The following is a 230686-nucleotide window of genomic DNA, read 5'->3' as shown; positions in this document are numbered from 1 at the left end:
GCTGCCGGAGAAGCCGATCAGCGGCACGCGGCCGTTAAGCTCGCGGCGGATGGTGCTGACGGCGTCCATCACGTAACCGAGGTCTTTGTGTGGGTCTGGAATCGGCAGGGCTTCGATATCGGCCAGGGTGCTGACGACTTTCTTGAAACGCGGGCCTTCGCCGGTTTCGAAGTACAGGCCCTGGCCCATGGCATCAGGAATGGTGAGGATGTCGGAAAAAAGGATGGCCGCGTCCAGTTGTGGGTAGCGGTCCAGCGGCTGCAGGGTGACTTCGCAGGCGAACTCCGGGTTCATGCACAGGCTCATGAAATCGCCGGCGTTGGCGCGACTGGCGCGATATTCCGGCAGGTAGCGACCGGCTTGGCGCATCATCCACACAGGGGTGACGTCCACGGGTTGCTTGAGCAGGGCACGAAGGAAACGGTCGTTCTTGAGGGCAGTCATGTCGGCATCCGCAAAAAAAGTGCGGGCATTTTCTCAGAGCCAGACGCAAAAGGCACGGTATGAGCCGTGCCTTTTGTCTATCGGGTCAATTTGTCGCGGTAGCTTGAACACACCGCAAAACAAATGTGGGAGGGGGCTTGCCCCCGATTGCAGTGGTTCAGTCCCAGTATCTTTGACTGATACACCGCTATCGGGGGCAAGCCCCCTCCCACATTTTGATCGCATTTCAACCTGGGATCGGGATTAGACGTTCAGGTAATCCAGGATCCCTTCGGCGGCATTACGCCCTTCGAAGATCGCCGTCACCACCAGGTCAGAACCGCGCACCATGTCGCCACCGGCGAAGACTTTCGGGTTGCTGGTCTGGTGCTTGTACTGGCCTTGTTCCGGGGCCACGACGCGGCCCTGGCTGTCGGTCTGGATCTGGAACTGCTCAAACCACGGCGCCGGGCTTGGGCGGAAGCCGAAGGCGATGACCACGGCGTCGGCCGGGATGATCTCTTCGGAACCCGGGATCGGCTCGGGGCTGCGACGGCCACGGGCGTCCGGTTCGCCGAGACGGGTCTCGACCACCTTCACGCCTTCGACGCGGTCTTCACCGACGATGGCAATCGGCTGGCGGTTGTAGAGGAATTTCACGCCTTCTTCCTTGGCGTTCTTCACCTCTTTGCGCGAGCCCGGCATGTTGGCTTCGTCACGACGATAGGCACAGGTCACCGACTTGGCGCCCTGGCGGATCGAGGTGCGGTTGCAGTCCATCGCGGTGTCACCACCGCCGAGTACCACGACCTTCTTGCCTTTCATGTCGACGAAGTCTTCCGGCGACTTTTCAAAGCCCAGGTTGCGGTTGACGTTGGCGATCAGGAAGTCGAGCGCGTCGTACACGCCCGGCAGGTCCTCACCGGCAAAGCCACCCTTCATGTAGGTGTAGGTGCCCATGCCCATGAACACGGCATCGTATTCTTCGAGCAGTTGCTCCATGGTGATGTCCTTGCCGATTTCGGTATTGAGGCGGAACTCGATACCCATGCCGGTGAACACTTCACGACGGTTGCTCAGGACGGTTTTTTCCAGCTTGAACTCGGGGATGCCGAAGGTCAGCAGGCCGCCGATTTCCGGGTTCTTGTCGAACACCACCGGGGTCACGCCGCCACGCACCAATACGTCGGCACAGCCCAGGCCGGCAGGGCCGGCACCGATGATCGCGACGCGCTTGCCGGTCGGCTTGACCTTGGACATGTCCGGGCGCCAGCCCATGGCGAACGCGGTGTCGGTGATGTACTTCTCCACCGAACCGATGGTCACCGCGCCGAAGCCGTCGTTGAGGGTGCAGGCACCCTCGCACAGACGGTCTTGCGGGCACACCCGACCGCAGACTTCCGGCAGGGTGTTGGTCTGGTGCGACAGCTCGGCGGCGGCGAGGATGTTGCCCTCAGCCACCAATTTGAGCCAGTTGGGAATGAAGTTGTGCACCGGGCACTTCCATTCGCAATACGGGTTACCACACCCCAGGCAACGGTGGGCCTGGTCGGCCGAGTGCTGGGGTTTGAAGGGCTCGTAGATTTCCACGAACTCTTTCTTGCGTTGACGCAACAGTTTCTTCTTCGGATCTTTGCGCCCGACATCGATGAACTGGAAGTCGTTATTCAGACGTTCAGCCATGTTAAAACCTCATCAAACTCTTCAGGCGCATATCACTGCGGGTTGGCACGGATGCTGGAAAGCAACGATTTCAGGTTGGCAGCCTTGGGCTTGACCAGCCAGAAACGACGCAGGTAATCATCGAGGTTTTCGGCGAGGTTACGACCCCATTCGCTGCCGGTTTCCTCGACGTACTCGTCCAGCACGTGCTGCAAGTGGTTCCGGTAGGACTCCATGGCTTCGCCGCTGATCCGCTGGATCTCGACCAACTCGTGGTTGACCTTGTCGACGAAGGTGTTGTCCTGGTCGAGCACGTAGGCGAAACCGCCGGTCATGCCCGAACCGAAGTTGTAACCGGTCTTGCCCAGTACCGCGACAAAGCCCCCGGTCATGTACTCGCAGCAGTGATCGCCAGTGCCTTCCACCACGGTGTGGGCACCGGAGTTGCGCACGGCGAAACGCTCACCGGCGGTACCGGCGGCGAACAGCTTGCCACCGGTGGCGCCGTACAAGCAGGTGTTGCCGATGATGGCGCTGTCCTGGGTCTTGTACACGCTGCCTTTAGGCGGAACGATCACCAGCTTGCCGCCGGTCATGCCCTTGCCCACGTAGTCGTTGGCGTCGCCTTCCAGGTACATGTGCAGCCCGCCGGCGTTCCACACGCCGAAGCTCTGGCCCGCGGTGCCCTTGAAGCGGAAGGTGATGGGCGCTTTGGCCATGCCCTGGTTGCCGTGCTTGCGCGCGATTTCGCCGGAGATGCGTGCACCGATGGAACGGTCGCAGTTGCAGATATCCAGGGCGAATTCGCCACCGCTGGCGTCGTTGATCGAGGAACCGGCCATGTCGACCATCCTCTCGGCCAGCAAGCCCTTGTCGAACGGCGGGTTGCGGTCCACGCCGCAGAACTGCGGTTTGTCGGCCGGGATGTGATCGCTGCCCAACAGCGGCGTCAGGTCCAGGTGATTCTGCTTGGCGGTCTGGCCTTCGAGGATTTCCAGCAGATCGGTACGGCCGATCAACTCTTCCAGCGAACGCACGCCCAGCTTGGCCAGCCACTCACGGGTCTCTTCGGCGACGTAGGTGAAGAAATTCACCACCATGTCGACGGTGCCGATGTAGTGATCCTTGCGCAGCTTCTCGTTCTGAGTGGCGACGCCGGTGGCGCAGTTGTTCAGGTGGCAGATGCGCAGGTATTTGCAGCCCAGGGCGATCATCGGCGCAGTACCGAAGCCGAAGCTTTCGGCGCCAAGGATCGCGGCCTTGATCACGTCGAGGCCGGTTTTCAGGCCGCCGTCGGTCTGCACCCGCACCTTGCCACGCAGGTCGTTGCCGCGCAGGGTCTGGTGGGTTTCGGCCAGGCCGAGTTCCCACGGCGCACCGGCGTACTTGATGGAGGTCAGCGGCGAAGCGCCGGTGCCGCCGTCGTAGCCGGAGATGGTGATCAGGTCGGCATAGGCCTTGGCCACACCAGCGGCGATAGTGCCCACGCCGGCTTCTGCCACCAGCTTCACCGAGACCAGCGCCTGCGGGTTGACTTGTTTCAGGTCGAAAATCAGCTGCGACAAGTCTTCGATCGAATAGATATCGTGGTGCGGCGGCGGCGAGATCAGGGTCACGCCCGGCACTGCGTAACGCAGCTTGGCGATCAAACCGTTGACCTTGCCGCCTGGCAGTTGGCCGCCTTCACCCGGCTTGGCGCCCTGGGCGACCTTGATCTGCAGCACTTCGGCGTTGACCAGGTACTCCGGGGTCACGCCGAAACGGCCGGTGGCCACCTGCTTGATTTTCGAGCTCTTGATGGTGCCGTAGCGCGCCGGGTCTTCACCACCTTCGCCGGAGTTGGAACGCGCACCCAGGCGGTTCATGGCTTCGGCCAGGGCTTCGTGAGCCTCAGGCGACAAGGCGCCCAGGGAAATACCGGCGGAGTCGAAGCGTTTGAGGATCGACTCCAGCGGCTCGACTTCGCTGATGTCCATCGGCGTGTCCAGGGTCTTCACCTTGAACAGGTCGCGGATCATCGACACCGGGCGGTTATCCACCAGCGAGGTGTATTGCTTGAACTTGGCGTAGTCGCCCTGCTGCACGGCGGCTTGCAGGGTGTTGACCACGTCCGGGTTGTACGCGTGGTATTCGCCACCGTGCACGAACTTCAGCAGGCCGCCTTGCTGGATCGGCTTGCGCGCGCTCCAGGCTTCGGCTGCCAGGGCTTTCTGCTCGGCTTCGATGTCGACAAAACGCGCGCCCTTGATACGGCTCGGGACGCCACGGAAGCTCAGCTCGCAAACTTCTTCGGACAGGCCGATGGCTTCGAACAGTTGCGCACCGCGATAGGACGTGACGGTGGAGATGCCCATCTTCGACAGGATCTTCAGCAGGCCCTTGGTGATGCCCTTACGGTAGTTCTTGAACACCTCATAGAGGTCGCCCAGTACTTCACCGGTACGGATCAGGTCACCCAGCACTTCGTACGCAAGGAACGGGTACACCGCCGAGGCGCCGAAGCCGATCAACACCGCAAAGTGGTGCGGGTCGCGGGCGGTGGCGGTTTCCACAAGGATGTTGGAGTCGCAGCGCAGGCCTTTTTCGGTCAGGCGGTGGTGCACTGCGCCAGTCGCCAGCGAGGCGTGGATCGGCAGCTTGCCCGGCGCGATGTGGCGGTCGGTCAGTACGATCTGGGTACGACCGGCGCGCACGGCTTCTTCGGCCTGGTCGGCAACGTTACGCACTGCGGCTTCAAGGCCGAGGCTTTCGTCGTAGTTCAGGTCGATGATCTGGCGGTCGAAGCCTGGACGCTCCAGGGTCATCAACGAGCGCCACTTGGCCGGAGACACGACCGGCGAGCTGAGGATCACACGAGAGGCGTGCTCAGGCGATTCCTGGAAGATGTTGCGCTCGGCACCGAGGCACACTTCCAGGGACATCACGATGGCTTCGCGCAGCGGGTCGATCGGTGGATTGGTCACCTGGGCGAACTGCTGGCGGAAATAGTCGTACGGCGTGCGCACGCGCTGGGACAGCACGGCCATCGGCGTGTCGTCGCCCATGGAGCCGACCGCCTCGTAACCCTGTTCGCCAAGCGGACGCAGCACCTGGTCGCGCTCTTCGAACGTGACCTGGTACATCTTCATGTACTGCTTGAGCTGGTCGACGTCGTAGAACGCCGAACCGTGGTCGTTGTCTTCCATCGTTGCCTGGATGCGCAGGGCGTTCTTGCGCAGCCATTGCTTGTACGGATGACGCGACTTCAAGCGGTTGTCGATGGCGTCGGTGTCGAGGATCTGCCCGGTTTCGGTGTCCACGGCCAGGATCTGGCCCGGGCCCACGCGGCCTTTGGCGATGACGTCTTCGGGTTTGTAGTCCCACACGCCGATTTCCGACGCGAGGGTGATGAAACCGTTGGTGGTAGTGACCCAACGCGCCGGGCGCAGACCGTTACGGTCGAGCAGGCAGACCGCGTAGCGGCCGTCGGTCATCACGACACCGGCCGGGCCGTCCCACGGCTCCATGTGCATCGAGTTGTACTCGTAGAATGCACGCAGGTCCGGGTCCATGGTCTCGACGTTCTGCCACGCTGGCGGAATGATCATGCGCACGCCACGGAACAGGTCGATGCCACCGGTGACCATCAGTTCGAGCATGTTGTCCATGCTGGAGGAGTCGGAACCCACGCGGTTAACCAGCGGGCCGAGCTCTTCCAGGTCCATCAGGTCGTTGGCGAACTTGGTGCGACGGGCCACGGCCCAGTTGCGGTTGCCGGTGATGGTGTTGATCTCGCCGTTGTGGGCGAGGAAGCGGAACGGCTGGGCCAACGGCCATTTCGGCAGGGTGTTGGTGGAGAAGCGCTGGTGGAACACGCAGATTGCGGTTTGCAGGCGCTCATCGCTCAGGTCCGGATAGAAGGCGGTGAGGTCCGCCGGCATCATCAGGCCTTTATAAATGATGGTCTTGTGGGAAAAGCTGCAGATGTAGTGGTCGGTGTCAGCGGCGTTGGCCACGGACGAGCGACGACGCGACGTGAACAGCTTGATCGCCATGTCCTGGTCGCTCAGGCCATCGCCTGCGATAAACACTTGCTCGATCTGTGGCAGACGCTCCAGGGCCAGGCGGCCGAGTACGCTGGTGTCGATCGGCACTTTGCGCCAGCCGACGAGTTGCAGGCCGGCAGCCAGGATCTCGCGGTTCATGTTCTCGCGAGCGGCTTCGGCTTTGACCGGGTCCTGGTTGAAGAACACCATGCCCACGGCGTACTGCTTGGGCAGGTCGACCGCAAATTGCTCTTTTGCGACAGCGCGCAGGAACAGGTCGGGCTTTTGAATCAGCAAGCCGCAACCGTCACCGGTCTTGCCGTCGGCGTTGATCCCACCGCGGTGGGTCATGCAGGTCAGGGCCTCGATGGCCGTTTGCAGAAGGGTATGACTGGGCTCGCCCTGCATATGGGCTATCAGGCCGAAACCGCAGTTATCCTTGAATTCATCGGGTTGGTACAGACCTGCTTTCATAGACACTTTCTCACCAGGCTGCCTCTTATTTCGAGGCAAATTTCTTTTCAATTCAACCGGTTACCTTCCACGCCGAACGTACGCCGGCTTAGCGGGGGCAAAAGGGAGGTCATTGTACACACCGACACAGACGCCCACAAATTTAGCGACGAAATGTCGCAAATCTATGTCGCATTTATGAAAGGTTTAAAGCGATATGCTGTGCTAGTCAAAACTTTTTTAATTCTGACCGCTACGACTCAAAAGCCACTGTGACGCAGACACCACAAAGCGCGCGGCCTTCAGGGCTGCACGCTGTTGTAGTTTTTTGAGGTGCCGGGAGGGCGGCCTGGGTAAGGCCGCCTGATCTTCAGCGAGTTGTTGCGAGTTCTTGTTGAACGCTGGCAACAGTGCGAGGCCAAGGTTTACCAGCCTGAACCTTCGCTGGCAAGGCCTTGATGGCAGAATCAGCCGCTGCACGGCTGGAAAAACTGCCATAGGTGATCACGTAGAGAGGCTTGCCGTTGAGCACTTTCTTGAAATAACGGTACTCGCCGCCCTGCTCTTTCACGAACGCTTGGGCGTTGGCTTCGGAGCTGGTGCCGAGGATCTGCACCACGAAGTTGCCCGAAGGCTGGCTGCCATACCAACCGCTACCCGCGGCACCGGCCTTGGCAACGGTGGCAGCTGGTTTTTCAGCGGGCTTGGCGGCCGGGGCTGGTGCTGGCTTGGCGGCTGGCGCAGGCGCGACCGGCTTGGTCACGGGCGCAGGCTTGGCGGTTGCAACAGTCGGTGCCGGCGTTGGTTTTGCCGCTGGCTGACCGGCTGGCACGCCAGCAGGCGGCGCAGTGGTCGTGACGGTCGGCGGTGTGGCGCTGGAACCTTCCACCGGCACGCCGTCGTCGCCTTCGGAAATGCCACCGGCTTCTTCGGCGAGCGGGCCACGCATGACAGGCTGGCCGACCATCGGCAGGTTGGTCGGCTGGCCGGAATTGGCGAACTCAACATTTGGCGTGGGTTTGCCCAGTGGCAATTGCGCCTGCTCGGTTGGCGCACCGGCGGTGGTCGGCGCCTTGCTGCGACCCGGAATCAACCAGGCGGCGGCAACAGCGACCACAACAACGGCGGAAATAGCCAATACGTGTTTCTTAGGCATAGTGAACCCCATCTTTGGACGCTTGACCGCGGTGCGGCTGGCAATCATGGCTTCGATCATGGCATCGCGGGCAACCTGGTTGATGGTGCCAGGCCAGCCGTCGGAGCTTTCGTGAATATCAGAGATCTGTTGAGCGGAGAAAAGTTCGATACCCGCCCCTGCACCTTCCAGGCGTTGAGCCAGGTATTCGCGGGTTTCCTCCTCTTCGTACGGCTGCAGTTCGATGACGTGGAACAGCTCCTGATCACCGCTGATCTGCTCCAGGTCGGCGATCAGCGACGACTCACCGAACAGGAATACATGCGGACGGCCTTCCGGCGTGCCCGCCGCCAGCGCCAGCAGCGCTTCGAGGGCGGATTCGTCGAGCTGCTCGGCATCATCCACCAGCAGGTAGACTTCCTGGCCGGTCAGGCCCAGCTGCACCACCTGCTTGAGGATCGCGTTAGGCTCGGCAGTGGCCACGTCCAGCGCCTGGGCAACCTGGCGCAGGACACCCGCTGCATCACCGGCACCACGGGCGGATACCACCACACTCTGGACCGACTGCTTGTTGGTGCTGGCCACCAGGGCCTGGCGCAGCAGGGTCTTGCCGCTGCCCAACGGGCCGGTCACGACCAGCAGCAACTGGCTGTAGCGCGCGAGGTGGTGCAGTTGGCCGAGCACTGGCTTGCGCTGGGCCGGGAAAAATTTGAAACCAGGCACCCGTGGAGCAAAAGGGTCGTGGCTTAACTGGTAATGGCCGAGGAACGCCTCGTCGGCATGCAAACTAGTCATCGGGATCTTATTAACCTTTAAGCTGGGCCAGGGCGCGGTAATCCGCTCCCAGCGTGGCCTGTAAAATCTCTTTCGGATAATCGTCGGTCACCACCGCTTCGCCCATGTGGCGCAGCAGCACCAGTCGCAGTCGACCGTCGATCACTTTCTTGTCTATTGCCATATGTTCGAGGAAATCTGCCTCGGTCATCTCTTCAGGCGGAATCACCGGCAAACCGGCGCGCTGGAACAGGCGAATGCCACGGTCACGCTCCTGGGCGCTGATCCAGCCCAGGCGCTGCGACATGTCCAATGCCATCACTGTGCCAGCCGCCACGGCCTCGCCATGCAACCACACACCATAGCCCATGTGGGTTTCGATCGCATGGCCGAAGGTGTGGCCCAGGTTCAAGGTGGCCCGTACGCCGGACTCCCGCTCGTCGGCGTTCACCACCAGCGCCTTGGCGGCGCAAGAGCGGGAAATAGCTTCGGTGAGTGCCGCCTGGTCGAGATTGCGCAGGGCGTCCACATGCTCTTCCAGCCAGGTCAGGAACGGTTCGTCGCAGATCAGCCCGTACTTGATGACTTCCGCCAGGCCCGCCGACAGCTCGCGCGGCGGCAAGGTGTTGAGGGTCGCGGTGTCGATCAGCACGGCTTGCGGCTGGTAGAACGCGCCAACCATGTTCTTGCCCAGCGGGTGGTTGATGCCGGTCTTGCCGCCCACCGACGAATCGACCTGGGACAGCAGGGTGGTTGGCACCTGGATAAAGTCCACGCCACGCTGGTAGCAGGCCGCTGCAAAGCCGGCCATGTCGCCGATCACACCGCCGCCCAGGGCGATCACGGTGGTGCGGCGGTCATGGCGTGCAGTCAGCAGGCCATCAAAGATCAGTTGCAGGGTTTCCCAGTTCTTGTGGGCCTCGCCGTCGGGCAGGATCACAGAAATAACGGAGTACGCCGCGAGGCTGCGGCTCAGACGCTCAAGATACAGCGGCGCGACCGTTTCATTGGAGATGATCGCCACTTGCCGCCCGGCAATATGCGGTGCGAGCAACTCGGGCTGGTCCAGCAGACCTTCGCCAATATGGATCGGGTAGCTGCGCTCGCCTAGATCGACCTTAAGTGTCTGCATGTGTCCCCGCGTTGAAGATGTATTGACGACCGGCAACGTCAAACGCTGACGTCGCCTGATGGCTCTACGCCACACCTTGGGAGGTGTTGGCGCGCCGCCGAGAATAGCGCATTTCGGGCCTGGCTTTAACGGGGTGGCAGCCGTTGCAGGCGCTCAAGAATGTCGAGGACCACCATCCGGGGTGGCCGCTCATCGGTTTCTACCACCAGATCGGCAATTTCCCGATACAGCGGATCTCGCAGCGCCAGCAGATCCCGCAGGGTTTTCTCCGGGTTGGCCGTACGCAGCAACGGGCGATTGCGATCACGGGCGGTGCGACCCACTTGCTGCTCGACCGACGCATGCAGGTAGACCACCCGACCACCGGCATGCAGCGCGCGGCGGTTCTCGTCACGCATCACCGCGCCACCACCTGTCGCCAATACCACGCCATCGCAGCCGCACAGCTCGGCGATCATCGCCTGCTCGCGGTCACGAAAGCCCAGTTCGCCTTCCTTATCGAAGATCCATGGGATATTGGCGCCCGTGCGCAATTCAATTTCCTTGTCGGAATCTTTGAACGGCAGGCGCAGCTCTTTGGCCAGCAAACGGCCGATGGTGCTTTTTCCAGCCCCCATCGGTCCTACAAGAATCAAATTTCGCACAGAATCAACGACTCACAGCAATCGCCTGGTTATTCATAATACGCGGAGTCAGGAATACCAGCAGCTCGGATTTTTTCTCCGCCAGCACATCGCGCCGGAAAAGGCGGCCAAGATACGGCACATCGCCCAAAAATGGCACTTTATCTACCACTTTGCTTTGGGTATTGGAGAAAACCCCGCCGATGACGATGGTCTCGCCATCCTTGACCAGCACCTTGGCGTTGACCTCGTTTTTCTTGATCGGCGGCACATCGTTGAGTTTGTTCAGGTAGTCGGGCTCATCCTTGGTGACTTTCACCTCCATGATCACGCGGTCGTCAGGCGTGATTTGCGGGGTGACCTCCAGCGACAGCGAGGCTTCCTTGAACGACACCGAGGTGGCGCCGCTGGAGCTGGATTCCTGGTAGGGAATCTCGGTGCCCTTGAGGATGCGTGCGGTTTCCTTGTCGGACGTGACCACCTTGGGTTGCGAGACAATTTCGCCGTTGCCGGTTTTCTCCATGGCAGTGAGCTCCAGGTCCAGCAGCAGGTTGTCGGTGATAAAGGCGATGCCCAGGCCCGATGAGCCGGTGAGTGACCCCAAGTCCACAAATGGTGAACTCGGTGGGTTTTCCGGCGGCTCCGCGCCCTCAGCCAGAGGTTTCGGAATGCCACCGGCGCCCCAGTTGCCGCGAGTGAGCCGCCCACCCCAGCGTGCGCCCAGGCTTTTGTCGTAATCGACATTGGCCTCGACAATCCGCGCCTCGATCATGACCTGACGCACCGGCACATCCAGCTGCGCCACGATCCTGCGCAGCTCCTCCAGCCGCTCGCCAGTCTGATAGGCAATGATGTTGTTGGTACGATCATCCACCGCCACCGAGCCCCGCTCATCGATGACGCCCTCAAGGCCCGTGACTGACTGGAACAACTTGGCCAGGTCCGCCGCCTTGGCGTAATTGACCTGCAACAGCTCCCGACGCAACGGCGCCAGTTCGGCCATTTGCTTGCGCGACTCCAGGGTCAGCAGCTCACGCGCGGCCAACTCCTCGGCCGGCGCGACCAGCAATACACCGGCCTTTACCCGCTTATCCAGGCCCTTGGCTTGCAGTACCAAGTCTAACGCTTGATCCCAGGGCACATCCTTGAGGCGCAGGGTAATCGAGCCCTGCACATCGTCGCTGGCAACCAGATTGAGGCCCGCCACATCGGCAATCTGTTGCAGCGCGGTGCGCAGCTCGATGCTCTGGAAGTTGAGGTTCAGCTTGTCACCCGTGTAGGCGCTCGACGTAGTGTTGCCAGGGGGTGGCAACTGGATCAGGTCTACACGATTGGGCACAGCAACAGCCATCGGCGCCGTGAACGCTATCCATAGCGCCACACCGAAGGACGAGAAAATCCTTTTCATTGATTCGATTCCGTTATGAGTTGACGTTTAACACCAGGGTTCGCGGGCGCTCCAGCCATGCCCCCTGACCATCGGGAAACAGCTCGACCAGCTCTAAGTAACGCTCATCGATGGCCGTGACCCGGCCATGGTCCGGCCCCAGGTAGTCACCGACCGCCAGGCGATGCACCGTGGAGGCCGCACGCAACAAGGCGAAGACCTGCGACCCGCGGGACAGCGTGCCGACCATTTCGAACTGGTCCAGCGCAAGGCTTTCCAGGGCTGCGCGTGGCCGGGCGAGATCTGGCGCACGGGCTGGCCGCCCAGGCAGGTGATCGACCTGAACGGCAACCCGCTGAAAAGGGTCGCGCAGCCCGGAAGCCTCGTAGACAAAGGATTGTCGTTGGCGGGCCTGACCACCTCCCCCACCGCCCGGCAGCCAATAGCTCTTGACCAGTAGATCAAGGCGCAGCAGCTTGCCATCCCGTCGCAGGACAACATCATGCACCGTCGCAATTCGCGCCAGCCCCCCCAAGCTACTCAGGAACGTCGCCAGGTCGTGGTAAGCCCCTGCCACGCCGACCTGTACCGGCTGCTCGTGATAGTACGGCTGAGACTGTTCGTCCGATGGCGTGACACTCTCGACCACCAGACCATTGGCCACTGCCAAGTGCGCGATGTCTTCCAGCAAGCCGGGCATTTCGGATTTCCCCGGCAACGCGCGGAAAAGCTCATCCGCTTTCGCCTGCATTAATTGGAACTGCTGCACGCGCGCCTCAAGGCTGGCAGCCAGGGCCGTCTTTTGAGCGACTTGCTGTTGCAGGGCCACTTCCCGCACCTCGACCTGGCTTAGCCGCTGCCGCGACGGGCTCAGGTAAACAAGGTCACCCACCACAAATATCAGGCTCGCCAGCGCACAGCCCAACAGGGCCTTGCCAGGTAGGGGCCATTTTGCAGCGTTGTGAGTGAGTGCAGAAAGATTGAGCCTCAACGGGCTCAAGGTTGCGCCTCGGCGGGCTCGCCCTGTCGCACCATCAACTGGAATTCATTGTTGCCGCGCGCACCTTCGGTTCGCACCTGTTGCAACCGCGTGAAATGGGCGCCTTGTGCGGCCTCCAGGCGACGCATCAGTTGGGCGATATCCTGGCTGGATTCAGCACTGCCGCTGATACTCACCGTATCGCCCTTCGCCACGACTTCATGCAGATGGACACCATCGGGTACTGCGCGCGCCAACTGATCCAACAATTGGGCACCGGACGAGCGGGAGTCGTGCAGGTCCTGCACAACCTTCATGCGCTGTGCCAACTGCTGGCTTTGCTCCTGCAGGTCGTCGATGGTCTTGATGCGCGAATCAAGGCCGGTGATTTGCTTGCCCAGATGGTCATTACGGGTCACTTGCCGGTCAATGGCCTGGTCGATCACCTGGTCCGCCAGCCACACAGCCGCAAGCGCCGCGCAGGCGAACGCCAGCAAACACGCCAGCAGGTACTTGCGTCGCCGCTCCGCCAGCGCCTGGCGCCAAGGCAAAAGGTTGATTCGTGTCTTCAAGCGAAACTCCTCAGGGCCAACCCGCAAGCAATTCCCATCCCGTGGGCGTCCACGGCCCATTGTGCACCATCGACTCGATGGCTCGGCGTGAAGCTGGCGAAATCCTGACTGCAAGCGCGCGCCAATGCAAACGCTTCGACATCGACCACCCTCGGCACCAGCCCGGCCAGCGCCAGAACCGCCTCCCGAGCCTCGACATGCTCCTTCAGGCACGCCGCCAGCAGCACCTCGACACGACCTGGGTCCAGGGCGGTCGGCCCGCGCACTTGAAAGTCGATGGCCACGTCATCCAATGGATAAGGAATGTACTGGTCTGCCTCCATCTGGATCATCCAGGCCATCTCATCGTCACTCAGCCCCGCCTCCATCTCGATCATGCGCGTGATTACCGAAGGCCCGGACACCGCAGCGGCAGCGCAACGGACCGACGACGCCAACCGTGACAATGCACTGCGCAAGGTGCGCCCCACGCCTTCGAGATCCAGGAATGTGCCGTCGACCACCGAGCGTATCGGCAATGCCTGGGTGACGTAGCCGCGAATGTTGTAACCAGAGGTTGAACGGCCCAGCTCCACCAGCCGGATTGCCGTGTCATTGATGTCGACGCCCAGCAAGGTGTCGAGTTTTCCCGTGAAAAATCCTTTTCCCATAAAACTCCCTAAAGCTTTGCCTGTCATACCGCCTGATTGCCGCCGGGCGTCATGCATTCGGTCGACTTGTTGAGCAGGTGCGAATGACGCCCCAAGTCGAAAAATGCTTTAATGCCCAGCGTTTTTTGCCGCTTTTATCTGCAGCTCGGGTCGATCCATCGTTTGCCATGCCAGCCCCGACGCCTAACCCATTCTTTTCTCTGGAAATCCAAAAGCCTTGATTCGTCTGCTGAAGTTTTTCGGGTACTCCATTGTCGCCATCGTTTGCGGGCTGCTGCTCGTGCTCAGCGGGGCCTACCTCTACCTTAGTCCGGGTTTGCCCTCCGTAGAGGCCCTCAGAAGTATCCAGTTGCAGATTCCTTTGCGGGTCTACAGCAGCGATGAAAAACTGATCGCGGAGTTCGGCGAAATGCGCCGCACACCGATCCGTTTTGCCGATATTCCACCCAACTTCATCAGCGCCCTGCTCTCGGCCGAAGACGATAATTTTGCCAACCACTATGGCGTCGACCCCAGCAGCCTGGTGCGTGCGGCCACGCAATTGGTAAAAAGCGGACACATTCAATCCGGCGGCAGCACCATCACCATGCAGGTGGCGAAGAACTTCTTCCTCACCAGCGAGCGCAGCTTTTCGCGCAAGGCCACCGAGATCCTCCTGGCGCTGCAGATCGAACGCCAGTTGACCAAGGATGAGATCCTTGAGCTGTACGTGAACAAGATCTACTTGGGCAACCGCGCCTACGGGATCGAGGCGGCCTCGCAGGTCTACTATGGCAAGTCCATCCGTGACGCCAGCCTGGCGCAGATGGCCATGATCGCCGGCCTGCCCAAGGCGCCGTCACGCTTCAACCCACTGGCCAACCCGGCGCGCAGCAAAGAGCGCCGTGACTGGATCCTGGGGCGCATGTACAAGCTGGGCAAAATCGACCAGGCCGCTTACGAAAGCGCCATCGCCGAGCCGTTAAACGCCAGCTACCACGTACCAACCCCGGAAGTGAATGCGCCGTATATCGCTGAAATGGCGCGTGCCGAGATGGTCGGCCGCTACGGCAGCGAGGCGTATACCGAAGGTTTCCGCGTGACCACCACCGTGCCGAGCGACTTGCAGGACATCGCCAATAATTCGGTGCATTCCGGCCTGATCACCTACGACCAGCGTCACGGCTACCGCGGCCCCGAATCACGCCTGCCGGGCAAGACCCTGAGTGCCTGGACCACCGAACTGGGCAAACAACGTGCGATCAGCGGCCTGGAGCCGGCCATCGTCACCCAGGTGAAGAAAGATGGCGTGCAGGTCCTGACCCGCACCGGCGAAGCCCATGTGGCGTGGGACAGCATGAAATGGGCGCGCCCGTTCCTGAACACCAACAGCATGGGCCCGATGCCCAAGCAACCGTCGGACGTAGCGCAGGTGGGTGACTTGATCCGCGTGCAACGCCAGAAGGACGACAGCCTCAAGTTCAGCCAGGTGCCGTTGGCCCAGGGCGCACTGGTGTCGCTGGACCCACAGAACGGCGCAATCCGCGCCTTGGTCGGTGGTTTCGCGTTCGAGCAGAGCAACTACAACCGCGCGACCCAGGCCAAGCGCCAACCGGGCTCGAGCTTCAAGCCGTTCATCTACAGTGCCGCGCTGGACAACGGCTACACCGCCGCCAGCCTGGTCAACGATGCGCCGATCGTGTTTGTCGACGAGTACCTGGACAAGGTCTGGCGCCCGAAGAACGACACCAACACCTTCCTTGGCCCGATCCGCATCCGTGAAGCGCTGTACAAGTCGCGTAACCTGGTGTCGATCCGCTTGCTGCAGGCAATGGGCGTGGGCAAGACCATCGATTACATGACGCGTTTCGGTTTCGCCAAGTCGGACCTGCCGCCCAACCTGTCCCTGGCGCTAGGCACCGCGACCCTCACGCCGATGGAAATCGCCACCGGCTGGAGCACCTTTGCCAACGGCGGCTACAAGATCACGCCGTACCTGATCGACAAGATCGAAAGCCGCAACGGCGACACCCTGTTCACCGCCAACCCGCCACGCGTGCCAGGCGACGTGGTCAACGGCGTGGCCGCCACCGATGGCCTGGCAGCGCCGAGCAATGGCGGTATCAGCATCGAGCCGACCCCAGGCACGACGCCGGCCGCCAACGGCACCCCGGCTGAGCCACAGGCGCCGGCAGTTGCCGAGCGTATTGTCGACGGCCGTACCACTTATATTCTCAACAGCATCCTGGAAGATGTGATCAAAAAGGGTACCGGCCGCCGCGCCCTGGCGCTGAACCGGCCGGACATCGCCGGCAAGACCGGTACCACCAACGAATCCAAGGACGCCTGGTTCTCCGGCTACAACGCCGACTACGTAACCACCGTGTGGACCGGCTATGACCAGCCGGAAAGCCTGGGCCGCCGCGAGTTCGGTGGCACCGTCGCGCTGCCGATCTGGATGAGCTACATGGGCGCAGCCTTGAAGGACAAGCCGCCGCACACCCAGCCGGAGCCAGAAGGTATCCTCAGCCTGCGCATCGACCCGGTCAGTGGCCGTGCGGCGTCACCAAGCACGCCGAACGCGTACTTCGAACTGTTCAAGAGCGAAGACACGCCGCCATCAGTCAACGAACTGGGCAATGGCGTTGCGCCGGGCAGCCCGCTGCCGGCGGATGAGGCGGCGCCGATCGATCTGTTCTAGTGAGATTTATGGCCTGAAACAGATTCAATGTGGGAGCGGGCTTGCCCGCGATTGTAGTGTGTCAGGCGCCACATGAGCTGATTGATCCATCGCTATCGCGGGCAAGCCCGCTCCCACACTTGGGTCTCCACAAGGCCCAAGTCGCCACAAAAAAGCCCCGACTCGCGAGAGCCGGGGCTTTTTGTGGGTGCGCTACAACGGCTTAGCCGTTGAACACATCATCCACGCTTTGCAGCGGGTAGTGCTTCGGATACGGCAGGGTGGCCACGCCGGTCTCGATGGCGGCTTTGGCCACGGCATCGGAGATCAGGGTGATCAGGCGCTTATCCATTGGTTTCGGGATGATGTACTCACGACCAAATTCCAGCTTGGCGCCACCGTAGGCGTCGCACACGTCCTGAGGCACCGGCAGTTTGGCCAGTTCACGCAGGGCGTTGGCAGCGGCTACTTTCATCTCTTCGTTGATGCGCTTGGCGCGAACGTCCAGGGCACCACGGAAGATGAACGGGAAGCCCAGTACGTTGTTGACCTGGTTCGGGTAGTCCGAACGACCGGTGGCCATGATCACGTCGTTACGGGTGGCGTGCGCCAGTTCCGGCGAGATCTCTGGGTCCGGGTTGGAGCAGGCGAACACGATCGGGTTGGCAGCCATGGACTTGAGGCCTTCGGCGCTCAGCAGGTTCGGGCCGGAGAGGCCGACAAACACGTCTGCACCGTCAAGGGCGTCAGCGAGGGTGCGCTTGTCGGTGGCGTGGGCAAACATCGCCTTGTACTGGTTCAGGTCGGTACGCTCGGACTGGACCACGCCCTTGCTGTCGACCATGAAGATGTTTTCCAGCCTGGCGCCCATGCTCACCAGCAACTTCATGCAGGAGATGGCCGCAGCGCCGGCGCCCAGGCAGACGATCTGCGCGTCAGCCAGGGTCTTGCCAGCAATTTCCAGGGCGTTGATCATGCCGGCAGCAGTTACGATCGCGGTGCCGTGCTGGTCATCGTGGAATACCGGAATGTCGCACTGTTCGATCAGGGCCTTTTCGATCTCGAAGCACTCAGGTGCCTTGATGTCTTCCAGGTTGATGCCACCGAAGGTGATGGAAATGCGCTTGACCGTGTCGATGAAAGCCTGCGGGCTTTCGGAGTCGACTTCGATGTCGAAAACGTCGATGCCGGCAAAGCGCTTGAACAGCACGCCCTTGCCTTCCATGACTGGCTTGGAGGCCAATGGACCGAGGTTGCCCAGGCCGAGAATCGCGGTGCCATCGGAAATCACTGCAACCAGGTTGCCTTTGCCGGTGTACTTGTACGCCAGTTCGGGGTCGCGGGCGATTTCACGTACGGGCTCGGCAACACCAGGGCTGTAGGCCAGCGACAGGTCGCGGGCGGTGGCAGTGGCCTTGGTGAGCTCTACACTCAGCTTTCCTGGACGAGGATGGGCATGATATTCGAGAGCGGCAGTTTTCAAATCAGACATATCGGCATTCCGCTTTTACTGTTGGTCGACGGACCGCCGAGGATACGCGTGTCGCAAAGTCCCTACAAGACTGGGTAGTCACAGGTGTCAAGGCCCCAAAGCGCCGTACTTTGGTCTAAGGCCACGGGATACAAGGGCTTAACTGTTCACAATCGAATAAAAAAATGTCTACAATTTTTTATTAATCAGTCGATTTGAGCATGCTGGGGTCGGTCAGCGGCAGCAACCAACGTGCCTGGCCGTTTTCCTGGCCACCCCGCTTGGATCGATCCTGCACCCAGCCACGGGCTTCGATTGTCCTGCCTGGCAGACCACTGAGCAATGCGGAGTCGAACTGGCGAGTGAGTTCGGGTGCAATGCGTAATACCAGTGAGCCCTGCAATTCGATCCAGATTCCGCCGCGATTGCGTTCGATCTTGCTCACTCGGCCGCTCACCAACGCGAAGCCGGACTGCTTGAGTTGTGCCACGCTTAGCACGGGTGATTTGCGCCACAGGCCCAATCGCGCCTGACGGGCGCTGTTTTCAGCTGCCTGCTGACAGGTGACCAGATCGACGTTGGGCGCGACGCCCACTTGGAACCCCAGACCTTCGGCCAGCAGTTGCGCCTCAAGGTTCTCGCCATCAGCGCCGTAAAGGTGGGCCAAGGTACGGCCGTAACGGTCCTTGCTCTCGCGCCCCAACACCAAGCCAACCCGGCCGCCACTGGCCTCAACCAACGCCTGCAAACGCTGGCGGGCCGCAACGGCATAGGGCTCGTCGGAGCGGCCTTGCTTGCCGGTTTCAGGCGCATTGAGGCCGATCATCCGCACACTGCGGCCATCCTTGAGGCGCACTGTGTCGCCATCCACCACACGCTGCACATCCACCCGGGCCAGGGCGGCCGGCGCGGGGCAAGACACGTCGGCCTGTGCGACTGAAAGCCAAATCCCAGGCACAAAAAAGGCGCCCACAAGGGACGCCTTTTTCAACAGCTGGCAAAAGCCCATAAGGCTTTTGAGCCTTACTCTGCTGGAGTAGCAGCAGGCTTCTTGCCGAAAGCACCAAAGCGATCTGCGAAGCGCTGTACACGGCCGCCGGTGTCCAGAGTTTTCTGCTTACCGGTGTAGAACGGGTGGCACTCGTTGCATACGTCAGTACCCAGTGGCTTGCACAGGTTCGAACGGGTTTCGAACTTGTTGCCGCAGCTGCAGGTGACTTCGATGGTTTCGTACGCTGGATGGATATCGGCTTTCATGGCACTTCCTCGGGCTAGCGTGCCGCCACTCGACACTATTGTCGAATACCGCACGTAATTAGGCCGCGGATTCTACCAGACCTTTTCAATCACGCAAGCTGCACATCTGGCTGAAAACCTCCTTTCATCAGAAAACCGTGGCATACCCAAGCCCTCCCCTGTCTGCTAGGCTCCCGCCCCTGCGCCACCGCCTGCCTTTATATGAGACTCCCCGCGTGCCCGACGCCATTCTGCGCCTAGCCCTGCCCTCGCCCCTGCGCCGCCTGTTCGATTACCGGGCGCCGGCCGGTGTACTGCGTGCGCAGTTGCAACCGGGGATGCGTGTGCGCGTGCCGTTCGGGCGGCGTGAGATGATCGGCATTCTGGTGGAAGTCACCGATCACAGCGAAGTGCCGGCCGAAAAACTCAAGCCCGCGCTGGCCATCCTCGACGCCACCCCTCCGCTGCCACCCGCGCTGTTCAAGCTGTGCCTGTGGACCGCCCAGTATTATCAGCACAGCCTGGGCGACACCTTGAGCTGGGCGTTGCCGGTGCTGCTACGCCAGGGTGAAATGGCCGAAGCGCGCCAGGAACGCTTCTGGTCGATGGTGCCCGGCGCGCGCCTCGACGACCCGCGTATCGCCCGCGCCCCGCGCCAGCGCGAGGCCCTGGCCACGCTGGCACAGCATCCCCATGGCGTGGCGCATCAGCTGCTGAGCAAGCTGATGCTGAGCAAAGACAGCCTCGACCTGCTGCTCGCCAAAGGCCTGGTGCAGGTGGAAATCCGCAAGCACGCCCCCGACGCCCGCCACGAACACTGGCTGGCCCAGCCGGAATTGCCGCTGAACCCCGAGCAACGCGCCGCCTACGAAGCGATTCGCGCAGGCTTCGACAGCTTCCACGCGTTCCTGCTGGCCGGCGTCACGGGCAGCGGCAAGACCGAAGTCTATTTGCAGTTGATCCGCGAGACCCTGCAAGCCGGCAAACAGGCGCTGGTGCTGATCCCCGAGATCAACCTGGGCCCGCAGACCCTGGCGCGCTTCGAGCAACGCTTCAATGCGCGCATCGCGTTGGTGCACTCGGCGGTCAACGACCGCGAGCGCCTTGAGTCGTGGCTGGCAGCGCGGGATGGCGAGGCCGACATTATTATCGGCACCCGTTCAGCGCTGTTCACCCCGATGAAAAACCCCGGGCTGATCATCATCGACGAGGAACACGACGGCTCTTATAAACAGCAGGAAGGCCTGCGCTACCACGCCCGCGACCTGGCCCTGGTGCGCGCTCGCCAGGAAGACATCCCGATTGTGCTGGGCTCGGCCACGCCGTCCCTGGAAAGCCTGCACAACGCCTACACCGGTCGTTACGGCCTCCTACGCCTCAACGAGCGGGCGGGCGGCGCCAAGCAACCACGTTTCCTACGCCTGGATGTCAAAAGCCGCCCGCTGGACAGCGGCATTTCCGGGCCGATGCAACAAGCCATCGGCCAGACCCTCGCCGCTGGCCAACAGGTGCTGGTGTTCCTCAATCGCCGGGGGTTTGCGCCGACACTGCTGTGCCATGACTGCGGCTGGATGTCCGAGTGCGAACGCTGCGACGCGCGCATGACCGTGCACCAGCGCCACGGCGAACTGCGCTGCCACCACTGCGGCCATGTGGAGCGGGTGCCGCGCCATTGCCCGCAGTGCGGCAAAGTCGACCTGCGACCGGTAGGCGCAGGCACCGAGCGCGCCGAAGAGCGCCTGGGCATCCTGTTCCCGGATTACCCGGTGCTGCGGGTCGACCGTGACAGCACATCGCGCAAAGACGCGATGAACCAGCTGTTTGCCACCATCCAGAAAGGCCAGCCGTGCATCCTCATCGGCACGCAGATGCTTGCCAAGGGACATCACTTTCCACGGGTGACCCTGGTGTCGATCCTCGATGCGGACGGCGGGCTGTTCTCCGGGGATTTCCGCGCCAGCGAGCGCATGGCGCAGTTGATCGTACAGGTCGCGGGCCGTGCGGGCCGTGCCGAGGAGCCTGGCCGGGTGATTATCCAGACGCACCTGGCCGACCATCCGCTGCTGATCCAGCTCACCGAGCAAGGCTACTTCGCCTTCGCCGAACAGGCCCTGAGTGAACGTCGCGCCGCCGGCCTGCCGCCGTTTTCCCACCTTGCATTACTGCGCGCCGAGGCGCACAAACCAGGGCAGGCCGAGAGTTTCCTGGATGAAGCGTGCAGCGCCGCCGAACGTTTGCTGGGCGAACTGGGTCTGAGCGGCATCGAACTGCTCGGCCCGGTGCCTGCGCCCATGGAGCGCCGCGCCGGGCGTTATCGAGCTCAGCTACTCTTGCAGGCAACCTCCCGTGCCCCCCTGCATCGGCTATTAAGTAGCTGGTTGCTTGCCCTGGAGCAAATGCCCAGCGGCCGGCAAGTGCGATGGTCGTTGGACGTAGACCCGGTAGATTTGTATTAACCCTGGCCACAGGTCCCGCGAAGGTTGGCAAGCCCGCCCTCGCCACGGATAATGCCCAGTTTTTCCACCTGCGCATCGCGCGCCGCCGCTTGCGGTCGAAAGAGAACACCATGAAAGACACCATTCGCCAGCTGATCCAACAAGCCCTCACCCAACTCGTCAACGAAGGTGTGTTGCCTGAAGGCCTGTCGCCGGCGATCCAGGTGGAAAACACCCGCGACAAGACCCACGGTGACTTCGCCAGCAACATTGCGATGATGCTGTCCAAGCCGGCCGGCATGAAACCGCGCGACCTGGCGGAAAAAATCATCGCCGCGCTGCCGGCCGACGAAAGCGTCACCAAGGCCGAAATCGCCGGCCCCGGTTTTATCAACTTCTTCCAGAATACCCAGGCCCTGGCTTCGCGCCTGGATGCCGCCCTGGCCGACGCCAGGATCGGCGTGCGCAAGGCCGGCCCACTGCAGCGCGTGGTCATCGACCTGTCGGCACCGAACCTGGCCAAAGAGATGCACGTGGGCCACCTGCGCTCCACCATCATCGGCGACGGCGTGGCACGGGTGCTGGAGTTCCTCGGCGACACCGTGGTCCGCCAGAACCACGTGGGCGACTGGGGCACCCAGTTCGGCATGCTGATGGCTTACCTGCAGGAGAACCCGATCACCAGCAACGAGCTGTCGGACCTGGAAAACTTCTACCGCGCCGCCAAGAAGCGCTTCGACGAATCCGAAGAGTTCGCCGACCGCGCCCGTGGCCTGGTGGTCAAACTGCAAGCCGGTGACGAGGAATGCCTGGCGCTGTGGAACCGTTTCCGTGAGATCTCGCTGTCGCACTGCCAGGAAATCTACGAGTTGCTCAACGTCAAGCTGAGCATGGCCGACGTGATGGGCGAAAGCGCCTACAACGACGACCTGATCAACGTGGTCAACGACCTCAAGGCCAAGGGCCTGCTGGTGGAGAGCAACGGCGCGCAATGCGTGTTCCTCGAAGAATTCAAGACCGCCGATGGCGAGCCGCTGCCGGTGATCATCGTCAAGGCCGATGGCGGCTACCTGTATGCCACCACCGACCTGGCGGCCGTGCGCTATCGCAGCGGCGTGCTCAAGGCGGACCGTGCGCTGTATTTCGTCGACCAGCGCCAGGCCCTGCACTTCCAACAAGTCTTCGAAGTGGCGCGTCGCGCAGGTTTTGTCACCCACCCGATGCACATGGAGCACATGGGCTTCGGCACCATGAACGGCGCCGATGGCCGTCCGTTCAAGACCCGTGACGGCGGCACCGTGAAGCTGATCGACCTGCTGACCGAAGCCCAGGAACGTGCCTACAACCTGGTGAAGGAAAAGAACCCGGAGCTGGCCGAAACCGACCTGCGCAACATCGCCCGCGTGGTGGGCATTGGCGCGGTGAAATACGCCGACCTGTCCAAGCACCGCACCAGCGACTACAGCTTCAACTTCGAGCTGATGCTCAACTTCGAAGGCAACACCGCACCGTACCTGCTGTACGCCTACACCCGTGTGGCCGGCGTGTTCCGCAAGCTGGGCAAGGACTTCAGCGAAGTTGAAGGGCACATCGTGCTGGACGCCCCGCACGAGCAGGAACTGGCTGCCAAGCTGGCGCAATTCGGCGAAGTGCTGAACAGCGTCGGCGAGAAAGGTACGCCGCACATCCTGTGCACCTACCTGTATGAAGTCGCCGGCCTGTTCTCCAGCTTCTATGAGAACTGCCCGATCCTGACCGCCGACGACGAAGCCCAGAAGCAAAGCCGCCTGCGCCTCGCCGCCCTGGCCGGACGGACCCTCAAGCAAGGCCTGGAACTGTTGGGCCTGGAAACACTGGAGCGTATGTAAGTTGGCTGCCAAGAAAAAACCTGCACCCAAGCGCGGCGCCAGCCGCTACCAGGCCCCGGCGAAGAAGCCGATCCCGGGCTGGTTGTGGATGGCGATCGGCCTCACCGTCGGCGCGTTTATCGTATTCCTGATGAAACTGGATCCGGGCAAGGGCGATGACGTCAAACGGGTCAAGCAGGAGCAGCAGAAGGCCACAAAAATGGCCGAAGCCAACAAAACTGCGCCGAGCCCGACTGCCCCGGTGAAGCCGAAGTACGACTTCTACACGCTGTTGCCGGAATCGGAAGTGATCGTGCCGCCGGACGCCGTGCCGGAGAAAACCCTGCCGACGCCGCAAGTGCCGACCACCCCGGTCACCCCGGCGGAAGCCGCTAAAATCGACACAGCGCGTGCCCAGGCCGCATTGGCCGGGATCACCCCGCCGCCAGCACCGCCGGTGGCCGAGACCAAGGCCGCGCCGGTAACCAAGTTCTTCCTGCAAGCGGGCTCGTTCCCCAAACAGGCGGATGCGGATCGCGTGCGGGCACAGATCATTTTGCTGGGCCAGTCGGTGACGGTGGAGTCCGGCACGGTGAAGGATGCGACCTGGTATCGCGTACTGGTGGGTCCGTTCAGCAACCGTGAACAACTGACTGTGGCGCAGAAGCAACTGGCTGGCGCGGGCTTTAGCAACCTGTTGTTACAACAACGCCAGAGCCGCTGATTCAAGCTCAACACCGATCAGAATGTGGGAGGGGGCTTGCCCCCGATAGCAGTAGATCAGTCAACATTTTCGGTGACTGACACACTGCAATCGGGGGCAAGCCCCCTCCCACATTTGGTTTTGCAGCGCTCTGGAATGTGTGTCAGACCATTGAGCGCCACTCGTCCGCCATAACCCCCTATGGTTGAAATCCCCCCCGCCACCCCCATATGAGTTTCCATCAGGGCATTTTCGCCCCGCTGCGTGGAGACTCTCCCCTTGACCACCATCGTTTCAGTACGTCGCCACGGCAAAGTCGTCATGGGCGGCGACGGCCAGGTTTCCCTGGGCAATACCGTGATGAAAGGCAACGCCAAGAAAGTGCGTCGCCTGTACCACGGCCAGGTTCTCGCGGGCTTTGCCGGCGCCACCGCCGACGCCTTCACCCTGTTCGAACGTTTCGAAGGCCAGCTGGAGAAACACCAGGGCCACCTCGTGCGCGCCGCCGTCGAACTCGCCAAAGAATGGCGCACCGACCGTTCCCTCAGCCGCCTGGAAGCCATGCTGGCCGTCGCCAACAAAGACGCATCCTTGATCATTACCGGTAACGGCGATGTGGTTGAGCCCGAACATGGCCTGATCGCCATGGGTTCCGGCGGTGGCTATGCCCAGGCGGCCGCCAGCGCACTGTTGAAGAAAACCGACCTGTCGGCCCGCGAAATCGTCGAGACCGCCCTGGGTATCGCCGGCGATATCTGCGTGTTCACCAACCACAACTTCACCATTGAGGAGCAGGACCTCGCCGAGTAAGCCGTAGGCTTATTCCCGCTTGAGGCCGCCAAACATTATGTCCATGACTCCCCGCGAAATCGTCCATGAACTCAACCGCCATATCATCGGCCAGGACGATGCCAAGCGCGCCGTAGCCATCGCGCTGCGCAACCGCTGGCGCCGGATGCAACTGCCCGAAGAATTGCGCGTTGAAGTGACGCCCAAGAACATTCTGATGATCGGTCCTACAGGCGTCGGTAAAACCGAGATCGCCCGTCGCCTGGCCAAGCTGGCCAACGCGCCGTTCATCAAGGTCGAAGCCACCAAGTTCACCGAAGTGGGCTATGTGGGCCGTGACGTCGAGTCGATCATTCGTGACTTGGCCGACGCTGCCTTGAAGATGCTGCGCGAACAGGAAATGACCAAGGTCAGCCATCGCGCCGAAGACGCCGCCGAAGAGCGCATCCTCGACGCCCTGCTGCCACCGGCACGCATGGGCTTCAATGAAGACGCCGCACCGGCCTCGGATTCCAACACCCGCCAGCTGTTCCGCAAGCGCCTGCGTGAGGGCCAGTTGGACGACAAGGAAATCGAGATCGAAGTCGCCGAAGTCTCCGGTGTCGACATCTCTGCCCCGCCTGGCATGGAAGAAATGACCAGCCAATTGCAGAACCTGTTCGCCAACATGGGCAAAGGCAAGAAGAAAAGCCGCAAGCTCAAGGTGAAGGAAGCGCTGAAGCTGGTGCGCGATGAAGAAGCCGGGCGCCTGGTGAATGAGGAAGAACTCAAGGCCAAGGCCCTGGAGGCGGTCGAGCAGCATGGCATCGTGTTTATCGACGAGATCGACAAGGTGGCCAAGCGCGGCAACTCCGGCGGCGTTGATGTGTCCCGTGAAGGCGTCCAGCGCGACCTGCTGCCGCTGATCGAAGGCTGCACCGTGAACACCAAGCTGGGCATGGTCAAGACTGACCACATCCTGTTTATCGCTTCCGGTGCGTTCCACCTGAGCAAGCCAAGCGACCTGGTGCCGGAGCTGCAAGGCCGCCTGCCGATTCGCGTGGAGCTCAAGGCGCTGACCCCTGGCGACTTCGAACGCATCCTCAGCGAGCCGCACGCCTCGCTCACCGAGCAGTACCGTGAACTGCTGAAAACCGAAGGTCTGGGCATCGAGTTCCAGCCAGACGGCATCAAGCGCCTGGCGGAGATCGCCTGGCAGGTCAACGAGAAGACCGAGAATATCGGTGCCCGTCGCCTGCACACCTTGCTGGAGCGTTTGCTGGAGGAAGTGTCCTTCAGTGCCGGCGACCTGGCCGGTGCGCAGAATGGCGAAGTGATCAAGATCGACGTTGATTACGTCAACAGCCACCTGGGTGAGTTGGCGCAGAACGAAGACTTGTCGCGCTATATTCTGTAAGCCTCACACAGAATCGCTTCGCTTCAATGTGGGAGGGGGCTTGCCCCCGATAGCAGTAGATCAGTCAACACTTTCGGCGACTGACACACTGCTATCGGGGGCAAGCCCCCTCCCACATTTTGAAGCCGGTTTCTTCAGGATTATCGCCATGACCAAACTTCCTACTGCTGTAAACCTGCACAAAACCTCCAACACCCTCGGCCTCACCTACGGGCCCGACGAGGTGTACCAGCTCCCTGCCGAACTGCTGCGCACCCACTCGCCTTCCGCCGAGGTCCAGGGCCACGGTAAGCCGATCCTGCAATTCGGCAAGCTCAACGTGAAGCTGATCAAGATCGAACCGGCCGGCCAGTACGCACTGAAATTGACCTTTGACGACGGGCATGACAGCGGACTGTTCACCTGGGACTACCTCTACCAGTTGGCCGTGCGTCAGGACGCGCTGTGGGCCGACTATCTTGCTGAACTCAAAGCCGCTGGCAAAACCCGCGACCCGAGCGAGTCGGTCGTACGGCTGATGCTCTAGCTCAGGCGTCTTGCTCTTTAGAGCGCATTTTCTAATTTCATCTGCTTGAATGCCCTGTCGCGTGGCCAACGATTGGCCCGCTTGCGAAAAAAATTAAACTCGGGTAACCAATGGAACTGGCAAGGTCCCTGCATTTGACGATGCGGTATCAACGGTCACCCGAGTCGCAGTACCAGGCTTGTGTTGTGTATCGAAACTGGGTGCGCAGCGGTCCCCGGTACTCGTCTTTCGGACAATGGAGCGTCGTAGATGAGTAACAAGAACAACGATGACTTGAAACGCCAGGCCTCGGAAAACACTCTGGGGCTCAACCCGATCATCGCGTTACGTAAAAAGGATTTACTCGCCTCGGCGAAGATGGTGCTGACCCAAGCCATCAAGCAACCGTTGCACAGCGTCAAGCACGTCGCCCATTTTGGCGTCGAGCTCAAGAATGTGATGTTCGGCAAATCCGCGCTGGTGCCGGAAAACGATGACCGCCGTTTCAGCGACCCGGCCTGGAGCCAGAACCCGCTCTACAAGCGCTACCTGCAAACCTACCTGGCGTGGCGCAAGGAGCTGCACGACTGGATCGGCGACAGCAACCTGTCGGAACAGGACATCAGCCGCGGCCACTTCGTGATCAACCTGATGACCGAAGCCATGGCGCCTACCAACAGCGCGGCCAACCCGGCGGCGGTCAAACGTTTCTTTGAAACCGGCGGCAAGAGCCTGCTCGACGGCCTGTCCCACCTGGCCAAGGACATGGTGCACAACGGCGGCATGCCCAGCCAGGTCAACATGGGCGCCTTTGAAGTGGGCAAGACCCTGGGCACCACCGAAGGCGCGGTGGTGTTTCGCAATGACGTGCTGGAGTTGATCCAGTACAAGCCGATCACCGAACAGGTGCACGAACGCCCGCTGCTGGTGGTGCCGCCACAGATCAACAAATTCTATGTATTCGACCTGAGCCCGGAGAAGAGCCTGGCGCGCTTTTGCCTGCGCAATGGCCAGCAGACGTTCATCGTCAGCTGGCGCAACCCGACCAAGGCCCAGCGCGAGTGGGGCCTGTCGACCTATATCGAAGCGCTGAAAGAAGCCGTCGATGTGGTCACCGCGATCACCGGCAGCAAAGACGTGAATATGCTCGGCGCCTGCTCCGGCGGCATCACCTGCACCGCCCTCTTGGGGCACTACGCGGCGCTGGGGGAGAAGAAGGTCAACGCCCTGACCCTGCTGGTGAGCGTGCTGGACACCACGCTGGACACCCAGGTGGCGCTGTTCGTCGACGAGCAGACCCTGGAGGCGGCCAAGCGCCATTCCTACCAGGCCGGCGTGCTCGAAGGCCGCGACATGGCCAAGGTGTTCGCCTGGATGCGCCCCAACGACCTGATCTGGAACTACTGGGTGAACAACTACCTGCTGGGCAACGAGCCGCCGGTGTTCGACATCCTGTTCTGGAACAACGACACCACGCGCTTGCCGGCGGCGTTCCATGGCGACCTGATCGAGCTGTTCAAGAACAACCCACTGGTACGCGCCAACGCCCTGGAAGTGTGCGGCACGCCCATCGACCTCAAGCAGGTCACCGCCGATATCTATTCACTGGCCGGCACCAACGACCACATCACGCCGTGGCAGTCCTGCTACAAGTCGGCGCAGCTGTTTGGTGGCAAGGTCGAGTTCGTGCTGTCGAGCAGCGGGCATATCCAGAGCATCCTCAACCCGCCGGGCAACCCCAAGGCGCGCTACCAGACCAGCGACGGCCTGGCGGGCAAGCCGCTTGAGTGGCAGGAGAATGCGACCAAGCATACGGATTCGTGGTGGCTGCATTGGCAGGCATGGCAGGCGGAGCGAGCGGGCAAGTTGAAGAAGGCTCCGACGAGTTTGGGTAACAAAACCTACGCCGCAGCAGAGGCCGCGCCAGGCACCTACGTACACGAACGCTAAATTGAAATGCATTCAAATGTGGGAGGGGGCTTGCCCCCGATGGCTGACTGTCCGTTGATACAACTGTAACTGCCACACCGCTATCGGGGGCAAGCCCCCTCCCACATTGACCGCATTCCGGCTGTAACACTTCACAGGGTTTGAGCATGCCGCAACCGTTCATCTTCCGTACCATCGACCTGGATGGCCAGACCATCCGCACGGCGGTACGCCCGGGCAAGCCTCACTTGACGCCGTTGCTGATCTTCAATGGCATCGGCGCCAACCTTGAGTTGGTGTTTCCGTTCGTCCAGGCACTGGACCCGGACCTGGAAGTGATCGCCTTCGATGTGCCCGGCGTGGGCGGTTCGTCGACGCCCAATCGGCCGTACCGTTTTCCCGGTTTGGCCAAACTCACCGCGCGCATGCTCGACTACCTGGACTATGGCCAGGTGAATGCGGTGGGCGTGTCCTGGGGTGGCGCGTTGGCGCAGCAGTTTGCCTATGACTACCCGGAGCGGTGCAAGAAGTTGATCCTCGCAGCCACGGCGGCGGGTGCGGTGATGGTGCCGGGCAAGCCGAAGGTGCTGTGGCTGATGGCCAGCCCGCGCCGCTACATCCAGCCGTCCCACGTGGTGCGCATCGCGCCGATGATCTACGGTGGCTCGTTCCGCCGCGATTCGAAACTGGCTGCCGAACACGCCAGCAAAGTGCGCTCGGCCGGCAAGCTTGGCTACTACTGGCAACTGTTCGCCGGGTTGGGCTGGACCAGCATCCACTGGCTGCACAAGATCCGTCAGCCCACCCTGGTGCTGGCGGGGGACGACGACCCGCTGATCCCGCTGATCAACATGCGCATGCTCGCCTGGCGTATTCCCAATGCACAGCTGCACATCATCGATGACGGCCACCTGTTCCTGATCACCCGGGCCGAAGCCGTGGCGCCGATCATCATGAAGTTTCTTGAAGAGGAGCGCATGCGCGCGGTGATTCATCCGCGACCGGCCGTGTAAGGACCACACCGCCGCGCAACTTGCCAGGAACCGACTATGGTTCTGAATTGGCGTGCCTGTTTGATGGCTTGACGAAGGAGTGTTGGCTCATGCGAGAAAGACCCGTGACGAACCCGGCGCCCACACCCGCCGCGTTCATCAACGCGCAAAATGCGATCACCGGCCTGCGCGGCCGGGATTTGCTGTCGACGCTGCGCAGCGTGGCGGCCCATGGCTTGCGCAACCCGGTGCATACCGTTCGGCATGCCTGGGCGCTGAGCGGGCAACTGGGCCGCGTGCTGCTCGGTGAAACCGTGCACGAACCCAACCCCAACGACAGCCGCTTCAACGATCCCACCTGGAAGCTAAACCCCCTGTACCGGCGCAGCCTGCAGGCTTATTTGAGCTGGCAGAAGCAGACACGCCACTGGATCGATGACAGTACCCTCAGCGCCGATGACCGGGCCCGCGCGCATTTTGCCTTCTCGTTGCTCAACGATGCGGTCTCGCCATCCAACACCCTGCTCAACCCGTTGGCGATCAAGGAGCTGCTCAACTCCGGCGGCAACAGCGTGGTGCGCGGGGTGACCAACCTGTTCGAGGACCTGCTGCACAACAATGGCCTGCCGCGCCAAGTCAGCAAGCACGCCTTCGAAGTGGGCAGGACGGTCGCCACCACCCCCGGCTCGGTGGTGTTTCGCAATGAGCTGCTGGAGCTGATCCAGTACAAGCCCATGAGCGAAAAACAGTATGCCAAGCCGCTGCTGGTCGTGCCGCCGCAGATCAACAAGTACTACATCTTCGACCTGAGCCCGGCCAACAGCTTTGTGCAATACGCCCTGAAAAACGGCCTGCAGACCTTCATGGTCAGCTGGCGCAACCCGGATGTGCGGCATCGCGAATGGGGCCTCTCCACCTACGTCGCCGCGCTGGAGGAAGCACTCAACGTCTGCCGCGCGATCAGCGGCGCGCGCGAGGTCAACCTGATGGGCGCCTGCGCCGGCGGCCTGACCATCGCCGCGCTGCAAGGCCACCTGCAGGCCAAGCGTCAATTGCGCCGCATCTCCAGCGCAAGCTACCTGGTGAGCCTGCTGGACAGCCAGATCGACAGCCCCGCCACCCTGTTCGCCGACGAGCAGACCCTGGAAGCCGCCAAGCGCCGCTCCTACCAGCAAGGCGTGCTCGACGGCCGCGACATGGCCAAAGTGTTCGCCTGGATGCGCCCCAATGACCTGATCTGGAACTACTGGATCAACAATTACCTGCTGGGCAAGGAACCGCCGGCCTTCGACATCCTGTACTGGAACAATGACAACACGCGCCTGCCCGCCGCCCTGCACGGCGACCTGCTGGACTTCTTCAAGCACAACCCGCTGAGCCATCCCGGCGGCCTGGAAGTCTGTGGCACGCCCATCGATCTGCAGAAGGTCACGGTGGACAGTTTCAGCGTGGCCGGCATCAACGACCACATCACGCCGTGGGATGCGGTGTACCGCTCCACCCAGTTACTGGGCGGTGAGCGGCGCTTCGTGCTGTCCAACAGCGGGCACATCCAAAGCATTCTCAACCCGCCGGGCAACCCCAAGGCCAACTACGTCGAGAACCTCAAGCTGAGCAGCGACCCACGCGCCTGGTACTACGATGCCGACCATATCGAAGGCAGCTGGTGGCCGCGGTGGCTGGAGTGGATCCAGCAGCGTTCCGGCGTGCAACGCGAAACCCTCACCGCCCTGGGCAACCAGAATTACCCACCGATGGAAGCGGCACCGGGCACTTATGTGCGCGTGCGCTGAGCTCAACGATCACATTAAGAAGACTGGATGAAGACCCGCGACCGTATCCTTGAATGTGCCCTGCAGTTGTTCAACCAGAAGGGCGAACCCAACGTGTCGACCATGGAGGTGGCCAATGAAATGGGGATCAGCCCCGGCAACCTCTACTACCACTTCCATGGCAAGGAGCCCTTGGTGCTGGGGCTGTTCGAGCGCTTCCAGAATGAGCTGACGCCCTTGCTCGACCCACCGGCAGACGCGCAACTGGAACCACAGGATTACTGGCTGTTCCTGCACCTGATCGTCGAGCGCATGGCGCATTACCGGTTCCTGTTCCAAGACCTGTCAAACCTGGCAGGACGCCTGCCGAAATTGGCCAAGGGCATCCGCAACCTGCTCACGGCGCTCAAGCGCACACTGGCATCCCTGCTTGCGCGATTGAAGGCCGCCGGCCAGTTGGCCAGCGATACCCAGGCACTGGGGCAACTGGTGGAACAGATCACCATGACCTTGCTGTTCTCCCTGGATTACCAGCGCATTCTCGACCGGGAAGGCGAAGTACGAGTGGCGGTCTACCAAGTCATGATGCTGGTCGCGCCGCACTTGTTGTCGCCGGCGCGACAGGCCATTGAACAATTAGCGCTACATTACCTGGATAATGCGAATTAACTTTCGAGCGCAAGACAACTTTCTTACAGCCCTTTCACTATTCAAGCACACCAAACTGCTGAGTGAACTTGAAAAGTTCACTGTCAGTCTTGATACCCAACTTTCGATAGGCCGATTGCTTCTGCGTGCTGATCGTACTCGCGCTGCGCGAAAACTTCGCCGCAATTGAACTCACGGACATCCCATCCAGAAAACAGCGCAGTACTTCTTGCTCCTTGGGTGTGAGACAGGTGTTCAACCGTAATGAACTTGACGATTCCATTTTCGACTTCATGCTCCCCATCTCGGAAACCGGCTGCATGCCCTGGATGGCCGACAGCATACAAGGCTGCAAGTAGATACGGCCTCGGGCGACCGTTCGGATAGCCGTGATTAATTCCGTCAGTTTCTGGGTCTTGCCCAGGACCCCCCAACTTCCCGCCTTCAACGCCAATGAAACGGTCGCCGGAGTGTAATGCGAGGACACGACAATCGGCCTGCACTGCCCGAAACGTCGGCTCAGCGTCTGGATCAAGCCAAGGCCATCCAGGTCGGAAGGGCCCAGGATGAAGTCCATCACCACCACATCCGCAGGCCGCAGCGCCAGGGCCTCCAGCAATTCCTTACCCGTCCCGAAGGAGCCGATCACCTCAAGGTCCGCCTCATTGCCCAGCCCCAGCTCGATTCCCTGTCGAACCATCTCATGATCATCAAGCAACATGACGGTGTGCACATTGGATGTAGAAGTAGGCATCAAGAAACCCGCTCAAGTGATTACCGCCCATTACGAAAATTCTCTCTTTAGTTCGAGCACGGTATATCCCAGCCACACGTAGGTATCAACACGCAACAATAATAAGTCCTTTTCTTTCAGTTGCTTCCTACATCCCACTCTTACAAAAAAAGTAAATACAACTACTTTGAATCAATCAGGAGTTTTTCGAATAATCACGAGGTAAATCTAGAGACTTCTCTATAGGCAACATGCTCTTTCCACGACACATTATGTGCTCCGCCACTTGGATAAAACCCGGTGCAGTGATCGCTGCCTGTGGCGGATCAAAAAGATAATTCACGAAGTGGGAATACTATGAAATTCAACACGCTCTCTACCCTTGCGGCAGCTATTGCCTTGGCCGCTGCTGTATCGCAAACCGCACACGCTGCCAATGACGGCACCATCAATTTCACTGGATTAGTGAACGATGTGACCTGCACGGTTGAAGGTTCGGCACCGGGCACCGGGGCAGTGGTCAAGGACGTCAACCTAGGTGGCGTTTCGGCAGCACGCCTGGCCAGGCCGGGTGATCGTGCAAACCTGACCGGTTTCACCATTCGCATTGGTGCTCCAGGTGAAGGCAGTTGCACCAACGGCCGCACCGCCATGGTTGCGTTCGACCCCACCAGCCCCGCCATTGACGTGGCGACCGGTCGCTTGAACATCGACGGCTACGATGACCCGAGCGACACCGCCAACGCCAAGAACGTCCAGGTTGAAGTGACCAACCGCGATGGCACGCCAATCCACGTGTACACCGAGAAATCGGAAGGCGTGGTGATCGCCGACAACCAGGCAGTGATTCCACTGGCCGCGCAAATGTACGCCACCGCTCCCGCCACAGAGGGCACGGTCAAGACTCGCGTTGGCTTCATGGTCGTGTACGCCGATTAAGGGACCAATGGGCCTGCGCCAGCAGGCCTCGCATGAAACGGGCCTGCCGCAGTCAGGCAGGTCCATCCCCCCGATTCGAAGAGTTGCGACACTATGAAAAAAATGGCTCGCCTTGCGCTTGCCACCTGTGCCGTTGGGTTGTTGTCGCTCAAAGCGATGCCCGCCCATGCAGGGGTGATTATTTATGGGACCCGCGTGATCTTCCCGGCCGAACATCAAGAGGTCGTCGTGCGGCTGGAGAACAGAGGGGACCGACCCGCCCTGGTGCAAGCCTGGCTGGATACGGGTGACATCCGCTCAACACCCGCGACCGCACAAACACCGTTCACGCTGTCACCACCGATCTTTCGCATTGAGCCTCATCAACAGCAGGCGTTGCGCTTGCGCTACTCCGGCGAGCCCGCCCCCGACGATCGGGAAAGCCTGTACTGGCTGAACGTGTTGGAGGTGCCACCGGTAACAGCGGGCGCCGAGCAAAACAACCAGATCGAGTTGGCGTTTCGGACCCGCTTGCGTGTGTTCCTGCGCCCTCAATCGTTGCCCTACCCGGTGGCCAGCGCCCCTTCGAAACTGCAATGGCGGCTGGTGCCTCACGATAACGGCTACGCACTGCAAGCGACCAACCCGACGCCTTACCATATTTCGCTGACATCGGTTGACCTGCTGAGCCAAGGCAAACGGTTCAGCAAAGCCGCGAACAAGGACCCCAATGACGGTCTGTTGATGCCGTCCGGCGATGTGAAACTGTTTGCGCTGCCGCAGTTGCGCGATCGCCCCAGCGACACGCCCAAAGTCGAATTCACCAGCGTCAGCGACTTCGGCGCCCGCGTTCGCCACTCGGCGAGCCTTAGCCCTTCAACCGTGAGATGAGCACCGCCATGAACGTCATGTCTCTCACACACCTGCCCAGGTTCATCGCAGTCGCCTTCGCGCTGTTCGGCACTGCCGACGCACACGCGAGTGTTGTCATCGGCAGCACCCGCATTGTCTACCCGCAGAACGACAAAGAAGTCACGGTTAGGCTTGAAAGCAAGAATCAGGCGCCGGTGCTGATCCAGGCCTGGCTGGACAATGGCGACGAGTACTCGACGCCGGATCTGGCGGGCGTACCCTTCGTGACCACACCGCCGATCTTCCGCATGGAGCCCGGCAAACAGCAGGTCGTACGCCTGGCGTATACGGGCGAGGCCCTGCCGTCGAAACAGGAAAGCCTGTTCTGGTTCAACGTGCTGGAGGTGCCTTCCCAGGCCCAAGGCGGCCCGCAGGACAATCAGTTGCAGCTGGCTTTTCGCTCGCGGATCAAGCTGTTTTTCCGTCCGCCGAATCTGCCTTATAGCGTGGAAGAGGCGCCAGGCAAACTGCAGTGGCGACGCGAATCCACCGAGCAGGGCCAGGTCCTCGAAGTCTATAACCCCACCCCGTATCACGTGACGTTCGACCAGGTCGATGTGCTGGAGGCACAGCAACGCCATGCCCGCAAGGCTGTGGCGTCCGGCACGGACAACATGGTGGTACCAGGGGGGCGCAACCGCTTTGAGCTGCCCAGCCTCAAGTCACCGCCGGGCCCTTCGCAAACCGTGGAGTTCCAGACGCTCGACGACTTTGGGGTAGCCATCCCTCACCGCGCCAAGCTCGCCAAATGACGGCCTGAATACGCCAGCGGCGACCTCCGTCCAGCCGCTGGCAACGCTATCCACTTCGTTACACACGTTCGGTTGATGCCCCTTTTTTTGGGCAGGGGTTCCCTTTGCCCGAATTCGGACAGTCCTTATTTTTGAGAATGGTAAACATGAGTTCCAACACGCCTGCCAGCGTAAGCGCCGGATCCCTGTCACGTCGTCAATCGATGCTCATGGCGCGCTGCCTGTTGCTGCTCAGTAGCGCCAATGCCATGGCCGTCTACGGTGCCGAGAATGTCGAGTTCAACCCCGCTTTCTTTCCGGATCGTGCTGGCGACCAGCAGGTCGATATTTCAAAGTTCAGCCGCGGCAACATTGTACTGCCTGGCACTTACCGCACCGATGTCTACCTCAATGGCCAGTGGATCGGGCGTGAAACCCTGGTTTTCGTCGCCGTTGAAGGGCAGGACTCGGCGCAGATGTGCCTTGAGCGCGATGCGCTGGTCCGGTTTGGCATCGACCTGGACGCGCCGAAGAATCAACCCACCGAGGCCGGCCAGGCCCCTGCACCGGAGTTTTCCCGCTGCGATGACATCGCGACCTACCTGCCCGGCAGCAGCAGCCAGTTCGACTCGGGCGAGAACCGCCTGGAACTGCAGGTGCCGCAGATCTACCTGCTGCGCCAGGCGCGGGGGTATGTCGACCCCAAGCACTGGGACAGCGGCGTCGATGCCGCCTTCGTGCGCTACAACGCCAACTCCTTCGCGACACAGACCAATGGCCGCACCATCGACTCCCACTACCTGGGCTTGAACACCGGCCTCAACCTGGGTGAATGGCACTGGCGGCACAACGGCAGCTTCAGCCGCAACGATAGCAGTGCCGGCTATCAAAGCAGCAGCACCTACGTGCAGCGTGAATTGGCCCCGCTGCGATCTCAATTGGTGGCGGGTGAGATATTTACCTCGGGCGAACTGTTCGACAGCGTACGCATACGGGGCGCCAGCCTGTTCAGCGATGACCGGATGCTGCCGGACTCCCAGACCGGTTTCGCCCCCGTTGTACGTGGCATCGCCGAAACCAACGCCCGGGTAACCGTGCGCCAGCGGGGTGTGCTGCTCGATGAAGTGTCCGTGGCCCCCGGCCCGTTTGTTCTCAACGACCTGTTTGCCACGGGCTATGGCGGTGACCTGACCGTCACGATTACCGAGGCCGATGGCCGCAAGCGTGAGTTCATTGTTCCCTTTGCCGCCAACGCCAACCTGTTGCGCGCGGGCTACAGCCGCTACTCATTGAGTGTCGGCAAGCTGGATGAGGTCGGGCTGCGCTACCCGCCGACCCTGATGCAAGCCACTTACCAGCACGGCCTCAGCAACCTGCTGACCGGCTACACCGGCCTGGTGATGGGCGAAGACTATCAATCGCAGTTGCTGGGTGCGGCCTTCAACACCCCGTTCGGTGCACTGTCGCTTGACCTGACCAACTCCTCCGCGAAGCTTCCGGGTCACGACTCCCGTGGCGGGCGAAGTGTGCAGTTGCGCTACAGCAAGAACTTCACCGACACCGGCACCCACTTTGCCCTCGGCGCCTACCGCTATTCCACGGAGGGCTTCCTGAGCGTGGCCGACGCCGCACGGGTGCGCGACCTCGCCATCGACGACCGCAGCCTGGACAACGTTTCACGCCTGCGCGACCGGATGGACATCAGCCTCAACCAGAGCCTGGGCAACGGCTCGGTGTACCTGACCGGCTCCTCACAGAACTACTGGAACCGCAGGAGCGGCAACCTGACGTTCACCACGGGCTACACCGGCAGCTGGAACGGCATGCACTACACCCTCAGCGCCCAACGCACCAAAGACTTGCTGAGTGACCGCGTCGACAAGCAAATCGAGCTGAGCCTGAGCTTCCCGTTGGGCAGCAGCCCTCGCTCGCCAACCCTGACCACCACGGCGTATCGCGGCAATCGAAGCAGCGGCGAGCGCGCCAACCTCGGTGGCAGCCTGGGCGAACGCAACGAATTCACCTACGGAGTGGGAGGCAGCCATACCCAGGGCGGTGGCAGCTCCGCCAGTGCCGACATCAAGTACCAAGCCAGTCAGGGGGTGCTGTCCGCCAGTTATGGGCAAAGCAACACCTACCGTACAGCGTCCCTCGGCATGACCGGCGGTGTTGTCGCCCACGCAGGCGGCGTGACCTTCGCCCCGGAACTGGGCGACACCATAGGCCTGGTCCAGGCCCCCGATGCACAGGGCGCACGCATCAACGGCAACCACAGTGCCCAGGTCGGTACAAGCGGGTACGCCGTGGTGCCCCACCTCACGCCTTACCGCCAGAACGTCGTCGAACTGGACCCCAAGGACCTGTCCGTCGATGTCGAGCTCAAGACGGCCGCGCAAAACGTCGCGCCTCGCGCAGGTTCGGTGGTGAAGCTGCAATTCGAGACCGTCAGCGGCCAGGCGATCCTGATCACCGCACGGCGTGAGGATGGCAGCCCGCTACCGTTCGGTTCGGATGTGTTTGATGAAAGCGGCGCCAGCGTCGGCGTGGTCGGCCAGGGCGGCAAAGCCTTTGTGCGGGTTGCACATGATCAAGGGGCGTTGACCGTCAAGTGGGGCCCCAATGCCAATGCCGCCTGCCAACTGAGCTACCGCCTGGAGAAGGAGCCTGGGGCCGAGGGTGGCAAGCGCCTGCGCCAACTGGATGTTGGCCTCTGCAGAGCCGGTACAGACGGTTGATCGAGGGCGAGGGGCGCGTCGCTCCTCGCCCTTAAACACCCTTTCTCATGACGGGACTGAAGATGAAACACTCCATCACATTCATTTCGATACTGCTAGCCATGGGCATGCCGATTGCCGCCCATGCGGCGTGCGATCGGTACCCCAACATGCAACACAGCGTGACCTTCCCCAACACCATCCCGGTACCGGAGAACCTTGGCGTAGGCAAACTGATCACCAGCCAAACATTCGCAGGGCCGTATCCGACGTTCTACATGTGGTGCCCTACCGCGACACCGACGTTTCTTACCGGGCGATTTACGTCAGCCCAGTCGGCGCCGGGCGGGCTGATCTACCACACCAATGTTCCCGGTATCGGCATGCGCGTCATGGTCACGCTGACTTCCGGTGCGCCCTACTCCGCGAAACTCAAGACTGAAAGCCTCGTATCGGCCCCCGGAAGAATTCTCTGGGGGGCGACAAGGCTGGTGGCGGAGTTCTACAAGTTAGGCCCGGTCACCACCGGCACCCTGCCCAGCGGCGAGATCCAACACAACAATTGGGATGGCGGCAAGGGCCATTACCGGATGGTGCTCAACAACTCCATCCGCTTCGTGAACCCGGCCTCCACCTGCGACCTGGCTGCAGGCGACGTCAACCGCACCATCCCACTGCCGACCGTGCAAGTGAGCGCGTTCAACAATGCCAACAGCGCAGGTGCGAGCAACTTCGAGCTGACGGCCACGTGCAGCAATGCGTCCAGCGTCACGTTCCGCTTTACGGGGGCTCCCGCCCCTGGGAACACCTCGCTCTTCAGCAACACCGGCACTGCCGGCGGTGTCGCCCTGTGGCTGTACTCGCGCACCAGTGGAGCAAACCAGACCATCAGTAACAACGGTACGCGTACGGTCGCCGTCTCCGGCAACCGTGCGGTCTTGCCGTTGGGCGCGGCCTATCACAAGAACGGCGCGGTTCGCCAAGGCACGCTCGCCAGCACCACCACCGTCAACATCACCTACAACTGACTGCGCAGACAGGCCGCACCGCCTCCGAAGAGAGCGGGCCTCTATGTCATGGGGAAACCGAGGAAAATGAAATCAAAAAGAAAAGTTGTTTCGCTAATGCTGTTGATTGGGACGCCAATCACCGCCCAAGCGAGTTGCCCCAAGTATCAGAACGACACATTAACCCTCAATCTGCCGGCGACCATCCCTGTACCTGACAGCCTGCCAGTCAACGGCGTCATCATCCGCCAGGCATTCACCGGTGCAGCGCCCGGCTGGAACACCTTCTGCGTACTGGCCACCCGCTGGGTGAACGGGCGCTACCCCAATAATCATAACCAGGGTCTTTACCCCACCGAAGTTCCAGGCGTTGGCGTGGCCGTTCGGATGACAACCTACAGCGGCGCCAACTCACTCTTTACACTTCATAATCTGCCTCGGGAAATCGTTAACGGGCCGGTCTCCAGCTTCACCTCTGCAGAAGCGACCTTCTACAAGATCGGTCCCGTCAACAGCGGGACAGTGCCCCCTGGGTCCTTCTTCGAACAGAAATGGCTTAAATCCTCAAACACGTTCCGCTTGCAACTGGGCAGCGCCGTACGTTTCGTCAGGCCTGCCGCCACCTGCGACCTGGCGACAGGCGACGTCAACCGCACCATCCCATTGCCGACCGTGCGAGTAAGCGCGTTCAACAACGCTAACAGCGCAGGTGCGAGCAACTTCGAGCTGACGGCCACGTGCAGCAATGCGTCCAGCGTCACCTTCCGCTTTACCGGGGCTCCCGCCCCTGGCAACACCTCGCTCTTCAGCAATACCGGCACTGCTGGCGGTATTGCCCTGTGGCTGTACTCGCGCACCAGTGGGGCAAACCAGACCATCAGCAACAACGGCACACGCACCGTCGCTGTTTCGGGTAATCGTGCGGTCTTGCCCCTGGGCGCGGCCTATTACAAAAACGGCACGGTTCGCCAAGGCACGCTCGCCAGCACCACCACCGTCAACATCACCTACAACTGACCCCAAAAGGACCCCCTGATGAAGATCCAAACCTTGCCTATCCTGCTGGCAATCACCGCAAGCCTGGCCACCCATGCGGTGCAGGCCGCTACCACCGGAACACTGAGATTCACCGGACAGGTCAATGCGGGTACGTGCAACCTGGCGGCTGGTGATGTGAGTCGCAGCATCGTATTGCCGACCATCAAGATTTCAGACTTTGACAACATCACCTACGCCGGCGAGCGTCAGTTTGACGTTACCGCCGACTGTGAGTCCGATATCCGCAACGTGCACTTCCTGTTCACAGGCACCCCTTCGGGTGGAAACGCCGGGTTGTTTGCCAACACGGGCACATCGAAGGGCACGGGCTTATGGCTGGTGCATCGCACGCCTTCCGCGGTGACCATCCCGGCCAACGGCACCCCTGCCCAACGTACCCGTACGGTGCCAACCAGCAACCGGAAAGCCGTGCTGCCAATGTCTGGCTACTACGCTGTCAGCCACACTACTCCGGATGTCACTCAAGGGACGCTGGTCACCAACGTGACGGTGTCGATTACCTACAACTGACGCTCTGAGACTCAGGCAAAAAAATGCCCGACCTTCGCAGGCCGGGCATTTTTGTGTGTCCCGGAAAATCAGGACTGACTGGATGGCGTCGGTGTGGCCGGCGTTGCAGTCGGGGTAGCAGGTGCTGGCGTTGGCGCGGACACCGAGTTGGCTGTCGAGGCGACTGGCGCTGTTGCAGGCTTTGCTGCTGGTTTCTTCGCGACCGCAGGCTTCTTCGCGGCGGCAGGTTTGGCCGCAGGTTTGGCAGCGGGTTTGACTGCTGGTTTTGCAGCGGCTGGCTTGGCGGCGGGTTTCGCAGCAGCCGGCTTGGCAGCAGGCTTGGCGGCTGCGGTTTTAGCGGCTGGTTTGGCAGCCGGTTTGGCCACGGCCTTGGCGGCTGGTTTTGCAGCAGGTTTAGCGGCCGGCTTGGCAGCGGCCTTGGCGGCCACTGGTTTAGCGGCAGGCTTGGCGGCCGGTTTTGCGGCGGCGGTCTGGGCGGCTGGTTTGGCAGCGACTTTAGCCGCAGGCTTTGCAGCCGGCTTGGCGGCGGTTTTTACCACAGGCTTGGCCGCAGGTTTCGCAGCGGGTTTGGCCGCAGCAGTTTTAGCAGCCGGTTTTGCAGCGGCAGTTTTCACTGGAGCCACTTTAGCGCCCGTCAGCTTTTCAATTTGCTTGGTCAGGGTATCGACCTTGCTGTGCAGCGTTTTCAGTTCAGCTTTGCTCGGCACGCCCAGTCGCGAAACGGCACTGGCGAGGCGCTTGTCGAAAGTCTGTTCCAACTTCTCCCAAGTGTCAGCAATGCTGGATTTGGCGGAGCCGGCAGTTGCCTTGGCCGCTTCAACTTTCTTTCCAACCGTGGTTTTGGTCAACTTCTCGGCCTTCTCGCCGTCCTTGACCAAAGTCTCGAAGTATTTACCGCCGTCACTGCTAACCTTCGAGTACACGCCTAAACCAGCAAGCCAGATCTTACGGGAATATTTTTCAACTTCCCCGACCCACGAGCTGCCTTCTTTCTGAGTAGTCTTTTTAACAGCCATCCCGATGTCTCCTTAGTGTTTACGCGCGACACGTTCTAGCAATGTCGTCAGCTCTTCGAGCTTAGCAGAGAGTGTCTCAACGTCATGTTTAGACGCAATGCCGATTCGATTCAAGGCACTGGCAACGCGAGTATCAAAAGCTTTTTCAACTTTATCCAGCTGAACTTCTACCAGACCTTTGACCGCGGAGACATTACTCTTTACTTGGTCAATCTGACTGTTGGCGGCTTCAAGTTGTTCAACTGCAACTTTTTTGCCTTTGCTTTCAACATGTTGACCAGTTTTAACCAGCTCTTTGAAGTACTCGCCACCCTCGCTTCCGACCTTGGCGTAAGCACCCAGGCCCGCCAACCAAATCTTGCGGGCATAGGACTTAACCTCGCTCAGGGTGGTGGTCTGGGCGTCGATTTTTTTCTTCAGGATAACTTTGGCCATGGTGCACCTCACGCAGAATAGGGGGGAGGAACGGCCCACAGGAGTTGAGGGCTTGGGCACAAAGTAGGCGGGAAAATTAGAATCGGCACCCTAAGAACAATGGGATCACGCCAATGCCTTGTCCAACGCCTTTTCAATTTCAGACTTGATGGTGCCACTCATGGCCGACATCAACAGGCCCAGCGCCACATCAATACGCAGCGAATCTTGGGCCACTACCACAGTGCCTTTAACCCCCGAACGCTTGAGGTTCAAGGTATCACCGGCCCACGACGGCTCCAGGCCGTATTGCTCCTTGAGTTTGTGCGCCAACTTGTCGGCCTTTGCCCGCGCGCCCTCTTTACCCAGGGAATGTGCACGCTCAACAGTTATACGGGCCATTGCAATGACTCCTCTTTATAGGGACTTGGATACCTTCGATGCGGCAAAAGGTCTCGCTGACCGCCCATCTTACCTTCAGCCTTGCCAAGACAAAGCAGGCCTTGGGGATTATCATGTCCCGCATTCTCTTTTGGTGACAGCGATATGACTGATCAGCGCAAAGGCAGCGATGCCGAACCCACCACTCACTTCGGCTTCAAGAACGTCCCGGAAAGCCAAAAGGCGGAAAAAGTCGCCGAGGTGTTCCACTCCGTCGCGGCCAAGTACGACCTGATGAACGACGTGCTGTCGGGCGGCATGCACCGCCTGTGGAAGCGCTTCACCATCGAGTTGTCGGGCGTGCGCACCGGTAACCGCGTGCTGGACATCGCCGGTGGCACGGGCGACCTGGCAGCCAAGTTCTCCAAGCTCGTCGGCCCCACCGGCCAGGTCGTGCTGGCCGACATCAACAGTTCGATGCTCAAGGTCGGTCGCGATCGCCTGCTGGATAAAGGCGTGGCCGGCAATATCGAGTTCGTCCAGGCGGATGCCGAGAAGCTGCCATTCCCGGACAACCATTTCGACTGCGTGACTATCGCCTTCGGCCTGCGCAACGTGACCCATAAGGAAGACGCGATCCGCTCGATGCTGCGCGTACTCAAGCCGGGTGGCCGCCTGTTGGTGCTGGAGTTCTCCAAGCCGACCAATGCGGTGATGTCCAAGGTCTACGACACCTACTCGTTCGCCTTCATGCCACTGGTGGGCAAGCTGGTGCTCAATGACCCGGACAGCTATCGCTACCTGGCCGAATCGATCCGCATGCACCCCGACCAGGAAACCCTGAAGTCGATGATGGTAGAGGCCGGTTTCGACCGCGTGACCTACCACAACATGACCTCGGGTATCGTCGCCCTGCATCGCGGCATCAAGCCCTGATGCTGATCAAAGGCCTTCTCGCCAGCGTTGAACACGGCCTCAACCGTGTGCTGCGCCTGGACAGCACCGCCCTGGCACGGCTTGCGCACCTCAACGGTAAAGTCATTGCCGTCGATTGCCGCAGCCCCCGCTTGCAGCTGTTTATCCTGCCCAGCGATGAAGGCCTGATGCTTGCGACCCAGTGGGCCGCCGACGCCGACTGCACGCTGCGTGCGCCGGCATCGAGCCTGTTGCACCTGGCCCTGAGCCGCAACAAGACCGCCATCCTGCACAGCGCCGAAGTCGAGCTGGAGGGCGACAGCTCGGTGCTGATGGACCTCGCCGCCATCCTGCAGGACCTGGAACTGGACTGGGAATACGAACTGTCGCGCTGGATCGGCCCCGTCGCCACCCAGTTGATCAGCGGGCACCTGCGCAGCCGTTCGCGCTGGTACCAGCAAGGGTTCGCCAGCCTCAACCAGAACCTCGCCGAATACCTGAGCGAAGAATCGCGCACCCTGGTCGGGGAGCGGGAAGCGCAAGCGCGCTTTCGTGAACTCGACAAGGCCAAAATCGACCTGGAACGCCTTGAGGCGCGCTTCGAGCGCCTGAGCCGTTCCCTTGATCCAAGCGATAACGCATGAAGCTGCTCGCCGTCCGCCGTTTGTTTCGTATCCAGCGCGTCGTAATCCGCTACCGCCTCGATGACCTGCTGTTCGCCCTGCCCCTGCCGTGGTTCCTGCTCGCCGTGCGCTATGTGCTGCCATGGCGCTGGTTCCCGCGCAGACAGCTGGAACTCAGCAGAGGCGCGCGCCTGCGCCTGGCCTTGCAGGACCTGGGGCCGATCTTCATCAAGTTCGGGCAGATCCTCTCGACCCGCCGCGACCTGCTGCCCGAAGACATCGCCGACGAGCTGATGCTGCTGCAGGACCGCGTGCCGCCGTTCGACTCCCAGCAATCGATGAAGCTCATCGAAGCGCAACTGGGCAAGAAGATCAGCGACGTGTTCAGCCGTTTCGACGTCGACCCGCTGGCCTCGGCCTCGGTCGCCCAGGTGCACGCCGCGCAACTCAAGACCGGCGAAGAAGTGGTGGTGAAGGTGATCCGCCCCGGCCTCAAGCCGATCATCGGCCAGGACTTGGCGTGGCTGTTCATCCTCGCCCGCGCTGCCGAGCGTTTCAGCGCCGACGCACGCCTGCTGCACCCGGTGGACGTGGTCGCCGACTACGAAAAAACCATCTACGACGAACTCGACCTGCTGCGCGAAGCGGCCAACGCCAGCCAGCTCAAGCGCAACTTCGAAGGCTCGCCGCTGCTGTACGTGCCGCAAGTGTACTGGGACTGGTGCCGCCCGAAAGTACTGGTGATGGAGCGCATCTATGGCGTGCAGGTCACCGACCTCGCGACCCTGGCCGACCAGCGCACCGACATGAAGATGCTTGCCGAGCGTGGCGTGGAGATCTTCTTCACCCAGGTGTTCCGCGACAGTTTCTTCCACGCCGACATGCACCCGGGCAACATCTTCGTCAGCACCGTCAACCCGTGGAGCCCGCAGTACATCGCGATCGACTGCGGTATCGTCGGCAGCCTGACCCCGGAAGACCAGGATTACCTGGCGCGCAACCTATTCGCCTTCTTCAAGCGCGACTACCGCCGCGTGGCGCAATTGCACATCGACTCAGGTTGGGTACCGGCGGAAACCAAGCTCAATGAATTCGAAGCGGCGATCCGCACGGTGTGCGAGCCGATCTTCGAAAAACCGTTAAAAGATATTTCCTTCGGCCAGGTGCTGATGCGCCTGTTCCAGACTGCGCGGCGCTTCAATATGGAAGTACAGCCGCAGCTGGTACTGCTGCAAAAAACCCTGCTGAACATCGAAGGCCTGGGCCGCCAGCTGTACCCGGACCTCGATCTGTGGAACACCGCCCAGCCGTTCCTCGAACGCTGGATGCGCGAGCGGATGAGCCCGAAAACCGTGCTGGGCAACCTGCACAGCCAGATGGAACAACTGCCGCACCTGGCCAACATGACCCGCGACCTGCTGGAGCGCATGTCCCAGCCCCATGCCAAGGACCCGGCGCCGCCGTGGCACAAGCGCAAGGACGACTGGTTCCTGCGCCTGCTGGGTGCTGCGCACCTGGTCGGCGGCGTGATGCTGGCCATCGGTGGCCCGCTGAACCCACTGGGCCACTGGCCGGCCGGCATCATGGTCGCCGTGGGTGTTTATCTGATCGTGCGTCGGTAGCCAATCCGGTTATACACTGTCGCAAATTGCCGGAGCCGAACATGAAAGACTGGCTGGACGAGATCAAGTGGGACAGTGACGGCCTAGTGCCGGCCATTGCCCAGGACTACAAGACCGGGCGCGTGCTGATGATGGCCTGGATGAACCGCGAGGCCCTGAGCCTCACCGCCACTGAGCAGCGCGCCATCTACTGGTCACGCTCGCGTGGCAAACTGTGGCGCAAGGGTGAAGAGTCCGGGCACGTGCAGACCCTGCACGAGATGCGCATCGACTGCGACGCCGACGTGGTGATCCTGATGGTCGAGCAGATCGGCGACATCGCCTGCCACACCGGGCGTCACAGCTGCTTCTATCGCGTGTTCGAGAACGGCGAATGGAAGGTTGTAGAACCGGTGCTCAAAGACCCGCACGCCATCTACTCGGCAGGACACTAGACATGAGCGATACCCTGAACCGTGTGGCCCAGGTGCTGGAAGACCGCAAAGGCGCGGACGCCGACAGCTCCTACGTCGCCAGCCTGTACCACAAGGGCCTGAACAAGATTCTGGAAAAACTCGGCGAAGAGTCCATCGAGACCATCATCGCCGCCAAGGACGCGCAGCTCAGCGGCGATTACAGCGATGTCATCTACGAGACCGCCGACCTGTGGTTCCATAGCCTGGTCATGCTCGCCCAACTGGGGCAGCACCCACAGGCTGTGCTGGATGAACTGGACCGTCGCTTCGGCTTGTCCGGGCACGCCGAGAAGGCCTCGCGCCCGTCCGCCTGAATAACCAAGACTAGAGGATACGCAGCATGGGCATTTTTGACTGGAAACACTGGATCGTCATTCTGGTGGTCGTGGTACTGGTATTCGGCACCAAGAAACTCAAGAACCTGGGCACCGACGTGGGCGAGTCGATCAAGGGCTTTCGCAAAGCCATGAACGACGACGAAAAGCCGGCCGACCCTGCTGTCAACCCGGTGCCACCGGCGCAGCCTGTGCACCCGCAGGCCACCCAGCCGATCACCGAGCGTCGTACCTTCGACGTACAGGCTGAGAAAGTCGAAGAGCCGACCCGCAAAGACTCGTGAGCACTGACTAATGTTTGGTATCAGCTTCTCTGAACTGCTGCTCGTCGGCCTCGTGGCCCTGCTGGTACTGGGGCCGGAACGCCTGCCCGGTGCCGCGCGCACGGCCGGCCTGTGGATCGGGCGCCTGAAACGCAGTTTCAACGCCATCAAACAGGAAGTTGAACGGGAAATCGGCGCCGATGAAATCCGCCGGCAACTGCACAACGAGCACATCCTCTCGTTGGAACAGGAAGCCCGCAAGATTCTGTCGCCCGTGCAGGAGCCTGCCAAACCGGTGGGGCCTGCGGTTGAAAACAGCATCGCGCCGACCGTTGAAGCCGCCCCCGTGGCACCGACCGCGCCAACCGAGCCTGCGCCGACGCCTGCCGCGTCGCCCGCGCCCCATGACCCTACATTGCCGCCGCGAGCCCCATGAGCGCTGATAAACCGGAAAACGACCAGCACATGCCGCTGGTCTCGCACCTCACCGAGCTGCGTACCCGCCTGCTGCGGTGCGTAGCGGCCATCTTCATCATCTTTGCCGGGCTGTTCGCCTTTACCCAGCAGATCTACACCTTCGTCTCCACGCCGCTGCGCCAGTACCTGCCGGCCGGCGCGACGATGATCGCCACCGATGTGTCGTCGCCGTTCCTCACGCCGCTGAAGCTGACCATGATGGTCTCGCTGTTCCTGGCGATCCCGGTGATCCTGCACCAGATCTGGGGCTTCATCGCGCCGGGCCTGTACAAGCACGAGAAACGCATCGCGGTGCCGCTACTGGTGTCGAGCATCCTGCTGTTCTACACCGGCATGGCGTTCGCCTACTTCCTGGTGTTCCCGCTGATCTTCAAGTTCTTCGCCGCCGCCACCCCGGCCGGTGTGGAAATGATGACCGACATCACCAGCTACCTCGATTTCGTGATGACGCTGTTCTTTGCCTTTGGCGTGGCCTTCGAAATTCCGGTGGCCGTGGTGCTGCTGGTATGGATCGGCGTGGTCAACGTGGCGTACCTGAAGAAGATCCGCCCCTACGTGATCATCGGCTGCTTCGTGGTCGGCATGATCCTCACGCCGCCGGACATCTTCTCCCAGACCCTGCTGGCCGTGCCGATGTGGATGCTGTTCGAGATCGGCATCCTGTTCAGCAGCCTGATCAGCAAGCGCGGCGAACACCCGGATGACCAGCGCGACGACGACCAGCCGCCAGCGACCCAGCCGTGAACCTGCTGCTGCTGGAGGAGGCCGATTTCATCTCGGTCGACCGCGTGGTGTTGCGTGATCGACGCCTGGTGCACATGCAGGAAGTCCACCGCGCCGCCGTCGGCGACAACCTGCGCGTCGGCCGCATGGGTGGCTTGATGGGCAATGCCCAACTGTTGCGCCTGGAGGCTACTGAAGCCGAGCTGCACGTGAGCTTCGATCAGCCGCCGCCGGCCAAACTGCCGCTGACCCTGCTGCTGGCCCTGCCGCGCCCGAAGATGCTGCGCCGTGTGCTGCAGACCGTGGCGGCCATGGGCGTGCCCAAGGTGGTGCTGGTCAACAGTTACCGGGTGGAAAAGAGCTTCTGGCAAACCCCGTTCCTGGAACCCGAGGCGATTCGCGAGCAACTGATCCTCGGTCTGGAACAGGCGCGGGATACGGTACTGCCCGAGATCATTATCGAGAAGCGCTTCAAGCCGTTCGTCGAGGACCGCCTGCCGGCGATGACTGAAGGCACCCTGGGCCTGATCGGTCATCCTGGCGATTACCCAGCGTGCCCCCGCGGATTGGATGAGCCGGTGACCCTGGCCATCGGCCCGGAAGGTGGCTGGATTCCCTACGAGGTGGACCTGCTGGCCAAGGCCGGTTTGCGGCCGGTGCAACTGGGCGCCCGCATCCTGCGCGTCGAAACCGCCGTCACCGCTCTGCTCGCCCGACTCTTCTAACTTCCCTAAGCAACCCGGTGGGAGGGGGCTTGCCCCGATAGCGGTGTGTCATCCAGCATATCCATTGCTGAACCACTGCAATCGGGGCAAGCCCCCTCCCACATGGGTACAGCTTCGCTACAGAATTGCGCGCGCTGGCCGATATCCTCTGGATAAGTCCAAGCCTTGTTCCAGGGGAGTTCGCAGCATGTATCGTTGGTTAGCCGAAAAGCTGGGGAATGTCAGCGTCAAAACCAAACTCGGCGTGGGCTTCGGCCTGGTATTGCTGCTCACGTTGATGATCACCTTCACCGGTTGGACCGGCCTGGGGGACGTCACCAGTCGCGGTGACAAGCTGGGCTATATCTCCAGCCTCAACGGGCTGACCAAGGACTTGCGCCTGGCGCGCCTGGACTTCGAAATGCGTCGCGGCGAACAAGGCACGGACGCGGTCAACGGCCTGATCGCCAAACTGGACAGCGGCCTCAAGACCGCCGCCGACCTGATCGAGCAACCCGACGACAAGGCCCTGGTGGAACAGCAACAGGACGCCCTGAACCAATACAGAAAAGCCTTCGGCGCCATGGTCCAGGCCGGGCTCAAGCGTGAAGGTGCGCGCAGCAAGCTGGGCGACACGGCCGACAACGCCGTGGCCAAGGTCAGCGAGGTGGAAAAGTCCCTGCTGCAAGGCGACAGTGTCACGCAGTTCAACAGCGTGGTCGACCTGAGCAAACTGATCCAGCAGGCACGCTTCCAGGTGCGTGGCTACACCTACAGCGCCAAGGTCGAGGCTGAGCAGCCGGCCCTCGACGCGATTGACAACGCCGTGAAGAAAATCACCGCGCTGGAAGGCCAACTGCCTGAGCAGTACCAGGCCAACCTGCAGGAGGCCAGCACTTCACTGCAAGCCTACCGCGCGGCCGTCAGCCAGTACCGTGACTCTCAGACGGCCGCCGCCGACGCGCTGAAAATCATGAGCGCCCAAGGCGAGACCCTGCAGAACCACAGCGAAAAACTCACCACCTCGCAAACCGTGGTACGCGACGCCGACGCCGCGCGGGCCAAACAACTGTTGCTGCTGGCAACCGTGCTGGCGCTGATCTTCGGCCTGGTGGCCGCCTGGGCCATCACCCGCCAGATCATCATTCCGCTGAACCAGACGCTGCAGGTGGCAGAACGCGTAGCCTCCGGCGACCTGAGCCACAACCTCACTTCCTTGCGCCAGGATGAACTGGGCCAGTTGCAACGCGCCATGCAAAGCATGACCGTCGGCCTGCGTGAGTTGATCGGCGGGATCAGCGACGGCGTCACCCAGATCGCCAGCGCCGCCGAGCAGCTGTCGGCCGTAACCGAACAAACCAGCGCCGGCGTCAACAGCCAGAAGGTCGAGACCGACCAGGTCGCCACCGCCATGAACGAGATGGCGGCTACCGTGCAGGAAGTCGCGCGCAACGCCGAGGAAGCGTCTGAGGCCGCCGTGGCCGCCGATCAACAGGCCCGCGAGGGTGACAAGGTGGTGGGCGAAGCCATCGCCCAGATCGAACGCCTGGCCACCGAGGTAGGCAATTCCACCGTCGCCATGGGCGACCTGAAGCGCGAAAGCGACAAGATCGGCAGTGTGCTTGATGTGATCAAGTCCGTTGCGCAACAAACCAACCTGCTGGCCCTCAACGCCGCGATTGAGGCCGCACGTGCCGGGGAAGCAGGGCGAGGTTTCGCCGTGGTGGCGGATGAGGTGCGCAGCCTGGCCCAGCGCACGCAGAAGTCCACCGAAGAAATCGAAGAACTGATCGTCGGCCTGCAAAACGGTACCCAGCAGGTCGCGACCATCATGGACAACAGCCGTGGCCTCACCGACAGCAGCGTCGAGCTGACCCGTCGCGCCGGCAGCGCGTTGGCGAGCATCACGCGCACGGTCTCGACCATCCAGGCGATGAACTCCCAGATCGCCACCGCCGCCGAACAGCAGAGCGCAGTGGCCGAAGAGATCAACCGCAGCGTGCTGAACGTGCGGGATGTATCGGAGCAGACCTCCGCCGCCAGCGAAGAAACCGCAACGTCCAGTGCTGAACTGGCGCGCCTCGGCATCTACCTGCAAACCCTGGTAGGCCGCTTCAAGGTCTGACCTCCCCTACGGCGGTGGCCTGTCCCGGCCACCGCTGCACCTTGTGAAATTTCCTACGCGTTTATCAGGCGAGCGACTGCGCCACCGACGCTCGATCGCACTAGTGTTCAAGTTGGTTCAAGGTTTTCGGCACCCCGGTGACGAGATTGCGAGCCGACAGTGTTCACCCGTGGGAGATTCACCATGTTTCATCGACTCACTCGCTTGCTGGACAACGCCAGCGTCAGGCTCAAGCTCGCGTTGGGCTTCGGCCAGATCCTGGTCCTCAGCCTGATCATCGCCCTGACCGGCTGGCAGTCCCTGAACGCGGCCCTGTACCGCTCCGAAACCCTCAGCGCACTCGGCCAACTGGCCGTGACCGGCGAAGAGTTGCGCGCCGATCATTTGCTCTATCAAGTGCAGGGCGCCCCCCGGAACCTGAGCAACATCAGCCGGCACCTGGACAAAATCGACACGCATCTGGCGACGCTTTCCAGTCGCCTGAAGGACCCGGCGGACCTTGAGCGCGTAGATCGGGCCCAACGCCTGGCGAATCTGTTCAAGGAGGGCATCATCACCACACCGCCCCAGCCGCAACTGGAGCAACAACTCAACCAACTGCTGGAACAAAGCGACCTGCTCAGCCAGGGGCAGGCGCTCAAGCGTGGCCTTGAAGCCGACCAGAGCCGGGCCCGCTTGCTGGGCATCACGGCTGCCGCGCTATTGCTCGGGGCCTGGGCCGCCTGGATCATCGCGCGCCAGATTGCAGTGCCGCTGCGCCAAGCGCTCGCCACCGCGCATCGCATTGCCGATGGCGACCTGAGTCCTGGTGCAGAAGTCCGTCGCAAGGACGAGCTCGGCCAACTACAACGGAGCATGGGGCGCATGGCCACCCAACTGCGCGCCCTGATCGGAGGCATTGGCGACAGTGCCCGGCAGATCGCCAGCGCGGCGACGCAGTTGTCGGCCGTCACCGAACAAACCCGTGCGGGGGTCAACAACCAGAAAGATGAAACCGACCAGGTCGCCACCGCAATGAACGAAATGCTTGCCACCGCACAGGAGGTGGCCCGGCACGCCGAGCAGGCGTCAATCGCAGCCAATGAAGCGGATCGGCAAACTATCGCGGGTGACAAGGTGGTTGCGCAGGTCGTTGAACAGATCGGCCAGTTGGCGGATGAAATGGCGCTCTCGGGACGCGCAATGCTGGCTTTGCAGCAGGAAAGCCAAAAGATCGGCAGCGTGCTGGACGTGATCAAGTCCGTGTCCCAGCAAACCAACCTGCTGGCGCTGAATGCCGCCATCGAAGCCGCACGCGCGGGCAGCGCCGGCGAAGGCTTTGCGGTGGTGGCCGATGAAGTGCGCAGCCTGGCGCAGCGCACCCAGGAGTCAGCCGAGGAAATCCAGGCACTGATCCAGGGGCTGCATACCGGCACCCAGCACGTCGCCGACATCATGGACAGCAGCCGCAGCCTGACCGACTACAGTGTCGAGCTGACCCGCGACGCAGGTGACGCCCTGGCGGCGATTGCGCGCACGGTCTCGGTGATCCAGGAGATGAACCCGCAGATTGCCGCTGCGGCCGAACAGCAAAGTGCAGTGGCCGAAGAGATCAATCGCAGCGTGTTGAAGGTGCGGGATGTGTCGGAACAGACCGCCGCCGCCAGCGAGGAAACGGCGGCGGCGAGCATCCAACTGACCAAACTGAGCCTGGATTTGCAGACGCTGGTCGGCAAATTCAGGCTCTGAGCCTTACAGGACCTGGCGCAGGAACGCCTGGGCCCGTGGGTCTTTGGGTGCATCGAAGAACTCGGCCGGGGCGGCATCTTCGAGCAACTTGCCATGGTCGAAGAACAGCACGCGATCGGCCACTTCGCGGGCAAAGCCCATTTCGTGGGTGACGCAGACCATGGTCATGCCTTCCAGGGCCAGGGTCTTCATCACGTCCAGCACTTCGCCGACCATTTCCGGGTCCAGCGCCGACGTGGGTTCGTCGAACAGCATCACCTTGGGCTCCATCGCCAGGGCCCGGGCAATCGCAACCCGTTGCTGCTGGCCGCCGGACAGGCGCGACGGAAACTCATTGGCCTTCTGTGCAATGCCGACCTTTTCCAGCAGCGCCAGGGCCTTGGCCTCGCGCTCCTGCTTGCCGCGCTTGCGCACGACTTTTTGCGCCAGGCACAGGTTCTCCAGCACGGTCATGTGGGGGAACAGGTTGAAGTGCTGGAACACCATGCCGACTTCACGGCGATAGGCGTTCACATCGGTCTTCGGATCAGCCAATTGCAGGCCGTCGATGCTCACCGAACCCGAGTCGAATTCTTCCAGGCCATTGAGGCAACGCAGGAACGTGGACTTGCCGGAGCCGGAGGGGCCGATCACCACCAGCACTTCGCCTTTGGCCACCTGGGTGGTCACGTTGTCGACCGCGCGGACCACGTGGCCACGGGTGTCGAAGACTTTTACCAGATCGCGGACTTCAATCACTTTGTGCGAGCCTCCGCTCAAGCCGGCTGGCCATTTTCGACAGCGGCAGGTTGATCAGCAGGTACAGGCCTGCAACACAGAACAGGATTTCAAACGGTGAGAACGAGGTGGTGATGACTTCACGACCGCTCTTGAGCAGTTCGGTAATCGCGATCACCGACACCAGGGACGTGTCCTTCACCAGGCTGATAAATTGCCCCGCCAACGGCGGCAGCACACGCTTGAACGCCTGCGGCAACACCACGTGGCGCATCGACTGACTGGCACTCAGGCCCAGGGAGCGGGCGGCTTCGTTCTGGCCACGGGTGATGGACTGCACGCCGGCGCGGACGATTTCCGCCACGTAGGCACCGGTAAACAACGACAGCGCCGCGATCCCGGCGAACTCCCGGGACAGGTTGAGCACCGTGCCGATAAAGAAATAGAAAATGAAGATCTGCACCAATAGCGGCGTACCGCGCACCAGTTCGACGTAGATCGTCGACAGATCCCGCAGGGTCGGGTTGCTGGACAAGCGACACAAACCCGTCGCCAGCCCGATTGCCAAACCGAGGATGCCGGACACCACCGATAACCACAGCGTGGTCCACAAGCCCCACATCAACGGGCCCAACGCCCACTGCCGGGTCACGCCGACCACATCGCCTTCAGCCACATCGTCGCCACGGGCCACCTGCAGGCTGTTGTCGGCCACGGTCAGCTTTTGCTCGGCGCCCGCGTCGTTGCGCAGGGTCACCTCGGCCACATCGCCTTTGCGTACCAGCTCGACCACGGTGGAGATGTCAGCGGCACGCTGGGACGTTTCGGCCTGGTAGGCGAAGTATTGCGGTACGCGGTTCCAGCGCCACTCGTAGGACATCAACGAGGTGGCGTAGTACAAGGCGCCTGCCATGCCGACCAGCACGACCACGGTCAGCAGGTGCCAGGGCCATTGGGCTTTTTTCTGTTTCATTTCACTTTCCGCGATTTGTGTTGCCTGTGAGGCCGCCATCGCGGGCAAGCCCCCTCCCACATGTTGATGTGTGAACACCGTCAAATGTGGGAGCTGGCTTGCCTGCGATACAGGCAACTCGGTCTGAAGCGTTATTCCATGTCCTTGAGCCACTCGGAGCTCTTGAACCACTTGTCATGGATGCGATCGTAGGTGCCGTCGTTACGGATCTGGTGCAGGAAGTTGTTGATGAAGTTGATGCTGTCGTAGTCGCCCTTCTTCAAACCAAACGCCAGGGGCTCGAAGGTGAAGGGTTCTTCCAGGAACACCAGCTTGCCGTTGCCGACTTTCTTCTCGGCAACCACGTTGTATGGCGCGTCATACACAAAGGCATCGGCCTTGCCGTTGACCACGTCCAGCACACCTTCCTGCTCGTTGTCGTAGCCGTGGTACTTGGCCTTGGAGATCAGCTTCTTGGCGACCATCTCACCCGTGGTGCCCAGCTTGGAAGTCAGGCGGTATTTCTCGTCATTCAGGTCTTTGTAGGACTTGATGGTGCCTTCCAGCTCCTTGCGAATCAGCAGGGTCTGGCCGACCACGATGAACGGTTCGCTGAAATTCAGGCGCAGGTTGCGTTCCTGGGTCAGGGTCATGCCGCTGCCGATCATGTCGAACTTGCCGGTCAGGAAGGCCGGGATGATGCCGTCGTAGCCGGTGGAGACCAGCTCCAGCTTGACGCCCATGGACTTGGCCATGGCCTTGAGGATGTCGACTTCGAAACCGATGATTTCGCCGCGCTTGTCTGTCATTTCGAACGGCATGTAGGTCGGGTCCATGCCGACCTTCAGCGTACCGCGCTTGACGGCATCGTCGATCGCGCCGGCCTGGGCCGCATTGGCCGCGACCAGCGCGGTGACGCCGAGCAGCAGCATCGAAAGATACTTTTTCATCATCAAGTCCCCTGAACCATTCTTATAAGGTCGGCGCGCAAAAGGGCTGCACCATTTCGGGGTGCGATCCTAACCCACTCGCCTGCCGTCACAAAGGTTTCACGGCTATTTGTTGTCGGCGTATGTCGGAAAAGCCTCACAACGCTGCAGCAAACCGCAGGGGTAGACACTTGCCCAGGCAGCTCGGGCAACGGCTTGATGTGTAAGCAGTTATGACTTTCAGTCGATTTCCACCAGCCAGTCGGTGTCTTTAAACCACTTGTCGTGCAAGCGATCATAGGTCCCGTCCTGCGCCACCTGATTGAGGAAATGGTTGATCCAGTTGAGGCTGTCGAAATCACCTTTTTTCAAGCCGAACGCCAGGGGTTCGAAGGTGAAGGGTTGTTCCAGAGCCAACAGCGTGCGGTTTTCCGGGCGGTTCAGGGCGATCAGGTTGTAGGGCGCGTCATGAATAAAGGCGTCAGCCTTGCCCTGCACCACCTGGCGTACGCCTTCCTCCGGCGTGGCAAAACTGCTGAATCGCGCCGCCCCCAGAAAACGTCGGGCCGCTGACTCGCCGGTGGTGCCTTCGGTGGCGGCAATTCGGTAGCCGGGGTCATCGAGGTCTTCGATACTGGTGACCTTGCCCGCAAGGCTTGGGTGTAACAACACCGACTGGCCAACGACGATGAACGAATCGCTGAAATTCAACTTGAGGTTACGTTCCTGGGTGACGGTCATGCCGCTGCCAATCAGGTCGAATTTCTTCGCCAAGAGCCCCGTAACCAGTTCGGTGTAGGGCACCGCCACCAGCTCAAGCTCGACCCCGAGGGCTTGGCTCATGACCTTGAGCAGGTCGATTTCAAACCCGACGATGCGCCCCTGCCTATCGGTCATTTCGAAGGGCACGTAAGTGGGTGTGGTGCCGACTTTCAGCACGCCGCGCCGAACCGCGTCATCAATCGCGCCGGCCTGGGCCAGGCCCATGTGGATGAAAGCGACAGCGCCTATGAGCAGCGCTGAAACATACCGTTTGATCATGAATCCCCCCGTGCCAAGTCAAATCCCGGGGCGATGCTAACGCAGCCACGCGCACAGCAATACGCCTCGATCGAGGGTCTTTTGTTTCGAAAAACCAAGGGGTTGGCACAAGGAAAGAAGAACCGGAAAACGCTGTAGGATCAGCGCTTGAAGCACCCCCGAGGTGAGCCCTCGGGGGTGTTTGAATCAGGCCGGTTGGGCCTGGGACGACAACGGTTGCAGCGGCAGCAACGGTGCGTGCGGATCTGCCTTGATCGAGTCCCGCCAGGCGGCGAGCCACTCGGCATGACCTTCGCTCCAGACCTGCTCATGCAGGCGCGCCAGGGCGACCGGGTCACTGAGCAAGGCCAGGCGCTCGCTGTTGTTGAGGCCGGCAGGGCCGACTTTCAAAGCGTGGCGCACGCGCTCGGTACGCAGGTACTCGATCGGCTCGGCCTGGGCGTGACGCGAGGTTGCCAGGGCGCAAGCCAAAGCGTTCTGCTGCGGGTCGACCACCGAACGCACGAAGCCGTCATTCAGCGCGTGCCAACGGTTTTCGTGGGTGTACTTGTCGGTGGACAGCAGCGCTTGCGGCGGATTGTATTCCTCCGGGATCAGGAACAGGCTCTCGTCGCGGGATTTGAGACCCAGCCCGACACGGCTGGAAATCACCGACACCGGGATCGACAGCATCAGCGAACCGACGATCGGCACCAGCCACCACAGGAAGCTCGGGTTCAACCACACCACCAGCAGCGCCCACAGGAAGCCCAGCACGGTTTGCGGACCGTGGCGCTTCACTGCTTCGCTCCACGGGGTGGAGTCGTCGTCACGCTGCGGCGAGTTCCAGGTGGCGGCCCAGCCGAGGAACGCGGCGAGTACGAAGCGGGTGTGGAAGATCATCCGCACCGGCGCCAGCAGCATGGAGAACAGCATCTCCAGCAGCATCGACAAGGTCACCTTGAACTTGCCACCGAACTCTTTCGCACCCTTGGCCCAGATCAGGATGATGCTCAGCAGTTTCGGCAAGAACAGCAGCACGATGGTGGTGGAGAACAGCGCCACCGCCTTGTCCGGATGCCATTGCGGCCACAGCGGGTACAACTGGCGGGGTGCCATGAAGTACTGCGGTTCCATCAGGGTGTTCACCGCCAGCAAGGCCGTGGACAGCACCAGGAACAGGAACCACAACGGTGCCGACAGGTAGGACATCACGCCGGTCAGGAACACCGCACGGTGCACCGGGTGCATGCCTTTGACCAGGAACAGGCGGAAGTTCATCAGGTTGCCGTGGCACCAGCGACGGTCACGCTTGAGTTCATCCAGCAGGTTCGGCGGCAGCTCTTCATAGCTGCCCGGCAGGTCGTAGGCAATCCACACGCCCCAGCCGGCACGGCGCATCAGCGCAGCTTCAACGAAGTCGTGGGACAGGATGGAACCGGCGAACGCACCTTTGCCTGGCAGTGGCGCCAGGGCGCAATGCTCGATGAACGGCTTCATGCGGATGATCGCGTTGTGACCCCAGTAGTGGGATTCACCCAGCTGCCAGAAGTGCAGGCCGGCGGTGAACAGCGGGCCGTACACACGAGTAGCGAACTGCTGCATGCGCGCATACAGGGTGTCCATGCCCGACGCACGCGGCGCGGTCTGGATAATCCCCGCATCCGGCGTGGCTTCCATCAGGCGCACCAGGCTGGTCAGGCATTCGCCGCTCATCACGCTGTCGGCGTCGAGTACGACCATGTATTTATAGTCACCGCCCCAGCGACGGCAGAAGTCGTCGAGGTTGCCGCTTTTACGTTTGACGCGACGGCGGCGACGGCGATAGAAAATCTTGCCGAAACCACCGGCTTCGCGGCACACATCAAGCCAGGCTTGCTGTTCGGCGATGCAGATGTCGGCCTCGTTACTGTCGCTGAGCACGAAGAAGTCGAAGCGATCCAGGTCACCGGTGGCGGCGACCGACTCGAACGTCGCACGCAAACCGGCAAACACCCGGGGCACGTCTTCGTTGCAGATCGGCATCACCAGCGCGGTGCGAGCGTCTTTCGGGATCGGCTCGTCGCCCGCGCTTTTACCGGAGATGCGGTATTTATCGTGACCGGTGAGCAACTCCAGGAAGCCCATCAACGCGGTCCAGAAACCGGCCGATACCCAGCAGAACAAGATCCCGAACATGATCAGGATGCTGGTTTGCAGGGCGTACGGCAGTACCTGGGTCGCGGTCTGCAGCAGGGTCTGGTTGCGGATCTCGTCGAAGTCGACCAGCGACCAGCCCTGGTACGGCATGATGCCTTTCATGTACCAGCCGGCCACGAGGGTCTGGCCGATCATCAGCACCAGCAGGATGTAGCGGCGGATCGAACCCACGGTACGCCAGCGGGCAGCCGGCAATACGCGCTCATCTTTCGGCGGGGCCGGCGGGTTGCTGCGCCCGGTGATCCGGCGCCAGCCGCGCACCAGGATATTGGTGCGCCACGGCTCCGGGACCACACGAGTGCGACGGATCGGCGGCGTGGCCTTGAGGCACACGCGGCCTTCGGCGTCGAGGGCCAGCATTTCGGCGTCCTGCAGCTCTTCGGCCGTGCTGAGGGTCAACCGCGTGCCAACCGACGCCTGGGCGGCGTCGATGGGCGCGTCGAAGGTCTTCGACGACAAGCGCTCGTGCAGCTCGCTGAAGGATGAGCAGCCCGCCAGCTCGGCGCGCTGCTCAGCGGTCATCGGTAGATGCGCCAGGTACTCGGACAGAGTCTCCGGCTGGAGTTGAGAATTACTCATCGGCAGGCAACTGATAGCTCCAGGTTTCGGTCAGGACTTGTTCGGTCTTGATCGGCTCCGGCGTGGCTGGGGCAGCTTCTGGCTGCTTGGCTTCCTTGTCTTTCGCGTCTTTCTTGGCCTGTTTCTCGTGTTGCTTGGCCAGGACCTTGTCAGCCTTGAGCACATGGCTCGTGTCCTGCTCAGGGGCCGGAGGCGGAACGTCCTGCACCAGCGCCGCACGCATTTCGGTCGGCTTGCCTGCGTCCTTGATCTTCATGCGCAGGGTCAGGCGCCAGCCTTTGGTGTGCTCGTTGTAGCGCACGCTGTTTTCAACCAGTTCGGCGTTGTCGCTGACACTCACCTGGCTGCGTACCGCGGCATCTGACGGCAGGGCCTTGAGGGACGGGCCCTCGAAGTCCACCAGGTAGGCCACGCTGCCATCCGGCTGACGGATCAGGTTGGATTGCTTAACATCACCGGTGGAACGCAGGGTCTGCTTGACCCAGGCGCTGTCGGCCGGGTGCAGCGCTTTTTCGTCCATGGTCCAGTGCAGGCGGTAGGAAACGTCCAGTGGCTGGCCCACTTCCGGCAGTTTTTCCGGGCTCCAGAACGCAACGATGTTGTCGTTGGTTTCATCGGCGGTCGGAATCTCTACCAGGTTGACGGTGCCCTTGCCCCAGTCGCCTTCAGGCTCGATCCAGGCGCTTGGGCGCTTGTCGTAGTTGTCGTCCAGGTCTTCGTAGTGGCTGAAGTCGCGGCCGCGTTGCAGCAGGCCGAAACCTTTCGGGTTCTCGACGGTGAAGTTGCTGACCGACAGGTGTTTAGGGTTGTTCAGTGGGCGCCAGATCCACTCGCCGTTGCCGGCATGGATCGACAGGCCGCTGGAATCGTGCAGTTCACGACGGTAGTTGAGCACCTTGGACGGCTGGTTCGCGCCGAACAGGTACATGCTGGTCAGCGGGGCAACGCCCAGCTTGCTGACCTTGTCGCGCAGGAACATCTGGGATTTCACGTCGACAATGGTGTCGGTGCCCGGACGCAGGATCAGGCGATAAGCACCGGTAGCGCGTGGCGAGTCCAGCAGGGCAAAGATCACCAGTTGTTTCTCACCCGGTTTCGGACGCTCGATCCAGAACTCGGTGAAACGCGGGAATTCTTCGCCCGAAGGCAATGCCGTGTCGATCGCCATGCCACGGGCAGACAGGCCATAGGCCTGGCCCTTGCCCACCACGCGGAAGTAGCTCGCGCCCAGCATGGTCATGATTTCGTCTTGCTTGTCGGCCTTGTTGATCGGGTACAGCACACGGAAGCCGGCATAACCCAGCTGTTCGGTGGCTTTGGGATCAAACTTCACGTCGCCGAAATCGAAGCGCGTCGGGTCGTACTTGATCTCCTGGACGCTGTCGGCGGTGACTTCGTTGATTTTCACCGGTGTATCGAAATGCATACCCTGGTGATAGAAGGACAGCTTGAACGGGGTGTTCTGATCAGCCCACTCGGCTTTTTCGTTGCGGAAACGAATCTTCTGGTAGTCCGCGAATTTCATTTCGCGGAATTCGTTCGGCAGATTGCTGCGCGGAGCTTCGTATTTCTGCCCGGCCAGCTCTTTTGCCTTGGCCGACACATCATCCAGACTGAATGCCCACAGTTGACCCGCGCCGAACAGGCAAAACAGGGCGGAGCCCGTTACCAGTGCGTTTCGTAACCGTTTGGCAGACAATTTTGGTGCATTACAGGGACTAACAATCACGAGCAACCCTCGCCGAAAACAGATCAAAAAACCAACGGCCAGCTATCTATATGCCAGGTTGGCGAGCATTGTTCCGACTCCCCTGGGGCAAAATGATTCCCCATTGGCGATCGGACAAGTCTCTACCTAAGTCAAAAATGGACCAAACAACGCTGATCCCCGTAGCGCGCGATTATCTAGTAGCCCGCGAGACAACGCATCAGGGACAACGAAGTATTTGTAGCGAAACCCTGCGTTTTTAGGCATTAAAAGTCGTTTTTAATACATTCACGTCTGCAAGAGGAAGGTCACAGGGCCATCATTGACCAAATGCACCTGCATATCCGCGCCAAAACGCCCCGACGCCACCTTGCCATGCAATTGTTGCGCTTGTAACAGCAAGTGATCAAAAAGCGCCGCTCCCAGGGCCGGCGGGGCCGCTGTGGAGAAGCTCGGCCGCAGCCCGCTCTTGGTATCCGCCGCCAGGGTGAACTGCGACACCAGCAACAAACCGCCGTCGATATCCTTCAACGACAGGTTCATCTTGCCTTCGTCATCGCTGAACACCCGGTAGTTCAACAGCTTGTGCAGCAGCTTATCGGCACTTTCCGGCGTATCCGCAGGCTCGACGGCCACCAGCACCAGCAAACCCTGGTCGATGGCGCCGACGATTTCGCCCGCCACCTCGACCCGGGCGCCGCGCACCCGTTGCAACAGGCCCTTCATGCTTCTTCGGGCGGCAGATCGAGCAAGCGACGTGCCATTTGGCTGGTCGCACGTACCAAGGCATCGGTGATGCCGGGTTCGGACGCCGCATGGCCGGCTTCGCGAATCACCTGCAGCTCACTGTTGGGCCACGCCTGGTGCAACGCCCAGGCGTTATCCAATGGGCAGATCATATCGTAGCGCCCGTGGATGATTACGCCAGGCAGATGGGCGATCTTGTGCATATCGCGGATCAGCTGGTTCGGCTCCAGGAACGAGTTGTTGGTGAAGTAGTGGCACTCGATCCGCGCGATGGACAGGGCGCGTTGCGGCTCGGAGAAACGCTCAACGTGCGCCGGGCTCGGGCACAGGCCCAACATGCGCCCTTCCCAGCCGGACCAGGCCTTGGCCGCGTGCATCTGGGCGATCTGGTCGTTGCCGGTGAGGCGCTTGTGGTAGGCCGCGATCATGTCGTGGCGCTCTTCTACCGGGATCGGCGCGATGTAGTCCTGCCAGTAATCCGGGAACAGGCGGCTCGCGCCCTCCTGGTAGAACCAATGAATGTCCTGCGGCCGTGCCAGGAAAATGCCGCGCACGATCAGGCCATGCACGCGCTCCGGATGGGTTTGCGCGTAGGCCAGGGACAGGGTCGAGCCCCAGGAACCGCCGAACAGCACCCATTTGTCGATGCCCAGGTGCTCGCGGATGCGCTCAAGGTCGGCGACCAGGTCCCAGGTGGTGTTGTTTTCTAGGCTGGCGCGCGGGGTGGAGCGCCCGCAGCCGCGCTGGTCGAAGGTGACGATGCGGTACAGGTTAGGGTCGAAATAGCAGCGGCTCTGCGCATCACAACCGGAACCAGGGCCACCATGGATGAATACGACGGGCAAGCCTTCGGGGGAGCCACTTTCATCGACGTACAGCGTGTGGATGTCATCGACTGCCAGATCGTGCCGGGCGTAGGGTTTGATCTGCGGGTACCAAGTCTGCATTGCGCGCTCCGTAAGGGGTCGGGTTCATCCCTGGGGGGACGTCTTTTATTTTGCCGTCTGGCACTATAAACCCGAATTGTGCAATGAGCATGTCCTAGAGCGCTTAGACCTGTGTCAGCCCTTCGCTCCCCAGGTAATCCAGCAGGTAATCGTATAGCAGGTCCACCTCCGGCACGTGCCGCCGCGCCCTCAGGCAGCCGTGCACCAGGCCTTTGCCCGGATACAGCACGGTGCTCACACCCGCCGCTTGCAGGCGCTCGGCGTAAAGCATGCCGTCATCACGCAGCGGGTCGAACTGGGCCACGACAATGAATGCCTTGGGCAAACCGCTGAAGTCGTCGGCCAGCAGCGGCATGGCATACGCCGTGGGCTTGCCGCTGCCCTGCAGGTACAGCGCCAGGTAACTGTCAGTGTCGGCGCTGCTGAGCAAGGGTGCATCCGCGCAGTCAAGCCGCGACGGCAGGTCAGGCGGCCCGCCCAGTCCTGGGTAAATCAGCACCTGGGCCAGCGGCAGTGGCTGCCGGTCGTCGCGCAACCCCAGGCACAACGCCGCGGCCAGGTTGCCGCCCGCGCTGTCGCCGATCACCACCAGGCGTTGCAGGTTGATGGCATGCGGCCCCTGCCCCGCCTGGATCGCCTGCCACACGGCGCGGCAATCCTCATAGGCCGCCGGAAACGGATGCTCGGGCGCCAAGCGGTAATCCATGGCGATTACCAGCACCTGCAAGGCCGTGGCCAGTTCGAAGCAGATGAAATCGTGGGAATCCAGCCCGCCAACCACCCAACCACCGCCGTGCATATAAAGGAGGCACGGCCAGCCAGCCAAGGGCGTGGGGGCAGAGGGCAGATAACTGCGCACACTCACGCCAGCCAGGGAAAAATCCGTCATCGCCAGCCCGTCGGGCACCGGCGGGGTAAACGCCTGGCACATGCGGTCGTAGCCGTGGCGCAACCCAGCCAGCGACGCGTCGTCGCTGGTGAAGGACTCCGTCTTCTCCACAAACGCCGCCAGTTCTGGCGAGATCGGGTATCGACTCATTTAAGGCTCGCCTGCACCGCCGCTACACCATCGCCGCCATCAAACGCCTTGACCCCAGCCAACCAGCGCTGCAAATCCTCGGGATGATCACGCAGCCATTGCATGGCCACCTCCTGCGGCGACTGGCGCTCCATGATCGGCACCATCAGCTGGCTTTCCTGGGCGGCGGTGAAGGTGAGGTTTTCCAACAGGCGGTTGGCATTGGGGCAACGCTCGGCGAAGTCCGGCGCGGTAACGGTGGAGACCGTGGCGCGGCCTTCGTCGGGGCCGAACACGTCTTCGCTGCCGGTGAGGTAGGCCATTTTCATGTTGATGTTCATCGGGTGCGGGGTCCAGCCGACGAACACCACGAACTCCTTGCGGTTCACCGCGCGCTGCACGGCGGCCAGCATGCCCGCTTCACCCGAGGCCACCAGTTTGAAGCCGCCCAGGCCGAAGCGGTTGGTGTCGATCATTTTCTGGATATCGGTGTTCGCGCCGCTGCCAGGCTCGATGCCATAGATCTTGCCGCCCAACTTGTCCTTGAAGCGGGCGATGTCGGCAAAGGTCTTCAAGCCTGCGTCGGCTACGTATTGCGGCACGGCCAGGGTGGCTTGGGCGTCGGCGAGGCTCGGGGTGTCGAAGACCTTGACCTGCCTGGCCGCCAGGAACGGTGCGATGTTGTTGTCCATCGCGGGTTTCCAGTACCCGAGGAAGATGTCCAGGCGCTTGTCGCGGATGCCGGCGAAGATGATCTGCTGCACCGCGCTGGTCTGTTTGCTGTCGTAGCCCAGGCCATTGAGCAGCACGTCGGCCATGCCGGAGGTGGCGATCACATCGGTCCAGCTGACCACGCCCATGCGGATGCTTTTGCAGGAGGCCGGTTCGGCGGCCATGGCTTGTGCACTGAGCAGTGCGACACAGGTGAGGGGCAACAACAGTTTTTTCATGGGTGAGCGCTCACTCGGCTGTTTTTATTCAACAACCTTACGCAGTGAGAGTGCATTCAACACGAACTGTGGCGACCGGCAGTTGCACTGGGGCGACGGTGAGACCGCCATCGGGGGCAAGCCCCCTCCCACATTTGACTGGGTTCACCAATCAAAAGGTGGGAGAGGGCTTGCTCCCGATAGCTATTCCAGCAGCACCGCAATTCACCGATAACGCGCTTGCCCCCAGGCCAATACCCCCTCCAGCAATTGCTTCAACACCACCTGCGTCGGCTCGGCCAAATCAGGGCGATACCGGAACGGCTCAACCTCTTCCATATAAGTGCTCTGGCACAACTCCAACTGCACCGCGTGGATATCCTGCGCCGGATCGCCGTAGTGCCGGGTGATATGGCCGCCCTTGAAGCGCCCATTGAGTACATGGGTGTACTGCGGATGCCTGGCGCAGATGGCTTCCAGCTGGCTGGCCAATTCGGGATCACACGCGGCGCCATTGAAAGTGCCAAGGTTGAAGTCCGGCAGCTTGCCGTCGAACAGGTGCGGGATCACCGAGCGGATCGAGTGTGCATCGAACAGCAAGGCGTAGCCAAACTCGGCCTTGAGGCGCGCCAGTTCTTCTTGCAGGGCACGGTGGTACGGCCCCCAGATTTTCTGCAGGTAGCTGACGCGCTCCTCCGGGGACGGTTCCAACCCTTCGAGGAACAACGGCACGCCGTCAAACAGCGTCGCCGGGTACAGCCCGGTGGTCGCACCGGCATACAACGGCTTGTCGTCGGAGGGCCGGTTCAGGTCGATGACAAACCGCGAGTATTCGGCGGCCAGGGTGCTGGCGCCCAGTTCCTCGGCAAAGTCATACAGTGCAGGAATGTGCCAATCGGTATCCGGCAGGCTTTGTGCCTCGGGGATCAACCCGGCTTCGACCGCAGGCGTCAGGCGCAGGCCGGCATGGGGCATGCTGATCAGCAGCGGCACACGGCCTTGTTTGAAGTTCAGAACCTTATCCACAAGCAGTACTCCTCACACAGTGACGTCGACGCCATGGCGCACGACGCGTTTATCCAGCTCGCCACCCAGCCAGTAGGCCAGGTCGGCGGGACGATCAATCTGCCAAGCGACAAAGTCCGCGACCTTCCCTACTTCCAGGGTGCCATGGGTATCGCCCATGCCCAGCGCGGCCGCCGCGTGAGTGGTGGCACCGGCCAGGGCTTCTTCCGGGGTCATGCGGAACAGGGTGCAGGCCATGTTCAGCATCAAGCGCACCGACAGCGCCGGCGAGGTGCCAGGGTTGAGGTCGCTGGCAATGGCGATCTTCACGCCGTGCTTGCGCAGGGCCTCCATCGGCGGCAACTGGGTTTCACGCAGGAAGTAGAACGCGCCCGGCAGCAACACCGCGACAGTGCCGGAGGCGGCCATGGCGATGGCATCTTCTTCGGTCATGAATTCCAGGTGGTCCGCCGACAGCGCCTGGTAACGCGCGGCCAGGCTGGAACCGTGCAGCGAAGAGAGCTGCTCGGCGTGCAGCTTCACCGGCAGACCCAGTTGTTGGGCGACCTTGAACACCCGCTCCACCTGCTCGGTGGAAAACGCCAGGTACTCACAGAACGCATCCACCGCGTCCACCAGCCCTTCCGCCGCCAGGGCTGGCAGCATCTCGGCGCAGATGTGCTCGATGTAATCGTCGGCGCGGTCCTTGTACTCCGGCGGCAACGCGTGGGCCGCCAGGCATGTGGCGCGCACGCTGACCGGCAGGGCTTCACCGAGGCGACGGGCCACACGCAGCATCTTGCGTTCGTTGGCCAGGTCCAGGCCGTAGCCGGACTTGATCTCCACGGTGGTGACGCCGTCCCGCAGCAGACTGCGCAGGCGTTTTTCAGCACTGGCAAACAGCTCATCTTCGGTTGCGGTGCGAGTGGCGCGCACGGTGCTGGCAATACCGCCGCCCTTGGCCGCGATCTCGGCGTAGCTGACGCCTTCGAGGCGCTGCTCGAACTCGCCGCTGCGGTTACCGCCGAACACCGTGTGGGTGTGGCAGTCGATCAGCCCGGGGGTGACCCACGCGCCGTGGAGGTCATGCACCTGGGCGTACTCCGCCCTTGGTGCCTGGCAGCGGGGGCCGATCCACTCGATGAGCGAACCCGCGGTGACCATGGCGGCATCCTCGATGATCGAGTATTTGCCCTGGGCCATGGTTGCGACGTGGCAGTGTTGCCAAAGCGTTTTCATCAACGCCTCCCTAGATTAACGATGAGACAAAGCCGGGTCGTAATGGACCTTGGCCGCTTGCCCGGCAGCGGGTTTGACCCACAGCAGGTAGGCCACCACCAACAGCACGATCCATACGGCACCGACCAGCAAGGCAGCCTGGGTGTCCGGGAAGTAACCCAGCACACCAAACACGAACAGCATGAACACGATGGCGGCCGCCGGCGCATAGGGCCAGAACGGCACCGGGAATTTCAGCTCGGCCACTTGCTCCCTGGTCATCGAGCGGCGCATGGCGACCTGGGTGAACAGAATCATCAGCCACACCCACACGGTGGCGAAGGTGGCAATCGAGGCGATCAGCAGGAATACGTTTTCCGGGATCAGGTAGTTGAGCACCACGCCGCCCAACAAGGCTGCGCCCATCACTACCACAGTCATCCACGGCACACCGTGTTTCGACAGTTGCGCGAAGCCCTTGGGTGCCTGCCCCTGCTGGGCCAGGCCGTACATCATGCGGCCGGCGCCGAAGATGTCGCTGTTGATGGCCGAAACAGCGGCCGAGATCACCACGATATTGAGGATGGTCGCCGCCGAGCCAATGCCCAGGTTGCTGAAGATCTGCACGAACGGGCTGCCCTGGCTGCCAATCTGCGGCCATGGGTAGATGGCCATCAGCACGAACAGGGTCAGCACGTAGAACAACAGGATACGTAGCGGCACTGCGTTGATCGCCTTGGGGATCACGCGCTGCGGGTCCTTGGCTTCGCCGGCGGTGATGCCGATGATTTCGATGCCGCCGAAGGCAAACATCACCACCGCAAACGAAGCGATCAGCCCGCCGATGCCATTGGGCATGAAGCCGCCGTGGGCCCACAGGTTGCCGAGGCCACTGGCCTGGGTCTCACCGGCCGAGTGGATGCCGAACAGCATGATGCCGAAGCCGCCGAGGATCATCGCCACGATGGCGCCGACCTTGAGCAGTGACAGCCAGAACTCCATTTCGCCAAACACTTTGACGTTGCACAGGTTCAGGCCTCCGATCAGAAACACAATGCCGAGCACCCAGACCCAACGCGCGACCTCGGGAAACCAGAAGCCCATGTAGATGCCGAAGGCGGTGACGTCGGCCAGGCACACGATGATCATTTCAAACGCGTAGGTCCAGCCGAGGATAAACCCGGCCATGGGGCCCAGGTAGGTGCTGGCGTACTGGCCGAAGGAGCCGGCCACCGGGTTGTGCACGGCCATTTCGCCGAGGGCACGCATCACCATGAACACGGCGGCGCCGCCGATCAGGTAGGCCAGCAGCACAGCGGGGCCAGCCATCTGGATAGCCGAGGCAGAGCCATAGAACAGCCCGGTGCCGATCGCGGAACCGAGTGCCATGAAGCGAATATGTCGGGCGCTGAGCCCGCGTTTCAAACCTTTTTCTTGCTGGTGCATTTCTCGTCCTTAATTATTTTTATCCTGAGAAAATTTTGCGCTGCGAACGCTCAACTGTGGGAGCTGGCTTGCCTGCGATGGCGGTGTATCAGTCACCAACTTTTTAACTGACAGATAGCTATCGCAGGCAAGCCAGCTCCCACCTGGATCTGCGTAAGCCTTAGAGACTCGGCAGCAGCTTGGCCGGCACCAGTTCATTCAGGCAGCGAGTGGCGAGCAGTTCGCTGGCGGCGTTGATATCCGGGGCGAAGAAGCGGTCCTTGTCGTAGAAGCCGACTTTGGCGCGCAGGATGCCGCGGGCTTTTTCAAGCGCAGGCGAGGTTTTCAGGCCTTCGCGCAGGTCCAGGCCCTGGCACGCGGCCAGCCATTCCACGGCGAGAACGCCACGGGTGTTCTCAGCCATTTCCCACAGGCGTTTGCCCGCAGCCGGGGCCATCGACACGTGGTCTTCCTGGTTGGCGGAGGTCGGCAGGCTGTCGACGCTATGGGGATGAGACAACGCCTTGTTCTCGCTGGCGAGCGCGGCGGCGGTCACCTGGGCAATCATGAAGCCGGAGTTCACACCGCCATTGCCCACCAGGAACGGCGGCAATTGCGACATGTGCTTGTCCATCATCAACGAGATGCGGCGCTCACTCAGGGAGCCGATTTCGGCGATGGCCAGCGCCATGTTGTCGGCCGCCATGGCCACCGGCTCGGCGTGGAAGTTGCCGCCGGAAATCACGTCGCCTTCGGCGGCAAACACCAGTGGGTTGTCCGACACCGCGTTGGCTTCCACCACCAGCACCTCGGCGGCCTGGCGGAACTGGGTCAGGCAGGCGCCCATGACTTGTGGCTGGCAGCGCAGCGAATAAGGGTCTTGCACCTTGTCGCAGTTCTGGTGCGACTGGGACACCTGGCTGCTTTCACCCAGCAGGTGACGATAGGCTGCCGCCGAATCGATCTGCCCGCGCTGGCCGCGTGCCGCATGGATGCGCGCATCGAACGGCGAACGCGAACCCAGCACCGCTTCCACGGTGAGCGCGCCGCACGCCAGAGCGCCGGCGAACAGGTCTTCGCCTTCAAACAGGCCACGCAAGGCATAGGCAGTGGACACTTGGGTGCCGTTGAGCAGCGCCAGACCTTCTTTGGCGGCGAGGGTCAGCGGCGTGAGGCCGGCGACGTTCAGCGCTTCGGTCGCTTCCAGCCACTCGCCTTTGTAGCGTGCCTTGCCTTCGCCCAGCAGCACCAGGGACATGTGCGCCAACGGCGCCAGGTCGCCGGAAGCGCCGACCGAACCTTTCAGCGGAATATGCGGGTACACCTCGGCGTTGATCAGCGCGATCAGCGCGTCGATCACCTGGCGACGAATGCCGGAGAACCCACGGCTCAGGCTATTGACCTTGAGCACCATGACCAGCCGCACCAGCGCATCGCTGATCGGCTCACCGACGCCGGCGGCGTGGGACAGCACCAGGGAACGCTGGAGGTTTTCCAGGTCTTCACTGGCGATGCGGGTCGAGGCCAGCAGGCCGAAACCGGTGTTGATGCCGTAGGCGGTGCGGTTCTCGGCGAGAATCTGCTCCACGCAGGCCACACTGGCTTCGATCTGCGCCGTGGCGCTGTCATCCAGACTGAGGGTTACCGGCTGCTGGTAGATGGCTCGCAGTTGGGCAAGGCTCAGTTGGCCTGGAATCAGGTTTAGCGCAGTCACATTCATACTCCTTCTGAATTGTTCTTTTAAAAGTGCACATTCGGTAAATCGGTGTTTTTCAGCAGCTGAGCGGCGGCGGCAATGTCCGGCGCCAGCCAACGGTCCTGTTCATAGGCCGGTACGACTTCGCGCAGCAGCCGCCAGGCATGGTCGGTGCCGACGCCGAAACGTTGTTCCTTGAGAAATTCGAACGCCTGGGCCGCCAACAAGTACTCGATGGCGAGAATCTGGGTCACGTTGGCCAGCACCTGGTGCAGCTTGAGCGCAGCATTGGTGCCCATGCTCAGGTGGTCTTCCTGCAGGCCCGAGGTGACGAAGTTGTCGAGCACCGCCGGTTGCGCCAATTGGCGGTTTTGCCCGCACAGCGAGGCGGCGACGTACTGCACGATCATCATCCCGGAGTTGACCCCGGGGTTGCTGACCAGGAACGCCGGCAAGCCGCTGACGTGCGGGTTGATCAGGCGGTCCAGGCGACGTTCGGCCACCGCGCCGATTTCGGCCATGGCAATCGCCAGCATGTCGGCCGCCAGCGCGACGGACTGGCCATGCGGGTTGGCCTGGGACACCACGCGGTAGTGCTCCGGCGTGCCGAGCACCAGCGGGTTGTCGGTGGCGCTGTTGAGTTCGGTCTCGATCTGACGCGTGGCGTGCTCCACCTGGTCGCGTGCCGCGCCGTGGATCTGCGGGATCGAGCGGATGCTCAAGGCATCCTGGGTGCGGAGGCCTTTGCTGCTGGCGATCACTTCGCTGCCAGCGAGCAAGGCGCGCAGGTGGGTCCCCACGTGCTGCATGCCCGGATGCGGTTTGAGCGCGATGATTTCTTCGTCGAAGGCATCGATCTGACCGCGCTGGGCCTCAAAGCTCATGGCGCCGATCACGTCGGCCCATTGCAGCAAGTGATGGGCATCGGCCAGGGCCAGGCAGCTCAGGCCGGTCATGCACGGCGTGCCGTTGACCAGGCACAGGCCGTCCTTGGCGCCGAGCACCACCGGCTGCAGACCTTCCGCGCTCAATGCCTCTTGAGCCGAAACGATCCGACCTTGGTAACTCACATTGCCCACACCCAGCAACGCCACGCCAACGTGAGCCATATGGGTCAGGTAACCCACCGAGCCCTGGGACGGCACCTGCGGCGTGATGCGGTGGTTGAGCAGCGCCAGCAGCGAATGCACCACCTGCGGATGCAGGCCGGATTTGCCGTGGCTGTAGTTGATGATGGCGGCGCAGATGATCGCGCGGGTCTGCTCGTCGCTCAGCACCGGGCCGACGCCGCAGGCGTGGCTAAGCAAGGTGTTGCGCGACAGTTGGCTGAGTTGCTCGCCCTTGAGCGACACATTGCACAGCGCGCCCAGGCCGGTGTTCACGCCATAGGCGCGCTCACCGCTGGTGACGATGCGCTGCACGATGGCCTGGGCATTGTCGATGCGCGCCCAGGCCTGGCCCGAGAGTTCGAGCACGGCGCCGTGGCGAGCGACGGCGACCACGTCCTGCCAGCGCAGCGGGGTGTCGGCGATGGTGATTTTTGTTGCCTGGGGCATCTTCATACCTTCTTGAATTTTTTGCAGCTCTACCGGACCTATCGGGGGCAAGCCCCCTCCCACATTTGGAATGCATCCCCCTGTGGGAGGGGGCTTACCCCCGATGAGGCCATCAGCCTCACCAACAATTCCAGCTCAGACCACCGCCGCCCGCCGCTGGACAAACCGATCCACATACTCATCCGCTGGCGAATGCAGGATCTCCCGCGGCGTGCCGACCTGGATCAGCTTGCCGTCCTTGAGGATCGCAATGCGGTTGCCGATGCGCACGGCCTCGTCGAGGTCGTGGGTGATGAACACGATGGTTTTGTGAAGGGTCTTTTGCAGCTCCAGCAACTGGTCCTGCATCTCGGCGCGGATCAGTGGGTCGAGGGCGCTGAAGGCTTCGTCCATCAGGATGATGTCGGTGTCGGCCGCCAAGGCGCGGGCCAGGCCGACACGCTGGCGCATGCCGCCGGAGAGCTGGTGCGGGTACTTGTTTTCGTAGCCCTTGAGGCCCACGGTTTCGATCCACTGCAAGGCGCGCTCGGCGCAGACCTGCTTGGTTTCGCCACGCACCTTCAGGCCGTAGGCGACGTTGTCGAGCACGCTCTTGTGGGGCAACAGGCCGAAGCTCTGGAACACCATGCTGATCTTGTGCCGACGGAATTGGCGCAGGGCTTCCATGTCCAGCTGCAGGATGTCTTCGCCGTCCACCAGGATCGCGCCGCTGGTGGGGTCGATCAGGCGGTTGAAGTGGCGCACCAGGGTGGACTTGCCGGAACCCGACAAGCCCATGATCACGAAGATCTCACCGGTGCCGATGCTCAGGGACAGGTCGTTCACACCGACCACGCAGCCGGTCTCGGCCAGTACCTGGTCCTTGGTCTTGCCCTGACCGATCAACGACAGCGCATCCTTGGAACGCGCGCCGAAGATCTTGAAGACGTTTTTGACTTCGATTTTGCTGACAGTAGTCATTTGCTCGCCTCATGCCGTGGACGACCATAGGCCTGGGTAATGCGGTCAATGACCACTGCGAGAATCACGATTGCCAGGCCGGCCTCAAGGCCACGCCCGACGTTGAGGGTCTGGATGCCGACGAGCACGTCTTCACCCAAGCCACGGGCGCCGATCATCGAGGCGATCACCACCATCGACAGCGCCATCATGGTGGTCTGGTTGATACCGGCCATGATGCTCGGCAACGCCAGCGGCAGTTGCACGCCGAACAGTTGCTGCCAACGGTTGGCACCGAAGGCGTTGATGGCTTCCATGACTTCACCGTCGACCTGGCGGATGCCCAGGTCGGTGAGGCGGATCAGCGGCGGCGCGGCGTAGATCACCGTGGCGAAAATCGCCGGGACCTTGCCCAGGCCGAACAGCATCAGCACCGGGATCAGGTACACGAAACTCGGCATGGTTTGCATGATGTCGAGCAGCGGCATCAGCACCGAACGCAGGCGGTTGCTGCGCGCCGACAGGATGCCCAGCGGAATGCCGATCAGCACCGAGATCACGGTGGCGACCATCATCAAGGCCAGGGTCTGCATCAGCTTGTCCCACAGGCCAACCGCGCCTACCAGGAACAGCAGGCCGACGATCACCGCCGTGGTCACCACCTTGCGGGTCGCGTGCCAGGCGACGGCGCCGACGATAGCCAGCATCAGCCACCAGGGCGCTGCGCGCAGCAACCCTTCCAGGTTGACGATGGCCCACAGCAGGGTGTCGGAAATGTGCCGGAACACATCGCCGTAGTTGGTGACCAGTGAGTCCACCCAACCGTTGACCCAGTCGGCGATGGAAAACGTAAAACTCTCAGGAAACATAGCGTGCTCTCGATCCAGTGGGTTGTGGCCAGGCGCCCGGCTGCCCCTCAGGGTAGCCGGGCACGCTTGACCTACAAGGCCGCGTCGATTTTCTTGGCTGCGTCGTCGCTCACCCAGGCGTGCCAGACTTCAGGATGTTCCTTGAGGAAAATTTTCGCCAGTTTTGGCGACTCAATTCGCTCCTTGGCCATGCGGCCCAGGTTCTGGTTCAGCAGGTCGATGGGCAGGTTGACCTTTTCCAGCACGGCCACCAATTCAGGGGCTTGTTCGTGGAAGGTCTTGGACAGGCCGACCTTGATGCTCACGCTTTTATCCACACCGGGTTTTTCTTCGAGCTTGACCAGGTCGACCTGGCCCATCAGCGGCGTGGGCGACCAGTAGTAGAACAGGATCGGCTCGCCACGCTTGTAGCTCGACAGCACCGCCGCATCCAGCGCCGGACCGGTGCCTGGGCGGAAGTTGGTGTAGGTGCTTTCCAGGCCGTAGCTTTTCAGCATTTCGCTGTTGTCCAGCTCGCAAGTCCAGCCGGCCGGGCAGTTGTAGAAGCGGCCCTTGGAGGGCTCTTCCTGGTCCTTGAACACCGAGGCGTACTTGGCCAGGTCGGCGATGGTTTTCAGGTCCGGGGCCTTGGGCTCCAGCTTGCGCTTGGCATCGCCTTCGATCACATAACGCGGCACGTACCAGCCTTCGATAGCGCCCACAACCGGGGCGCCGACGCCGACGACTTTGCCGGCCTTCTCGGCCTTGTTCCAGACGTCACTGCGGCCGACCCACTCTTCGGCAAACACCTGGATGTCGTTGCTGCTCAGGGCGTTTTCCATGGTGATGGAGTTGCCCGGCAGGCTGTCGGTTTTGCAGTCGTAGCCTTTTTCCAGCACGGTTTGCAGGATGTCGGTGAGCAGCATGCCGCTCTCCCAGTTCAGGCCGGCGAATTTCACCGGCTTGCCGGATTCGCACCAACCGGCTGCCTGGGCGCCAGCGCTGGCCAGCAAGCCTGCAGAGAGCAAGGTAGCCATCAGGGTCTTATGCATTTTCATTGTTGTGACGCTCCCAATCTTGAAATGGATTACGGCAGTCAGTAGGCATCCTGCCCTGTCCACGTCCCATCAGGCCTGTGCAGCCAGCCCGTTTGTTGTGGGTATAGCGCCCTGCTCTGTTGGCAGGATCAGTTGATCGGGCACGGTGCCGTGCCATTTTTTCGCACACAGGTAATACAGCGCTGCGGGCAGTACCAGGCCGATGATCCAGGAGATATCTACATCACCCAGCGCGGCCACCAAGGGACCTGTGTAGAACTTGGTGGAGATGAACGGCAACTGCACCAGCACGCCGAACACATACACGCTGATACCGAGCAGGTTCCAGCGCCCGTAGCGACCGTTCGGGTCGGCCAGCGCCGGTACGTCATAGCGCTCGCGGGTGATGCAGTAGTAGTCCACCAGGTTGATCGCGCTCCAGGGCGTGAAGAACGCCAGCAGGAACAGGATGAACGACTTGAATGCACCCAAGAACGAGTGCTGGCCGAGCAATGCGATCAAGGTCGCCGTGCCGACAATCGCCAGCACGAACACCAGGCGTTGCAGGCGCGTAACCTCGAGGCGACCACGAAAGCCGCTGACGATGGTCGCGATGCACATGAAGCTGCCGTAGGAGTTCAGCGTCGAGATGGTGACTTTGCCGAACGCGATGCTGAAGTACAGCAGCGCAGCGGTCGCACCCGTGCCACTCAAGCCCACGATGTAGGCCACTTCATGCCCGGCGAACTGGCCGTTGGACATGGCCGCGGCAAACACGCCGAGGACCATCGCCACCTGCGCGCCCACGACCGAACCTGCGCCGGCGGCGAAAAAGGTTTTCACCGACGAGGTCTTGCTCGGCAGGTAACGCGAATAGTCCGCCACGTACGGGCCGAATGCGATCTGCCAGGAGGCCGCGAGCGACACCGCGAGCAGGAAACTGCTCCAACTGAAGTGGCGAATTTGCAGGAGCGCACCCACATCGGTCTGGCTCATCAGACGGCTGAACAGGTACACAAAAGCGATCACGCCAATCACGCTGGCGACACGCCCGATGAAATGGATCACCCGGTAGCCGAGCACCGTGACCAGCACGATGACGCTGGCGAAAATCAGGATGCCGACGCTGTCGCTGACCCCGAACAACTGGCCCAGCGCCTGCCCCGAAAGCACGGTGCCAGTGGCGGTGAACCCCAGGTACATCAGGCACACCAGCACAATAGGGATGGCCGCGCCATACACACCGAACTGCACCCGGCTGGAAATCATCTGCGGCAGGCCCAGCTTGGGCCCTTGTGCCGCATGCAACGCCATGACCCCACCGCCGATCAGTTGACCGATCAACAGACCGATCAATGACCAGAACACATCGCCGCCCAGCACCACGGCCAAGGCCCCGGTGACAATCGCGGTGATCTGCAGGTTGGCGCCCATCCACAGGGTGAACTGGCTGAACAGACGACCGTGTCTTTCCGCTTCCGGGATGTAGTCGATCGAACGCCTTTCGATCAACGGGGTGGTGTCATTTGCAGCCATGTCGGTTCAACCTCTGATGGATTGTTTTCTGGTTCACTGCAGATCAAATGTGGGAGCGGGCTTGCTCGCGAAAGCGGACTTTCAGTCAATGCATCTGTAGCTGACCCACCGTATTCGCGAGCAAGCCCGCTCCCACAAAAGCCCGCTCCCACATTGGGTTACTTGATCATGGGCAGATTGAGGCCCTGCTCTTTGGCGCAGTCGATCGCAATCTGGTAACCGGCGTCTGCGTGACGCATCACCCCGGTGGCTGGGTCGTTGTGCAGCACGCGGGCAATCCGCTCAGCCGCTTCATCGGTACCGTCGCAGACGATGACCATGCCGGAGTGCTGGGAGAAGCCCATGCCCACGCCGCCGCCGTGGTGCAGCGAAACCCAGGTCGCGCCGCTGGCGGTGTTGAGCAAGGCGTTGAGCAGTGGCCAGTCGGACACGGCGTCGGAACCGTCCTGCATGGCTTCGGTTTCGCGGTTCGGGCTGGATACCGAGCCGGAATCGAGGTGGTCACGGCCGATCACGACCGGTGCCGACAGCTCGCCGCTGCGTACCATTTCGTTGAACGCCAGGCCGAGCTTGGCACGCTGGCCCAGGCCGACCCAGCAGATACGCGCCGGCAGGCCCTGGAAGCTGATGCGCTCGCGCGCCATGTCCAGCCAGTTGTGCAGGTGAGCGTCGTCCGGGATCAGCTCTTTGACTTTGGCGTCGGTCTTGTAGATGTCTTGCGGGTCGCCCGACAGCGCAGCCCAACGGAACGGGCCGATGCCACGGCAGAACAGCGGGCGGATGTAGGCCGGTACGAAACCTGGGAAGTCGAAGGCGTTTTCCACGCCTTCTTCTTGCGCCATCTGGCGGATGTTGTTGCCGTAGTCGAAGGTCGGGATGCCTTGCTTCTGGAATTCCAGCATGGCTTTGACGTGCACGGCCATCGACTGCTTGGCGGCTTTGATTACGGCGGCGGGCTCGGTCTTGGCGCGGGCGCGGTATTCGTCCCAGGTCCAACCGGCCGGCAGGTAGCCGTTGAGCGGGTCGTGGGCGCTGGTCTGGTCGGTGACCATGTCCGGGCGTACGCCACGCTTGACCAGTTCCGGCAGGATTTCCGCGGCGTTACCCAGCAGGGCGATGGAGATGGCCTTGCCTTCCTTGGTGTACTTGGCGATGCGTGCCAGGGCGTCGTCGAGGTCAGTGGCTTGCTCGTCGACGTAACGGCTGTTCAGGCGGAAGTCGATGCTGACTTGTTGGCATTCAATGTTCAGCGAGCACGCGCCGGCCAGCGTTGCGGCCAAAGGTTGCGCGCCGCCCATGCCGCCGAGGCCGGCGGTGAGGACCCAACGGCCAGTCAGGTCGCTGTTGTAATGCTGGCGACCCGCTTCGACGAAGGTTTCGTAGGTGCCTTGGACGATGCCCTGGCTGCCGATGTAGATCCAGCTGCCGGCGGTCATCTGGCCGTACATGGCCAGGCCCTTGGCATCCAGTTCGTTGAAGTGTTCCCAGCTGGCCCAGTGCGGCACCAGGTTGGAGTTGGCGATCAGTACACGTGGGGCGTTGCTGTGGGTCTTGAATACGCCGACCGGCTTGCCGGATTGCACCAGCAGGGTTTCGTCGTCATTCAGGTTAGTGAGGCTCTCGACGATCTGGTCGTAGCACTCCCAGTTGCGCGCCGCGCGGCCGATACCGCCATACACCACCAGTTCTTTGGGGTTCTCGGCCACTTGCGGGTCGAGGTTGTTCATCAGCATGCGCAACGGCGCTTCAGTCAGCCAGCTTTTGGCAGTGAGCTTGTTACCGTGGGCGGCACGGATTTCGACGTCACGGTATTTTGTAGGCCTGGCTTTAGAAAAATCGGTCACGACTGGACTCCTCGGCATGATGCGCGAACATGGATGGTGCGAAGGAGAGTCTTACGCACACATCTTTACTTGTACATACAAGCATATGCAATCAAGCGGCCAACTTGCTGAGGGTGATGTTGAGATTTTTTTCGAAAGTGGGCGCAAGCCTTGGAAATTAAGGCTTGGAGACTTAATGAAATTTCTTACGGAGGATTTTTACAGCAAGGGAGGTTTGGCGCGATGGCGTGGTTTTGCGCCACGCTGGGGCATTCGGTAACAAATTGGTGCGGACGTTGGAAACAGTTCTGTTGCTCTCCACAAAACAAATGTGGGAGCTGGCTTGCCCGCGAATGCAGTGGGTCAGCCAGTCTCTCTGGTACTGATACACCGCATTCGCGGGCAAGCCCGCTCCCACAGTTTTTAATCGCGAGCAGTCAGTTCGATAATGCAGCTGCGGCCGCTGACGGAGATATCCAGCAGGCCAGTGTTACCGTCCACTTGCAGGCAGTCGTGATGCCCCAGCTTGTGGTCCAGCACCTTCACTTCATCCGCCACGCTGAACACCAGCACCGTCTGCGCCGTGCTGAAAAAGCGCTGCTCGCCATCGATCCATTGCAACCGTGCGTGGTAACGCTGTGGCGAATAGATCAGGTTGAAGTCGCGGATCGGCCCGGTGATCAGGCGACATGACACTTGGCTGTCACCCTTGAACGCGAAGGGTTGGAGCGGTAACAAACCGCGCTGCTCCTCACCGTCCACGGTCAGGACCATGCCCGCGCCCTTGATCACGGTGATCACGCGCTGGTAGCCGGCGAAAGTCGAAAACCCGCCCGACTCGGCAATATCGGCAATCGACAGTCGCCAGCCAAAACCATCCAGGCCGGTACCGGCATCACGGGTGATTTCTTCGGTGCTGCCACCGCCGTTTTTCCATGGCATGCGCACGTAATCGGTGGCGCGCCAGACTTTCACTGCACTCATTTACTGAAACGTCCTTCCAGGCTGTGACGGGAACCGGGGTGGATCAGACGCGCGGCGGTCACCGGCTGGCGGCCTGACCAGGTGCGCCGGCGAATCAGCAGGCACGGCTCGCTGGGTTCGATCTGCAGCAACTTGCACTCGGCTGCATCGGCAAGGATGGCTTCAACCACATGCTCGCCTTCGGTCAGCGGTGCCACCTGGTTCAGGTAGGCATACGGCGTTTGCTGGGTGAAATCCTGCTGCAGGTATTCCGGCGCGACCAGGGCGTTGACGAAACGGTCTTCGATTTGCACGGGAATATCGTTTTCGAAGTGCACGATCAGCGAGTGGAAGACTCGCCCACCTTCGCGCATTTCCAGGGCGACAGCGCGCTCGGAACCGGCAGCCTCCTCGCCCAGGTGGATGACCTGGCAGGTATGCCGATGACCGCGTGAGGCGATCTCATCGGCGATGTTGTGCACTTCGAACAGGGCCGACTGGCTCTTGGGCTCGGCGACAAAGGTGCCGACACCTTGCATGCGCACCAGCAAACCTTCAGCGGTGAGCTCGCGCAACGCACGGTTGATGGTCATGCGGCTGAAACCCAGCTGGCTGACCAGCTCGCTCTCCGACGGCACGCGGTAATGGGGCGGCCAGTTGCCGTTGAGGATCTGCTGGCTGATCATCTGTTTGACGCGGGCATACAAGGGCGCCGGACTTTCGTCCATGTGGGCAGCCAGCGAAGACTTGGCAGGCGGAGTCGGCACAGGGAATCCTTGCAGGGGGAAAAGATGCATAGATTGCCGGAGTTTACCGAGCAGGCAAACGTCTGTATATGTATATACAAATAAACACACGACCGGGGTGCCTTGATCATGTCCGCTTTCTTTGCCGAACGCGCGCTGCTGCCTAATGGATGGGCCAATGATGTACGTCTTGAAGTCAGCGCCGATGGGCTGCTGACTAAAGTTGAGGCCAATGCCAGCGCAGAAGGTGCTGAACGGCTGAGAGGCCCGGTATTGGCGGGTATGCCGAACTTGCACTCCCATGCCTTCCAGCGTGCGATGGCCGGCTTGGCTGAGGTGGCCGGCAACCCGAATGACAGTTTCTGGACCTGGCGCGACCTGATGTACCGCATGGTGGGCAAGATAAACCCGGACCAATTGCAGGTGATCGCGCGCCAGCTGTACATCGAGATGCTCAAGGCCGGCTACACGTCGGTGGCCGAATTTCACTATGTGCACCATGACGTCAGCGGCCAGCCGTATGCGGATCGCACGGAGCTGTCGCGGCAGATCAGCCAGGCGGCGGCCAGCAGTGGTATCGGCCTGACGCTGGTGCCGGTGCTCTATACCCACTCCGGGTTTGGCGGCCAGGCCCCGAATGAAGGCCAGCGGCGGTTTATCAACAGCACCGAGCAATACCTGGACCTGCAGGCGCAGCTCAAACCCATCCTCGCCGCACAAACGGCGCAGCAGTTGGGGCTGTGTTTCCACTCGTTGCGCGCGGTGACGCCACAACAAATCAATGACGTGCTGGCCGCCAGCGACAAGGTGTGCCCGGTGCATATCCACATCGCCGAGCAGCAGAAGGAAGTTGAAGACTGCCTGGCCTGGAGCGGCAAACGCCCGCTGCAATGGCTGTACGACAACATTGAAGTGGATGAACGCTGGTGCCTGGTGCATGCCACCCATGCCGATGCGGACGAGGTGGCGCGCATGGCCAAGAGCCGTGCGATTGCCGGCTTGTGCCTGACCACCGAGGCCAACCTGGGTGACGGGATTTTCCCGGCGGTGGATTTCCTCGCCCAAGGCGGACGCATGGGCATCGGGTCCGACAGCCATGTATCACTGAGCGTGGTGGAAGAGTTGCGTTGGTTGGAATATGGCCAGCGCCTGCGCGATCAGCGGCGTAACCGGTTGTATCGCAGCGATCAGCCGATGGTCGGCCGCACGCTGTTCGATGCCGCGCTGGACGGCGGTGCCCAGGCATTGGGCCAGCCGATTGGTCGACTGGAAGTGGGCAAGCGTGCGGATTGGATTGTGCTGGACGGTAATGATCCGTACTTGGCGACGGCAACGGAGGACGGGATTCTCAATCGCTGGCTGTTCGCGGGCGGTGATCGGCAGGTGCGGGATGTGCTGGTCAACGGAAAGTGGGCGGTGCGCGATGGGCACCACGCCGGTGAAGAAGAAAGCAGCCGGGCCTTCACGCAAGTTTTGAGAGCGCTACTGGGCTAACACGCGACACATAACAAATGTGGGAGCTGGCTTGCCTGCGATACAGGCACCAAGGTGTATCAGTTACACCGTGGTGATGCTATCGCAAGCAAGCCAGCTCCCACATTTTTTGATCGGCGGTGGCCCAGGGTTATTGCGAGGTCTTCGCCATCTGCTTGTCCGACGTGCGCCAGATCAAACGTGTGGTGTCATACCCCTGTTGCCGCGCCCTGCTCAGCAGGTCTTCGCGGGTGTCCGCATTGACCGTCGGCGTGCGCGACAAGATCCACATGTAGCGCCGGCTCGGGCTGCCGACGATCGCGGTCTTGTAGTCATCGCTGACATACAGCACCCAGTAATCGCCCTTGGCGACGCCGGGTAGCAGCGCGGTAAACCAGTTATTGAATTCCACCCAGAGCTTGTCGGTCTTGCCCGGTACTTGCGGGGTGGCGGTGCCCTTCGCTTCTTCCCACTTCCACTCGGTCGTCAGGCAGCGGTTGAACACTGACATATCGCCATCGGGCAGCAACGTGTAGCGAGCTTCGGACTGCGCGCAGTTGCGCTGGAAGTACATCGGCAATCGGGCCAACTCATACCAGGTGCCCTGGTAACGCTTGAGGTTGACGCTGCCAGCGGTCTTGGGTTGCAGATCATCGCCAGAATGGCTGGCACAGCCCGCCAAAAACAGGCTGGCACAAAGGAACAAAACAAAACGCATCATTCTTCTTCTCCCGCAGGCTTGCGCCCCGGTTTACTTCAGGCCTTGCCCGGAAAACATCAGAACTTTGTCACCGGCATATTGAACGCTGATAAAGCTGTTTTTATCGCCCCAGGTGCAGCTGGACATGCCCAGTGCGCCAGAACAATCGGTAGGCTTGCCCAACAGCGACTCCACCTCAGCCTTGGCCATGCCAGCCGACAACTTCGCGTAGTTTTCTTGATTGACCTTGCTGCAAGCGGCCAATAGCACGCAAAAAGCCAGCAAAGCGAGACGGCGTAACGACATGGAAAAACTCCTGGAGGGACGAAGCAGCTTGGGTATCTGCCAGAAGCTTAGAAGGGAAAAGAGGTGTCTGGTTCCCGACGAACGAAAACAAAAAAGCCCCGAAAACGCTGAAACGTTTCGGGGCTTCTTCAAGAGTGAAACGGCTCACAACAACGCCGATCACTTATCGCCGCAGCTTACTTCTTGTGATAGGCCGTCACGCGCTCAACTTCTTCCTTCGAACCCAGGAATACCGCCACACGCTGGTGCAGGCCTTCAGGCTGGATGTCGAGGATGCGCTGGTGGCCGTCGGTGGACGCACCGCCCGCCTGCTCAACCAGGAACGACATCGGGTTGGCTTCGTACATCAAGCGCAGTTTGCCCGGCTTGGACGGCTCGCGGCTGTCGCGTGGGTACATGAACAGACCACCACGGGTCAGGATACGGTGCACATCGGCAACCATCGCGGCAACCCAGCGCATGTTGAAGTTTTTCTTCAACGGGCCTTCTTCACCTTCCATCAGTTCGTTGACATAGCGCTTCACCGGTTCTTCCCAGTGACGCTGGTTGGACATGTTGATCGCGAATTCCTGGGTGGACGCAGGAATGGAGATGTCTTCGTGAGTCAGCACGAAGCTGCCCATTTCGCGGTCCAGGGTGAAACCCTTGACGCCATCGCCCAGGGTCAGCACCAGCATGGTCTGTGGACCGTAGATGGCGTAGCCGGCGGCAACCTGTTCGGTGCCTGGCTGCAGGAAGGCCTTTTCGTTCAGGGCTTCGTTCTGGCTCAGGTATTCGTTCGGGCAACGCAGTACCGAGAAAATGGTGCCGACCGGTGCATTGATGTCGATGTTGGACGAGCCGTCCAGTGGGTCAAATACCAGCAGGTACGCGCCTTTCGGGTATTTGCCCGGGATCTGGTAGGCATTGTCCATTTCTTCGGACGCCATGCCGGCCAGGTGACCGCCCCATTCGTTGGCTTCGAGCAGGATCTCGTTGGACAGGACGTCGAGCTTCTTCTGCACTTCGCCCTGCACGTTTTCAGTGCCCATGCTGCCCAGGACACCACCCAGTGCGCCTTTGGACACGGCGTGGCTGATTTCCTTGCAAGCACGCGCCACCACTTCGATAAGGAAGCGCAGATCGGCAGGCGTGTTGTTGCTGCGGGTCTGCTCGATCAAATAGCGACTCAAGGTAACGCGGGACATGTAAGGCTCCGAAGAATGGGGGGCTTGAAAACCCGCGCAGTTTAACGCGAGTCGGGGCGTATTTCCTCCTATCAGAGGATTTAAACCCAATAGAGTTCATGGACTTTATTTAACGTGCCGCCTGCGGCTTGCGCAGCAAACTGTAGGCCATGGCGCCCAGTGCCGCCACGCCGAGCAGCAGCACGGCCCAGAGCCCGAGTTTTTTCCAGTTCGTCCCGGCATCGGCAGCGGCTACCAACGCAACCGGCGTGACCGCGCCTTCCCCGGCGAGCTTGGCCTGCCCCAGCGTCTTGAAGCGCTCGGGTTTGTAGTCCGGGATCAAGGTCGACAGCGGCAAGCTCGCAGCCTTGGCCGACGCATTGCCCAGCGCCAGCGTAAACGGTGGCTCACCCCGCGCCAGGAACACCAACTGCGTGGCGCGCACCGCAAAGCGCAGGGCCGGCGCCTCGACGCCCAGGCCGCCACCGCGTTCATCCACCTGCAATTTGAGCTCGGCCACCGTTTGGCCCGGCAACTGCAGCTCATCCTGCACCACGTCCTGGCCATTCTGGGTCAGGCGATACAGCAGGCCATTGCTCAATGGCTGCCAGGCCTGCTTGCTGTCCCTTCGACCGGATAACGTCACGGGCGCCAGCGTATTGGGTTGCTTGAGCTCGATGCGCAAGCGTTCGAGACTCAGCCCCGCAGGCAACTGCCAACTGTACTCCCCGGCGCTGAGCCGCGTACCCGCCAGCGGCTGCGACCACAACAACGGCAGCGGCACGCTGCTGCGGGTAGCGCTCACCAGCTTGGCCGAGGTCAGCAGCGGCGCCGCCTGACCCTGCCAGACCAGCCGCAGGTAGCGCGCCGATTGCCCGGGCAAGTTCACGTCATGCTGCTCGACGCGTTCGTCGGCAAACGACAAGCGCGCCACCTGCCCATCGCCCCAGGCGTCCCAGTGCTGCAAGTCATCACTGGCCTCGATGCTGAAACGCTGGAAGCCCTCTTGCTCGCGGCTCCAGTCCAGGCTCAATTGCTGCAAGGGTGCCTTGATCGCGCTGGCGTCCAACACCCAGCCACGCAATACCTGCTTGCCGGGTTTCGGTGCGGTGGATGGTTTGATTTCCACCAGCGTGCCGGTGGTGGTGGCTTTCATCACCACGTCGGGCAGGGCTTGCTGGGCGTCCGCAGCGTACAGCGGGAACCACTTCACATCGGTGACATTACGGCTTTCGGTGTGCTGCGACGCCTGGCGCGACAACGCATAGGCCTGGGGCTCTCCGGCGGCGTTGAACACCCGCACATCGGCGAGATCCGCCTGGCGCGCGTTCAATTGCACCGCCAGTGGCAACTCCAGGCGATACCAGGGGCCGTTACCACTGACGCTCAGCGGCACCTGAGTGGTGAAGTCGGCGGGCGTTTCCTGCGCCGACACGGACAAGGTCGTACACAGGCCCAGCACGGCCACGCTCAACTTACCGATCAAGAGGATGCTCCTTCAGTTTCCATTACCGTTTCGGCGCGTTTGGGCGGCAGCGGCGCAAAGTAGCCCACCACCAGCAACAACCCGCCCACGCCGATAAACGACACGATCCGCGCCAGGCCGCCGCGGTTACTCAATTCGACAAAGAACAGCTTGGCCACCACTACCGCAATCAGCGCCGCGCCGATCAGCCACACTTCGCGGCGATGGCGCAGGTGGCCGCCGATCATCAGGCCGAGGGCGATCAGCGTCCAGACGATCGACAGGCCGGCCTGCACCAGCATCGACGCCAGCAACGCATCCAACTGAAACGGCACGCCGCCCCAATGGTGGGCCGTGCGCATCACCAGTGCGGTAAAGAAGGCGAACAGCGATAGCCCCGTGACACCTTGGGTAATCAGCTCGGCACGCGGCCCACGTAGCGGCGCGACACTTCGTGCGCACACATACACACCCAGCAGCGCGAACAGCAGGCCCAGGTCCAACGGGTTGATCAGCGGCACATAGGGCAGCGGCCTGGCGGTGCCATCGCTGAAGCTGTTCGCCAGCCAGAACCAACCGAGCATCAGCACCGCCAATGGCACGGCCGCCAACACGCGATATTCCCTTGGGTACGCCGAAACCGGCCATGGCCAATGGCGCGGCGCGGCAGCCAGCACAAGGTAGAGACTTGGCAGGAGCGCCCAGCCCAGCCAGCGCCAGGCGTTGTATTCGGCAGAGAACCTGAGCAGACCGTAACGCAACTCCAGCGCCAGCATGCCGATCAACATCCAGCAGCCGAGCACGTGGGCCACGCTCAGCGCCTTGGCGGGAACAATTGCCGCCAAACGCCGCAACGAGATGAAATGCACCACGAAGACCGCCGGCCACGCCAGCCAGCCGTACTGCGCCGCCGGGTGGTAATAGGTATGCGCGCACACCACTAGCACCACGCCCACCGCCGGCATCAGCAACGTACACAGCACGCCCAGCGACACCCACTTCAGGCGCGCAGCCAGCAGCATCCAGATCGCCACGCTGATCGCCGCGCCCCCCAGCAGGAATGCGCCCAGCAAATCCTGCGGGATAAACCGCAACACTTCGCCGGCCAGCGCCAACGTCCACCACGCCGCGCCCCACACCAACAGCACGTCGGACAGCCGCTGCAGCTTCAACACGGCAAACACCGGCGCATGGGGTTCACGCTGCAAGCGCCAGGCGCCGAGCATTGCCGCCAGGCCCAACACCATCGGTGTCCAGAAACCGCTGTGGGCCAACGGACGCAGCCCCTCGCCAGACAGCGGCCCGAGCAGCTCGGGCACCGCCAGCAGGAACGAGCCGCCACCGACCACTTGCAGCAGCAGGCCGAACACAAAGCTGACACGTTGTTGCAGGTACAGGCTCAGCCAGATGATCAGCAAACCACTGGCCGCCCACACACCGCTGGCGCTTTCCCACGGCAGCACGAACAGCACCGCGAGGTTGATCAGTACCAGGCCCGCCAACATCACCACCGACAACCCGCGCAACAGCCGCACGTCACTGCGCACCAGGTCGTCACGCGCCGCCAGCAGCATGCCGCCGATCAAGGCCAGGCCGATCAGCGACGCCGTGAGCAAACCGCTCCAGCCTGCGCTGAACACCGCCGCTCCGTCGCCACCTTGCAAACGCAGCAGGAACAACGCGCCGCCCAGCAATTGCACAGCGAACGCGGTGAACAGGAAGGTGCGCGAACCGATGCGCAGCCCGACGAACAACGTTGCCAGCCCGGCAATTGCCCAGCTGACAGCCGTGCCTTGGGTATTCAACAGCAAGGGGGCAAGCAGGTACAAAAAGCTCAAGCCCAGGCTCGCCAGCACCGGCAGGCCGCTGCGCTCCCAATCCGCCGCCTGCTCAGTGGATGCCTTGCGCAGTTGATCGAAGCTGAACAGCAGCGCCGCGCCCAGCAACAGCGCGCCCAACGGCGCGCCATTCAGCAAGGTGTGCTCACCGATGCGCAGCTCACTGAGGAACGCCAGCGCCGAGCCCAACTGCAACAACAAACCGAAGGCGCGTGCCAGCGGTCGCTGTTGACGCAAACCGAGCCAGAAGATCCCGGCGCCCTCCACGGCCCAGGCGGCAGCGGTCCAGCGCGCATCGAGGCCCAGCGGGATCGCCAGGCTGGCGAAAATCACGCCCAGGGCCAGGCACGTCTCCGCCAGCAACAAGGCGCGACCGCCGCTCAACAGTCGCGCCAACCCCATATAAATAATGCCCAGGCCGAGGGCGCTGAACGCCGCTGCGAACTCCAGGTGCTGCACCAGCGCAAACTGCAAGCCAAAGCCCACCAGCGGCGGGCCGAACAGCATGCTGCCGTCGACATAATCCCCCTTGGCCGCCGACCAGCGCAGCAACGCACCACGGCTGTCATCCTCTGGAGCGTCGCGCATCTCCAGCAGTTTGCGCCGGGCGAACAGCAAGCCTATGGTCAGGTACATCAGGAAAAACAGGATCAGGAACGGTTCAGTACTCCATAGCAGCTCAGGCGTGTAGGAACGCATGCCCCACGCGAAACCGATACCAAAGGTGCCCACAAAACCGATCAGGTTGAGCAGGCGCCAGGCCTTGAACCAGGCGATGGCGAGGATGCCCGCGTTGAGCAGGGCGAAATAGCTGAACAGCGCCACATGGTTGCCGGCGCCGGTGGACGTCAGGATTGGCGCGGCAAACCCACCCAGCGCCGCCGCACAGGCCAGACCCAGCGCATCCTGGGTAATCGCCAGGATCGCCGAGAACACGGTGACGGCCACCAACAGGCCGAGTGCGGCACTGGGGTCGATCAACGGGTGCAGGCGCATCGCAGCGAACACCGTGAGGTACAGCACGGCAATCCCGGTGCCCTGCAGCATCAAGCCGTAATTGCTGTTGCGCAGCCGCAGCCACCAGCCCAGGCCCAGCAGGCCCAACGCCGCAGCGGCTACGCCGGCATAACGCAGCTCGATCGGCACCACCATGCCTTCGGTGGCGTAGCGCAGCAGGAATGCCAGGCCGAGGAACAGCAGCACCACGCCGACGCGCAGCACGGTATTGCCGCCAAACAGCCAATTGCGTGCGCCGTTGAGGGCACGCTCGATCAAGTTGGGGCCACGCAGGGCGGCAGGTTCTTTGGGCTTTGCTGTTGGGCTGGGCGCCCATGCATCAGACGGCAGCGGTTGGCTCGGCTCGGCAACGATGGCAACCGGCGCCAATTCAGCCGGCAGCTCCCAAACCAGCTCGGGCGCCTTGGCAACAGGTGTGGGTTCTGGGATTGGGGCTTCGACGACGGTAGTGCTCGGCGGCGTGGGCACTTCCAGTTGCCGCAGGCGCTCACCCAGCGCTATCAGCGCCTTCTGCGTGCTTTCCAACTGACGCGCCTGTTGGTCCGCCTGGGCTGACAGCTTCGCCAGGCGGATCGCCTGGCCAATGCCCAACCCCAACAGCGCACCGATGCCCGCATCGCTGAACGACTCATCGAGCGTCCAGCCGAGCACCAGGCCAATCAGCATGAAAATCCATTGCATGGTCGATATTCCCTAGGCAAACCGGCGCCCAGTATATCGATGCAGAACCAATGTGGGAGGGAGCTTGCTCCCGATAGCGGTGCACCAGTCGACATATCTGCAAACTGACAGGCTGCTATCGGGGGCAAGCCCCCTCCCACATTTTTGGATCAGCGATGTTTACTCGAGGGCTTTCCAGATCTCGGTCGCGTACTCCCTGATGGTCCGGTCCGAGCTGAACCAACCCATCCGCGCCGTATTCAGCACTGCCGAACGCCACCACGCCTTGGAATCATGCCAATGCGCCTCGACCCGTGCCTGGGCGTCCCAGTACGAATCGAAGTCGGCGCATACCAGGAAGCGGTCGTAATCGACCAACCCGTCGATCAACCCCACATAGCGCCCCGGATCATCCGGCGAGAACACCCCGCCGCGGATCGCTTGCAGCACATCGTTCAATCGATGGGAGGCAGCGATGTCCGGCCCGGCGTTGAACTCCCCGGCGTGTTTGCGGGCTTCCACTTGCTGCGCGCTGAGGCCAAAGATAAACATGTGCTCGGCACCCACGCGCTCATGCATCTCCACGTTGGCGCCGTCCATGGTGCCGATGGTCAGCGCACCGTTGAGGCCGAACTTCATGTTGCTGGTGCCCGAGGCTTCGAAGCCGGCGGTAGAGATCTGCTCCGACAAATCCGCCGCCGGAATGATGCTTTCCGCCAGGCTGACGTTGTAGTTAGGCAGGAACACCACCTTGAGCAGGCCGCGCACGGTCGGGTCGTTATTGACGGTGCGCGCGATGTCGTTGGTCAGCTTGATGATCAACTTGGCCTGGTGGTAACTGGCCGCCGCCTTGCCCGCAAAGATCTTCACGCGCGGCACCCAGTCGGTGCCCGGTTCAGCACGGATCGCCTGGTACAGCGCCACAGTGTGCAGCAGGTTGAGCAGTTGGCGCTTGTATTCGTGGATACGCTTGACCTGCACGTCGAACATCGCCGCCGGGTTGACCGCAATGCCCAGGCGCTCGTGGATGATGTCGGCCAGTGCACGTTTACTGTGCAAACGTTGTTCGGCAAACGCCTTGCGGAATGCCTGCTTCTCGGCAAAAGGTTCAAGCTCCACCAGTCGCTCTTCGGGCTTGTCGAGAATGTCCGGACCGAGCGCCTCCACCAACATGGAAGTGAGCTTGGGGTTGGCCTGGTACAACCAGCGGCGGAAGGTAATGCCGTTGGTTTTGTTGTTGATGCGTTCCGGGTACAGCTTGTGCAGTTCCGAGAACACCGTGCTGCGCATCAGTTGGGTGTGCAAGCCGGATACACCATTGACGCTGTGGGAGCCGAGGAACGCCAGGTTACCCATGCGCACACGGCGGCCGTTGTCTTCTTCGATCAGTGAGACGGCGCGCAGCACGTCGAAATCGTGGATGCCCTTGGCGCGCAGCGAATCGATGTGCTGGGCGTTGATCAGGTAGATGATCTGCATGTGCCGGGGCAGCATGCGTTCCATCAGACCTACAGGCCAGGTTTCCAATGCTTCGGGCAACAGCGTGTGGTTGGTGTAGGAAAGGGTTTCAACGGTGACGTCCCAAGCCGCTTCCCACGGAATATCGTGCAAATCCACCAACTGGCGCATCAACTCGGCCACGGCGATGGACGGGTGAGTGTCGTTGAGCTGGATGGCCGCGTGCTCACCCAGGCTCAGCACCGAGCCGTGCATGTTCTTGTGACGGCGCAGCAAGTCCTGCAACGAGGCGGAGACGAAGAAGTATTCCTGGCGCAGGCGCAGTTCCTGCCCCGCTTCGGTGCTGTCGGCCGGGTAAAGCACCCGGGAGATGCTTTCGGCGCGAGCCACTTCGGCGACGGCGCCCAGGTGGTCGCCGGCGTTGAAGCGCTCCAGGTGCAGGTCTTCCACCGCACGGGCGCGCCACAGGCGCAGGGTGTTGACGCTGGCGCCACGCCAGCCGACCACCGGAGTGTCGTAGGCCACGGCCCGCACGGTTTCGTTGGGCGACCACACCTGGATCATCTTGCCGGAAGCGTCCGCCAAGGTTTCGACGCTGCCGCCAAAGCCGATCGGGTAAATCACTTCGGCCCGCTCGAACTCCCACGGGTTGCCGAAATCCAGCCAGCGCTCGGTCTGCTCCTGCTGCCAGCCATCGACTATCGCCTGGCGGAACAGTCCGTGTTCATAGCGGATGCCATAACCATGGCCGGCAATGCCCAGGGTCGACATGCTTTCCATGAAGCACGCGGCCAGGCGGCCCAGGCCGCCGTTGCCGAGCGCCGCGTCGGGCTCCAGCAGGCGGATGCGCTCCAGGTCGACACCCAGCTCGGACAGCGCTTCGCGCGCAATCTCCAGCACACCGAGGTTGCTCAGGCTGTCGTAGAGCAAGCGCCCGATAAGGAATTCCAGGGAGAGGTAGTAAACGCGTTTCTGGCCTTTGCGGTAGATACGCCGCGTATGGTTCATCCAGTGGTCGACCATCTGGTCGCGGGCGGCCAGGGCAATGGCTTCGAACCAGTCATGGTCGAAGGCGTGATCCGGGTCCTTGCCCACCGCGTAGGTGAGTTTGGTCAAGACGGCATCGCGAAATGCGGCTACCTCTGCTTCTCGTGCAAGTGGTTCCTGAGACATCAATTGCGACCTCGGGCGAGATAGAAGGAGTTGCTAGAGCCTAGACGGTCTGACAGACGGTAGACGCGCTGGTTCGGCAGTTTTTTAACTCATTCACCGTTGCGTGAATTAGATGCAGGGGTCGTGCCCGATCAGCCTTTGAGCTGAAACCCAGAAAATATTGTTCAAAAAATCACCAATCCCGGTATGATCGCGCGCCCGGATACCGCCCCACCTTTTGGAACCCTGATGAAGCCTCAATTGATCGCCGCCGCGGAACTTGACCGTCTTGAAACGTGGCAGAAATATTCCGCGCATATGTGCGGTGGTTGCGTTTCCAGCTGCTGCACGCTGCCGGTCGAAGTGAAGATCAAGGACCTGATCCGCATTGGCATCGTCGATGAATTCGAGCGCGGCGACCCGCCGAAGAACATCGCCAAGCGCTTGCAGAAGGAAGGCATCGTCGAGCGCTTCAATTCCAAATCCGAGATTTTTACCCTGCAGCGCATGAGCAACAACGACTGCCTGTACCTGGATCGTAAGACGCGCTTCTGCACTATTTATGACAAGCGCCCGGATACCTGCCGCAACCACCCGAAAATCGGGCCGCGTCCGGGGTATTGCGCTTATAAACCGAAGGAAGTGGTGCGCGAGACCAAGTTCAAGACCCTCGACAAGTTCTGATCCGGGTTTTGTGGGGCCCTCAAGGGCCCTATCGGGGGCAAGCCCCCTCCCACATTTTGAACTGTGAACACTTTCAAGTGTGGGAGGGGGCTTGCCCCCGATAGGGCCGGCACAGTCACCACAAAACCTACAGGCATAAAAAAACGCCCCCGACCTTTCGACCGGGGGCGTTTTTCATTCAGCCTGAGTTAACTCAGTTCTTGGCTTTCTTGGCAGCGCGGGTACGCTCGCCTTCGTCCAGGATCTTCTTACGCAGGCGGATCGACTTAGGCGTCACTTCGCACAGCTCGTCGTCCTGGATGAATTCCAGGGCCTGTTCCAGGGTGAAGCGAACAGGTGGAACCAGAGCGATGGTTTCGTCTTTGCCCGAAGCACGCATGTTGTCGAGCTTCTTGCCTTTGGTTGGGTTGACGCCCATATCGTTGTCACGGCTGTTCAGACCAACGATCTGACCGTTGTAGATCTCTTGGCCGTGTTCAACGAACAGCTTGCCACGCGCCTGGAGGGTTTCCAGGGAGTAGGTCAGCGCCTTGCCGGTTTCTACCGATACCAGAACACCGTTCTGACGGCCGGACATGTCGCCGGACTTCATGGTGTCGTAGCGATCGAAGATCGAGGTCAGGATGCCAGCACCGTTGGTCAGGGTCAGGAACTGGTTACGGAAACCGATCAGACCACGCGCAGGGATGTTGTATTCCAGACGCACACGGCCTTTGCCATCCGGCACCATGTTGGTCAGGTCGCCTTTACGCAGACCCATCTCTTCCATCACCTTGCCCTGGGATTCTTCAGGGGTGTCGATGGTGACGTTTTCGAACGGTTCCTGCTTCACGCCGTCAACCTGACGGATGATTACTTCTGGACGACCAACGCCCATTTCGAAGCCTTCGCGACGCATGGTTTCGATCAGTACCGAGAGGTGCAGCTCACCACGGCCGGAAACCTTGAACTTGTCAGCCGAGTCGCCTTCTTCAACGCGCAGAGCAACGTTGTACAGCAGCTCTTTGTCCAGACGCTCCTTGATGTTACGGGAGGTCACGAACTTGCCTTCTTTACCGCAGAAAGGCGAGTCGTTTACCTGGAAGGTCATGGAAACGGTTGGCTCGTCAACGGTCAGAGGCTTCATCGCTTCTACCGCGTCCGGGTGGCACAGGGTGTCGGAGATGAACAGCGAGTCCATGCCGCTGATGCACACGATGTCGCCAGCTGCAGCTTCTTCAACGTCGATGCGGTGCAGGCCGTGGTGACCCATCAGCTTCAGGATACGACCGTTGCGCTTCTTGCCGTCGGCGCCGATAGCGACAACCGGGGTGTTCGGCTTGACGCGACCACGGGCGATACGGCCAACGCCGATAACACCCAGGAAGCTGTTGTAGTCCAGTGCGGAGATTTGCATCTGGAACGGACCGTCACGGTCAACAGCCGGCGCAGGTACGTTGTCGACAATCGACTGGTACAGCGGGGTCATGTCTTCAGCCATGTCAGTGTGGTCCAGACCGGCAATACCGTTCAGGGCCGAGGCGTAGACGACTTTGAAGTCCAGCTGTTCTTCGGTGGCACCCAGGTTGTCGAACAGGTCGAAGATCTGGTCCAGAACCCAGTCCGGACGCGCGCCTGGACGGTCAACCTTGTTGATGCACACGATCGGACGCAGGCCGGCTTCGAAGGCCTTCTTAGTCACGAAACGGGTTTGCGGCATAGGGCCGTCTTGAGCGTCAACCAGCAGCAGAACGGAGTCAACCATCGACATTACGCGTTCTACTTCGCCGCCGAAGTCGGCGTGGCCCGGGGTATCCACGATGTTGATGTGGTAGCCGTTCCAGTTGATGGCGGTGTTTTTCGCCAGGATGGTAATACCGCGCTCTTTTTCCTGGTCGTTGGAGTCCATCACGCGCTCGTCGTTGAGCTCGTTGCGCTCCAGGGTGCCGGATTGACGCAGGAGTTTGTCTACCAGGGTGGTTTTACCATGGTCAACGTGAGCAATGATGGCGATGTTACGTAGATTTTCGATCACTTGTGTATCTCGATCAGAGGATTCGGTGTGCTGACAGGTCGTGGCAGCGATTAACAGTAGAGTCAGGCCTTGCCGTTACAGCTTGACGGCAGAGTCGGGGGGCCGGTGACGCAGGCCACAGGCAAACAGCCCCGGGCTCTTAGCTCGGTCGATAAACGCGCACATTGGCATGCCCCTCACTGAGCAAATGGTGGGCATGCAGGCGACTCATCACGCCTTTGTCGCAATACAGCAGGTACTGACGGCTGTTATCCAGTTCCTTGAAACGCGCGTTCAATGCATAGAACGGCAACGTTTGTACGTCGATGCCGGCGATTTCCAGCGGCTCATCCTCAGCGGCATCCGGGTGACGGATGTCGATGACGATCTGGCCGGCCAGGGCTTCGCTGACTTCTTCGATCTTCACATCCTGGCCCAGTTCGTCGATCACGCGATCGATCGGGACCAGCTTGGCGTTCTCGAGCGCACGCTCCAGGATCGCCATGTCGAATTCTTTCTCTTCATGCTCCACGCGGTGACGCTTGGCGTGGGTCTTGGGGTTCACCGAAATGACCCCGCAGTACTCAGGCATGTGCTTGGCGAAGTCGGCGGTGCCGATTTCTTCTGCCAGGTCGATGATGTCCTGCTTGTGGCTGGCGATCAGTGGGCGCAGTACCAGCTTCTCGGTAACGCAATCGATGATCGACAGGTTCGGCAGCGTCTGGCTCGACACCTGGGAGATCGCTTCACCGGTGACCAGCGCGTCGATCTGCAACTGGTCGGCGATCCGCGAGGCAGCGCGCAACATCATACGCTTCAATACCACGCCCATATGACCGTTATCGACTTTGCCGAGAATTTCGCCCAGCACTTCCTCGAACGGTACGCTCACAAATAGCACGCGCTGGGAGCTGCCGTACTTCTTCCAGATAAAGTGCGCAACTTCCATCACGCCCAATTCGTGTGCACGCCCGCCCAGATTAAAGAAGCAGAAGTGGCTCATCAGGCCGCGACGCATGATCTGGTAGGCCGCCACTGTGGAATCGAAACCGCCGGACATCAGTACCAGGGTCTGTTCCAGGGCGCCCAGCGGGTAGCCGCCGATGCTGTTGTGCTGGCTGTGGATCACAAACAACCGTTGGTCGCGAATTTCCATGCGCACTTCAATTTGCGGTGCTTTCAGGGAAATTCCGGCAGCGCCGCACTCGCGACGCAGCTTGCTGCCGACGTATTTCTCGACATCCATGGAGCTGAAGCTGTGCTTGCCGGCACGCTTGCAGCGCACCGAAAAGATCTTGCCGGTAAGCGAGTCGCCGTAGTGCTGTTTGCACTTCTCGGTGATGTCGTCGAAGTCGCCCAGCGGGTACTCATCGACCTGCAGGAAATGCGCGATGCCCGGCATGCAACTCAGGCGCTCGGTCATGTCCTTCAAGGCTTTGGGCTCGGTGACACGGGTTTCCAGCTCGAGATTGTCCCACACGCCGTTCACCACCACAGCCGGGTCCAGATCGCGGAGCACGGCACGGATGTTCTTGGCCAACTGACGGATGAAACGCGTCCGTACCGGTCGGCTTTTGATGGTGATCTCGGGGAAGACTTTAACGATTAATTTCATGGAAACAGCGCGCGCCGGGCCTGCTGAAAAAGGGGGGCGCGGATTATAGCGGAAATCGCTCAAGGTTTAACCAGTTAATATGCATCGCAAGCGCGACGCACTAAAGAGGTGCATTTACGCGTCTTTGCGCTACATTGCGGTGCGCTATTTTTGGGCTTTTGTCGCAATGCACCTTTATAGGGGCGTTTTTGGAGCAGGAAACCCATGTTGGCGCACTGGCATGCAATTTGCTCTCTTGTGAGGCAGGTTGCCATGGCGGAGTATCCGCGCCGGCATCACCCACATTCTAAGGGCTAACTCCACTACCCCAGCCCGAAGCCACCCGGAGGACACTATGTCGAAGTCGGTTCAACTCATCAAAGATCATGACGTTAAATGGATTGATCTGCGCTTCACGGACACCAAAGGCACTCAGCACCACGTGACCATGCCGGCTCGCGACGCGCTGGATGATGCTTTCTTCGAAGAAGGCAAAATGTTCGACGGTTCCTCCATCGCCGGCTGGAAAGGCATCGAAGCCTCCGACATGATCCTGATGCCGGACGACAGCACTGCCGTACTTGACCCGTTCACTGAAGAGCCAACCCTGATCCTGGTCTGCGACGTGATCGAGCCTTCGACCATGCAAGGCTACGACCGCGACCCACGTGCGATCGCCAAGCGTGCCGAGGAATACCTGAAGTCCACCGGTATCGGTGACACCGTATTCGTAGGCCCAGAGCCAGAATTCTTCATCTTCGACCAGGTGAAGTTCAAGTCCGACATCTCCGGCTCCATGTTCAAGATCTACTCCGAACAAGGCTCCTGGATGTCCGACCAGGACGTGGAAGGCGGCAACCATGGCCACCGTCCAGGTATCAAAGGGGGCTACTTCCCGGTTCCGCCGTTCGACCACGACCACGAAATCCGTACCTCCATGTGCAACGCCATGGAAGACATGGGCCTGGTCATCGAAGTGCACCACCACGAAGTGGCCACTGCCGGTCAGAACGAAATCGGTGTGAAGTTCAACACCCTGGTTGCCAAGGCTGACGAAGTTCAGACCCTGAAGTACTGCGTACACAACACTGCCGTGGCTTACGGCCGTACCGCTACCTTCATGCCTAAGCCTCTGTACGGCGATAACGGTTCGGGTATGCACGTTCACCTGTCCATCGCCAAAGAAGGCAAGAACACCTTCGCTGGCGAAGGTTATGCTGGCCTGTCCGACACCGCCCTGTACTTCATCGGCGGTATCATCAAGCACGGTAAGGCCCTGAACGGCTTCACCAACCCGTCGACCAACTCCTACAAGCGTCTGGTCCCAGGTTTCGAAGCACCGGTAATGCTGGCCTACTCGGCGCGTAACCGTTCCGCTTCGATCCGTATTCCTTACGTGTCCAGCCCACGTGCTCGCCGTATCGAAGCGCGCTTCCCGGATCCGGCAGCCAACCCGTACCTGGCCTTCGCAGCCTTGGTAATGGCCGGCCTGGACGGTATCCAGAACAAGATCCACCCAGGCGATGCCGCCGACAAAAACTTGTACGACCTGCCGCCTGAAGAGGCCAAAGAGATCCCACAAGTGTGCGGCAGCCTGAAAGAAGCCCTGGAAGAGCTGGACAAGGGCCGTGCGTTCCTGACCAAAGGTGGCGTATTCAGCGACGATTTCATCGACGCTTACATCGAGCTGAAAAGCGCAGAAGAAATCAAGGTTCGCACCTTCGTACACCCACTGGAATATGAGCTGTACTACAGCTGCTGATCCGGTAGCGCGGCTTAACGCGGCGCGATGAAAAAGACCTCCTTCGGGAGGTCTTTTTTTGCCTGGTATTTGGCTGGCCGGCGGATTCTCGCGTAACTATGAGGTAGCCTCTGACTAACGCTGCTTTAGACCTGCAAACCCAATCAAAAAGGTGGGAGGGGGCTTGCCCCCGATTGCAGTGTGCCAGCCAGCCCATCTGGCACTGACATTCCACCATCGGGGGCAAGCCCCCTCCCACAAGGAGATCTTCATTGAAACATAGACTTGTGTTCGCCCTGTTGTTCGCAAGTGCAAGTGCCAGTGCCGCGCCGCCCACCCTGGAGCCGCTGCTCAACAGCATCGCCGAACGCCTGGAGATCGCCGACCAGGTCGCCCTGAGCAAATGGGACAGCAAAAAGCCGGTAGAAGATAAAAAGCGCGAACAAGAGGTGATCGCCAGCGTCGTCGCCCAGGCCCCAAGCTACAAGCTGGCCCCGGCCGCCGCCGAGCAGTTTTTTTCGGCGCAGATCGAGGCGAACAAGCTGGTGCAGTACACCCACCTGTCCGACTGGCAGTTCCAAGGCAAGGCGCCCGACGACCCGCGCCCGGATCTGGTCAAGCAAATCCGCCCACAGTTGGACGAACTGCAAAAACGCCTGCTGCAGCAATTGGCTGACTTCACCCCGCAGCGCACCGATCCGAAGTGCTCGCAGTGGGTGGCCGAGGCCGTGCATGAGCCGCTGAACGATCCGTTGCGCCAACTGGCAATGATCCGCGCCACCGCCGAACTGTGCATCTACAAAGGTTAAAGCCTGCAAACCCAATTAAAACTGTGGGAGCGGGCTTGCTCGCGAAGGCGGAGTGTCAGTCACCTGATGCATTAACTGAAACACCGCCTTCGCGAGCAAGCCCGCTCCCACAGTTGGACGGAGTGCATTCAGTTGCGCCTTCGTCGCCTTCCTGAACAACCTTCACAAATCCGCACTATATTGGTGCGACTGGCTGCACCCTTCCCACCTGTCCAGCCCATTTTGGTTCGAAACTTCCCGAGCAAGCTGGCAGAACGCCACAGTTTCGCGCCTTAAACCCCCATTTCAGAGCTTTCACGCTTCTTTTCGGAGCCTTGGTTTGGTTTTTGCATTTTCCTTGTATCAGCGTGTGCCTCAAGCCCGCGCCTTGCTCCAAAAGAGGTCCTGATGACCATCAGCGATGCACTGCACCGTTTGCTACTCGACAACCTGACCACCGCGACCATCCTGCTCAATGACGACTTGCGTCTTGAGTACATGAACCCGGCGGCGGAGATGCTCCTGGCCATCAGCGGCCAGCGCAGCCATGGGCAGTTCATCAGCGAATTGTTCACCGAGTCGGCCGAGGCCCTGAGTTCGTTGCGCCAGGCAGTGGAGCAGGCACACCCGTTCACCAAACGCGAAGCGATGCTCACCGCCCTCACCGGCCAGACGCTGACCGTCGACTATGCCGTGACCCCCATCCTGAGCAACGGCGCGACCTTATTGCTGCTGGAAGTGCATCCCCGCGACCGCCTGCTGCGCATCACCAAGGAAGAAGCGCAGCTGTCCAAGCAGGAAACCAGCAAGATGCTGGTACGCGGCCTGGCCCATGAGATCAAGAACCCGCTGGGCGGTATTCGCGGCGCCGCGCAACTGCTGGCCCGCGAGCTGCCGGAGGAACACCTCAAGGACTACACCAACGTCATCATTGAAGAGGCCGACCGCCTGCGTAACCTGGTGGACCGCATGCTCGGCTCCAACAAGTTGCCGTCCCTGGCGATGACCAACGTGCACGAAGTGCTTGAGCGCGTCTGCCAACTGGTCGAGGCCGAAAGCCAGGGCTGCATCACCTTGGTGCGTGACTACGACCCGAGCATCCCTGACGTTCTGATCGACCGCGAACAGATGATCCAGGCGGTGCTCAATATTGTGCGTAACGCGATGCAGGCCATCAGCAGCCAGAACGAGTTGCGCCTGGGCCGCATCAGCCTGCGCACCCGCGCCCTGCGCCAGTTCACCATCGGCCACGTGCGCCATCGCCTGGTGACCAAGGTCGAGATCATCGACAACGGCCCGGGCATTCCTGCGGAACTCCAGGAAACCATTTTCTTTCCCATGGTCAGCGGCCGCCCGGACGGTACCGGGCTGGGCCTGGCCATTACCCAGAACATCATCAGCCAGCACCAGGGCCTGATCGAATGTGAGAGCCATCCTGGCCACACCACCTTCTCGATCTTTCTGCCACTGGAACAAGGAGCCCCATCGACATGAGCCGTAGTGAAACTGTCTGGATCGTCGATGACGACCGTTCTATCCGCTGGGTCCTCGAGAAAGCCTTGCAACAGGAAGGCATGACCACCCAGAGCTTCGACAGCGCCGATGGGGTGATGAGCCGACTGGCGCGCCAGCAGCCGGACGTGATCATCTCCGACATCCGCATGCCCGGCGCCAGTGGCCTGGACCTGCTGGCGCGGATTCGCGAGCAGCACCCGCGCCTGCCGGTGATCATCATGACCGCGCACTCGGACCTGGACAGCGCTGTCGCGTCCTACCAGGGCGGCGCCTTTGAGTACCTGCCCAAGCCGTTCGACGTGGACGAGGCGGTGGCACTGGTCAAGCGCGCCAACCAGCACGCCCAGGAACAGCAGAACCAGGAAGCCCCACCGGCCCTGACCCGCACCCCGGAAATCATCGGCGAAGCGCCGGCGATGCAGGAAGTGTTTCGCGCCATCGGGCGCTTGAGCCACTCCAACATCACCGTGCTGATCAACGGCGAATCCGGCACCGGTAAAGAGCTTGTCGCTCATGCACTGCACCGTCACAGCCCGCGGGCGGCTTCGCCGTTCATCGCGCTGAACATGGCGGCGATTCCCAAGGACTTGATGGAATCCGAGCTGTTCGGCCATGAAAAAGGCGCGTTCACCGGCGCGGCCAACCTGCGTCGCGGGCGCTTTGAACAGGCCGACGGCGGCACGTTGTTCCTCGATGAAATCGGCGACATGCCGGCCGACACCCAGACCCGCCTGCTGCGAGTGCTGGCTGACGGTGAGTTCTATCGCGTTGGCGGGCACACGCCGGTCAAGGTCGACGTGCGCATCATCGCGGCGACCCACCAGAACCTGGAAACCCTAGTGCATGCGGGCAAATTCCGTGAGGACTTGTTCCACCGGCTCAACGTGATCCGTATCCACATCCCACGCATGTCGGACCGTCGCGAAGACATCCCGACCCTCGCCCGCCACTTCCTCAGCCGCGCCGCCCAGGAGCTGGCCGTCGAGCCGAAGCTGCTGAAAAGCGAGACCGAGGAGTACCTGAAGAACCTGCCGTGGCCGGGCAACGTTCGCCAACTGGAGAACACCTGCCGCTGGATCACCGTGATGGCGTCCGGGCGCGAAGTGCATATCAGCGACCTGCCGCCGGAGCTGTTGAGCCTGCCGCAGGACTCGGCGCCAGTGACCAACTGGGAGCAGGCGCTGCGCCAGTGGGCCGACCAGGCTCTGGCACGCGGCCAGTCGAGCCTGCTGGACAGCGCCGTGCCGGCGTTCGAGCGGATCATGATCGAGACCGCCTTGAAACACACCGCCGGTCGCCGCCGCGATGCCGCCGTGTTGCTGGGCTGGGGGCGCAATACCTTGACCCGCAAGATCAAGGAATTGGGGATGAAGGTCGATGGCGGGGATGATGACGAGGGTGATGAAACCTGAATCTTAAGTCTATTGAAGATCCAATGTGGGAGGGGCGGTGCGACGGTTCGACTTGCCCCCGATAGCAGTAGGTCAGTCACAACATCTGTGCCTGATACACCGCCATCGGGGGCAAGCCCCCTCCCACATTTGGACCTCTAAAAGGTTCCAGCACCGTGCACCGCTTCAATGCACCATGATCCGGCATCGAGCACTGACCCTAAGCCTGAAATGTCTGGCTACATAAGAAAATGCTGAATCCTGAAAACACCAAAGCCCCGTATTCCGGGGCTTTGCGCTTTCTGAAGAATTTTTTTGCCACACTTTGGCCACTCTGGCACGCGCCCTGCAATAACCCTTGTACTACCCAGTTTCGGGGACCTTGGTACAGGCAGGCCGAGAATCCCCTCTTTACACCCGGGGTGCTTGATGCAAACCGCGTCGCGCTCTACACCGCTTTGGGGAACCTCGGTACAGGCAGGCCGGGGATTCCCTCTTTAACACCGAAGCCTTGAAAGCTTCACCCCGTTTTGGGAGCCCTGGTACAGGCAGGCCGGGAACTCCCTCTTTTATTCCTCCTGGAGATGGACCTCCAGCCGCCAACGGCCATCGGCTTCCTCGCCCTTCCACTCCCCACGCAACGGCCGGGCCGCTACCAGGTTCAGCAGCAGGCCACCATCGGTCTTGCGTACACGCCAGTTCACGTCCTTGTCATTGACCTTGAGTCGCCCAGCCGCCGCCTTGCCCTGGGCGTCGAACAACAGCGCCACGGTGCCATCGATATGCTCACCGTGCAGCTTGGGTTCGCTGTTGAACCACACCACCACGCCGTCCGTTGCGGTCTCGACCTGTTGCAGTTCGACCGGGTCCGGGGTGGTCAGGCGACCGATCATCAGGCCGACCATCATGCCGACAATCGCCAAAGAACCCATGACCCTCGGCATAAGCTTCGGCCTCGGGTCCTCTTCGAGGGTAGAATGCAGCGCATCTTTGCCTTCGGAGCCGTGCATGTTTCACGTCATCCTTTTTCAACCAGAAATTCCGCCGAATACCGGCAACGTTATCAGGCTGTGCGCCAACAGTGGCTGCCACCTGCATTTGATCGAGCCGCTGGGCTTCGACATGGACGACAAGCGCCTGCGCCGCGCCGGGCTGGATTACCACGAGTACGCCACGCTCAAGCGCCACGCGGACCTGGCCAGTTGCCTGGAAAGCCTGGGGCACCCACGGCTGTTCGCGTTCACCACCAAGGGTTCGCGGCCGTTCCATGATGCCAGCTTTGCCGAGGGCGACGCCTTCCTGTTCGGCCCGGAAAGCCGGGGCCTGCCGGCCGAGGTACTCGACGCCCTGCCCGACGGCCATCGCCTGCGCTTGCCGATGCGCGAGGGGTGCCGCAGCTTGAACCTGTCCAACACCGTGGCCGTGGCCGTCTATGAAGGCTGGCGCCAGCTCGGCTTCAAGTAACACACATAACAAATGTGGGAGGGGGCTTGCCCCCGATGACGGAGTGCCAGTCGACATCTATGTGACTGATCCACCGCTATCGGGGGCAAGCCCCCTCCCACATGGGTCCTGCGCCGGGTTCGAGATTACTGAACCGTCGGCGAACCTTCCTGTTGCATGCGCTGCAGCTCTTGCGCGTACAGGGCATCGAAGTTCACCGGCGCCAGCATCAGCGCTGGGAACGAGCCACGGGTGACCAGGCTGTCCAGGGTCTCACGGGCATACGGGAACAGGATGTTCGGGCAGAACGCGCCCAGGGTGTGGCTCATGGACGCTTCGTCCAGGCCCTGGATCAGGAAGATACCGGCCTGTTGCACTTCAGCGATGAAGGCCACTTCTTCGCCGTTCTTGACGGTCACGGACAGGGTCAGCACCACTTCGTGGAAGTCGCTTTCCAGCGCCTTCTGGCGGGTGTTCAGGTCCAGCGCAACGCTTGGGGTCCATTCCTGGCGGAAGATGGCCGGGCTTTTCGGCGCTTCGAACGACAGGTCACGCACGTAGATGCGCTGCAGCGAGAACTGTGGAGCTGGGGCTTCTGCTGCTTCGGTGTTCTGTTGGTCAGTCATCGCAGATCCTTGTGATCTTGGGGTCTTTTAGGGTTTAAGGAGTCAGACGAGCAGCAGCGCATCGAGTTTACCGGCGCGCTCCAGGGCGAACAGGTCGTCGCAGCCACCGATGTGCCTGGCGCCGATCCAGATCTGCGGCACGGACGTGCGCCCCGCCTTCTGGGCCATTTCGGCACGCACCTGGGGTTTGCCGTCGACCTTGATCTCTTCGAAGGCAACGCCCTTTTTCTCCAGCAGGGCCTTGGCCCGCATGCAGTAAGGGCACCAATCGCTGGAATACACGACAACCTGGCTCATATCACTTCACCAGCGGCAGGTTATCGGCGCGCCAGCTGCTGATGCCACCGGACAACTTGGCGGCGGTGAAACCGGTCTTGAGCATTTCGCGGGCGTGAGTGCCGGCGTGCTGGCCTTGGGCGTCGACCAGGATGATGGTCTTGGCCTTGTGCTTTTCCAGCTCGGCCAGACGCGCGATCAGCTTGTCCTGCGGAATGTTCAGGGCGCCGACGATGTGGCCGGTGGCGAAATCCTTGGCCGGACGGATGTCCACGACGACGGCCTCATCCTTGTTGACCAGCGCGGTCAGCTCCGCCGTGCTCAGGCTGCGGCCACCGCGGCTCAATTCGTGAGCGATCAGCAGCGCCAGCAGGATGACGAAGGCACCCACGAGCAGGTAGTGGGCAGTGGCAAATGCAATCAGGTGATCAACCATCAAGGAGGTTCCAGGGCGTTAAAATGGCGGTAAGTATACACAGCCGTCAGGGGGGGCCAACCCCCGTAAAGCGGTGACGTGGTCGGAACTTCGCTTTAAACTGCCACTCCCTTTTCAATTGTCTTCCTTTATTACCGCCACGAGAGGATCTATGACTACTACGCCTAAACCTTTGGTCCTGATAATTCTCGATGGCTTCGGACACAGTGAAAGCCACCACGACAACGCGGTATACGCGGCCAAGAAGCCTGTACTCGACCGCCTGACCGCCACCGTACCCAACGGCCTGATCTCCGGCTCGGGCATGGACGTGGGCCTGCCGGACGGCCAGATGGGCAACTCGGAAGTCGGCCACATGAACCTCGGCGCCGGACGAGTGGTATACCAGGACTTCACCCGCGTGACCAAAGCGATCCGCGATGGCGAGTTCTTCGAGAACCCGACCATCTGCGCGGCAGTCGATAAAGCAGTGGCTGCCGGCAAGGCCGTGCACTTCATGGGCCTGCTGTCCGACGGCGGCGTCCACAGCCACCAGGACCACCTGGTTGCCATGGCCGAGCTGGCTTTCAAGCGCGGCGCCGACAAAATCTACCTGCACGCCTTCCTCGACGGCCGCGACACTCCGCCGAAAAGCGCGCAGTCCTCCATCGAACTGCTCGACACCACCTTCGCCGCCCTGGGCAAAGGCCGCATCGCCAGCCTGGTGGGCCGCTACTTCGCCATGGACCGTGACAACCGCTGGGACCGCGTCTCCCAGGCCTACAACCTGATTGTCGACGGCCAGGCCGAATTCAATGCCGCCTCTGCCCAGGAAGGCCTCGAAGCTGCCTACGCCCGTGGCGAGAGCGACGAGTTCGTCAAAGCCACCACCATCGGTGAGCCGGTCAAGGTCGAAGACGGCGACGCCGTGGTGTTCATGAACTTCCGCGCCGACCGTGCCCGTGAGCTGAGCCGTGTGTTTGTCGAAGACGACTTCAAGGAATTCGAGCGCGCCCGCCAGCCAAAAGTGCAGTACGTGGGCCTGACCCAATACGCCGCCAGCATCCCGGCCCCTGCCGCCTTTGCACCGGGCAGCCTGGACAACGTGCTGGGCGATTACCTGGCAAAAAATGGCAAGACCCAGCTGCGCATTGCCGAAACCGAGAAATACGCCCACGTGACCTTCTTCTTCTCCGGCGGCCGCGAAGAGCCGTTCCCGGGCGAAGAACGCATCCTGATCCCATCGCCAAAGGTCGCCACCTACGACCTGCAACCGGAAATGAGCGCGCCGGAAGTCACCGACAAAATCGTCGACGCCATCGACCACCAGCGTTACGACGTGATCGTGGTCAACTACGCCAACGGTGACATGGTGGGCCACAGCGGCAACCTGGAAGCTGCAACCAAAGCCGTGGAATGCCTGGACCTGTGCGTCGGCCGTATCGTCGACGCGCTGGAAAAGGTTGGCGGCGAAGCGTTGATCACCGCCGACCACGGCAACTGCGAGCAGATGTCCGACGAATCCACCGGGCAAGCCCATACCGCCCACACCACCGAGCCGGTGCCGTTCATCTACGTCGGCAAGCGTGATTTCAAGGTGCGTAGCGGTGGCGTGCTGGCGGATGTGGCGCCGACCATGCTGATGCTGATGGGGCTGGAGAAGCCGGTGGAGATGACCGGGACTTCGATTCTGGTCTGATTCCAGCTTCACCGAAAAACAATGTGGGAGGGGGCTTGCCCCCGATTACGGTAGATCAGCTGACACCTATGTGGCTGACACACTGCAATCGGGGGCAAGCCCCCTCCCACATTGGATCTGCGCAGTTTGGAACATGTCTTTTTGCCATACCACTGCCACTCGGCACCTATCTTGCGCTACAGCCCGAATTGGGCGTTTTTTTTGCCGCGCTTGGCGGGCATACTAGGCCGTCCATTTCCCTGGTGTCGCCCGCCTCTATGCTTCGCGCCTTGATTACCCTTGCTCTTGTCTGCCTGCTCCAACCGGCGTTTGCCGACGAGCGTGCACAAACCCAACAACAGTTGGACGCTACGCGTCAGGACATTACCGAGCTGAAAAAGCTGCTCGGCAAGCTCCAAGAAGAGAAATCCGGGGTGCAGAAAGACCTGCGCGGTACGGAAACCGAGATGGGCAAGCTGGAGAAGCAGGTCCAGGAGCTACAAAAAGAATTAAAGAAGAGCGAGTCGGAACTGGAGCGACTCGACGCTGAGAAAAAAAAACTCCAGAGCGCACGCGTTGAACAGCAACGCCTGATCGCGATCCAGGCCCGTGCCGCCTACCAGAACGGCCGCCAGGAATACCTCAAGCTGCTGCTCAACCAGCAGAACCCCGAGAAATTCGCGCGCACCCTCACCTACTACGACTACCTGAGCAAGGCCCGACTGGAGCAACTCAAAAGCTTCAACGAAACCCTGCGCCAGTTGGTCAATGTCGAGCAGGAAATCGCCAACCAGCAATCGCAGCTGGAGGATCAGAAAAGCGCCCTCAACGCCCAGCGCGACGAGCTGGACAAGGTCCGCAAGGAACGCCAGCTGGCCCTGGCCAAGCTCAATGACGACGTAAAGGCCCGCGACGCCAAGCTCCAGGCGCGCGAGCAGGACCAGGCTGACCTGGCCAAAGTCCTCAAAACCATCGAAGAAACCCTGGCCCGCCAGGCGCGTGAGGCCGAAGAAGCGCGGCAGAAAGCGCTGATCGCCCAGCAGGAAGCCGAAAAAAAGCGCCAGCGTGAGGCCGAACTGGCCGCCACTACGGATGCGCCGGCACCGCGCAAACCGGCGCATGCAGCGCCTGGCCCACTGGTTTCCAGCGCCGGCGAGTCGTTCGGCGGGCCTTTTGCTTCAGCCCGCGGCAAACTTCCATGGCCAGTTGATGGTCGATTGCTGGCACGCTTCGGGGAAACCCGTGGTGATGACACCCGCGCCAAGTGGGATGGCGTGATGATCAGCGCCTCAGCCGGCAGCCAGGTCCACGCCGTTCATGGTGGGCGCGTGGTGTTTGCCGATTGGCTGCGGGGCGCAGGTTTGTTGGTGATTCTCGACCACGGTAATGGCTATTTGAGCCTTTACGGCCACAATCAGACATTACTCAAGTCGGCAGGTGATGTTGTAAAAGCCGGTGAATCCATCTCCACTGTGGGTAACAGTGGTGGCCAGGACACCCCGGCGCTGTACTTCGCTATTCGTCAGCAGGGTCGCCCGAGCGATCCCGCACAATGGTGCCGTTCCCAAGGATAGGGCCGCATCTACACTAGGAGTTCGTTCGACATGCTGCATTTGTCCCGCCTCACATCGCTGGCCCTGACGATCGCCCTGGTGATCGGCGCGCCTCTGGCATCCGCCGACCAGGCTGCTGCGGCTGCACCCGCCGCCACGGCCGCGACCACCAAGGCGCCGCTGCCGCTGGACGAGCTGCGCACCTTTGCCGAGGTCATGGACCGCATCAAGGCCGCGTATGTCGAACCCGTAGACGACAAGACCCTGCTGGAAAATGCCATCAAGGGCATGCTCAGCAACCTCGACCCGCACTCCGCCTACCTGGGTCCTGAAGACTTCGCCGAACTGCAGGAAAGCACCAGCGGTGAGTTCGGCGGCCTGGGCATCGAAGTCGGCGCCGAAGACGGCAACATCAAGGTGGTCTCGCCGATCGATGACACCCCGGCGTCCAAGGCCGGCATCCAGGCCGGTGACTTCATCGTCAAGATCAACGGCCAGCCGACTCGCGGCCAGACCATGACCGAAGCCGTCGACAAGATGCGCGGCAAGATCGGCCAGAAAATCACCCTGACCCTGGTGCGCGACGGCGGCAACCCGTTCGACGTGACGCTGACCCGCGCGACCATCGTGGTCAAGAGCGTGAAGAGCCAGCTGCTGGAGTCGGGCTACGGTTACATCCGCATCACCCAGTTCCAGGTCAAGACCGGCGACGAAGTGGCCAAGGCCCTGGCCAAGCTGCGCAAGGACAACGGCAAGAAGCTCAGCGGTATCGTGCTCGACCTGCGCAACAACCCGGGCGGCGTGTTGCAGGCGGCGGTGGAAGTGGTCGACCACTTCATCACCAAAGGCCTGATCGTGTACACCAAGGGCCGCATCGCCAATTCCGAGCTGCGCTTCTCGGCTACCGGTAACGACCTCAGTGAAAACGTGCCATTGGCCGTGCTGATCAACGGCGGCAGCGCCTCGGCTTCGGAGATCGTCGCCGGCGCCCTGCAAGACCAGAAGCGCGGCGTGCTGATGGGCACCACCAGCTTCGGCAAAGGCTCGGTGCAAACCGTGTTGCCGCTGAACAACGAGCGTGCACTGAAGATCACCACGGCGCTGTACTACACGCCGAATGGTCGTTCAATCCAGGCCCAAGGCATCGTGCCGGACATCGAAGTGCGCAAAGCCAAGATCACCAACGAGATCGACAGCGAGTACTACAAAGAGGCCGACCTGCAAGGCCACCTGGGCAACGGCAACGGCGGTGCCGACCAGCCGACCGGCAGCGGCAAGAAAGCCAAGCCGATGCCGCAGGACGATGACTACCAACTGGCCCAGGCGCTGAGCCTGCTCAAGGGCTTGAGCATCACGCGCAGCCGTTGATATGCGTTTTGCCCTGATCATCGCTGTGCTGTGCAGCCTGGCCGGGGTCGCCCATGCGACCCCGACAGGCGAGCCTCAAAAAGCCTACCTGACCCTCATCATCGACGACCTCGGGCAAAACCTGCCCAGGGATCGTCGCGTGCTGGCCCTGCCCGGCCCAGTGACCACGGCGATCATGCCCGACACGCCCCACGCCGCCGAATTCGCCCGCGAAGCGCACAAGGCCGGCAAGATCGTGATCCTGCACATGCCCATGGACCCGGCCACCGGCCCGTTCGCCTGGCACCCGGAACTGCCCATTGAAGAACTCGGCAGGCGCCTGGACGCTGCCTTCAAGGCCGTGCCCTACACATCCGGCATCAACAATCACATGGGCAGCCGCATGACCGCTCAACCCGCCGCGATGGCTTGGTTGATGGCTGAGCTGCAACGGCGCAATAAGTTTTTTGTCGACAGCCGCACCAGCGCCAAGACGGTGGCCGCCGCCGAAGCGCAGAAAATCGACCTGGCCCACGTTTCGCGGGATGTATTCCTGGATGACGAACGCACCGAAGCAGCCATCACCACACAATTGCAGACCGCAATCAAACTGGCGCACAAACAGGGTTCGGCGGTGATGATCGGCCACCCATATCCACAGACACTGGCGGTGCTGGAACGCGAGCTGCCCAAGCTCAAGGCCCAGGGCATCGACTGGATCGATATCAAGTTGATGATCAGCGTGCGCAGCAACCAGGCCATGGCTGGACATGGCAAAAACGGCAAGTACTAGATAGCTACCGACCTGCCCACCCGGCACTCCTGAATAGTCGAGCCTCACGCTCACGCTTTCAGGACACTCCATGAACACATTCCATCCCTTCATTGCAGGGCTGCTGATCAGCAGCCTTTCCAGCCTGCTTGTCGCGGCACCAAAGGACTATGGTGAAGGCCTTGCCAACGCCAGCTCACCCAAAATGCTCACCAATGCGCAGCACCAGCACGCCCATTGGACTGGCGTCGGTCGTATTCGCAACGAAGCCCAGACCCTATGCACCGCCACGCTGCTCGACACCCGCGACGAAGCTGGCCAGTCCGGCCCGGCTTACGTGGTCACCAGCAGCCATTGCCTGCACCGCGTGAATGGCGTCGTGCAAAAAGATCTGCCGATGAAAGGCAGCATCAGTTTCAACTACTTCGACGACACCCTCGAACGCATCAAGACCTACCCGCTCAAGACCTTGAAGTGGGGCAGCAGCCAAGGCGTAGACCTTGCGATCATCGAGTTGGACGCCACGTTGTCGAGCCTGCTCAACAACGGCATAACCCCGGTAAAACTGGCCAAGGAAGTGCCCGCCGACGGCAACGACATCCTGGTACTCGCAGCTCCAGCGTGGGACACCTTGCACCTTTCCGCCTGCACCCAACAAACCTCGCGCGAACTGGTGGAGCAACCTTTCGTGTGGCGAATCACCATGAAGAACCAGTGCAAAGGCGTACGCCTTGGCAGCTTTGGCGGCCCGTTGCTGGACCGAGCGTCCAACACGCTGTTCGGTATTCTCAGCACCAGCACCGCCGGCCAGTCCGAAGAACATAAATGCCAACGTGATGCGCCCTGCGAGATCCTGGACGGCACGCCGAGCTGGCATGAAGACACCAACTACGGCAGCCCGGTCACGTTTCTCAACCGGTGTTTTGTGGCCGGTGTTCTGCAAGCGGATGTAGAACAGTGCGATCTTTTTCCTACCACCAGCATTACCTTTGAGAATCCCGAGCCTATCCAGCAGTACTACGTGAAAAAACCGGGCGGGCGCGGCAAGGACATCACCCCGACCTGGAACCTGGCGTTCAAGGTGAACACGCCGTTTTATCGCTACAAAACCACACGCCGTGCCGCCGACTGCGAAAACCCGGCGCTGTACAGCGCACCGATTGACGCACGCGGCGCACGCATCAACGACGCCATAGGCCCGCAGACCGGGATGCATATGCTGTGCATCATTGGGGTCGATTCCCCCGAACACCCAGCTACCAGCGGCATGATGCGCAATGCCCTGACCCTTGCGGTAGAACTGGCCCAGCCGGGCCCGGCACGCACTCCCGACCTGAGCATCCTCCTCGACCCGCACACCCTGCAGGGCTACACCCTGGCCTGGAAGTTGGCGCCGCCGTTCATGAGCCGCTACACCTACAAGTACGGCCCGGCTGCCACGACCGACTGCCTGCGCCCGGTGGATTACCTGCCCATTCCCCACCCACCTGTACCCGAGGAGGAGGACGACGAGCCGATCGATATCGTGTACCCACTTAATGACGCGCCGCAGGGGGCAGGTGATAAGTTCGTGCGCCTGGTCAGCGTGAATCATCAGCCGGTCAAGGTCTGCACCTATGCCTTCGACCAGGCCGACCAACCGTCGACATTGCGGGTCGATTTGCTCAAACCGCGTTGAGCGCTAGAGGTAGCGCGCCATGATCTCGTCGACGTGACCGTCTTTGCGCAACTGGTCCAGCGCCGCCTGCAGCCTTGCCACCAGATCGTCCGGCACGTCTTTATTCAACGCCAGGTAGAGCTGGGCACTGTTAAAACGCAGCACCGTCTTGAGCCCGGTCACACCCACCTGACGTGCCAGGTAACGCCCGGCGGGGTCGCCGGTGGCCCACAGGTCAATCTGGCCATCCAGCAGCTTTTGCGCGTTGTCCTGATCGCGCAACACGACGATGGGGTTCAGGCCCTGCTTCTCCAGGGTCTGGGCGATGGCATCGCCCTTGTAGGCGCCGATCCTGTAGCGGCGCGCGTGTTCGAGGTCCTCCAGTTGGATCTTGCTGTCGGCCTTGGCCAGCAGCACCCAATCGTCCGGACCGATGGGGCCGACCCATTTGAACAGCGCTTCACGGTCCGGCAGGCGCGCCATCACGAACACACCGTAGCCTGGTTTTTCCAGGGCCAGCTTGTAGATGCGCTCCCAGGGAAAACGCAGGGTGAGGTTGTAGGAGATGCCCGCCCGCTTGAAGGTTTCGCGCACGATGTCCACGGCGATGCCTTCGATGTTCTCGTCCTTGGCGAAGTTCTTGCCGTTCTTTGCCATGTTGTAGGGTGGGAAGTTTTCCGTCAGCAACACCAGGGAGGCGTCGGACGGTTCTTCGGCGTGGGCCGGAGCGGTCAACAGGAGGGACGTACTGGCGAGGGCGAGCAGCAGGTGCTTGAACATGAAAGTTACCGGAATCCATGGCAAGCGCAGAGAGTGCCTCTGGCCTGCCATGGTGTCCAGCAGCGTTTAGCGCACGACGATACCGCGCGCCGCCATGTAGGCCTTGGCCTCGGGAACGGTGTATTCGCCAAAGTGGAAAATACTCGCCGCCAGCACCGCACTGGCGTGGCCTTCGATCACACCATCGGCCAGGTGCTGCAGGTTGCCGACGCCGCCGGAGGCAATCACCGGAATGCCCAGCGCATCGCTGATGGCACGGGTCACGCCAAGGTCGAAGCCGTTTTTCATGCCGTCCTGGTCCATGCTGGTCAGCAGGATTTCACCGGCACCCAGGCCTTCCATCTTCATCGCCCACTCCACCGCGTCCAGGCCGGTCGGCTTGCGACCACCGTGGGTGAAGATCTCCCAGCGCGGGGTTTCGCCCGGGCCGGAGACTTTTTTGGCGTCGATAGCGACCACGATGCACTGCGAACCGAAGTGCTGCGCGGCCTCGCCGACGAACTCCGGGTTGAACACCGCCGCCGTGTTGATCGAAACCTTGTCCGCGCCGGCATTGAGCAGGTTGCGGATGTCCTGCACGGTTCGCACGCCACCGCCCACGGTCAGCGGGATGAAGACCTGGCTGGCCATGCGCTCGACGGTATGCAACGTGGTGTCGCGGCCGTCGACGCTGGCGGTGATGTCGAGAAAGGTAATCTCGTCGGCACCTTGCTCATCGTAGCGACGGGCAATCTCCACCGGGTCGCCGGCGTCACGGATGTTCTCGAACTTGACGCCCTTGACCACGCGACCGTTGTCGACGTCCAGGCAAGGGATGATGCGTTTGGCCAGCGCCATGGTCAGTCCTCAGCCGTTGTAGGCATCGCAGTAAGCCTGGGCTTCGGCGACGTCCAGGGTCCCTTCGTAGATCGCACGGCCGGTGATGGCGCCGATAATGCCGGGCGCCTTGGCGTCCAGCAGCGACTTGATGTCGCCCAGGTTGTGGATGCCGCCGGAAGCGATCACCGGGATCTTCGTCGCGGCAGCCAGCGCAGCGGTGAACGGCACGTTGCAGCCCTGCATCATGCCGTCTTTGGCGATGTCGGTATAAACGATGGCGGAGACGCCGTCGGCTTCGAACTGCCTGGCCAGGTCGATCACCTGTACGGTGCTGATTTCAGCCCAGCCGTCGGTGGCGACGAAACCGTCCTTGGCGTCCAGGCCCACGATCACTTTGCCCGGGAACGCGCGGCAGGCTTCGGCGACGAACGCCGGGTCTTTCACCGCCTTGGTGCCGATGATCACGTAGCTCACGCCGGCCTTGACGTAATGTTCGATGGTTTCCAGGGAGCGGATACCGCCACCGATCTGGATCGGCAGGTTCGGGTAGCGCTTGGCGATGGCGGTGACTACTTCGCCGTTGACCGGCTGGCCTTCGAAGGCGCCGTTCAAGTCCACCAGATGCAGACGACGGCAGCCCCCTTCCACCCATTTGGCGGCCATGCTCACCGGGTCATCGGAGAATACGGTGGAGTCTTCCATGCGGCCTTGGCGCAGACGTACGCAGGCACCGTCCTTGAGATCGATAGCGGGGATAATCAGCATCTGGCAAACCTTATTCGATATTCAGCAATGCTTGGGAAATCAGGGTTTCTCAAGCGACCACAGGTCGCTTTCGATGCTTTCGAACCTTTCTTTAAGGAGCGTCTGCGTGTCGAAAATCGCCCTGTTGTAATAGTGCGGAGCCACTTCGGTGGTGAACAGTTCGAGGATCTCGGCGACCTCGAACGACCCCAGCTTGAGCTCGAAGCGATCTTCCATGAAACGCTTGATCTTGAGGGTAGCCTCACTCTCCTGTTCAGGCGTGAGGTTCAAGACCGGCAGCTTCGGCTTCCGGGCCATTTACCAGCGCCCGTCCCAGGCGGCGAAGTTCTGCAGCAATTGCAGGCCATGGGTATGGCTCTTCTCCGGGTGGAACTGCACGGCAAACCGCGAGCCTTCGGCCAGCGCAGCGGCGAAGTCGACGCCGTAGTGCCCGCCACCCACCACCTGGCCCGGTTTACCGGCGGCGATGTAATAGCTGTGCACGAAGTAGAAGCGCGCCAGGTCCGGAATGTCGTGCCACAGCGGGTGATCCACGGTCTGGCTGACCTGGTTCCAGCCCATGTGCGGGACTTTCAGGTGGGCGCCGTCTTCATGCAGGTCCTTGCCGAAGAACTTCACTTGCCCAGGGAACAGGCCGATGCAATCGACGCCGTCGTTCTCTTCACTGCGGTCGAGCAAGGCTTGCATGCCCACGCAGATGCCGAGAAACGGGCGGTCCTGGCTGACTTCGCGCACCAGGCTGTCAAAGCCCAGGCGGCGGATCTCGGCCATGCAGTCGCGAATCGCGCCGACGCCGGGAAACACCACCCGGTCGGCTTCGCGAATCACGTTGGCATCGCTGGTGATCAGCACCTTGCCGGCCCCTACGTGCTCGAGGGCCTTGGCCACCGAGTGCAGGTTACCCATGCCGTAATCGATAACCGCGACCGTCTGCATTACAGGACGCCCTTGGTCGAAGGCATTTGCCCGGCCATGCGCTCATCCAGCTCCACGGCCATGCGCAGCGCGCGGCCGAAAGCCTTGAACACGGTTTCGATCTGGTGGTGGGTGTTGGTGCCGCGCAGGTTGTCGATGTGCAGGCTGACGAGTGCGTGGTTGACGAAACCCTGGAAGAATTCCTGGAACAGGTCGACGTCGAAACCGCCCACAGTGGCGCGGGTATAAGGCACGTGCATCTGCAGGCCTGGACGACCGGAGAAGTCGATGACCACACGCGACAGCGCTTCGTCCAGCGGGACATAGGCGTGGCCGTAGCGACGGATGCCTTTCTTGTCGCCGATGGCCTTGGCAAACGCCTGGCCCAACGTGATACCAACGTCTTCCACCGTGTGGTGGTCGTCGATATGCAGGTCGCCCTTGCTGACGATATCCAGGTCGATCAGCCCGTGACGGGCGATCTGGTCCAGCATGTGCTCAAGAAAAGGTACACCGATATCAAATCGGGCCTTTCCGGTGCCATCCAGGTTGATCGAGGCTTTGATCTGGGTTTCCAGAGTGTCGCGCTCGACGGACGCCTTACGTTCGGCCATCACCAGCTCCGCAAAATCATTGGGCGAAAAAGGCAGCCATTATAGGGGCGCGGACGCTAAACAGAAACATCGAAGGGGATAAGACTGACGAGTTGGAGCGAGGAATGTCGGGGATAGACATGTGCATACATGTGAGTACCCGCTTATGTGGCGAGCGGGCTTGCCCCGCGTTGGGCTGCGTAGCAGCCCCAAAACTTACATACGCGTTTTAACTGAAAAAACGCGCCGGTCTCATTGGGGTCGCTTCGCGACCCGACGCGGGGCAAGCCCGCTCGCCACAAAAAGCGGGTCCCTACAGGTATTGCATCAGTGGAACAGGACAGCCGTCTTCTGCAGGGTCACCCACACACCCCACGCCAACGGAATACCCACCACCAGCCAGGCGGCAATCGCCAACGGCACGGTGCCTGGGGCTGCTTTCCACTCCAGGGAAGTGGTGGCGTCTGCGCCCTTGTCATGACCCAGCGCCTGTTCGGCGGCCAGTTCGGCGTCGGTCATGAAGTACTTGTCCGCCACCGGGCGCACCAGCAAGTTACAGATGAAGCCCAGTACCAGCAGGCCAGCGAGGATGTACAAGGTGATGTCATAGGCCGCAGCGCGTTCAACGCCGATGCTCAGCTGATACTCACGCAGGTAGTTCACCAACACCGGGCCCAACACGCCAGCCGCTGCCCAGGCAGTCAACAGGCGACCGTGGATCGCGCCGACCATTTGCGTACCGAACAGGTCGGCCAGGTAGGCAGGCACGGTCGCAAAACCACCGCCGTACATCGACAGGATGATGCAGAACGCCGCCACGAACAGCGCCACGTTACCCAGGTGCCCCAGGTTCGGGATCAGCGCGTACAGGGCAAAGCCCAGGGCGAAGAACACGAAGTAGGTGTTTTTACGGCCCAGGTAGTCGGAGAACGACGCCCAGAAGAACCGGCCACCGATGTTGAACAGGCTCAACAGGCCAGTGAAGCCCGCCGCAATGGCCGCGATGGAGGCCAGTTGCCCGGCGTCCAGCTGGCCGAACGGCACATCCACACCCAGCAACTTGCCGCCGAACACTTCCTGCAGCAGGGGCGATGCCATGCCGAGAATGCCGATACCGGCGGAGACGTTCAGGCACAGCACCAGCCATACCAGGCGGAATTGTGGGGTTTTCCACGCCACGTTCACGTGTACGTGACGGTGAGTGATCATCGCGTTGCTGGCTTTTTTCGCCGGTGCGGTCCAGCCCTCAGGCTTCCAGCCGGTCGGTGGAACGCGGTAGGACAAGGCGCCACCGATCATGAACACGAAGTAGATCGCGGCCATCACCAGGAAGCTCTGCCACACGCCCACGCTGGTTGGCGTGGCGAAGTGGCCCATCAAAGCCGCTGCCAACGGGGCACCGACCATCGCGCCACCGCCGAAGCCCATGATCGCCATGCCGGTGGCCATGCCACGCTTGTCCGGGAACCACTTGATCAGGGTCGACACGGGCGAAATGTAGCCCAGGCCCAGGCCGATACCGCCGATGACCCCGGAACCGATCCACATCAGCCAGATCTGGTGGGTGTAGATCCCCAACGCCGAGATCAGCAGGCCGCCGCACCAGCACAGCGCCGAAACAACGCCAGCCTTGCGTGGCCCGGCATGTTCCAGCCAGCCGCCCCAGATCGCTGCCGAGCAGCCCAGGAAGATGAAGAACAGGGTGTAGATCCAGCCCAGCATGGAGATGGGCCAGTCGCATTGGGACGAGAAGACTTGAGCGATAAAGCTCATGTCCGGCGCGCAGGCGACCGGTTTGGTGATACCCAGCGCCTTGGACAGTGGCAGCCAGAACACCGAGAACCCGTAGGCCATGCCGATGCACAGGTGAATGGCCAGGGCGGCCGGCGGAACCAGCCAGCGGTTGAAGCCGGGCTTGGCGATAATGCGTTCCTTGGACAGGAACGCAGGCTGTACGGCAGTTGAAGCTGCCGCCGTGCTAGTGCTCATTGGTGTTTCCCCCAGTTGTTAGTATGTGTCCGTCAGGCGCTCTCTCCCTCGGCCTTGCACGCAAAGCGTGGCCGTTTTGTTGAGTGAAGCTCCCTTTTAGGCGCGACGTTAAGTCGCAGAAGGCGGACGAACATGCAGAGATTAGCACCTGCGGATGACAGAAAAACCAAACTGCCATCATCTTTTTCAGGAAATCTGCTTTGTTTGACGTCAAAAACCCGTTTCCCGGCCCCTGGATACAATGTAACGATCGGGGCACTGACGCAGGCCGTCGGGCGTTATACTCTGCGGCTAAATTTTGAAATCGACATACAAGGACTCGCCCATGAAAGCGTTCGGCAAAATCCTGGGTCTGGTACTTCTCGGGCTGTTGCTGATCATTGTGGCCCTGGGCTTTGCCCTGACCCACCTCTTCGATCCCAACGACTATAAAGACGAGATTCGCCAGATTGCCCGCGACAAGGCCCACATCGAGCTGACGCTCAATGGCGATATCGGCTGGAGCCTGTTCCCCTGGCTCGGGCTGGAACTGCACGAAGCCAGCGTGGCGACCCTGACCAACCCGACAAAACCGTTCGCCGACTTGCAGATGCTCGGCCTGTCGGTACGGGTTTTACCGCTGCTGCGTCGCGAAGTGCAGATGAGCGACGTGCGTGTCGAAGGCCTCAATCTGCGCCTGAACCGCGACAAACAAGGCCACGGCGATTGGGAAGACATCGGCAAGAACGCCAATGAGCCGAGCGTCAGCGCACCCGCTGCCGTGGAACAGGCCGCCGAACCCGAGCCGGAGAAACCCTCAAAACCTATCCGGCTGGACATCGACAGCCTGACCATCAACAACGCCCGCATCGAGTACAACGACGAGCAGACCGGCAAGCAGTTCAGCGCCGAAAGTATCCAACTGAGCGCCGGCGCCGTGCACGAAGGCGCCAGTATCCCGGTGAAACTGACCGCATTCTTCGGCACCAACCAGCCGGTGATGCGCGTCAAGACCGAACTCAACGGCAATCTGCGCATCCAGCGCGCCCTCAAGCGTTATCAGCTGGAAGACATGAAGATCACCGGCGAAGCCACGGGCGAACCGTTGCAAGGCAAGACCGTGACCTTCTCCACCCAGGGCCAACTGCTGGTGGATCAGGCGGCCAACATCGCCGAATGGACCAACCTGAAGCTCTCGGCCAACCAGTTGCGCGCCCTGGGCGAACTGAAGGTCAACGATCTCGACAAAACCCCGCAGCTAAGCGGCGCCCTGTCCATTGCCCAGTTTGACCTGGCCAAGTTCCTCGACAGCGTCGGCCACCCCCTGCCACCGATGGCCGAGGGCAGCCTGAGCAAGGTTGAACTGGTCAGCCGCCTCAAGGGCACCCCGACCAGCCTGGCACTGGAAGACCTGAACCTGAAACTCGACGGCAGCACCTTCACCGGTCGCCTGGCGGTGGACGATTTCGCCAAACAGTCTCTGCGCGCGCAGCTCAAGGGCGATACGTTCAACGCCGACAACTACCTGCCGGCCAAGTCCGAATCCGCCAAGGGTGCAAGCGCCGCACGCCAGGCCGAGGTGCAGAACAGCGAAGCCGGCGCCATGGCCGCCGGCGGCACCACGCCATTGCCCGATGCGCCGACCAAAGGCGCCTGGAGCACCGACAAGCTGCTGCCATTGACGCGCCTGCGCACGCTCGACGTGGATGCCGACCTCGCCTTCGGTCAACTGACCCTGAGCAAATTGCCGATCCAGAATGCGGCGCTCAAGGCGTCCGGCATCGATGGCCAACTCAAGCTCGAGACCTTGAGCGGCGGCCTCTACAACGGCACCTTCCAGGCCAACGGCAGCCTCGATGTGCGTCAGGATATTCCGGTACTGGCGTTGCAAAGCCGGATCAAGCAGGTGCCGGTCGAGCGCATCCTGCAGGCCCAGGGGCAGAACCCGCCGGTGAAGGGCCAGATCACCCTGGACAGCAACCTCACAGGCCGCGGCAACAGCCAGAAAGCCCTGATCGACAGCCTCAACGGCACCGCCAGCTTTGTGATCAACAACGGCGTGCTGCTCAACGCCAACCTTGAGCAACAACTGTGCACCGGCATTGCCCTGCTCAACCGCAAGACCCTGAGCAGCACGCCGCCAGGCAAGGACACGCCGTTCCAGGAGCTGAAAGGCAACCTGACCTTCCGTAACGGTGTAGCCAGCAACCCGGACCTGAAAGTGCGCATCCCGGGCCTGACCGTCAACGGTAACGGTGATGTGGACTTGCGCGTGCTGGGCATGGACTACCGCGTCGGCATCATTGTCGAGGGCGACCAGCGCGAAACGCCGGACCCTGCCTGCCAGGTCGGCTCCAACTTCCAGGGCATCGAAGTGCCGCTGCGCTGCCGTGGCCCGCTGGAGCTGGGGGCCAAGGCCTGCCGCCTGGATAAGGACGGCTTGACCCAGGTCGCCATCAAGGCGGCCGGCAACAAGCTCAGCGACAAACTGGAAGAGAAGCTCGACAAGGTGAACCCGCAGTTGAAAGATGCATTGAAGGGCCTGTTCAAGCGATGAGAAACGAGCAGTTTTCAGAGGCCGTGCTCAATTGGTACGACCGCCACGGTCGCCATGACCTGCCCTGGCAACAGGGCATCACGCCTTATCGGGTGTGGGTCTCGGAGATCATGCTGCAGCAGACCCAGGTCAGCACGGTGCTCAATTACTTCGACCGCTTCATGGCGTCATTGCCAACGGTCGAAGCCTTGGCCGCCGCGCCGGAAGATGAAGTGCTGCACCTGTGGACCGGCCTGGGTTACTACACCCGGGCGCGCAACCTGCAAAAGACCGCGAAGATTGTCGTGGCCGAGTACGGTGGCGAGTTTCCCAGGGATGTCGAAAAGCTCACCGAGCTGCCCGGTATTGGCCTGTCCACCGCCGGCGCGATTGCCAGCCTGAGCATGGGCCTGCGTGCGCCGATCCTCGATGGCAACGTCAAGCGTGTGCTGGCGCGGTTTACCGCACAGGAGGGCTACCCGGGCGAACCCAAGGTGGCCAAGCAGCTGTGGGCCACCGCAGAGCGCTTCACGCCCCAGACCCGCGTCAACGCCTACACCCAGGCGATGATGGACATGGGCGCCACCCTCTGCACCCGCAGCAAACCCAGTTGCCTGCTGTGCCCGCTTGAAAAAGGCTGCGAAGCCCACATGCTCGGCCTGGAGACGCGCTACCCGATCCCCAAGCCGCGCAAGACCATCCCGCAAAAGCGCACGCTGATGCCGATGCTGGCGAATGCCGAGGGCGCGATCCTGCTTTACCGTCGCCCTTCCACCGGGCTGTGGGGCGGCCTGTGGAGTTTACCGGAGCTGGATGACCTGCAAGACCTGGAACACCTGGCCCACCAGCACGCGCTGGAACTGGGCAACCAACAGGAACTGCCGGGGTTGATCCACACCTTCAGCCACTTCCAACTCGCCATCGAACCCTGGTTGATCCAGGTCGAGGAAACCGTCCATCACGTGGCCGAGGCCGACTGGCTCTGGTATAACCTCGCCACCCCGCCGCGCCTGGGCCTTGCCGCCCCGGTGAAAAAACTGCTGAAGCGCGCGGCCGACGTATTGAATGCAGGAGTGTCGTCATGACCCGCACCATCATGTGCCGCAAGTACAAAGAAGAATTGCCCGGCCTGGAACGCCCTCCGTATCCGGGCGCCAAGGGCCAGGACATTTTCGAACATGTCTCCGCCAAAGCCTGGGGCGATTGGTTGAAACACCAGACCCTGCTGATCAACGAAAAACGCCTGAACATGATGAACGCCGAAGATCGCAAATACCTGGCAGGCGAGATGGACAAGTTCTTTTCCGGCGAGGAATACGCCAAGGCCGACGGCTACGTGCCGCCTGCTCAATAATTGATCAAAAACCGGGGTCAGCACGTAAGCGACGGTAATAATTAAATATTTTTCGAAAACTTGCTTGACGACCCCCTGAAAAACCCGTTTAATGCGCCCCGTTGCCCAGATAGCTCAGTCGGTAGAGCAGGGGATTGAAAATCCCCGTGTCGGCGGTTCGATTCCGTCTCTGGGCACCAAATACCGAAACCCCTGATTCCGAAAGGTCTCAGGGGTTTTCTCGTTTCAGGGCTTCAAAACTGCACGCCTACGTCGTACCAGTGGGTGCGACCCCCCCCAAAAAATCCTGTAGACGCTTTTCCGGCAATCACCGCCTGGGAATCAATTCGTGCTGCCCGCTCAACGGCATCAGGGCCGATACAGCGGGAACGCTTCTATCAGCGGCACTATTTCCCGGCCGGTCTCTATCGCGCTTTCCGAGGGATTGCTCGACCTTGGGATATTCCTGGCAAAGTGAAAGATGATGGTCTGCCCGGTGGTGCCGTCCCTGTAATACTTGAAATAACTGATTTCCGAGAATTGCCCGTCTTTACGCAATGACGTGGGATAAAACATCATCGAATAATCGATTCCGGTTTTATTGTCGGTCAGCAGGATCGCCGGCATGTTCGGATTTTCTTGCTGGTGGAGCTGGATGGCGCGCTTGGCGAGGTCGAGGGGCTTGAAGCGGTTCATCTCGCGAGGGACGACGGTAAAGTCCACCATTTCATTCCAGGCATCGATGCTCTCCTCTGCCGGGAAATACTCCCACAAACCCGGCTTCTGGAATTTCAAGACGAACGTCTTGCCGCCGAACACCACCGTTTTGGTGTCGGCAATTGAAGGGCTGGACATGTCAGAGGTCTGCGGCGTGGTGCAGCCGCAGAGCAGTAGAAGGAAGGCGGATAACACGAGCAATGTGGCTTTCATTTCGATCCTTGAAAATGTGCGTCAGTGAATTTTGCGCAGGCAACAGTAGCCCAACGCATCACTGAATACTTCCTTTATCGGGAACCGCATTCACTTGGAGAAGGCCTGGCTCGCTCCGCACATCACACGCCCCCCCCCAGACCAGGAAGTCCGTGCTGATTCACTCCAGCAAAAACACCATCAGCGGGTTGTCGTTCAACCGCCCCTCGAAGCTTGGCGCCAGATGCTCCACAGGCGTTCCCTGCAACAGCGCGGTTTCCTTGCGCGCCACGATCACCCAGGCCGGGCGGGGCAAGTTGCCCAGCCGCTCAAGCTCATTGCTACGGATAAATACGGGCTGCTCATCGTGATCCAGGTTCATCATGTAGCGCACCGCCCAGGTGTCCCGGCCGAGATTGATGAACACCAGCGGCCCCGGCTGCGTGGCACGCAGCGCCTCCACTTGGCCGACAAACTTGCGGGTATCGAACTGCAGATCCTTGGACGGCTCTACCACAGTAACCAACACCACCCACTGCGCCATCAACGCGATCAGGCTGAGCCACACCAACCGCCCCACCCGATGCCAGGCGATCAGCGCCGCCACCTGCAGAACCACCAGCCCGCCAATCAGCAGCGGCAGCGAAACGTGCGGCCAGTAACCATGCTTCTGCCACCCATGCCGACAGACAAAGACTGCAACCACGCACAATGCCGGTAGCGCCACGACAAGCCCTTCGTAGCAGCGTCGCACGCCCGCGAGCCAGCCTTGCGCCTGCAGCAGCCCATAGGCCGCGACAGCCGCGAACATCGGCACCATGGGCAGGATGTAATAGGCGCGCTTGAAGTGCGGTATCGATAACCCGAGCAAGATCATCAAGCCGCAGGCACCCAGCCGCGCGACCAACTGCATGTTGCCCTCAAACCGCTCGGGCCAGCGATGACGCAGGGCAATCATCGTGGCCAAAGCCAACGGCACCACCGGGAAGTAGCGGTACAGACTCAGCTGGAAATAGAAGTAGAACGGCTCGCCGGTTTCATCCAGGCGTCCGCCGACTTGCATCTTGAACACTTCATCGGCAAACGCATCGCCCCCGCTGATACGCGCCAACTTCACCAGCAGCCACCAACACACTGCCAGCAGCACAAGGCCGACAACGCCGTGAATCAGCACCTGTTTCACGCGCTCGCCAGGCTTGCCCAGCGCCCAATACACACACACCACGCCACAGACTTCGATCAGCCCCAGTGGCCCGCGTATCGCAAAACCCAGGACAAACAGCGGGAACACCGCAAGTCGCCTCCAGCGTCCGCCGCAGTGCAGCAGGTAGAAACTGCCTACACAGAGCAACGCCACCATCTGGTCCAGGCAGACCGAGCGGGATTTTTCGAGCAATTGGGTGGTGAGCAAGGTCAGCAGCACCGTGAGCAGCGCCCACGGCCGGCTCGCAGGCACCAGCAAGCGATAGACCACCGCAACTACGCCAGCGGAAGCCAGGGCAGTCGGCAAAATATTTGCCAGATGGTTGGGCGCACCGAACAGCCGGGCAAACACATAGCTGAAGAAGGTCGCGGTGCCGGGGTAATCCGCATAGGGCTGACCATAGGTGGTCGGGAAAAAACTCACGCCATGGCGAAACATCTCTTGCAGGAACAGCGCCCAGCGCCCGTCAAACCCTTGGGGCTGCTGATCCCAGATACCCAAGGTGAACAACAACAGAGCGAAGAGAAAAATCCCTGAGGATTCCAGGCGAAAACGGTTGCGGTGATCCATCGGTTGACCTGTCAGGTAAGGGGCGCCGACTTATGGTGCCGACCGCCCTGCTGAATAGCGCCTGAACAGACTGCAAGATTCCTGCGCCTACCGACCTGCGGGCCACACCCACTTCGGGATCAGCCTTACGTAAATCAACTCCCCCACCAATTCGACCAGGGTTTGCAGGATTACCGCCGTCGTCGCCAACCCGCGCACATCCTCGGGAAGGGCCAGTGCCAAGGGCAGCACCACCAATGAATTGCGCGTCGACGCGCTGAATGTCACCGCCCGCGCCGTTGCAGCAGGGAGTGCAAACAGCCGCGACGCCAGCGCCCCCATCAACGGGGCCAGCAACAGGAAGCCGATATACACCGGAATCACCGGCAACAGCAGGTTGATATCCCGCACCACTGAAGTGATTTGAGAACCGATCACCACAAACAACACCAGCGCCATCGCGGGCACGGGCAGCCAAGCCCAGGCGCTGCTCCACGCGTTGACGACAGATGATCGCCGCGCCAGGGAAGTCGTGAGCACTGCCAGAATCATCGGCACCACAATCAACAACAGGAATGCCTCGACAAACGGCCCCGCCTCCACCACGACCTCAGACTGCGGCCCCAGCATCAACCCCAAGTACAACGGCAGCAACACCAACTGCAGCAGCAACAGCACCGGCGTCGCCGCCAGCATCAGCCGTGAATCGCCTTTGCCGATATGAGTGAACACCACCACATAGTCGATGCACGGCGTCAGCAACACCAGCAGCGCGCCGACCAGCAACGCCGGGCGCCCCACCAGGCTTTGGGTCAGCGCGCACACCAGCAAGGGCACCAGGATGAAGTTGGCCAGCAGCAAGGCGGACAGGAAGCGCTTGTTACCCAAGCCCTGGCGCAGGTCCAGAAACGGTATTTGCAGGAACATCGCGTACATCAGCACGGCGATGGCGGGGGTGACCAGTGCGCTGAGGCTATGAGCAAATGAGGGAGCAAGCAGACCGAAGATGGTGGCCAGCAGCACGGCTAAGAAGTAGACCGGGATCTGGTTTTGTTCAAGGGTGTCGCGGGTCATTAGGCGCCCCAATAGATCACAAAGCTGCAAGCCTATGCATCTATTGGCGCAAGGTCGAGTGAAACGGAGCGCTTGTATCCGAGGGGTATTCTTGACGCGTATGTAACACAGTCAGAACTTCAACCTGCTCCATCACGCGATAAACCACTAAATAGTTTGGGTGGACAACCATTTCCCGAGTACCCGCCAAGCGGCCTTGCTTGAATCCGTATGGCATCGAAGACAAATGCTCGGTGGCCACCACAATGCTACGGTGCAGCGATGCGGCAGAAGCCGGGTTGTATTGCTCTATGTAATCAATGATTTCCGTCAAGGCGACAATAGCCTCGGGCCGCCATTTAACGAGAAGCACGGCGAGCCTTGCGCCTCTCGTCTAGCATCCTCTCGACCTCAGCCATCGCCTCATCATGTGGAATACTAGGACGCGGATCATCAATTGAAGCCTGCACCTTGGCACGAAACCAACGGTCATAGCTGGCAGCCTGCTCTTCGGTTTCAAACTCTGAAACGATGGGAGAAAGTGGGATGCTCATAGGGGCCTCCTTGATGGATGCCTGCCAGTCTAATCGGTCCATGGCTTACTGTCGTTCCTCTCGGATGTGTGGCTTTATCAGCGGGTGTCGAAGGTTAATAACCTCGCCAGACAGCGCACAAGTACTGGCAAACTGACCAACTGTTACTAAAAAAACAAGAACCGATCAGGGTCGAGAAACCAATGAATTTGAACGACGCCTCTTTGCAATTGCCTCCGACCCCGTCTGCACGCGATCACAGCGAACCCTTCAAGGAGCCCGCCGCCGACGGCCATATCCTGGGCGGCTTCACCTGGCGCCATATCAGGACCGACCCCGCACGCCCGGTGGTGATCATCAACCCCGCCACCTCCGTACGCTGCCGCCACTACGCTCGCTTCGCCGACTACCTGTTCGCCAACGGCCTAGATGTCATCACCTACGACTACCGTGGCATCGGCGAATCCCGCAACGGCTCGCTGCGCCACTTCAAAGCCTCGTGGTCGGATTGGGGCATGCTGGATTTCGAGGCGATGCTCAAGCGTGCGCAACGAGAATTCCCAGGCCAGCCCATTGACGTAGTCGGCCACAGCTTCGGCGGCTGCGCAGCTGGGCTGGGGGAGTCGGGCGCCGTTATTCGTCGAATCGTCACCGTAGGCGCGCAGTTCGCCTACTGGCGCGATTACGCGCCAAGCGGACGCTGGCGCATGTTTGCCAAATGGCATGTGGTAATGCCGCTGCTGACGGCACTGTGCGGATACTTCCCCGGCAAGCGCCTGGGCTGGCTGGAAGATACGCCAGCCGGCGTAGTGCGCGACTGGAGCACGCCGACGCCCCGATATGAAACACGCCCCAGCGGCCGAGCGCTGGGCAACCTGCCCTTCAGCCGTGTGAAGGCGCAGATACTGGCGATCAGCATCACGGATGACCCCTTCGGCACCGTGGCGGCCATTGAGCGGTTGTTGGGTTATTTCGACCGCAGCGAACGTACGCATCTGCGCATAGCGCCGGAAGATATCGGCGAAAAACAGGTCGGACATTTCGCCTTTTTCCGCAGCGAATATCAGGACCGGTTGTGGCCGATTGCATTGGCGTGGCTAAAAAAAAGCGCACTGCCCACCTGATATGCCGGGTTCGTCGTCAGTGAGTACATTTCCCTAGACAAAAGCTCTGCATTTCCTACGCAATCAACCCGGCCAGGCGAAATCTACCTGGCTGGATTAACTGAGATTCTTATCCGCCCACTGGCTTACCAAGAACCTCATGAATACGCCTACACCCCCGGCTTCTGGAAACCCGCCTATCGCCACTCTGCTCACCAATCTGGTCGAAATCATACGTGCAGCACGGCAACAGGCTCTTCGCACAATAGACACCCTTCACGTTTTAACCTGTTGGCAAATCGGTCGACATATTGTCGAATTTGAGCAACAGGGGAACGCTCGTGCAGCCTATGGCAAAAAACTGTTGCCCAGCCTGGCCAAGGAGCTAACAAGGCTTTATGGAAAAGGTTTCGACACAACCAATCTGCGGCATATGCGAGGTTTTTTTCTCGCGTTTCCAAAATACGACGCGGTGCGTCGCGAATTAAGCTGGACCCACTACCGCACCCTCTTGCGCGTGGACAGTGCTGACGCCCGTCAGTGGTACATGAACGAATCGGCCACCCAAAACTGGACTACCCGCGCCCTGGAGCGCCAAATCGGCACGCTCTACTATGAACGCTTGCTTGCCAGCCAGGATCGTATTGCCGTTAAAAGGGAAGCTGACGACAAGCTCACTCACCTGAAACAGACACCAAGGGAATTCGTACGCGATCCGGTGCTTCTGGAGTTCCTCGGACTACCCAATGCGGGCGCCCTTCTGGAAAGCGATATCGAGCAAGCCCTGATTAAACAACTGCAACATTTTTTGCTTGAACTAGGCAAAGGATTCGCCTTTGTAGCCCGCCAGCAACGCATCAGCACGGAGAGCAAGGACTACTACCTCGATCTTGTGTTCTACAACTACCTACTCAAGTGCTTTGTGATCTTTGACATAAAGCGCGGAGAGTTGACGCACCAGGATATTGGTCAGATGGACATGTACGTGCGCATGTACGACGACCTGAAATGTGGCCCGGAAGATAGCCCCACCGTAGGAATCATTTTGTGTTCGCAAAAAGATGCTTCAGTAGTGCGCTACTCGGTACTTGAGGGCAATGAACAACTATTCGCCAGCAAGTACAAACTCGTACTGCCCAGCGAAGAAGAACTACGTGCCGAGCTGGAGCTGGTGACACAGCGTGCGCTTAACAGCGACCCGCCACAGAACCCCTTGGGATTTCCCCCAACCTGCGCTTCAATACTCCACCCTGACTCAGAACCCTAGGACGCCAAACCCATGGCCTCGCCGAACAAGCAGCAAAAACGCGCCCACCGGGCAAAGGCCAAGGCCAAGCAGAACCGCACCCAGCGCGCCGTCGCGACCAAACCGGATGCGTTTGCCGGCGATGACAGCCGCATCGACTTGGAGTCGGTGGATTTGACGGAGATGTTTGTCGAGATGCGCACCGCAGGCGAAACCAGCCAGCAGGCGTTGTGCACGGCATTCCTGGCGCACCCGCTGTTGGCGTTGGTGCTGGAGCAGGAAGGCGAAGAGGAAGCCACCGATTTCATCCTGGCGGCGCTGATCGAGTACCGGCAGTGGGCCACGGATACCGATGATGAGGCGGCAGCACTGGCGTGGATCGAGTCACCGGCGTTTCAGGCGGATTACGTCGCGGCGTCTCAGGCGCTGATCCCCCCAGAAGCCTGACGCGAAAAAAAGTGGGAGGGGGCTTGCCCCCGATTGCAGTGGCTCAGTCAACACATCGATGACTGACGCACCGCTATCGGGGGCAAGCCCCCTCCCACATTGGGTCAGTTAAGTACCGCAGCCCCCACCCGCTGCGCCTTGCGACGACTCGCCACCATCAGCCCCGCCGCCACCACCAGCAAGCTCAGCACGCCGGTCGCAATGATCTCGACCCGGTGCGCTTCCTGGAACAGCATGATGGTCAACGTCCCCACGATGAACACCATCACCGCGTAGGTCAGGCCAGGGAACAGCCACATCTTGAAGACAATCTTCTCGCCCGCCGCCGTGCGCTTCTGGCGCATGCGCAGTTGCGATACTGCGATCACCAGGTACACCAGCAGCGCGATGGCGCCGGAGCTGGCCAGCAGGAACTCGAACACCGCCGCCGGGGCCACGTAGTTGGCGAAGACCGCCAGGAACGCCGCACCGGTGGACAACAACACCGCCCAGTAGGGCGTGCCGCTCTTGTTGGTACGCTTGGCCACGGCCGGTGCATCACCGCGACGGCCCAGGGAGAACAGCATGCGCGAAGCGGTGTACAGCGCCGAGTTCAAGCAACTGGTCACGGCAACCAGTACCACCAGGTCGACGATCAGCTTGGCGTTCGGGATGCCCATTCGCTCCAGCACGGTCTGGTAGGAACCTACGGCCGCCAGGGTCGGATCGTTCCAAGGCACCAGGGACACCACAATGAAGATCGACAGCAGGTAGAACAAACCGATCCGCCAGATCACCGAGTTGGTGGCCTTGGTGATTTGCTGGCCAGGGTTCTTCGATTCAGCGGCGGCGATGGTGACGATCTCGGTACCCATGAACGAGAACATGGTGGTCAGGATTGCGGCCAATACCGCGCCCATGCCGTTTGGCATAAAGCCTTGGGTGTCGAACAAGTGCGAAACGCCACTGACCTGGCTGGTCGGCAAGAAGCCAAAAATCGCGGCCAGGCCAAGGATCACGAAGCCTACGATCGCCACGACCTTGATCAACGCGAACCAGAACTCGAACTCGCCGTAGTTCTTCACGCTGAACAGGTTGGTCGCCGTCAGCAGCAGGGTGATGATCAGGGTAAAGGCCCAGATAGCCACATCCGGGAACCAGGCATGCAGGATGGTCGCGGCGGCGTTGGCTTCCAACGGAATCACCAAGACCCAGAACCACCAGTACAACCAGCCGATGGTAAAGCCGGCCCAATGGCCAATCGCACGGTCGGCATAAGTGGAGAACGAACCGGTGTCCGGCGACGCCACGGCCATTTCGGCCAGCATGCGCATCACCAATACCACCAGCGTGCCCGCCGCCGCATACGCCAGCAGTACGGCCGGGCCGGCGGCAGCAATCGCGTGGCCGGAGCCTACAAACAGACCGGCACCGATGACGCCGGCAATCGACAGCATGGTGACGTGACGCGGTTTGAGCCCCTGTTCGAGGTCATTGGAGCTTTGCGTACTACTCATTGACACACCTTTGCGAGGAATTGCGAAAACGGTCCACCCGGCCCGGGATCTTTCTCGTGAAAAGAAACCAACAGGGCGTTCTTTATTTTTTACGCAAGATTTGCGCCAAAATGTTACAGAGCCACGATTGACGCGGGCTGTAGGACGATTCAACAACCATCGCAAGTCATTGAGAACAATGGCATTCCGCTATAGCGTTACCGTGCGACCCACATTGAAGACGAATAAACGCACCATAAACACACACAAAAAGTACGTGACGCCCCACAAAAGGGCTGATATGCACCGTTTGCCCGGTTAACCCTTCCAACACCCGGCCAAAGCTGGCACCATCGCGCCCTTTTTTACGCAAAGCCTGCGGTTTCCCGGGTTCAAACGGTTGTTCGGTTGTTGATGGCGCGACACGCTGCTGTGCCGATGCGACACCCCGCCGCACACCACCGGTTTACCGCCGGCCGCGCTGTTGGCTGCCATCAGGACGCTATGCTAGCTTGGCGCCTCGCCAGGAAGGCGGCCCAACAGCAGGATTGCAACGAATACAATGAGGACCCCACATGGCCGAGGCCACGCCCGCGCTTGAAATCCGCAACTTGCATAAACGCTATGGTGAGCTGGAGGTACTCAAAGGTATCTCGCTGACCGCTCGCGACGGCGATGTGATCTCGATCCTGGGTTCCTCCGGTTCCGGCAAGTCCACCTTCCTGCGCTGCATCAACCTGCTGGAAAACCCGCACCAGGGCCAGATCCTGGTGGCCGGCGAAGAACTCAAGCTCAAGGCCGCGAAAAACGGCGAACTGATGGCCGCCGACGGTAAGCAGATCAACCGCCTGCGCAGCGAAATCGGTTTTGTGTTTCAAAACTTTAACCTGTGGCCGCACATGAGCATCCTCGACAACATCATCGAGGCCCCACGTCGCGTGCTCGGCCAAAGCAAGGCCGAAGCCATCGAAGTCGCCGAAGCGCTGCTGGACAAGGTCGGCATCGCCGACAAGCGCCACGCCTACCCCGCGCAATTGTCCGGTGGCCAGCAACAACGGGCGGCCATCGCGCGCACCCTGGCGATGCAGCCTAAAGTCATCCTGTTCGACGAGCCCACTTCCGCGCTTGACCCGGAAATGGTTCAGGAAGTACTTAATGTGATCCGCGCGCTGGCCGAAGAAGGCCGCACCATGCTGCTGGTCACCCATGAAATGGGCTTCGCCCGCCAGGTGTCCAGTGAGGTGGTGTTCCTGCACCAGGGCCTGGTCGAAGAGCAAGGATCGCCACAGCAGGTGTTTGAAAACCCGCTTTCGGCGCGCTGCAAACAATTCATGTCCAGCAACCGCTAACGGAGCAACATGCATGCAGAACTATAAAAAATTCCTTCTGGCCGCGGCCGTCTCGATGGCGTTCAGCGCCACGGCCATGGCAGAAACCTTGAAAATGGGGATCGAAGCGGCCTACCCGCCGTTCAACAATAAAGACGCGAGCGGCAACGTGGTCGGCTTCGACAAAGACATCGGCGACGCCCTGTGCGCCAAGATGAAAGTCGAGAAGTGCGAAGTGTATGTGTCCGACTGGGACGGCATCATCCCGGCCCTGAATGCCAAGAAGTTCGACTTCCTGGTGTCCTCGCTGTCGATCACCGACGAACGCAAGCAAGCCGTCGACTTCACCGACCCGTACTACTCCAACAAGCTGCAATTCATCGCGCCTAAAGCCACCGCCGACTTCAAGACCGACGCGGCGTACCTCAAAGGCAAGGTCATCGGTGCACAACGCGCGACACTGGCCGGCACCTACCTGGAAGACAAGCTGCCGGATACCGAAGCCAAGCTGTACGACACCCAGGAAAACGCCTACCTCGACCTGACCTCCGGTCGCCTGGACGGCATCCTCGCCGACAAGTACGTGCAGTACGAATGGCTCAAGAGCAAAGACGGTTCGGCCTACGAGTTCAAGGGCGACCCGGTTGTAGAAAGCGACAAGATCGGTATCGCCGTACGCAAGGGCGACCCACTGCGCGAGCGCCTGAACAAAGCCCTGGCAGAGATCAAGGCAGACGGCACCTACAAGAAGATCAACGACAAGTACTTCCCTTTCAGCATCGAATGATCTGAACGGTATGCCCGGCGCGCTCAGTTGAGCGCGTCGGCTTTTTGCAATGCCTGCCGCGATATGAAAACACCATGAATTTCGATCTCTACGGATTCGGCCCGGCGCTTGCCGCCGGCGCGCTGATGACCGTCAAACTGGCGCTCACGGCTCTGTGCCTGGGGCTGGTGCTCGGCCTTGCCGGGGCCTTGGCCAAGACTTCGCCGTACAAGCCGCTGCAGTGGGTGGGTGGTGCGTATTCGACCATCGTGCGTGGCATTCCCGAATTGCTGTGGGTGCTGCTGATTTACTTCGGCACGGTCAACCTGATGCGTGCCCTCGGTGAGTTCTTCGGCAACCCCGACCTTTCCCTCAGCGCCTTTGCCGCCGGGGTCATCGCCCTGGGCCTGTGCTTTGGCGCCTACGCGACGGAAGTATTCCGTGGCGCGATCCTCGCCATTCCCAAGGGCCACCGTGAAGCCGGTGTCGCCTTGGGGATGTCGAAGTTGCGGATCTTCACCCGGCTGATCATGCCGCAGATGTGGCGCATCGCGCTGCCGGGCCTGGGCAACCTGTTCATGATCCTGATGAAGGACACCGCCCTCGTATCGGTGATCGGCCTGGAAGAAATCATGCGCCATGCGCAGATCGGCGTGACCGTCACCAAGCAGCCCTTCACCTTCTTCATGGTCGCCGCGTTCATGTACCTGGGCCTCACCGTGCTGGCCATGACCGGCATGCACTTCCTGGAAAAACGCGCCGCCCGCGGCTTTGCAAGGAGCACCCAATGAGCGGCGACTACAGCTGGCTGGCGCATTTCGACTTGGGCCTGAACTGGGCCGTGATCATCAAGTGGCTGCCCAAGCTGGCCCAGGGCGCCATCCTGACCCTGGAGCTGGTCGCCATTGCGGTGATCGCCGGCCTGTTGCTGGCGATCCCGCTGGGTATCGCCCGGTCCTCACGCCGCTGGTACGTCAGCGCCCTGCCCTACGCCTACATATTCTTCTTCCGTGGCACGCCGTTGCTGGTGCAGTTGTTCCTGGTCTACTACGGCCTGGCGCAGTTCGACACGGTGCGCGAGAGCTTCATGTGGCCCTACCTGCGCGATCCGTTCTGGTGCGCCACCGCCACCATGACCCTGCACACCGCCGCCTATATCGCCGAGATCCTGCGCGGCGCGATCCTGGCCATCCCGCCCGGCGAGATCGAAGCCGCACGTGCGCTGGGTATGTCCAAGCCGAAGACGCTGTTCTACATCATCCTGCCGCGTGCCTCGCGCATCGGCCTGCCGGCGTACAGCAACGAAGTGATCCTGATGCTCAAGGCCAGCGCCCTGGCCAGTACCGTGACCCTGCTGGAATTGACCGGCATGGCGCGGACCATCATTGCCCGTACCTACTTGCCGGTAGAGATCTTCTTCGCTGCGGGCCTGTTCTACCTGTTGATGGCCTATGTGCTGGTACGCGCCTTCAAACTGCTGGAACGCTGGCTGCGCGTCGATGCCTGTCAAGGACGTTGAGGCACGCTTCCAGGCGCTGGATGCGTTCCTGATCGAGCACCAAGGGCTGTGGAAGCCACGGCCCTTTACTCATCTGCACTTGCCCTGGGAAACCCAGCACCCCGAACTCGCCCAGTGGCTGCGGCAACGCTCGTTGGACGACGCCGAAACCTGTCACAACCACCCCCATGACCTGCCGGCACCGGCGCCGTTTGCGCAGCTCGCCGCCCAAGCTCGCGCACTCAGTGCTGTGGATAAGTTGCCGACGCAGCCCCTGGCTCCCGCTCGCCATCGCCTGAATGTCGACGTTCCAGGTCGCAAGTGGCAACAGATTGAAGCTTTCGGCAGTGCGCTGCAGTTTGCGCAAGCCCCCACACACTGGCTGGACTGGTGTTCAGGCAAGGGCCACCTGGGCCGCCGGCTGGTGCAAGCCGATCAAGCCCTGACCTGCCTGGAATACGACCCCGCACTGATCGCGGCGGGCCAGGCCTTGAGCGATCACCACGGCCTGCCCGCCACCCATCGCCTGCAAGACGTGATGGCCGATGTGGCGATCCGCGCCGAACACACTCCCGTCGCCCTGCACGCCTGTGGCGACCTGCATGTGCGCCTGCTGCAACTGGCCAGCGCGGCCGGCTGCAAGCAGCTGGCGCTGGCGCCATGCTGCTACAACCGCATCAATGCCGACACTTACCAGCCATTGTCCAGCCGAGGCCGTGCTTCGACCCTGCAACTGTCCCTCGATGACCTTGGCCTGCCGTTGAGCGAAACCGTCACCGCTGGCAAACGCGTGCGCTTGCAACGCGATACGTCCATGGCACGGCGCCTGGGTTTCGACCAACTGCAACGCGAACTGCGCAACCTCGACGAGTACCTGCCCACACCGTCCCTGCCCGCCAGTTGGCTGGACAAGCCCTTCGCCGACTACTGCCGGGAGCTGGCGCACCTCAAAGGGTTATCCACAGGTGAACCGGATTGGGCGGCGCTGGAGGCCCACGGCTGGCGCCGCCTGGCCGAGGTCAGGAACCTGGAGTTGCTGCGTGGTCTGTTTCGGCGCCCGCTGGAGCTGTGGCTGGTGCTGGATCGGGCATTGTTTCTCAGCGAGCACGGCTACCAGGTCGACGTAGGCACCTTCTGCGATCCCACACTGACACCGCGCAACTTGATGGTGCTTGCCGAGCGCGATTAGAGGGCAAAATTGTCGCAGCGCAGCCTGTGGATAACTCTGTTGATGGATTCTTTACGGAGCCTGTAGACATCTACGCTACAGGCCAAAAGCCAGGCTGGTCATTTTTTGTTCACAAAATAAAACGCACGCAAAACAGGCAGTTGCAGCGTGATGAGAACGGCTCCACAAAATGGCTGTTGGGTGACAGGTGCATCCAACCAATTGTGCATAAGCATCTGGCGTCAAGCGTATAAAAGCGCGCTTTACCGTTGTTTTCTGCGCGCTATCAACAGCCGGCAAAGCTCATTGATATCGTCCCCGGCCAAGGTCAATGCCTGGCTGTCCAAGGGGTCGGTGCCAAACGCCAGCGCCTCGCTGATCGCCAGGTCGCGGTGCACTTCCAGTGGCTCTTTAGCGCCCAGGCGCTGCTTGAAAGCCTCGACCATGTCCAGGCTGAAGGCATTGTCTTCATCCAGTTGGTTGATCACAAAATGCACGTGTGGCGCACGCTCGCGCTCAAGGTGCGGCGCCAATAGCACGTCGAGTTGGTCCAGGGTGCCCAGGGACGCAGCATCTGCCTGGGCGATCACCAACACCACATCGGCCACGCTCAGGGCTTGATGGAAATAGACGTTATTACCGGCGGGGGTGTCGATGATCACGGTATGACGGGCGCTCAGGTCCAAGGCGGACAGGCGTTGCGCCAGCCAATCCGGCTCATGCTTGAGCCAGCGTTGCAGGTCGTCTTGCTGGCGCAGGTCGGTGTCGCCAAAGGTGATCACGCGACTGCCGACAAAGCCGGGCTGCTGAAGAGCGTCCCAGTGCGCATTGCGCAGGCTGCTCGGGCCGATACCCGGCGAACCCGGACTGACGCCGAAGTGCATGCGCAGCGCGTTCTGCGGGTCCAGGTCGACGGCGACCACTGATTCACCCAGGCGCTGCAGGCCGCTGCTCAACGCGGTGGCCAGGGTACTGCGCCCCACTCCACCATTGACCGACACCAATGCCACCACGCACGCACGCCGCACAGCCTTATCCACCGGCTGGGACTGCGCATTCGCACTGGGGGTTTGCGGAGGGAACGGGGTGCCGTCATCCACCGGGATGCTGCCAAAAAAATGCAGCCGCGCATTCAACCCCTGAACGTCACGGCTGACATCTTTTCCAAGCAACACAAGCAGACCATCAGTAAAGCTCATAGCGGATTCCTCATCACGGCGAAGCCCAAAGACGTGAAAAGGTCAGCTGGTACGACTGCTTACCGCAGGTCTTTTTGTGGTCGCCCTAGTGCAAGCAGTCTGCTTCAGGCGCGCAAAAGTGTCATTATTTTGATGAGAAAGTTGTATATTTTTTAGACAAACGGCAAATCGTCAAATTACTGACCAAGCGTGATCGCATCGTAGGGTGTTTGCAGATCCCGCTCCGGAATCTCCCAAATCAACAACTTGGGCGGTGTTTGCTTGAAGGCCGGGCTTTCGAAATAGGCCTTGGCCGCCCCCGAGAACTCGCCCCCGTCCTTGCTGAAATTGCCGACCGGCGCATTCAGGGCTTTTTGCAGGAAGCCGACAAAGTTGGAATTGCGCGAAAACGAGGTGCCGATCAACGCCACATTGGGCAGGCCGGCGTCGCCAAACAGGTCGTCGGCGTTGCTGGTCGCACCGCCGGTTTCATGGGCGCTGCTGGCCGCGACCGACTCCCCTGGCGGCTGCAACTTGGGCGGCAACCAATCCAGACCGGCCAGGCGCACCAAGTCACCCGGGCGTATGGCGAGGGGCGCCTGGGTGATATCGAACGTCTGCTCCGGCGTGGCCTTGATGCCACGCTGCTGGATGCGCTGCGCGAGCGCCTGTGCGCCGGCGTTGGAACCGATTTCGCTCCAGTGGGTGTCGGTGCGCAAGTAGGCTTCGGCGCCCAAGGGTTTCAAGGTATCGCTCAGGTCCAGCGCGGAAACGCCGGCCGTCTGCAACTGTTTGGTCCAGTCCCGAATACGGCCGTCGAGTACCGCCGGGCGATATAGGCCGCAGCGTTGGGCGGCGGCGATGCGGCTCTTGTCCGGCACCACCACCACTTGCAGGTCGATGCCTTTTTGGCCCAGTTGTTTTTGCAGGTCGATCACCGCCTGAGCCTTGGTCTGGGCATTGGCTTCGGCATGCCGGTTGATGCGCAGCTCGTCGCTGATAAACAGCCAGCCCGGGCAACCCTGACGTACCCGCGGCCCGGTGTCACCGAACGCCAGCCAGCTGCCGCCGCGCTCCAGGTTGGCGGCCTGGATCGCCATCGGCGCCTTGGCCAGTTCCTTGGCGAAACGGTGGGTCAGGTCGCCGTGCAGCAGCATGTCGCTGTCGACCTTGGCCGGCACAAAGCTGATCGGGCCCTTCACCATCAACCAGGCGCAGGACAGCAGCCCCGCCGCCAAGAAGGGCACCAGCACCCAGGCCGCCAGGGGGCTGGTACGGACGGCCAGTTCACTCGGAGGCGTCGGCGCAGTAGGAGCAGGCATGGTCGGGCGTCCTTAGAACTGAAAGTACAGAAACGGTACGGCGTCGCGGCTGGCGATCAGCGCGAACGACAACACAAACCCGGCCACCGGCCACAGCGAAGCCGCCAGCACAAACCACGGCTGGGTGCCGAAGCGCTGTTCGCAACGCACCTGCCAGATCGGCGCGATGATGCACACCAGGCCCAGCAACGCCGCCATGCCATGGGCCGGGCGCATGGCCACGGCCATCGCGTCACCCAAGGCCATGCCGTGCAGGCCGAACTGGCCGGCGTACATGGTCAGTGCCGAATGGAAGTCCGGCGCACGGAACAAGGTCCAGGCCAGGCACACAAACAGCAAGGTCAGGATGTGCGACAACACCGGCGGGATGCTCGGCAGGCTCGACCGCGACCAGGCCCGGTCGACACACAACGCCACGCCATGAGCGGAACCCCACAGCAGGTAGTTCCAGCTGTCACCGCCGTGCCACAACCCGGCAATCGCCATGGTCAGGAACAGGTTGCGATAGGTGCGCCACACGCCGTCGCGGTTCCCACCCAGGGCGATGTACAGGTAGTCGCGCAACCAGCTGGACAACGACAAGTGCCAGCGCCGCCAGAAATCCTGAATACTGCTGGCCAGGTACGGCCGATTGAAGTTTTCCGGGAAGTGGAAGCCCAGCATCAAGCCCAGGCCGATGGCCATGGCGCTGTAGCCGGCAAAGTCGAAAAACAGTTGCAGCGAATACGCCAGGCAACCGATCCAGGCGTCCACCAGGCTGGGGTTTTCCAGGTGGAAGGCGATGTCCACCAGCGGCGACAAGGTGTCGGCCACCAGCACTTTCATGCCCATGCCGATCATGAAGCGCCGCGCGCCGAGGGAGAAATTCGTCCAGTTGAAATAGCGCTGGTTCAGCTCGCGGCGAACCCAGTCGTAACGGATGATCGGGCCGGCAATCGAGTGGCCGAACATCGAGATATAGGTGGCGTAGTTGATGAAGCTGCGCTCCACCGGCACCGTATGCCGGTGCACATCCACCAGATAGGAAATCGCCTGCAACACGATGAACGACAAGCCGGCCGGCAAGGCCACACGCTGCCAGTCCAGCGGCATCGCACCGTACCAGGTGATCACCTCGCTCACCGTGCCGGCGACGATGTTGGCGTACTTGTACCAACACAGCACCGCCGTGTTGAACACGATCAACGCGATCAACAGGCGCACCCGGCCTTTGCCGTCCTCACGGGAGCGGTCCACCAGCAAGCCGCCGACCCATGCCACCACGGTCAACACCATGTGCAGGAACAGGAACAACGGGCTCAACCAGCCGTAGAACAACCAGCTGCCGATCAACAGGATGACGTTGCGCCAGCTCGGACGAGCCAGCGCGTAGATCAACAGGAAGGCCGGCAGGAACAGCGTGAGGAATTCGAGTGAGGCAAAGACCATGGTGGTGTCGGGCCTGATCAGTTAGCGAGCGTGTCAGGCGCGAACAACAACCGGGTACCGCCAGCCGCTGGCAATGCCAGCACGCTGTAGCGCTCGCCGGCCTTGAGGGCGAAGGTCAACGGTTGACCGGTGGGCGCACCGGCGCACTTGAGCTGCACCGACAGTTCCACCGGGTTGATCATGCGACGCTGCACCGAACCTTCGGCGGCGTTCTTGAACAGCTCGGCCTTTTGCGCCACGGCTTCCAGGCTGGCGTCGGCACACGCGGCGTCGGCATTGACGAAGGCCAGCGAGGCTTTCAGCGCGTTGAAGTCGTCCGGTTGCTCGTGAATCACCAGTTGGCGAATACCGCCTTTGGCATCGGCGACGGCGATCACCGTAGCGAACTCGCCTGGGGCGACAGTGACAGCCAGATCAGCGTTTTTGCCGTCCTGGCTCAACACGCCTTTGATCGGCGCGCTGCCACCCGACACGGGCAGGTAGTCGGAGACCCGCTTGTCGCCACCCAGCACCAGGCTGGCCTTGGACCCTTCGGCCACCAGCTTCAACTCGCTGCTGGTGCCGTTGGCAAAGCGCAGGAACGCCGAGTCTTTTTCCGGCCCGGTGGGGTACAACGGGATGTCGGCGCTGTAAGCGCTGACGCTGGCGAGCAAGGTCGCCAGGCCCAGGCAAATGCGCTTCATCACTTGGCTCCCTTCACAGCATCAGCCGGCAATGCCGACAGCGCGCCGCCGATGGCCTTGGCCCACTTCTGGTAGCCGTCGATGGTGAAGTGCTGGCCGTCGGTGGTGATCCACTCGCCTGGCTTGGAGAAGGTCAGCGAGTCGATGTAGGTGCACGGCGCCACGTTGGTCGCCAGGAACGACGACATCAGCTTGGTGCGCGCATCATCCTTCTTGTACAGGCTGCCGACCTTGCCCCAGGCCGGGCCGACCCATACGCATTTGGTGCCGGTTTCGCTGATGGCTTTGGTCAGCGACGTCACGCTTTTCCAGGCCCAGACTTTCGGAAACTGCGGGTCCGGGTAGGAGGCCATGGTGTCGCCAATGACGATCACCACGAGGTCGGGTTTGTCTTTGGCGATCAGGTCCTTGACCGGCGTGGTGCTCATGGCGTTCTTGCCGAACACCTGTGGCTTGGCGCCCGGCAGGTTTTCGGCGCCGCAGTCGACTTTCTTCGGCACGATCCAATCGGCCGCGCCGGCACCGCAGGCGCCGATGGTGTGGACCTTGGCGCCTTGCGCCGTCAGGTTGGCTTGCAGCGGATCGAGCAAATGGTCCGGGAAGCTCAGGTGGCTTTCGCCGAGTACCAGCAGGGTCAGGCCGGCAATTGCGGAAACAGGCATGGATGACTCCTATCAATCAATTCGAATACGGGGAACGGTAAGGGCTGACCGGCAGCGGCATAGGCCCGCTCAGGTCTTCAAACAGGTAGCGCAGGTACGCGTTGCCGACGTACTGGCGATAATCCTGGGCGTTGTCGACACCGACTTCGCCACCCAGGTAAAAGCGCGAGCTGAGGCGGTATTCGGCAGCCGCGTTGAGGCTGTAGCCGATGCCGGTTTTACTGCTGCTCTTGTATTTCGGGTTTTCAAACGCTTCCTGCAGGTCCTTTTCCGTCGGGAAATAATCGGCGCCATCTTGCGCGATATGCTGCACGCCCACCGAACTTTTCACCTCATAGCTGAAACGGTCGAAGCTCTGTGCCCAACGCACCGGTACGGCCAGGGAGAAGAAACGTTGCGGGCTGAAATAGCCGCCGTTGCCGTAGGTATAGAAACCCTGGTTGTCCTTGAAGCCCATGGCCATGCCGCTGACGCCCAGTGTGAGGGTGTCGGTCGGCGTGTTGCGCAGGTACCAGTAGACGCCACTGCCTAACTCCATGCGGGTGTTGTCTTCGACATTGTTACCCAGCAACTTGTGCAAAGACGCATAGCCGTAGGCACCGACCTCCTGGTCGTCGTAGCTCAATTCGGCACGCCCGCCGTTGGCGGTGACGCCGCCCCACTTGTCCGTGTGGACTTCGCCATCGGCGTCAGTGATCCTGGCTTTGGAACCGGCAAACGAGGTGACGCTATCGGTCACCGGGCGCCGAGAGACGTTGACGCCATAGCGCAGGTTGCCGCCTTCGGTGAACGGTCGATTCACACTCGCGCCACCGACCACCGTGTTGTAGGTAAAGCCCAGTGGGCTGACGCCGATGTCAGCCTTGACGCCTTGTGCCGGATCTTCGACAGCAACGGCCAGGCCGACTCCGTTTTCTCGCTTGGCCTTGTCCTCGCCTGCACCGGCGCCAAAACGTGCGGCCGAAATGGCTTTGACCGTCCCCGAACTCAAGCTCACCGGCGTCACACGCAACGCCACATTCATGTCGCCCACCGGCATGCGCGCTTCGAACGGCGTGTCCACTTGGGTGATTTTGCTCAAGCCACTTTCACCGTTGTTGCTGCGCACGCTCAGGCCCTGGACCAGGTAACCGCTACGGTCGCGCAGCATGGAATCGAGGGCCCGTTGCGCAGGGCTCAAGGTCGGGTTGTCCAGCGCGGCAATCCGCGTTGGCGGCACAAACGGATCACTCAAGCTGTTCGACGGCGCGTAGCCGTTGCTTGCCATGGCGTTTGCCGGAACAGTGGCGGCGACCGGCGCCGGCATCACATTGGCCGGCGCATCGATGGGCGGCGGCACGGTGCCGCGATCCACCGCCAGGTCGGTAATCTGCCGACGCTGGCCAGGCAAGCCGACGAAGGGGTTGTAGGCTACGCCCTGGGCGTCTGCCAGGGCCGAGCGCGCCTGGGCACGCTGGGTGTTTTCGATGGCCAGCGCGCGACGCAGCAATTCAGTGGCTTCGTTATTGCGACCCAGGCCACGGTAGATCCCCGCAGCCGACGTCAGCACTTCGGCACTGGTAGGTTCCAGGGTCAATGCCTTGTCGGCAGCCGATTGCGCCAGGCCACGGTCGCCCCCCTTCAAGGCGATGTCCGCCAGGCCCAGTTGCAACTGAGCGTTACCCGGGTTTTGCTGGACCAGCGGCCGGTAGAGGTCCATGGCTTTTTTGCCATCGCCGCCCGCAGCGTACATGCGCGCCAGTGCACCAATGGCCGAGGTGTCGTTAGGTCGCTGGGCCAGGGCTGGCGAGAGCATGTCGTACGCCGCCACCAAGTCGTTCTTCTCACGCAATGCGTCGGCTTGCTTGACCCGGTATTGAAAGATCAGGTCTTCGTAGCGCTGGCGTCCGGCGTCGCTCAGGGCTTGGCCCTGCAAGGCACGCAGGATATCGCCGGCTTCGGTGTAGTGATTGGCCTTGAGCAATACGCTGGCGTAGAGCAGCTTTTGGTCGGCGGTCGGGTTCGGGGTCTTTTCCAGCACGCCTTGCATGATCTGCAGGCCTTCTTCCGGTGCTCCCACATCGACATAGGCAGACGCCAGCACCGCCAGGCGTTCCGGCTTTTTACCGGCCAACGCCGCACTGCGACCGAGCAAGGCCAAGGCCTCGGGACGCTGACCCCGGCGCGCGGTTTCGACAGCAATGTCCGTCTGTTTGTGCAGGGCGATATCGCTCGCCAGCTCGTTCATATCCGCGGTGCGCTGGCCGACCGGAATGCGTGACAAGGTGGCATCGGCCGCCTTCCACTCGCCCAGCTCAACCGACAGCAAGGTGCTGGTGTACAGCGCATCCGGCTGGTTGGGCTGGCTTTTGAGCAGGCCATCGATCAAGGCGCGGGCGTTGCGGATCTGACCATCGCGCAGGTAGACCCGCGCAAGGGCGAAACGTGTCCAGGGGTTTTCCGGGTCTGCGTCAAGCGCTTGCTGATACGCCGCCTGCGCGGCTTTCAAGTCGCCGCGCTGATCAGCCAACTTGCCCAACTGGGTGGCGCGCATGGCTTTGATCTTGGCCGTCGAGGAAAACTTGGCACGGTCAGCCGGCGACACCGAATCGATCAGCTTCAACGCTTCGTCCGGGCGACCCGATTGGGACAGCACACCGATCAGGCCATTCAAGGCATCCGGGTCGCCAGGGTTGCGCGCCAGCACTTTGCGATACGTGGCTTCGGCGGCGTCGAACTGATTGTCCTGGGCCTGGAAGCCGGCCAGGGCCACGGTGGCGTCGGCACGACTCGGGTTCAAGCGCTCGGCTTGGGCCGCCAGGTCAAGGGCTTGGCTGCTGCGGCCGGCAGTCTGCGCGTCGCGTGCCTGGTTGAGCAGGCTCCAGTAGCGCACTTCGCTCAGCGCCTTTTGCCAGGCAGCACCGCCAGGCAGGCGTGTGGCTTGCCCGAGGTAATGCTCCGCCTCGCTGAAGCGCTGCTGCTGTTGGCGCACCACGCCCATGCCACCGAGGGCATCGACATCGTTGGGCTTTTCCGCGAGGCGCGCCGCCAACAGCGGCTCGGCGGTTTTCAGGTCACCCTCGTCCAGCGCCTTGAACGCTTTGACCAACTTGGGATCACGCTGCCAGCCGCCATCGCCCTTGCTCTGGGCAATGCCTTTGTTCATCAGCGCACGGATCTCAGTGTCATCCGGATGCTTGGCCAGGAACTGCTGGAACAACGGCACCTGGTCACGGTTCGGTGCACCGAGCCACAACAGTGCAAAACGCCAGCCCTCATCGGCGGCGCCGCCCACGTCGTTGTCGGTCGACAGGCGCTCCATCGCACGAATACCTTCGACGCGGGTGGCCGGGTTACGCGCCAAGTGTCGGGCCAGGAACAGTGCGGCGATCGAATCATTCGGGCGCTCACGCGTAACACGTTGCAGGCCGGCGGTCCCTTCGGCCGTGCCCTTGGGAGTGAACGCCAAGGCGTTGTAATACTCACGCGCGATCAGGCCCTGAGGCTGGCGCCCCTGGAAAATCTGGCGGTACAGCGCCACGGCTTTTTCGCGCTCTTCAAGCGGCTCACCGAGTTCACGGGCTTGCTCCAGCAACTTGGCGTTAGTGGGGGTGTTGACGGCAATGTCTTGTTCAAGCTGCAAGGCCTGGCGCGGCAGGGGCGAAATTGCACGCAGGCGGGCCAGGTATTTCTGTGCCTCTTCCGGGTGCTGCTGTTGCACCTGGATCAGGCCGATACCGTACAGCGCGTCCGGCTGCTCGGGACTCAGGCTGAGCAGTTTCTGCCAGCTTTCCAGGGCGCGCTCGGGGTTTTTCTTCGACTGCCAATAGTTACCCTGCTCGATCAGCAAGGCTTGTGGGTCGCTGGTTGCAGCCAGGCTGGCGCTGGACGCCAGGGTGGCCAATATCGCAAGGGCTAGCGTGTGGCGGCGCATGCGCCCTCCCAGAATAATGTGACCGTACCGTCTTGCTCGAAACGGTACTTTTGATCGGCAAAACCTTTGCCGAACAGGCTAAGCATGTAGTCGTAATAAACCGGCTGCGCGGCATCGGGCGCGTCGGGGGCCATCGCCTTGCCCAACACGTCGTCGAGCTTGTGCTTTTGCAGTTGCGCAAGCGCGGTCTCGCCCCGTGCCTGGAAGAACACCATGGCCGACGCCGAGAACCCCAGCGGCGAGTAACCATTGTTCTTCTCGACTTCGCCGGTGAGCACATGGACCTTCTCCGGCGGCAGGCCATTGACCGACGCAGCCGTCGCCCGTGACAACCCACCCAACGCCTTGAGCATCGGCGCGGCGAGGGGGTCGCTCTTCGCCGTCATCCCGGCCCACAGGTAGGTGCGGATAGCGTCGTAACTGCCCAGATCGTCAGAGTAGGGGTCAACCACAAACACGCCGGTATTGGCGCTGGTGGCGCGGTAGCCCACCCAGTTGGCGGCAAAGCCATGAGGGTTGCTTTGGGGGTCGGCCAGCATCTTCGCATTGCTGTCGGCCACATCATTCCAGCCGCCGTTCGGGCGCTCTTTGTGGAAGCGGCGCAATTGCGCCAACACTTGATAGCTGGGATTGAAGCGCCACAAACCACCCGGATACGAATAGCCCACAGGCCCCGGCAACAGCATCTTGCCCAGGCCCGGTACACGTACGATCAGGGTCTTTTCCACATTGGCCAGCACCAACTGTGCGTCGGCACGGTACTGCGGCACATTCCAGATGCGCGCAGCTTCGAGCAACGCATAGGCGATCCACAGATCGGCATCGCTGGCGGAGTTGGCATCGATCACACCCCACTGGCCATCTTTGTTCTTGCCCCACAGCCAGGCGAACAAGTTGTGGTTGATGTCATTGCCGGCCATGTTGGACTTGGTCCACGTCCACAGCTTGTCGAAGCGTGCACGATCGTTGCCGACCAAGGCAAAGAACATGGCGTAGGACTGGCCTTCGGAATTGCTTTCGCTGGGGTTCAGGGACGAGTTCAGCACTCGCCCGTCATCCTGCACAAAGCGCGTGGCGTAGTTCTGCCACAGCGGCCATTGCGCATCACACGTCTGGGCCTGGGCTGCCCCCGCGAACATCGCGGCGCCCACCCAGGCCCAAGCGGCTGGACGCATCATGCCAACCGCCGTTTTGCACGGGCACGCAAGGACAGGTAGATCAGGCAGGTGACAATCGCCAGGCCCAGGAAGGTGAACAACAACATCCAACCCAGGTTTTGCGACAGTTGCCACTGCACCGACTTGAACCAGCCCAGTTTGCCGACGTAGTACTGCTGGTCAGCCACCAGTGAGCTGACCTGCGTGCCCTGCACCACCGCCAGGCTGCCCTGGATGGTTTCTTTATATTGATCGCCGCCAATCAGCACAGCGGTTGCGGCCTGCAGGCCTTCGGGCCTGGAACTGGAGATCAGCACCACACTGCGCCCGACCTTGAGCGGCGACTCGAAACCGGCAAACCAGGTGCTGGTGCTCAAGCTGTTGAAGCTGATGGCGGCGTTGGCCGCGTGCTTGTTGGCTTCGGCGTCCGGGCTGACCCAGTTGCTGACGTAGCGCGGCAGGTCCGACAGTTTGAAGTGCTGCTGCGGGCCATCGACCGTCGCCGGCAGGTACTGCTGCCATTGCTTGAACAAGGGCTGGTCGGCACCGGTGGCGATCACCAGCAGGTCTTTGTCAGCCACACTTTGCACGTCCTTGGCTTGCACCACTTTGACGGCGGTCGCCGGGTAACCGGTGGACTCGCCGAAGCGGCCCAGGATGGTCAAGTAGGCAGTCAACTCGTCGGTGCCAAAGGTGTCAGGCAACACCACGGCCGATTCGGACAGGTCGGCCAGGCGGGTGAACGGGAAACCGGCATCATTGAACACGCCCAGGTTCGGCATGGCGATGAAGTGCTGGTAACCACTGATGTCCAGGCTCGAATCCGGGTCGATGGTACCGCGCATGTTATCGACGATGATGTCGCGGCATTCGCCTTCCTTGATGTAGTCGTACATAAAGCGCAGCTGCAGCTTGGACATAGGCGACGCCGAGCTGATCGGCAGCAACACGGTGGCTTCGCGCGGCAGCGTGTTGTCTTTCTGCATCATGCTCAACAGGGTCTTGCCGTCTGCCAGGCTGGTGATCGACGGCAGTGGCATGGACTTCATGAACTGGTCATCCAGCCCCACCAGCAATGACGAATTGGTCGACACTTGCTGCGGCGTGTAGCGGTACTTGAGGTGCAGCGGCACGCCTTCTTCACGCCAGTTGAACAGGTCGGGCGGCAGGCGGAAGTCGACACTGATCGGGCCAGGGTTGTAGCCCGCGACGCTGAGCTTTTTCAGCTCGACCAGTTCGCCCAGACGTACCGGGCGATCACTGGGCACCCAGTTCGGCGCGTCATAGGGACGGCGCGGAGCCAGGCTTTCGAGTTTGTCGATGACCACGCTGTTGCCGGCAAGTACCGGGTTGCCCAGCGCCACCGCCGTGGCTGCGCGCTTGAGTTCGGCGCCGTCGCGACCCGACACGATCAGCAACTTGCCCTGGGGGTCGTTCGGGTTGGCGATCAGGCTCAGGGTCGGCCCGCTGGCTTGCGCCACTTTCACGCCATTGACGTCGACCGCATTCGGGCTGAGCACCAGCACAATGGCGTTGCCCTTGGCCGGGATCGTGCCGTAGGCCGTAGGGAATGTAGCGCCACGGTAGCTGGCCATTGCACCGAACCATGACGACAGCGTCGCCGCTGCTTCCAGCGTGGCGTTATCCGGAGCGGTTGCGAACACGAACGGCAGGTTGAGCTGGCGCGCATCACGCTTATCGAAGAACGGCAGCGGCAGCACCGACAGATCGTCTTTCAACAGGATCGGCGAGACCTGCACTTTCAGCTCGCTGGTATTGCTGATTTTTGCCCAGAGGCTGCTGTGCAGCGGGTCCTCGCAGGACATGGTGTAGTGACCGATGAACTGCAACCGCAGGCGGTTGAACTCGGTGATCAGGTGCGGCGCAATCTGCACGACGGCCTGTTGCGGGGTGCCGGCGCCTTCCTTTGGCAACGGCAGGCTGGCGGCGACTTCGTCGTTGACCAGCACGTTGATCTGCGACAACTCCGCCAGCAGCGCCGGCGAATAGCTGTAGTTGAGCAACAGTTGGGCGCCCGTCACGACCTGGTCAGCACGGATGTCGAAGTTGACGCTGTCAGATGACTCCACACCCTGCAGGTTCATGCTGTCGCGACGCCCCAGTTGCTTGAGCGTCAGGCTGTAGCCGTTCTCGGCACCTTGCACGGCAGCAGGAGTAATCACTGCCTTGTCGGCCGCTTGCAGCAGTGGGCTCAGGCCAAGCAGCGAAGCGATCAGCAACGCATGTGCGGCGCGCGAATGAGCGCGCGCGAAAAAAGGGGTGGAGGTCATGGCTTGTCCATCAACGTATCAAGCGGTTGTGAGGGCGTGCGGCGCAGGGCCATACGTAATTCATGCAGGGTGGCGCGGCACAGCGTGAACAGACCGCCGATGCCGATACCGCCGACTTCACGCAAGGCGGCCAGCGGTGTGTCCGGCTGGCCGGCGCCCCAACTGGCGGCCCAGGTGTCGGCACGTGAGAACGTCAGGCGCACCAGTTCGCTTTGCTCGCGCAGGGTCAATGACTCGAACTGCGCACCAATCTGTGTACCTTTGCTGAACGCCACCCGCGCCTGGAACAGGTTGTCCTGACCGTTGCGCGACAGCACCAGCTTCACCCGTTCACCTTGGGTGATGGAGTGACCATCATCGAGGATCAGGCCGAAACCGTTCTGCGAGAAGTCCTGGGTGATCCCGTGAAGCACACGACCGTCGGAACAAATAATACTCACCGGCAGCTTCGCACTCACACGCGGCTCGGAACGCACTTGGCGCGTCTCGGAGGCCACCGCCACGGCGGCGCTGGTGATGATCAGGTTGTAGAGGGTCCAGGTCATGTTGATGGCGACTGTGACGGCGGTGCTTTCCTCGCCGTACACCAGTTGATGCACACCAAAGCCCAGGCCCACCAGGTTCACCAGCAGCAGCACAAGATACGGGCGCGCCAGCTTCCAGTCGAAGAACTGCTTGTCGATGATGCCGCCCTTGTCGGTGACGTTGAAGCCACCGGCCTTGGGGTTGACCAGCGCGACCAGCACCGGCGGCAGGATGTACCAGGCCAGTACGGTCTCGTACACCTCGTTCCAGAACGAGTGACGGAAACGCCCCTGGATCCGTGAGTTGGTCAGGCTGGAGTGCACCAGGTGCGGCAGCACGTAGGCGACGATCATCAGCGCCGAGGCGTGGAAAATCTCGGCGCCGAACACCAGGTAGGCCAGCGGCGCAGTGAGGAACACCAGGCGCGGCAAACCATAAAAGAAGTGCAGCATGGCGTTGGCGTAGCAGATGCGCTGGCCCCACTTCAGGCCTTTGCCGAGCAACGGGTTGTCGGTGCGGAAAATCTGCGCCATGCCCCGCGCCCACCGAATCCGCTGGTTGATGTGGCGCGACAGGCTTTCGGTGGCCAGGCCCGCGGCTTGCGGGATGGCCAGGTAGGCGGTGTTGTAACCCAAGCGGTTGAGCTTGAGCGCGGTGTGGGCGTCTTCGGTCACCGTCTCGATGGCCACGCCGCCGATTTCCAGCAGCGGCTCACGGCGGATGACGGCGCAGGAGCCGCAGAAAAACGTGGCGTTCCACAGGTCGTTGCCGTCCTGCACCAGGCCGTAAAACAGCTCACCCTCGTTGGGCACGGCGCGGAAGGTGTCGAGGTTCTTTTCGAACGGGTCCGGCGAAAAGAAGAAGTGCGGCGTTTGCAGCATCGCCAGCTTCGGGTCCTTGAGGAACCAGCCCAGGCTCACTTGCAGGAAGGAACGCGTCGGCACGTGGTCGGCGTCGAACAGCGCGATGTATTCGCCATCGGTGACTTTCAACGCTTCGTTGAGGTTACCGGCCTTGGCGTGGAAGTTGTTGTCGCGACGAATGTAGTTCACCCCGACCTTGCGGCAGAAGTCGCGGAACTCATCGCGGCGGCCGTCATCGAGCACGTGGACGCGCAGCTTGTCCTTGGGCCAGTCCATCGCCTGCGCGGCAAAGATGGTCAGTTTTACGATGCTCAGCGCTTCGTTGTAGGTGGGGATGAACACGTCGACCGTCGGCCATTCCTCCGGCTCGGTCTTGAGCCACACCGGCGTGCGGCGCAGCGGCCAGGCGGTTTGCACGTAGCCGAAGATGAGTACGACCATGGCGTAGAACTCGGCCGCGACCAGGCCGTAGCCAAAGAACATGTCGACCCAGGTTTCAAAGCCGAGGGTGGAGGTGAGGCGCCAGAACATGTAGCGCAACGACGCCACCAGCGACAGCACCACCAACGCGAGGATCGCCAGGCGCCCCGGGATCTTGCGCAACACCAGTACCGCGAGGAAGCACACGCCCGCGAACAGGCATTGGCTGTAGAGATCGAGCGGCGCACTGATAATGCCCATCAACAGCAGGGCACCGAGCACGCAACTGGCGACAACCAGTACCGTACGCAGCGCCGCAGGCCACCGGTTGAAGCGCGCGATAGCGCCATTGAGGCGCTGTTCGGCGCGCCCTTCGACGAAGGGCGTGGAGGACGTAGTGTCGGTCATGGAAGGTCCGAGTCGATGCGTTCGAGCAAGGTGCGGCACAGGGCGTGGACGTCCTGGCTGCCGATACTGTTGACGGTTGGGTCGAGGGGATCACGCCCGTAGGCCTGGGCTTCGCTGAACGTGGGGTCGCGGTGGACCGTCCCCAACAGCGCAGCACCCAGGCGGGTTTTGAACACCTCGGCCATGTCCAGGCTGAAGCGGTGGGCACCGTCCAGCTGGTTGATCACGTAGAAGCGTTGTGGCGGTTTGGCGCGCTGGAGGTACGGCGCCAGCAGGCTGTCCATCTGGTCGAGCGTGCTGAACGAGGCCACGTCTGGCTGTACCACCACCAGCACAGCGTCGGCGACCGACATGGCCTGGCTGAGGTAGACGGTGTTGCCGGCGGGGACGTCGATGATCACGGTGTCCTGGCCATTCAACTTGAGGCCGGACAGGCGCTTGCCGAGCCACTCGCTGTCCTGGCCCAACCAGCGATTCAAGCTCAGCTGTTGCTCGTGGTCAGTGGCACCGAATGCCACCAGCCGGCAACCGGCAAAACCACGTTCGGGCAGGGCTTCCCAGCCTTCGTTGCGCAAGCTGGTAGCGCCGACGCCGGGCATGTCGAGCCCCAGGCACAGGTGGTGGCGCAGGGCGTTTTGCGGGTCCAGGTCCAGGGCCAGCGCCGGGCGACCCATGCGCTGCAAGCCACTGGCAAGCGCAGCCGCGAGGGTACTGCGACCGACGCCGCCCTTGACCGAGACCAACACCACGACTTTAGGGTTGGATTGCTCGGAGTACACCTGGCCGTCCCGCCCTTCCACCACTTCGGGCGGCTGCAGGTGGTCGGCTTCGCCTTGGCTCAGTTCCTCCAGCAAGCGCAGCAGAGGCGCCGAGGGGGCTTCGATCTCAAGCGGGGCTGGAGTGACTGCGGGGGCTTCCAGGACCTCGACTTCGTCCTCGATGAACTCATGGACAAAGTCGATCTCACGATAGCCACTCGGGTTGGCACCGAGCTTGTTGAATAGCTTTGAAATGTCATCTGCCCGACTCACTCACTGCCCCTCCCCACCTGATTTGCGCTTTATAAAGGCGATAAAAAGGCCAGCAATGAGCTGACCTGGTTTTTTCTAGTTATGTGGTGTCGGACGCATTCTGTGATATCACAATGATGGTGTCAGTATTTTGATGTTTTAAGTTCAATTTAATCAGACGAACGGTGTGGCGCCATTTTTACGGCGATTTTATGAAGAAAAACCCATTCGTTTTAAGAACATGTACTTGCATCGTTATTTCACAAAAAATCTTGGCCGAATGGACAAAATCGACACAAAACTGACATATGCATCAACAGATATTCAGTTGCCCTACATTGTCTCGAAAATTTGCCTACACGAAACCGCGATTAAACTGACGGTTTATATCGCGGCACAGAATACGGAAACCGCACCTGTATTCAAGGGAAAACCGGCTGAGCGGTCGATCCAAATGCCCCAAGAGGCCACGGCCGATGTATCGCTTTGTACGTAGTCACGGTTTCGCTACACAACGAAGCAAAACCCGCGCCGCATGACACAGTGCAGATACCTCCAGGGCGCTCAATAAGCCCACACCCACTTGTTGAACCCGGAGGATACCCACCATGAACTGGAACACCTTGATCGCCGTCAGCCTGCTGGCTTTTGCCGTCAACGCCCACGCCGATGTACAGCCCAAGCTGGATATCCAGCGCGTGCTGACCACTGTCGAAGACACAAACGGAGCGTGTGGGATCGTGAATGCACACATGACCTACCTGGATTCCCACGGGCAGCAACAGGTATTGGACTACAAGAAGTTTGCAGATAACTGCGCAGAAGGCAGTTGAGATTTGCGCGAACCGGGCACCTGAGTGCCCGGTTTCGGAGCGTTTTCTGAAGGCTTAGCGCACACGACGCTCGGTGAACGCGTAGTCATCCTGGCAATCGCTGGTCGGGTCCGACGCCACACTCACGTAATGCACCGTGTCTGCGTCCAGCAGCTTATAGGTGTACACATCCGGCGAACGCACACCGTCGGTACGCAACTCATTCCTGCCATTGGCCGCCGACCACGAACCCTGCTCGGTCTGGATCACCTTGGTCTGCTGCGCATCGCGGTAGAAGGTAATCACAAAACGCCCGTCGGGCTTGAGAGTGTTGGTCCACGACAGGAACTGGCACTTACCGGTCTCGGTGCGCAGGCCTTTCCAGGTGCCCACCAGCGCCGGGTCGTTGGCGGGTTTGTTGGACGAGCACGCGCCGAGCGCAGCGGTGAGGAGGATGAGAGACAGGGAGAGAATCCGTTTCACGTGGGGCTTCCTTGGGTTTGGAGAAGATTTTTGCCAGGGTAGACCCTTCGGTGGCAGGGGAGAAATCCTACACTCGCCAGCTGGAAAAAGGGGCGTGCGTGGAAAAAGCGTGGGGTCTGCAAAAATAGTCAGAATTCAGGGGTTTACAGAACCTTGCCAATCGCTATAATCGTCGCCCTAACACGCCGGTATAGCTCAGTTGGTAGAGCAACTGACTTGTAATCAGTAGGTCCCGGGTTCGACTCCTGGTGCCGGCACCATATAAGACGAAGCCCTCACAGAAATGTGAGGGCTTTGTTGTTTCTGGGACATTTGATCCCAGTCGTCCGCTTGAAAACCCTCCATCATTCCCTGGCCCGACAAACCGCTCTTGACCGGCTAACGGCCGAAGCCTAACGTTTGCATACCGTGTACACAACGTATACAGAAAATGTCTGGAGCAACCTTATGGCAGCCTCTCCCGTTCTGTCTTTCCGCGTAAAGCCTGAACTTGCCAGCGAGTTGGATCAACTGGCACACGCGACTGACCGAGATCGTCAATACCATCTGCAACGCGCGTTGAGCCGATACGTGGCTGATGAATCCTGGCATTTCAAAGCCGTGCAGGAGGGCATCGCTGATGCTGAGGCCGGCAATGTCACAGATCTGGATGCCGTAAAGGCTAAGTGGGTAAAACGTGCCGAAGATCGCGTTAAGCAGCAAAGCGGAAAGTGACCTGGATGGAATCTACGAGCATTACCAAGGGTTAGTCGGGCCGGAATTGGGAGAATCGGCTGTCTTCCACATCCTCAACTGCCTGGAAATGCTGGAGCGCTTTCCTAATGCGGGGAAGGCATCTTCAGTGCCCGATTGTCGCGAGCTGATTATCACCACCTATCCGTACCGAGCGACTTACAGCCTGCAAGGTGATCGTGTGATGGTCTTCCGTATTCTTCACCAACATTCGGAGCGTCGGGAGGATTGGTGACCCCCACAGAAAAGGTCCGCCCTCGCCGTAGTGCGGTTCAACTTGTGGCGAGGGAGCTTCGGAGCAGTCCCGGTCTTTTCAAGCAAAGCGCTCGCCACAGGGTGTTTTGTACTTTTTGACGGGGCCACAGCCTATTTCAATCCCATCTTCAAGCATCTCGCTGCTCTCGACATTCGCCTGATGGTTCGTTATCGCGCCCTATAAAGCCCCATCTGACCTCCAACAAAAAAGGCACTTGCCGCGAACGCCAAGTGCCTTTCTCACACCACCTGAAACCCAATCACCGCGCCAACATAAACGTCTCATACTCCAGGTCTTCCAGCGCCGACGACAACCGTGCCAGCCCCAGCAATACGCACACCAGCAACGACAACGTAAACCCGTAGCCGAAGAAACTGGGCCCCAGGTGCATGCTGAGCAGTGTCAGGGCTGCGTTGAGTACGGCAAACAGTACGCACAGTTCCAGGACCACGCGGCGTTTGTCGAGGTAGAAGAACACGTTGAGCAACGCCATGAAGACCACCTGGATGCTCACACCGATCAAGTCGATGTAGAACAGTGGCAGGTAGTAGCTGGAGATGCCGATCCATTCCAGCAGGCGCGGGGCGAAGAGGAACAGCAGCACCACGGTCAGGCCTTGGACTTTGCAGATTTCCAGCAGGCCCTGGCGGATGGAGAGGGTCATTTCGGTTTTCAGCGAGCCGATGTGCTGCAAGGTCTCGCCGTCGCGGATGGCACGGAACAAGCGGTCGTACCACTCGGCAAAGTCGGTCTCGATACGCACCAGGAACACGGCCATGCCGGGGATGATCGCCAAGTAGGCGATGAAGATCGGCATGTCGTACAGGATCGAGGCGCGCAGCGGGCCTATGACTTCGTTGGAAGTGCCTGGGTTGAACCAGAACAGGATTTTGTCGACCCAGATGCCAAAGTTGTAGAAGAACCCGGTCACCAGCAGGCTGACGAACACGTTGCGACGATTGAGAAAATCAAACGCAATCATTTTCTCGGCACGGTACTCGCGCAGGATGTCGTACAGGTACAGGAACAACAGGCTGCCGTGGCCGATCAACAGCGCCAGCAACAGGCCGGGCATCTTCAGGAAGCTCAGCAGGTAGGCGCTCGCGACCATCAGCGAGTAACCCACCACCATCACCAGCAGGATGCGGTTGTACTTTTTCATCCCCGAAAGAAAGATGATCACCAGCCACAGGTTGCACAGCACCACGAAGTTCGACAGCACCAGCACGCGGTAGATCAGCGGTTGATCAAACAGTAGCGCCAGCACGATCACCCCCAATACCCCGGCACCGACCGTCACCATCAACAAAATGCCCAGCAGGTTGGGCAGGATCTGGTCGTAGTTGCGCTCGAACAACTGGTCGGACACGAAGCGGGTGAAGAACAACTGCAGGCCACCCGTCAGGATCAATGAGCTGGCCATCAGGTACGTCACCGTGACCAGAAACTGCCCCACCAATGCGTTGGGCAACAGCAGGCCCAGGCTGATGATCCCCACCAGCATCACGCTGATGATCGACAGCACCCACGGGCCGGAGCTGATCAGGCCCGCATACACATAGGCGTGCAAGGTGGCGGTGTATGAGTCGCGCGAGAGGATCTTGCGCAGTTCGAAGCCAATACCGGCCATTTAACTGTTCTCCATGGCGGCCTGGTACAGGTCGCGGTAGCGCTGCAGCATCAAGGCTTCGGTGTAGTAACGGTTGACCCGCAGCAAGCCGGCGGCCTGTGCAGCTTTCCAACGTTCGGGGCTGCGCAGCAGTTCGAGGATGGCGGCGGATGTCGCCTGTGGGTCGGCAATTGCCACCACCTTGCCCGCCACGCCGAGGTCGCGGTCTTCGGCGCTGCCGCCTTCGATCAGTTCGCGGCACGAGCCGACGTCGCTGCTGACGACCGGCGTACCGGCGGCCCAGGCTTCGAGGATCACCAAGGGTTGTGCTTCGCTGATCGAGGTCAGCACCATCAGGCCCAGCTTGGGCAAGATGTCCTGGATGCGCTGGAAACCCAGGAAGTGCACTTTGCCTTCGAGCCCCAGGCTCGCCATCAGGCTGCGGCATTCGCTCACGTATTCCGGGTCTTCTTCCTCGGGGCCGACAATCCAGCCTTCGGCGTGCGGCATGGCGCTGATCACGCCGCGCATGGCACGCAGGAACGTTTTCACGTCCTTGATCGGCACCACGCGCCCGATCAACCCGACCACCGGCGCAATACCCGGCTCACGGGTTTCCATGGCACGGGACCACTGCGACAGGTCGATGCCGTTGGCGATCAACGCGGTGCGGCTCGGATCGGCACCGTCCTTGATCTGGCGCTGACGGTTGCCGTCATACAAGGCAATGATCTTGTCGGCGCTGTTGTAGGCCAGTTGGCCGATCCGTTCGAAGTAGCGCACCCACAGGGTCCGGATATACCCCGAGCCCCCGTCGAGGCTGCGGTTGAGCGCCTGCCCGGAGGTTTCGGCAATCCAGGTGGCCTGGGCCAGATCGATCTTGCGCTCCTTGGTATAGATACCGTGTTCGCTCAGCAGGTAAGTGCATTTCCAGCGGTGCTTGAGGATGCACCCCAGCAGCCCGGCGTAACCGGTGGAAATCGAGTGCAGCACCCGCGCCGGCGGCATCTTGCGCGAGGCCTCGGCGAGCATCAGCAACGGCGATTGCAACGAACGCAACGTCCAGAAATAGTTGACGAAAGACGGGTCGGCGCAGTGCTGGCGGTAGCCTTCGCTGAGGGTTTCCCAACTGGCACGGCTGCGCAGTACATCATCCAGGGTCATATGGCCCTCGGCAATGCAATTGAGCAGGCGCTCCCCCAGCTCCCGCTCGGGCTGATCCGGGTGATGCAAAAAGCGATACAGGTCAGCCAACTGCTGCGGGTCGGCATCGCGGGGGGTGCCACGGGTATCGACCGGGTGCGTCGCGTCTTCGAGGAACACCTCTTCGATGTGCACCACGTTCACCGGCACTTCATAACGCCGCGAGGTATACGCCGAGCGCTGACCACCGATGAACATCACCGAAAAAGTCAGCTCCGGCAGGCCGAGGATCATCTGGTGAATCCAGCTCGATACACCGCCGCGCACGTACGGCCAGGTGCCTTCCAGCAGCAGGCAAATGTCAGCCGTCGGGGTGGTTTCCTTATGATTCATTCCAGCTCCTCACCAACTCAGCAAAGGGTGGCCGCTGACGGGTTTCTTCCGGCAGGCTGGCGAGCAGCCCGGGGATTTCGTGATAGCGACCCGCTTCGAACGCTAACTCGGCATGGAAAGGCAGTAACTGAGCCGGCCCCAGACCGTTTCGCTCAGCCTCGTGCAGCAGGGCCTCAGCTCGCTCGTTTTCACCGCGCTCCAGGGCAATACGGCCGGCCAGCAGCAACAGCTCGCCGCCCTCACCGGCCGCCAGACCTTGTTCGGCATGTTCGCTGGCCTGGTTCAGCACGTGCTCAAGCACGCTGCCTTGGGCCAGGCCGAGGTAGGCCAATTCCCAATACCAGCGCGCCAGCATGCTGTGCACCGGGCCGGCAGTTCGCGGGCCGACGCCGGCCAACTGTTCCAACGCCATCTGGATGTGCAGGTTGATGTCACTTTCCTGCTTGTCGAGCATCGAGTACGCCAGCAGACGGACGTCATCACTGGGGTCACCCAAGGCCAGCTTGAGGATGGGTACCGCGTCCTTGCCAGGCATGCGGCGAGTCGCCAGCAGCGCGGCCAGACGCTGATCGGGATCGGGCGCGTGGCGCAGCACGTCCTGCAAACCACCATCGGCGAAGATCGGCGTGCGTGTCTGGGCCTTTGCACGGAACGGCAGGCCTGGAATGCCGACCGATTGCCACGCTTGCTGGTCGCGTTTACGCGGCAGGTACAGCGCCGGGAAGATCGACGCAACCACGCCCAGGGTGCCGATCACCGGCACAAAGAACGCCAGGCTGAAAATGAACAGCGGGCTCCACGGCAGAGGCGCCCGGTAGCGCGCCGGCAACAGCAACCATACGGCGCCGCACAGCATCAGGCAGGCCACCCCATGGCTGAAGGTGAACACCAGCAGTTGGTGCATCTGCGGCGCATCGAGCCACAGGCTGGCCCAACTGCCTGCCTCCAGCAGCACGGCGCCGCTAAACAGCCACTTGCTGATCATTCAGGCCACACTCGTTGTAGAGGAAGTTACGCAGCCCGTTGCGATCACAGCCAGGCTCCAGATTGAAAGGCATGACCCGCACACCCAGGCTGTCCAGGTCGGTATCGATACCAAAGTGCTCGTGCAACAACATGCCGATCCGCGCCAGGTAGCCTTCGGTACCTTCCGGGCTGGTCAGCGGCAACAGCACCAGCAGCAGGCGATGTTCGCGGTTGTTGCGCACCGCCAGGTGCAAGTCCAGGCCACGTTGGCTGCGCTCCATCAGACGCGACAGTTCCTCATTGGCGCGCGTCATCTCGAACGCGAACAACCCGGCGGGCAACGTGTGCTGTTCCACATCCACCAGCGACCGCTTGAGCTGCAACGAAAATTGCTGGGCGTGCGCATCGGGCAGGCTCAGCACTTGCGGATCGCGGCGCAACAGGTCGGCAATGTGACCGGCCAGCAGCGACAACAGGCTCAAGGTGCGATCCTGGAACGCAAAGAACGGCATTTGCCGAACCGCCAGGATCGCCAGCAAGCGGCCTTCGGCATCGATCAATGGGATGCAGGCCTGCAGCGCGGAAAACTGCGCGGCATTACCGGCGTCGATCAGCTCCTGGCGTACGCTCACCAGTTCGCCGCGTTCCAGGCATAGCCGGATCAAACCGTCATCGGTTTCCAGCGGCCCCATCACGCCGATCATCGCCAAGGCCTGGGGCAGTAGGTTTTTCTCACTGTCGTCGACGCGGTACAAACCCGCCACGCGCAATGCGCCGTATTGGCCGAGCATCGCCACGATCGGCTCGGCCAGCTCGCTCAATGCGTCGCCTTCGACCGGCATGCCGCGCAGTTTTTCACGCAGGCCCAGCAACGAGCTGCGCAGGCTCTGGTCACTGCCGGCCACGCGCTGCTCCAGCAGGTCATGGGACACCCGCAGGATCTGGTGGGCACGGGTGAATTCATCAAGGCGGTACTGACGGTATTCGTTAGCCATCTGCAGACGCTCCAGGCGGCGCACCCACAGGTCGCGAACCTCGCCTACCAGCATCCCGCACACCAGCACACCGACGATGAACGAGGGTTCAAGCTGGGTATAACCTGCATGCCCGCTGTAGCGCAGGGCAAACAGCGCCGCCACCAACAGCACGGCGCTGAACAGGCCGCGCACAAAACCGTAACGCACACCCAACAGCAGTGGCGCCAGGATTGGCCAGGGGAAACCACCGCGCATTTGCAACGGGTCTTCGGGGGTCAGCCAGAAGCCCAGGCCAATGGCCAAGCCCGTTACCAGGAGTGTTTCCAGCCAAGACACCGGCCCGCTGGCGCGAGGCGCCAGGCTGTAATCCATGTGTGGAGAATTCATTGCGTTCACTCGAATCGAAGGGCGCCAACCAGTTTGTCGATTACCGTCTGAGCATTGCCCGCCAGGCTTTCACGGGACCAACCGGCGCGCGCGCCGCTTTTGCTCCAGAGCACACGACCACTGTTGGCGTCGAGCACGCGCAGGCTGATGCCCACCGCCGGCTCGCCATCCAGGCCGTTCTTGTACTGCCACTCTTCGACGCTGCCGGCGACGACGTAATCGAGCTTCTGCTCACGTGCCCATTCCAGGGCACCGGTCAGGCGCTCGTTGTCGTCCATCAGCGCCTGTTCGCCCTGGGTGCTGGTCGGGTAAACACGCGGTTGCAGGCCGTGGCTGCTGAGTACGCTGAGCAGGATCTGCTCGCTGCGCTCACCGGCTTGCGGGGTCTGCGAATAGTTGATCATCGGCACGATCCCCCACTGCGCGTTGCGCGGCAGGTTAGGGCTGTTTTCACTGGTGAAGCTGGAGCAGCCGGCGACGAACAGCACTGTCAGGGCCAGGCTCAGGTTACGAATTGCTTGCATAGGTTTTTCTCCCGTAGATTCTGTAATCAGCGCCCGAAACGCACGCCGTAGCTCATGCCCAGTGTGCCGCCGGACTTGCCATCCCCGCCTTGTGGCGCAGATTGGTAGCCGAAGGTGAGGGCCAGTTCGTCATCACCCAGCACTTCGAAACCAATGCCCGTGTTGACGCCATAGTTGAAGGTTTGGTCGGTCCACTGCCAGCCCGCCGTCATGTCCACCAGCCAGGTGTATTGCGGCTTGCTGCGCACCAGCGCACCGGGGATGCCGCGACGCCAGGACGTGCCGACATAGAGTTGGCCGTAGCGGCTTTGCAGCAGGTCGCCCGACGGGATGGTCTGCAACTCGATCGGGTCACCCGGCTCAGGCGGCGCGACATCAGGCACTCGAATCGGGCCTTTGAAGTCGCTGGAGAGGTAATCCAGGTTGCGATCCTTCACGTTGTTCTTCTGGTAATCCACACCACTGCGCACCGTCCAGTTAGGCCCGGCAAATTCCAGCGTGTGGTTAAGCTCCAGCTTCAGCGCATGACCGCTGCCCAGCGAGTCACCGGCACGGGTCGAGAACGAGCGCTGCGCCACTTCCCAGCTCAACTGGTCCCGCGCAGTCAGGCCGTGACGGCCGCCGACCCAGGCGCGGTCTTGCTGGCCGAAAGCCCGCATCAGGCCGCTGTCGTCGCTCTTGCGATGCCAGTCCAGCCCGGTCTCGATCTGATGGCGAGAATCCAACTGCCACATGCGCGACAGGCCCAGGCCGTTACGGTCGTCGTCCTTGCGTTGGCTGGTGTCGGCGAACAGCTTCCAGCTGCCGTTTTCCACCGAGCGCACCAAGGTCAGGGCTGCATTGCTTTCGTCGCCGATGCGCGAAGAGATGACGTCGTCGCCTTTATAGTTGCCGTGTTCCATCTCGACATCGGCGTACCAGTTGTCACCCAGGTTGTGGGCAATTTCCAGGCGCGGCGCGTCAAACGACAAACCACCGAAATCCTGTTTCTGATACGACAGCAATGCGCCTTGCGGGGTGGCTTCGTGGATCTCCACCGCCTGGCGACGCAGTTGCTCGTTCACCGAATCCGGCTGGTCGTCGCCCAGTGCAGACAGGCTGGTGTCCAGTGCCTCGTTGGTACGCCCCAAACGGCTGAGCGCCTGTGCGCGCTGCGCCGGGTTCAGGTCGCTGCTGGCCAACAGGGTTTCGACCTGGGCTTTATTGCGGCTGCGCAAGGCTTCCTGGATCTGCTCGTAACGGTCGACCTTGAGCCCTTGGGTGCGCGCCCAGGCCAGCCAGTCGTCTTTCTGCGCTTGCTGGTTGGTCGCATCCAGGCGGGCCAGCAGGCGTTCGAACCACAGCTGTTTCATCGACGGCGAACCGTCTTTCCACTTCAGCAGTTCTTGCTGGGCCTTCTGCGGCGAGTAGCTGCTGGACATCAAGCGCAGCCAGATCGCGTAGCGCTGGGATGATGGCTGCAGGTTGTCGGCCTCGGGGCTGCGCAGCAACTTCAAGCGCAGGCGCTGGGCGGCGTCCTGGTAGCCGGAGGTGTCCAGTGCGTCGGCATACGCGGCCTGCACCAGCCAGTCGTTCGGGCTGAGCTTGAGGTACAGGCGATACCAGGCCAACGCCTCGGCATCGCGCCCCAACAGCTGGCTGGCACTGGCGAACGGCAGCCAGAGCAGGCGGTCTGCCCGTGCAGAGGCACGCCATTTGGCCAGCAGGGGCTTGAGTTTTGCCGTGTCGGCCTGGTCGACATACAGCCAGGTCAAACGCTCGCGAAACAGGTTGTCATCGGGGTAGCGCGACAAGCCCAGCAGATAGAGGCGCTCGGCCTCGGAGGGATCGCCCTGCTCCACCGCCAAGGCAGCGCGTACCGCCAGAACCTGGGCTTGCTCGTAGGCCTGCGGGTATTGCTTGGCGTCTTCCAACAGGGTAACGACCTGATCCCACTCGTGCAGCTCCTGGGCCAGTTGCAGCGCCTCGACCAACCGTTGCGGATCCTGGGCGCGGTGCCAGCTGTCGACCATCAACTTCAAGGCGCGCTGCGGGTCGCTGGTGCGATACAGGGTGATCAACTGGCTCTCGTCACCACTGGTCAGCTTGCCGTTGAGGGACAGCAGTTTTTCCAGGGAGACGCGCAAGTCCTCGTCGCGCTCCAGGTCCCAGGCGAGCGCGGCACGGGTGCGCCAATATTCCGGATCATCGATGGATGAGTCGTCCGACTTGACCACGTCCCAGGCCGCTGGCTCATCAAACAGCTTCATTTCGGTGCTGGCCCAATCGACCCGTTCGGCGGTGGTCAGCTTGTAGCGTTTTGCATAGTCCTTGTAGAGCTGGCCTTTGGCCGCGAACTGCCCGGTGTTTTCCAGGTTGTGCAGCAAGCGTGTCCAGGCCAGGCGATGGGCCGGGTACTTGCGCAGGTAGGTGCGCAGCCATGCCTCGGCTTCGGCCGGTGTGCCACGGGATTCATGAGCGTAGATCAACGCATCCAGCTCGATGTCTGTGAGCGCACGCTGCTGCATGATGTCGGCGAGCAGCGGGATCGAGCGGGCGAAGTCGAATTGCAGGCTGGCAAGGCGCCAGGCGTGCTCGCGGGTTTTCGGGTCTTCCTTGAGTTTGAGCAAGCGAATCCAGTAGTCCAGCGCGGCTTCGTTATCACCGCGCCACTCACCGAGCTTGGCCATTTGCTCCAGCAACTCGGTGTCATCCGGGTAATCGATGACCAGCTCCTGACCGGTTTCCCATGCACCCGCCAGATCATTGATGGACAGGCGCACATCGAATTCTTTGACCAGGATCTTGCGGTTGTCAGGCTCCAGGTCATGCCACTGCTGGAGCACGCGCTGGGCCAGGTCGAACTGCTTGGTCGCAACGGCGATATCCACGCCCTGCTCCAGCCACGCCACGTCGGTTTGCGGGTTGGTCAGCTGGGGCAACTCGTCAGCCAGCACTTGCGCGGCCTGCTCGTCACGACCGGCCGAGAGCAGGCTGTTGAACGCAAGTTGCGCGTACTCCCGCCGTTCCCCCGGCTGCTGGGCGTCACGCTTGAGTTGCAGATAGATGTCTGCCGCGCGCGCAGGCTGCTCACCCGCCAAGTACCACTGCGCGGCGGATTTGAGCGCCTCGGTGCGTTGCGCCGGGTCACGCCCTGCGATCTCTTCGAACACACTGGCGGCAAACGCCGGCGCCTGCAGGGTCAGCGCCAGCTTCGCCAGGCTTTGCAGTTGGGCAACCGGCAGCTTGCGATGATCGAAGCTTTGCAGGCGCTCGACCAACGCATGCTGCGCAATCAGGTCGTTGCCACTGGCGGCGATCAGCGCGTCCAGTTCCAGGCGATAGTAGGCCTGGATCTCCGGCTGCGGCGTGGGCCAGGCGTCCACGTGTTGGCGCGCCTTGGTGTAGTCACCCAGGCGAATCAGCAAGTCGACCAATTGCAAACGCAGGTGGTCGTCATCCGGGTGCGCCGTCAGCAACAGCTCGGCATAGTTGGCCGACACGGCGTCGGGTTCGCGCCCGTCGGGCTGGAACACTTCTTCACGCTGGAAGGTTGCCCACAGCAGGCCGCCCACGGCGACCGCGACCACCGCCAATGCCCATGGGTTGAGCAGGCGGCTGCTTTTAGTTGCAGAGGAGTTGACCATTACTCACCTGCTTCATAGGAAGTTGAAAAGTCCAAAGGCCAGCCGAAGCCTTGCCCGCGAATCGTTGCCCATCGACTTCCACGCGGCAGGCGGTTGCCGAGCGCACGGTGAAGGTCAGGTCGAACTGACCGGCGAACGAAAAGCTCACGCGACGATCGTCCAGGTAACGCCAATCGAGCAACGGCACGTTGGCCTCCTCCAGCGCAGGGCGAGGGTCTCTGTCCGCACGCAATGCGAGCAATGCCTTGTCGCTGCTCAGGGCCACATAGCGCCCTTGCGGCAAGTCACGTACACCCGCGACACCTTGGGATTTGAGCAAGTCCGGCCAGCCCATTTGTGCATCCAGGCGCACGGTACGCAGCGCGTCCATCCCGCGAATCTGCCAGGCGCCGTCCGCAGTTCGGGCCAGGCTCGACTGGTAAAGACCATGCAGACGGTCGACGTAGTCGCTCATCCACAACGACATCGGCTGTTGCTCGCGCATGTAGCCGTAGATCTCGTGCATGGCCTTGATCGAGGCTTGCTTGGTGCTGGAATAGAAGTGGTAGTAGAGGTGCAGCCCGCGCAGGCGGCGTGGGCTGTCGGTGAGCTCGAACGTCTCGATCAACTCACGGAAGCCGTAGTACGGACCTTTCCACAGGTTGGTGTAGAGGTTTTCGTTGATGATCGGCGCGTAGTACTGCAACCCCCCAGGCGTCGGCCGCAGCAACGGGTTCAACCCGGTCAGGGACGGGTTGGCCTTGGTCATGATGGTTTCGGCGCCGTTGACGTTTTTCAAGCCCGCGTCATAGGCCAGCTTGATGGTGCTGGCGGATGGCAGCGCATCGCCTGGCCAGAACACCATCTTCACGGGCTTCTGTGGCGTCGTCAGGTTCTGGTTGATGTAATCGCGCGAGCCAAAAATCTCCCGACGAAAATCGATTTTGTCGTAGCCGGCGATTTTCATGTTCAAACCGTATTCCGGGTTGAAATTTTCGCGTTTCTCGGCCTTATCCGGCTGCATGAAAAACGGGTGGCTGTAGGTATGCGTGGCCACTTCGACCTTAGGGTTGGCGAAGATCTCGCGGGCAATCGGCTCCAGCTCGCGGGCCAGGAACGGGAACGCGCCACGCGGCGAGATCTCGCCCTCGATGATCGACACCGACGTCAGGAACGGGTTGGGCTTGATGTAGTCTTCCAGGGTATGACGACCTGCATAGGGGGTGCCGCGCACTTCGGCGCGGGAGGGAAATCCGTCGCCATCGATGTGCACGGTCGCGATGCGCCGGCCATTCTCGGTGGTGGTGTCCGGCCGAGGTTGCGCCGGTAGACGCAGGCTGGCCTGAAGGAACGCGAAAGGGTCGAGAATCCAGCGGCTACGCTCGTTGTTGATTTCAAGCAGGTAAGGCGCCAGCGCCAGTCCTCCCCATTTGCCGACCACCACCGGGTTGAAAACAGCGCCATTGGCACCGCTCAAGGACAACGCCGGGGTTGGGCCGTTGGGCAATAGGGAGATCGCTGCCAAGTCACGGGAGCGAGGCACCACCGGTGCCTCGAATGCGCCCAGCAGGGCCTTGTCCTGGTGGGTGATGGTCAACACCTGAGTGGCGGGCGGCGCATCCAGCTTGAGGCCCAGGCGCTTGAGCAACAACTTGTCTTCAACCGGCAGACCACTGAAAAACACCACGGGCACCTGCTCGTCCAGACGTGCATTGATAAAGCGATTGAACGCCGATGCATCCTGCGGCGGGCCGCTGGTCATCCAGGTGACCACACCCGCGTACAAGCCACTGAAACCGTAGAGCGGCAGGTCACTGTCGGCGGGCAGGTAATCGACTCGGTAACCGAGGTACTCCAGCAAACCACCCAGGTTGCTATGGCCGGCGGCATCTTCCAGTGCACCTTCACGCGGGTCGTAGATCATCGCGATACGGCGCGGCTGGACCTCGATGCTGCTGATGCCCAGGGTGTTGAGGTCCGGGGTACTGATGTAGGGAATGAACCCCTCATCGCGCAGACGCTTGGCGAGCGCGCGCGCCTCCTCACGACGCTCGGGAGGCAAATAGTCGATGGCCACCAGCGGCACGCCCTTGGCGCGCAGCGGTTGCAGGTGGGTTTCGAGCCACTGGCGATCGGACTCGGACACCGGGCGATAGCGTTTGGCGGAAGCATCCCAACCGGCATGGATCGACTCGACCGCCACGGCGGCGGCAACGCCGTCCAGCTCAGGCAACACTTCGAAACCACGGTTGAAGAACAGCTTGAGGTTCGGCTGACGCTTGTGCAGCTCACGCAGCAAGCTGGCCAGGCCGACGCGCTGGCTCTCGCGCGAAGCCTCGGGCATCAGTTGGAAACTGTCGAGGGTGTCGAGGAACAGGCCCGCATAGCCTTGCGCTTCCAGGGCCTTGGCACGTCCGAACAGATGCTCGCGCCAGACCGGCGACGTGAGATCCATCACCTGGCTGTTCCAGGCGTCATTACGCACAGGGGAAACCGCTTTGCTCAACCCGGCTTCCTCGACCTCAGCCTTATTGCCATCAAACTCACCGATGGACAGGTAGGCAAACGGCTGGCTGCCCAGCGCCCGCAAGGCTTTCACATCGCCAGGCGTCATGTGGCCCGGTTCGACCACGGCCCAGTCGAACTGCGCCAGTTCCGGCAGCGGTGGTTGCTCGGCGTACCAGAAAGCCACGCTGTTCGGTTGGGCCAAGGCAGCAGCGTGCACAGTCGGCCCGCCGACGAATAAGGCAAAAGCAGCCAACAGCCGCTCAGCGATCGCGCGGATACGCGTCCTGCGGAAAACGATTTCCATAATTCACTCTTGAAGATGACTGAGCCAATACTGCGTAGACGTCGGGCGAAGTGACCGGCGAACTACAAGCTGCGCAACAGCTGCGCCAAACCCTGGCCAATGGAGGTCGGTTGCGGGAGTGCAAAGCGCTCCAACAGACGGGCGTTATTCGCGCGCGAATGACGGATGTCGCCTTGACGTGAAGCTTGGTACGTCACGTTCAACGCAGTACCGGTGGCACGGCCCAGCTCAGCGATCAGGTCGTTGAGACTGGTCGAACGGCTGAGCCCTACGTTGATGGCTTCAGGTGCCGGTTCGCGGGTCTCGACCGCCTGGACGAGGATGCTCACCAGGTCCTGCACGTAGACGAAGTCGCGGGTTTGCTCGCCGTCACCAAAGACGGTAATCGGCTTATCTGCCAACGCGCGCTCGGTGAAGATGCTGATCACGCCGGAGTAAGGCGAAGACGGATCCTGGCGTGGGCCGAAGATATTGAAAAAGCGGAAGATCACCGGCTCCAGGCCGTGCTCGCGACGGTAGAAGTCCAGGTAGTACTCACTGGCCAGTTTGTCGCTGGCATAAGGCGTCAGTGGCGACTTGGGCGTGTCTTCGGCGATGGCCGTGCCTTCGCCGTTGTTGCCATAGGTAGCCGCGCTGGAGGCAAACACCACACGCGCCACACCGGCCTTGAGCATGCTTTGGCACACGTTGAGAGTGCCGACGAAATTGGCCTGGTGAGTGGCGACAGGATCGTCTACCGAGGCCTGCACCGACGCAACCGCAGCCAGATGCACGACTGCGCTGCAATCAAGCATGGCTTGCTCGACCACGGCGCTGTCGGCGACATCGCCGACCAGCAGTTCCAGATCAGGATTACCGGCGGGCAGGTTAGCCACCTTACCAGTCGACAAGTTGTCCAATACGCGAATCTTGTAGCCTTTGCTCAGCAACGCATCGACCAGATGTGAACCAATAAAACCTGCACCACCGGTGACCAGAATTCGTCCTACAGCCATGAAGTTTACTTCCTAGAGACTCGAGCGCAGGCACCGACAAACGAGCCTGCTAATTAAAGGTGACAGTGTTTTAGGGCTACCCTGACCAACGTCGCCTGGCCATCCGAGTCCAAGCCGCCTTATCCCTGAATCTTGAAGAACCACAGCATGGGACGAATGCGCGTTGCTAATGTCATTTTAATGGCTTAGAGCCATCAAATTCGGGGCGATCATGGTGGATCCAAAAGAGACTGTCAATGAATTGTCTCATTTGCCGCCAAACGGCAACCAACGACAAAATTAGACACTTATTTGACGCTACTAATAGGGCACAGCCTGCAAGTCACCCTTCCAGGCATCCTGGCTACTGCACCAACACCTGTGCCCAAGGCAGTGTGGTTGAGAGGACTGCCGTGGCGATTGCTGCCTCCGGCTTCTTGAGCAACGGCTACACGGTGTTGGGCGATGAAAGCGGGCAGTTCCTGCCCGGTTTTTCAGCGTTGGGCAGTGCTGAGGCGCGATTGCCTGCGCAGGTACACCATTTGCGCCGTCACGCCTATCACCAGCGCCAACGCAATGCCCGCCTGCGCGCCCAGCAGCACCGGCGATTTCAGGTCAGTGACGAAGGGGTGGCCATCGGGAACGCGACGCAAGGTCTCGGACACGGTGGGCACCATCAGGAAAAAAGCCGTCAGGCTCAGCAAGATCGTCTCCACATACACCCGGGCTCGCCCCAGCCAGGCCATGCGCCCTACCCCATAACCCGCCAACAGCAGCGCAATCGTAATGATGCCGATGGCGTTGCTGACGGGCTGATGCGCGACCAGGAACACGGTGAGGCCGCCGATCAACATCGAGACGAAATAGAAAAACCCCGGCACTGACCGAGGCACGATACGGCCGTGCCGGATAAACATGTAGGCGGCCAGTGGAATGGCCGGCAGGCTGCCGAGGGTGTGCAGCCAGCCGAGAGCGGAGATTCCGAACATAGTGGTGTTCCCATGTGGTTGGATGATGTGCAAAAAAGGCCAGCGCGGGAAAGGCTCATCCCGATGGCGTCGGCGCGCTATGATCTCGGCGGTCAGCTTAGTGAGGGCGGGGTCGAACCGACATGATGAATCCCCTGGAAAACTTGATCATTCATCCGCAATTGCAGCTGGAAGGGCTGGCCAAGGGCGACCTGCTGTCCCAGGTGCTTGCGCAGATCCGCCTGACGGGTGATCGCGTTTATTCTTGCCCGCTGACGGAGGCACAGCCTCTGCGCCTGGATGAAAAAAGCGCGCACATCTGCGTGCTTCAGCAAGGCCGGTTACATCTCCACGTTGCTGATCAGCCCCCCGCAACGCTGGAGCAAGGCGATGTGATCCTGCTGCCCCACGATCCCACGGGCATCACGCTGACCGCCCTGAAGGGGCCGGCAACCGTGGTCATCTGCCGCTTCTGGTTCGACGCGAGCAGTTTCCAGGCCATGCTGTTCGCCTTGCCTCGACTGATCCACATCCAGCAAGCCGACGCCGCCGCGTGGGCGGAAGGCATTCTGCATTTCATGTTGCTCGAAGCCCACGACACGCAACCGGGCGGCGCGTTGATGATTTCGCGCCTGATCGACCTGGTGGTGATTCGCATCCTGCGCACCTGGGTGCACCAGGGCACCGCTTCCGGATGGCTAAGGGGGTTGTCGGATGCACGCATCGCTCGTGCACTGAAAGCCATTCACGAAACACCGGGCAGGCAATGGCGCATCGACAATCTGGCCGAGGTGGCGGGCATGTCGCGGTCGAATTTCTGCGAGCGGTTCAGCACCCTGGTCGGCCGCTCGCCGCTTCGGTATCAGAATGAATGGCGGCTGACCCTGGCAAAAACCATGCTGGCCAAACAGGACGGCCGCATCGGAGAAGTCGGTTTTGCGATTGGCTATGAGTCCGAAGCGGCGTTCAGTCGCGCCTACAAAGCGTTTTTCGGCCGCTCGCCACGGGATGATAACGCCCGGCCGGGTTAGGCCGGGACGTGTGTCTCAATGCCCGGCGCTTTGCCCGCCGTCGACATGCAGAATCTCGCCGGTCACAAAGCCGGCGGTTTCCAGGTAGACGATTGCCTGGGCGACGTCACTCGCTTCCCCCATATGCCCGACCGGGTGCAATTGCCCGAGCGCCGCGTGGGTTTCTTCGACGTGCATCGGCGTCTTGATAATGCCCGGGCTCACTGCGTTCACACGGATTCCACGCTTGGCGTATTCAATCGCCAACGATTTGGTTGCCGAATTCAAGCCGCCTTTGGTGAGGTTGGCGAGTACCGACGGCACGCCGTCAATCGCATGGTCTGCCAGGCTGGTGGTGACGTTGACGATGTGTCCGGCGTGGTTCTTTTCCATCTCGGCAATGGCGAGCTGAGTGATGTAGAAGAAACCATTGAGGTTCACCGCGAGCACGCTGGCGTAGTCCTCCTGGGTGTAGGCGGTGAAGGGTTTGGCGATGAAGATACCGGCATTGTTGATCAGGCTGTCGATGCGCCCGAAGGTGGCCAGGGTGTCGCGGATGATGCGCTGGGCGGTGGCCGGGTCGGCGATGTCGCCGGCGACGGTGCGGATGTCGGGGTCGGTGGACGGCTGGATCGAGCGCGAGGTGGCGACCACGCGGTAATCGAGGGCACGGTAGGCCTGGACCACGGCGGCGCCGATACCTTGGGAGGCGCCGGTGATGATGACGACTTTTTTCATGAGGATGCTCCGGTAGGGATTCAGGCTTGGGATTTGCGGTATTCGGTGGTGGTGATGCCGGCGTAGCCCCAGTTATCGGTGTCGACTTCTTCGATGACGATGTGGGTCAGGTCCGGGCGTTTGTGCAGGACGCGTTCGAGGGTTTCGGTGAATTCGGCGATGACCTGGGCTTTTTGCTCGGGGGTAACGCCGTCACGGGTGATGCGCAGGCTGACAAAGGGCATGGTGAAGACTCCAGTGGCCGACCATCGGGGTGATGGGCAGGCAGTGGGGCCAATTTAGGCTTGTGCCGGGAGGGGAAAAAGGTGGGAACGGGTACTTCATTAGTGATTCGATGTAACAAGTCTGCCCTGCACAGACGCGCATAAAAAAACCCCGAACCAGTCGGGGTTTTTTATCGCCTGAAACTCAGGCGCGACGCCGGATCAATTAGAAAACGTTGATCGGGTAGTCGGCGAACAGACGGATTTCGTTACCGCCTACGTTGTAGTTGCTGGCGTTGTTGGACACGCGCAACCACGACGCACGCGCACGCAGGCTCAGGTCTTTGGCCGGGCCGCTCTGGACCACGTACTTGAACTGGTTCCAGATTTCGCGCTCGGTGCCGTCGCCGCGGTTGGTACCGTCGTCGATGTTGGTACCACGCACGTAGGCAACGTTGTAGGTCAGGCCCGGCACGCCGAAGGTGGCGAAGTCGATGCCGTAGCCCACTTGCCACGAACGCTCGTCCTTGCCGTTGAAGTCGGACCAGTAGGAGTTGGCCAGCAGGATGGTGTTGCCACCGTCGCCGATGCCGCCAGCGTTGCGGTAGCCGCCGTACAGGTAGCCGGTGTCGCCGGTGCTGCGCTGGTGAGCGACGGTGAAGCTGTGCGGGCCAACGGCCCAGGTCGCGCCCAGGCTCCAGATCTTGTTGTCGCGCGCGTCTTCACTGCCTTGGTTTTCCAGGGCGAAGCTCTTGTCCAGTTTGGTTTTGTAGCCGTTGAAGTCAAAAGTCAGCGACTGCTTCTCTGGCAGGGCCAGTACGTAGTTGACGTTGACGTATTGCTTCTTCAGCACGTCCTGCATGTCGGAGGCGTACAGCGCAGCAGACAGGCTTTCGGTGAATTTGTAGCTACCACCGATGTAGTCGATGCTTTTCAGGCGACCGCTGTCGGTGCCTTCCGTGCTCTTGCGCGCTTCTTTGGTGAAGTGACCCGCGTCCAGTTGCAGACCGGCGATCTCTTTGGAAACGATCGAGGTGCCGGTGTAGGTTTCCGACAACAGACGGGAGTTGTCGTACTGCAGCACAGGCACGGCCGGGAACTGATCACCGTACTTGAGCACGGTGTTGGAAACGCGGAACTTCACGGCAGCGCCGCCCTTGGCCAGGTCGTGTGGTGCCGAGCCAGGGTTGTTGGCAGTGCCATTACCCGGTTTGAAGAAGTCGATACCGCCCGCGCCAGCGCGACCTTTACCACCGTCCAGGCGGATAGCGTATTGGCCGATCACGTCCACACCCACACCGACGGTGCCTTGGGTGAAACCGGACTCCAGCTTGCCGATGAAGCCTTGGCCCCATTCGGCTTTGTCTTGCTTGCCGTTTTTGTAGTCACGGCTGATGTAGGCGTTACGTGCGGCGATGTTCAGGTGGCTGTCTTCGATAAAACCCTTGGACTGGTCCTGGTCGTTTGCCATTGCTGTCGATGCGCTCAAAATCCCCAGAGCGATCAGACTCATCCGTTGCTTCAACATTTTCTTGTATTCCTTATTCCTGGTTGAGTACGCGCTGTGACACCAGGCTCCGTAATGCTTTTTCTGGTGTCGACTGAATCCGGAAAAAAGAAGGCCCGCGGACGACTGAACATGCCGCGGGCCTTTTTTATTGGATGAGTCATGGCGGTTAGCCACAGGCGTTGGGCGCAATCCTAGTCGCGCCCGGAACTATGTGTCAATTTCGCGAATCGTCTGTATTTAGGCGAAATAATTCTAAGCGCAGGCCTACAACCACATTGAAAGCGACAAAAAACCGCGTGCAAAACGACAAAAAACACATTTCGTAACATATTTAAAAGCCGATACGTTTGGCAATTGATAACGCGCGCAAATGCAAAGCATTACCATTAACGCGTAGTTTTCCTCCCAAACCATTCGGATACATTCCTTAATGCCAGCCCCTCGCCTGACGCCCATCACCCTTGGGCTTTCCGTTCTGCTGTCTGCTGGTTTTGCCTGTGCGGCCACCACCTTGCCCGAAACCTCGATCAGCGCCGAAGCTGACGAAGACGACCCACGCGTCAAGGAAACCAGCACCGCCACCCGCACCGCCACGCCGGTACGTTATGTGCCCCAGGCCATCGACTCGGTAAAGACCGAAAGCCTGCGCGCCTACGGCACCAATGACCTGGGCCAGGCGTTGAGCGGCATTCCCAACGTCAGCAGCGGCGCCGATACGCGCTTCGACAGCCTGCGCATCCGGGGTTTCGACGCGAGCAACGACTTCTACCTGGATGGCATCCGCGACGACAGCCAGTACGTGCGCGACCTGCACAACATCGAGCGCATCGAAGTGCTCAAGGGGCCGGCTGCCGTACTCTACGGGCGAGGCGGTCAGGGAGGGATCGTCAACCGTGTGAGCAAACTGCCTACCGCCGGCCACACGTCGAGTATCGAGGCCCAAGGCGGCAGCAACGATTTGCGCAGCCTGTACGCCGACCTCAGCACCGACCCCACCGATAACATCAGCCTGCGCCTGAACATGGGCAACCAGGACAACAACAGCTTCCGCGATGGCGTCAGCGGCAATCGCCAGCTGTTCGCACCGTCCATGAGCTGGCAGCTCACGCCGGACCTGAATTGGCTGGTGCAATACGAATACAGCCGCTACAACCGCACGCCGGACCGTGGCGTTCCCGGGGTCAACGGCCGGCCGGCGGATGTGAGCCGCAGCACCACTTACTTCGACAGCCGCGACTACATCGACGACAAATCCCAGTCCCTGCGCTCCAGGCTGGCCTATGAGCTCAACGACAACTGGCAACTGCGCCAGACCCTGGGCGTGTTCAAGCTCGACAGCGATTTCGACAACACCTACCAGACCGCCTACGTGCCTGCGACCAACAGCGTGACACGCCAGCGCTGGCAGCAAGACCTGACCACGCGGAACCTCTTCAACAACGTCGAACTGGAAGGCGGCTTCAGCACCTTCGGCCTGGAACATCGCTTGCTCACCGGCCTGGAACTGGGCAGCCAACGCCGCGATCCGAAGCTCTACAACGGTGGCAACACCGTGCCGAGCCTCGACCTCAACCAGCCCAACCGCCACCTGAGCCACACCGGGCGCATGAGCGTATCCAGCAACAACCACACCGAAGTGGAAAGTCGTGCGGTTTATGTACAAGACCAACTGCGCCTGAACGATCAATGGCAACTCCTCGCCGGCCTGCGCTACGACCGCTTTGAAGTCGATACCAAGAACAAACTCAACAACCTCCAGCAAGACGTCGACAGCCATAACGCCAGCCCGCGCATCGGCCTGGTGTGGACGCCCCTGGAAAACCACGCGTTCTACGCCTCGTGGAGCAAGACGTTCTCCCCAGCCGGCGGCGGCCTGATCGGCATCACCCCGAGCGCCACCAGCGGCGCCAACGACCTGAGCCCCGAACTGACCAAACAGAAGGAAATCGGCGTCAAGAGCGACTGGCTCGACGACCGCCTGAGCACCACCCTGGCGGTGTACGAACTGGAACTCTACAACCGCCGCACCAGCGACCCACTGGACCGCACCATCACTCTGCTCAGCGGCTTGCAACGCTCACGCGGCGTGGAGCTGACCGCCACCGGCAAGATCGTCGGCAACTGGTACGTACGCGGCGGTATCGGCCTGCAGGACGCCACGGTGATGAAGGATAACAACGGCTTTGAAGGCAAGCGCGTCAGTGATGTGGCCAAGCGCAACGGCAGCCTGTTCATCACCTGGAAACCCGAGATGGGCTGGTATGCCGAAACCGGTTTGACGCTGGTGGGGGATCGTTACGCCGACAGTCTCAACACCGTGGTGCTGCCGGGTTATGGCCGTTGGGATGCGTTGGCCGGGTTCCGCCAGAAGGAATGGGACGTGAGGGCGGCGCTGAACAATATCGCGGATAAAAACTACTATGCGTCGGCGACCAGCGTGGCGCAGATCCAGCCGGGAGAGCCGCGCAGCGTGGTGGTGACTGGGACCTACAGTTTCTAAACCGAATACATCCAAAGGGTGTAGGAAGGGGCTTGCCCCCGATGGCAACCGGTCGGTTGATATTTTTGCCTGACACGCCGCTATCGGGGGCAAGCCCCCTCCCACATTTGTTCTCTGTGTTGCTTAGTTTTTCAGCAGGTCACACAACGCGTGCACTTCATCCTCACTGAACAACCCCGCCGGATAGCGTTCACTCATCACGCTGCGCAAGTCAGGCTGCTGCCTGATCTGCCGCGAACCGTTTTCCTTCAACCAGAGCGCCAGCGCATGGATCGCGTCGCCGTTGACCCGCAAGGGGTGGAACGTGCGCGTGTACATCAGGTTGATATCGGCATTCATTTCAGCGCTCTCTCCTACTGCGTGAGCGGCTAACTTACTCAAGGTTTATGACAGAACTGCGCAGTCATTACCTTGGGCCACTGTGACAGCACCGATACAAGAGCTATGCCAATGTCTCGTGTTTATAGGCATGCGCACACAAAAAAGCCCGCGACCTTGCTGGGCAGCGGGCTTGCTGTGAGCGCTCGAACCAGGTAGCCCCTGGCGCCGGCTAAAGTACTGTTACAACTGCACTCATTTTTTGTACGGCGCGGGCTGTTGTTGGGTCAGGCAATGGATATTGCCGCCCCCCAGTAACAGTTCGCGCCCCGGCACCATCACCACTTCGTGCTGCGGGAACAGGTCCTGCAGGATCGCCTTGGCCTGGCTGTCCAACGGGTCGTCGAAGCTTGGGGCGATGATGCCGCCGTTGACAATCAGGAAGTTCACGTAGGAACCGGCCAGGCGCACGGTCGGATTGCGCTCCTGGGAGCCGTCAACGGGGTCGACACCGGCGCATTCTTCCTCGGTGGCGTACAGCGGCCCCGGAATCGGCATTTTATGCACTATGAACGAGCGACCCTGGGCGTCGGTGCTGCTTTGCAGCACGTCCATTGCGGCGTGGCAGCGCGCGTAGTTCGGGTCTTGCGCGTCATCGGTCCAGGCCAGCAACACTTCGCCCGGGCGCACGTAGCAGCAGAAGTTATCCACATGGCCGTCGGTTTCGTCGTTGAACAGGCCATCCGGCAACCAGATGATCTTATCCACAGCCAGGTTGGCGCTCAGCACCGCTTCGATCTCGGCCCGGCCCAGATGCGGGTTGCGATTGCGGTTGAGCAGGCATTCTTCGGTGGTGATCAGGGTGCCTTCGCCGTCGACATGGATCGAACCGCCTTCCAGCACAAAACCTTCGGTGCGGTAGCGCGGTGCGCGTTCGATCTCAAGGATCTTGCCGCCAACCTGGGAGTCGCGGTTCCACGGCGCATACAGGCCACCGTCAAAACCGCCCCAGGCGTTGAAATCCCAGTTCACGCCGCGCACTTCGCCGCTGTTGTTGATCACGAAGGTCGGGCCGGTGTCGCGCACCCAGGCGTCATCGCTGGACATCTCCACCACGCGGATATTCGGCACATCCAGGCGGGCGCGGGCGTTTTCGTACTGGCCGGCGGATACGGCAACGGTCACCGGTTCAAAGCGTGCGATCGCCTTGGCCACCGCCACATGGGCAGCCTGCGCCGGCTTGCCGCCCAGGCGCCAGTTGTCCGGGCGCTCGGGCCAGATCATCCAGGTTTGCGTCTGTGGCGCCCATTCGGCAGGCATGTGGAAGCCATCGGCGCGAGGGGTGCTGTGCAGGGTGGTCATGGCGATCAGGACTCCGAATGGGGTAAAAGCCGACTTTATAACGGATAAAAATCGGCTTTAAAAGCGACAAAAGATCATAGTCGATAAATAGGACAGTAGTTAACCGATAACAATCGATTAACTACAACTGCTCATCCAGCACCTTCGACAGCATGTCGACAAAGAAGTCCACGCTGCGCCTCGACGTGACCATCGGCGGCTTGATCTTGAGGATGTTCAGATAGTCGCCGGTGGGCTGCATGAAAATTCCTAACTCCCGCAGTCGATCACACAGCAAGGTGGTTTCTTCGGTGGCGGGCTCCAGGGTTTGCCGGTTACGCACCAATTCCAGGCCGAGGTAAAAGCCAGAACCATGCACGGCGCCAACCAACGGATGGCGCTCGATCAGAGCTTCCAGGCGTGCCTTGAAATGCCCGCCGACCACTTGGGCGTTTTCCCACAGTTTTTCTTCTTCCATCACATCCAACACGGCCATGCCGATGCGGCAACTGACCGGGCTGCCTCCCGAAGACGAGAAGAAGTAGCCCTCAGCCTCAAGCGCCTCGGCGATTTCACGCCGGGTGATCACCGCCCCCAGGGGCTGGCCGTTGCCCATGCCCTTGGCCATGGTGATGATATCGGGCACCACGCCCTGCTCTTCAAAGCCCCAGAAGAAATGCCCCATGCGGCCGTAACCTACCTGCACCTCATCGGCGATGCACACGCCGCCCTGGGCGCGGACAAGTGCATACACCCGCTGCAAATAGCCCGGCGGCAACGAGATACCACCGGCATTGCCGTACACCGGTTCGCAAATGAAACCGGCCAGTTGGCGCTGGCTCGCGGCGATTTTCGCCAGGTTGTGCTCCACACTTCGTACGTAATCGGGCGCACTGTCCTGCCCGCGAAACTCGCCGCGATAGGTATTCGGCGCAGTCACCGGGTGCACCCAGTCCGGGCGGCTGCTCAAGGCCTGGGGGTTATCGGCAATCGAGGTGGACACCGCATCCGCCGCCACCGACCAGCCATGGTAGGCCTCCAGCACGCTGAGCATGTCGCGCCCGCCGCTGTAGGCCCAGGCCAGGCGGATCGCCAGGTCATTGGCCTCGGTGCCGCTGTTGACCAGGAACACCCGATCCATGCCCGCCGGCGCCAACGCCAGCAAGCGCTCGGAAAACTCGGCAATCGCCGCATAGTGAAACCGCGAGTTGGTGTTGAGCAGCGACCACTGCCGCGCCGCCACCGCCGCCATGCGCGGGTGGCCGTGGCCGAGTACCGCCACGTTGTTGAGCATGTCCAGGTAGGAACGACCCTGCATGTCGATCAGGTGGTTGCGCCAGCCGCGCTCGATACGCGGCGGGTCGACGTAATAGTGCTTTTGCGAACGGGCGAAACTGGCGTCGCGGCGGGCCAGCAGGGCCTCGGGGTCCAACTCGGGCTCGGCGTCGCAAGCCAGCCCCAGCAGCGCAGCCGGCGATGGGCACAGCGCTTGCCACGCCGGTGCCCGGGACGGTGCGCAGAACAGCGGTGCGGGCAAGTCAGCACGGCAAAGCTGCACCGTCAGCGGGCCTTCAACCTCTCCGATGACCTGGCCCTTGAGCACTGCGGCACCCGGCTGCAACAGCGGTTTTACCCCCCATAGCCGCACGGTCGCTTCGCTGTTGTGCACCTGCAATTCGCCATTGGCCCCCCGTCGCACCACACCGGCAAACGGCGCTTCGACGGAGGTCGCCAATGGCACGTGCAGTTCAACGTGCAACGGGAATGTCTCCGGCTCGGTCGCACTGTCGGGCCGGGTACGCGACAACCGATACTGCCCATAGCGACTCGCCGCCAAGCCATGCAGCGCCGCCGCCTCCTGCAACAGGCGTTGATCGATGCCGGGCTGCTCCCAGTTGCCGGCCTCGAAATGCGGGCTGAGCACGCCCAGGTCAATCAGCGCGAACTCGCGGCCTACCAACCCCGGCAACAAAGGCGCAAAGCCTTGGCTGGCGATGGGTGCGGGGGCCTGGCCAACACTGCTGAGAATCGCCGCTTCCATCAGCTCAAACGGCACCGAGGTCGCTACATGGAAGATTTCCCACTCATGCTCGGCATTTTTCAACAGGTAGCTATTATGCGGATCCAGCCGTTGTTGTTGCTCGCTGCTCAAGACCAGCACCGCCGCGCGGGCGACGATCAGCGGCCATAGCGCCTGCAATTCTTCATGCTGCAACGGCGCCACCGCATGGCAAGCCTGGACCGCCGGCAAGATAGCAAAGGGGTCGCCCTCGGCATGGTGCAGCAGCGCGGCGCAGGTCACCGACAGGTCGGCAATACGCCAGGTACGCACCAGGTCGCCGAAATCGATCACGCCCTGAAGTTGCCAGTGGCGTTGCGCATCACGCTGCCACACCACATTGTCGTCGGTGATATCCATGTGCACGGCTTGCCACGGCAGGTGGTCGGCCAGGGTGCGCATACGGTTCTGGACCTGCTCAGCCACTTGTTCCAGTGCTTGGCGGTGGGGCAAATCTTCCAGGGTGGCCAGCAGATGCTTGATCAATTCCAGGGCATGGCGCGGGTCCCATTGCAACGTACGCTCCAGGCCCGGATGTTCAAACGACGCCAGTGCCTGGCTCATCCGACCGCAGAGGTCGCCAAAGCCTGCGATCACCCTGCGCCCCAAATGCGCCTGATGGGTCAACGGCTGGCCGTCGATGTAATCCAGCACCCGCACATGCAGGGTTTCGCCGTCGAGGGTCAGGGTCAGCAGTTCCTCACCTGTCAGCGCCTTGATGACCTGGGGTACGCGCACCGCCTGCAGGCTGTTGAGCGCCGCGTGCTGAGCCTGAAGCTCCACGGCAGCGTAGTCGCCCCGGCAGATTTTCAGAACGAACCGGCCACGGGCGCTGTCGACTTTGTAGTTAAGGTCTTGCTGGCTACCCAGCGATCGCAACGTGCCACTAAGGCCGTAATACTGCTCAAGCAATCGAGCCGCCTGATCGGGGCTGACTTGCGGGCAGGGTAGACTGGCGCGATGAATCAGGGTGGCGAGCAGCATGGGGGTGGCCTCGGTTTTTAGGGGTGTATATCGCCATTGTTCAGGGGGCTTACGCAACCCCCTGCGCAAACCACGCTTGCACCGCCAGGCGTCACAACTCAAGCTATGCTCCATTCGCTTAATGTCCGTCTAAGGAAAAGGGCCTCTGACATGCGCATTCTCATCACCGGTGGCGCCGGTTTTATTGGCTCCGCCTTGATCCGCCACCTGATTCAACACACCGAGCACGAAGTGCTCAACCTGGACAAACTCACGTATGCCGGCAACCTGGAATCGCTGACCAGCATCGCGTCCAACAGCCGCTACGAGTTCGTCCAGGCCGATATTGTCGACCAGGCCACTGTCAGTGCCGTACTGAAGCGCTTCGAGCCCCAGGCGATCATGCACCTGGCGGCCGAGTCCCATGTAGACCGCTCGATCGATGGCCCATCGGACTTCATTCAGACCAATATCGTGGGCACCTACAGCTTGCTGGAAGCCACCCGTGCCTACTGGCAGACGCTCGACGAGCCCGCCAAGCGCGCGTTCCGCTTCCATCACATCTCCACGGATGAGGTGTACGGCGACCTGCATGGCGTGGACGACCTGTTCACTGAAACCACACCCTATGCACCCAGCTCACCGTATTCGGCCAGTAAGGCCGCGTCCGATCACCTGGTCCGCGCCTGGCAGCGCACCTACGGCTTGCCGGTGCTGCTGACCAACTGCTCGAACAACTACGGGCCATTCCACTTCCCCGAGAAGCTGATCCCGCTGGTGATACTCAATGCCCTCGCGGGCAAGCCGCTGCCGGTCTACGGTGATGGTTTGCAGGTGCGCGACTGGCTGTTCGTCGAAGACCATGCCCGCGCATTGCTCAAAGTGGTCACCGAAGGCGTGGTCGGCGAGACCTACAACATCGGCGGACACAACGAGCAGAAGAATATCGACGTGGTACGCGGCATCTGCGCCCTGCTCGAAGAACTGGCGCCACAGCGCCCGGCCGGTGTCGAGCAGTTCACCGACCTGATTACCTTCGTGAAGGATCGCCCGGGCCATGACCAGCGCTATGCCATCGATGCAGGCAAGATCGAGCGAGAGCTGGGTTGGACCCCCGAAGAAACCTTTGAAACAGGGCTGCGCAAAACCGTGCAGTGGTACCTGGATAACCTGGAATGGTGCCGCAGGGTCCAGGACGGCAGTTACCAGGGTGAACGTTTGGGCAACACCGACCTTAAGGATCTGATTGCATGATGAAGGGAATCGTATTGGCCGGCGGCTCCGGCACGCGTTTGCACCCCATTACCCTGGGCGTGTCCAAGCAACTGCTGCCGGTTTATGACAAGCCGATGATCTACTACCCGATCTCGGTACTGATGCTGGCGGGGATCAAAGAGATTCTGGTGATATCCACACCGGTGGACTTGCCGCAGTATCGCAACCTGCTGGGCGATGGCAGCCAGTTTGGCGTACGTTTCAGTTATGCCGAACAGCCAACCCCAGATGGCCTGGCCCAGGCCTTCATCATTGGCGAAGAATTCATCGGCGATGACCCTGTGTGCCTGATCCTGGGTGACAACATCTTCCATGGTCAGCACTTCGGCGAGCAATTGCTCGGCGCCGCCAAGCGGCCGACGGGCGCTACTGTCTTCGGCTACTGGGTCAAGGACCCGGAGCGCTTCGGCGTGATCGACTTCGACAGCGAAGGCCGTGCCCTGTCCATCGAAGAAAAACCCGCGAAGCCCAAGTCAAGCTACGCAGTGACCGGCCTGTACTTCTACGACAACGACGTGATCAAGATCGCCAAGGCAGTCAAGCCTTCGCCTCGAGGGGAGCTTGAGATTACCGACGTCAACAACGCCTACCTCAAGCGCGGCGACCTGCAGGTAGAGCGCTTCGGCCGTGGCTTTGCCTGGCTGGATACGGGGACGCACGACAGCTTGCTGGAAGCCTCGCAGTACGTGCAGACCATTGAACACCGCCAGGGTTTGAAAGTGGCCTGCCTGGAAGAAATCGCCTACGAAAATGGCTGGATCGACCGCGACCACCTGCTGGAACGCGCCAAGTATTTCGGCAAGACCGGCTATGGACAGTACCTGTACATGCTGGCCGGAGAGAACAAGTGAACGTTGTTGAAACCACTTTGCCCGGCGTGCTGATCCTCGAACCCAAAGTGTTCGGCGATGAACGCGGCTTTTTCTACGAAAGTTTCAACGCCCGCGCCTTTGAAGCGGCCACCGGGCTCAAGCGTGACTTCGTGCAGGACAACCATTCGCGCTCGCAAAAAGGCGTGCTGCGGGGCCTGCACTACCAGCTCGAACACACCCAGGGCAAACTGGTGCGCGTCATCGCCGGGGAAGTGTTGGACGTGGCCGTGGACATCCGCCGCAGCTCGCCGAACTTCGGCCAGTGGGTCGGCGTGCGGCTGTCAGCACAGAACAATCGCCAGCTGTGGGTGCCGGAAGGTTTCGCCCATGGGTTCGTGGTACTGAGCGATTACGCCGAGTTCCTGTACAAAACCACCGATTACTACCAGCCCAGCGCCGAACGCAGCATCCTGTGGAATGACCCGACGCTGGCCATCGATTGGCAACTGACCGAAGCGCCGCAGTTGTCCGCCAAGGACCAGGCAGCTAAACCCTTGATGGAAGCCGACGTATTCCCATGAAGATCCTGATCTGTGGCCAGCACGGCCAAGTTTCCCGCGAACTGCAACAACGCCTCCAGGGCCTGGGCGAACTCATCGTCCTGGGCCGCGACCAGCTTGACCTGGCCAATGCAGAGCAGATCCGCCAGCAAGTGCGCGCCCACCGCCCCAGCCTGATTATCAACGCAGCGGCTCACACCGCTGTCGATCAGGCCGAAAGCGAACCGGACGCCGCATTTGCCATCAACGCCATCGCCCCCGGCATTCTCGCCGAGGAAGCCAAGGCCCTGGGCATCCCGCTGATCCACTATTCCACCGACTACGTGTTCGACGGCAGCAAACCGGCGCCTTACACCGAAGCCGACACGCCGAACCCGCTGGGCGTCTATGGGAAGAGCAAGCTGGTCGGCGAGCAGGCGATTGCGGCCGTAGGTGGCCAATACCTGATCCTGCGCACCAGTTGGGTCTACTCCAACCACGGCAAGAACTTCCTGCTGACCATGCAACGCCTGCTGCAGGAAAAGCCGCAGATGCGCATCGTCGCCGACCAAATCGGTGCACCAACCTGGGCCGGCAGCATCGCCGACAGTACGCTTGCGTTGATCGAACGCTGGCAAGTAGGCACAGCGGGGGAATGGGGGGTGTATCACCTGACCGCCCAAGGCGAAACGTCGTGGTTCGGTTTTGCCGAGGCCATCGGCGAGCATCTGCGCAATCAGGGCAAAGCCTGTGCCGAGCTGGAGCCGATCCCTTCCAGCGCCTACCCGACGCCCGCCCAGCGCCCACTGAACTCACGCCTCGATTGCAGCCGCTTGCACCAACAGTGGCACGTCAGCCAGCCACATTGGCAAGACGCATTGCACGAGTGTCTTGCACAGCAGCACTAGGCATAATGCGCCTGTACCCACAGGCGCACGACTCCCATGACTCCACCCCTCCCGCGTAGACCCCGCTGGCGCAGCCTCGCCCTCTTGGCGTTGTGCCTGGCACCGCTGTTGTGGCCGCTGGAGCATCTGGCCGAGCGCTATTACCGCAGCGAACTGGCCGGGCAGAACCGCCAGACCCTCGACCTGTATGTCGCCAACCTGCTCGGCACCCTGCACCGCTATGAAGTGCTGCCGCAAATCCTGGGTGACCTGCCGGCCCTGCGCACTGCATTGGACGCGCCCAACGTCAGCACCAACCTGGTCAACGCCAACCTGCTGCTCAAGGACGTCGCTGCCCAGGCCGGGGTGGAAGTGATGTACCTGATGGACACCACCGGCAAGACCCTGGCGGCGTCCAACTGGGATAAACAAGACAGCTTTGTCGGGCGCAATTTCTCGTTCCGCCCGTATTTCAGCGAAGCCATGGCCGGGCGCCTGGGGCGGTTTTTCGGCCTGGGCACTACATCGGCCAAGCGCGGTTACTTTTTCGCCGCCGCCGTACGTGACGGCGATACGATCATCGGCGTACTGGTGGTCAAGGTCGACCTGGACCACACCGAAAGCCTGTGGGGCAACACCCCGGAACAACTGCTGGTCACCGACCACAACGGCGTGGTGATCCTGACCTCGCGCCCGCAATGGCGATTCCGCGCGACCCGCCCGCTGACCGCCGAAGAACGTCAGGCCATCATCGCTATCCAGCCCTACCCGACCCGTGATCCGCAGCCGTTGAGCCTGAGCAGCACCGCGTGGCTGCGCCAATCCACGGCCATCGCCGAAACTGGCTGGAATGTGGAAATCCTTGCGCCACGCTCTTTGATCAACCGTCCGGTGCGCACCGTGGTTGCCGTCGGCGGCGCGACGCTGCTGGTGTTGATGTTGCTGCTAGGCCTGATGATGCAACGTCGCCGTCACTACCTGGAGCGCATTGCGTTCGAAGCCAAGGCCCGGCGCGAGCTGGAAGCGCGGGTGGTCGAGCGTACCAGTGACCTGGAAGGCCTCAACCGGCGCCTGAAACAGGAAGTGCTGGAGCGCGAACACGCCCAACAGGAGCTGGTACGTGCCCAGGACGACCTGGTGCAAGCGGGCAAACTGTCGGCGCTGGGCACCATGTCGGCGAGCATCAGTCACGAACTCAATCAGCCCCTGGCAGCGATTCGCAGCTACGCGGAAAACGCCGAAATCCTACTCGACCATGAACGCACCGATGACGCCCGCGGCAACCTCAAGCTGATCAGCGAACTGACCGGGCGCATGGCCTCGATCATCGCCCACTTGCGCGCCTTCGCCCGCCGCGACCGCCATGCGCCCGAAAGCGTGGCTCTGCAACCGGCGCTGGACGATGCGCTGGCGTTGCTGGCCAAGCGGCGAAGGTCGATGGAGGTGGAACTGATCCGCGATTTGCCGGAAGCCACCCTTTGGGTACAGGCCGGCGAAACCCGTCTGCGCCAGGTGCTGGGCAACCTGCTCGCCAACGCCCTCGATGCCCTCACCGAAAAAGGCCCGCCGCGCAGACTCTGGCTGAGTGCCGAAACCACCGAACAGGGCGTCAACCTGTACATTCGTGACAACGGCCCGGGTTTTTGCATGGAAGCCTTGGGTCGCGCCAGCGAGCCGTTCTACACCACCAAGACGCGCACCCAGGGCCTGGGCCTGGGGCTGGCGATCTGTGAGACCCTGATGCGTGCCTTCGGCGGCGAACTGCTGTTTGCCAACCACAAGGAAGGCGGCGCGCTGTTAACCTTGAAATTGCGTGCCGGCTCGCCGGGCGTCAGTCTGCAACCGTCCGAGGACCGCAGTGTATGAGTATCGATAACCAGATTCAGGTGGTGTTGATCGACGACGATCCACACCTGCGTCAGGCCCTGTGCCAGACCCTGGACCTGGCCGGGCTGAAAGTCCTGACCCTGGGCGAAGCCAGCGGCCTCACGGCGCGCCTGTCGCGGGACTGGCCTGGCGTGGTCGTCAGTGATATCCGCATGCCCGGCATGGACGGCCTGGAGCTGCTCGCCGAACTGCACGGCCAGGACCCGGACCTGCCGGTGCTGCTGATCACCGGCCACGGCGATGTACCGCTGGCAGTGCAGGCCATGCGCGCCGGGGCCTATGATTTTCTGGAAAAACCCTTCGCCAGCGACGCCCTGCTCGACAGCGTGCGCCGTGCCCTGGCCCTGCGCCGCCTGGTACTGGACAACCGCAGCTTGCGCCTGGCCCTCAGCGATCGTCAGCAATTGAGCACGCGACTGGTCGGGCATTCGCCGCAAATGCTGCGCCTGCGTGAACAGATCGGCGCCCTGGCTGCGACCAAGGCCGATGTGCTGATTCTTGGCGAAACCGGTGCCGGCAAAGAGGTGGTGGCGCGTGCGCTGCATGACCTGTCGAGCCGCCGCAGCGGGCCGTTCGTGGCGATCAACGCCGGGGCGCTGGCTGAATCGGTGGTCGAAAGCGAGCTGTTCGGCCACGAGCCGGGTGCCTTCACCGGCGCGCAAAAACGTCGCATCGGCAAGTTCGAGTTCGCCAACGGCGGCACCTTGTTCCTCGATGAAATCGAAAGCATGAGCCTGGACGTGCAGGTCAAACTCTTGCGCCTGCTCCAGGAGCGGGTGGTGGAGCGCCTGGGCGGCAATCAACTGATCCCACTGGATATCCGCATCATCGCCGCCACCAAGGAAGACCTGCGCCAGTCCGCCGACCAGGGCCGCTTCCGTGCCGACTTGTATTACCGCCTCAACGTCGCGCCGCTGCGTATTCCGCCACTGCGTGAGCGGGGTGAGGATGCCTTGATGCTGTTCCAGCACTTCGCCGATGAAGCCAGCAGCCGTCACGGCCTGCCGCTGCACGAACTGCAACCCGGCCAGCGCGCGCTGCTGCTGCGCCACAGTTGGCCGGGCAACGTGCGCGAATTGCAGAACGCCGCCGAGCGCTTTGCCCTGGGGCTGGAGCTGGCACTGGATGCAACGCCGGACAACCCTGCCGCCGGTGTGCTGACGTCCACCTCGGGTGGCCTGAGCGAACAGGTCGAGCAGTTCGAAAAAAGCCTGATCGCCGCCGAGCTGACCCGCCCCCACGGCTCCATGCGCAGCCTCGCCGAAGCCCTCGGCGTACCGCGCAAGACCTTGCACGACAAGCTGCGCAAGCACGGCCTGAATTTCGCCAACCAAAGCGGCGATGACGAATGACCGCCCCCACTCACCAAGAGGCCCCCATGAGCCGCGACAGCCGTTACCTGGAATCCATCCTGCACCACGACATCCCCCTCACCCGGGAAATGGGCCTCAGGGTGCTCGACTGGCAACACGGGCGGCTGGAACTGCACCTGCCCTTGCAAGCCAACATCAACCACAAGAGCACCATGTTCGGCGGCAGCCTGTATTGCGGCGCAGTGCTGGCGGGTTGGGGCTGGCTGCACTTGCAATTGCGCGAGGAAGGGATTGAAGACGGGCATATCGTGATTCAGGAAGGGCAGATCAGCTATCCGCTACCGGTCACGCGGGATGCGACGGTGGTGTGCCAGGCACCGGAGGAAAAAGTGTGGAAACGGTTTGTGGCAACCTACAAGCGCTATGGTCGCGCACGGTTGACGCTGGAGACGTGGGTTGTGAATGAGGGCAGTGAAGAGCATGCGGTCAACTTCACCGGCCAATACGTCCTGCACCGTTAGAAACCACAACACAAAACCACTGTGGGAGCGGGCTTGCTCGCGAATGCGCAGGGTCAGTCGATACTTTCATCAGCTGACAGACCGCATTCGCGAGCAAGCCCGCACACACATTTGATCTGATGTGACCTTAAGATCTCGCCAGGTTTAGCAACCGTTCACGCCAGGCGGCCTTCGCTGGCAACGCCAGGAAGAACGGGTTCAACAACGATGCCCGCGCCGGATAGCTGAACGGCTCACCGCTCAACTCCAACACTTCACCCCCCGCGCCTTCCAGCACGCCTTGGGCTGCAGCCGTGTCCCACTGCGAAGTCGGCGCCAGGCGCGGATAGCAGTCCGCACTGCCCTCGGCCAACAGGCAGAACTTCAGCGAGCTGCCGATATTCGTCAGTTTCAACGCGCCCAGGCCTTCGCTCAGCCCGCCCAGCAAACGCTCCTGCTCCGGGCTGGTGTGCCGGCGACTCGCGACCACGGTAAACGACTCGCCCGCTGCCGGTGCTTCACGCACCTGGATCGGCTTGGGTGCTTCATTTACATCGGAGCGCCAGGCGCCCAAACCGGCGCCACCGAAGTAGCAACGGCCATTGGTGGGCATCGAGACCACGCCGAACACCACGCGGCCCTGTTCGATCAGGGCGATGTTCACGGTGAATTCTTCGCTGCCGGAGATGAATTCCTTGGTGCCGTCCAACGGGTCCACCAGCCACCAGCGCTGCCAGCCGGCGCGCACGCTCTGGTCGATATCGGCATCTTCCTCGGACAGCACCGGAATACTCGGGTCCAGCGCGGTCAGGCCGGCCAGGATCAGGTGGTGAGCGGCCAAGTCCGCTGCCGTCACTGGCGAATCATCGGCTTTGGAGGTAACGGCCACGTCAGCGCGCCAGTACGGCAGGATCACTTCACCGGCCTGACGGGCCAGCTCGATCACCGGGGCAATAAACGGGTGGCCTAAAAACAGTTCGCTCATGCGCTAAACGCTCCTCGCTGGGTCAACAGGTCTCGTACCAGGTACAGCGCGGCCAGGGCGCGGCCTTCGCTGAATTGCTCATTTTGCGCCAGCATCGACAGCTCACGCAGGTTGACCCGGTCCACACGCATCGGCTCAGGTTCATCGCCTTCCAGGCGTTCTTCATAGAGGTCGGTGGCCAGTACCACCTGGATTTTCTGGCTCATGTAGCCAGGCGACAGCGACAGTTCGGTGAGGTGCTCCAACTGCCGTGCGCCGTAGCCGGCCTCTTCCTTGAGTTCGCGATTGGCCGCCGCCAGCACGTCTTCGCCGGGCTCGATCAAGCCCTTGGGCAAGGACAGCTCATATTCGTCGGTGCCGCCACAGTACTCTTCCACCAGCAATGCATGCTCCGCGTCGATCATCGCCACGATCATCACCGCGCCGTAGCCGGCACCGCGGCCCACCAGGCGCTCGTAGGTCCGCTCAACGCCATTGGAAAAGCGCAATTGCACTTCCTCCACGCGGAACAAACGGCTACTGGCGACTATTTCGCGGGCGAGGACGGTGGGTTTCTGGCGCATGAGCGGCTCCTTGGCGTGATCGGGTTACTATACCGTGGCTTTTCCGATTGTCTGTGTCGGATATCTTTACTTACATGAGACCGCCCCATGCCCTCTTTGCCCTGGCACGCCATCGACACTGTCCTGCTGGACATGGACGGTACCCTGCTCGACCTGCATTTCGACAACCACTTCTGGATGGAACACCTGCCCCAGCGCTACGCCGAGCTGCATGGCGTGAGCCGCGCCATGGCCGAGATGGAGTTGCAGCCGCTGTTCGAGCGTAACGCCGGACAGTTGCAATGGTATTGCCTGGATTTCTGGAGCACTGAGCTGAAGATCCCGGTGCGCGAACTCAAGCTGGAAACCGCGCACCTGATCGCCCTGCGCCCGGACGCCGACACCTTCCTCGCGGCGATCAACCAGGCTGGCAAGCGTGTGATCCTGATCACCAACGCTCATCGTGATTCGCTGTCATTGAAGTTGGAACGCATTGAACTGGCGCCGTATTTCGAACGATTGATCAGCTCCCACGATTATGGTTTCGCCAAGGAAAACCCGCTGTTCTGGGATGCACTGCAAGCCGATATCGGCTTCGACCCGGCACGTAGTTTGTTTATCGATGACACCTTGCCGATACTGCGCAGCGCCCAGGCGTTTGGCGTGGGGCATTTGCTGGCGGTGAAGGAGCCGGACAGCAAGAAAGGGCCGAAGGACACACAAGAATTTGCAGCAGTCGAAGACTACCGGGATCTCATTGCCGGACTCTGAACCCATGTGGGAGGGGGCTTGCCCCCGATGGCAGTGCATCAGAGACACATTCAGTGACTGACACACCACCATCGGAGGCAAGCCCCCTCCCACATTTCGTCCTGCGTTTTACTCCGGAATACGCAGCGTCTGCCCTGGGTAGATTTTGTCCGGGTGCGACAACAGCGGCTTGTTAGCCTCAAAGATCTTGTTGTACTGGTTAGCGTTGCCATACACCGCCAGGGAAATCGCGCTCAGTGTGTCGCCCTTTTTCACCACGACGAAACGGGCGGCGGTAACCGCCGGGTCGGTTACGGTGATCTGGTCATCCACACTGGCCACACCGGCAATATTGCCCAACGCCAGCAGGATCTTCTCTTTCTCTTCCTGGGTGGCGACTTCACCGGTCACGGTCACCTTGTCGCCATCCACGGTGGTCTGCACATTCGGATTACCCAGACCCACTTTGGACACGTGCTCCTTCAACTGCTCACTGGCGTTTGCATTACCCGGCGTCAACAGGTCGACAATCTTTTCGCCGGCTTCCTTGATAAAGCTGAAAATGCTCATAGTGCGCGCTCCTTGTTAATTGAATTCCAGATGCCCAAGACTAGACCAGTCCTACAGACTTGGGTTCCAGCCCGGCAAAAGACCCAAACGCGCTAGAATCCCCCCGCCATTGGAATAAGCCCTGGAGCGAAGATGGACATCAAACAGCTGAAATTCCTCATCGCCCTCGACGAAACCCGTCACTTCGGCCAGGCGGCGGCGCGTTGCCACATCACTCAACCGACCCTGTCGATGCGCCTGCGCAGCCTTGAAGAAGAGCTGGACCTGCCCTTGGTCAATCGCGGCCAGCGCTTCGAGGGCTTTACCGCCCCAGGCGAACGCGTGCTGGCCTGGGCGCGTACGGTGCTGGCGGCGTATGACGGCTTGCAGGCCGAAGCAGCCGCCTGTCGCGGCAACCTCGTCGGCACATTGCGCCTGGGCGTGGTGCCGCTGTCGAGCTTCGATCCCTTGGCGTTGATGCAGCAACTGCATAAAGAGCACCCGAACTTGCGCTTCGAGCTGTCCGCGCTCAGTTCCGAACAGATCCTTGAGCAACTGGCGAGCAACCGCCTGGACCTGGGCGTGTCTTACCTGGAGCGCCTGGACAACGAGCGCTTCGACTCCCTGGCCTTGGGCGAAACCCGCATGGGTCTGCTCTACGACCAACGCTTCTTCAGCTTTGGCGACACGCCGTTGAGCTGGGAAGCCCTGATCGAACTGCCGCTGGGCATGCTCACCAGCGGCATGCACTTTCGCCAGTCCATCGACCACAACTTCCACAGCCGTGGGCTCAACCCGCAGCCGCTGTTGCAGACCGATGCCGTCCATCAGCTGTTGCAAGCCGTGCATGGCGGCTTGTGCTGCGCCGTGATGCCATTGGACGGTGGCCTGGACGCACTCACCGAGCACCTGCGCCTGCAGCCGATCGAAGACGCCCACACCCTCGCTTGCCTGGGCCTGATCATGCGCCGCAGTGCGCCGCGCTCGGCGTTGGCCGAGGCGTGTTTCGCGCTGTATCAGAAATCGCAAAACGAGCATTGATCGACGTCATCTATCGGTAGATCAGTACTGGCAATTAGACGCGACGCTTTGTCGCGCCTAGTCTAAACACTGATCAATCCGCCGGTGGTATTGCCCCATGAACCCCAAGCGCCCAGTCTGCGCGGCGCCTGCTCTTGAAACGCCAGCGCCCGCCGCCAGCCAGAGCTATCAGTATTGCAATCTCGAACACACGGATTTCGCCAGCACAGCCCTGGCCGAGGAAGTGGCGTTGGCGATTGCCTACAACGACATCAGCCAAGCGGTAATGCTGGTAACGCCGACGGACCTGGAAGACTTCATTGTCGGCTTCAGCGTCGGCAGCGGCATTATCGCCGACGTTAGCGACATTTATGACCTCAAACTCAGCGGATCGGGCTCTGCCCAGTACGCTCAGGTGCAGATCTCCAGCCGCGCTTTCTGGAACCTCAAGCAGCAGCGCCGCCAATTGGCCGGCACCAGTGGCTGCGGCCTGTGCGGCGTGGAAGCGGTCGAACAAGCGCTGCCCGACCTAGACGTGTTGCCGGGCGCGCCATTGCCGCCCGCCGAGTGGCTGGACGGCCTGCGCCAACGCATCAGCGCGTTCCAGCCCTTGGGCCAGTACAGCGGCGCCGTGCATGCCGCCGTATTTATGAACGGCGAAGGCGAATTGTTGCTGGGCCGCGAAGACATCGGCCGGCACAACGCCCTGGATAAATTGATCGGTGCATTGATCCGCCAAAAAATTCCGACCGAAGGCGGCCTGGCGATTGTTACCAGCCGTTGCAGCCTGGAGTTGATCCAGAAAGTCCTGCGCGCGCGTATCCAGACCCTGGTCAGCCTGTCGTCACCCACCGGCCTCGCCCTGCAATGGGCGCGCCGACACAACCTCAATCTCATCCACCTGCCGCAGAAAAGTGCGCCGCGGGTCTACAGCCCTGCGATGGAGAACCAGCCATGAGCCAGCATCACCAAGCCGACCAAACCCCGACCCCGCGCTACAAGCCCTACAAAGGCCCGGCCGGCGGCTGGGGCGCACTGATCAGCGTGGCGCAGGCCTGGCTGACCAGCGACAACGCGCTGAAAAACCTGCGCATGATGCTCAAGACCAACCAGAACGGCGGCTTCGACTGCCCGGGCTGCGCCTGGGGTGACTCGCCGGAAAGCGGCATGGTCAAGTTCTGCGAAAACGGTGCCAAGGCGGTTAACTGGGAAGCCACCAAGCGCCGCGTGGATGGTGCATTTTTCGCCAAGCACAGCGTCACCGCCTTGCTGGAACAGAGCGACTATTGGCTGGAATACCAGGGTCGCCTGACCGAGCCGATGCGCTATGACGCTGAAACCGACCGCTACACACCCATCAGTTGGGAAGCAGCCTTCGACCTGGTCGGCAAGCACCTCAACGCCCTGCCTAGCCCGGACATGGCCGAGTTCTACACCTCGGGTCGCGCCAGCAACGAAGCAGCCTACCTGTACCAGCTGTTCGTGCGCGCCTACGGCACCAACAACTTCCCGGACTGTTCGAACATGTGCCACGAAGCCAGCGGCGTTGCCCTGGCGCAAAGCGTAGGCGTCGGCAAAGGTACCGTGACCTTTGATGACTTCGAACATGCCGATGCGATTTTCGTCTGGGGCCAGAACCCTGGCACCAACCACCCGCGCATGCTCGAACCGTTGCGTGAAGCGGTTAAACGCGGCGCCCAGGTGGTGTGCATCAACCCACTCAAAGAGCGCGGCCTGGAACGCTTCCAGCACCCACAACACCCGCTGGAAATGCTCACCAACGGCGACAAGCCGACCAATACCGCCTACTTCCGCCCGGCGCTGGGTGGCGACATGGCCATCCTGCGCGGCATGGCCAAGTTCCTGCTGCTGTGGGAGCGCCAGGCCCAGGCCGAAGGCAAAGAGGCCGTGTTCGACCACGACTTCCTCAACGAACACACCGCCAACGTCCTGGATTACTTGGGCAAGATCGACGACACCTCCTGGGATGAGATCGTCGAACAGTCCGGCCTGACCCTGGTCGAGATCGAGCAAGCGGCGCGCATGTACGCCAAAGGCAAGAACGTGATCATGTGCTGGGCGATGGGCATCACCCAGCACCGCCACTCGGTACCGACCATCCAGGAAATCGCCAACCTGATGCTGCTGCGCGGCAATATCGGCCGCCCAGGCGCCGGCCTGTGCCCGGTGCGTGGCCACAGCAACGTGCAAGGCGACCGCACCATGGGCATCAACGAACGCCCACCGGTGGCATTCCTCGACGCTCTGGAGCGTCGCTTCCAGTTCCAGGTACCGCGTGAAAACGGCCACAACGTGGTAGAAGCGATCCACGCCATGCTCGAAGGCCGCTCCAAGGTGTTTATCGGCCTGGGCGGCAACTTCGCCCAAGCCACGCCGGACAGCCCACGCACCTTCGAAGCCCTGCGCAATTGCGACCTGACCGTGCAGATCAGCACCAAGCTCAACCGCAGCCATTTGATGCACGGCAAAGATGCACTGATCCTGCCGTGCCTGGGCCGTACCGACATCGACATCCAAGCCGAAGGCCCGCAAGCGGTGACGGTGGAAGACTCATTCAGCATGGTCCACGGCTCCAATGGCCAGCTGCAGCCGCTGTCGAAATTGATGAAATCCGAGCCGGCAATTTTGGCCGGTATCGCTGCCGCGACCCTGGGCAGCAAGCCGGTGGACTGGAACTGGCTGGTGGCCGACTACAGCCGCATCCGCGACCTGATTGCCGACACCATTCCCGGCTTCAAGGACTTCAACGAGAAGATCAAGCATCCGGGCGGTTTCTACCTGGGCAACTCCGCGGGCGCGCGCCGCTGGAACACCCCGTCGGGCCGTGCCAACTTCCGCCCGAACATCCTGCCCAAGGACCTGATCCACGAACGCACCCACGCGACCGGCCGCGTACCGGACCTGATCATGCAGTCGATGCGCTCCCACGATCAGTACAACACCACCATCTATGGCCTGGACGACCGCTACCGTGGGGTCAAGGGCCAGCGTGACGTGCTGTTCGTCAACGAAGCCGACATTATCCGCCTGGGCTTCAAGCCGGGGCAGAAGGCCGATATCGTGTCGTTGTGGGAAGACGGTCGTGAGCGCCGCGTGAAGGGCTTTACCTTGCTGGCGTTCGATATCCCGGCCGGGCAGGCTGCGGCTTACTACCCGGAAGTGAACCCGCTGGTGCCGCTGGAAAGCACCGGGGATGGCAGCCACACACCCACGTCGAAGTTCGTGGCGATCCGATTGGAAGCGGCGAGTGACAACGGCTTGATCATGGCGCGCTCGGCCTGATCATGACTGTTGTGGTGGGCAGACTTGTATTGGCCTGCGGGCTTGTTGTGGCGAGCGGGCTTGCCCCGCGTTGAGCCGCGAAGCGGCCCCATTAAAACCAAACCGCTGTGCCAGGTTTCAGGGCTGCTTCGCAGCCCAACGCGGGGCAAGCCCGCTCGCCACAGAAAAGCCGACCGCCGTACAAATTCCGGGCACAAAAAAGGCCGCTTTTGCATAAAAGCGGCCGTTCCGAAGTAGCTAAAGACTCACGAATTCGACTTAAGTTCCCTAGTAAAAACAGTAAGTTATGGAATTGTGTACAACTCGTGTTACTGGTCGGATTTCTATTGTCACAATCCAGATACAGCCTCAGGATCGCGCCGTCATCCTCTTGAGGTTTCCCTAATGAAGTTCTCCTCGATTCTCTTGTTGTCCCTTGGCCTGGTCAGTGGCGCAGCCATGGCCGGTGGCACCACCGAAGCCGGTGTGGGCGGCGCATTGGGCGGGGTTCTGGGTTCGGTCGTTGGCCAGCAGCTAGGCGGCAACACCGGTTCGACCATCGGCGCAGCCTTGGGTGGCGCGGGTGGTAGTGCGGTGGGCGCTGACAAGCGCAGCCGTGGCGAAGCCGCCATTGGTGGCGCATTGGGCGCGGCGGGCGGCAACGTTGTAGGCCGCAGTGTCGGCGGCAGCACCGGCGCACTGATCGGCTCAGCGGCCGGCGGTGGTGCAGGTGGCGCACTGGGCAACTACATGGGCAACAAGAGCGATGACGACGACCGTCGCAGCCGCGGGCGTGATCACCGTCGTTATGACCGTGACGATCATCGTGGGCGCGGTCATGCCTATGGGCATCGCAAGAACAAGCATCACTACCGCGACTGATAGTTGCTGAATATGGAGCCGGCTTGCCGGCTCCTACAGCGTGACCAACCGCTGCAACGCCTCGCGCAACCGCCCCGGAATCGTCACAGGCTGGTTCGACTCCCGATCCACGAACACATGCACAAACCGCCCCGCCGCACAGGCCTCTTCTTCGCCTGTCTTGAACACCGCCAACTCGTACTGCACTGAGCTGTTGCCCAACTTGCCCACCCGCAGGCCGATATCAATGCGCTCGGGAAAGGCGATCGACGCAAAGTAATCACACGCTGAACTCACCACAAACCCCACCACGTCGCCGTCATGAATATCCAAACCACCTTGCTCGATCAGGTAGGTATTCACTGCCGTGTCAAAGAAGCTGTAGTAGGTCACGTTGTTCACATGGCCAAACACATCGTTGTCGTGCCAGCGCGTGATGATCGGCTGGAAGTGAGGGTAATCGGCGCGTTGCGGTACGGTGTCAGGCATCGGGTCATCTCGTGAAAGTGAGTTACAGATCATTCAAATGGGCCTGGGCCCACTCGCGTACCTCGGCGTACGGGTAGTCCTCCAGCACAGCAAACCCAGGAATACCTCGCGCCTTCAACCTGGTGAACAGCGGCACGCTGATGCCCCCGAGGAAACGCGTCAGACGTTCCGCGCCAGGCAGTAGCCCGGTGTGTTCATGATGCCTGTGGATAAAATCACCGCACAGCCCCATGAAGTTCTTATCCACAAGTGGCGGCAAGCCCGGCGGCGGCGGAAGGTACGCAACCTGGCCGTGGCACACCGAGCAATGTCCGCAGCGCTGGGGAGCATTTTCATCACCGAAATACTTCGCCAGTCGCTGCCCCAGGCAGTATTCGGTGGCGAACAGATCGAGCATCGCGTGAATCCGCGCGACTTCTCCCACCTCGTGCTGCTTGAAGCCTGTGTATAACTCAGCGCTCAACGCCTGTGGATCGAAATCGGTCTCCAGCAGGCTATAGACCTCGGTCATCTGCTTGCTTTCCAGCTCGATCAGGCCCTGCTCCTGGAAGTAATCCAGTGCCTTCACCACCCGATTGCGCTCGGCATTATGCTGTTGATACAGCGCGTCGAAATCCACTGTCACCCAGGTCCTCGCGCGATTGCACACCTGGATGATCGCCGCGACAAACTGCTGCCGCTCGCCGGAGAAACGTGCCAGCAAAGCCTCAGGCTCGACCAGGTATTTGAAACGGTACTCGGCATAAAACGCGTAGCGCGGCGCGATCACGCCCTTGAGCTCCAACTGCACCAGCAGCGTCTTCAACGGCAGCTCGCGGATATTGCTGAGGTCCGACAGGGACCTGAGCAAAAACTCCCACTGCCCATCGCCCCGCGCGGCCTGCAACTCTTCCAGCACCCGCCGGATACCTTCCTGCTCCGGCGTATCGCCGTAGACGAAGTTTTCCAGCACGTTGAGACTGTCGCGATTGGCCAGCACCAGGCAATCAGATGGCTGCCCATCACGCCCTGCCCGGCCGATCTCCTGGCTGTAGTTCTCGATGGACTTGGGCAAGTCGAAGTGCACCACGTTGCGGATATCACTCTTGTCGATGCCCATGCCAAACGCGATGGTGGCGACGATGCAATTGGAGCGTCCACCCATGAAGCGCTGCTGGATGCCCTCGCGTTTATCGTGGGGCAGCCCCGCGTGATAGGCCTCGGCCTGGATGCCGTTGCGATTGAGGTGCTCGGCAATCTGCTCGGCGGTTTTCTGCAAGGTAACGTAAACAATGCTCGGCTGGCCGACGCGCTCATTCATCCACTGCACCAGCCGGCGACGCTTGTCCGCACCGCTGACCGGCTCCACCAGCAGGTTGAGGTTGGGCCGGTAGAAGCCCGTGGTGACCACATCGTCCGGGGCAATGGCGAACTTGGCCTGCATGTCGGCAATCACCTTGGGCGTGGCTGTCGCCGTCAGCAGCAGTGCTTGTGGGATATTGAACTGACGCTGGTAGTCCGGCAGTTTCAGATAGTCCGGACGGAAGTTGTGGCCCCATTCGGAAATGCAATGCGCCTCGTCCACCACCAACAATGAAATCCGCACACTTTGCAGGAAGTTACGGAAGCGCTCGTTCTTCAAGCGCTCCACCGAAATCATCAAAATCTTGAGTTCGCCCGACCGCGCACGGGCCATGACCTCATTGGCCTCATCGCGGCTCTGGGCCGAGTCGATACTGCCCGCCGAAATGCCATGGCGCTGCAGGAAACCCAGCTGGTCCTGCATCAACGCCAACAGCGGCGATACCACCAGCGTCAGGTGCGGCAGCAGCACCGCCGACAGCTGGTAACACAGGGACTTGCCCGACCCGGTAGGGAAAATAGCGGCCGCCGAACGCCCCGCTAATATGGCGCTGACCGTTTCTTCCTGGCCCAGGCGAAACTGTGGATAACCAAAGACCTGTTGGAGGGTGTCGTGCATAGGCTGTCACTCCATTGACCGCTGAGTTGGCTCAAAAACATAGCCTGGGAATCTCGGCGAATCGAGAAAGGTCGCATGGAAAAAAGAGACAGGATGATACACAGGGCGAAGGATGGCCTAGGCCGAAGTGGGAATAATCCGAGGGAGGAACAGGAAGGATACAAACCCGATGTGGGAGAGGACCTGCCCCCTCCCACAATTTAGTTCTGTATCAGGGCTGAATCAGCGGTTCTGCACCCGCTCGATCGCCGTGTCATACACCGGGTTGGCCTTCTGCTCCTTAGCCAACTGATAGTGACGCAACGCATCCGGGAACTGCCCCGCCGCTTCGTAGATCCGCGCAATGTTGTAGTAGGCGCCCGCTCGCACCGTCGCAGCGTTCGCGCCGGTTGCCAGGGCGATAGCCTTGCGGTTGGCCCAGATCGACTCGGCGGTGTTGCCGGCCTTCTGATACGCCAGGCCCAGGTTGCCGTAGGCCTTGCCGAAACCGTTGTCCAGCTCGATAGCCTGGCGGAACAGATCGATGGCCTGGTCCAGCTTGGCGGCCTGGTAGGCCGCTTCACCTTGCACGTTCAGACGTTTCGCATCGGCTTGTGCAGAAGAGCTGACCGCAACAGCGGTAACGGCCACGCTGTCATCCAGCAACGGTTTGACTTCGTTGAGCACGTTCGCCGCGTTAACCGTCACGCCACTGAAGGTGTTGATGTCCTGGAAATCGCCGCTGCCGGTCATGCGGAATACGGTCCACAGGTTGCCGCTGCGGTTTTTCGGCACGTAGTAGGTGCGTACCAGCGATTGGCCCATGTACACGAACACCTTGGCTTCGCTGTTGGACAGCTGGCGCGAACCGGGATTGCCGCCGTTGGTGAAGTCATGCACGGCATACACGTAGCTTTCGCCGTAGTGTTTTTTCTGCAGGGTGATGGTTTCCGGGCCGTAGCTGTCGACGTCATCCACGTCCAGTTCGGCGTCGGTGCCCGTCTTGTTCTCGAAATAGATATTGTTGCCCGGGAAGATCATGTGGGAGTCGAGGTCTTCCGGGGTCTTGCCCCAGGTCAACACCACACGCAGGCCGTCGAGGTTTTCCATCACCGGGCTGATGGCATACGTCATGCCGGCGCACGGGCACTTCACCACCAGGTTCGAGTAGCCAGGCTTCTTGATGATCAGAAGATTGGTGGCGTCATCTGCGGCTTCGCTGGTGAGGGTCACCTGGCCCTGGGCGTTGGTGCGGCCCACTACGTTCTGCGCACCGTTGCGTTGCAGCAACACCTCGGCATCCGCGATCTTCTGGTCCTTGACCACCGCACTGAGCACTTCAATCGGCAATTGCGCCGCCTGGACTGAAAACGCGACCGCACACAATGACATCGCCGAAGCAACACGCAGCAAACCCATGCTTAACTCCCTTTAAGTAGCGGGCGGAATCGCCCTGCAAGATTTTGCGGTGAAACATACTCTTAAATGCGCCCACTGGAGGATTATTTATACAGAATGTGACGTGGTTTTTATCCCGCCTGCCCGTTGACGCATTGCGCTACAATCAAGCCTTGCTACCCAGGAGTACGCTGCCATGAGCGAACCGACGTTTGAGCAAAAACAGGATCATTACCACAAGATCCGCCGTTCCAATTACCTGGCCAGCCTGCGCCTGGAAGGGTTCGACACCCAACCGGCCGACGTCGACAAACCACTGCCGACCCGCGAAGCCGTCCTTGCCAAGTACCGCAACACCCCACGCTGATGCTCGACAAATATGGGGTGGGCCAGGACCCGTACTGCTATCCCGGTAGCAGCGTCCTGCGCAACCGCCTCGGTTTGCTCGATGAACCCCGGCTGCACCAGGCCGAGCGGGAATTATCCGAAATCGCCGTAGGCAACCTCCCCCTCTTCCCTCCGCCCTACGACCTCGAACGCCTGCAACACATCCACCGCATCCTGTTCAGCGACCTCTACGATTGGGCCGGCGAACTGCGCAGCGTCAACATCCAGAAAGGCGACACCCTGTTCTGCACCCCGGAACGCATCCCGCCGGAAGCGGCGAAAATCATCCGGCAAATGGAGGCAGCGAACTGGTATGTCGGGGCGAGCCAGGCCGAGCTGGTGACGCAGATTGCCGAAGCCTATGGCGACCTCAACGTCATCCACCCCTTCCGTGAAGGCAACGGCCGGGCGCAACGGATTTTGTTCGAGCAGATCATCGTGAATGCCGGGTTTTCCGTGAACTGGTGGCTGGTGAAACACGCGGCGTGGATACCCGCGAATATTGATGCGGTGGCCTGTGATTATCGGGGGTTGGAGGCGATTTTTGAGCGGTGTGTCAGTAGGCCGGTCGGTGCCTGAGCGGACCGTGCACAGTTAAACCATCTGTTTATTGCCCGGAAACTGGCTCACTTCTAAGGTTCGCTTCGTCGCTGCCAAATCAGCGGCCGGGTTTGGTCACTCGAAAAACAGCAGAGACAAAACATGCCAACTCGTTTGGCGTATTTCTTTGAATCTGTATTGGAACACTGCAATGACAAAACCTAACGTTTCAACCAATCGCTATCGCGTTCTTCGCACCAACTTCACCGACACCCACCCGCTTATCATCGACACACAAGCCAAAGCCGAAGACATCCAGTCCGCCGCGCATCAACGCATCCGCGCTGCCACAGACTTGCTGGAAACCTTCTCCTGCCTGACCTTCGAACACGCAGACCTCAAAGACATTTCCCACATCACTAACGCCCTGTACCTGCTCGTTCAGGACGGCTGTGATTTGCTGGAAGCAGCGCAGCACGTGCAGCTACAACCTCAACAGCCATACACTTAAGCTCTAACCTTTTGTAGGAGCGAGCTTGCTCGCGAAGATCGTCAACGATGACGCGGTGAACCTGGAAAACTGCGGCGCCCTGGGGTTCTTCGCGAGCAAGCTCGCTCCTACAACTGAACGCTTTAACCACCGAAAATCACTGCCAAACAAAAAATCCCGGAAAGCCCTGTAAGAAACCTCCAAATACCGCGACATCCCCTTCCGAAACTGCTTAAAACTCCTGCCCACCCCTCTATAAATCTCACCTTTCTCTGACTGAAACTGGCGCCCTTTCAACAGCCCCGGCAAATTACCCGTGAACATCGAAAGGACTCAATACATTGGCCACTACGGCATCACTTTCACGGTGCTGCGCCTTATCGTCTCGCCTGCCAATCACCCGGTACTGGCGAGCCTCTGCCTGCTGGAAGCAGGTACTTCTGCAAACGAGTTGCGCCAAAGACTCGTAGATATCTATAGAAAAATGCTCCCTCGCGATTTGCCTTGCAAAATGACTGTCGCCATATCCAAACCGCTGACCCGGACACAGGCTGACTTACTCAACATTCGTGGGGAGATCGTTGCGGGATTAATCAGCGGCGCCGTATCAGCACCCATGAGCCTGGCATCTCCTGCCGTTGGGTTCGCCGCTGGTGCAGCCGCTGGCCTGATTATTAAAGGGATCATTCGCAGCTATCACGCCGGCGATGTAGTTATCGGCCTCGACGCACAGGTCAACGGCGGAATTGGACCTCAGCGGTCGCTGTCGGCCATGGTCCGGCAGTTCCAGGGTGGCTAGCGCAATGAATGAATACACCCAGTGGACCAACCTGCTGCTGCTTCTCGTACTGGCCACCCTAGTCGACCGAACAATAAAGCGGCCCTTACTCAGAAGATGGCTTGGACTCTACCTCTTGGTAACTGGCCCTGCACTTCTGTTGTATGCCACCTCCTGGATCAGAGAGGCACAGCTTGAAAGCATGCCGATAATCGCCTTCGTGACAGGCATCGGGTTATTGAGCACCCAACATATCTATTGCAGGACTAAAACCACCCACCCTTTGTTAATCGCCCCAACCTTGAACCTTGCGCCGGACTTTCCTGATGACCCGCTCATGCTGCACCTCCTGCAAATTTTGCATGAAAGCATTGGCCTGCCCAAACACAAAACCATCACCCTCAACACATCAATCAACCACGACCTCGGATGTAACAGTGCCGAAGCCAAGCAATTGATGGCACTACTTAAGCACGATTTCGGCATGCGACCAGGTGACTACAACGGCAACCGCTACTTCAAGCGTCGAGGCTTTGACGCGTATTTGCGATATGTGGAAAAAGGCAGCGTGGGAAAGCGCCCTCTAACCATTGGCATGCTCTACCAAGCCGTCAAAGCCAAGTATTGGGATACCCAGACACTCGAAGCGAAGGGGGATCAGATACTGTGAATCTCTACCTGCAATTAGTCTGCTTCCTCGGGCTCTACCTATTACTTCATTATCAAATTACCGACTGCACCCTCAGAAAGCGCTTCGCCCTCACATTCCTTGCAACAGGCTTCACCTTGACGTTCCTACTACCCTACGTCGCGGTGATCCTCAGAATGCCTTTCCTACCTGTCTTCGTATTCTTGATAGGCTTGGCACTCTTCCTCACTCGAAACCAATACCAGATCCACCGCAACCGATCCCCTCACCCACTCCTGCGTGCCCCCACCATGAACCTCGCCCCCAACTTCCCCGAAGACCCCGTCATGCAGCAACTCTTGCAGCTTTTGCACGAAGAAATCGGCCTGCCTAAACACAAGACGATCCGCCTGCAAACCTCGATCAACTTCGACCTGGGCTGTGACGGCAGTGAGGCCAAGCAACTGATGGAAGCGCTGGAGCAGGAATTTGCCCTCGACCTGGGTGACTACGACACTTATCGTTACTTCAACCCGCCGGTGTTTGATGTGTTCCTCAAGCGTCGGGCCAAGGGGCGCGGCGAAAAAGTGCCGCTGACCATCGGCATGCTCTACCTGGCGATCAAGACTCACAGCTGGGACACGCAGACGCTGGAAAACCTGAGCTGAGCGAACACAAATTCCAGGCACACCGGTACTCAAATGTGGGAGGGGGCAAGCCCCTCCCACATTCGATGAGCGTGCTCAAAACAACAAGGACCTTACATGGACGTGACAATGGGCCTGCTGGCCGCCCTGCTGTGGGGCGGCACGGATTTTCTCGTGGGCCTCAACGCCCGCGCCGTGGGCGTAAAACGCGCGGTGTATTTCGGCCAGGCGCTGGGCTTCCTGATCATGACCCTGCTGCTGGTCATCCTCCCGACCTTCCTGTTCAAAGCCCTCGACGCCGCGCTGAGCGTCTGGCTGCTGGGCATCGCTGCCGCCCTGCTCACTGTCTCCGGCGCTCTTGCACTGTCCAAGGCCTTCGCCTTGGGCAAAGCCGCCATCGTGGCGCCGCTGGTGACCTCCTACGGCGTGGTGACCACCTTGCTGTCCTGGGCCAGCGGTGAACACATCAGCCCGACGCAACTGGGCTGCATCGTCCTGTGTGTGATCGGCGTGATCTTCTCCAGCATCCACAAGGACAACGGCGCCCCCATAACAGTCCACGCCTGTCCATCGCCTACGCCATGCTGGCCGCCTTGCTGTATGGCACCAGCTTCTGGCTGCAAGGCCGCTACACATTGCCGGCGCTGGGGCCGATCACCATGTTGTGGCTGGGTTACCTGGTTGGATTGTGCGTGCTGCTGGTGATGGTGTTGAAGATCAAGGACGGCCTCAAAATCCCACCGCTGAAAAACTGCGCGACGCTGACTGGGGCGAGCGTGATGAACCTGGGTGGGTTCTCGGCGTTTTCGTGGGGGGCAATGGCGGGGTCGGTGTCGGTGGTGACGGTAATCAGTACGTTGTCAGGCGGGATCGCGGCGATCCTGGGGTTCGTGTTTTTCAAGGAGCGGTTGTCGGCGGTGCAGTTACTGGGGGTTGTCCTGGTACTGGTCGGCGCGGTGGTTTTACATATTGCCGACTAATCCGTCGCGCACAAAAAAGCCGCCTCACAAGAGGCGGCTTTTTCACAACGACTGAATCTTACAACTTGGGACCTGCCGCCTTGATCGCATCGCTCACTTCAAACTTCTTGAAGTTCTCGATGAACAGACCGGCCAGCGCCTTCGCCGCTTCGTCGTAGGCAGCCTTGTCGGCCCAGGTGTTACGTGGGTTCAACAGGCCGGTTTCAACGCCCGGTACGGCCAATGGCACGTCGAGGTTGATGGTGTCGAGGTGCTCGGTTTCAGCACCGACCAACGCGCCGCTCTGGATCGCTGCAATCACGCCGCGAGTGGTCGGGATGTTGAAGCGCTTACCGACGCCGTAGCCGCCGCCGGTCCAGCCGGTGTTGACCAGGTAGACCTTGGAGCCGAAGCCACGGATACGCTTGATCAGCAGCTCAGCGTATTCGCCAGCCGGACGTGGGAAGAACGGTGCGCCGAAGCAGGTGGAGAAGGTCGACTTGATGCCGCCGCCGGAACCCATTTCGGTCGAGCCCACCAGTGCAGTGTAGCCGGACAGGAAGTGGTAGGCCGCCTGTTCTTCGCTGAGGATCGACACCGGTGGCAGTACGCCGGTCAGGTCGCAGGTCAGGAAGATTACCGCGTTGGGCTCGCCGCCCAGGTTCTTCTCGGAACGCTTGGCCACGTGCTCCAGCGGGTAGGCGGCGCGGCTGTTCTGGGTCAGGCTGACGTTGGTGTAGTCGGCGTGCTTGGCGTCGTCGATCACCACGTTTTCCAGCACGGCGCCGTGCTTGATGGCTTTCCAGATGACCGGCTCGTTCTTCTCGGACAGGTCGATGCACTTGGCATAGCAACCGCCTTCGATGTTGAACACTACGCCTTCGCCCCAGCCGTGTTCGTCGTCACCGATCAGGTAACGGCTTTCGTCGGCGGACAGGGTGGTCTTGCCGGTGCCCGACAGACCGAAGAACAAGGTCACGTCGCCTGCTTCGCCAATGTTGGCGGCGCAGTGCATCGGCAGTACGTCGGAAGCCGGCAGCAGGAAGTTCTGCACCGAGAACATGGCTTTTTTCATTTCACCGGCGTAGCGCATGCCGGCGATCAGGACTTTTTTCTGGGCGAAGTTGAGGATCACGCAACCGTCGGAGTTGGTGCCGTCACGCTCTGGCACGCATTCGAAGTTGGCCACGTTGAGCACTTGCCATTCTTCACGACCGGCCGGGTTGTACTGCGCCGGGTTGATGAACAGGCAACGACCGAACAGGTTCTGCCAGGCCGTCTGGGTGGTCATTTTCACAGCCAGGTAGTGGTCTTCGGCAGCCCCTACGTGAACGTGGGAAACGAAATGCTCTTGCGCGTTGTTGAATGCCTCGACGCGAGCCCACAGCGCATCGAACTTGTCGGCCGGGAACTTGCGGTTGATCGGGCCCCAGGCGATGGAAGCCTGGGTGGAAGGCTCTTCAACGATGAAACGGTCGACCGGCGAACGGCCAGTACGGTGACCGGTTTCGACGACCAGCGCGCCAGTATCGGCGAGCACGCCTTCACCACGCTGCAGGGCTTCTTTAACCAGATCGTCAATACTCAGATCGGTGTAAACGGCGTTGTTGGCTTGCGTCATGAGGTTCCCCGTCGGCCTATGGCCGAGTGCTCCAAACGTTTTGTAGTAGAAAGTTGCGCACTACTACCGCGAAAAAAGTGGGCCGGATTATGCCAGAAAAGCCCAAAAAGAGTAGGGCCCTCCCGTCAGAACTGCGCTAATCCGGCGTTTGTCAGGTGATTTACCTGTGCTTAAACGTTTTAGTGGCGGGTGTCGGAAGGGGTGTCGATGCCTGCGCCGGCGAACAATTGCGCTACATCGGCCGCATCGAACAGGTAGCGCTCGTTGCAGAACTGGCAGTCGATCTCGATACGACCACCGTGCTCCACCACCAGGTTTTGCGCATCTTCCAGGCCCAGGCTGACCAGCGCATTGGCCGAACGCTCACGCGAGCAACTGCAATTGAAGCGCAGGCCCTGTGCGTCAAACAGTCGCACGGCCTCTTCGTGGTACAGGCGGTGCAGGATGGTTTCGTTATCCAGGCCCAGTTGCTCTTCAGCGGTGAGGGTGCCGGCCAGGGCGGTCAGCTTGCGCCAGCTGTCGGTGCGCTCATCCTCGTCCTTGATGCGGTCGGGCGGCAGTTGCTGCAACAGCATGCCGCGGGCGCGCTTGCCATCGGCGTTAAGCCAGAACTTGGTGCCCACCTGCTGGGACATCACGAAATAGTTGGTGAAGCAGTCCGACAGGGTTTCGCCATCCAGGTCGACAATGCCCTGGTAGCGCTGGCCTTCGGTCGGATCGACGGTAATTGCCAGCACGCCGTTGGCCATCAGGTCGGACAAGGTGGCATCCGGCGCAATCTGGTCGGCTTCATAACGAGCCAAGCCACGGATTTCACGCTCGCTGGAGCATTCGATCATCAACATCGGCACCGGGCCTTCGGAGCGCGCCTGCAGAATCAGCAAACCATCGAACTTCATGGTGCCCACCAGCAACGCTGCCGCTGCCATCAGTTCACCGAGCAGTTGCGCGACCGGCTCCGGATAGGGGTGCTTGGCGAGGACTTCAGCATAGCTGCGCTCCAGCGAGACCAGCTCGCCGCGGGCGTCGCTCTCGTCGAAGATGAAGCGTTGGGTGAAGTCGGTATCCGGTAGATCAGTCATAGGTCTGGGTATCTGAATTGATGACAAATTGATTACAAGGTTTATAGAATTAAACGCTTTGGCACCGTTTTGGTGCAGCTTTCTGAAGCCGTGGGAGACAGTTTATGAACAATCCGGGTTTGTTCCAAGCCAAGTGGAACCTCGGGCGATGGGCCGCTTGCAATCTACTCGCTGTCGGGTTGCTGTGCTTTTGGCTGTGGCCCACGGGCCAGATGCTGTGTGTGATGTTCGACGAATGGCTGTTTCACCTGCTCAATGACCCACTGGCGAGCAACTCCGCATGGCTGCACGTGTGGGCTGTAGCGAGTTTGCGACCGTTCGATGCGGTGGTCGGGGTGATTCTGCTGATGCTGTTGATTCGCGGCGATTGGGTGTTCAAGGCGGTGCAGGTGCGCCAGGCTTTGTTAGGTTTTGTCGGCATTCTGTTGCTGTTGCTGTTTATCCGCATGCTGTTTTCCAAACTCGCCGCGCACATGGGCTGGCAACACAATAGCCCGTCCATGGTTATCAGCGGGGCGATCCAGATGAGTGACTACTTCCCTGGCCTGGAGAAGACCTGGGAATTGAAGGACCGTTCGAGCCAGAGCTTCCCAGGGGACCATGCCTCGGTGCTGCTGATTTGGGGGATGTTCATGACCGTGTTCGCCAAGCGCGCGGGCCAGGTGCTGGTGATCTGGGGCCTGGCGCTGCTGTTCATGATGCCGCGCCTGGTGGCGGGGGCGCATTGGGGGCAGGACGACTACATCGGCGGTGTGCTGCTGGCGCTGTTGGCGTTGGGCTGGGGCTACTACACACCGTTTGCGGCGAGAGTATCGAGTGGGTTGTTGCGGGTGACGGCGCCGGTGTTTGGGCTGGCTGCTCGTTTACCCATAGTGGGGCGAATGAGCGTCGTCAGGCCTGCGCAATAATTTGTAGTGAGCGAGCTTGCTCGCGCTGGGCTGCGGAGCGGCCCCAAAAAAGCGGGAGCGCTGCGCACTCCAGCGCGGGGCAAGCCCGCTCACCACAAGAAGCCCGCTCACCACAAGAAGCCCGATCGCCACAAAGGCCCGTTCGATTGAGGCTAATCATCGTTGCCACTGCCGCGAAACTTGAACAGGTCGCGACGTTGCTTCTTGCTCGGCTTGCCATCGGTGGTCATGCCCGTGGCGCCGGCCTTGCGCATCGCCGCCGCGTTTTCACGCTTGGCGATGCTGGCTTCGGTTTCGGCGTATAACGCTTGCGCTTCAGGTGCGCCACGACGAACGATGGAAAGCGCCTGAACCACGACCGTCTTTTCATCAAACCCTGCACGAATCTGAAACTCATCACCGACACGTGGCTCTTTGCCCGGCTTGCAGCGCTCGCCGCGATGATGCACCTTGCCGCTTTCGATGGCGGCCTTGGCCAGGGCACGGGTTTTATAGAAACGCGCCGCCCACAGCCACTTGTCCAGACGGACCTTTTCTTCCTCTTCCTGCTTTTGAGCCACTTGAATTCCTCACTCTGAAAAATGTCGCAACTTTACCGTTGAAACCCTTCGACGCATAAACCCCCAGGCTCACCTAAGATACGCCAGGTAGCACCCTGTTTTCGCGAGGTATGCTGTGACCGAATTTCCCCTTTCACTCACCTCGCCCAACCAGCGCTGTGTGGGTTGCCAGCAAAGCGAGCCCCTCGGGTTCGATTTTGCGTTCGCTTACCAGCCTATCGTAGACCTGCGGGACCATTCGATCTTTGCCCACGAAGCCCTGGTGCGTGGCACACAAGGCGAAGGGGCGCTGTCGGTGCTGGACCAAGTCAACGAAAGCAACCGCTACCGCTTCGACCAACGCTGCCGAACCCAGGCGATCGCCGGTGCGGCGACCTTGGGCATGCAAACGCACCTTTCGATCAACTTCATGCCCAATGCCGTGTACCGCCCGGAACTGTGCATCCGTAGCACCCTGGAAGCGGCTCGCGCACATAATTTTCCGTTGAACCGGCTGATTTTCGAAACCCTGGAAAGCGAGCATGTAGATAACTATCGCCATTTGACGAATATTCTGCGTGAATACCGCGAATTCGGCTTCAAGACCGCCATCGACGATTTCGGCGCGGGCTATTCGGGGCTGAACCTGCTGGCCGATTTCCAACCTGACCTGATCAAACTCGACATGGCGCTGATCCGCGATGTTGATCAGGACCGTGTCCGTCAGGTCATCGTCCAGGGGATTGTCACAATCTGTGAGCAGTTGGGGGTTACTGTCATCGCCGAAGGCATCGAAAGTGCCGGCGAACGGGACTTTCTCTCCGACTGCGGAATATTTCTGATGCAAGGCTACTGGTTCGCCAAGCCTGCATTTAAAGCCCTGGCCGAGGTATCCCCTCAGGCCTGGGCGAATTGATCGGTTATCCATATTGAAGACATTTGACCATTTGACCGTTGTGGGTCTGCGTGAGTGGGTGGCACTTCCCGATCTGGGAGTGGCAGGCCTGCGCGCGAAGATCGACACCGGTGCCAGCACCTCAAGTCTGCACGCCACCGACATTGAGCCGTTTGAGCGCGACGGCGAGCAGTGGGTGCGTTTTACCGCGCACTTGGGCAGCGTCGTGCAATTGCGTCACCGCCGCTGCGAAGCGCCCCTGGTGACGATGAAAACCATCAAGAGCTCCAATGGCCATGCGCAGGTGCGCTATGTCATCAGCACCACGCTGGCGCTGGGTGATCGGGTATGGCGGGTGGAGTTCACCCTGGCCTGCCGCAAGGCCATGCGTTACCGCCTGTTGCTGGGCTCCAAAGCCTTGATTGACGGCCAATTGGTGGTCAATCCCGGTATCAAGTACGTTCAAGACAAGCCGGTGTTCCCGGTCTCTACCCTATCTGCCCCAGGTGCTGCATGAAGATTGCTGTGCTGTCGCGAAACCCGCGTCTGTATTCCACCCGCCGCCTGGTTGAGGCCGGCACCGAACGTGGCCACGAAATGGTGGTGATCGACACGTTGCGTGCCTATATGAACATTGCCAGCCACAAGCCGCAGATCCACTACCGGGGCAAGCCGCTGGAGGGGTTTGATGCCGTCATCCCCCGTATCGGCGCTTCGGTAACGTTTTATGGCTGCGCGGTGTTGCGCCAGTTTGAAATGATGGGGGTGTTTCCCCTCAACGAATCGGTAGCCATTGCTCGCTCGCGGGACAAACTGCGCTCCCTGCAGCTGCTGTCGCGCCGTGGTATCGGCCTACCGGTGACTGGCTTCGCCCACTCCCCCGACGACATCCCTGACCTGATCGACATGGTCAATGGCGCGCCGCTGGTGATCAAAGTGCTGGAAGGCACCCAGGGTATCGGCGTGGTGCTGTGTGAAACCGCGACGGCGGCCGAATCCGTGATCGAGGCGTTCATGGGCCTCAAGCAGAACATCATGGTGCAGGAATACATCAAGGAGGCTGGCGGTGCGGATATCCGCTGCTTCGTGGTGGGCGACAAGGTGATTGCAGCGATGAAGCGCCAAGCCAAGCCGGGGGAATTCCGCTCCAACCTGCACCGTGGCGGTAGTGCCAGCCTGATCAAGATCACCCCGGAAGAACGCATGACCGCACTGCGGGCGGCCAAGGTCATGGGGTTGGCCGTGGCGGGTGTGGATATCCTGCGCTCCAACCACGGGCCACTGGTGATGGAGGTGAATTCGTCGCCGGGCTTGGAAGGCATTGAGACCACCACCGGGAAGGATGTGGCGGGGATCATCATTCAGCATCTGGAGAAGAATGGTGGGCCGAATATGACCAGGACCAAGGGCAAGGGCTGATCAACCGCCACAAACCAGTGTGGGAGCGGGCTTGCTCGCGAAAGCGGTGGATCAGTCAAATATGTATCGACTGCCCCCCTGCATTCGCGGGCAAGCCCGCTCCCACATTTGACCTGTGTCGGTGCTTAGACCGCGTCGCGGGGCAACATCAGCCCAAGCGGCAAACGCACCCGCGCCTCCAGGCCACCCTCTTCGCGGTTGCGCAACTCAACATTGCCACCATGCATCGAGGCAATCCGCCGCACAATCGCCAACCCAAGGCCAGTGCCCTTGCCACCCCGGGCACGGTCGCCACGGGTGAAGGGGTTGAAGATGCCTTCCAATTCATCCGGGTCGATGCCTGCCCCCCGGTCCATCACGCTCAGCACCACATAGGGCGCTGCACTGTCGCCAGACACATACGCCGCCACCTCCACATCTGAACCGGCGTGATGCAAGGCGTTGCCAATCAGGTTGTTCAACAGGCGCTTCATCGACACCCGACGCAACGCAAACGGCTGGATCGGCTCCAGACGCATGCGCACCTGTTCGCCGTTCTGGTTATAGGGCGCGACCACCTCACGCACCAGGTCCGTCAGGTCGACTTCCTCCACCACCTCATCACGGCCATCGCGGATAAACGCCAGGAACTGGTCGAGAATCGCGTCCATGTCCTCAATGTCGCGGACCATGTCATCGGTGAGATCAGTATGGTTGCCCATCAACTCCAGCGACAGGCGCAATCGCGTCAACGGTGTGCGCAAGTCGTGGGACACCCCCGCCAGCATCAGCTCGCGCTCACGCCCGGCCTGTTCGACGTCTTCCGCCATCTGGTTGAACGCGCCATACACCTCGGTCATTTCGCTGGGCGTATCGCTGACCGGCAGGCGCACACTACGCCCCTGACCCAATTGGCGGGCGGCAAACACAAGACGCTTGAGCGGCTGGTTGAGCTGACGCACAAAGATCCACGCCGACGCCGTTGAAAGCAGCCCAATCGCCAAGAACCAGCCCAGCACGTTCCAGATCTTCTGCCCCCGCAGCGGATGCGGATACAACGGCACCTTCAACCAGTCCTCGCCCAGGCTCGGCGCTCGCACCCACAATGCCGGCGATACATGCATGCGCAGCCGCACTTCGGTGTCCTCACCGAGTTCGGCCTGCATCTGGCGCTGATAGATCTCACTGTAGGGCCAATGCTGCTCACCTTCCGGCACACCCGCGCCCGCCACACGGACCAACGTAGCGGCCTTGGCGATTTTTTCGCGATTCTCAGGGTCAGCTGCCCAATAGGCACGTAGCGTCAGGGCAACACCGTGACTGTATTGTCGATCCACCAGCACGTCCTCGTTCATCAACAGATAAACCAGCGTGAGTGCCTTGGAAAACAGAACGACGATCAGCACCAGCCAGAGGGTGCGGGAGAAGAAACTTTGGGGGAACCACAACGGGGTTTTCATAGAAGACAGCTGGATACCTTGCAGAAACGAGCGGCGCTCGCAGAATTGCAGACGCCGGGCATCCCGTCGACCCTCATGGAGTCAGACACCGGGAGGCCCGTAACTGCAAATCATCGGTCAACTGGTTTTGTTGCCATCCGGCACAAACACATAACCTACGCCCCACACCGTCTGGATATACCGTGGTTTGGACGGGTCCGGCTCGATCATCCGACGCAGACGGGAGATCTGTACGTCGATGGAACGTTCCAGGGCATCCCATTCCCGGCCACGGGCCAGGTTCATCAACTTGTCGCGGGTCAGCGGCTGGCGAGCGTTCATCACCAGGGCCTTGAGCACGGCGAATTCGCCGGTGGTGAGCATGTGCACTTCATCGCCACGCTTGAGCTCACGGGTCGCCAGCGACAGTTCGTAGTCGCCAAAGGTGACACTTTCGTCTTCACTGCCCGGTGCGCCCGGTACCGGCGGGGCCTGGCGACGCAATACGGCCTTGACCCGTGCCATCAGCTCATCAGGGTTGAAGGGTTTGGCCAGGTAGTCATCAGCGCCCAGTTCCAGGCCCTTGATACGGCTCAACTCATCGCCCTTGGCGGTGAGCATGATGATTGGAATCTGGTTGTTCGCGCCGCGCAGGCGCTTGCAGGCGGTCAGGCCGTCTTCACCGGGCAGCATGAGGTCGAGTACGACCAGGTTGAACACTTCGCGCCCCAGCAGGCGGTCCATCTGCTCGGTATTCGGCACCGCGCGGGCACGGTAACCCTTGGAGTTGAAGAAACGCTCCAGCAGGCTGCTCAGCCCCGGATCGTCATCAACGATGAGAATTTTTTCGCCTTCAGCAGTTTGTGCAGTGCTGCTCATTGGATGCTCCTCTTATCTCGGCGCGCATTATGGCCTAGCTGCCGTTATACGCACCGTGTGCATTGTTAGCAGATTTTTCCTCTACCGCCAGCGAACCCGCGCCCTACAACCGTGGGCGCAATCCCCCCCAAGGACAGAACGCTGGTTATAATGCGCCGCCGCCGTGCAGGGCAACGTCAGATCGTTACCGTTTGCTGCCGAGGCTTTTTTCACCCGCTTGTCGCGAATTTTTCGATTTCGAGGGTCAATAGGCTGCCTCTTGACCCAGGCAGCGGCGCCAGTCGGGCCGCTCAACCAGCCTCCCAGGGCCTTGTTTTCCGGGCCTGCGAGCTGCTTTTCAGAATTTCAGGTGGTTTTATGGACAGCATCAACAGCCGCATCGCCGAGGAACTCGGTGTACGCCCACAACAGGTCGAAGCGGCCGTCGCTCTACTGGATGAAGGCTCCACGGTGCCCTTCATCGCCCGTTACCGTAAAGAAGTGACCGGCAGCCTCGACGACACCCAACTGCGTCACCTGGAAGAGCGCCTGCGCTACCTGCGAGAACTCGACGAACGGCGCATCAGCATCCTCGCCAGCATCGAGGAACAGGGCAAGTTGACCCCACAACTCGAGCGCGACATCAAGCTCGCCGACACCAAGACCCGCCTCGAAGACCTCTACCTGCCGTACAAACAAAAGCGTCGCACCAAGGGCCAGATCGCCCTGGAAGCCGGCCTGGGCGAGCTGGCCGACGGTCTGTTCAATGACCCCTCACTGGCTCCGGAAGCTGAAGCCGCCCGCTTCATTGATGCTGAAAAAGGCGTCGCCGACGTCAAGGCCGCCCTCGAAGGCGCCAAGTACATCCTGATGGAACGCTTTGCCGAAGACGCCAGCCTGCTGGAAAAGCTGCGCAGCTACCTGAAGCAGGAAGCCATCCTCAGCGCCCGCGTCATCGCCGGCAAAGAGGAAGAAGGCGCCAAGTTCCGCGATTACTTCGAACACGACGAGCCGCTGAAAAGCATGCCGTCCCACCGCGCACTGGCGATTTTCCGTGGCCGCAACGAAGGCATTCTCAGCTCCGCGCTGAAGGTCGGCGACGAATTGCCAGGCACCATGCACCCCTGCGAGGGCATGATCGGTCAACAATTCGGCATCCAGAATCAGAACCGTCCTGCGGACAAGTGGCTCGGCGAAGTGGTGCGCTGGACCTGGAAGGTCAAGCTCTACACCCACCTGGAAACCGACCTGCTCGGCGAGCTGCGCGACGGCGCCGAAACCGAGGCGATCAACGTGTTCGCCCACAACCTGCACGACCTGCTGCTGGCTGCCCCGGCCGGCCCGCGCGCGACCCTGGGCCTGGACCCAGGCCTGCGTACCGGCTGCAAGGTTGCCGTGGTGGACTCCACCGGCAAACTGCTGGACCACGCCACGGTGTATCCGCATGTGCCGCACAACAAATGGGACCAGACCCTGGCGATCCTGGCCGCCTTGTGCGCCAAGCACGCGGTGGACCTGATCGCCATCGGCAACGGCACCGCCAGCCGCGAAACCGACAAGCTGGCCGCCGAACTGATCAAAAAATACCCAGCCATGAAGATGACCAAGGTCATGGTTTCCGAGGCCGGCGCTTCGGTGTACTCGGCGTCGGAACTGGCGTCCAAGGAATTTCCGGACCTCGACGTGTCGATCCGTGGCGCGGTCTCCATCGCCCGTCGCCTGCAGGATCCGTTGGCCGAACTGGTGAAAATCGACCCTAAATCCATCGGTGTCGGCCAGTACCAGCACGACGTGTCGCAGCTAAAGCTGGCGCGCGGCCTGGATGCGGTGGTGGAAGACTGCGTAAACGCCGTGGGCGTCGACGTGAACACCGCCTCCGTGGCACTGCTGGCGCGAATCTCCGGCCTCAACGCCACCCTGGCGCAGAACATCGTCAGCCACCGTGACGAAAACGGCGCGTTCAAAACCCGCGCCGCGCTGAAAAAAGTCGCACGCCTGGGTGAAAAAACCTTCGAACAGTCCGCCGGCTTCCTGCGCGTCATGAATGGCGACAACCCGCTTGACGCGTCTGCGGTCCACCCGGAAGCCTACCCGCTGGTGCAACGCATCGCTGCCGAGACCGACCGCGACATCCGTTCACTGATCGGCGACGCCGCGTTCCTCAAGCGCCTGGATCCCAAGAAGTACACCGACGAAACCTTCGGCGTACCGACCATCACCGACATCCTGCAAGAGCTGGAAAAACCGGGCCGCGACCCACGCCCCGAGTTCAAGACCGCCGAGTTCCAGGACGGTGTCGAAGACCTCAAGGACCTGCAACCGGGCATGATCCTCGAAGGCGTGGTGACCAACGTGACCAACTTCGGCGCCTTTGTGGACATCGGCGTGCATCAGGACGGTTTGGTGCATATCTCTGCGCTTTCGGAGAAATTCATCAAGGATCCCCGCGAAGCAGTCAAGGCCGGCGACGTGGTCAAGGTCAAAGTCATGGAAGTCGACATCCCGCGCAAACGCGTTGGCCTGTCGATGCGCATGAGCGACACCCCCGGCGAGAAAATCGACGGTGCCCGTGGTGCACGCCCAGGCTCGGCACCGCGCCAGTCGCAGAACCGCTCTGAAAACAATACACCGCGCAAGGAAGCCGCCACCGCCGCGCCAAGCAACAACGCCATGGCCTCGCTGTTCGCCAACGCCAAACAGTTGAAGAAACGTTGATGGAAATCCCGGCCGGCTTGACCCAGAGCGCCTTCAGCGAACTGATCGGCTGCCGCCTGCAACGCCTTGAAGAAGGCGTTGCCGAGGTGGCCCTGACCCTGGAGCCGCAACTGCGCAACCGCGCGGGCAAGCTCCATGGTGGGGCGATTTTCAGCCTGGTGGACATTACGATGGGGCTGGCCTGTTCCAGCTCCCATGGTTTCGACCAGCAGAGCGCGACCATCGAGTGCAAGATCAATTACATCCGCGCCGTGTCGGACGGTGACGTGCTGTGCACCAGCCGGGTGATTCATGCCGGCCGCCGCACGCTGGTGGTCGAGGCGGAGGTGTATCAGGACGAAAGACTTGTCGCAAAAGCACAGGGCACCTTCGCTGTCCTATAGCTCCCCACCCCCGATTTGAGTTAATTTCGGCGCTGCACTAACGGCGTCGGAATTTTCTCGCTGCGCTGTAGCCAAATTCATGGAGTGAAGTCGGCATATTCAGAGCGGGTCAAATCGACTCAAAACCAGGCGATCACGCCAGTTTCAACTTCACCCTTGTAGACCGTCCTGCCCACCCCCATATTGGGGCGACTGACGCGTGAAGGAATCCAACTTGAGCGAACTTCTCAACCGCCGCCTGGCCTTGCTCGGCAAGCGCGAACACCTCTCCCTGCTAGAGCAGTGCTTGCACGGCATCGAGCGCGAATGCCTGCGTGTCACCGGTGAGGGTCGACTGGCGCAAACGCCGCACCCTGAAGCCCTGGGCGCCGCGTTGACCCACGAACAGATCACCACCGACTACTCCGAATCGCTGCTGGAGTTCATCACTCCCGCCCTGCCCAACCCGGCCGATACCCTGAGCAGCCTGGACAAGATCCATCGCTTTGCCTATACCAAGCTCGGCAGCGAATACCTGTGGAGCCCCTCGATGCCGTGCCCGTTGCCGGCCGAGGAAGATATTCCGATTGCCTACTACGGCACCTCCAATATCGGCCAGCTCAAGTACGTGTACCGCAAGGGCCTGGCCCTGCGTTACGGCAAGACCATGCAGTGCATCGCCGGCATCCACTACAACTTCTCGTTGCCCGAGGCACTGTGGCCGTTGCTCAAGGAAACCGAAGGGTTTGTCGGCACCGACCGCGACTACCAGTCCAACGCCTATATCGCGCTGATCCGTAACTTCCGCCGCTACAGCTGGCTGTTGATGTACCTGTTCGGTGCTTCGCCGGCCCTGGACGCCGGGTTTCTGCGCGGTCGCTCGCACCAATTGGAAGTGCTCGACGCCGATACCCTGTACCTGCCCTACGCCACCAGCCTGCGCATGAGTGACCTGGGTTACCAGAGCAACGCCCAGGCCGGCCTCACGCCGTGCTACAACGACCTGGCCAGCTACACCGACAGCCTGCGCGAAGCGGTGGCAACGCCCTACGCGCCCTACGTCGAAATCGGCACGCACAAGGACGGTGAGTGGGTACAGCTCAACACCAACATCCTGCAGATCGAAAACGAGTACTACTCCAACATCCGCCCCAAGCGCGTGACCTATACCGGCGAGCGGCCGATTCAGGCGCTGATGGCCCGTGGCATCCAGTACATCGAAGTACGCTGCCTGGACATCAACCCGTTCCTGCCCATGGGCATCGACTTGCAAGAGTCGCGCTTCCTCGACGCCTTCCTGCTGTTCTGCGCACTGAACGACAGCCCGCTGTTCGCCAACAACGAGTGCGGCAACGCCACCTCCAACTTCCTCAGCGTGGTCAAGGAAGGTCGCCGTCCGGGCCTGCAATTGCAACGCCAAGGCCAGGCGGTGGACATGAAGGAATGGGCGTCCGAGCTGCTGGAGCAGATTGCACCGCTGGCGGCCTTGCTGGATGAGAGCCACGGCATCACCGAGCATAGCCAGGCGCTGGACGCCCAGTTGGCCAAGGTCAACGATTCGTCCCTGACCCCGTCGGCGCAGGTGCTGGCGGCGATGGCCGAGCGTAAAGAGAGTTTTGCGCAATTCTCCCTGCATCAGAGCCAGCTGCACGCCGAGCATTTCCGCAAGGAGCCGCTGGCGGCTGAAGAGCAGGCGCGTTTTGAAGAGCTGGCGCGGACGTCGCTGGCGCAGCAAGCCGAGCTGGAGCAGAACGAAGTGGGGGATTTCGATGTGTTTGTGGGGTCGTACCAGGCCAGCATCCTCGCCATCAGCAACTAAGTAAGCTGAAAACGGGGCAAATGTGGGAGGGGGCAAGCCCCCTCCCACATTTGACTTCCACCCGATTGAGGGTCAGCGCTCACAACTCTTCTCATAAGCTAATTCGAAAATGTTATTTATTTTCGGATTCTTAGATCATTTAGTCTCCTCACACGCCGACCCTCGGCCGCCTGATTGAGGAGCTTCCCCTTGAAACTGTTAACCCCTTTGCGCCTCCTGGCCGCATTGTCCCTGGCCGGTGCCAGCCTGTTTGCCCAGGCGGCGGATGTAACCATCGCTTACCAGACTACCGTGGACCCGGCCAAAGTCGCCCAGGCCGACGGCGCCTATGAAAAAGCCACCAACGCCAAGATCAACTGGCGCAAATTCGACAACGGTGCCGACATCATCGCCGCCATCGCCTCCGGCGACGTGCAGATCGGCTACCTCGGCTCCAGCCCGCTGACCGCAGCCATCACCCGAAAAGTACCGGTGGAAACCTTCCTCGTGGCCACCCAGATCGGCGGCGCCGAAGCGCTGGTGGCGCGCAACGGTTCCGGGATCAACAGCCCGCAGGACCTGGTCGGCAAGAAAGTCGCTGTGCCCTTCGTGTCCACCGGGCACTACAGCCTGCTGGCCGCCCTGAAGCACTGGAACATCGACCCGTCCAAAGTGACCATCCTCAACCTCGCACCACCGGCGATCATCGCCGCCTGGAAACGCGGGGATATCGACGCAACTTACGTGTGGGACCCAGCCCTGGGCGTCGCCAAAGAGAACGGCAAAGTGCTGATCACTTCCGGCGAGCTGGCCAAGTTCGGCGCGCCGACCTTCGATGCCTGGATCGTGCGCAAGGACTTTGCCGAGAAGCACCCGGAAATCGTCACGGCGTTTGCCAAAGTCACCCTGGATGCCTACGCGGCGTACCGCAAAGACCCACAAGCCTGGCTCGCCGACACAGGCAACGTCGACAAACTGGTGAAACTCTCCGGCGCCAAGGCCAGCGACATCCCACTGCTGCTGCAAGGCAACGTCTACCCGCTGGCCGCTGACCAGGTGACCCTGCTGGGCGCACCGACCACCCAAGCCGTGACCGACACCGCCGCGTTCCTCAAGGAACAAGGCAAGGTCGACGCTGTACTGCCGGACTACGCCCCTTACGTCAGCGCCAAATTCATCACTCACTGATCGGGAGTTCATTGCGATGGCCTTGCTACAACTGGAGCGCATCAGCGCACAGTACCCAGGCGCCACAGAACCGGTACTGTCAGACATTTCACTCGACCTGGGGCCCCAGCAGTTGCTGGTGGCTCTCGGCCCGTCCGGCAGTGGCAAGACCTCGCTGTTGAACCTGATTGCCGGTTTCGTCGAGCCTTGCGCCGGGCGCATCACCCTCGATGGCGTGCCGGTCAAAGGTCCCAGTGCCGAACGTGGCGTAGTGTTCCAGGACGACGCCCTGCTGCCTTGGCAGGACGTGCTGGCCAACGTCGGCTTCGGCCTGGAGCTGGCCGGCGTACCCAAGGCGCAACGTGAAGTACGCGCCCGGGAAATGCTCGCGCTGGTGGACCTCGCCGGTTTCGACAACCGCCGTATCTGGCAGCTTTCCGGTGGCCAGAAGCAACGCGTTGGGCTGGCCCGCGCCCTGGCGGCCGACCCTCGCGTGCTGCTGATGGACGAGCCCTTCGGCGCCCTTGATGCCTTCACCCGCGAACAGATGCAGGAGCTGTTGCTGCAAGTCTGGCGGCGCACGTCCAAGCCGGTGTTCCTGATTACCCACGACATCGAAGAAGCGGTGTTCCTCGCCACCGACCTGATCCTGCTGGCGCCCAACCCCGGCCAGATCGTCGAACGCCTGCACCTGAACTTCGGCCAACGCTACGCCGCCGGTGAGTCGGCGCGGGCGATCAAGTCCGACCCACGCTTTATCGAAACCCGCGAACACGTGCTGGGCAAAGTGTTCTCCCAACGGCAGGTGTCCGCATGAGCAGCTACGAACTTCCCGCCACGGTGACCAAACCGGTGGCGAACGCAGTGGTCCCGGTACGACGCACCCTGAGCACGCGCTGGATCAGCCTGCTGACCCTGTTCGCGTTGCTGGCCCTCTGGTGGGCGGTGACCGCCAGCGGTTTGATCGAGCCGCTGTTCCTGCCACCGCCGTCCGCCGTGCTGCAAAAGGGCTGGCTGCTGGCGACCAGCGGCTATATGGATTCCACCTTGTGGCAGCACCTGGGCGCGAGCCTCAGCCGTATCGGCCTGGGCCTGGGCTTTGCCGTGTTGACCGCCGTGCCGTTGGGGATCGCCATCGGTTCCAACCGTATCGCCCGTGGCATCCTCGACCCGCTAATCGAGTTTTATCGACCGATCCCGCCGCTGGCCTACCTGCCGCTGATCGTGATCTGGTGCGGCATTGGCGAGCTGTCCAAGGTGCTGCTGATCTACCTGGCGATCTTTGCGCCGATTGCCATCGCCACCGCCACCGGCGTGCGTACCGTCGACCCGGCCAAGCTGCGGGCGGCGCAGTCGTTGGGCGCCACCCGTGCACAATTGATTCGCCATGTGATCCTGCCGAGCGCACTGCCCGACATCCTCACCGGCGTGCGCATCGGGCTGGGGGTGGGTTGGTCGACATTGGTCGCCGCCGAATTGATCGCGGCCACCAGCGGCCTGGGCTTCATGGTGCAGTCGGCGGCGCAGTTCCTGGTTACCGATGTGGTGGTGCTGGGGATTCTGGTGATCGCCCTGATCGCCTTCGCCATGGAAATGGGCCTGCGTGCCCTGCAGCGTAAACTGGTGCCGTGGCATGGCCAGGCACACTGAGTGAATGAGAACCGCATGAGCAGCCTGACCGTTACCCCCATCAGCACCGCATTGGGTGCCCTGATCAGTGGCGTCGATATCACCCAGCCGTTGAACATTGAAGAGCGCGATGCCATCGAACAGGCGTTGCTCCAGCACTCGGTGCTGTTCTTCCGTGATCAACCAATCAACCCCCAACAGCAAGCACGGTTCGCGGCGAATTTTGGCGACCTGCATATTCACCCGATCTACCCCAACGTGCCGGAACAGCCCGAAGTGCTGATCCTCGACACCGCCGTCACGGATGTGCGCGACAACGCCGTGTGGCACACCGACGTGACCTTCCTGCCCACTCCGGCACTCGGTGCAGTACTCAGCGCCAAGCTGCTGCCGGCGTTTGGTGGCGATACGCTGTGGGCCAGCGGGATTGCGGCCTATGCAGCGTTGTCCGCACCGTTGAAGCGCTTGCTCGACGGGCTGACGGCGACCCATGACTTCACCAAGTCCTTCCCGCTGGAGCGCTTTGGCAACACCGCCGAAGACCTGGCTCGCTGGGAAGAAACCCGCAGGAAGAACCCGCCGTTATCGCACCCGGTGGTGCGTACGCATCCGGTGAGTGGGCGCAAGTCGCTGTTTGTGAGTGATGGGTTTACCACCAGGATCAATGAGCTTGAACCGGCGGAGAGCGAGGCGATCTTGAAGCTCTTGTTCGCCCACGCGACACGCCCGGAGTTCACCATTCGCTGGCGCTGGCAGGAAAACGATGTGGCGTTCTGGGATAACCGCGTGACGCAGCATTACGCGGTGGATGATTACCGGCCGCAGCGGCGGGTGATGCACCGGGCGACGATTTTGGGGGATGTGCCGTTCTAGGCCCACACGATCTCAGCAACACTGAAGATCAAAGTGTGGGAGGGGGCTTGCCCCCGATAGCAGATTGTCGGCCAACTAATCAGTGATTGACCCACCCTCATCGGGGGCAAGCCCCTCCCACAATGGCCGAGTGATGACCAGTTATTCAGCCGTGGACGGCTTTTCCCACAAGTTAATCCCACCTTCCTGCGCAAACCGATCGATCTCCGCCAGTTCTTCCGCGCTGAAGCTCAAGTTCTTCAACGCCCCGACGTTCTCGATAATCTGCTCCGGCCGGCTCGCACCGATCAGCGCACTGGTCACCCGTGGGTCACGCAGGGTCCAGGCCAACGCCAGTTGCGCCAGGCTCTGACCACGACGCTTGGCGATCTCATTCAGCGCACGCACGTGGGCGATGTTGGCTTCGGACAGGTGCTTGGCCTGCAACGAACCACCCCCCGGGCGATTCACCCGCGCATCCGCCGGCACGCCGTTGAGGTATTTGTCGGTCAGCAGACCCTGGGCCAATGGCGTGAACGCAATCACCCCGGCACCGAGTTCTTCGGTGGTGTCCAGCAGGTCTTTTTCCACCCAGCGATTGAGCAGGTTGTAGGCCGGCTGATGGATCAGCAACGGCACTTTCCACTCTTGGAGCAGCGCAGCGATTTCGCGGGTTTTTACCCCCGAGTAGGACGAGATGCCGACGTACAACGCCTTGCCTTGTTGCACCGCGGTCGCGAGGGCGCTGGCGGTTTCTTGCAGCGGGGTGTCGGCGTCAAAACGGTGGGAGTAGAAGATGTCCACATAGTCGACACCCAGGCGTTGCAGGCTCTGGTCGAGGCTGGCCAGCACGTACTTGCGTGAGCCGCCGCCCTGGCCGTAAGGGCCGGGCCACATGTCCCAGCCGGCCTTGCTGGAGATGATCAGTTCGTCGCGGTAGTGCTTGAAGTCTTCGCGCAGCAAACGGCCGAAGTTGATTTCGGCGCTGCCGTACGGCGGGCCGTAGTTGTTGGCCAGGTCGAAGTGGTTGATGCCCAGGTCGAACGCGGTGCGCAGCAGGGCCCGCTGGGTGTCGATCGGGGTGCTGTCGCCAAAGTTGTGCCACAGCCCCAGGGACAGTGCGGGCAGCACCAGTCCACTGCGGCCTACGCGGCGATACGGAATAGATTCATAGCGGTTTTCGGCAGCAATGTAAGTCATCGAATCCTCTCTTGGACGTCGGCAAATAAGGCCTGGAAATAAGGTTATTCCCAGGCCTTTTAACCAGCTGAATCGCTTAAGTCTGCCGTTCCGTTCTACAGCAATTGCCTACCAGAGTGGAACGACATAACTCACATAGAAGCGGTTTTCATCCTGCACGGTGGCACCGCTGATGTCCGGGCTGGCGTGGGCGTTTTTCCAGGTGACACCCAGGCCTTTAAGGGTGCCAGTGGGCACTTGATACGCCACGGCGACGTTGCGTTCCCATTCGCTGGTAGTGCCTTGCGCCGTGCGGATGTCATCGCCGTGGGCATAGGCGGCGGAGAACGTCAGGCCCATGAGGCCCAGCTTACCGAAGTCATACTTGTACTGCGCAAGCCACGTGCGCTCACCGGCGTGTTGAAATTTATTCAACTGCATGTTGGTCAGCGCCGGAGTGTCGGCGCCTGAACCTGGGCCTTGGCGGTTGTCACCGCTGTTCAGGCCGGAATCCAGGTACGGAAAATCGCTGTCGCCACTGTTTTTCTGGATGCCCAGGCCAACGGTATGGCCGTCCAGGCTGTAGCTCTCAAGCAGGCTGGCGGTGGTCTGGTTGATCCGACCCTTGCCCGTGCCGTCACCGTAGAGGCCCGCCGCCGCGAAGTCTTTGTCTCCGTCAGCGTTGCCGCCCACGCCCAGGCTGCGGAACACCCGCACATCGGTGTCGATAGCGCCCACCGACAAGGCGTCATGGCGCTTGGCGCCAAGGAAGAACTGCTGGTAGTAATCCTCAAGGTTGGAGTACCACAGGCTGGCCGTGGTGTTCTGGATGCCGGTGTAGTCCGCACCGCCGAACAGGAAGCGATCGCTCTCTTTGGTGCCACCGGCGGTAATCATGCCCTGGTCGCCGGTTTCGTTGCGGATCTTGGTCTTGAAGATATCGCCGCCGGTGAAGGTGAAATCACTGAGGTCCTTGGACACCAGTTGCACGCCGGTGTTGGTCTGCTGGTACAGGCGCCCGTCGGTGTTAGCCAGCACCGGGTTGTTGCCGTAGAGCGTACCCAGGCGCAACTCGTCCTTGGCGAAACGCATCTTGAACGTCGGGCTCAACACGCCGAACTGGTCGGCGGACTTGCCGTTGTCCAGCGGGAACATGCTGCCGGGGTAGCGGCCCTGGTGATCCTTGTCGTTGAGATCGCCACCGGAGTCCAGCTTCAACCCATAGAACGCCTGCAGATCCAGGCCAAACCCCACCGGGCCTTCGGTGTAGCCGGACTTGAAGTTGAACTCGAAACCCTGGCCCCAATCGCGAATGCTGTGGGCCTTGGCGTTGCTGTTCACCACGTCACGCCCCTGCTGGTTGAGGTAGCGGTTGAGCAGGGTCACATCGGCGTGGCTGTCATCGATAAAATCGGCATGGGCGGACAGCATAAAGCTCGCCATGGCGGCACCCACCATAGGGCTTATCAACGTCTTCATTGGTACCGGTCTCCGTCACTGTTCTGAAATGAAAGCGTCAAACGCTTCACACAATTACGCAGTGGCCAGATGACAGTTGCGCGTCAAAACCGGCGGGTGACGGATGAAATTAAATTTAAGAAAACCCGAAAATTCAGGGCCTTGCACATACTTTTGTGGGAGGGGGCTTGCCCCCGATTGCGGTAGGCCAGCCAGCTCATCGGATACTGACACTCCGCTATCGGGGGCAAGCCCCCTCCCACATAAAGCTGCTCTGACAGGCCTGCGTTGAGCGTCAACGCACCAGGTGCAGGAACTGCAAGTGTCGCTCGTATTGGTCGAGGATGTCGTTGATGATCTGCTCCTTGGTGTAACCCACCAGGTCGTAGTCCTGACTGCCCTCGGCCAAGTGCACTTCCGCCCGGTAGTAGCGACGGTTGTTGATCTCTTTGGAGCCCATGCCGCCACGGGCAAACGACGGCGTGAAGTAGCCGCGCATCTGCACCTGGTAAACGAACGGATGCTCCTCGCCATGGCCGATTTCCAGGCTGACGCTGTCGTTGGACGGGTCGGGCTGGGTGACCACACTCAGGCCCTTCTCGACGAACACCGCCGTTACCTCTTCAATCGCCGGACGCACGGTTGACTCCAGGAAGCGATACACCTCGTCCCGCGACGGGAAATGCACCGCCTGGCTCAAACGCTGACGCCAGCCGCCCCGGCCTTTGCGCGCTGCCGAAACCGGCGCCAGCGAGTGCAACTGGGCGATCTGCTTCTGCGATTCGAGGTAGAACGCCTTGTGCAGCCCCCACATCATCAGCAGCAGGATCATCGAGAACGGCAGCGAGGTCAGCACCACCGCTGACTTGAGCGAGTCGATACTGCCGGCGAACAGCAAGGCACTGGTGACCAGCGCGGTCATCGCCCCCCAGAACACCCGCAGCCATTTCGGCCCGTCTTCATCGGCGTTGCCGCCCTTGGACGACAGGGTCGACAGCACCACGGTGCCGGAGTCGGCCGAGGTGACGAAGAATACGAAGCTGATAAACACCGTGACCGCGATGACTGTCTTGCTCCACGGGTAGGTTTCCAGCAGCAGGTAGAGGCTCATCGACGGGTCATCGATGGCCGACTGGCCGAGTGCGGCCATGCCGTGGTTGAGCACCTGGTCGATGGCGCTGTTGCCGAAGATCGACATCCACGCCAGGGTGAAACCCAGCGGGATCAGCAACACGCCAAACACGAATTCGCGGATGGTACGGCCACGGGAAATACGCGCGATGAACAGGCCCACGAACGGCGACCATGCAATCCACCAGGCCCAGTAGAACACGGTCCAGCCGCCCAGCCAGTCGCTGGGTTTGTCGTAGGCGTACACGTCGAAACTCTTGGTCGGCAAGGCGCCCAGGTAGTCACCGATGTTCTGGATCAGGGTGTTGAGCAAATGCTGGGTCGGCCCGGCGAACAACACGAACAGCAGTAGCGCACAGGCCAGCAGCATGTTGATGTCGGACATCACCCGCACGCCCTTGTCGACGCCGGCCACGGCGACCAGGATCGCGGCGCCCATCATCAGGGTGATGAGGCCAACCTGGATCCACTGGGTATGGGCAATGCCGAACAGGTAATCCAGCCCTGAGTTGAGGTGCAGCACCCCAAAGCCCATGTCCGCGCCCAGGCCGAACACCGTGGCGATGATGCCGAAGCCATCCACCGCGTAACCGATGGGGCCATTGATGCGTTTGCCGATCAGCGGGTACAACGCCGAGCGCAACGCCAGCGGCAGGTTATGCCGGTAGGCGAAGTACGCCAGGGCCATGCCCACGAACGCAAACACACCCCAGCCGTGCAGGCCCCAGTGCAGGAACAGGATCTGCATGGCCTGGCGTGCGGCGTCGGCGTTCATCGGCGCGCCTTGCGGCGGTTGCACCAGGTGCGTCAGCGGCTCGGAGACGCAGAAGAAGAACAGCGTGATGCTGATCCCGGCGGCGAACAGCATGCCGGCCCAGGACAGGTAACTGAATTCGGGCTCGTCGTGGTCGGCACCGAGTTTTATCTTGCCGTAGCCCGATAGCGCGGTGACCACCACGAAGACCAGATACAGGGTCATCGCCAGCATGTAGTACCAGCCGACCGTGTTGGCCGCCCAGTTTTGCGCCGCCAGCAGCCAGGCACCGGCCTGTTGAGGGATAGCGATGACGGTGATGCCGAACAGCAGGATAAACGTCGCGGCGAAGTAGAAGACCGGCGCATTCATGCGCACCAGGCCGCTGGATGGGGTGGACGATGCACTCATGAACGATGCACCCCGAGGGTGAGGGATGTGGCTGTCAATAACGGACTCAGCAAAGGTAAGCCTCCTGTTGTGAGCGGGCAGCGAACCACCGGGTTTAACTTGAACGAGCATTCAAGTTAAACATGGATAGGCGGTCTGGGACTAATCGCAGGGCTGAGTGGTAGGTGATTCCTACACTAGCTCAAGGATTGGTATGACGGGCGAGAAGAGGAAATCGTTCAGCAGTCTGGAGGTGAAATGCACACAAAATGTGGGAGGGGGCTTGCCCCCGATGGCGCCGTATCAGTATCAGAGGTGCTGACTGACACTCCGCCATCGGGGGCAAGCCCCCTCCCACATTCGGTAAGCATGCTGCTTACTTCTGCGCACCATCTTCATGCTGCAAATTCGCCTGGGTGATATTCGCCCCCGCCGGCACGCTGCGGGTCAGCCACACGTTGCCGCCAATGGTCGAGCCCTTGCCGATGGTGATGCGCCCCAGGATGGTCGCCCCGGCGTAGATCACCACATCGTCCTCGACAATCGGGTGACGCGGATGGCCCTTCTGCAACTGCCCGTCCTCGTCCGCCGGGAAGCGCTTGGCGCCCAGGGTCACGGCCTGGTAGATGCGCACGCGCTCGCCGATGATCGCGGTTTCGCCGATGACCACACCGGTCCCATGGTCGATAAAGAAACTCGGGCCGATCTGCGCGCCGGGGTGGATGTCGATGCCGGTGGCCGAGTGGGCGATCTCGGCACTGATGCGCGCCAACAGCGGCAGACCGGCACGGTACAGGTGGTGGGCCAGGCGATGGTGAATCACCGCCAGGATGCCGGGGTAGCACAGCAGCACTTCATCCACGCTGCGCGCCGCCGGGTCACCGTGGTAGGCGGCCAGCACGTCGGTGTCCAACAGGCTGCGCAGGGACGGCAAGGCCAGGGCGAAATCCTGGATCAGGCGGATGGCGTGAGCATCGACGGCGCTGTCGTCCTCGCCGCTCTGACGCGCGGCGTAGCGCAGTTCCAGGCGCGCCTGGCCGAGCAGGGCATTGAGCGCCACATCCAAGGTGTGGCCGACGTAGAAATCTTCGCTTTCTTCACGCAGGTCCACCGGTCCCAGGCGCATCGGAAACAGCGCACCGCACAACGACTCCAGGATCTGCGCCACCGCCTCGCGGGACGGCAACTCGCGGCCACCATGCTCACCGCTCAAGCGGCCATTGCGCGTGCGCCACTGGTCCCGGGCGCCGCGCAACTGGCTGACGATGGTCTGTAATTGCCAATGACTGGAACGCTCACTCACGGTTTTCACTCCTGACGTAATGGCGCTCACTTTACGGTATGCACCCTGGCCGCCCTTAAGAACCAATGGTGCAATACTAAGAACCATCCGGAATAAGCGATTGGCGGTTGCCCGATGAAAAGTGCCTGCCTATAGTCGCCCCATCCTCATCAACCGTGCGTAGCCATGATCAAACAACAACTCGACCGTTTTAACCGCCTGGAACTGCTGGGTGGCGCCACCGCCCTGGAAAAACTCGAGCGGCTGTCGGCCTGGTTGGGCAGGGACATCTACGTCAAGCGCGACGACACCACCCCGTTGGCCATGGGCGGCAACAAGCTGCGCAAACTCGAATACCTGGCCGCCGATGCCATCGCCCAAGGCGCCGACACCCTGGTGACCGCCGGCGCGATCCAATCCAACCACGTGCGCCAGACCGCCGCGCTGGCCGCCAAGCTCGGCCTGGGTTGCGTCGCCCTGCTGGAAAACCCCACCGGCACCGAAGACCCCAACTACCTGGGCAACGGCAACCGCCTGCTGCTGGACCTGTTCGACGCCAAGGTAGAGCTGGTCGAAAACCTCGACAACGTCGACGACCAGCTCAACGCCCTCGCCGACCGCCTGCGCAGCAACGGCAAGCAGCCGTACCTGGTGCCTATCGGCGGCTCCAACGCCCTCGGCGCCCTGGGTTACGTGCGCGCCGGCCTGGAGCTGGCCGCGCAGATCGAAGACAGCGGCATCGAGTTTGCCGCCGTGGTGCTGGCGTCCGGCAGCGCGGGGACCCACAGTGGCCTGGCCCTGGCGTTGAGTGAAGTGCTGCCGCAGTTGCCCGTGATCGGTATCACCGTATCACGCACCGAAGAAGCCCAGTTGCCGAAAGTGCAGGGCCTGGCCGAACGCACCGCCCAATTGCTGGGTGTGGATATTCCCGAGGCCTTCAAGGTGATCCTGTGGGACGAATATTTCGGCCCGCGCTATGGCGAACCGAACGCCGGCACGCTGTCTGCGGTCAAGTTACTGGCGAGCCAGGAAGGCCTGCTGCTGGACCCGGTCTACACTGGCAAGGCCATGGCCGGCTTGCTTGACGGTATCGGGCGCCAGCGCTTCGAGGATGGCCCGATCATTTTCCTGCATACCGGTGGGGCGCCGGCGTTGTTTGCCTACAACAGCGCCTTCAACTGAATCAACGCGGACTAAATGTGGACCAGCATGTGGGAGGGGGCTTGCCCCCGATGACAGAGTATCAGTCATGACTTCTGTGGCTGATACACCGCTATCGGGGGCAAGCCCCTCCAACATTAGAATCTCTTGATATTCAATATTGGAATATCAGGTTTTATTTATATTATTTTCAAGTCTTAAAAACCGGCTTTATAGTCGCGCCGTAGGCGAAGACGCGCTACGCGCTTTAAGGCAGGATACGACTACTGCGTCACCTGCTTCGCACACCATAAAAACACAGGGGCTCTTCATGACTATTTCTGTATTCCGTCGCACGTTGCTGGTTGGCACTTTGGGCCTGGCACTCGGGGCTGGCCTGATCGGCCAGGCAGTCGCGGGTGAACAACTGGGCAACATCAAAAAAGCCGGCGAGATCAAGATCGGCCTGGAAGGTACTTACCCGCCGTTCAGCTTCGTCGATGAAAGCGGCAAGCTGAGCGGTTTCGAAGTGGAACTGTCCGAAGCCCTGGCCAAGGAGCTGGGCGTGAAGGTCAAGCTGCAAGCGACGCCATGGGACGGCATCCTCGCCGCCCTGGAATCCAAGCGCCTGGACGCCGTGGTCAACCAAGTGACCATCTCCGAAGAACGTAAAAAGAAATACGACTTCTCCCAGCCTTACACCGTCTCCGGTATCCAGGCGCTGGTCCTGAAGAAAAACGTCGACGCTATCAAGACCGCCGACGACCTGGCCGGCAAGAAAGTCGGTGTGGGCCTGGGCACCAACTACGAGCAATGGCTCAAGGACAACCAACCCAAAGCCATCATCAAGACCTACAACGACGACCCGACCAAGTTCCAGGACCTGCGCATCGGCCGTATCGACGCCATCCTGATCGACCGCCTGGCTGCCCTGGAGTACGCCAAGAAAGCCCCGGACACCGCTGCTGCCGGCGACGCTTTCTCCCGCCAGGAAGCCGGTATCGCCCTGCGCAAGGGTGAGCCAGAACTGCTGGATGCAGTGAACAAGGCCCTCGACAAACTGCGCGCCGACGGCACCTTGAAGAAGCTGTCCGAGAAGTACTTCAACGCTGACGTCACTCAATAATGGAAGCAGGTTTCCAACTCGCGCTGGACTCCGCGCCCTTTCTGCTCAAGGGCGCGTATTACACGGTGATCCTCAGCCTCGGCGGGATGTTTTTCGGCTTGCTGCTGGGCTTCGGCCTGGCCTTGATGCGCCTTTCGCGTTTCAAGCTGGTGAGCTGGCTCGCACGAGTCTACGTGTCGTTCTTTCGCGGCACGCCCTTGCTGGTACAGCTGTTTTTGATCTACTACGGCTTGCCGCAAGTGGGCATCGAGCTGGATCCGATCCCGGCGGCCATGATCGGCTTTTCGCTGAACATGGCCGCCTATGCCTGTGAAATCCTGCGCGCCGCCATCGGTTCCATCGAGCGCGGCCAATGGGAAGCCGCCGCCAGTATCGGCATGACCCGCGCGCAGACCCTGCGCCGGGCCATCCTGCCGCAGGCGATGCGCACGGCGTTGCCGCCGCTGGGCAACAGCTTCATTTCGCTGGTCAAGGACACGGCGCTGGCCGCCACCATCCAGGTGCCCGAGCTGTTCCGCCAGGCGCAACTGGTGTCGGCACGGACCTTCGAAATCTTCACCATGTATCTCTCCGCTGCGCTGATCTACTGGATTTTGGCGAGCATCCTGGCGCACTTGCAAAACCGCCTGGAAGACCGGGTCAACCGGCATGACCTGGAGTCCTGAAGCATGATCGTGGTTGAAAAACTGACCAAACAATTCAACGGTCAGGTGGTGCTCAACGGCATCGACCTGGAGGTCAAGGAAGGCGAAGTCATCGCCATCATCGGCCCCAGCGGTTCCGGCAAGACCACCTTCCTGCGCTGCCTGAACTTCCTCGAACAACCCACCAGCGGCCGCATCAAGGTGGGTGACATCGAGATCGACACCAGCAAGCCGATCAACCAGCAACAAAGCCTGGTGCGGCGCCTGCGCCAGCACGTGGGATTTGTGTTCCAGAACTTCAACTTGTTCCCCCACCGCACCGCGCTGGAAAACGTCATCGAAGGCCCCACCGTGGTCAAGAAGATGCCACGCGAAGAGGCTATCGCTTTGGGGCGCACGTTGCTGGCCAGAGTCGGCCTGGCAGGCAAGGAAGACGCCTACCCACGGCGCCTGTCCGGCGGCCAGCAGCAGCGCGTGGCGATTGCCCGTGCGCTGGCCATGGAGCCGGAGGTGATCCTGTTCGACGAACCCACCTCGGCGCTGGACCCGGAGCTGGTCGGTGAAGTGCTGGCGACCATCCGCAGCCTCGCCGAAGAAAACCGCACCATGGTCATCGTCACCCACGAGATGAGTTTTGCGCGGGATGTGGCCAACCGGGTGATCTTCTTCGACAAGGGCGTGATCGTCGAACAAGGTGAAGCCAAGGCGCTGTTCGCCAACCCCAGGGAAGAGCGCACCAAGCAGTTCCTGAGCAAATTCCTCGCCCACTGATACCCCCTTGTAGGAGCGAGCTCGCTCCTACAAGGAATCTTCGTTGCCGCGGGTAAAACACCCCAGCGCACCTACCTGAATATCCCCGCCTCAGTCAGACCGTTCTGAATATCTCCAAACACTCCATTTAGCCATTTGCCGCCATTGACGCTCCTTGGCCAACCCTCTTATCTAGCACCCAGAGGATTGGATCCTATCCCGGCTATTCACTGAATCGTTCTTTTCGGCCCATCGCGTGCACCCACGCCAAAGGTCCGGAACGATGGCTGCTGGCTGCATCAAGGAGATGACTTATGACACGCCCCCTGCTCACTGCCCCGACACTGCCCCAGGCCATCGGCAATGGCATCAATGCCTTGGCCGCCACCCACTTGCAGGTCGACATCGCTCCATATCCCGGCATGGATGAAGGCGACCTGATCGAGCTGTTCTGGAACAACTGTTTCGCCGCTTCACGCCGGGTCACCGCCTGCAGGATCGGCGCGGTCACCCACCTGCGAGTACCGGAAAGTTTCGTGCTCGATGGCCCAGCTCGTGTGCACTACCAGGTCATGCAGGTTGGTCATGCTCCGGCTCGCTCAGGGGTGACCCGAGTCCGCGTAAAGACCCTCTACCCGGGCGGCCAGCCCTCGCCCTTATACCTCGACGAGAACCAGAACCTCGCCCCCGTGGGCTTGCCCGACACCATCCGCCGCTACGGCGTCAATGCCGGGCAGGTACGACGCGGCATCCCGCTGACCATCCAGCCGTACCTGAACATGGCCAACGGCGATGCCATCACCTTGCGCTGGGGCGATGTACGCCTGGATCTGCCCAAGGTCCAGGCCCGGGAAGTCGGCCAGGCCGTGCAGGTCTGGGTGCCGTCGATAGTCATTCTCGAAGGCGGTGACGACTGCCGGCTGGAGGTGACGTACTGCATTCTCGATCGTGTCGGCAACAATTCACTCTGGGCACCCGCGCGCACCTTGCGCATCGCAGCGGGCGCACCGTCCCGCCCGGCCGGGAGCGCGCTGATTTACCAGCCACGAACTCTGGGTTCTCCCTGCTAACCTGGGTGACAGACCTTCTATGCATATTCCCAAAAGTTAGTTTATTTAAATATTTAACACGCTTAGGGTATATGCACCGGACCACCGGACATCTCTGATTTTTCTGTTTTTATTTCATTGAATGCGAGGTCGGTATGGTCAGGATTACCCCGGTGCGCAACGCCAGGGCATTACGTGCAGCCAAGGAGCGGCGCTGATGTCTAACTTGGCTCTAACACCCCCCCAGAGTGATCTGGACGTAGCCCCCCTGCTGTTGCCGGCCACCGTGCTGCGCAACGATGCCGAGGCGCTGAAAGCTGCCCATGAGCTGGCCCAGGCGGCACGCCCGCAAGCCGCCAGGCGCGACCAGCAACGCAAGCTGCCGTGGGCGCAGATCGAGCAGTTCACCCGCAGTGGGCTGGGCAGTATTTCCATTCCCCGCGAATACGGCGGCCCGCAGGTGTCTTTCGTGACCCTGGCCGAGGTGTTTGCGATCATCAGCGCGGCAGACCCGGCCCTCGGTCAGATCCCGCAGAACCATTTCGGCATCCTGCACCTGTTGCAGGGCGCCGCCACCGAACGCCAGAAAAAGCAGCTGTTCCAAAGCGTGCTCGACGGGTGGCGCATCGGCAATGGCGGCCCGGAACGCGGCACCAGGAATACGCTGGAGCTCAAGGCGCGCATCACCGCCAACGGTGACGGTTACGTAATCAGCGGCCAGAAGTTCTATTCCACCGGCGCGCTGTTTGCGCATTGGGTCGCGGTCAAGGCGTTGAACGATGATGGCAAGCAGGTCATGGCGTTCGTGCGCCGAGGCACTGAAGGGCTGCGCATCGTTGACGATTGGTCCGGCTTCGGCCAGCGCACCACCGCCAGCGGCACGGTGCTGCTGGATCAGGTGCCGGTGGAGGCCGAACTGGTCGTGGAAAACTGGCGCATCGGCGAGTCCCCGACGATCCAGGGCGCCGTCTCGCAATTGATCCAGGCGGCTATTGACGCCGGCATCGCCCGTGGTGCGCTGGATGACACCATCGCGTTCGTGCGCGAACGCTCGCGCCCCTGGATCGACGCCAAGGTCGAACGTGCCAGCGATGACCTGTATGTGATCGCCGACATCGGCAAGCTGAAGATCGAACTGCACGCCGCCGAAGCGCTGCTGCGCAAGGCAGGGCAAGTGCTGGACCAGATCAGCGCCGCGCCGATCACCACGCAGTCCGCCGCGCGTGCCTCCATCGCCGTGGCCGAGGCCAAGGTGCTGACCACCGAAGTGTCGCTGTTGGTCAGCGAGAAGCTCTTCGAACTGGCCGGCAGCCGCGCCACCCTCGCCGAATTCAACCTCGACCGTCACTGGCGCAACGCCCGGGTGCACACGCTGCACGACCCGGTGCGCTGGAAGTATCACGCCATCGGCGCCTATCGACTGAACGGCACATTGCCAGCCAGGCATTCCTGGATCTGACCGACCAGACCTCTGGAGAACACCTATGACTTTCTCTGCAAACGTCGCGGTCATCACCAGCGACGAACAAGTCCTTGTTGTCGCCAGCGACCTGGCCGAAGACTTGCGCCGCGACAGCGCCCAGCGCGACCGCGAGCGCCGCCTGCCCTTGCCCGAGCTGGATGCGTTCTCGCGCTCCGGCCTGTGGGGCATCAGCGTGCCGAAGGCGTACGGCGGCGCGGGCGTATCCAATGTCACCCTGGCCAAGGTCATTGCCTTGATAGCCCAGGCCGATGCATCCCTGGGCCAGATCCCGCAGAACCATTTCTACGCCCTGGAAGTGCTGCGCGTAAACGGCAGCCCGGCACAGCAAAAACGCCTGTACGCCGAGGTACTTGCCGGCCAGCGCTTCGGCAACGCCTTGGCGGAACTGGGCACCAAGACGGCCCATGACCGCGTCACTAAAATCACCCGCGACGGTGACGGTTTCCGCATCAGCGGCCGCAAGTTCTATTCCACCGGCGCGATCTACGCCCAGCGCATCCCCACTTCGGTGGTGGATGAACATGGCGTGCAGCAACTGGCCTTTGTGCCACGCGACAGCGAAGGCCTGAGCGTGATCGACGACTGGAGCGGCTTCGGCCAGCGCACCACCGGCAGCGGTTCGGTGGTATTCGATAACGTGTGGGTGGCCGCGCAGGACGTGATCCCGTTCCAGAGCGCCTTCGAACGCCCGACCACCGTCGGCCCGCTGGCCCAGATCCTTCACGCTGCCATCGACACAGGGATCGCCCGTGCGGCCTTTGAAGATGCGCTGCACTTTGTACGCACCAAGACCCGCCCGTGGATCGACTCCGGCAACGACAAGGCCACTGAAGACCCACTGACCCTGAAAAGCTTCGGCCACTTGAGCATCCGCCTGCACGCCGCCGAGGCGCTGTTGGAGCGCTCGGGCGAATACCTGGACCGCGCCCAGGCCGACAGCAACGCCGAGACCGTCGCTGCCGCCTCGATTGCCGTCGCGGAAGTACGCGCCTTGAGCACCGAAATTTCCCTGGCCGCCGGCAGCACCCTGTTCGAACTGGCCGGCAGCCAGGCGACCCTGGCTGAACATGGCTTGGACCGTCACTGGCGCAACGCCCGGGTGCACACCCTCCACGACCCGGTGCGGTGGAAGTACCACGCGGTGGGTAATTACTACCTGAACGATGAAAACCCGCCACTGCGGGGGACCATTTGATGGCGAAGAAAAAAATCCTGCTCAATGCCTTCAACATGAACTGCATCGGGCATATCAACCACGGCCTGTGGACGCATCCACGGGACACTTCGACCCAGTACAAGACGATCGAGTACTGGACCGAGCTGGCGCAAACCCTGGAGCGAGGGCTGTTCGACGGTTTGTTCATCGCCGACATCGTCGGTGTGTACGACGTGTACCAGAACTCGATTGATGTGCCGCTCAAAGAGTCGATCCAGCTGCCGGTGAATGACCCGTTGCTGTTGGTCTCAGCCATGGCCGCCGTCACCAGAAACCTCGGCTTCGGCCTCACCGCCAACCTCACCTACGAGCCGCCGTACCTGTTCGCCCGGCGCATGTCCACGCTGGACCACCTGAGCCATGGCCGTGTGGGTTGGAACATCGTCACCGGCTACCTCGACAGCGCCGCCAAGGCCATGGGCCTCA

The 230686-nt window shown here is 61.3% G+C and carries 199 protein-coding genes, 2 tRNA genes and 2 pseudogenes (2 of these 203 running past the window's edge); 98 read left to right on the top strand and 105 right to left on the bottom strand.

All coding sequences use genetic code 11. The features are described from left to right. The 10 genes and pseudogenes from hemE to pilM form a co-directional block, all read right to left on the bottom strand. Positions 1-444: the 5' end (the start) of a uroporphyrinogen decarboxylase gene (gene hemE, locus ACZ445_RS02055; protein WP_058423659.1), read on the bottom strand. It extends 624 nt beyond the left edge of the window; 444 of the gene's 1068 nt are visible here — the first part of the coding sequence; the start codon lies at positions 442-444; the stop codon falls past the left edge of the window. A 243-nt stretch (positions 445-687) separates the two neighbouring features. Next, the gene (locus tag ACZ445_RS02050) at positions 688-2106 is read right to left on the bottom strand and encodes an FAD-dependent oxidoreductase (protein ID WP_310863231.1); all 1419 of its coding nucleotides are present in this window, start codon (positions 2104-2106) and stop codon (positions 688-690) included. Positions 2107-2138: 32 nt separating this feature from the next. Next, entirely contained in the window at positions 2139-6584 is a 4446-nt protein-coding gene (gene gltB / locus ACZ445_RS02045; RefSeq protein WP_058423661.1) for a glutamate synthase large subunit, read from the bottom strand. A gap of 349 nt (positions 6585-6933) precedes the next feature. Beyond that, the gene (locus tag ACZ445_RS02040) at positions 6934-8493 is read right to left on the bottom strand and encodes an SPOR domain-containing protein (protein WP_058423662.1); all 1560 of its coding nucleotides are present in this window, start codon (positions 8491-8493) and stop codon (positions 6934-6936) included. A gap of 10 nt (positions 8494-8503) precedes the next feature. Then, complete coding sequence (gene aroB / locus ACZ445_RS02035) at positions 8504-9604, bottom strand: 3-dehydroquinate synthase (protein WP_058423663.1); 1101 nt, start codon at positions 9602-9604, stop codon at positions 8504-8506. Between the two features lie 125 nt (positions 9605-9729). After that, complete coding sequence (aroK, locus tag ACZ445_RS02030; protein WP_003171222.1) at positions 9730-10248, bottom strand: shikimate kinase AroK; 519 nt, start codon at positions 10246-10248, stop codon at positions 9730-9732. 4 nt (positions 10249-10252) lie between these two features. Further along, a pseudogene (locus tag ACZ445_RS02025) lies at positions 10253-11509 on the bottom strand (type IV pilus secretin PilQ); the annotation flags it as partial. A gap of 139 nt (positions 11510-11648) precedes the next feature. Then, positions 11649-12614, bottom strand: coding sequence for a pilus assembly protein PilP (locus tag ACZ445_RS02020; RefSeq protein WP_179029689.1), 966 nt, complete (start codon positions 12612-12614; stop codon positions 11649-11651). Then, positions 12611-13165, bottom strand: coding sequence for a PilN domain-containing protein (locus tag ACZ445_RS02015; protein ID WP_464707956.1), 555 nt, complete (start codon positions 13163-13165; stop codon positions 12611-12613). The genes ACZ445_RS02020 and ACZ445_RS02015 overlap by 4 nt, the downstream gene beginning before the upstream one ends. Beyond that, positions 13162-13815 (bottom strand): type IV pilus biogenesis protein PilM, encoded by a 654-nt coding sequence (gene pilM / locus ACZ445_RS02010; RefSeq protein ID WP_179029688.1) that lies wholly within the window; start codon positions 13813-13815, stop codon positions 13162-13164. Before pilM ends, ACZ445_RS02015 begins: the two co-directional genes overlap by 4 nt. Positions 13816-14035: 220 nt before the next feature. Here pilM and ACZ445_RS02005 point away from each other — a divergent pair, with 220 nt between their 5' ends. Next, positions 14036-16495, top strand: coding sequence for a penicillin-binding protein 1A (locus ACZ445_RS02005; protein WP_464694111.1), 2460 nt, complete (start codon positions 14036-14038; stop codon positions 16493-16495). 202 nt (positions 16496-16697) lie between these two features. Here the strand turns inward: ACZ445_RS02005 and ACZ445_RS02000 are convergent, their stop codons facing one another. The 3 genes from ACZ445_RS02000 to rpmE form a co-directional block, all read right to left on the bottom strand. After that, positions 16698-17966: a malic enzyme-like NAD(P)-binding protein gene (locus ACZ445_RS02000; RefSeq protein WP_179029686.1), complete on the bottom strand. Its 1269-nt coding sequence runs from the start codon at positions 17964-17966 to the stop codon at positions 16698-16700. A 181-nt stretch (positions 17967-18147) separates the two neighbouring features. Further along, complete coding sequence (locus tag ACZ445_RS01995; protein WP_464707955.1) at positions 18148-18954, bottom strand: thermonuclease family protein; 807 nt, start codon at positions 18952-18954, stop codon at positions 18148-18150. A gap of 14 nt (positions 18955-18968) precedes the next feature. Next, positions 18969-19202 carry a 50S ribosomal protein L31 gene (rpmE, locus tag ACZ445_RS01990; RefSeq protein WP_005784030.1) on the bottom strand — a complete coding sequence of 78 codons (234 nt, stop codon included), beginning with the start codon at positions 19200-19202 and terminating at the stop codon, positions 18969-18971. A gap of 215 nt (positions 19203-19417) precedes the next feature. Between rpmE and ACZ445_RS01985 the strand changes: the two genes are divergently transcribed. From ACZ445_RS01985 to ACZ445_RS01940, 10 genes are all read left to right on the top strand, one after another. Then, positions 19418-21637, top strand: a complete 2220-nt coding sequence (locus ACZ445_RS01985) for a primosomal protein N' (RefSeq protein WP_058423671.1) — start codon at positions 19418-19420, stop codon at positions 21635-21637. Positions 21638-21747: 110 nt separating this feature from the next. Then, a complete protein-coding gene (argS, locus tag ACZ445_RS01980) occupies positions 21748-23484 on the top strand; it encodes an arginine--tRNA ligase (protein WP_310863228.1) in 1737 nt (578 codons plus the stop codon). A 1-nt stretch (position 23485) separates the two neighbouring features. Then, on the top strand, positions 23486-24187 hold the full coding sequence (locus ACZ445_RS01975) for an SPOR domain-containing protein (protein WP_025858692.1): 702 nt from the start codon (positions 23486-23488) through the stop codon (positions 24185-24187). A gap of 258 nt (positions 24188-24445) precedes the next feature. Continuing rightward, positions 24446-24976 carry an ATP-dependent protease subunit HslV gene (gene hslV / locus ACZ445_RS01970; protein WP_010563201.1) on the top strand — a complete coding sequence of 177 codons (531 nt, stop codon included), beginning with the start codon at positions 24446-24448 and terminating at the stop codon, positions 24974-24976. 37 nt (positions 24977-25013) lie between these two features. Beyond that, the gene (hslU, locus tag ACZ445_RS01965; protein WP_058423673.1) at positions 25014-26351 is read left to right on the top strand and encodes an ATP-dependent protease ATPase subunit HslU; all 1338 of its coding nucleotides are present in this window, start codon (positions 25014-25016) and stop codon (positions 26349-26351) included. 148 nt (positions 26352-26499) lie between these two features. Further along, positions 26500-26877 carry a gamma-butyrobetaine hydroxylase family protein gene (locus tag ACZ445_RS01960; protein ID WP_464707954.1) on the top strand — a complete coding sequence of 126 codons (378 nt, stop codon included), beginning with the start codon at positions 26500-26502 and terminating at the stop codon, positions 26875-26877. Between the two features lie 249 nt (positions 26878-27126). Beyond that, positions 27127-28806, top strand: a complete 1680-nt coding sequence (phaC, locus tag ACZ445_RS01955; RefSeq protein ID WP_058423675.1) for a class II poly(R)-hydroxyalkanoic acid synthase — start codon at positions 27127-27129, stop codon at positions 28804-28806. Positions 28807-28952: 146 nt separating this feature from the next. Beyond that, positions 28953-29798: a poly(3-hydroxyalkanoate) depolymerase gene (gene phaZ, locus ACZ445_RS01950; protein WP_016979176.1), complete on the top strand. Its 846-nt coding sequence runs from the start codon at positions 28953-28955 to the stop codon at positions 29796-29798. Between the two features lie 89 nt (positions 29799-29887). Further along, a complete protein-coding gene (gene phaC, locus ACZ445_RS01945; protein ID WP_058423676.1) occupies positions 29888-31570 on the top strand; it encodes a class II poly(R)-hydroxyalkanoic acid synthase in 1683 nt (560 codons plus the stop codon). A 27-nt stretch (positions 31571-31597) separates the two neighbouring features. Beyond that, on the top strand, positions 31598-32218 hold the full coding sequence (locus ACZ445_RS01940) for a TetR/AcrR family transcriptional regulator (protein WP_058423677.1): 621 nt from the start codon (positions 31598-31600) through the stop codon (positions 32216-32218). Positions 32219-32255: 37 nt separating this feature from the next. Here the strand turns inward: ACZ445_RS01940 and ACZ445_RS01935 are convergent, their stop codons facing one another. Continuing rightward, positions 32256-32918 carry a response regulator transcription factor gene (locus tag ACZ445_RS01935; RefSeq protein ID WP_058423678.1) on the bottom strand — a complete coding sequence of 221 codons (663 nt, stop codon included), beginning with the start codon at positions 32916-32918 and terminating at the stop codon, positions 32256-32258. Positions 32919-33287: 369 nt separating this feature from the next. Between ACZ445_RS01935 and ACZ445_RS01930 the strand changes: the two genes are divergently transcribed. The 7 genes from ACZ445_RS01930 (at position 33288) to ACZ445_RS01900 (ending at position 40781) form a co-directional block, all read left to right on the top strand. Beyond that, the gene (locus tag ACZ445_RS01930) at positions 33288-33869 is read left to right on the top strand and encodes a fimbrial protein (protein ID WP_058423679.1); all 582 of its coding nucleotides are present in this window, start codon (positions 33288-33290) and stop codon (positions 33867-33869) included. A gap of 93 nt (positions 33870-33962) precedes the next feature. Next, positions 33963-34739, top strand: coding sequence for a fimbrial biogenesis chaperone (locus tag ACZ445_RS01925; protein WP_058423680.1), 777 nt, complete (start codon positions 33963-33965; stop codon positions 34737-34739). An 8-nt stretch (positions 34740-34747) separates the two neighbouring features. Then, positions 34748-35512, top strand: coding sequence for a fimbrial biogenesis chaperone (locus ACZ445_RS01920; protein ID WP_058423681.1), 765 nt, complete (start codon positions 34748-34750; stop codon positions 35510-35512). Positions 35513-35658: 146 nt separating this feature from the next. Further along, positions 35659-38226 (top strand): fimbria/pilus outer membrane usher protein, encoded by a 2568-nt coding sequence (locus ACZ445_RS01915; protein ID WP_058423682.1) that lies wholly within the window; start codon positions 35659-35661, stop codon positions 38224-38226. A gap of 62 nt (positions 38227-38288) precedes the next feature. Further along, the gene (locus ACZ445_RS01910) at positions 38289-39233 is read left to right on the top strand and encodes a fimbrial protein (protein ID WP_058423683.1); all 945 of its coding nucleotides are present in this window, start codon (positions 38289-38291) and stop codon (positions 39231-39233) included. 66 nt (positions 39234-39299) lie between these two features. After that, positions 39300-40229, top strand: a complete 930-nt coding sequence (locus ACZ445_RS01905) for a fimbrial protein (RefSeq protein ID WP_464704695.1) — start codon at positions 39300-39302, stop codon at positions 40227-40229. 18 nt (positions 40230-40247) lie between these two features. Next, the gene (locus ACZ445_RS01900) at positions 40248-40781 is read left to right on the top strand and encodes a fimbrial protein (protein WP_058423685.1); all 534 of its coding nucleotides are present in this window, start codon (positions 40248-40250) and stop codon (positions 40779-40781) included. Positions 40782-40849: 68 nt separating this feature from the next. Here the strand turns inward: ACZ445_RS01900 and ACZ445_RS01895 are convergent, their stop codons facing one another. The 3 genes from ACZ445_RS01895 to ACZ445_RS01885 form a co-directional block, all read right to left on the bottom strand. Continuing rightward, positions 40850-41797 (bottom strand): phasin family protein, encoded by a 948-nt coding sequence (locus ACZ445_RS01895; RefSeq protein ID WP_464707953.1) that lies wholly within the window; start codon positions 41795-41797, stop codon positions 40850-40852. 12 nt (positions 41798-41809) lie between these two features. Beyond that, positions 41810-42232, bottom strand: coding sequence for a phasin family protein (locus ACZ445_RS01890; protein WP_028615406.1), 423 nt, complete (start codon positions 42230-42232; stop codon positions 41810-41812). A 105-nt stretch (positions 42233-42337) separates the two neighbouring features. Beyond that, positions 42338-42613: a polyhydroxyalkanoic acid system family protein gene (locus ACZ445_RS01885; protein ID WP_464707952.1), complete on the bottom strand. Its 276-nt coding sequence runs from the start codon at positions 42611-42613 to the stop codon at positions 42338-42340. 144 nt (positions 42614-42757) lie between these two features. On the opposite strand from ACZ445_RS01885, the gene ubiE reads away from it, so the two are divergent. The 11 genes from ubiE to ACZ445_RS01830 all read left to right on the top strand — a co-directional run bounded on the left by ubiE (position 42758) and on the right by ACZ445_RS01830 (position 52562). Continuing rightward, a complete protein-coding gene (ubiE, locus tag ACZ445_RS01880) occupies positions 42758-43528 on the top strand; it encodes a bifunctional demethylmenaquinone methyltransferase/2-methoxy-6-polyprenyl-1,4-benzoquinol methylase UbiE (RefSeq protein ID WP_464707951.1) in 771 nt (256 codons plus the stop codon). Continuing rightward, positions 43528-44151, top strand: coding sequence for a ubiquinone biosynthesis accessory factor UbiJ (locus ACZ445_RS01875; RefSeq protein WP_071492387.1), 624 nt, complete (start codon positions 43528-43530; stop codon positions 44149-44151). Before ubiE ends, ACZ445_RS01875 begins: the two co-directional genes overlap by 1 nt. After that, positions 44148-45752 carry a ubiquinone biosynthesis regulatory protein kinase UbiB gene (gene ubiB / locus ACZ445_RS01870; protein WP_464707949.1) on the top strand — a complete coding sequence of 535 codons (1605 nt, stop codon included), beginning with the start codon at positions 44148-44150 and terminating at the stop codon, positions 45750-45752. Before ACZ445_RS01875 ends, ubiB begins: the two co-directional genes overlap by 4 nt. 41 nt (positions 45753-45793) lie before the next feature. Then, complete coding sequence (gene hisI, locus ACZ445_RS01865; RefSeq protein ID WP_058423690.1) at positions 45794-46186, top strand: phosphoribosyl-AMP cyclohydrolase; 393 nt, start codon at positions 45794-45796, stop codon at positions 46184-46186. 2 nt (positions 46187-46188) lie between these two features. Next, positions 46189-46521: a phosphoribosyl-ATP diphosphatase gene (locus ACZ445_RS01860; protein WP_058423691.1), complete on the top strand. Its 333-nt coding sequence runs from the start codon at positions 46189-46191 to the stop codon at positions 46519-46521. A 26-nt stretch (positions 46522-46547) separates the two neighbouring features. Beyond that, complete coding sequence (locus ACZ445_RS01855; RefSeq protein ID WP_016979166.1) at positions 46548-46826, top strand: twin-arginine translocase TatA/TatE family subunit; 279 nt, start codon at positions 46548-46550, stop codon at positions 46824-46826. 10 nt (positions 46827-46836) lie between these two features. Beyond that, complete coding sequence (tatB, locus tag ACZ445_RS01850) at positions 46837-47241, top strand: Sec-independent protein translocase protein TatB (protein WP_058423692.1); 405 nt, start codon at positions 46837-46839, stop codon at positions 47239-47241. Further along, entirely contained in the window at positions 47238-48026 is a 789-nt protein-coding gene (gene tatC / locus ACZ445_RS01845; RefSeq protein WP_058423693.1) for a twin-arginine translocase subunit TatC, read from the top strand. Before tatB ends, tatC begins: the two co-directional genes overlap by 4 nt. Then, entirely contained in the window at positions 48023-48730 is a 708-nt protein-coding gene (locus ACZ445_RS01840; protein WP_058423694.1) for a 16S rRNA (uracil(1498)-N(3))-methyltransferase, read from the top strand. Before tatC ends, ACZ445_RS01840 begins: the two co-directional genes overlap by 4 nt. 187 nt (positions 48731-48917) lie before the next feature. Then, on the top strand, positions 48918-50834 hold the full coding sequence (locus tag ACZ445_RS01835; RefSeq protein WP_464707948.1) for a HAMP domain-containing methyl-accepting chemotaxis protein: 1917 nt from the start codon (positions 48918-48920) through the stop codon (positions 50832-50834). Between the two features lie 183 nt (positions 50835-51017). Next, positions 51018-52562: a methyl-accepting chemotaxis protein gene (locus ACZ445_RS01830; RefSeq protein ID WP_464707947.1), complete on the top strand. Its 1545-nt coding sequence runs from the start codon at positions 51018-51020 to the stop codon at positions 52560-52562. Between the two features lie 3 nt (positions 52563-52565). Here the strand turns inward: ACZ445_RS01830 and ACZ445_RS01825 are convergent, their stop codons facing one another. The 22 genes from ACZ445_RS01825 to hutC form a co-directional block, all read right to left on the bottom strand. Then, on the bottom strand, positions 52566-53300 hold the full coding sequence (locus tag ACZ445_RS01825; RefSeq protein ID WP_058423697.1) for an amino acid ABC transporter ATP-binding protein: 735 nt from the start codon (positions 53298-53300) through the stop codon (positions 52566-52568). Continuing rightward, the gene (locus ACZ445_RS01820) at positions 53293-54252 is read right to left on the bottom strand and encodes an amino acid ABC transporter permease (protein WP_058423698.1); all 960 of its coding nucleotides are present in this window, start codon (positions 54250-54252) and stop codon (positions 53293-53295) included. The genes ACZ445_RS01825 and ACZ445_RS01820 overlap by 8 nt, the downstream gene beginning before the upstream one ends. 131 nt (positions 54253-54383) lie before the next feature. After that, a complete protein-coding gene (locus tag ACZ445_RS01815; RefSeq protein WP_058423699.1) occupies positions 54384-55181 on the bottom strand; it encodes a transporter substrate-binding domain-containing protein in 798 nt (265 codons plus the stop codon). Positions 55182-55400: 219 nt separating this feature from the next. After that, positions 55401-56201, bottom strand: coding sequence for a transporter substrate-binding domain-containing protein (locus ACZ445_RS01810; protein ID WP_058423700.1), 801 nt, complete (start codon positions 56199-56201; stop codon positions 55401-55403). Between the two features lie 186 nt (positions 56202-56387). Continuing rightward, positions 56388-58958 carry a glucans biosynthesis glucosyltransferase MdoH gene (gene mdoH / locus ACZ445_RS01805; RefSeq protein ID WP_058423701.1) on the bottom strand — a complete coding sequence of 857 codons (2571 nt, stop codon included), beginning with the start codon at positions 58956-58958 and terminating at the stop codon, positions 56388-56390. After that, positions 58951-60687: a glucan biosynthesis protein G gene (locus ACZ445_RS01800; protein WP_058423732.1), complete on the bottom strand. Its 1737-nt coding sequence runs from the start codon at positions 60685-60687 to the stop codon at positions 58951-58953. Before ACZ445_RS01800 ends, mdoH begins: the two co-directional genes overlap by 8 nt. A 267-nt stretch (positions 60688-60954) precedes the next feature. Next, positions 60955-61392: a D-aminoacyl-tRNA deacylase gene (gene dtd / locus ACZ445_RS01795; protein ID WP_016979155.1), complete on the bottom strand. Its 438-nt coding sequence runs from the start codon at positions 61390-61392 to the stop codon at positions 60955-60957. After that, positions 61389-62360 carry a prolyl aminopeptidase gene (gene pip / locus ACZ445_RS01790; RefSeq protein WP_058423702.1) on the bottom strand — a complete coding sequence of 324 codons (972 nt, stop codon included), beginning with the start codon at positions 62358-62360 and terminating at the stop codon, positions 61389-61391. The genes dtd and pip overlap by 4 nt, the downstream gene beginning before the upstream one ends. A gap of 103 nt (positions 62361-62463) precedes the next feature. Then, a complete protein-coding gene (locus ACZ445_RS01785; RefSeq protein ID WP_310863222.1) occupies positions 62464-63399 on the bottom strand; it encodes an alpha/beta hydrolase in 936 nt (311 codons plus the stop codon). Continuing rightward, positions 63396-64328, bottom strand: coding sequence for a choline ABC transporter substrate-binding protein (locus ACZ445_RS01780; RefSeq protein WP_464693897.1), 933 nt, complete (start codon positions 64326-64328; stop codon positions 63396-63398). The genes ACZ445_RS01785 and ACZ445_RS01780 overlap by 4 nt, the downstream gene beginning before the upstream one ends. 204 nt (positions 64329-64532) lie before the next feature. Continuing rightward, positions 64533-65333: an N-formylglutamate deformylase gene (hutG, locus tag ACZ445_RS01775; RefSeq protein WP_058423705.1), complete on the bottom strand. Its 801-nt coding sequence runs from the start codon at positions 65331-65333 to the stop codon at positions 64533-64535. Between the two features lie 12 nt (positions 65334-65345). After that, positions 65346-66551, bottom strand: a complete 1206-nt coding sequence (gene hutI, locus ACZ445_RS01770; RefSeq protein WP_058423706.1) for an imidazolonepropionase — start codon at positions 66549-66551, stop codon at positions 65346-65348. Positions 66552-66566: 15 nt separating this feature from the next. Next, positions 66567-67976 carry an amino acid permease gene (locus ACZ445_RS01765; RefSeq protein ID WP_058423707.1) on the bottom strand — a complete coding sequence of 470 codons (1410 nt, stop codon included), beginning with the start codon at positions 67974-67976 and terminating at the stop codon, positions 66567-66569. A gap of 160 nt (positions 67977-68136) precedes the next feature. Next, positions 68137-69675: a histidine ammonia-lyase gene (gene hutH / locus ACZ445_RS01760; RefSeq protein WP_464704685.1), complete on the bottom strand. Its 1539-nt coding sequence runs from the start codon at positions 69673-69675 to the stop codon at positions 68137-68139. Positions 69676-69695: 20 nt separating this feature from the next. Next, complete coding sequence (hutH, locus tag ACZ445_RS01755; protein WP_179029382.1) at positions 69696-71207, bottom strand: histidine ammonia-lyase; 1512 nt, start codon at positions 71205-71207, stop codon at positions 69696-69698. A gap of 135 nt (positions 71208-71342) precedes the next feature. Continuing rightward, entirely contained in the window at positions 71343-72167 is an 825-nt protein-coding gene (locus ACZ445_RS01750; protein ID WP_058423708.1) for a quaternary amine ABC transporter ATP-binding protein, read from the bottom strand. Next, positions 72164-73015, bottom strand: a complete 852-nt coding sequence (locus tag ACZ445_RS01745; RefSeq protein WP_012721776.1) for an ABC transporter permease — start codon at positions 73013-73015, stop codon at positions 72164-72166. Before ACZ445_RS01745 ends, ACZ445_RS01750 begins: the two co-directional genes overlap by 4 nt. Positions 73016-73086: 71 nt before the next feature. Beyond that, positions 73087-74052 carry an ABC transporter substrate-binding protein gene (locus ACZ445_RS01740; protein ID WP_058423709.1) on the bottom strand — a complete coding sequence of 322 codons (966 nt, stop codon included), beginning with the start codon at positions 74050-74052 and terminating at the stop codon, positions 73087-73089. 69 nt (positions 74053-74121) lie between these two features. After that, on the bottom strand, positions 74122-75567 hold the full coding sequence (locus ACZ445_RS01735) for a purine-cytosine permease family protein (RefSeq protein ID WP_058423710.1): 1446 nt from the start codon (positions 75565-75567) through the stop codon (positions 74122-74124). A 158-nt stretch (positions 75568-75725) separates the two neighbouring features. Continuing rightward, complete coding sequence (gene hutU, locus ACZ445_RS01730) at positions 75726-77429, bottom strand: urocanate hydratase (protein ID WP_078046468.1); 1704 nt, start codon at positions 77427-77429, stop codon at positions 75726-75728. A 384-nt stretch (positions 77430-77813) separates the two neighbouring features. Further along, complete coding sequence (locus tag ACZ445_RS01725; RefSeq protein ID WP_028615382.1) at positions 77814-78374, bottom strand: HutD/Ves family protein; 561 nt, start codon at positions 78372-78374, stop codon at positions 77814-77816. Further along, positions 78371-79081, bottom strand: coding sequence for a histidine utilization repressor (gene hutC / locus ACZ445_RS01720; protein ID WP_017738808.1), 711 nt, complete (start codon positions 79079-79081; stop codon positions 78371-78373). Before hutC ends, ACZ445_RS01725 begins: the two co-directional genes overlap by 4 nt. Positions 79082-79228: 147 nt before the next feature. Here hutC and ACZ445_RS01715 point away from each other — a divergent pair, with 147 nt between their 5' ends. Further along, positions 79229-80593, top strand: a complete 1365-nt coding sequence (locus ACZ445_RS01715; RefSeq protein WP_464707945.1) for a formimidoylglutamate deiminase — start codon at positions 79229-79231, stop codon at positions 80591-80593. A gap of 130 nt (positions 80594-80723) precedes the next feature. On the opposite strand, the gene ACZ445_RS01710 is transcribed toward ACZ445_RS01715, so the two are convergent. From ACZ445_RS01710 to ACZ445_RS01685, 6 genes are all read right to left on the bottom strand, one after another. After that, the gene (locus tag ACZ445_RS01710) at positions 80724-81293 is read right to left on the bottom strand and encodes a lipocalin family protein (protein ID WP_010213852.1); all 570 of its coding nucleotides are present in this window, start codon (positions 81291-81293) and stop codon (positions 80724-80726) included. 30 nt (positions 81294-81323) lie between these two features. Further along, positions 81324-81578 carry a hypothetical protein gene (locus tag ACZ445_RS01705; protein WP_017849914.1) on the bottom strand — a complete coding sequence of 85 codons (255 nt, stop codon included), beginning with the start codon at positions 81576-81578 and terminating at the stop codon, positions 81324-81326. Between the two features lie 176 nt (positions 81579-81754). Continuing rightward, positions 81755-82765: a class 1 fructose-bisphosphatase gene (locus ACZ445_RS01700; RefSeq protein WP_003187818.1), complete on the bottom strand. Its 1011-nt coding sequence runs from the start codon at positions 82763-82765 to the stop codon at positions 81755-81757. Positions 82766-82874: 109 nt separating this feature from the next. After that, the gene (locus tag ACZ445_RS01695; RefSeq protein ID WP_464708593.1) at positions 82875-84227 is read right to left on the bottom strand and encodes a DUF3999 domain-containing protein; all 1353 of its coding nucleotides are present in this window, start codon (positions 84225-84227) and stop codon (positions 82875-82877) included. After that, a complete protein-coding gene (locus tag ACZ445_RS01690; protein WP_464707944.1) occupies positions 84227-87745 on the bottom strand; it encodes a DUF2339 domain-containing protein in 3519 nt (1172 codons plus the stop codon). Before ACZ445_RS01690 ends, ACZ445_RS01695 begins: the two co-directional genes overlap by 1 nt. A gap of 159 nt (positions 87746-87904) precedes the next feature. Beyond that, positions 87905-90355 carry a glycogen/starch/alpha-glucan phosphorylase gene (locus tag ACZ445_RS01685; RefSeq protein ID WP_464707943.1) on the bottom strand — a complete coding sequence of 817 codons (2451 nt, stop codon included), beginning with the start codon at positions 90353-90355 and terminating at the stop codon, positions 87905-87907. 228 nt (positions 90356-90583) lie between these two features. On the opposite strand from ACZ445_RS01685, the gene ACZ445_RS01680 reads away from it, so the two are divergent. Further along, a complete protein-coding gene (locus tag ACZ445_RS01680; RefSeq protein WP_017529542.1) occupies positions 90584-91018 on the top strand; it encodes a YkgJ family cysteine cluster protein in 435 nt (144 codons plus the stop codon). Positions 91019-91211: 193 nt separating this feature from the next. On the opposite strand, the gene typA is transcribed toward ACZ445_RS01680, so the two are convergent. Both typA and thiI read right to left on the bottom strand, forming a co-directional pair. Next, positions 91212-93032 carry a translational GTPase TypA gene (gene typA / locus ACZ445_RS01675; RefSeq protein ID WP_058423717.1) on the bottom strand — a complete coding sequence of 607 codons (1821 nt, stop codon included), beginning with the start codon at positions 93030-93032 and terminating at the stop codon, positions 91212-91214. A gap of 139 nt (positions 93033-93171) precedes the next feature. Further along, positions 93172-94626: a tRNA uracil 4-sulfurtransferase ThiI gene (gene thiI / locus ACZ445_RS01670; protein ID WP_058423718.1), complete on the bottom strand. Its 1455-nt coding sequence runs from the start codon at positions 94624-94626 to the stop codon at positions 93172-93174. 334 nt (positions 94627-94960) lie between these two features. Here thiI and glnA point away from each other — a divergent pair, with 334 nt between their 5' ends. The 4 genes from glnA (at position 94961) to ntrC (ending at position 100061) form a co-directional block, all read left to right on the top strand. After that, a complete protein-coding gene (glnA, locus tag ACZ445_RS01665; protein ID WP_169375867.1) occupies positions 94961-96367 on the top strand; it encodes a type I glutamate--ammonia ligase in 1407 nt (468 codons plus the stop codon). A gap of 251 nt (positions 96368-96618) precedes the next feature. Beyond that, positions 96619-97155: a chorismate mutase gene (locus ACZ445_RS01660; protein ID WP_058423719.1), complete on the top strand. Its 537-nt coding sequence runs from the start codon at positions 96619-96621 to the stop codon at positions 97153-97155. 387 nt (positions 97156-97542) lie between these two features. Continuing rightward, positions 97543-98628: a nitrogen regulation protein NR(II) gene (glnL, locus tag ACZ445_RS01655; RefSeq protein WP_056860661.1), complete on the top strand. Its 1086-nt coding sequence runs from the start codon at positions 97543-97545 to the stop codon at positions 98626-98628. Next, a complete protein-coding gene (ntrC, locus tag ACZ445_RS01650) occupies positions 98625-100061 on the top strand; it encodes a nitrogen regulation protein NR(I) (protein WP_058423720.1) in 1437 nt (478 codons plus the stop codon). Before glnL ends, ntrC begins: the two co-directional genes overlap by 4 nt. A gap of 548 nt (positions 100062-100609) precedes the next feature. On the opposite strand, the gene ACZ445_RS01645 is transcribed toward ntrC, so the two are convergent. Continuing rightward, positions 100610-101050 (bottom strand): hypothetical protein, encoded by a 441-nt coding sequence (locus ACZ445_RS01645; protein WP_058423721.1) that lies wholly within the window; start codon positions 101048-101050, stop codon positions 100610-100612. Between ACZ445_RS01645 and ACZ445_RS01640 the strand changes: the two genes are divergently transcribed. Continuing rightward, positions 101049-101504 carry a tRNA (cytidine(34)-2'-O)-methyltransferase gene (locus ACZ445_RS01640; protein WP_003171120.1) on the top strand — a complete coding sequence of 152 codons (456 nt, stop codon included), beginning with the start codon at positions 101049-101051 and terminating at the stop codon, positions 101502-101504. The two genes, ACZ445_RS01645 and ACZ445_RS01640, sit on opposite strands and share 2 nt — an antisense overlap. 125 nt (positions 101505-101629) lie before the next feature. Here ACZ445_RS01640 and secB read toward each other — a convergent pair whose 3' ends face one another. From secB to ACZ445_RS01625, 3 genes are read right to left on the bottom strand one after another with little or no spacing between them, the layout of a single operon-like run. Beyond that, complete coding sequence (gene secB / locus ACZ445_RS01635) at positions 101630-102109, bottom strand: protein-export chaperone SecB (RefSeq protein ID WP_058423722.1); 480 nt, start codon at positions 102107-102109, stop codon at positions 101630-101632. A 42-nt stretch (positions 102110-102151) separates the two neighbouring features. Further along, positions 102152-102406, bottom strand: coding sequence for a glutaredoxin 3 (grxC, locus tag ACZ445_RS01630; RefSeq protein ID WP_033896917.1), 255 nt, complete (start codon positions 102404-102406; stop codon positions 102152-102154). Position 102407: 1 nt separating this feature from the next. Continuing rightward, complete coding sequence (locus ACZ445_RS01625) at positions 102408-102821, bottom strand: rhodanese-like domain-containing protein (RefSeq protein ID WP_010213877.1); 414 nt, start codon at positions 102819-102821, stop codon at positions 102408-102410. Positions 102822-102972: 151 nt separating this feature from the next. Here ACZ445_RS01625 and gpmI point away from each other — a divergent pair, with 151 nt between their 5' ends. The 5 genes from gpmI (at position 102973) to ACZ445_RS01600 (ending at position 109828) form a co-directional block, all read left to right on the top strand. Then, positions 102973-104499, top strand: a complete 1527-nt coding sequence (gpmI, locus tag ACZ445_RS01620; protein WP_464707942.1) for a 2,3-bisphosphoglycerate-independent phosphoglycerate mutase — start codon at positions 102973-102975, stop codon at positions 104497-104499. Positions 104500-104756: 257 nt separating this feature from the next. After that, the gene (locus ACZ445_RS01615) at positions 104757-106052 is read left to right on the top strand and encodes a murein hydrolase activator EnvC family protein (protein ID WP_058423724.1); all 1296 of its coding nucleotides are present in this window, start codon (positions 104757-104759) and stop codon (positions 106050-106052) included. A 30-nt stretch (positions 106053-106082) separates the two neighbouring features. Then, the gene (locus ACZ445_RS01610) at positions 106083-107399 is read left to right on the top strand and encodes a S41 family peptidase (protein ID WP_058423725.1); all 1317 of its coding nucleotides are present in this window, start codon (positions 106083-106085) and stop codon (positions 107397-107399) included. Between the two features lies 1 nt (position 107400). After that, entirely contained in the window at positions 107401-108171 is a 771-nt protein-coding gene (locus ACZ445_RS01605; RefSeq protein WP_122305001.1) for a divergent polysaccharide deacetylase family protein, read from the top strand. 70 nt (positions 108172-108241) lie between these two features. Next, positions 108242-109828: a trypsin-like peptidase domain-containing protein gene (locus ACZ445_RS01600; RefSeq protein ID WP_464707941.1), complete on the top strand. Its 1587-nt coding sequence runs from the start codon at positions 108242-108244 to the stop codon at positions 109826-109828. A 3-nt stretch (positions 109829-109831) separates the two neighbouring features. Here the strand turns inward: ACZ445_RS01600 and ACZ445_RS01595 are convergent, their stop codons facing one another. From ACZ445_RS01595 to ACZ445_RS01565, 7 genes are all read right to left on the bottom strand, one after another. Next, on the bottom strand, positions 109832-110587 hold the full coding sequence (locus ACZ445_RS01595; RefSeq protein ID WP_179029119.1) for a substrate-binding periplasmic protein: 756 nt from the start codon (positions 110585-110587) through the stop codon (positions 109832-109834). Between the two features lie 66 nt (positions 110588-110653). Next, positions 110654-111424 carry an imidazole glycerol phosphate synthase subunit HisF gene (gene hisF, locus ACZ445_RS01590; RefSeq protein WP_003171107.1) on the bottom strand — a complete coding sequence of 257 codons (771 nt, stop codon included), beginning with the start codon at positions 111422-111424 and terminating at the stop codon, positions 110654-110656. Between the two features lie 9 nt (positions 111425-111433). Continuing rightward, positions 111434-112171, bottom strand: coding sequence for a 1-(5-phosphoribosyl)-5-[(5-phosphoribosylamino)methylideneamino]imidazole-4-carboxamide isomerase (gene hisA, locus ACZ445_RS01585; RefSeq protein WP_016972250.1), 738 nt, complete (start codon positions 112169-112171; stop codon positions 111434-111436). A gap of 39 nt (positions 112172-112210) precedes the next feature. After that, positions 112211-112468 carry a DUF2164 domain-containing protein gene (locus ACZ445_RS01580; RefSeq protein WP_058423729.1) on the bottom strand — a complete coding sequence of 86 codons (258 nt, stop codon included), beginning with the start codon at positions 112466-112468 and terminating at the stop codon, positions 112211-112213. Further along, complete coding sequence (hisH, locus tag ACZ445_RS01575) at positions 112469-113107, bottom strand: imidazole glycerol phosphate synthase subunit HisH (protein ID WP_464707940.1); 639 nt, start codon at positions 113105-113107, stop codon at positions 112469-112471. Continuing rightward, complete coding sequence (hisB, locus tag ACZ445_RS01570; RefSeq protein ID WP_017849940.1) at positions 113107-113700, bottom strand: imidazoleglycerol-phosphate dehydratase HisB; 594 nt, start codon at positions 113698-113700, stop codon at positions 113107-113109. Before hisB ends, hisH begins: the two co-directional genes overlap by 1 nt. Before the next feature lie 306 nt (positions 113701-114006). Beyond that, positions 114007-115668: an OFA family MFS transporter gene (locus ACZ445_RS01565; RefSeq protein WP_058426334.1), complete on the bottom strand. Its 1662-nt coding sequence runs from the start codon at positions 115666-115668 to the stop codon at positions 114007-114009. 325 nt (positions 115669-115993) lie between these two features. Here ACZ445_RS01565 and ACZ445_RS01560 point away from each other — a divergent pair, with 325 nt between their 5' ends. From ACZ445_RS01560 to ACZ445_RS01545, 4 genes are all read left to right on the top strand, one after another. Further along, positions 115994-118204, top strand: coding sequence for an AsmA family protein (locus ACZ445_RS01560; protein WP_058426333.1), 2211 nt, complete (start codon positions 115994-115996; stop codon positions 118202-118204). Continuing rightward, on the top strand, positions 118201-119268 hold the full coding sequence (gene mutY / locus ACZ445_RS01555; protein WP_058426332.1) for an A/G-specific adenine glycosylase: 1068 nt from the start codon (positions 118201-118203) through the stop codon (positions 119266-119268). The genes ACZ445_RS01560 and mutY overlap by 4 nt, the downstream gene beginning before the upstream one ends. Beyond that, on the top strand, positions 119265-119537 hold the full coding sequence (locus ACZ445_RS01550; protein WP_028615361.1) for an oxidative damage protection protein: 273 nt from the start codon (positions 119265-119267) through the stop codon (positions 119535-119537). Before mutY ends, ACZ445_RS01550 begins: the two co-directional genes overlap by 4 nt. 103 nt (positions 119538-119640) lie before the next feature. Continuing rightward, positions 119641-119716: transfer RNA gene (locus tag ACZ445_RS01545), tRNA-Phe, on the top strand. 169 nt (positions 119717-119885) lie between these two features. On the opposite strand, the gene ACZ445_RS01540 is transcribed toward ACZ445_RS01545, so the two are convergent. From ACZ445_RS01540 to relB, 5 genes are all read right to left on the bottom strand, one after another. Further along, positions 119886-120446, bottom strand: coding sequence for a hypothetical protein (locus tag ACZ445_RS01540; protein ID WP_058426331.1), 561 nt, complete (start codon positions 120444-120446; stop codon positions 119886-119888). A 160-nt stretch (positions 120447-120606) separates the two neighbouring features. Continuing rightward, positions 120607-122199 (bottom strand): ArnT family glycosyltransferase, encoded by a 1593-nt coding sequence (locus tag ACZ445_RS01535; protein ID WP_179029116.1) that lies wholly within the window; start codon positions 122197-122199, stop codon positions 120607-120609. A gap of 87 nt (positions 122200-122286) precedes the next feature. Further along, the gene (locus tag ACZ445_RS01530) at positions 122287-123252 is read right to left on the bottom strand and encodes an arsenic resistance protein (RefSeq protein WP_464707939.1); all 966 of its coding nucleotides are present in this window, start codon (positions 123250-123252) and stop codon (positions 122287-122289) included. A 40-nt stretch (positions 123253-123292) separates the two neighbouring features. Next, the gene (locus tag ACZ445_RS01525; protein WP_081049318.1) at positions 123293-123604 is read right to left on the bottom strand and encodes a type II toxin-antitoxin system RelE/ParE family toxin; all 312 of its coding nucleotides are present in this window, start codon (positions 123602-123604) and stop codon (positions 123293-123295) included. Next, positions 123591-123785: a type II toxin-antitoxin system RelB family antitoxin gene (gene relB / locus ACZ445_RS01520; protein WP_058426337.1), complete on the bottom strand. Its 195-nt coding sequence runs from the start codon at positions 123783-123785 to the stop codon at positions 123591-123593. Before relB ends, ACZ445_RS01525 begins: the two co-directional genes overlap by 14 nt. Before the next feature lie 182 nt (positions 123786-123967). On the opposite strand from relB, the gene ACZ445_RS01515 reads away from it, so the two are divergent. The 3 genes from ACZ445_RS01515 (at position 123968) to ACZ445_RS01505 (ending at position 126560) form a co-directional block, all read left to right on the top strand. After that, on the top strand, positions 123968-124888 hold the full coding sequence (locus ACZ445_RS01515) for an alpha/beta hydrolase family protein (RefSeq protein ID WP_058426328.1): 921 nt from the start codon (positions 123968-123970) through the stop codon (positions 124886-124888). 139 nt (positions 124889-125027) lie between these two features. Continuing rightward, complete coding sequence (locus ACZ445_RS01510) at positions 125028-126134, top strand: PDDEXK nuclease domain-containing protein (RefSeq protein WP_179029111.1); 1107 nt, start codon at positions 125028-125030, stop codon at positions 126132-126134. A 12-nt stretch (positions 126135-126146) separates the two neighbouring features. Further along, entirely contained in the window at positions 126147-126560 is a 414-nt protein-coding gene (locus ACZ445_RS01505) for a hypothetical protein (protein ID WP_179029110.1), read from the top strand. Between the two features lie 104 nt (positions 126561-126664). On the opposite strand, the gene gabP is transcribed toward ACZ445_RS01505, so the two are convergent. Next, on the bottom strand, positions 126665-128056 hold the full coding sequence (gene gabP, locus ACZ445_RS01500) for a GABA permease (protein WP_093513500.1): 1392 nt from the start codon (positions 128054-128056) through the stop codon (positions 126665-126667). A gap of 554 nt (positions 128057-128610) precedes the next feature. On the opposite strand from gabP, the gene ACZ445_RS01495 reads away from it, so the two are divergent. The 5 genes from ACZ445_RS01495 to ACZ445_RS01475 all read left to right on the top strand — a co-directional run bounded on the left by ACZ445_RS01495 (position 128611) and on the right by ACZ445_RS01475 (position 132816). Further along, complete coding sequence (locus ACZ445_RS01495; RefSeq protein ID WP_012721734.1) at positions 128611-129384, top strand: ABC transporter ATP-binding protein; 774 nt, start codon at positions 128611-128613, stop codon at positions 129382-129384. A 13-nt stretch (positions 129385-129397) separates the two neighbouring features. Beyond that, positions 129398-130150 carry an ABC transporter substrate-binding protein gene (locus ACZ445_RS01490; RefSeq protein WP_003187758.1) on the top strand — a complete coding sequence of 251 codons (753 nt, stop codon included), beginning with the start codon at positions 129398-129400 and terminating at the stop codon, positions 130148-130150. Between the two features lie 74 nt (positions 130151-130224). After that, a complete protein-coding gene (locus ACZ445_RS01485) occupies positions 130225-130920 on the top strand; it encodes an ABC transporter permease (protein WP_058426326.1) in 696 nt (231 codons plus the stop codon). A 38-nt stretch (positions 130921-130958) separates the two neighbouring features. Then, complete coding sequence (locus ACZ445_RS01480; protein WP_310863290.1) at positions 130959-131648, top strand: ABC transporter permease; 690 nt, start codon at positions 130959-130961, stop codon at positions 131646-131648. Further along, entirely contained in the window at positions 131629-132816 is a 1188-nt protein-coding gene (locus ACZ445_RS01475; protein ID WP_058426325.1) for a methyltransferase, read from the top strand. The genes ACZ445_RS01480 and ACZ445_RS01475 overlap by 20 nt, the downstream gene beginning before the upstream one ends. A 242-nt stretch (positions 132817-133058) precedes the next feature. On the opposite strand, the gene bcsQ (ACZ445_RS01470) is transcribed toward ACZ445_RS01475, so the two are convergent. The 10 genes from bcsQ (ACZ445_RS01470) to bcsQ (ACZ445_RS01425) form a co-directional block, all read right to left on the bottom strand. After that, complete coding sequence (gene bcsQ, locus ACZ445_RS01470; protein WP_464707937.1) at positions 133059-133994, bottom strand: cellulose biosynthesis protein BcsQ; 936 nt, start codon at positions 133992-133994, stop codon at positions 133059-133061. A 176-nt stretch (positions 133995-134170) separates the two neighbouring features. Further along, positions 134171-135295 carry an alginate O-acetyltransferase AlgX-related protein gene (locus tag ACZ445_RS01465; protein ID WP_464707936.1) on the bottom strand — a complete coding sequence of 375 codons (1125 nt, stop codon included), beginning with the start codon at positions 135293-135295 and terminating at the stop codon, positions 134171-134173. A gap of 12 nt (positions 135296-135307) precedes the next feature. Continuing rightward, the gene (locus ACZ445_RS01460) at positions 135308-136723 is read right to left on the bottom strand and encodes an MBOAT family O-acyltransferase (RefSeq protein ID WP_058426322.1); all 1416 of its coding nucleotides are present in this window, start codon (positions 136721-136723) and stop codon (positions 135308-135310) included. Between the two features lie 17 nt (positions 136724-136740). Beyond that, positions 136741-137406 (bottom strand): alginate O-acetyltransferase AlgF, encoded by a 666-nt coding sequence (locus ACZ445_RS01455; RefSeq protein ID WP_058426321.1) that lies wholly within the window; start codon positions 137404-137406, stop codon positions 136741-136743. Further along, positions 137406-138068 (bottom strand): SGNH/GDSL hydrolase family protein, encoded by a 663-nt coding sequence (locus tag ACZ445_RS01450; protein WP_058426320.1) that lies wholly within the window; start codon positions 138066-138068, stop codon positions 137406-137408. The genes ACZ445_RS01455 and ACZ445_RS01450 overlap by 1 nt, the downstream gene beginning before the upstream one ends. Positions 138069-138084: 16 nt before the next feature. Continuing rightward, a complete protein-coding gene (locus ACZ445_RS01445) occupies positions 138085-141981 on the bottom strand; it encodes a cellulose biosynthesis protein BcsC (protein WP_464707934.1) in 3897 nt (1298 codons plus the stop codon). Beyond that, entirely contained in the window at positions 141963-143159 is a 1197-nt protein-coding gene (gene bcsZ / locus ACZ445_RS01440) for a cellulose synthase complex periplasmic endoglucanase BcsZ (protein WP_464704679.1), read from the bottom strand. The genes ACZ445_RS01445 and bcsZ overlap by 19 nt, the downstream gene beginning before the upstream one ends. Then, positions 143156-145429, bottom strand: a complete 2274-nt coding sequence (gene bcsB, locus ACZ445_RS01435) for a cellulose biosynthesis cyclic di-GMP-binding regulatory protein BcsB (RefSeq protein ID WP_464707933.1) — start codon at positions 145427-145429, stop codon at positions 143156-143158. The genes bcsZ and bcsB overlap by 4 nt, the downstream gene beginning before the upstream one ends. After that, positions 145426-147645: a UDP-forming cellulose synthase catalytic subunit gene (bcsA, locus tag ACZ445_RS01430; RefSeq protein WP_464704678.1), complete on the bottom strand. Its 2220-nt coding sequence runs from the start codon at positions 147643-147645 to the stop codon at positions 145426-145428. The genes bcsB and bcsA overlap by 4 nt, the downstream gene beginning before the upstream one ends. Beyond that, positions 147642-148676 (bottom strand): cellulose biosynthesis protein BcsQ, encoded by a 1035-nt coding sequence (gene bcsQ / locus ACZ445_RS01425; protein WP_235594988.1) that lies wholly within the window; start codon positions 148674-148676, stop codon positions 147642-147644. Before bcsQ (ACZ445_RS01425) ends, bcsA begins: the two co-directional genes overlap by 4 nt. Before the next feature lie 587 nt (positions 148677-149263). On the opposite strand from bcsQ (ACZ445_RS01425), the gene ACZ445_RS01420 reads away from it, so the two are divergent. Then, positions 149264-149488, top strand: coding sequence for a DUF2790 domain-containing protein (locus ACZ445_RS01420; protein WP_058426315.1), 225 nt, complete (start codon positions 149264-149266; stop codon positions 149486-149488). Between the two features lie 54 nt (positions 149489-149542). Here ACZ445_RS01420 and ACZ445_RS01415 read toward each other — a convergent pair whose 3' ends face one another. Next, positions 149543-149950 (bottom strand): hypothetical protein, encoded by a 408-nt coding sequence (locus ACZ445_RS01415; RefSeq protein ID WP_310863209.1) that lies wholly within the window; start codon positions 149948-149950, stop codon positions 149543-149545. Between the two features lie 184 nt (positions 149951-150134). Between ACZ445_RS01415 and ACZ445_RS01410 the strand changes: the two genes are divergently transcribed. The 3 genes from ACZ445_RS01410 (at position 150135) to ACZ445_RS01400 (ending at position 150917) form a co-directional block, all read left to right on the top strand. Continuing rightward, positions 150135-150210: transfer RNA gene (locus ACZ445_RS01410), tRNA-Thr, on the top strand. 187 nt (positions 150211-150397) lie between these two features. Further along, the gene (locus ACZ445_RS01405) at positions 150398-150664 is read left to right on the top strand and encodes a CopG family ribbon-helix-helix protein (protein WP_310863163.1); all 267 of its coding nucleotides are present in this window, start codon (positions 150398-150400) and stop codon (positions 150662-150664) included. After that, the gene (locus ACZ445_RS01400) at positions 150627-150917 is read left to right on the top strand and encodes a type II toxin-antitoxin system RelE/ParE family toxin (RefSeq protein WP_310863162.1); all 291 of its coding nucleotides are present in this window, start codon (positions 150627-150629) and stop codon (positions 150915-150917) included. Before ACZ445_RS01405 ends, ACZ445_RS01400 begins: the two co-directional genes overlap by 38 nt. A 280-nt stretch (positions 150918-151197) precedes the next feature. Here ACZ445_RS01400 and pelG read toward each other — a convergent pair whose 3' ends face one another. The 9 genes from pelG to ACZ445_RS01355 all read right to left on the bottom strand — a co-directional run bounded on the left by pelG (position 151198) and on the right by ACZ445_RS01355 (position 165317). Continuing rightward, positions 151198-152568: an exopolysaccharide Pel transporter PelG gene (gene pelG / locus ACZ445_RS01395; protein WP_179029095.1), complete on the bottom strand. Its 1371-nt coding sequence runs from the start codon at positions 152566-152568 to the stop codon at positions 151198-151200. Next, the gene (gene pelF / locus ACZ445_RS01390; RefSeq protein ID WP_058426214.1) at positions 152569-154083 is read right to left on the bottom strand and encodes a GT4 family glycosyltransferase PelF; all 1515 of its coding nucleotides are present in this window, start codon (positions 154081-154083) and stop codon (positions 152569-152571) included. Beyond that, positions 154073-155068 (bottom strand): HEAT repeat domain-containing protein, encoded by a 996-nt coding sequence (locus ACZ445_RS01385; protein ID WP_464707931.1) that lies wholly within the window; start codon positions 155066-155068, stop codon positions 154073-154075. Before ACZ445_RS01385 ends, pelF begins: the two co-directional genes overlap by 11 nt. Further along, positions 155046-156413, bottom strand: a complete 1368-nt coding sequence (locus tag ACZ445_RS01380) for a PelD GGDEF domain-containing protein (RefSeq protein WP_058426216.1) — start codon at positions 156411-156413, stop codon at positions 155046-155048. Before ACZ445_RS01380 ends, ACZ445_RS01385 begins: the two co-directional genes overlap by 23 nt. A gap of 5 nt (positions 156414-156418) precedes the next feature. Beyond that, entirely contained in the window at positions 156419-156937 is a 519-nt protein-coding gene (locus ACZ445_RS01375; RefSeq protein ID WP_058426217.1) for a hypothetical protein, read from the bottom strand. Positions 156938-156963: 26 nt separating this feature from the next. Next, positions 156964-160563, bottom strand: coding sequence for a tetratricopeptide repeat protein (locus ACZ445_RS01370; RefSeq protein ID WP_464707930.1), 3600 nt, complete (start codon positions 160561-160563; stop codon positions 156964-156966). Next, a complete protein-coding gene (locus tag ACZ445_RS01365; RefSeq protein WP_464704670.1) occupies positions 160541-163354 on the bottom strand; it encodes a bifunctional glycoside hydrolase 114/ polysaccharide deacetylase family protein in 2814 nt (937 codons plus the stop codon). The genes ACZ445_RS01370 and ACZ445_RS01365 overlap by 23 nt, the downstream gene beginning before the upstream one ends. Positions 163355-163416: 62 nt before the next feature. Beyond that, complete coding sequence (locus ACZ445_RS01360; RefSeq protein WP_058426220.1) at positions 163417-164349, bottom strand: SDR family NAD(P)-dependent oxidoreductase; 933 nt, start codon at positions 164347-164349, stop codon at positions 163417-163419. A gap of 473 nt (positions 164350-164822) precedes the next feature. Further along, on the bottom strand, positions 164823-165317 hold the full coding sequence (locus ACZ445_RS01355) for a hypothetical protein (RefSeq protein WP_058426221.1): 495 nt from the start codon (positions 165315-165317) through the stop codon (positions 164823-164825). A gap of 122 nt (positions 165318-165439) precedes the next feature. Here ACZ445_RS01355 and ACZ445_RS01350 point away from each other — a divergent pair, with 122 nt between their 5' ends. Beyond that, positions 165440-166327, top strand: coding sequence for an AraC family transcriptional regulator (locus ACZ445_RS01350; RefSeq protein ID WP_464707929.1), 888 nt, complete (start codon positions 165440-165442; stop codon positions 166325-166327). 15 nt (positions 166328-166342) lie between these two features. Here the strand turns inward: ACZ445_RS01350 and ACZ445_RS01345 are convergent, their stop codons facing one another. From ACZ445_RS01345 to ACZ445_RS01335, 3 genes are all read right to left on the bottom strand, one after another. After that, positions 166343-167044, bottom strand: a complete 702-nt coding sequence (locus tag ACZ445_RS01345; RefSeq protein ID WP_464707927.1) for an SDR family NAD(P)-dependent oxidoreductase — start codon at positions 167042-167044, stop codon at positions 166343-166345. A 20-nt stretch (positions 167045-167064) separates the two neighbouring features. Beyond that, positions 167065-167268: a tautomerase family protein gene (locus tag ACZ445_RS01340; RefSeq protein WP_016979078.1), complete on the bottom strand. Its 204-nt coding sequence runs from the start codon at positions 167266-167268 to the stop codon at positions 167065-167067. 205 nt (positions 167269-167473) lie between these two features. Further along, on the bottom strand, positions 167474-168775 hold the full coding sequence (locus ACZ445_RS01335; protein WP_058426224.1) for an OprD family porin: 1302 nt from the start codon (positions 168773-168775) through the stop codon (positions 167474-167476). A gap of 412 nt (positions 168776-169187) precedes the next feature. Between ACZ445_RS01335 and ACZ445_RS01330 the strand changes: the two genes are divergently transcribed. Beyond that, positions 169188-171257, top strand: coding sequence for a TonB-dependent receptor (locus tag ACZ445_RS01330; protein WP_464707926.1), 2070 nt, complete (start codon positions 169188-169190; stop codon positions 171255-171257). A gap of 123 nt (positions 171258-171380) precedes the next feature. Here the strand turns inward: ACZ445_RS01330 and ACZ445_RS01325 are convergent, their stop codons facing one another. The 3 genes from ACZ445_RS01325 to ACZ445_RS01315 form a co-directional block, all read right to left on the bottom strand. Then, a complete protein-coding gene (locus ACZ445_RS01325; RefSeq protein WP_058426226.1) occupies positions 171381-171596 on the bottom strand; it encodes a hypothetical protein in 216 nt (71 codons plus the stop codon). Positions 171597-171830: 234 nt separating this feature from the next. After that, complete coding sequence (gene aguA / locus ACZ445_RS01320) at positions 171831-172937, bottom strand: agmatine deiminase (RefSeq protein ID WP_058426227.1); 1107 nt, start codon at positions 172935-172937, stop codon at positions 171831-171833. 121 nt (positions 172938-173058) lie between these two features. Then, on the bottom strand, positions 173059-175959 hold the full coding sequence (locus ACZ445_RS01315) for an aminotransferase (RefSeq protein WP_179040588.1): 2901 nt from the start codon (positions 175957-175959) through the stop codon (positions 173059-173061). Positions 175960-176109: 150 nt separating this feature from the next. Here ACZ445_RS01315 and rfbB point away from each other — a divergent pair, with 150 nt between their 5' ends. The 7 genes from rfbB to ACZ445_RS01280 are packed head-to-tail and all read left to right on the top strand — an operon-like array spanning position 176110 to position 183172. Then, complete coding sequence (gene rfbB / locus ACZ445_RS01310) at positions 176110-177192, top strand: dTDP-glucose 4,6-dehydratase (RefSeq protein WP_058426229.1); 1083 nt, start codon at positions 176110-176112, stop codon at positions 177190-177192. Beyond that, positions 177189-178064 carry a glucose-1-phosphate thymidylyltransferase RfbA gene (rfbA, locus tag ACZ445_RS01305; RefSeq protein ID WP_058426230.1) on the top strand — a complete coding sequence of 292 codons (876 nt, stop codon included), beginning with the start codon at positions 177189-177191 and terminating at the stop codon, positions 178062-178064. The genes rfbB and rfbA overlap by 4 nt, the downstream gene beginning before the upstream one ends. Continuing rightward, positions 178061-178606 (top strand): dTDP-4-dehydrorhamnose 3,5-epimerase, encoded by a 546-nt coding sequence (rfbC, locus tag ACZ445_RS01300; RefSeq protein WP_058426231.1) that lies wholly within the window; start codon positions 178061-178063, stop codon positions 178604-178606. The genes rfbA and rfbC overlap by 4 nt, the downstream gene beginning before the upstream one ends. Continuing rightward, positions 178603-179472, top strand: coding sequence for a dTDP-4-dehydrorhamnose reductase (rfbD, locus tag ACZ445_RS01295; protein ID WP_464693889.1), 870 nt, complete (start codon positions 178603-178605; stop codon positions 179470-179472). The genes rfbC and rfbD overlap by 4 nt, the downstream gene beginning before the upstream one ends. Positions 179473-179508: 36 nt before the next feature. Continuing rightward, a complete protein-coding gene (locus tag ACZ445_RS01290; RefSeq protein WP_464693888.1) occupies positions 179509-181317 on the top strand; it encodes a sensor histidine kinase in 1809 nt (602 codons plus the stop codon). Further along, the gene (locus ACZ445_RS01285) at positions 181314-182690 is read left to right on the top strand and encodes a sigma-54-dependent transcriptional regulator (protein WP_058426234.1); all 1377 of its coding nucleotides are present in this window, start codon (positions 181314-181316) and stop codon (positions 182688-182690) included. Before ACZ445_RS01290 ends, ACZ445_RS01285 begins: the two co-directional genes overlap by 4 nt. A gap of 26 nt (positions 182691-182716) precedes the next feature. Beyond that, positions 182717-183172 carry a YiiD C-terminal domain-containing protein gene (locus tag ACZ445_RS01280; RefSeq protein ID WP_310863155.1) on the top strand — a complete coding sequence of 152 codons (456 nt, stop codon included), beginning with the start codon at positions 182717-182719 and terminating at the stop codon, positions 183170-183172. A 127-nt stretch (positions 183173-183299) separates the two neighbouring features. Here the strand turns inward: ACZ445_RS01280 and cysQ are convergent, their stop codons facing one another. After that, positions 183300-184136: a 3'(2'),5'-bisphosphate nucleotidase CysQ gene (cysQ, locus tag ACZ445_RS01275; RefSeq protein WP_058426236.1), complete on the bottom strand. Its 837-nt coding sequence runs from the start codon at positions 184134-184136 to the stop codon at positions 183300-183302. Further along, positions 184133-184699: an ADP compounds hydrolase NudE gene (gene nudE, locus ACZ445_RS01270; RefSeq protein ID WP_464693887.1), complete on the bottom strand. Its 567-nt coding sequence runs from the start codon at positions 184697-184699 to the stop codon at positions 184133-184135. Before nudE ends, cysQ begins: the two co-directional genes overlap by 4 nt. An 87-nt stretch (positions 184700-184786) precedes the next feature. Here nudE and yrfG point away from each other — a divergent pair, with 87 nt between their 5' ends. Next, a complete protein-coding gene (gene yrfG, locus ACZ445_RS01265; protein WP_058426238.1) occupies positions 184787-185449 on the top strand; it encodes a GMP/IMP nucleotidase in 663 nt (220 codons plus the stop codon). A 108-nt stretch (positions 185450-185557) separates the two neighbouring features. Here yrfG and lysM read toward each other — a convergent pair whose 3' ends face one another. Further along, positions 185558-185998 (bottom strand): peptidoglycan-binding protein LysM, encoded by a 441-nt coding sequence (gene lysM / locus ACZ445_RS01260; RefSeq protein ID WP_464707925.1) that lies wholly within the window; start codon positions 185996-185998, stop codon positions 185558-185560. A gap of 132 nt (positions 185999-186130) precedes the next feature. On the opposite strand from lysM, the gene ACZ445_RS01255 reads away from it, so the two are divergent. The 4 genes from ACZ445_RS01255 (at position 186131) to ACZ445_RS01240 (ending at position 191161) form a co-directional block, all read left to right on the top strand. Then, positions 186131-187018 carry a LysR family transcriptional regulator gene (locus ACZ445_RS01255; RefSeq protein WP_464707924.1) on the top strand — a complete coding sequence of 296 codons (888 nt, stop codon included), beginning with the start codon at positions 186131-186133 and terminating at the stop codon, positions 187016-187018. A 97-nt stretch (positions 187019-187115) separates the two neighbouring features. Beyond that, a complete protein-coding gene (gene fdhD / locus ACZ445_RS01250; RefSeq protein WP_464707923.1) occupies positions 187116-187955 on the top strand; it encodes a formate dehydrogenase accessory sulfurtransferase FdhD in 840 nt (279 codons plus the stop codon). Continuing rightward, positions 187952-190300: an FdhF/YdeP family oxidoreductase gene (locus ACZ445_RS01245; RefSeq protein ID WP_058426241.1), complete on the top strand. Its 2349-nt coding sequence runs from the start codon at positions 187952-187954 to the stop codon at positions 190298-190300. The genes fdhD and ACZ445_RS01245 overlap by 4 nt, the downstream gene beginning before the upstream one ends. 384 nt (positions 190301-190684) lie before the next feature. After that, positions 190685-191161: a glycine zipper domain-containing protein gene (locus ACZ445_RS01240; RefSeq protein WP_058424794.1), complete on the top strand. Its 477-nt coding sequence runs from the start codon at positions 190685-190687 to the stop codon at positions 191159-191161. A gap of 33 nt (positions 191162-191194) precedes the next feature. Here the strand turns inward: ACZ445_RS01240 and ACZ445_RS01235 are convergent, their stop codons facing one another. From ACZ445_RS01235 to ACZ445_RS01225, 3 genes are all read right to left on the bottom strand, one after another. Then, complete coding sequence (locus ACZ445_RS01235; RefSeq protein WP_464707922.1) at positions 191195-191629, bottom strand: acyl-CoA thioesterase; 435 nt, start codon at positions 191627-191629, stop codon at positions 191195-191197. A gap of 22 nt (positions 191630-191651) precedes the next feature. Next, positions 191652-193589, bottom strand: coding sequence for a RecQ family ATP-dependent DNA helicase (locus ACZ445_RS01230; RefSeq protein ID WP_058424796.1), 1938 nt, complete (start codon positions 193587-193589; stop codon positions 191652-191654). Between the two features lie 222 nt (positions 193590-193811). Continuing rightward, complete coding sequence (locus tag ACZ445_RS01225; protein ID WP_179030251.1) at positions 193812-194987, bottom strand: tetratricopeptide repeat protein; 1176 nt, start codon at positions 194985-194987, stop codon at positions 193812-193814. Between the two features lie 175 nt (positions 194988-195162). On the opposite strand from ACZ445_RS01225, the gene ACZ445_RS01220 reads away from it, so the two are divergent. The 8 genes and pseudogenes from ACZ445_RS01220 to ACZ445_RS01185 all read left to right on the top strand — a co-directional run bounded on the left by ACZ445_RS01220 (position 195163) and on the right by ACZ445_RS01185 (position 199416). After that, positions 195163-195333 (top strand): YhfG family protein, encoded by a 171-nt coding sequence (locus tag ACZ445_RS01220; protein WP_016979054.1) that lies wholly within the window; start codon positions 195163-195165, stop codon positions 195331-195333. After that, on the top strand, positions 195333-195932 hold the full coding sequence (locus ACZ445_RS01215; RefSeq protein WP_179030252.1) for a putative adenosine monophosphate-protein transferase Fic: 600 nt from the start codon (positions 195333-195335) through the stop codon (positions 195930-195932). The genes ACZ445_RS01220 and ACZ445_RS01215 overlap by 1 nt, the downstream gene beginning before the upstream one ends. A 172-nt stretch (positions 195933-196104) precedes the next feature. Further along, the gene (locus tag ACZ445_RS01210; RefSeq protein ID WP_058424799.1) at positions 196105-196404 is read left to right on the top strand and encodes a hypothetical protein; all 300 of its coding nucleotides are present in this window, start codon (positions 196105-196107) and stop codon (positions 196402-196404) included. 25 nt (positions 196405-196429) lie between these two features. After that, a complete protein-coding gene (locus tag ACZ445_RS01205) occupies positions 196430-196576 on the top strand; it encodes a hypothetical protein (protein ID WP_179030253.1) in 147 nt (48 codons plus the stop codon). A 123-nt stretch (positions 196577-196699) separates the two neighbouring features. Further along, complete coding sequence (locus ACZ445_RS01200; RefSeq protein ID WP_464707921.1) at positions 196700-197182, top strand: hypothetical protein; 483 nt, start codon at positions 196700-196702, stop codon at positions 197180-197182. A 4-nt stretch (positions 197183-197186) separates the two neighbouring features. Beyond that, on the top strand, positions 197187-197831 hold the full coding sequence (locus ACZ445_RS01195) for a DUF1493 family protein (RefSeq protein ID WP_093528387.1): 645 nt from the start codon (positions 197187-197189) through the stop codon (positions 197829-197831). Positions 197832-198100: 269 nt separating this feature from the next. Next, positions 198101-198457, top strand: coding sequence for a DUF1493 family protein (locus tag ACZ445_RS01190; RefSeq protein WP_058424849.1), 357 nt, complete (start codon positions 198101-198103; stop codon positions 198455-198457). Positions 198458-198565: 108 nt separating this feature from the next. Next, positions 198566-199416 (top strand): annotated as a pseudogene (locus tag ACZ445_RS01185) (EamA family transporter). Positions 199417-199474: 58 nt separating this feature from the next. Here ACZ445_RS01185 and ACZ445_RS01180 read toward each other — a convergent pair. Beyond that, positions 199475-201016 carry a phosphoenolpyruvate carboxykinase gene (locus ACZ445_RS01180; RefSeq protein WP_058424802.1) on the bottom strand — a complete coding sequence of 514 codons (1542 nt, stop codon included), beginning with the start codon at positions 201014-201016 and terminating at the stop codon, positions 199475-199477. Positions 201017-201195: 179 nt separating this feature from the next. After that, positions 201196-202098 (bottom strand): Hsp33 family molecular chaperone HslO, encoded by a 903-nt coding sequence (gene hslO / locus ACZ445_RS01175; protein ID WP_058424803.1) that lies wholly within the window; start codon positions 202096-202098, stop codon positions 201196-201198. Positions 202099-202202: 104 nt separating this feature from the next. Between hslO and ACZ445_RS01170 the strand changes: the two genes are divergently transcribed. Further along, complete coding sequence (locus ACZ445_RS01170; protein ID WP_058424804.1) at positions 202203-203006, top strand: phosphatase PAP2 family protein; 804 nt, start codon at positions 202203-202205, stop codon at positions 203004-203006. 152 nt (positions 203007-203158) lie between these two features. On the opposite strand, the gene ACZ445_RS01165 is transcribed toward ACZ445_RS01170, so the two are convergent. Next, entirely contained in the window at positions 203159-203566 is a 408-nt protein-coding gene (locus ACZ445_RS01165; RefSeq protein WP_058424805.1) for an RNA-binding S4 domain-containing protein, read from the bottom strand. A gap of 115 nt (positions 203567-203681) precedes the next feature. Between ACZ445_RS01165 and rimA the strand changes: the two genes are divergently transcribed. Genes rimA through rimK form a run of 3 tightly spaced genes read left to right on the top strand, consistent with a single transcriptional unit; the run spans position 203682 to position 205859 of the window. Then, positions 203682-204461: a S6 modification regulatory phosphodiesterase RimA gene (gene rimA, locus ACZ445_RS01160; protein WP_058424806.1), complete on the top strand. Its 780-nt coding sequence runs from the start codon at positions 203682-203684 to the stop codon at positions 204459-204461. Between the two features lie 13 nt (positions 204462-204474). After that, positions 204475-204957 (top strand): retropepsin-like aspartic endopeptidase RimB, encoded by a 483-nt coding sequence (rimB, locus tag ACZ445_RS01155; protein WP_058424807.1) that lies wholly within the window; start codon positions 204475-204477, stop codon positions 204955-204957. Beyond that, a complete protein-coding gene (gene rimK / locus ACZ445_RS01150) occupies positions 204954-205859 on the top strand; it encodes a 30S ribosomal protein S6--L-glutamate ligase (RefSeq protein WP_025855543.1) in 906 nt (301 codons plus the stop codon). The genes rimB and rimK overlap by 4 nt, the downstream gene beginning before the upstream one ends. Positions 205860-205984: 125 nt before the next feature. Here the strand turns inward: rimK and ACZ445_RS01145 are convergent, their stop codons facing one another. Continuing rightward, the gene (locus tag ACZ445_RS01145) at positions 205985-207298 is read right to left on the bottom strand and encodes an ATP-binding protein (RefSeq protein WP_021491614.1); all 1314 of its coding nucleotides are present in this window, start codon (positions 207296-207298) and stop codon (positions 205985-205987) included. Positions 207299-207415: 117 nt separating this feature from the next. After that, positions 207416-208156 (bottom strand): osmolarity response regulator transcription factor OmpR, encoded by a 741-nt coding sequence (gene ompR, locus ACZ445_RS01140; RefSeq protein WP_016979041.1) that lies wholly within the window; start codon positions 208154-208156, stop codon positions 207416-207418. Positions 208157-208513: 357 nt separating this feature from the next. Between ompR and ACZ445_RS01135 the strand changes: the two genes are divergently transcribed. The 7 genes from ACZ445_RS01135 (at position 208514) to tauD (ending at position 216679) form a co-directional block, all read left to right on the top strand. Next, positions 208514-210850, top strand: coding sequence for a Tex family protein (locus ACZ445_RS01135; RefSeq protein WP_464707919.1), 2337 nt, complete (start codon positions 208514-208516; stop codon positions 210848-210850). Then, positions 210850-211233 (top strand): PaaI family thioesterase, encoded by a 384-nt coding sequence (locus ACZ445_RS01130; protein ID WP_071493165.1) that lies wholly within the window; start codon positions 210850-210852, stop codon positions 211231-211233. The genes ACZ445_RS01135 and ACZ445_RS01130 overlap by 1 nt, the downstream gene beginning before the upstream one ends. Before the next feature lie 214 nt (positions 211234-211447). Beyond that, positions 211448-213031, top strand: a complete 1584-nt coding sequence (gene gshA, locus ACZ445_RS01125; RefSeq protein WP_058424810.1) for a glutamate--cysteine ligase — start codon at positions 211448-211450, stop codon at positions 213029-213031. 189 nt (positions 213032-213220) lie between these two features. Then, entirely contained in the window at positions 213221-214198 is a 978-nt protein-coding gene (tauA, locus tag ACZ445_RS01120; RefSeq protein ID WP_310863153.1) for a taurine ABC transporter substrate-binding protein, read from the top strand. 16 nt (positions 214199-214214) lie between these two features. Beyond that, complete coding sequence (gene tauB / locus ACZ445_RS01115; protein WP_464707918.1) at positions 214215-214994, top strand: taurine ABC transporter ATP-binding subunit; 780 nt, start codon at positions 214215-214217, stop codon at positions 214992-214994. Further along, on the top strand, positions 214991-215827 hold the full coding sequence (gene tauC, locus ACZ445_RS01110; RefSeq protein WP_058424813.1) for a taurine ABC transporter permease TauC: 837 nt from the start codon (positions 214991-214993) through the stop codon (positions 215825-215827). The genes tauB and tauC overlap by 4 nt, the downstream gene beginning before the upstream one ends. Before the next feature lie 15 nt (positions 215828-215842). Continuing rightward, positions 215843-216679 (top strand): taurine dioxygenase, encoded by an 837-nt coding sequence (gene tauD / locus ACZ445_RS01105; protein ID WP_058424814.1) that lies wholly within the window; start codon positions 215843-215845, stop codon positions 216677-216679. A 141-nt stretch (positions 216680-216820) separates the two neighbouring features. Here the strand turns inward: tauD and mgrA are convergent, their stop codons facing one another. The 4 genes from mgrA to epsC form a co-directional block, all read right to left on the bottom strand. After that, the gene (gene mgrA / locus ACZ445_RS01100) at positions 216821-217858 is read right to left on the bottom strand and encodes an L-glyceraldehyde 3-phosphate reductase (protein ID WP_464704661.1); all 1038 of its coding nucleotides are present in this window, start codon (positions 217856-217858) and stop codon (positions 216821-216823) included. Between the two features lie 108 nt (positions 217859-217966). Continuing rightward, positions 217967-219295: an OprD family outer membrane porin gene (locus ACZ445_RS01095; protein WP_464708592.1), complete on the bottom strand. Its 1329-nt coding sequence runs from the start codon at positions 219293-219295 to the stop codon at positions 217967-217969. A 295-nt stretch (positions 219296-219590) separates the two neighbouring features. Continuing rightward, positions 219591-221552, bottom strand: a complete 1962-nt coding sequence (gene betT, locus ACZ445_RS01090; RefSeq protein WP_165447923.1) for a choline transporter BetT — start codon at positions 221550-221552, stop codon at positions 219591-219593. Positions 221553-221946: 394 nt separating this feature from the next. Further along, positions 221947-222873, bottom strand: coding sequence for a serine O-acetyltransferase EpsC (gene epsC / locus ACZ445_RS01085; RefSeq protein ID WP_058424818.1), 927 nt, complete (start codon positions 222871-222873; stop codon positions 221947-221949). A gap of 165 nt (positions 222874-223038) precedes the next feature. Here epsC and ACZ445_RS01080 point away from each other — a divergent pair, with 165 nt between their 5' ends. From ACZ445_RS01080 to ACZ445_RS01045, 8 genes are all read left to right on the top strand, one after another. Beyond that, a complete protein-coding gene (locus ACZ445_RS01080; RefSeq protein ID WP_310863150.1) occupies positions 223039-224034 on the top strand; it encodes a D-cysteine desulfhydrase in 996 nt (331 codons plus the stop codon). Between the two features lie 289 nt (positions 224035-224323). Further along, a complete protein-coding gene (gene tcyJ / locus ACZ445_RS01075) occupies positions 224324-225118 on the top strand; it encodes a cystine ABC transporter substrate-binding protein (RefSeq protein WP_092248589.1) in 795 nt (264 codons plus the stop codon). Then, positions 225118-225783 (top strand): cystine ABC transporter permease, encoded by a 666-nt coding sequence (gene tcyL / locus ACZ445_RS01070; RefSeq protein ID WP_010214112.1) that lies wholly within the window; start codon positions 225118-225120, stop codon positions 225781-225783. The genes tcyJ and tcyL overlap by 1 nt, the downstream gene beginning before the upstream one ends. A gap of 3 nt (positions 225784-225786) precedes the next feature. After that, the gene (tcyN, locus tag ACZ445_RS01065; protein ID WP_058424821.1) at positions 225787-226533 is read left to right on the top strand and encodes an L-cystine ABC transporter ATP-binding protein TcyN; all 747 of its coding nucleotides are present in this window, start codon (positions 225787-225789) and stop codon (positions 226531-226533) included. 293 nt (positions 226534-226826) lie between these two features. Beyond that, positions 226827-227582 (top strand): hypothetical protein, encoded by a 756-nt coding sequence (locus tag ACZ445_RS01060; protein WP_058424822.1) that lies wholly within the window; start codon positions 226827-226829, stop codon positions 227580-227582. Positions 227583-227778: 196 nt separating this feature from the next. Further along, a complete protein-coding gene (locus ACZ445_RS01055; RefSeq protein WP_058424823.1) occupies positions 227779-229020 on the top strand; it encodes an SfnB family sulfur acquisition oxidoreductase in 1242 nt (413 codons plus the stop codon). 25 nt (positions 229021-229045) lie between these two features. Next, a complete protein-coding gene (locus ACZ445_RS01050) occupies positions 229046-230239 on the top strand; it encodes an SfnB family sulfur acquisition oxidoreductase (protein WP_464707917.1) in 1194 nt (397 codons plus the stop codon). Further along, positions 230239-230686: the beginning of an LLM class flavin-dependent oxidoreductase gene (locus ACZ445_RS01045; protein WP_464707915.1), read on the top strand. It continues 932 nt past the right edge of the window; 448 of the gene's 1380 nt are visible here — the first part of the coding sequence; the start codon lies at positions 230239-230241; its stop codon lies off the right edge, out of view. The genes ACZ445_RS01050 and ACZ445_RS01045 overlap by 1 nt, the downstream gene beginning before the upstream one ends.

The organism is Pseudomonas allii, from assembly GCF_055380095.1.
Note: the sequence above shows the minus strand (reverse complement) of the source record. Positions and strands in the feature narration are given on the sequence as shown.

What these genes read in the sequence shown, in the direction of transcription:
- ACZ445_RS01600 (WP_464707941.1), top strand. Translation starts at nt 108,242, where the DNA reads ATGAACACATTCCATCCCTTCATTGCAGGGCTGCTGATCAGCAGCCTT.
- rfbB (WP_058426229.1), top strand. Translation starts at nt 176,110, where the DNA reads ATGCGCATTCTCATCACCGGTGGCGCCGGTTTTATTGGCTCCGCCTTG.
- ACZ445_RS01530 (WP_464707939.1), bottom strand. Translation starts at nt 123,252, where the DNA reads ATGACCCGCGACACCCTTGAACAAAACCAGATCCCGGTCTACTTCTTA.
- mgrA (WP_464704661.1), bottom strand. Translation starts at nt 217,858, where the DNA reads ATGACTTACATTGCTGCCGAAAACCGCTATGAATCTATTCCGTATCGC.
- fdhD (WP_464707923.1), top strand. Translation starts at nt 187,116, where the DNA reads ATGAACCCCAAGCGCCCAGTCTGCGCGGCGCCTGCTCTTGAAACGCCA.
- ACZ445_RS01420 (WP_058426315.1), top strand. Translation starts at nt 149,264, where the DNA reads ATGAACTGGAACACCTTGATCGCCGTCAGCCTGCTGGCTTTTGCCGTC.
- ACZ445_RS01505 (WP_179029110.1), top strand. Translation starts at nt 126,147, where the DNA reads ATGGCCTCGCCGAACAAGCAGCAAAAACGCGCCCACCGGGCAAAGGCC.
- ACZ445_RS01450 (WP_058426320.1), bottom strand. Translation starts at nt 138,068, where the DNA reads ATGCCTGTTTCCGCAATTGCCGGCCTGACCCTGCTGGTACTCGGCGAA.
- tcyN (WP_058424821.1), top strand. Translation starts at nt 225,787, where the DNA reads ATGATCGTGGTTGAAAAACTGACCAAACAATTCAACGGTCAGGTGGTG.
- hutC (WP_017738808.1), bottom strand. Translation starts at nt 79,081, where the DNA reads ATGGACGAAAGTCCGGCGCCCTTGTATGCCCGCGTCAAACAGATGATC.
- ACZ445_RS01995 (WP_464707955.1), bottom strand. Translation starts at nt 18,954, where the DNA reads ATGGGCTTTTGCCAGCTGTTGAAAAAGGCGTCCCTTGTGGGCGCCTTT.
- hutI (WP_058423706.1), bottom strand. Translation starts at nt 66,551, where the DNA reads ATGAAAACGCTTTGGCAACACTGCCACGTCGCAACCATGGCCCAGGGC.
- ACZ445_RS01230 (WP_058424796.1), bottom strand. Translation starts at nt 193,589, where the DNA reads ATGCACGACACCCTCCAACAGGTCTTTGGTTATCCACAGTTTCGCCTG.
- ACZ445_RS01700 (WP_003187818.1), bottom strand. Translation starts at nt 82,765, where the DNA reads ATGTCCCGCGTTACCTTGAGTCGCTATTTGATCGAGCAGACCCGCAGC.
- ACZ445_RS01490 (WP_003187758.1), top strand. Translation starts at nt 129,398, where the DNA reads ATGCAGAACTATAAAAAATTCCTTCTGGCCGCGGCCGTCTCGATGGCG.
- ACZ445_RS01615 (WP_058423724.1), top strand. Translation starts at nt 104,757, where the DNA reads ATGCTTCGCGCCTTGATTACCCTTGCTCTTGTCTGCCTGCTCCAACCG.
- ACZ445_RS01785 (WP_310863222.1), bottom strand. Translation starts at nt 63,399, where the DNA reads ATGAGTCGATACCCGATCTCGCCAGAACTGGCGGCGTTTGTGGAGAAG.
- ACZ445_RS01130 (WP_071493165.1), top strand. Translation starts at nt 210,850, where the DNA reads ATGGAAATCCCGGCCGGCTTGACCCAGAGCGCCTTCAGCGAACTGATC.
- rimK (WP_025855543.1), top strand. Translation starts at nt 204,954, where the DNA reads ATGAAGATTGCTGTGCTGTCGCGAAACCCGCGTCTGTATTCCACCCGC.
- ACZ445_RS02000 (WP_179029686.1), bottom strand. Translation starts at nt 17,966, where the DNA reads ATGTCTGATTTGAAAACTGCCGCTCTCGAATATCATGCCCATCCTCGT.
- ACZ445_RS01765 (WP_058423707.1), bottom strand. Translation starts at nt 67,976, where the DNA reads ATGCACCAGCAAGAAAAAGGTTTGAAACGCGGGCTCAGCGCCCGACAT.
- phaZ (WP_016979176.1), top strand. Translation starts at nt 28,953, where the DNA reads ATGCCGCAACCGTTCATCTTCCGTACCATCGACCTGGATGGCCAGACC.
- ACZ445_RS01360 (WP_058426220.1), bottom strand. Translation starts at nt 164,349, where the DNA reads ATGGCTGTAGGACGAATTCTGGTCACCGGTGGTGCAGGTTTTATTGGT.
- ubiB (WP_464707949.1), top strand. Translation starts at nt 44,148, where the DNA reads ATGAAGCTGCTCGCCGTCCGCCGTTTGTTTCGTATCCAGCGCGTCGTA.
- ACZ445_RS01610 (WP_058423725.1), top strand. Translation starts at nt 106,083, where the DNA reads ATGCTGCATTTGTCCCGCCTCACATCGCTGGCCCTGACGATCGCCCTG.
- ACZ445_RS01550 (WP_028615361.1), top strand. Translation starts at nt 119,265, where the DNA reads ATGACCCGCACCATCATGTGCCGCAAGTACAAAGAAGAATTGCCCGGC.
- ACZ445_RS01285 (WP_058426234.1), top strand. Translation starts at nt 181,314, where the DNA reads ATGAGTATCGATAACCAGATTCAGGTGGTGTTGATCGACGACGATCCA.
- ACZ445_RS01195 (WP_093528387.1), top strand. Translation starts at nt 197,187, where the DNA reads ATGAATGAATACACCCAGTGGACCAACCTGCTGCTGCTTCTCGTACTG.
- ACZ445_RS01740 (WP_058423709.1), bottom strand. Translation starts at nt 74,052, where the DNA reads ATGAAAATGCATAAGACCCTGATGGCTACCTTGCTCTCTGCAGGCTTG.
- ACZ445_RS01910 (WP_058423683.1), top strand. Translation starts at nt 38,289, where the DNA reads ATGAAACACTCCATCACATTCATTTCGATACTGCTAGCCATGGGCATG.
- ACZ445_RS01605 (WP_122305001.1), top strand. Translation starts at nt 107,401, where the DNA reads ATGCGTTTTGCCCTGATCATCGCTGTGCTGTGCAGCCTGGCCGGGGTC.
- ACZ445_RS01535 (WP_179029116.1), bottom strand. Translation starts at nt 122,199, where the DNA reads ATGGATCACCGCAACCGTTTTCGCCTGGAATCCTCAGGGATTTTTCTC.
- rfbD (WP_464693889.1), top strand. Translation starts at nt 178,603, where the DNA reads ATGAAGATCCTGATCTGTGGCCAGCACGGCCAAGTTTCCCGCGAACTG.
- ACZ445_RS01595 (WP_179029119.1), bottom strand. Translation starts at nt 110,587, where the DNA reads ATGTTCAAGCACCTGCTGCTCGCCCTCGCCAGTACGTCCCTCCTGTTG.
- betT (WP_165447923.1), bottom strand. Translation starts at nt 221,552, where the DNA reads ATGAATGCGCCGGTCTTCTACTTCGCCGCGACGTTTATCCTGCTGTTC.
- ACZ445_RS01080 (WP_310863150.1), top strand. Translation starts at nt 223,039, where the DNA reads ATGATCAAACAACAACTCGACCGTTTTAACCGCCTGGAACTGCTGGGT.
- ACZ445_RS01855 (WP_016979166.1), top strand. Translation starts at nt 46,548, where the DNA reads ATGGGCATTTTTGACTGGAAACACTGGATCGTCATTCTGGTGGTCGTG.
- hisA (WP_016972250.1), bottom strand. Translation starts at nt 112,171, where the DNA reads ATGCTGATTATCCCCGCTATCGATCTCAAGGACGGTGCCTGCGTACGT.
- ACZ445_RS01290 (WP_464693888.1), top strand. Translation starts at nt 179,509, where the DNA reads ATGACTCCACCCCTCCCGCGTAGACCCCGCTGGCGCAGCCTCGCCCTC.
- ACZ445_RS01710 (WP_010213852.1), bottom strand. Translation starts at nt 81,293, where the DNA reads ATGATGCGTTTTGTTTTGTTCCTTTGTGCCAGCCTGTTTTTGGCGGGC.
- rfbA (WP_058426230.1), top strand. Translation starts at nt 177,189, where the DNA reads ATGATGAAGGGAATCGTATTGGCCGGCGGCTCCGGCACGCGTTTGCAC.
- ACZ445_RS01625 (WP_010213877.1), bottom strand. Translation starts at nt 102,821, where the DNA reads ATGGTTGATCACCTGATTGCATTTGCCACTGCCCACTACCTGCTCGTG.
- argS (WP_310863228.1), top strand. Translation starts at nt 21,748, where the DNA reads ATGAAAGACACCATTCGCCAGCTGATCCAACAAGCCCTCACCCAACTC.
- ACZ445_RS01460 (WP_058426322.1), bottom strand. Translation starts at nt 136,723, where the DNA reads ATGGTCTTTGCCTCACTCGAATTCCTCACGCTGTTCCTGCCGGCCTTC.
- ACZ445_RS01905 (WP_464704695.1), top strand. Translation starts at nt 39,300, where the DNA reads ATGAAATCAAAAAGAAAAGTTGTTTCGCTAATGCTGTTGATTGGGACG.
- tatC (WP_058423693.1), top strand. Translation starts at nt 47,238, where the DNA reads ATGAGCGCTGATAAACCGGAAAACGACCAGCACATGCCGCTGGTCTCG.
- ACZ445_RS01860 (WP_058423691.1), top strand. Translation starts at nt 46,189, where the DNA reads ATGAGCGATACCCTGAACCGTGTGGCCCAGGTGCTGGAAGACCGCAAA.
- ubiE (WP_464707951.1), top strand. Translation starts at nt 42,758, where the DNA reads ATGACTGATCAGCGCAAAGGCAGCGATGCCGAACCCACCACTCACTTC.
- ACZ445_RS01190 (WP_058424849.1), top strand. Translation starts at nt 198,101, where the DNA reads ATGAACCTCGCCCCCAACTTCCCCGAAGACCCCGTCATGCAGCAACTC.
- hutH (WP_179029382.1), bottom strand. Translation starts at nt 71,207, where the DNA reads ATGCCCCAGGCAACAAAAATCACCATCGCCGACACCCCGCTGCGCTGG.
- rpmE (WP_005784030.1), bottom strand. Translation starts at nt 19,202, where the DNA reads ATGAAAGCCGATATCCATCCAGCGTACGAAACCATCGAAGTCACCTGC.
- ACZ445_RS02040 (WP_058423662.1), bottom strand. Translation starts at nt 8,493, where the DNA reads ATGACTAGTTTGCATGCCGACGAGGCGTTCCTCGGCCATTACCAGTTA.
- ACZ445_RS01405 (WP_310863163.1), top strand. Translation starts at nt 150,398, where the DNA reads ATGGCAGCCTCTCCCGTTCTGTCTTTCCGCGTAAAGCCTGAACTTGCC.
- phaC (WP_058423675.1), top strand. Translation starts at nt 27,127, where the DNA reads ATGAGTAACAAGAACAACGATGACTTGAAACGCCAGGCCTCGGAAAAC.
- ACZ445_RS01685 (WP_464707943.1), bottom strand. Translation starts at nt 90,355, where the DNA reads ATGTCTCAGGAACCACTTGCACGAGAAGCAGAGGTAGCCGCATTTCGC.
- mutY (WP_058426332.1), top strand. Translation starts at nt 118,201, where the DNA reads ATGAGAAACGAGCAGTTTTCAGAGGCCGTGCTCAATTGGTACGACCGC.
- ACZ445_RS01465 (WP_464707936.1), bottom strand. Translation starts at nt 135,295, where the DNA reads ATGCCTGCTCCTACTGCGCCGACGCCTCCGAGTGAACTGGCCGTCCGT.
- ACZ445_RS02050 (WP_310863231.1), bottom strand. Translation starts at nt 2,106, where the DNA reads ATGGCTGAACGTCTGAATAACGACTTCCAGTTCATCGATGTCGGGCGC.
- ACZ445_RS01255 (WP_464707924.1), top strand. Translation starts at nt 186,131, where the DNA reads ATGGACATCAAACAGCTGAAATTCCTCATCGCCCTCGACGAAACCCGT.
- ACZ445_RS01875 (WP_071492387.1), top strand. Translation starts at nt 43,528, where the DNA reads ATGCTGATCAAAGGCCTTCTCGCCAGCGTTGAACACGGCCTCAACCGT.
- ACZ445_RS01645 (WP_058423721.1), bottom strand. Translation starts at nt 101,050, where the DNA reads ATGCACGGCTCCGAAGGCAAAGATGCGCTGCATTCTACCCTCGAAGAG.
- ACZ445_RS01485 (WP_058426326.1), top strand. Translation starts at nt 130,225, where the DNA reads ATGAATTTCGATCTCTACGGATTCGGCCCGGCGCTTGCCGCCGGCGCG.
- ACZ445_RS01715 (WP_464707945.1), top strand. Translation starts at nt 79,229, where the DNA reads ATGTCCGCTTTCTTTGCCGAACGCGCGCTGCTGCCTAATGGATGGGCC.
- yrfG (WP_058426238.1), top strand. Translation starts at nt 184,787, where the DNA reads ATGCCCTCTTTGCCCTGGCACGCCATCGACACTGTCCTGCTGGACATG.
- hisH (WP_464707940.1), bottom strand. Translation starts at nt 113,107, where the DNA reads ATGCAGACGGTCGCGGTTATCGATTACGGCATGGGTAACCTGCACTCG.
- ACZ445_RS01170 (WP_058424804.1), top strand. Translation starts at nt 202,203, where the DNA reads ATGAACAATCCGGGTTTGTTCCAAGCCAAGTGGAACCTCGGGCGATGG.
- hslU (WP_058423673.1), top strand. Translation starts at nt 25,014, where the DNA reads ATGTCCATGACTCCCCGCGAAATCGTCCATGAACTCAACCGCCATATC.
- ACZ445_RS01245 (WP_058426241.1), top strand. Translation starts at nt 187,952, where the DNA reads ATGAGCCAGCATCACCAAGCCGACCAAACCCCGACCCCGCGCTACAAG.
- gabP (WP_093513500.1), bottom strand. Translation starts at nt 128,056, where the DNA reads ATGAGTAGTACGCAAAGCTCCAATGACCTCGAACAGGGGCTCAAACCG.
- pelF (WP_058426214.1), bottom strand. Translation starts at nt 154,083, where the DNA reads ATGAATCATAAGGAAACCACCCCGACGGCTGACATTTGCCTGCTGCTG.
- ACZ445_RS01325 (WP_058426226.1), bottom strand. Translation starts at nt 171,596, where the DNA reads ATGAATGCCGATATCAACCTGATGTACACGCGCACGTTCCACCCCTTG.
- ACZ445_RS01900 (WP_058423685.1), top strand. Translation starts at nt 40,248, where the DNA reads ATGAAGATCCAAACCTTGCCTATCCTGCTGGCAATCACCGCAAGCCTG.
- aroB (WP_058423663.1), bottom strand. Translation starts at nt 9,604, where the DNA reads ATGCAGACACTTAAGGTCGATCTAGGCGAGCGCAGCTACCCGATCCAT.
- ACZ445_RS01810 (WP_058423700.1), bottom strand. Translation starts at nt 56,201, where the DNA reads ATGATCAAACGGTATGTTTCAGCGCTGCTCATAGGCGCTGTCGCTTTC.
- ACZ445_RS01365 (WP_464704670.1), bottom strand. Translation starts at nt 163,354, where the DNA reads ATGGAAATCGTTTTCCGCAGGACGCGTATCCGCGCGATCGCTGAGCGG.
- glnA (WP_169375867.1), top strand. Translation starts at nt 94,961, where the DNA reads ATGTCGAAGTCGGTTCAACTCATCAAAGATCATGACGTTAAATGGATT.
- ACZ445_RS01640 (WP_003171120.1), top strand. Translation starts at nt 101,049, where the DNA reads ATGTTTCACGTCATCCTTTTTCAACCAGAAATTCCGCCGAATACCGGC.
- bcsZ (WP_464704679.1), bottom strand. Translation starts at nt 143,159, where the DNA reads ATGATGCGTCCAGCCGCTTGGGCCTGGGTGGGCGCCGCGATGTTCGCG.
- ACZ445_RS01830 (WP_464707947.1), top strand. Translation starts at nt 51,018, where the DNA reads ATGTTTCATCGACTCACTCGCTTGCTGGACAACGCCAGCGTCAGGCTC.
- ACZ445_RS01495 (WP_012721734.1), top strand. Translation starts at nt 128,611, where the DNA reads ATGGCCGAGGCCACGCCCGCGCTTGAAATCCGCAACTTGCATAAACGC.
- ACZ445_RS01565 (WP_058426334.1), bottom strand. Translation starts at nt 115,668, where the DNA reads ATGAGCACTAGCACGGCGGCAGCTTCAACTGCCGTACAGCCTGCGTTC.
- ACZ445_RS01745 (WP_012721776.1), bottom strand. Translation starts at nt 73,015, where the DNA reads ATGTTTCCTGAGAGTTTTACGTTTTCCATCGCCGACTGGGTCAACGGT.
- gltB (WP_058423661.1), bottom strand. Translation starts at nt 6,584, where the DNA reads ATGAAAGCAGGTCTGTACCAACCCGATGAATTCAAGGATAACTGCGGT.
- ACZ445_RS01375 (WP_058426217.1), bottom strand. Translation starts at nt 156,937, where the DNA reads ATGCAAGCAATTCGTAACCTGAGCCTGGCCCTGACAGTGCTGTTCGTC.
- tatB (WP_058423692.1), top strand. Translation starts at nt 46,837, where the DNA reads ATGTTTGGTATCAGCTTCTCTGAACTGCTGCTCGTCGGCCTCGTGGCC.
- ompR (WP_016979041.1), bottom strand. Translation starts at nt 208,156, where the DNA reads ATGAGCAGCACTGCACAAACTGCTGAAGGCGAAAAAATTCTCATCGTT.
- cysQ (WP_058426236.1), bottom strand. Translation starts at nt 184,136, where the DNA reads ATGAGCGAACTGTTTTTAGGCCACCCGTTTATTGCCCCGGTGATCGAG.
- ACZ445_RS01780 (WP_464693897.1), bottom strand. Translation starts at nt 64,328, where the DNA reads ATGAAAAAACTGTTGTTGCCCCTCACCTGTGTCGCACTGCTCAGTGCA.
- ACZ445_RS01735 (WP_058423710.1), bottom strand. Translation starts at nt 75,567, where the DNA reads ATGGCTGCAAATGACACCACCCCGTTGATCGAAAGGCGTTCGATCGAC.
- hisF (WP_003171107.1), bottom strand. Translation starts at nt 111,424, where the DNA reads ATGGCGCTGGCCAAACGCATCATCCCTTGCCTGGACGTCGACAACGGT.
- ACZ445_RS01345 (WP_464707927.1), bottom strand. Translation starts at nt 167,044, where the DNA reads ATGAAAAAAGTCGTCATCATCACCGGCGCCTCCCAAGGTATCGGCGCC.
- ACZ445_RS01930 (WP_058423679.1), top strand. Translation starts at nt 33,288, where the DNA reads ATGAAATTCAACACGCTCTCTACCCTTGCGGCAGCTATTGCCTTGGCC.
- mdoH (WP_058423701.1), bottom strand. Translation starts at nt 58,958, where the DNA reads ATGAGTAATTCTCAACTCCAGCCGGAGACTCTGTCCGAGTACCTGGCG.
- bcsQ (WP_464707937.1), bottom strand. Translation starts at nt 133,994, where the DNA reads ATGAGCTTTACTGATGGTCTGCTTGTGTTGCTTGGAAAAGATGTCAGC.
- ACZ445_RS01180 (WP_058424802.1), bottom strand. Translation starts at nt 201,016, where the DNA reads ATGACGCAAGCCAACAACGCCGTTTACACCGATCTGAGTATTGACGAT.
- ACZ445_RS01215 (WP_179030252.1), top strand. Translation starts at nt 195,333, where the DNA reads ATGCTCGACAAATATGGGGTGGGCCAGGACCCGTACTGCTATCCCGGT.
- ACZ445_RS01145 (WP_021491614.1), bottom strand. Translation starts at nt 207,298, where the DNA reads ATGAAAACCCCGTTGTGGTTCCCCCAAAGTTTCTTCTCCCGCACCCTC.
- ACZ445_RS01835 (WP_464707948.1), top strand. Translation starts at nt 48,918, where the DNA reads ATGTATCGTTGGTTAGCCGAAAAGCTGGGGAATGTCAGCGTCAAAACC.
- pilM (WP_179029688.1), bottom strand. Translation starts at nt 13,815, where the DNA reads ATGGGAAAAGGATTTTTCACGGGAAAACTCGACACCTTGCTGGGCGTC.
- ACZ445_RS01225 (WP_179030251.1), bottom strand. Translation starts at nt 194,987, where the DNA reads ATGGGTTTGCTGCGTGTTGCTTCGGCGATGTCATTGTGTGCGGTCGCG.
- hutH (WP_464704685.1), bottom strand. Translation starts at nt 69,675, where the DNA reads ATGAATGTGACTGCGCTAAACCTGATTCCAGGCCAACTGAGCCTTGCC.
- ACZ445_RS01340 (WP_016979078.1), bottom strand. Translation starts at nt 167,268, where the DNA reads ATGCCCTTTGTCAGCCTGCGCATCACCCGTGACGGCGTTACCCCCGAG.
- ACZ445_RS01680 (WP_017529542.1), top strand. Translation starts at nt 90,584, where the DNA reads ATGAAGCCTCAATTGATCGCCGCCGCGGAACTTGACCGTCTTGAAACG.
- tauC (WP_058424813.1), top strand. Translation starts at nt 214,991, where the DNA reads ATGAGCAGCTACGAACTTCCCGCCACGGTGACCAAACCGGTGGCGAAC.
- nudE (WP_464693887.1), bottom strand. Translation starts at nt 184,699, where the DNA reads ATGCGCCAGAAACCCACCGTCCTCGCCCGCGAAATAGTCGCCAGTAGC.
- pip (WP_058423702.1), bottom strand. Translation starts at nt 62,360, where the DNA reads ATGCAGACTTGGTACCCGCAGATCAAACCCTACGCCCGGCACGATCTG.
- ACZ445_RS01445 (WP_464707934.1), bottom strand. Translation starts at nt 141,981, where the DNA reads ATGCGCCGCCACACGCTAGCCCTTGCGATATTGGCCACCCTGGCGTCC.
- ACZ445_RS01895 (WP_464707953.1), bottom strand. Translation starts at nt 41,797, where the DNA reads ATGGCTGTTAAAAAGACTACTCAGAAAGAAGGCAGCTCGTGGGTCGGG.
- ACZ445_RS01515 (WP_058426328.1), top strand. Translation starts at nt 123,968, where the DNA reads ATGAATTTGAACGACGCCTCTTTGCAATTGCCTCCGACCCCGTCTGCA.
- ACZ445_RS01095 (WP_464708592.1), bottom strand. Translation starts at nt 219,295, where the DNA reads ATGGTGGGTGCCGCCATGGCGAGCTTTATGCTGTCCGCCCATGCCGAT.
- ACZ445_RS01385 (WP_464707931.1), bottom strand. Translation starts at nt 155,068, where the DNA reads ATGATCAGCAAGTGGCTGTTTAGCGGCGCCGTGCTGCTGGAGGCAGGC.
- ACZ445_RS01475 (WP_058426325.1), top strand. Translation starts at nt 131,629, where the DNA reads ATGCCTGTCAAGGACGTTGAGGCACGCTTCCAGGCGCTGGATGCGTTC.
- ACZ445_RS01705 (WP_017849914.1), bottom strand. Translation starts at nt 81,578, where the DNA reads ATGTCGTTACGCCGTCTCGCTTTGCTGGCTTTTTGCGTGCTATTGGCC.
- hutU (WP_078046468.1), bottom strand. Translation starts at nt 77,429, where the DNA reads ATGCCGAGGAGTCCAGTCGTGACCGATTTTTCTAAAGCCAGGCCTACA.
- ACZ445_RS01580 (WP_058423729.1), bottom strand. Translation starts at nt 112,468, where the DNA reads ATGGCCCGGAAGCCGAAGCTGCCGGTCTTGAACCTCACGCCTGAACAG.
- ACZ445_RS01750 (WP_058423708.1), bottom strand. Translation starts at nt 72,167, where the DNA reads ATGACTACTGTCAGCAAAATCGAAGTCAAAAACGTCTTCAAGATCTTC.
- phaC (WP_058423676.1), top strand. Translation starts at nt 29,888, where the DNA reads ATGCGAGAAAGACCCGTGACGAACCCGGCGCCCACACCCGCCGCGTTC.
- ACZ445_RS01330 (WP_464707926.1), top strand. Translation starts at nt 169,188, where the DNA reads ATGCCAGCCCCTCGCCTGACGCCCATCACCCTTGGGCTTTCCGTTCTG.
- ACZ445_RS01935 (WP_058423678.1), bottom strand. Translation starts at nt 32,918, where the DNA reads ATGTTGCTTGATGATCATGAGATGGTTCGACAGGGAATCGAGCTGGGG.
- ntrC (WP_058423720.1), top strand. Translation starts at nt 98,625, where the DNA reads ATGAGCCGTAGTGAAACTGTCTGGATCGTCGATGACGACCGTTCTATC.
- ACZ445_RS01240 (WP_058424794.1), top strand. Translation starts at nt 190,685, where the DNA reads ATGAAGTTCTCCTCGATTCTCTTGTTGTCCCTTGGCCTGGTCAGTGGC.
- tauB (WP_464707918.1), top strand. Translation starts at nt 214,215, where the DNA reads ATGGCCTTGCTACAACTGGAGCGCATCAGCGCACAGTACCCAGGCGCC.
- ACZ445_RS01885 (WP_464707952.1), bottom strand. Translation starts at nt 42,613, where the DNA reads ATGGCCCGTATAACTGTTGAGCGTGCACATTCCCTGGGTAAAGAGGGC.
- ACZ445_RS01725 (WP_028615382.1), bottom strand. Translation starts at nt 78,374, where the DNA reads ATGAGTGCAGTGAAAGTCTGGCGCGCCACCGATTACGTGCGCATGCCA.
- ACZ445_RS01960 (WP_464707954.1), top strand. Translation starts at nt 26,500, where the DNA reads ATGACCAAACTTCCTACTGCTGTAAACCTGCACAAAACCTCCAACACC.
- hisI (WP_058423690.1), top strand. Translation starts at nt 45,794, where the DNA reads ATGAAAGACTGGCTGGACGAGATCAAGTGGGACAGTGACGGCCTAGTG.
- aguA (WP_058426227.1), bottom strand. Translation starts at nt 172,937, where the DNA reads ATGACCACCCTGCACAGCACCCCTCGCGCCGATGGCTTCCACATGCCT.
- ACZ445_RS01280 (WP_310863155.1), top strand. Translation starts at nt 182,717, where the DNA reads ATGAGCCGCGACAGCCGTTACCTGGAATCCATCCTGCACCACGACATC.
- ACZ445_RS01920 (WP_058423681.1), top strand. Translation starts at nt 34,748, where the DNA reads ATGAACGTCATGTCTCTCACACACCTGCCCAGGTTCATCGCAGTCGCC.
- ACZ445_RS01135 (WP_464707919.1), top strand. Translation starts at nt 208,514, where the DNA reads ATGGACAGCATCAACAGCCGCATCGCCGAGGAACTCGGTGTACGCCCA.
- ACZ445_RS01355 (WP_058426221.1), bottom strand. Translation starts at nt 165,317, where the DNA reads ATGTTCGGAATCTCCGCTCTCGGCTGGCTGCACACCCTCGGCAGCCTG.
- pelG (WP_179029095.1), bottom strand. Translation starts at nt 152,568, where the DNA reads ATGGCCGGTATTGGCTTCGAACTGCGCAAGATCCTCTCGCGCGACTCA.
- ACZ445_RS01455 (WP_058426321.1), bottom strand. Translation starts at nt 137,406, where the DNA reads ATGAAGCGCATTTGCCTGGGCCTGGCGACCTTGCTCGCCAGCGTCAGC.
- ACZ445_RS01560 (WP_058426333.1), top strand. Translation starts at nt 115,994, where the DNA reads ATGAAAGCGTTCGGCAAAATCCTGGGTCTGGTACTTCTCGGGCTGTTG.
- bcsB (WP_464707933.1), bottom strand. Translation starts at nt 145,429, where the DNA reads ATGACCTCCACCCCTTTTTTCGCGCGCGCTCATTCGCGCGCCGCACAT.
- ACZ445_RS01380 (WP_058426216.1), bottom strand. Translation starts at nt 156,413, where the DNA reads ATGAATTCTCCACACATGGATTACAGCCTGGCGCCTCGCGCCAGCGGG.
- ACZ445_RS01820 (WP_058423698.1), bottom strand. Translation starts at nt 54,252, where the DNA reads ATGAAACAGAAAAAAGCCCAATGGCCCTGGCACCTGCTGACCGTGGTC.
- ACZ445_RS01915 (WP_058423682.1), top strand. Translation starts at nt 35,659, where the DNA reads ATGAGTTCCAACACGCCTGCCAGCGTAAGCGCCGGATCCCTGTCACGT.
- ACZ445_RS01890 (WP_028615406.1), bottom strand. Translation starts at nt 42,232, where the DNA reads ATGGCCAAAGTTATCCTGAAGAAAAAAATCGACGCCCAGACCACCACC.
- hslO (WP_058424803.1), bottom strand. Translation starts at nt 202,098, where the DNA reads ATGACTGATCTACCGGATACCGACTTCACCCAACGCTTCATCTTCGAC.
- secB (WP_058423722.1), bottom strand. Translation starts at nt 102,109, where the DNA reads ATGACTGACCAACAGAACACCGAAGCAGCAGAAGCCCCAGCTCCACAG.
- hisB (WP_017849940.1), bottom strand. Translation starts at nt 113,700, where the DNA reads ATGGCCGAACGTAAGGCGTCCGTCGAGCGCGACACTCTGGAAACCCAG.
- ACZ445_RS01335 (WP_058426224.1), bottom strand. Translation starts at nt 168,775, where the DNA reads ATGTTGAAGCAACGGATGAGTCTGATCGCTCTGGGGATTTTGAGCGCA.
- lysM (WP_464707925.1), bottom strand. Translation starts at nt 185,998, where the DNA reads ATGAGCATTTTCAGCTTTATCAAGGAAGCCGGCGAAAAGATTGTCGAC.
- ACZ445_RS01350 (WP_464707929.1), top strand. Translation starts at nt 165,440, where the DNA reads ATGATGAATCCCCTGGAAAACTTGATCATTCATCCGCAATTGCAGCTG.
- ACZ445_RS01315 (WP_179040588.1), bottom strand. Translation starts at nt 175,959, where the DNA reads ATGCTGCTCGCCACCCTGATTCATCGCGCCAGTCTACCCTGCCCGCAA.
- tcyL (WP_010214112.1), top strand. Translation starts at nt 225,118, where the DNA reads ATGGAAGCAGGTTTCCAACTCGCGCTGGACTCCGCGCCCTTTCTGCTC.
- ACZ445_RS01510 (WP_179029111.1), top strand. Translation starts at nt 125,028, where the DNA reads ATGAATACGCCTACACCCCCGGCTTCTGGAAACCCGCCTATCGCCACT.
- ACZ445_RS01370 (WP_464707930.1), bottom strand. Translation starts at nt 160,563, where the DNA reads ATGGTCAACTCCTCTGCAACTAAAAGCAGCCGCCTGCTCAACCCATGG.
- ACZ445_RS01220 (WP_016979054.1), top strand. Translation starts at nt 195,163, where the DNA reads ATGAGCGAACCGACGTTTGAGCAAAAACAGGATCATTACCACAAGATC.
- ACZ445_RS01235 (WP_464707922.1), bottom strand. Translation starts at nt 191,629, where the DNA reads ATGCCTGACACCGTACCGCAACGCGCCGATTACCCTCACTTCCAGCCG.
- ACZ445_RS01210 (WP_058424799.1), top strand. Translation starts at nt 196,105, where the DNA reads ATGACAAAACCTAACGTTTCAACCAATCGCTATCGCGTTCTTCGCACC.
- ACZ445_RS01815 (WP_058423699.1), bottom strand. Translation starts at nt 55,181, where the DNA reads ATGAAAAAGTATCTTTCGATGCTGCTGCTCGGCGTCACCGCGCTGGTC.
- tcyJ (WP_092248589.1), top strand. Translation starts at nt 224,324, where the DNA reads ATGACTATTTCTGTATTCCGTCGCACGTTGCTGGTTGGCACTTTGGGC.
- dtd (WP_016979155.1), bottom strand. Translation starts at nt 61,392, where the DNA reads ATGAAGGGCCTGTTGCAACGGGTGCGCGGCGCCCGGGTCGAGGTGGCG.
- ACZ445_RS01055 (WP_058424823.1), top strand. Translation starts at nt 227,779, where the DNA reads ATGTCTAACTTGGCTCTAACACCCCCCCAGAGTGATCTGGACGTAGCC.
- ACZ445_RS01540 (WP_058426331.1), bottom strand. Translation starts at nt 120,446, where the DNA reads ATGAAAGCCACATTGCTCGTGTTATCCGCCTTCCTTCTACTGCTCTGC.
- ACZ445_RS01690 (WP_464707944.1), bottom strand. Translation starts at nt 87,745, where the DNA reads ATGCAATGGATTTTCATGCTGATTGGCCTGGTGCTCGGCTGGACGCTC.
- thiI (WP_058423718.1), bottom strand. Translation starts at nt 94,626, where the DNA reads ATGAAATTAATCGTTAAAGTCTTCCCCGAGATCACCATCAAAAGCCGA.
- ACZ445_RS01050 (WP_464707917.1), top strand. Translation starts at nt 229,046, where the DNA reads ATGACTTTCTCTGCAAACGTCGCGGTCATCACCAGCGACGAACAAGTC.
- ACZ445_RS01925 (WP_058423680.1), top strand. Translation starts at nt 33,963, where the DNA reads ATGAAAAAAATGGCTCGCCTTGCGCTTGCCACCTGTGCCGTTGGGTTG.
- relB (WP_058426337.1), bottom strand. Translation starts at nt 123,785, where the DNA reads ATGAGCATCCCACTTTCTCCCATCGTTTCAGAGTTTGAAACCGAAGAG.
- tauD (WP_058424814.1), top strand. Translation starts at nt 215,843, where the DNA reads ATGAGCAGCCTGACCGTTACCCCCATCAGCACCGCATTGGGTGCCCTG.
- gpmI (WP_464707942.1), top strand. Translation starts at nt 102,973, where the DNA reads ATGACTACTACGCCTAAACCTTTGGTCCTGATAATTCTCGATGGCTTC.
- bcsA (WP_464704678.1), bottom strand. Translation starts at nt 147,645, where the DNA reads ATGACCGACACTACGTCCTCCACGCCCTTCGTCGAAGGGCGCGCCGAA.
- ACZ445_RS01940 (WP_058423677.1), top strand. Translation starts at nt 31,598, where the DNA reads ATGAAGACCCGCGACCGTATCCTTGAATGTGCCCTGCAGTTGTTCAAC.
- grxC (WP_033896917.1), bottom strand. Translation starts at nt 102,406, where the DNA reads ATGAGCCAGGTTGTCGTGTATTCCAGCGATTGGTGCCCTTACTGCATG.
- glnL (WP_056860661.1), top strand. Translation starts at nt 97,543, where the DNA reads ATGACCATCAGCGATGCACTGCACCGTTTGCTACTCGACAACCTGACC.
- ACZ445_RS01060 (WP_058424822.1), top strand. Translation starts at nt 226,827, where the DNA reads ATGACACGCCCCCTGCTCACTGCCCCGACACTGCCCCAGGCCATCGGC.